Origin of the sequence: Streptomyces sp. AHU1 (assembly GCF_045343905.1) — a bacterium.
In the GTDB taxonomy this organism is placed as follows: domain Bacteria; phylum Actinomycetota; class Actinomycetes; order Streptomycetales; family Streptomycetaceae; genus Streptomyces; species Streptomyces triticiradicis.
Map to the genome: position 1 here is coordinate 9135817 of NZ_CP174283.1, position 180781 is coordinate 9316597.

159 protein-coding genes and 12 pseudogenes (1 of these 171 cut by a window edge) are annotated in these 180781 nt (G+C 71.2%); 84 read left to right on the forward strand and 87 right to left on the reverse strand.

The annotated features are described in order from the left end of the window. From ACICHK_RS40280 to ACICHK_RS40290, 3 genes are all read left to right on the forward strand, one after another. On the forward strand, positions 1–203 hold the 3' portion of the coding sequence (locus ACICHK_RS40280) for a hypothetical protein (protein WP_406840943.1). Its footprint begins 127 nt before the window's first position; 203 of the gene's 330 nt are visible here — the last part of the coding sequence; the start codon falls outside the window, past its left edge; the stop codon is at positions 201–203. Between the two features lie 116 nt (positions 204–319). Next, complete coding sequence (locus ACICHK_RS40285; RefSeq protein WP_406840944.1) at positions 320–1747, forward strand: VCBS repeat-containing protein; 1428 nt, start codon at positions 320–322, stop codon at positions 1745–1747. Between the two features lie 391 nt (positions 1748–2138). Further along, positions 2139–2525 carry a DUF2750 domain-containing protein gene (locus ACICHK_RS40290; protein ID WP_406840945.1) on the forward strand — a complete coding sequence of 129 codons (387 nt, stop codon included), beginning with the start codon at positions 2139–2141 and terminating at the stop codon, positions 2523–2525. On the opposite strand, the gene ACICHK_RS40295 is transcribed toward ACICHK_RS40290, so the two are convergent. The 3 genes from ACICHK_RS40295 to ACICHK_RS40305 all read right to left on the reverse strand — a co-directional run bounded on the left by ACICHK_RS40295 (position 2522) and on the right by ACICHK_RS40305 (position 5059). Then, positions 2522–2875 carry a hypothetical protein gene (locus ACICHK_RS40295; protein WP_406840947.1) on the reverse strand — a complete coding sequence of 118 codons (354 nt, stop codon included), beginning with the start codon at positions 2873–2875 and terminating at the stop codon, positions 2522–2524. The genes ACICHK_RS40290 and ACICHK_RS40295 overlap by 4 nt on opposite strands. A 42-nt stretch (positions 2876–2917) precedes the next feature. Continuing rightward, positions 2918–4170 (reverse strand): IS3 family transposase gene (locus ACICHK_RS40300; RefSeq protein ID WP_406840949.1). Its coding sequence is split into 2 segments (ribosomal slippage): positions 2918–3888 and positions 3888–4170, totalling 1254 coding nucleotides; the frame shifts between segments, so codons are not numbered across the junction. A gap of 47 nt (positions 4171–4217) precedes the next feature. Beyond that, a protein-coding gene (locus ACICHK_RS40305; protein ID WP_406840950.1) for an IS5 family transposase occupies positions 4218–5059 on the reverse strand; the annotation gives its coding sequence in 2 pieces (ribosomal slippage) (positions 4218–4700 and positions 4703–5059; 840 coding nt in all). Between the two features lie 611 nt (positions 5060–5670). Here ACICHK_RS40305 and ACICHK_RS40310 point away from each other — a divergent pair. Together ACICHK_RS40310 and ACICHK_RS40315 are read left to right on the forward strand one after the other, a co-directional pair. After that, a complete protein-coding gene (locus ACICHK_RS40310; protein WP_406840952.1) occupies positions 5671–6573 on the forward strand; it encodes a helix-turn-helix domain-containing protein in 903 nt (300 codons plus the stop codon). 571 nt (positions 6574–7144) lie between these two features. After that, complete coding sequence (locus ACICHK_RS40315; protein WP_406840954.1) at positions 7145–7372, forward strand: hypothetical protein; 228 nt, start codon at positions 7145–7147, stop codon at positions 7370–7372. Positions 7373–7454: 82 nt separating this feature from the next. On the opposite strand, the gene ACICHK_RS40320 is transcribed toward ACICHK_RS40315, so the two are convergent. Both ACICHK_RS40320 and ACICHK_RS40325 read right to left on the reverse strand, forming a co-directional pair. Continuing rightward, positions 7455–7658, reverse strand: coding sequence for a DUF397 domain-containing protein (locus ACICHK_RS40320; protein ID WP_406840956.1), 204 nt, complete (start codon positions 7656–7658; stop codon positions 7455–7457). A 787-nt stretch (positions 7659–8445) separates the two neighbouring features. Further along, a pseudogene (locus ACICHK_RS40325) lies at positions 8446–9688 on the reverse strand (IS701 family transposase). Between the two features lie 127 nt (positions 9689–9815). Between ACICHK_RS40325 and ACICHK_RS40330 the strand changes: the two are divergent. Continuing rightward, positions 9816–10292, forward strand: a complete 477-nt coding sequence (locus ACICHK_RS40330) for a hypothetical protein (RefSeq protein ID WP_406840957.1) — start codon at positions 9816–9818, stop codon at positions 10290–10292. An 86-nt stretch (positions 10293–10378) separates the two neighbouring features. Here the strand turns inward: ACICHK_RS40330 and ACICHK_RS40335 are convergent. Continuing rightward, positions 10379–11175, reverse strand: a pseudogene (locus ACICHK_RS40335) (IS5 family transposase); the annotation flags it as partial. A 402-nt stretch (positions 11176–11577) separates the two neighbouring features. Here ACICHK_RS40335 and ACICHK_RS40340 point away from each other — a divergent pair. Next, a complete protein-coding gene (locus ACICHK_RS40340; RefSeq protein WP_406840959.1) occupies positions 11578–11991 on the forward strand; it encodes a hypothetical protein in 414 nt (137 codons plus the stop codon). A gap of 17 nt (positions 11992–12008) precedes the next feature. Here ACICHK_RS40340 and ACICHK_RS40345 read toward each other — a convergent pair whose 3' ends face one another. Continuing rightward, a complete protein-coding gene (locus ACICHK_RS40345) occupies positions 12009–12548 on the reverse strand; it encodes a transposase (protein WP_406840960.1) in 540 nt (179 codons plus the stop codon). Next, a complete protein-coding gene (locus ACICHK_RS40350) occupies positions 12473–12742 on the reverse strand; it encodes a winged helix-turn-helix domain-containing protein (RefSeq protein ID WP_406841454.1) in 270 nt (89 codons plus the stop codon). Before ACICHK_RS40350 ends, ACICHK_RS40345 begins: the two co-directional genes overlap by 76 nt. On the opposite strand from ACICHK_RS40350, the gene ACICHK_RS40355 reads away from it, so the two are divergent. From ACICHK_RS40355 to ACICHK_RS40375, 5 genes are all read left to right on the forward strand, one after another. Next, a complete protein-coding gene (locus tag ACICHK_RS40355; RefSeq protein WP_406840961.1) occupies positions 12671–13357 on the forward strand; it encodes a hypothetical protein in 687 nt (228 codons plus the stop codon). The two genes, ACICHK_RS40350 and ACICHK_RS40355, sit on opposite strands and share 72 nt — an antisense overlap. Before the next feature lie 283 nt (positions 13358–13640). Beyond that, a protein-coding gene (locus ACICHK_RS40360) for an IS3 family transposase (protein WP_406840963.1) occupies positions 13641–14803 on the forward strand; the annotation gives its coding sequence in 2 pieces (ribosomal slippage) (positions 13641–13925 and positions 13928–14803; 1161 coding nt in all). Between the two features lie 42 nt (positions 14804–14845). After that, entirely contained in the window at positions 14846–15556 is a 711-nt protein-coding gene (locus ACICHK_RS40365; protein WP_406841455.1) for an IS5 family transposase, read from the forward strand. 193 nt (positions 15557–15749) lie between these two features. Continuing rightward, positions 15750–16217 (forward strand): hypothetical protein, encoded by a 468-nt coding sequence (locus ACICHK_RS40370; RefSeq protein WP_406840965.1) that lies wholly within the window; start codon positions 15750–15752, stop codon positions 16215–16217. Positions 16218–16401: 184 nt separating this feature from the next. Continuing rightward, positions 16402–16800, forward strand: a complete 399-nt coding sequence (locus ACICHK_RS40375) for a hypothetical protein (RefSeq protein WP_406840966.1) — start codon at positions 16402–16404, stop codon at positions 16798–16800. Positions 16801–16818: 18 nt separating this feature from the next. On the opposite strand, the pseudogene ACICHK_RS40380 reads toward ACICHK_RS40375, so the two are convergent. Then, a pseudogene (locus ACICHK_RS40380) lies at positions 16819–17107 on the reverse strand (IS630 family transposase); the annotation flags it as partial. Positions 17108–17363: 256 nt separating this feature from the next. Here ACICHK_RS40380 and ACICHK_RS40385 point away from each other — a divergent pair. Further along, entirely contained in the window at positions 17364–18176 is an 813-nt protein-coding gene (locus ACICHK_RS40385; RefSeq protein ID WP_406840968.1) for an SMI1/KNR4 family protein, read from the forward strand. Between the two features lie 398 nt (positions 18177–18574). On the opposite strand, the gene ACICHK_RS40390 is transcribed toward ACICHK_RS40385, so the two are convergent. Together ACICHK_RS40390 and ACICHK_RS40395 are read right to left on the reverse strand one after the other, a co-directional pair. Beyond that, positions 18575–18946, reverse strand: coding sequence for a hypothetical protein (locus tag ACICHK_RS40390; RefSeq protein WP_406840969.1), 372 nt, complete (start codon positions 18944–18946; stop codon positions 18575–18577). Beyond that, the gene (locus ACICHK_RS40395) at positions 18943–19566 is read right to left on the reverse strand and encodes an RNA polymerase sigma factor (RefSeq protein ID WP_406840971.1); all 624 of its coding nucleotides are present in this window, start codon (positions 19564–19566) and stop codon (positions 18943–18945) included. Before ACICHK_RS40395 ends, ACICHK_RS40390 begins: the two co-directional genes overlap by 4 nt. A gap of 585 nt (positions 19567–20151) precedes the next feature. Here ACICHK_RS40395 and ACICHK_RS40400 point away from each other — a divergent pair. From ACICHK_RS40400 to ACICHK_RS40410, 3 genes and pseudogenes are all read left to right on the forward strand, one after another. After that, a pseudogene (locus ACICHK_RS40400) lies at positions 20152–20874 on the forward strand (IS5 family transposase); the annotation flags it as partial. Between the two features lie 565 nt (positions 20875–21439). Continuing rightward, positions 21440–22399 (forward strand): 5'-nucleotidase, encoded by a 960-nt coding sequence (locus ACICHK_RS40405; RefSeq protein ID WP_406841456.1) that lies wholly within the window; start codon positions 21440–21442, stop codon positions 22397–22399. A 281-nt stretch (positions 22400–22680) separates the two neighbouring features. Continuing rightward, a complete protein-coding gene (locus tag ACICHK_RS40410; RefSeq protein WP_406840972.1) occupies positions 22681–23157 on the forward strand; it encodes a sigma factor in 477 nt (158 codons plus the stop codon). Between the two features lie 359 nt (positions 23158–23516). On the opposite strand, the gene ACICHK_RS40415 is transcribed toward ACICHK_RS40410, so the two are convergent. Further along, a complete protein-coding gene (locus ACICHK_RS40415) occupies positions 23517–24845 on the reverse strand; it encodes an NAD(P)/FAD-dependent oxidoreductase (RefSeq protein WP_406841457.1) in 1329 nt (442 codons plus the stop codon). 812 nt (positions 24846–25657) lie between these two features. On the opposite strand from ACICHK_RS40415, the gene ACICHK_RS40420 reads away from it, so the two are divergent. Continuing rightward, complete coding sequence (locus ACICHK_RS40420) at positions 25658–27313, forward strand: FAD-dependent monooxygenase (RefSeq protein WP_406840973.1); 1656 nt, start codon at positions 25658–25660, stop codon at positions 27311–27313. Between the two features lie 284 nt (positions 27314–27597). On the opposite strand, the gene ACICHK_RS40425 is transcribed toward ACICHK_RS40420, so the two are convergent. Further along, positions 27598–28308, reverse strand: coding sequence for a ScbR family autoregulator-binding transcription factor (locus ACICHK_RS40425; protein ID WP_406840975.1), 711 nt, complete (start codon positions 28306–28308; stop codon positions 27598–27600). Between the two features lie 222 nt (positions 28309–28530). On the opposite strand from ACICHK_RS40425, the gene ACICHK_RS40430 reads away from it, so the two are divergent. Then, on the forward strand, positions 28531–29397 hold the full coding sequence (locus ACICHK_RS40430; protein ID WP_406841458.1) for an NAD(P)H-binding protein: 867 nt from the start codon (positions 28531–28533) through the stop codon (positions 29395–29397). A gap of 466 nt (positions 29398–29863) precedes the next feature. On the opposite strand, the gene ACICHK_RS40435 is transcribed toward ACICHK_RS40430, so the two are convergent. Further along, on the reverse strand, positions 29864–30859 hold the full coding sequence (locus ACICHK_RS40435; RefSeq protein ID WP_406840977.1) for a ScbA/BarX family gamma-butyrolactone biosynthesis protein: 996 nt from the start codon (positions 30857–30859) through the stop codon (positions 29864–29866). Between the two features lie 755 nt (positions 30860–31614). Between ACICHK_RS40435 and ACICHK_RS40440 the strand changes: the two genes are divergently transcribed. Continuing rightward, positions 31615–32253: a ScbR family autoregulator-binding transcription factor gene (locus tag ACICHK_RS40440; RefSeq protein WP_406840979.1), complete on the forward strand. Its 639-nt coding sequence runs from the start codon at positions 31615–31617 to the stop codon at positions 32251–32253. Positions 32254–33830: 1577 nt separating this feature from the next. On the opposite strand, the gene ACICHK_RS40445 is transcribed toward ACICHK_RS40440, so the two are convergent. Then, the gene (locus tag ACICHK_RS40445) at positions 33831–34829 is read right to left on the reverse strand and encodes a ScbA/BarX family gamma-butyrolactone biosynthesis protein (RefSeq protein ID WP_406840981.1); all 999 of its coding nucleotides are present in this window, start codon (positions 34827–34829) and stop codon (positions 33831–33833) included. A gap of 272 nt (positions 34830–35101) precedes the next feature. Between ACICHK_RS40445 and ACICHK_RS40450 the strand changes: the two genes are divergently transcribed. The 4 genes from ACICHK_RS40450 to ACICHK_RS40465 all read left to right on the forward strand — a co-directional run bounded on the left by ACICHK_RS40450 (position 35102) and on the right by ACICHK_RS40465 (position 38973). Beyond that, positions 35102–35314 carry an acyl-CoA carboxylase subunit epsilon gene (locus ACICHK_RS40450; RefSeq protein ID WP_406840982.1) on the forward strand — a complete coding sequence of 71 codons (213 nt, stop codon included), beginning with the start codon at positions 35102–35104 and terminating at the stop codon, positions 35312–35314. A gap of 141 nt (positions 35315–35455) precedes the next feature. After that, on the forward strand, positions 35456–37048 hold the full coding sequence (locus ACICHK_RS40455) for an acyl-CoA carboxylase subunit beta (protein ID WP_406840984.1): 1593 nt from the start codon (positions 35456–35458) through the stop codon (positions 37046–37048). Further along, a complete protein-coding gene (locus ACICHK_RS40460) occupies positions 37045–37326 on the forward strand; it encodes a hypothetical protein (RefSeq protein WP_406840985.1) in 282 nt (93 codons plus the stop codon). The genes ACICHK_RS40455 and ACICHK_RS40460 overlap by 4 nt, the downstream gene beginning before the upstream one ends. A gap of 792 nt (positions 37327–38118) precedes the next feature. After that, a complete protein-coding gene (locus ACICHK_RS40465; RefSeq protein WP_406840987.1) occupies positions 38119–38973 on the forward strand; it encodes a BTAD domain-containing putative transcriptional regulator in 855 nt (284 codons plus the stop codon). A 115-nt stretch (positions 38974–39088) separates the two neighbouring features. Here the strand turns inward: ACICHK_RS40465 and ACICHK_RS40470 are convergent, their stop codons facing one another. Both ACICHK_RS40470 and ACICHK_RS40475 read right to left on the reverse strand, forming a co-directional pair. Continuing rightward, positions 39089–40033, reverse strand: coding sequence for a BTAD domain-containing putative transcriptional regulator (locus ACICHK_RS40470; protein ID WP_406840989.1), 945 nt, complete (start codon positions 40031–40033; stop codon positions 39089–39091). Positions 40034–40228: 195 nt separating this feature from the next. Continuing rightward, positions 40229–40447 (reverse strand): hypothetical protein, encoded by a 219-nt coding sequence (locus ACICHK_RS40475; protein ID WP_406840990.1) that lies wholly within the window; start codon positions 40445–40447, stop codon positions 40229–40231. A 305-nt stretch (positions 40448–40752) separates the two neighbouring features. On the opposite strand from ACICHK_RS40475, the gene ACICHK_RS40480 reads away from it, so the two are divergent. The 10 genes from ACICHK_RS40480 to ACICHK_RS40525 all read left to right on the forward strand — a co-directional run bounded on the left by ACICHK_RS40480 (position 40753) and on the right by ACICHK_RS40525 (position 52441). After that, the gene (locus tag ACICHK_RS40480; RefSeq protein ID WP_151470301.1) at positions 40753–41574 is read left to right on the forward strand and encodes an AfsR/SARP family transcriptional regulator; all 822 of its coding nucleotides are present in this window, start codon (positions 40753–40755) and stop codon (positions 41572–41574) included. A 94-nt stretch (positions 41575–41668) separates the two neighbouring features. After that, positions 41669–42595 carry a thioesterase II family protein gene (locus ACICHK_RS40485; protein WP_406840992.1) on the forward strand — a complete coding sequence of 309 codons (927 nt, stop codon included), beginning with the start codon at positions 41669–41671 and terminating at the stop codon, positions 42593–42595. Then, entirely contained in the window at positions 42592–43866 is a 1275-nt protein-coding gene (locus tag ACICHK_RS40490) for a beta-ketoacyl-[acyl-carrier-protein] synthase family protein (protein ID WP_406840994.1), read from the forward strand. The genes ACICHK_RS40485 and ACICHK_RS40490 overlap by 4 nt, the downstream gene beginning before the upstream one ends. Before the next feature lie 5 nt (positions 43867–43871). Continuing rightward, positions 43872–45113, forward strand: coding sequence for a ketosynthase chain-length factor (locus tag ACICHK_RS40495; protein ID WP_406841459.1), 1242 nt, complete (start codon positions 43872–43874; stop codon positions 45111–45113). A gap of 1053 nt (positions 45114–46166) precedes the next feature. Then, a complete protein-coding gene (locus ACICHK_RS40500) occupies positions 46167–47123 on the forward strand; it encodes an aromatase/cyclase (protein WP_406840996.1) in 957 nt (318 codons plus the stop codon). Further along, positions 47120–48910 (forward strand): acyl-CoA dehydrogenase, encoded by a 1791-nt coding sequence (locus tag ACICHK_RS40505; RefSeq protein ID WP_406840998.1) that lies wholly within the window; start codon positions 47120–47122, stop codon positions 48908–48910. The genes ACICHK_RS40500 and ACICHK_RS40505 overlap by 4 nt, the downstream gene beginning before the upstream one ends. 136 nt (positions 48911–49046) lie before the next feature. After that, positions 49047–49868 carry a 4'-phosphopantetheinyl transferase family protein gene (locus ACICHK_RS40510; protein WP_406840999.1) on the forward strand — a complete coding sequence of 274 codons (822 nt, stop codon included), beginning with the start codon at positions 49047–49049 and terminating at the stop codon, positions 49866–49868. 188 nt (positions 49869–50056) lie between these two features. Continuing rightward, a complete protein-coding gene (locus ACICHK_RS40515; RefSeq protein WP_406841001.1) occupies positions 50057–51544 on the forward strand; it encodes a condensation domain-containing protein in 1488 nt (495 codons plus the stop codon). 34 nt (positions 51545–51578) lie between these two features. Next, complete coding sequence (locus tag ACICHK_RS40520; protein ID WP_406841003.1) at positions 51579–51737, forward strand: hypothetical protein; 159 nt, start codon at positions 51579–51581, stop codon at positions 51735–51737. 284 nt (positions 51738–52021) lie between these two features. Continuing rightward, positions 52022–52441: a pyridoxamine 5'-phosphate oxidase family protein gene (locus ACICHK_RS40525; RefSeq protein ID WP_406841004.1), complete on the forward strand. Its 420-nt coding sequence runs from the start codon at positions 52022–52024 to the stop codon at positions 52439–52441. 89 nt (positions 52442–52530) lie between these two features. Here the strand turns inward: ACICHK_RS40525 and ACICHK_RS40530 are convergent, their stop codons facing one another. Next, positions 52531–53001: a nuclear transport factor 2 family protein gene (locus ACICHK_RS40530; RefSeq protein WP_406841006.1), complete on the reverse strand. Its 471-nt coding sequence runs from the start codon at positions 52999–53001 to the stop codon at positions 52531–52533. Positions 53002–53167: 166 nt separating this feature from the next. Between ACICHK_RS40530 and ACICHK_RS40535 the strand changes: the two genes are divergently transcribed. From ACICHK_RS40535 to ACICHK_RS40580, 10 genes are all read left to right on the forward strand, one after another. After that, positions 53168–54640: an FAD-dependent monooxygenase gene (locus ACICHK_RS40535; protein ID WP_406841008.1), complete on the forward strand. Its 1473-nt coding sequence runs from the start codon at positions 53168–53170 to the stop codon at positions 54638–54640. 49 nt (positions 54641–54689) lie between these two features. Further along, on the forward strand, positions 54690–55388 hold the full coding sequence (locus ACICHK_RS40540; RefSeq protein WP_406841010.1) for an antibiotic biosynthesis monooxygenase family protein: 699 nt from the start codon (positions 54690–54692) through the stop codon (positions 55386–55388). Positions 55389–55644: 256 nt separating this feature from the next. Further along, positions 55645–55974 (forward strand): TcmI family type II polyketide cyclase, encoded by a 330-nt coding sequence (locus ACICHK_RS40545; RefSeq protein ID WP_406841012.1) that lies wholly within the window; start codon positions 55645–55647, stop codon positions 55972–55974. Then, positions 55971–57242, forward strand: a complete 1272-nt coding sequence (locus ACICHK_RS40550) for a beta-ketoacyl-[acyl-carrier-protein] synthase family protein (protein WP_406841014.1) — start codon at positions 55971–55973, stop codon at positions 57240–57242. The genes ACICHK_RS40545 and ACICHK_RS40550 overlap by 4 nt, the downstream gene beginning before the upstream one ends. Next, the gene (locus tag ACICHK_RS40555) at positions 57239–58453 is read left to right on the forward strand and encodes a ketosynthase chain-length factor (protein WP_406841016.1); all 1215 of its coding nucleotides are present in this window, start codon (positions 57239–57241) and stop codon (positions 58451–58453) included. The genes ACICHK_RS40550 and ACICHK_RS40555 overlap by 4 nt, the downstream gene beginning before the upstream one ends. 63 nt (positions 58454–58516) lie before the next feature. Continuing rightward, positions 58517–58786, forward strand: a complete 270-nt coding sequence (locus tag ACICHK_RS40560; RefSeq protein ID WP_406841018.1) for a phosphopantetheine-binding protein — start codon at positions 58517–58519, stop codon at positions 58784–58786. A 12-nt stretch (positions 58787–58798) separates the two neighbouring features. Further along, positions 58799–59587: a 3-oxoacyl-ACP reductase FabG gene (fabG, locus tag ACICHK_RS40565; protein ID WP_406841020.1), complete on the forward strand. Its 789-nt coding sequence runs from the start codon at positions 58799–58801 to the stop codon at positions 59585–59587. Between the two features lie 100 nt (positions 59588–59687). Beyond that, entirely contained in the window at positions 59688–60632 is a 945-nt protein-coding gene (locus ACICHK_RS40570; RefSeq protein WP_406841021.1) for an aromatase/cyclase, read from the forward strand. Positions 60633–60634: 2 nt separating this feature from the next. Continuing rightward, on the forward strand, positions 60635–62161 hold the full coding sequence (locus tag ACICHK_RS40575; RefSeq protein WP_406841023.1) for an FAD-dependent oxidoreductase: 1527 nt from the start codon (positions 60635–60637) through the stop codon (positions 62159–62161). A 128-nt stretch (positions 62162–62289) separates the two neighbouring features. After that, positions 62290–63810, forward strand: a complete 1521-nt coding sequence (locus tag ACICHK_RS40580) for an FAD-dependent monooxygenase (RefSeq protein WP_406841025.1) — start codon at positions 62290–62292, stop codon at positions 63808–63810. Between the two features lie 108 nt (positions 63811–63918). On the opposite strand, the gene ACICHK_RS40585 is transcribed toward ACICHK_RS40580, so the two are convergent. The 3 genes from ACICHK_RS40585 to ACICHK_RS40595 all read right to left on the reverse strand — a co-directional run bounded on the left by ACICHK_RS40585 (position 63919) and on the right by ACICHK_RS40595 (position 67379). Continuing rightward, a complete protein-coding gene (locus ACICHK_RS40585) occupies positions 63919–65001 on the reverse strand; it encodes a methyltransferase (protein ID WP_406841027.1) in 1083 nt (360 codons plus the stop codon). A gap of 342 nt (positions 65002–65343) precedes the next feature. Continuing rightward, positions 65344–66798: an IS607 family element RNA-guided endonuclease TnpB gene (gene tnpB / locus ACICHK_RS40590; protein WP_406841029.1), complete on the reverse strand. Its 1455-nt coding sequence runs from the start codon at positions 66796–66798 to the stop codon at positions 65344–65346. Further along, entirely contained in the window at positions 66795–67379 is a 585-nt protein-coding gene (locus ACICHK_RS40595; protein ID WP_406841031.1) for an IS607 family transposase, read from the reverse strand. The genes tnpB and ACICHK_RS40595 overlap by 4 nt, the downstream gene beginning before the upstream one ends. Positions 67380–67418: 39 nt before the next feature. Here ACICHK_RS40595 and ACICHK_RS40600 point away from each other — a divergent pair, with 39 nt between their 5' ends. The 5 genes from ACICHK_RS40600 to pcaB all read left to right on the forward strand — a co-directional run bounded on the left by ACICHK_RS40600 (position 67419) and on the right by pcaB (position 74588). Then, complete coding sequence (locus ACICHK_RS40600; protein WP_406841033.1) at positions 67419–67580, forward strand: hypothetical protein; 162 nt, start codon at positions 67419–67421, stop codon at positions 67578–67580. Between the two features lie 171 nt (positions 67581–67751). Then, the gene (locus tag ACICHK_RS40605) at positions 67752–69230 is read left to right on the forward strand and encodes an FAD-dependent monooxygenase (protein ID WP_406841035.1); all 1479 of its coding nucleotides are present in this window, start codon (positions 67752–67754) and stop codon (positions 69228–69230) included. 140 nt (positions 69231–69370) lie between these two features. Further along, complete coding sequence (locus ACICHK_RS40610; RefSeq protein ID WP_406841037.1) at positions 69371–70843, forward strand: FAD-dependent monooxygenase; 1473 nt, start codon at positions 69371–69373, stop codon at positions 70841–70843. A gap of 278 nt (positions 70844–71121) precedes the next feature. Beyond that, positions 71122–73149 carry an FAD/NAD(P)-binding protein gene (locus ACICHK_RS40615; protein WP_406841038.1) on the forward strand — a complete coding sequence of 676 codons (2028 nt, stop codon included), beginning with the start codon at positions 71122–71124 and terminating at the stop codon, positions 73147–73149. Beyond that, positions 73146–74588: a 3-carboxy-cis,cis-muconate cycloisomerase gene (pcaB, locus tag ACICHK_RS40620; protein WP_406841040.1), complete on the forward strand. Its 1443-nt coding sequence runs from the start codon at positions 73146–73148 to the stop codon at positions 74586–74588. The genes ACICHK_RS40615 and pcaB overlap by 4 nt, the downstream gene beginning before the upstream one ends. 105 nt (positions 74589–74693) lie before the next feature. Here pcaB and ACICHK_RS40625 read toward each other — a convergent pair whose 3' ends face one another. The 4 genes from ACICHK_RS40625 to purB form a co-directional block, all read right to left on the reverse strand. Next, the gene (locus tag ACICHK_RS40625) at positions 74694–75620 is read right to left on the reverse strand and encodes a winged helix-turn-helix domain-containing protein (protein WP_406841041.1); all 927 of its coding nucleotides are present in this window, start codon (positions 75618–75620) and stop codon (positions 74694–74696) included. A 132-nt stretch (positions 75621–75752) separates the two neighbouring features. After that, positions 75753–76796, reverse strand: coding sequence for a C45 family autoproteolytic acyltransferase/hydolase (locus tag ACICHK_RS40630; RefSeq protein ID WP_406841042.1), 1044 nt, complete (start codon positions 76794–76796; stop codon positions 75753–75755). After that, entirely contained in the window at positions 76793–77401 is a 609-nt protein-coding gene (locus ACICHK_RS40635) for a GNAT family N-acetyltransferase (RefSeq protein ID WP_387714439.1), read from the reverse strand. The genes ACICHK_RS40630 and ACICHK_RS40635 overlap by 4 nt, the downstream gene beginning before the upstream one ends. Positions 77402–77480: 79 nt before the next feature. Beyond that, positions 77481–78767 (reverse strand): adenylosuccinate lyase, encoded by a 1287-nt coding sequence (purB, locus tag ACICHK_RS40640; RefSeq protein WP_406841043.1) that lies wholly within the window; start codon positions 78765–78767, stop codon positions 77481–77483. Positions 78768–78940: 173 nt separating this feature from the next. Between purB and ACICHK_RS40645 the strand changes: the two genes are divergently transcribed. Beyond that, positions 78941–80149 (forward strand): RNA-guided endonuclease InsQ/TnpB family protein, encoded by a 1209-nt coding sequence (locus ACICHK_RS40645; protein WP_406841044.1) that lies wholly within the window; start codon positions 78941–78943, stop codon positions 80147–80149. 124 nt (positions 80150–80273) lie between these two features. On the opposite strand, the gene ACICHK_RS40650 is transcribed toward ACICHK_RS40645, so the two are convergent. The 4 genes from ACICHK_RS40650 to ACICHK_RS40665 form a co-directional block, all read right to left on the reverse strand. Continuing rightward, entirely contained in the window at positions 80274–81767 is a 1494-nt protein-coding gene (locus tag ACICHK_RS40650; protein WP_406841045.1) for a glutamine synthetase, read from the reverse strand. Between the two features lie 93 nt (positions 81768–81860). Continuing rightward, on the reverse strand, positions 81861–83789 hold the full coding sequence (locus ACICHK_RS40655) for a hypothetical protein (protein WP_406841046.1): 1929 nt from the start codon (positions 83787–83789) through the stop codon (positions 81861–81863). Then, positions 83786–84091, reverse strand: a complete 306-nt coding sequence (locus tag ACICHK_RS40660; RefSeq protein ID WP_406841047.1) for a 4Fe-4S dicluster-binding protein — start codon at positions 84089–84091, stop codon at positions 83786–83788. Before ACICHK_RS40660 ends, ACICHK_RS40655 begins: the two co-directional genes overlap by 4 nt. Positions 84092–84802: 711 nt before the next feature. Next, entirely contained in the window at positions 84803–86026 is a 1224-nt protein-coding gene (locus ACICHK_RS40665) for a ParB/RepB/Spo0J family partition protein (protein ID WP_406841048.1), read from the reverse strand. 471 nt (positions 86027–86497) lie between these two features. On the opposite strand from ACICHK_RS40665, the gene ACICHK_RS40670 reads away from it, so the two are divergent. Beyond that, positions 86498–87229 (forward strand): gamma-glutamyl-gamma-aminobutyrate hydrolase family protein, encoded by a 732-nt coding sequence (locus tag ACICHK_RS40670; protein WP_406841049.1) that lies wholly within the window; start codon positions 86498–86500, stop codon positions 87227–87229. 162 nt (positions 87230–87391) lie between these two features. After that, on the forward strand, positions 87392–88933 hold the full coding sequence (locus tag ACICHK_RS40675; protein ID WP_406841050.1) for an alpha/beta fold hydrolase: 1542 nt from the start codon (positions 87392–87394) through the stop codon (positions 88931–88933). Positions 88934–88992: 59 nt separating this feature from the next. Here the strand turns inward: ACICHK_RS40675 and ACICHK_RS40680 are convergent, their stop codons facing one another. The 4 genes and pseudogenes from ACICHK_RS40680 to ACICHK_RS40695 all read right to left on the reverse strand — a co-directional run bounded on the left by ACICHK_RS40680 (position 88993) and on the right by ACICHK_RS40695 (position 90109). Continuing rightward, complete coding sequence (locus ACICHK_RS40680) at positions 88993–89199, reverse strand: hypothetical protein (protein ID WP_406841051.1); 207 nt, start codon at positions 89197–89199, stop codon at positions 88993–88995. 22 nt (positions 89200–89221) lie between these two features. Next, entirely contained in the window at positions 89222–89548 is a 327-nt protein-coding gene (locus ACICHK_RS40685) for a hypothetical protein (protein WP_406841052.1), read from the reverse strand. A 29-nt stretch (positions 89549–89577) separates the two neighbouring features. Continuing rightward, positions 89578–89793: pseudogene (locus tag ACICHK_RS40690) on the reverse strand (glycosyl transferase family 28); the annotation flags it as partial. Positions 89794–89857: 64 nt separating this feature from the next. Beyond that, positions 89858–90109, reverse strand: a complete 252-nt coding sequence (locus ACICHK_RS40695) for a hypothetical protein (protein ID WP_406841053.1) — start codon at positions 90107–90109, stop codon at positions 89858–89860. Positions 90110–90628: 519 nt separating this feature from the next. Here ACICHK_RS40695 and ACICHK_RS40700 point away from each other — a divergent pair. From ACICHK_RS40700 to ACICHK_RS40720, 5 genes are all read left to right on the forward strand, one after another. Beyond that, the gene (locus tag ACICHK_RS40700) at positions 90629–91981 is read left to right on the forward strand and encodes an SUMF1/EgtB/PvdO family nonheme iron enzyme (protein WP_406841054.1); all 1353 of its coding nucleotides are present in this window, start codon (positions 90629–90631) and stop codon (positions 91979–91981) included. Beyond that, positions 91978–92757 carry a phytanoyl-CoA dioxygenase family protein gene (locus ACICHK_RS40705; RefSeq protein ID WP_406841055.1) on the forward strand — a complete coding sequence of 260 codons (780 nt, stop codon included), beginning with the start codon at positions 91978–91980 and terminating at the stop codon, positions 92755–92757. Before ACICHK_RS40700 ends, ACICHK_RS40705 begins: the two co-directional genes overlap by 4 nt. Further along, on the forward strand, positions 92754–94124 hold the full coding sequence (locus tag ACICHK_RS40710; RefSeq protein ID WP_406841056.1) for an SUMF1/EgtB/PvdO family nonheme iron enzyme: 1371 nt from the start codon (positions 92754–92756) through the stop codon (positions 94122–94124). Before ACICHK_RS40705 ends, ACICHK_RS40710 begins: the two co-directional genes overlap by 4 nt. Continuing rightward, a complete protein-coding gene (locus ACICHK_RS40715; RefSeq protein ID WP_406841057.1) occupies positions 94121–95398 on the forward strand; it encodes an MFS transporter in 1278 nt (425 codons plus the stop codon). Before ACICHK_RS40710 ends, ACICHK_RS40715 begins: the two co-directional genes overlap by 4 nt. Before the next feature lie 149 nt (positions 95399–95547). Further along, positions 95548–96042: a TIGR03668 family PPOX class F420-dependent oxidoreductase gene (locus ACICHK_RS40720; RefSeq protein WP_406841058.1), complete on the forward strand. Its 495-nt coding sequence runs from the start codon at positions 95548–95550 to the stop codon at positions 96040–96042. A gap of 255 nt (positions 96043–96297) precedes the next feature. Here ACICHK_RS40720 and ACICHK_RS40725 read toward each other — a convergent pair. After that, positions 96298–96435, reverse strand: a pseudogene (locus ACICHK_RS40725) (hypothetical protein); the annotation flags it as partial. A gap of 584 nt (positions 96436–97019) precedes the next feature. Here ACICHK_RS40725 and ACICHK_RS40730 point away from each other — a divergent pair. Together ACICHK_RS40730 and ACICHK_RS40735 are read left to right on the forward strand one after the other, a co-directional pair. Further along, a complete protein-coding gene (locus tag ACICHK_RS40730) occupies positions 97020–98771 on the forward strand; it encodes an FAD-dependent monooxygenase (protein ID WP_406841059.1) in 1752 nt (583 codons plus the stop codon). Positions 98772–99030: 259 nt separating this feature from the next. Next, a pseudogene (locus tag ACICHK_RS40735) lies at positions 99031–99387 on the forward strand (transposase); the annotation flags it as partial. A 42-nt stretch (positions 99388–99429) separates the two neighbouring features. Here ACICHK_RS40735 and ACICHK_RS40740 read toward each other — a convergent pair. Then, entirely contained in the window at positions 99430–100719 is a 1290-nt protein-coding gene (locus ACICHK_RS40740; protein WP_406841060.1) for an RNA-guided endonuclease InsQ/TnpB family protein, read from the reverse strand. Positions 100720–100770: 51 nt separating this feature from the next. Here ACICHK_RS40740 and ACICHK_RS40745 point away from each other — a divergent pair. After that, positions 100771–100863, forward strand: a pseudogene (locus ACICHK_RS40745) (toxin-antitoxin system HicB family antitoxin); the annotation flags it as partial. A 140-nt stretch (positions 100864–101003) separates the two neighbouring features. Here ACICHK_RS40745 and hemG read toward each other — a convergent pair. Then, a complete protein-coding gene (hemG, locus tag ACICHK_RS40750; RefSeq protein WP_406841062.1) occupies positions 101004–102485 on the reverse strand; it encodes a protoporphyrinogen oxidase in 1482 nt (493 codons plus the stop codon). Positions 102486–102837: 352 nt separating this feature from the next. On the opposite strand from hemG, the gene ACICHK_RS40755 reads away from it, so the two are divergent. Further along, positions 102838–103566 (forward strand): SDR family oxidoreductase, encoded by a 729-nt coding sequence (locus ACICHK_RS40755; protein ID WP_406841063.1) that lies wholly within the window; start codon positions 102838–102840, stop codon positions 103564–103566. Between the two features lie 104 nt (positions 103567–103670). Then, positions 103671–104549, forward strand: coding sequence for an NmrA/HSCARG family protein (locus ACICHK_RS40760; protein ID WP_406841064.1), 879 nt, complete (start codon positions 103671–103673; stop codon positions 104547–104549). Positions 104550–104580: 31 nt separating this feature from the next. Here ACICHK_RS40760 and ACICHK_RS40765 read toward each other — a convergent pair whose 3' ends face one another. Beyond that, a complete protein-coding gene (locus ACICHK_RS40765; protein WP_406841065.1) occupies positions 104581–105198 on the reverse strand; it encodes a DsbA family protein in 618 nt (205 codons plus the stop codon). Between the two features lie 221 nt (positions 105199–105419). Here ACICHK_RS40765 and ACICHK_RS40770 point away from each other — a divergent pair, with 221 nt between their 5' ends. Genes ACICHK_RS40770 through ACICHK_RS40780 form a run of 3 tightly spaced genes read left to right on the forward strand, consistent with a single transcriptional unit; the run spans position 105420 to position 107621 of the window. Beyond that, positions 105420–106448: a methyltransferase gene (locus ACICHK_RS40770; protein WP_406841066.1), complete on the forward strand. Its 1029-nt coding sequence runs from the start codon at positions 105420–105422 to the stop codon at positions 106446–106448. 60 nt (positions 106449–106508) lie between these two features. After that, positions 106509–106940 (forward strand): carboxymuconolactone decarboxylase family protein, encoded by a 432-nt coding sequence (locus ACICHK_RS40775; RefSeq protein WP_406841067.1) that lies wholly within the window; start codon positions 106509–106511, stop codon positions 106938–106940. Positions 106941–106958: 18 nt separating this feature from the next. Then, entirely contained in the window at positions 106959–107621 is a 663-nt protein-coding gene (locus ACICHK_RS40780) for a sulfotransferase family protein (protein WP_406841068.1), read from the forward strand. A 120-nt stretch (positions 107622–107741) separates the two neighbouring features. Here the strand turns inward: ACICHK_RS40780 and ACICHK_RS40785 are convergent, their stop codons facing one another. The 11 genes and pseudogenes from ACICHK_RS40785 to tnpA all read right to left on the reverse strand — a co-directional run bounded on the left by ACICHK_RS40785 (position 107742) and on the right by tnpA (position 119906). Next, a complete protein-coding gene (locus ACICHK_RS40785; protein WP_406841069.1) occupies positions 107742–109685 on the reverse strand; it encodes a multicopper oxidase family protein in 1944 nt (647 codons plus the stop codon). Between the two features lie 121 nt (positions 109686–109806). Continuing rightward, complete coding sequence (locus ACICHK_RS40790) at positions 109807–111600, reverse strand: ABC transporter ATP-binding protein (protein ID WP_406841070.1); 1794 nt, start codon at positions 111598–111600, stop codon at positions 109807–109809. A gap of 449 nt (positions 111601–112049) precedes the next feature. Continuing rightward, on the reverse strand, positions 112050–112967 hold the full coding sequence (locus ACICHK_RS40795) for an ABC transporter permease (RefSeq protein WP_406841071.1): 918 nt from the start codon (positions 112965–112967) through the stop codon (positions 112050–112052). Next, positions 112954–113757 (reverse strand): ABC transporter ATP-binding protein, encoded by an 804-nt coding sequence (locus ACICHK_RS40800; RefSeq protein WP_406841072.1) that lies wholly within the window; start codon positions 113755–113757, stop codon positions 112954–112956. The genes ACICHK_RS40795 and ACICHK_RS40800 overlap by 14 nt, the downstream gene beginning before the upstream one ends. 60 nt (positions 113758–113817) lie before the next feature. Beyond that, positions 113818–114924 carry an aliphatic sulfonate ABC transporter substrate-binding protein gene (locus ACICHK_RS40805; protein WP_406841073.1) on the reverse strand — a complete coding sequence of 369 codons (1107 nt, stop codon included), beginning with the start codon at positions 114922–114924 and terminating at the stop codon, positions 113818–113820. Further along, a complete protein-coding gene (locus ACICHK_RS40810) occupies positions 114924–116252 on the reverse strand; it encodes a sulfate adenylyltransferase subunit 1 (protein WP_406841074.1) in 1329 nt (442 codons plus the stop codon). The genes ACICHK_RS40805 and ACICHK_RS40810 overlap by 1 nt, the downstream gene beginning before the upstream one ends. A 2-nt stretch (positions 116253–116254) precedes the next feature. Then, positions 116255–117184: a sulfate adenylyltransferase subunit CysD gene (gene cysD, locus ACICHK_RS40815; protein ID WP_406841460.1), complete on the reverse strand. Its 930-nt coding sequence runs from the start codon at positions 117182–117184 to the stop codon at positions 116255–116257. A gap of 5 nt (positions 117185–117189) precedes the next feature. Then, the gene (cysC, locus tag ACICHK_RS40820) at positions 117190–117762 is read right to left on the reverse strand and encodes an adenylyl-sulfate kinase (RefSeq protein ID WP_406841461.1); all 573 of its coding nucleotides are present in this window, start codon (positions 117760–117762) and stop codon (positions 117190–117192) included. Positions 117763–117879: 117 nt separating this feature from the next. Beyond that, the gene (locus tag ACICHK_RS40825) at positions 117880–118659 is read right to left on the reverse strand and encodes an alpha/beta fold hydrolase (protein WP_406841075.1); all 780 of its coding nucleotides are present in this window, start codon (positions 118657–118659) and stop codon (positions 117880–117882) included. 254 nt (positions 118660–118913) lie between these two features. Next, positions 118914–119348 carry a YdeI/OmpD-associated family protein gene (locus ACICHK_RS40830; protein WP_151470240.1) on the reverse strand — a complete coding sequence of 145 codons (435 nt, stop codon included), beginning with the start codon at positions 119346–119348 and terminating at the stop codon, positions 118914–118916. Between the two features lie 128 nt (positions 119349–119476). Next, a pseudogene (gene tnpA / locus ACICHK_RS40835) lies at positions 119477–119906 on the reverse strand (IS200/IS605 family transposase). Between the two features lie 23 nt (positions 119907–119929). On the opposite strand from tnpA, the gene ACICHK_RS40840 reads away from it, so the two are divergent. Then, positions 119930–121162, forward strand: coding sequence for an RNA-guided endonuclease InsQ/TnpB family protein (locus ACICHK_RS40840; protein WP_406841076.1), 1233 nt, complete (start codon positions 119930–119932; stop codon positions 121160–121162). A gap of 13 nt (positions 121163–121175) precedes the next feature. Here the strand turns inward: ACICHK_RS40840 and ACICHK_RS40845 are convergent, their stop codons facing one another. From ACICHK_RS40845 to ACICHK_RS40865, 5 genes are all read right to left on the reverse strand, one after another. Next, on the reverse strand, positions 121176–121589 hold the full coding sequence (locus ACICHK_RS40845) for a VOC family protein (RefSeq protein WP_406841077.1): 414 nt from the start codon (positions 121587–121589) through the stop codon (positions 121176–121178). Positions 121590–121665: 76 nt separating this feature from the next. Then, positions 121666–121857 carry a hypothetical protein gene (locus tag ACICHK_RS40850; protein WP_406841078.1) on the reverse strand — a complete coding sequence of 64 codons (192 nt, stop codon included), beginning with the start codon at positions 121855–121857 and terminating at the stop codon, positions 121666–121668. A 5-nt stretch (positions 121858–121862) separates the two neighbouring features. Continuing rightward, positions 121863–122384, reverse strand: a complete 522-nt coding sequence (locus ACICHK_RS40855; protein ID WP_406841079.1) for a helix-turn-helix transcriptional regulator — start codon at positions 122382–122384, stop codon at positions 121863–121865. Then, a complete protein-coding gene (locus ACICHK_RS40860) occupies positions 122384–122794 on the reverse strand; it encodes a VOC family protein (protein ID WP_406841080.1) in 411 nt (136 codons plus the stop codon). The genes ACICHK_RS40855 and ACICHK_RS40860 overlap by 1 nt, the downstream gene beginning before the upstream one ends. Positions 122795–123085: 291 nt before the next feature. Continuing rightward, the gene (locus ACICHK_RS40865; RefSeq protein ID WP_406841081.1) at positions 123086–123547 is read right to left on the reverse strand and encodes a carboxymuconolactone decarboxylase family protein; all 462 of its coding nucleotides are present in this window, start codon (positions 123545–123547) and stop codon (positions 123086–123088) included. Between the two features lie 624 nt (positions 123548–124171). Here ACICHK_RS40865 and ACICHK_RS40870 point away from each other — a divergent pair. Beyond that, complete coding sequence (locus ACICHK_RS40870; RefSeq protein WP_406841082.1) at positions 124172–126289, forward strand: MMPL family transporter; 2118 nt, start codon at positions 124172–124174, stop codon at positions 126287–126289. A gap of 434 nt (positions 126290–126723) precedes the next feature. After that, positions 126724–127146 carry an ATP-binding cassette domain-containing protein gene (locus ACICHK_RS40875; RefSeq protein WP_406841083.1) on the forward strand — a complete coding sequence of 141 codons (423 nt, stop codon included), beginning with the start codon at positions 126724–126726 and terminating at the stop codon, positions 127144–127146. 81 nt (positions 127147–127227) lie between these two features. On the opposite strand, the gene ACICHK_RS40880 is transcribed toward ACICHK_RS40875, so the two are convergent. Beyond that, a complete protein-coding gene (locus ACICHK_RS40880) occupies positions 127228–127437 on the reverse strand; it encodes a DUF6059 family protein (protein WP_406841084.1) in 210 nt (69 codons plus the stop codon). A gap of 156 nt (positions 127438–127593) precedes the next feature. On the opposite strand from ACICHK_RS40880, the gene ACICHK_RS40885 reads away from it, so the two are divergent. After that, positions 127594–128865, forward strand: a complete 1272-nt coding sequence (locus tag ACICHK_RS40885; RefSeq protein ID WP_406841085.1) for an RNA-guided endonuclease InsQ/TnpB family protein — start codon at positions 127594–127596, stop codon at positions 128863–128865. A 483-nt stretch (positions 128866–129348) separates the two neighbouring features. Here ACICHK_RS40885 and ACICHK_RS40890 read toward each other — a convergent pair. The 6 genes and pseudogenes from ACICHK_RS40890 to ACICHK_RS40915 form a co-directional block, all read right to left on the reverse strand. Then, a pseudogene (locus ACICHK_RS40890) lies at positions 129349–129621 on the reverse strand (zinc ribbon domain-containing protein); the annotation flags it as partial. 9 nt (positions 129622–129630) lie between these two features. Further along, positions 129631–132312 (reverse strand): FAD/NAD(P)-binding protein, encoded by a 2682-nt coding sequence (locus ACICHK_RS40895; protein WP_406841086.1) that lies wholly within the window; start codon positions 132310–132312, stop codon positions 129631–129633. Positions 132313–132903: 591 nt separating this feature from the next. Beyond that, positions 132904–133341, reverse strand: coding sequence for an SRPBCC domain-containing protein (locus ACICHK_RS40900; RefSeq protein ID WP_406841087.1), 438 nt, complete (start codon positions 133339–133341; stop codon positions 132904–132906). Positions 133342–133351: 10 nt separating this feature from the next. Further along, positions 133352–133696, reverse strand: coding sequence for an ArsR/SmtB family transcription factor (locus ACICHK_RS40905; RefSeq protein WP_406841088.1), 345 nt, complete (start codon positions 133694–133696; stop codon positions 133352–133354). Beyond that, positions 133693–134157, reverse strand: a complete 465-nt coding sequence (locus ACICHK_RS40910) for an SRPBCC domain-containing protein (RefSeq protein ID WP_406841089.1) — start codon at positions 134155–134157, stop codon at positions 133693–133695. The genes ACICHK_RS40905 and ACICHK_RS40910 overlap by 4 nt, the downstream gene beginning before the upstream one ends. A gap of 207 nt (positions 134158–134364) precedes the next feature. Beyond that, positions 134365–135054: an SDR family NAD(P)-dependent oxidoreductase gene (locus ACICHK_RS40915; protein ID WP_406841090.1), complete on the reverse strand. Its 690-nt coding sequence runs from the start codon at positions 135052–135054 to the stop codon at positions 134365–134367. A gap of 205 nt (positions 135055–135259) precedes the next feature. Here ACICHK_RS40915 and ACICHK_RS40920 point away from each other — a divergent pair. After that, positions 135260–135831, forward strand: a pseudogene (locus ACICHK_RS40920) (hypothetical protein); the annotation flags it as partial. Between the two features lie 63 nt (positions 135832–135894). On the opposite strand, the gene ACICHK_RS40925 reads toward ACICHK_RS40920, so the two are convergent. Further along, complete coding sequence (locus ACICHK_RS40925; RefSeq protein ID WP_406841091.1) at positions 135895–136473, reverse strand: TetR/AcrR family transcriptional regulator; 579 nt, start codon at positions 136471–136473, stop codon at positions 135895–135897. 91 nt (positions 136474–136564) lie between these two features. Here ACICHK_RS40925 and ACICHK_RS40930 point away from each other — a divergent pair, with 91 nt between their 5' ends. Next, positions 136565–137011 carry an anthrone oxygenase family protein gene (locus tag ACICHK_RS40930; protein WP_406841092.1) on the forward strand — a complete coding sequence of 149 codons (447 nt, stop codon included), beginning with the start codon at positions 136565–136567 and terminating at the stop codon, positions 137009–137011. A 107-nt stretch (positions 137012–137118) separates the two neighbouring features. Further along, entirely contained in the window at positions 137119–137550 is a 432-nt protein-coding gene (locus ACICHK_RS40935) for a hypothetical protein (RefSeq protein ID WP_406841093.1), read from the forward strand. Between the two features lie 202 nt (positions 137551–137752). On the opposite strand, the gene ACICHK_RS40940 is transcribed toward ACICHK_RS40935, so the two are convergent. Continuing rightward, entirely contained in the window at positions 137753–138199 is a 447-nt protein-coding gene (locus tag ACICHK_RS40940) for a hypothetical protein (RefSeq protein WP_406841094.1), read from the reverse strand. 446 nt (positions 138200–138645) lie between these two features. Between ACICHK_RS40940 and ACICHK_RS40945 the strand changes: the two genes are divergently transcribed. The 6 genes from ACICHK_RS40945 to ACICHK_RS40970 all read left to right on the forward strand — a co-directional run bounded on the left by ACICHK_RS40945 (position 138646) and on the right by ACICHK_RS40970 (position 144279). Further along, entirely contained in the window at positions 138646–138801 is a 156-nt protein-coding gene (locus tag ACICHK_RS40945; protein ID WP_356467803.1) for a hypothetical protein, read from the forward strand. Between the two features lie 169 nt (positions 138802–138970). Further along, positions 138971–140191, forward strand: a complete 1221-nt coding sequence (locus ACICHK_RS40950; protein ID WP_406841095.1) for a YcaO-like family protein — start codon at positions 138971–138973, stop codon at positions 140189–140191. After that, positions 140188–140853, forward strand: coding sequence for a TfuA-like protein (locus ACICHK_RS40955; RefSeq protein ID WP_406841096.1), 666 nt, complete (start codon positions 140188–140190; stop codon positions 140851–140853). The genes ACICHK_RS40950 and ACICHK_RS40955 overlap by 4 nt, the downstream gene beginning before the upstream one ends. Next, on the forward strand, positions 140832–141644 hold the full coding sequence (locus tag ACICHK_RS40960; protein ID WP_406841097.1) for a hypothetical protein: 813 nt from the start codon (positions 140832–140834) through the stop codon (positions 141642–141644). Before ACICHK_RS40955 ends, ACICHK_RS40960 begins: the two co-directional genes overlap by 22 nt. After that, positions 141644–143017, forward strand: coding sequence for an MFS transporter (locus tag ACICHK_RS40965; RefSeq protein WP_406841098.1), 1374 nt, complete (start codon positions 141644–141646; stop codon positions 143015–143017). Before ACICHK_RS40960 ends, ACICHK_RS40965 begins: the two co-directional genes overlap by 1 nt. Then, on the forward strand, positions 143014–144279 hold the full coding sequence (locus ACICHK_RS40970; protein WP_406841099.1) for a cupin-like domain-containing protein: 1266 nt from the start codon (positions 143014–143016) through the stop codon (positions 144277–144279). The genes ACICHK_RS40965 and ACICHK_RS40970 overlap by 4 nt, the downstream gene beginning before the upstream one ends. Positions 144280–144293: 14 nt before the next feature. On the opposite strand, the pseudogene ACICHK_RS40975 reads toward ACICHK_RS40970, so the two are convergent. Further along, positions 144294–144977, reverse strand: a pseudogene (locus tag ACICHK_RS40975) (ISAzo13-like element transposase-related protein); the annotation flags it as partial. Between ACICHK_RS40975 and ACICHK_RS40980 the strand changes: the two are divergent. Continuing rightward, positions 144958–145203 carry a hypothetical protein gene (locus ACICHK_RS40980; protein ID WP_406841469.1) on the forward strand — a complete coding sequence of 82 codons (246 nt, stop codon included), beginning with the start codon at positions 144958–144960 and terminating at the stop codon, positions 145201–145203. The pseudogene ACICHK_RS40975 and the gene ACICHK_RS40980 overlap by 20 nt on opposite strands. 140 nt (positions 145204–145343) lie before the next feature. Here the strand turns inward: ACICHK_RS40980 and ACICHK_RS40985 are convergent, their stop codons facing one another. The 11 genes from ACICHK_RS40985 to ACICHK_RS41035 all read right to left on the reverse strand — a co-directional run bounded on the left by ACICHK_RS40985 (position 145344) and on the right by ACICHK_RS41035 (position 157461). Continuing rightward, the gene (locus ACICHK_RS40985; protein ID WP_406841100.1) at positions 145344–145685 is read right to left on the reverse strand and encodes a hypothetical protein; all 342 of its coding nucleotides are present in this window, start codon (positions 145683–145685) and stop codon (positions 145344–145346) included. A 268-nt stretch (positions 145686–145953) separates the two neighbouring features. Beyond that, positions 145954–146160, reverse strand: a complete 207-nt coding sequence (locus ACICHK_RS40990) for a hypothetical protein (protein WP_355509243.1) — start codon at positions 146158–146160, stop codon at positions 145954–145956. Continuing rightward, on the reverse strand, positions 146157–146984 hold the full coding sequence (locus ACICHK_RS40995) for a hypothetical protein (protein WP_406841101.1): 828 nt from the start codon (positions 146982–146984) through the stop codon (positions 146157–146159). Before ACICHK_RS40995 ends, ACICHK_RS40990 begins: the two co-directional genes overlap by 4 nt. 429 nt (positions 146985–147413) lie before the next feature. After that, positions 147414–148661: a helicase associated domain-containing protein gene (locus ACICHK_RS41000; RefSeq protein WP_406841102.1), complete on the reverse strand. Its 1248-nt coding sequence runs from the start codon at positions 148659–148661 to the stop codon at positions 147414–147416. A 326-nt stretch (positions 148662–148987) separates the two neighbouring features. Then, a complete protein-coding gene (locus tag ACICHK_RS41005; RefSeq protein WP_406841103.1) occupies positions 148988–149902 on the reverse strand; it encodes a TniQ family protein in 915 nt (304 codons plus the stop codon). Then, positions 149899–150927, reverse strand: coding sequence for a TniB family NTP-binding protein (locus ACICHK_RS41010; protein WP_406841104.1), 1029 nt, complete (start codon positions 150925–150927; stop codon positions 149899–149901). Before ACICHK_RS41010 ends, ACICHK_RS41005 begins: the two co-directional genes overlap by 4 nt. Continuing rightward, on the reverse strand, positions 150924–153014 hold the full coding sequence (locus tag ACICHK_RS41015; protein ID WP_406841105.1) for a transposase: 2091 nt from the start codon (positions 153012–153014) through the stop codon (positions 150924–150926). The genes ACICHK_RS41010 and ACICHK_RS41015 overlap by 4 nt, the downstream gene beginning before the upstream one ends. Before the next feature lie 26 nt (positions 153015–153040). Further along, entirely contained in the window at positions 153041–155038 is a 1998-nt protein-coding gene (locus ACICHK_RS41020; protein WP_406841106.1) for a transposase, read from the reverse strand. Beyond that, complete coding sequence (locus tag ACICHK_RS41025) at positions 155035–155868, reverse strand: TnsA-like heteromeric transposase endonuclease subunit (RefSeq protein ID WP_406841107.1); 834 nt, start codon at positions 155866–155868, stop codon at positions 155035–155037. The genes ACICHK_RS41020 and ACICHK_RS41025 overlap by 4 nt, the downstream gene beginning before the upstream one ends. Before the next feature lie 194 nt (positions 155869–156062). Then, complete coding sequence (locus ACICHK_RS41030) at positions 156063–156383, reverse strand: hypothetical protein (RefSeq protein ID WP_406841108.1); 321 nt, start codon at positions 156381–156383, stop codon at positions 156063–156065. Then, positions 156370–157461 (reverse strand): DNA-binding protein, encoded by a 1092-nt coding sequence (locus ACICHK_RS41035; protein ID WP_406841109.1) that lies wholly within the window; start codon positions 157459–157461, stop codon positions 156370–156372. The genes ACICHK_RS41030 and ACICHK_RS41035 overlap by 14 nt, the downstream gene beginning before the upstream one ends. A gap of 997 nt (positions 157462–158458) precedes the next feature. Between ACICHK_RS41035 and ACICHK_RS41040 the strand changes: the two genes are divergently transcribed. Next, a complete protein-coding gene (locus ACICHK_RS41040; protein WP_406841110.1) occupies positions 158459–158656 on the forward strand; it encodes a hypothetical protein in 198 nt (65 codons plus the stop codon). 345 nt (positions 158657–159001) lie between these two features. Further along, a complete protein-coding gene (locus ACICHK_RS41045) occupies positions 159002–160240 on the forward strand; it encodes a hypothetical protein (RefSeq protein ID WP_406841111.1) in 1239 nt (412 codons plus the stop codon). 106 nt (positions 160241–160346) lie between these two features. Here ACICHK_RS41045 and tpg read toward each other — a convergent pair whose 3' ends face one another. Together tpg and tap are read right to left on the reverse strand one after the other, a co-directional pair. Continuing rightward, positions 160347–160904 (reverse strand): telomere-protecting terminal protein Tpg, encoded by a 558-nt coding sequence (tpg, locus tag ACICHK_RS41050; RefSeq protein ID WP_406841112.1) that lies wholly within the window; start codon positions 160902–160904, stop codon positions 160347–160349. Between the two features lie 11 nt (positions 160905–160915). Next, a complete protein-coding gene (tap, locus tag ACICHK_RS41055) occupies positions 160916–163132 on the reverse strand; it encodes a telomere-associated protein Tap (protein WP_406841113.1) in 2217 nt (738 codons plus the stop codon). Positions 163133–163368: 236 nt separating this feature from the next. On the opposite strand from tap, the gene ACICHK_RS41060 reads away from it, so the two are divergent. After that, complete coding sequence (locus ACICHK_RS41060; RefSeq protein ID WP_406841462.1) at positions 163369–164310, forward strand: ankyrin repeat domain-containing protein; 942 nt, start codon at positions 163369–163371, stop codon at positions 164308–164310. Between the two features lie 17 nt (positions 164311–164327). Then, positions 164328–166760, forward strand: a complete 2433-nt coding sequence (locus ACICHK_RS41065; RefSeq protein ID WP_406841114.1) for a Helicase associated domain protein — start codon at positions 164328–164330, stop codon at positions 166758–166760. Between the two features lie 925 nt (positions 166761–167685). Here ACICHK_RS41065 and ACICHK_RS41070 read toward each other — a convergent pair. The 5 genes from ACICHK_RS41070 to ACICHK_RS41090 form a co-directional block, all read right to left on the reverse strand. Next, positions 167686–168609, reverse strand: a complete 924-nt coding sequence (locus ACICHK_RS41070; protein ID WP_406841115.1) for a hypothetical protein — start codon at positions 168607–168609, stop codon at positions 167686–167688. Between the two features lie 3 nt (positions 168610–168612). Next, positions 168613–169044, reverse strand: a complete 432-nt coding sequence (locus tag ACICHK_RS41075) for a hypothetical protein (RefSeq protein WP_406841116.1) — start codon at positions 169042–169044, stop codon at positions 168613–168615. A 26-nt stretch (positions 169045–169070) separates the two neighbouring features. Continuing rightward, on the reverse strand, positions 169071–172082 hold the full coding sequence (locus ACICHK_RS41080) for a CHAT domain-containing protein (protein ID WP_406841117.1): 3012 nt from the start codon (positions 172080–172082) through the stop codon (positions 169071–169073). A gap of 226 nt (positions 172083–172308) precedes the next feature. Then, the gene (locus ACICHK_RS41085) at positions 172309–173199 is read right to left on the reverse strand and encodes a hypothetical protein (protein WP_406841118.1); all 891 of its coding nucleotides are present in this window, start codon (positions 173197–173199) and stop codon (positions 172309–172311) included. A 130-nt stretch (positions 173200–173329) separates the two neighbouring features. Then, entirely contained in the window at positions 173330–173599 is a 270-nt protein-coding gene (locus ACICHK_RS41090; protein ID WP_151470191.1) for a hypothetical protein, read from the reverse strand. A 273-nt stretch (positions 173600–173872) separates the two neighbouring features. On the opposite strand from ACICHK_RS41090, the gene ACICHK_RS41095 reads away from it, so the two are divergent. Continuing rightward, on the forward strand, positions 173873–174661 hold the full coding sequence (locus ACICHK_RS41095; RefSeq protein ID WP_406841119.1) for a hypothetical protein: 789 nt from the start codon (positions 173873–173875) through the stop codon (positions 174659–174661). Positions 174662–174815: 154 nt separating this feature from the next. Here ACICHK_RS41095 and ACICHK_RS41100 read toward each other — a convergent pair whose 3' ends face one another. The 6 genes from ACICHK_RS41100 to ACICHK_RS41125 all read right to left on the reverse strand — a co-directional run bounded on the left by ACICHK_RS41100 (position 174816) and on the right by ACICHK_RS41125 (position 179937). Further along, on the reverse strand, positions 174816–175271 hold the full coding sequence (locus ACICHK_RS41100; protein ID WP_406841120.1) for a hypothetical protein: 456 nt from the start codon (positions 175269–175271) through the stop codon (positions 174816–174818). Between the two features lie 84 nt (positions 175272–175355). Then, a complete protein-coding gene (locus ACICHK_RS41105) occupies positions 175356–175937 on the reverse strand; it encodes a hypothetical protein (protein WP_406841121.1) in 582 nt (193 codons plus the stop codon). A gap of 93 nt (positions 175938–176030) precedes the next feature. Further along, positions 176031–176897, reverse strand: coding sequence for a hypothetical protein (locus ACICHK_RS41110; RefSeq protein ID WP_406841122.1), 867 nt, complete (start codon positions 176895–176897; stop codon positions 176031–176033). A gap of 671 nt (positions 176898–177568) precedes the next feature. After that, a complete protein-coding gene (locus ACICHK_RS41115; RefSeq protein ID WP_406841123.1) occupies positions 177569–178084 on the reverse strand; it encodes an N-acetyltransferase family protein in 516 nt (171 codons plus the stop codon). A gap of 125 nt (positions 178085–178209) precedes the next feature. Further along, on the reverse strand, positions 178210–178653 hold the full coding sequence (locus tag ACICHK_RS41120) for a hypothetical protein (RefSeq protein WP_406841124.1): 444 nt from the start codon (positions 178651–178653) through the stop codon (positions 178210–178212). 408 nt (positions 178654–179061) lie between these two features. Further along, a complete protein-coding gene (locus ACICHK_RS41125) occupies positions 179062–179937 on the reverse strand; it encodes a hypothetical protein (RefSeq protein WP_406841125.1) in 876 nt (291 codons plus the stop codon). A gap of 187 nt (positions 179938–180124) precedes the next feature. Between ACICHK_RS41125 and ACICHK_RS41130 the strand changes: the two genes are divergently transcribed. Further along, positions 180125–180286 carry a hypothetical protein gene (locus tag ACICHK_RS41130; protein WP_406841126.1) on the forward strand — a complete coding sequence of 54 codons (162 nt, stop codon included), beginning with the start codon at positions 180125–180127 and terminating at the stop codon, positions 180284–180286. The last annotated feature ends 495 nt before the right edge of the window (positions 180287–180781 follow it).

Genomic DNA, 180781 nt, shown 5'->3' on the forward strand with positions numbered 1-180781 from the left:
TCTACCGGATCGATGCCCGGCCCGTTGCCGGCTCGTCTGCGCACGTGCCGGCCCTCACACTCCATCTGATGGCGGCGTCACCTGACGGTGCGGCCGAGAAGGCTCAGGCGGTCCACGGACGAGACGGCGGCCTCTACCAGCGTGGCGGATACCGGATCACCTCCGTCGAACAAGCCCTTCCCGAAGCCGGCGAACTTTTCTGATCGAGCCGAACCGGTCTCTTCTGGCAGGGGGCGCTACAGCACCATCGGGGACACCTCCTACGATGCCCTGACTGCGGCGCACGTCAGATGCGTCGAGGGGGGAAAGGATCCAGTTCATGGTGAACGGACGTGGTCTGCGCGGAGGCTGGCGGACAGGGGCGCTTCTGGTCGCCGCCGTCATGAGCGCTCCGCTGCTGTCGGCCGCGCCTGCGGCGGCCGTGCACGGTGCGGTGCCCGGTGACTTCAACGGCGACGGCTACCGCGACGCCGTGCTGCCCGCGCCGGGGGCGAACATCGCCGGTAAGCTGGGAGCCGGTGCCGTGGTCGTTCTCTACGGATCGAAGACGGGACTGTCGACGTCCCGGCGGGCGACCATCACGCAGAACACCGCAGGCGTGCCGGGCACGGCCGAGTCGAACGACGGGTTCGGTGCTGCCATGGCGACGGCCGACCTGAACCGGGACGGTTACGCGGACTTGGTGGTCTCCGCGCCGTACGAGGACACCACACGGGGCGAGGACGCCGGCACGATGACAGTCCTGTGGGGCAGCAAGTCCGGGCTGACGTCCGGCACCGACCTGCCGGCGACCACCGCCGGCAGGTACTACGGCCTCGACGTGGCAGCGCTCAGTGCCGGCCCGGGCGTGCGGACCGAGGTGCTCGTGGCCGGGTATGAGGGGGCGATGCGCTTTCGGGGGCCGTTCAGCCGCAGCGGCACCTACGGCTCGGCCGATGAAAACCGTGACACCGCATCCGTCGGAAGCGTCACGCTGGGCGACTTCACCCACAGCGGCATCCCCGACGAGGTAGTCCTCACCGTCCGGCTGAGCGACATCAGCGGTGGCGAGGTGTACATCAACCCCGTCTACGGCGGCGCACAGCAGATGGGCAACGGGCTGATCGCGGCCACCGGGGACGTCAACGGCGACGGATACACCGATCTCGTGGTCGCAGACCCCGACGAGCCGGACCACGCCGGAGCCGACGGCACGCTCGGCGGCCGGGTACTCCTGTGGTACGGCTCGGCACACGGCATCGCACGGGACGCGAAACCCGTGCAACTCACCCAGAACACCCCCGGTGTCCCCGGCGTGAGCGAGAAGGCGGACAACTTCGGCGGCGCCCTCGCGGTGGCCGACCTCAACCGTGACGGGCTGGCGGACATCGTGGTCGGCTCGCCGCTGGAGGACACCGGCAAGAGAAACGCCGGGCAGGTGACCGTCATCCCTGGCCGCAGAGCCGGGGCCCTGGGCGCCGGCTCCTACGCCTTCACCCAGAACACCGCCGGAATCCCAGGAGCTGACGAAGCCGAAGACTCCTTCGGCACCACCGTGGCCGTCGGCGACATCAACAACGACGGCAAACCGGAACTCTTCATCGGCGCCGCAGAAGAGAACAACGCCACCGGCGCCGTCTGGGTGCTCCCGGGCGGCACCGACGGTCCCACCGCCAAGGGCAGCAGCATCATCACCGCCCCGTCCGTCGGCTTCCCGCAAAAGGACAGCACCCTCCTCGGCGGCAACGGACTCCTCGGAGTCATCTGAACGAAAGGCGACCACGCCGCAAGACCCTGGCCTTACACACCGGGTTCCAGCATGGGCCGCGGGCGGCGCCCTGGCGGGGGAGGGCGGTAGCCGGTGAAGGAGGTGAGGCGCTCGCAGACCCCGCCGAATTCGAGCAGCGCGCCCCCATTCCTTTCCAGGGCAGAGAAGAACCGCTTGGCCCGGGGGACTGGTGGGTGATCTGTCAGGTACAGCCGGGGCTGTCGGCCAGGGCCCGGCAGAGCATGCGTCGCCCGAGGCCCTGGCAGTGGTGGTCGAGGCTGATGGAGATCTTGGGACCATCCCCGCAGGCGCGGGGGAACAGCAGCCGCTGCTCCGCCAGGTGCCACGCCCAAGGGTGTCGGTCAGGCCGGGGACGATCTAGGAGATTTCAGTGAGTGTAAGCGGAGCTCAGGCAGCGGCCTTCTTCCGTGACGTCGCTCGTACTCGTACCGTCTGGTGGGTTCGAAACGACGAAGGCTGCCTGGTCCCTGTCGCTGCTTCTGGGCACGAGGCTTTCCCCTATTGGTCGACGAAGGCCCGTGCCCAGCGCGCCGTGGAGCTGTGGGGTCCTGATTTTCGAGCTGTTTCAATGCCGCTGGATCAATGGCGAAACGCGGCTCTGCCGGACCTGGACAAGGAAGACCTCCGAGTAGGAATTAACTGGAGCGGACCGCGCCTGACTGGATGGGACTTCACTGTCGGTGAAGTGGTCAATCGTCTCAACCACGCTCTTGGCGAGCCGCCGTACGGCCAGTGGATGTCGAGGGGGCCGGCTTAGCGCACGGGGATGTCCCCGATGAAGAGCACGTCACCGGCCCACACTACGTTGGTGTCCGGGATGTGCACGATCAGGTCGCCAGCGGTGCGGGCGAGCCCGGCCTCGATCAACTCGACGGCCGTGGAGCTGGGATCTCTATAAGAGCTGCTATTGGAATGACTTCTTACGGAGCGCAGTTGCCGGACGTGACGGGTCAGGGCCGGTTCATGGACTGGAGCGGGCAGTGGGCCATTGCTGGAGTTCGCGGTGATGCGGGGGTTGAGGAGGACGATGGTGCCAGCGCCCTCCTCGGCGGGCTGGACGGCGGCGGCCGCCTGCGCGATGCCGATCTGGGGAGCAGCGATGCCCATACCCTTGGCGAAGGGTGAACCGTTCCGGGTTCGGTAGAGATCTCAGATGTTGGTTTTGACCTGGGGTTTCGTGATTGCGAGGTAATGGTTGTTCTCGTATTCGACCGGCGGGACGTGGCCTATCTCACCGTGGAGTCGCCGGTGGTTGTACCAGTCGACGTACTCGTCGGTGGCGAGTACGACGTCGGGCAGCGTCTTCCACGGCCGCTGGGGCTTGATCAACTCGGTCTTGAACAGGCCGATCATGCTCTCCATCAGGGCGTTGCCGTAGGCGTCGCCGACCGATCCGATCGAGGCGGCGATGCCGGCGGCGTCCAGATGCTCGGCGAGCCGGAAACTCGTGTACTGCGACCCGGCATCCGAGTGATGTATCAACTCGCCGGGCCGGGCCGGGTGTTGGTCGCGGTCGCGTTGCCAGAGCGTCATCTCCGGGGCGTCGAGCACGAAGACCGTCTCCTTCACGGTGGCCGCGGACCAGCCGACGATCCGGCGGGAGAAGGTGTCCACGACGAAGGCGACGTGGACGACACCCGTCCAGGTCTTCACGTGGGTGAAGTCCGCGACCCGGAACCGGTTCGGGGCGCCGGCGACGAAGTTGCGGTCGACGAGGTCCGGGGCCCGCTCGGCCTGCCCGCCGGGCAGCGTGGTGATCACACGTCGGCCGCGGACGGCGCCGGTGATGCCGAGCTCGCGCATCAGACGTTCGACGGTGCGGCGGGCCACTGCGTGGCCCTGCCGGTTCAGCTCCCGCCAGATCTTCCTCGCTCCGTAGACACGGTGGTTGGCCTCGAAGACCTCGCTGATGCGCTCCTTCAACCCGGCGTCCCGCACGGTCCTGGTGGACGGCGTGACCTGGCGTTTGTGGTGGGCGTAATAGGTGGAGGGTGCGATCCTGCAGTCGTGGTCGGTGAGGACCCGGCAGATCGGCTCGACGCCGCCGAAGCGGTTCTTGTACTCGTCGATGAACGCTACGGGCGTGTGTGTGGCCGGTCGAGCTCGGCTGCGAAGAAAGACGCCGCGGCCTTGAGGATCTCGTTCGCCCGCTTCAGCTCGGCGATCTCCTTCTTCATCGCCTTGACCTGCGCGGATTCCTCCGTCGTCATGCCAGGGCGGGTCCCGGCGTCGATCTGGTCCTGCCGCACCCACTTGCGCAGCGTCTCGGCCGTGCCGATGCCCAGTTTCTGGGCGACCGCTTTCATCGCGGCCCACTCGGTGTCGTAGTCGGGCCGCACCTCGGCGACCATCCGCACCGCACGACGGCGCAGCTCAAGCGGGTACTGGGAAGGACGTGCCATGACTCGACCCTCTCAAACGATCGAGTCCCTACCGAACCCGGAACGGTTCAGAATGACGCGAGCCTGACCGCTGCCTCGTAGGAGGTGGCGGTCTTGTCGTACCTGGTGGCGATGCCGCGGAAGCTCTTGAATTGGTTGAAGCAGCGTTCGACGATGTTGCGCCGGCGGTAGATCTGCCGGTCGAACACCGGAGGCCGGCCGCCGCGACGGCCCCGGTTGTGGCGGTGTCGCTGCTGGTCGCGCTTCTCGAGGATGGTGTTCGCGATGCCGCGTCGGCGGAGGTGGGCGCGGAAGCCGCGGGAGCTGTAGGCCTTGTCGGCGACGACCTGGTCGGGCCTGCGGCGGGGGCGGCCGAGGCCGGTGCGCGGGACGCGGATGCGCTCGAGGAGGGGGCGTGCGCAGATGCCGTCGTTGCGCCGGCCGGGTGTCAGCAGGATCGCGAGGGGGCGTCCGCGGCCGTCGCAGGACAGGTGGATCTTCGTGGTCAGTCCGCCTCGGGATCGGCCGAGGGCGTGATCATCCGGTTCGTCCGGCCGGTGAGTCCTCCTTTTCGGCCGGTCGCGGCGGCGTGCTGGTGGGCGCGGACGATGGTGGAGTCGATCTGGACGAGCCAGTCGATGTCGCCGGCCGCGTCCGCACGTGCCTGGACCTGCTGCAGTGCCCGGGTGAACACGCCGTTCAGGGCGTAGCGACGGAAGCGGGTGCAGACCGTTTTCCACGGTCCGTATCGTTCCGGCAGGTCGCGCCGGGAGATCCCGGTCCGGATCTTGTAGACCATCCCGTTGACGACCTGCCGGTCCGACACACGGGGCCGGCCGGTGACGGCCCTCGGTATCAGTGGAGCGAGTAACTCCCACTCCTGATCGGTGAGTTCATGACGGCGTATCACCCCACCATGATCCACTACCCGATGATCTTTGAAGACGGACCCTAGTACATCGAGGGCCCTGCCGGCATCGAGCCTGGTCGTTGGCTCGGTTCCACGCGGCCGGTGGGAACGCCAGCGAGTTCCGGCCGTCGCCCGACCAAGAAGCCGCCGAAGCGCGACTGGCGGAAGCCGTCCGCTGGCCAGGTCATGGAACATGCTCGGTGATCAGTGAGAACGAGTCCCGGTCTACGACTGTTGAGGCTCGCGCAGGCAACCTCGCGCATGTCGCAACCATGCGGCGCAAGAAAAGGGGCGGAGACCTGATACCGCGGGTATGAGATAGCACAGGTGAACGCCTGCTTGAAGAACCTCTTTTGGACAGGCGTTGCCGTCGCCCGGCCTGGCGCTTGGTGCTGTCCAGAGCCGTTGCTTGCTTCCCGGCATCCGTGACCGCGGGCCTCCTGAGGCTGGCCTGTGGCTCCTGCCGGGGTTCATGAGGCAGCAGTGGTAAGGGAGATGGTCAGTCCCACCAGCGAAGGTTGCAATAAGACGGCTGGCTTTATGCGCTCTTGAGGTCAGCTGATCACCTGTCAGTGATGCGACAATCAGCGGTATCGCAGATTGGGGGACGGATGGCCACGCCGAGCAGAGGAAGCCCTGCGATACAGCGTCTGCAGTTGCGCGGAGAACTGCGAAGAGCCAGGAGCGAGGCCAATCTGACGCAGCGGCAGGTAGCCGCACGTATGGAATGGTCACCGAGCAAGCTGCTGCGGATCGAAGCCGGCGAAGTCGGTATCTCCGTCAATGACCTACGCTCGCTCCTAGGGCTTTACGGGCTGCCCCCACAAGACGTCGAGCGGCTGCTTGACTTGGCCCGGGGCAGCAGGAAGATGCCGTTCACCGAGTACAAGGACATCTACGGCAAGGAGTTCTTGGACTTTCTGGCGATGGAGTCTTCTGCCTTCGTGACTCGCAGCTTCCAGCCCCTGGTCATGCCCGGCCTGCTCCAGACCGAGGAGTACGCGCTGGAGATCATCCGCGCCTACACTCCCGACCGGTTCTCCGAACAGCAGCACCAGCGAATGGTTGAGGCGCGCATGCTGCGCCAGGAGACCCTCGAGCGTGACCATGCGGAGGTCTTCTTCATCCTGGATGAGTCCGTGATCCGACGGCAGGTCGGTGGACCGGGAGTGATGCGTGCCCAGCTGCGCAGACTGGCAGAGTTGGCGGCTCATCCACGACGCCAGATCATGATCTTCCCGTTCAGCCGGGGCGCCCATGCCGCGTCCCAGGGACCCTTCACCCTGTTCGAGTTCGAAGAAGACATGCCGCCCTTCCTGTACCTGGAGAATCTGCGGGGGACGGCCCTCGTCAGCACGGCGGCGGAGGACGTCATCGGCTACACGGCACTCTTCTGGAAATTGGAGGAGCAGTCGATCAAGGGCGATCGGGTTCCGCAGGTGTTGTTGCAGATCGCTGAGCGAATGGGGACGGATCCTCCTGACCTTCAGGATCTGTCCAACGCCGCCTCCTGAGCGGGGTCCGGCGCCGTCGGCTTGTTCCCCGGAGCATCGGCATTCGCCAGGGCGCAGCCACAAGATGCTCGCCCAACGAGGTGGGGCGCATAGAAGCACGTGGGGTCGCATGGTGGTACGCCCCTTACACATGACTGTGGCTCCGCGAAGGCGAAGCCACAGAGGGAGCGGGCCCGCTGCAACGGTTGCGCCCCCTGCTGATCGCCCGGGCCACCGGAGACCAGCGTATTCGCCACGGTTGCGCATCCGTACCGACTTAGCAATCACCCCTGGTGAAGGCGTCGAGCAATGTGATGGCGCAACCGCTACTAGTTAGGTGTTCTCCGGAAGGGTGCCGGATAAACCATCAATCTGCTACCTAGCGTGTGGCCGGATCGCAATCGGTTGAGCGTCGAAATGATGTACCTATCTGCGGTTTCCGGTGCGGCTTCTCTCGTTCCGCGTCAAGGTCGCCCTGCGTGCCTGATGAATGATCACGTTACTGGCAGGGAATTTGCCTTGCAGACAGCCTGTCGTCTGCAAACGGCATGGCAGTTGGCACAGCCAAGTCCCGGGCCATCTGGAGTGAAACATGTCCGACACCGAGCCCTCGGCCGATCCGCCGAGGGACCCGTCCCAGCACGTTCCCGCGCTGCCCCGAGCAAATGCCGTGGCTGCGGTCATCGTGGCCATCGCCTCACTCGGCGCAGCCATCACGATCCTGATTCTGGTCCCCGACGACTCCGGCAAAGCGGCTGCCGGAGCCGTCGCGACCGCAGGTTTGACCCTCGCCGGACGGCTGGGCAGTCCAGCCCGTTGAACCATGCGGCACGGATTGCCCAGTTGAAGATTCATCAATTGCATCGCGACGCCCGCGCGCGACAGCAGGGAACATCTCCCTTCTACTCGCGCGCGGTTGCCGCATCCCTCATACCCGAGGCGAGGAACAAGCGCCACGAGCGCTGACTGAATGCCAGCATGCTGGTCGTAGCATCCTTGGAGTCTCGCACCAGGACGCCGCTGGAGCCCGTCCAGGCGACCTCTACGCATTGGTTTCCCGCGGCATCACTGAAAGATGACCTATGCCACGACCACACGTCGTTCATTCACGCCTGTCTTTCTCAACCTGCGCACTGCAGGCACGGCAGGACCCCAAGGCGCGCCAAAATAAACCAGCGCGCCTGCTTGTTATGGTGGATCAGACTACAAGGTCCGCCTCATACTTCTCAACGAGCGCGCCGTGCCAGGGATGCGTGTGCTGTCGCTCTGTCACCCCGGGGCGGCCCAGGCTAGTTCCCCTTCGCGATGCACACGTGGCAATTGCCGAAACCCTGCAAGCCGCACATCGTCCGAGACGGGCCGTCGTGCCGTCACGCGGAGGCGAACCTCGCAGGGAAGCGGATCTGCTCCACGGTTGTAGGGCATCCGAACCGGCTTGTTCTGCGGGGTGGGGGGAAGGGCGGCGCTGTCCCCGGTCTCATCCAAAAGAGTTCCGCGAGGACGTCGTGCGGGCCGTGAGCAACGCGCCCAGAGGCTGGGCGCCGCTCTCTTGGGCCGCTTGCCAGCTCTTCACCAAAGCGTGAAGGTGTTGAAGCGGCCAGCGCGACGTGCCGTCGCGGTCTTTCCTGGCGTGTGCCGGCTCGGCCAGCGTGTCGGCCCCGCAGCAGAAGACTACGACACCGGCGAGCGCGAGAGTGTCCGGCAGTTCCGGGCCGACGAATCCGGTGAGGCGGTATCGGTGTTGCGGATCTCTTGGAGATGAGCAGTTCTTGAGTGCCGACCAGGGAGCTGCTCAGTTTTAGTACTCCAGCAGCGGTTCGTGTCCTGAGCTGCGTTTTCGGTAATGGCAGCTGCGGGCGATGGCTTGGCGGCGTCTTCTTCAGGCCGACCACTTCAGTGCGTGAGTGACGGGATCGCGATCGGCTCGTGGGTGGGGCAGGAGAGCATCCAGGAGTCGCCGGATCTCTGCCACGGTGAGCGGGACGAGGGCTGATCCGTTTCTGCAACCCCCTTTGCCTCGCCACTGGCCTGGGCGGCGAGTGCGGCCAGAACAGCATGGGCGAGCATGGCCAGGGTGATGTGCCGGTACCAGCCGACATAGCGGCGGACCTCGTACTCGTCCAGGCCGCATTCGTTCTTCGCGGCCTGGAAGCATTCCTCGATCGCCCAGCGGGAGCCGGCCACCTGGGCCAGCCCGGCGATCTCAACGCTGACAGGTGCATAGGCGAGGTAGTAGGCGAGCTCGCCGGGGTCGGAGATGCTGCGGCGGGCCATGACCCAGCGGTGATGGGTGGGCGGGTCGGGATCGAAGACGAGGTTGGCGGGCAGTTTGGCTGCGGCCCAGTCGTAGACGCGCGGGCCTTTCGCCCCGTCGCCGCAGGACAGCCGCTGCCAGGCGTCATCAGGCGCTTCGTCGATGAGCTCATCGATGCGCCAGATGCCGGCCAGGGACTTGATCTGCTGGGACTTGGGCACCGCCACCACATAGCCGAGGCCGAGTTGTTCGAGCAGGCGGCGAAAGTGCCAGTCTTGCCCGTAAGCCTCGTCCGCAGTGACCCAGGCGGCGGGCAGACCTGCGGCGAGGCAGCGACGGACGATGTTCCGGGCCAGCTCTCCCTTGGTCGCAAAAACCCCGTTCGTCAGGGATCTTCGCCGCCCGGCAGCGGTCACGATCGGACGTCCAGGCTTTCGGCAGGTAGAGGTCCCGGTCGACCAGGGCCCGGCCCGAGCCGGTGGCGTAGGCGGCGAACACGCCGATCTGACAGTTGTCGATCTTCCCTGAGGTTCCGGTGTACTGCCGGCCCACCCCGACTGAGGTGATGCCCTTCTTGATGAACCCGGTGTCGTCGATGATCAGCACACCGTCCGGTCCGAGCTGTTCAACCACATAGTCACGGACGTCGTCACGCAGGTTGTCCGCGTCCCAGACACTGCTGTTCAGCAGTCGCTGGAAGCCGTCTGGTGTGCGGTGACCTGCCCATTCCGCGAGTTGCCAGCCGTTCCTGCGTGACGCCCGTCCCAGCAGGCCCCGGACATAGTCCCGCATCCGCCACCGCAGATCCGCCCGCGCGAACCGGCTCGCCACTCGAGCGAACACCGACTCCAACTCATCAGCCCAGTCAGCGACTTCAGTCATACCCTCCATGCCAGGACAACGACAACTGCCAGCTCAGGACACGAACCGCTGCTGGAGTATTAGGTCGTGTCCGATGGGTCGTGGAATCGCTTGGGCGTACAAGAAGCGGTGCAGCGATGATGTGCGGGTGTTCTACGAAGATCTCAGCGAGTACGCCTACCAGGACGAGGATGCGTTCACGGACAGGGCGTCAGGTTTCTACGCGCTCTGGTACCGCCCGGCGTACACCCGCCTGAACATCGGGTGGCTGGAAGTCGGCAAGCCGTACTCGACGGGGGCGGTCCCCATGATGTTCGTGGAGAAGCTGAAGGCTGTTCAGGAGGTCCAATGGGTGAACGTCTGCCTCGGGGTGCACGAGTGCGACCTGTGTCCTGAGGATGGGGCACCGGAAGGAAACGGGGAGGTACGGATTCCGGGCGAGCCTGGCCTCGCTTACGCCGCTCCGTTCCTGATCACGCACTACGTCACCGCCCACGGCTACCGGCCGCCGCAAGCCTTCATGGACGCCGTTCTCGCTGTCGACCTCGACGTATGGGCCGCCACACGCTGGCCAGAAGTCCCCTTTCCCTGGGTTCCGGATGATGTGGAACGCATCCTGGAGTAGCGGCGAGCGAGACTTATGTACGCAGCCAGAACCGTATCGAGGCGACGGCGACCGTCACAGCCTAACTGATGGTTTCGGAATGAGGTTCGAAGTCGCCTCAAGCAGATGATGCTGCAGGCAAGTTGGAGCAGTGCGAGGTGGAGGTCGGCGCGTATCTCGTAGCGGATCCGCAGTCGCTTGAACCGGTGGAGCCAGGCGAAGGTCCGCTCGACGACCCAGCGGGTCTTGCCCAGTCCGGAACCGTGGGCCGTGCCCCTGCGGGCGATCCTCGGTGTGATGCCACGAGCCCGCAGGAGACGGCGGTACTTGTCGTGGTCGTAGCCGCGGTCGGCGAACAGCCGGCGTGGCCGTCTGCGAGGCCTGCCGCAGACTCCACGGATACCGGGTATCGCGTCCAGCAGGGGCATCAACCGCGTGACGTCGTGACGGTTTCCGCTGGTCAGCGCCACGGCGATCGGAGTGCCATGCCGGCCTACGATCGCGTGGTGCTTGCTGCCGGGCCGGGCCCGGTCGGTCGGCGAAGGTCCAGTGTGAGCCCCCCTTCCAGCGACCGGACGTGTGAGCTGTCGATCGCAGCGTCGTCCATGTCCAGCAGCCCGGCGGCCCGCAACTCGGCCGGCAGCACCTCGCGCAACCGCGGCCAGACGCCCGCTTCGGTCCAGTCCCGCAGACGACGCCGGGCCGTCACGCCGCTGCAGCCGACCTGCTCCGCCAAAACGTCCCGCCGGCTCACGCTCTTGCACAGCACGTAAACAATGCCCCGCAGTGCAGCCCGGTCGTCCGCAGGCAACCGCCCGGGATACCGATGCCGCCCGGGCGGACGAGGAGGCAACAACGGAGCCACCCGTTCCCACAGGTCATCGGGCACAAGGTCGGCGGACACCCATCAGATCCTGCCGACACGACACCCAACTGCCAAGCCTCACAACAAACTTCATTCTGAAACGATCAGTAAGACCGCGGTGGCGCAGCGCGTGGAGCTCCTGACTTCTCTGGCTGTCACGACCTCCCCGCACCGCCTGAACGGCTACATCATCGCGAGAATCCAGGCGGGGGAGGCTTGCGGCGTATCCGGCTGTGCGGACCCTGGACGGGCGGGCTACTGAACTTGATTGGGTGATGTTAGGTGGCGTGGGTTATCGGTCACCTGCGCCGGTGATCGCCGACCCGCATAGGCTGGCTCTCGGTGTGCATACTGTGACTGGCAGAGGGGCCGTCGTTCGACCGAACGGCGATGGGTGGGGGATAGGCCACGGGCCGGGCCGGACGATCAAGGAGACCAGCGATGGATGTCGAGGAATGCTGGCGCCGCTACGGGCTTCGCCCCGTCGGCGCGGACCTCGACGAGATCCGTGCACTCCTCAGAGAGCACACGGCGCGCGAGCGACGTGTCCAGGGCGCGGGCGACACTGAGCTGATGAGGTTCTGCTGCTTCCAGCTGTTCAACAGCGGCAACCTCGACGACGTGCTCCTGATCTGGAGTGCGAAGCAAGCCAGCTTCGACGCAGCGTGCTCGATCGACATCGAATTCCTGCTTGGGCACGGGCTCGACGCGACGAAGGCCCACCTCTCGGCCAGCCGTGCACCTTCTGCGACGGCGGCACTGGATCAACTGCGCGAGCTTGAGGCAGATGGTGAATTCGAGGACTTCTCAGTGGAGGAGCGCTCCGCCGTCTACGACCGGTACTACGGCGACTGACGAATCTGCAGCGCCGGTCAGTCGTCCGTGATGAGGCTGGTGCCTGCAAGGCAGCTATCGACGAAATCCGGGCGATACCGGATCTGCTTGAGTCTGCGCTTCACGGCCCTGGTGATCTGGCCCAGGTCGGCTGCGGCGAGGTTGCCGAGGTCGCATTTGACCAGCGACCAGCTGCCCTCCTGCGGGTTCGGGTCCGGCGTGTGGGCGGGGAGCTGGAACACGGTGGGCCAGGCGGCATCCGCGGTGATGAACTCCCGCATCCCGGCGGTCAGGTGGAGGCGGACGTTGTCCCAGACCACTACGATCGGCCGGCCAAGCCGGATGCGGGCACGCACCAAGAAGTCGCGGAGGTTCCGCCGGGACCGCTCGCCCGGTTTGTAGCAGGTCATACCTGCCATCGACACCCGTCCGGAGCCCCGGCCGCGAACCCGGACGACCGGGGTTCGGCCGATCCGTCCCCAGGTTCGAGAGCGCGGCGGCGTCATCGACTGGCCGGCCTCATCCTTGAAGAAGATCCAGCCGTTACACGCCGCCGCACAGCTCTTCCCGGCGGCCACGCCTCCTCCTTCCACAGCTCAACCGCCGCATCGTCGCGCTCGATCGCCCGGCGGGTGGGCTGCTGCCACGACCGGCCCTGTCGCTTCAGCAGCCGCCACGTGCCCTCCACCGTGTACGAAACGTGGAACAGTCGACCGATCAGCGTCTTGACTCGCGCCAGCGTCCACCGCTGATCGGCCCAGCCGTGGACGATGACATATCAGCGGCCTTCGCTATCGTCCTTGCCATGACCTCAAGTGATCATCTGCTTGACCTGATCCGGAACACCCCAGAGATTGATCTGTTGTTGCGGTCATCGTTCGGCTTCGACATCCATCGGAGCCACTATGGCGAGGGCTTGAGGCTTGCCTCGGGTGCGCCGCTGGAGGTGATCGCCGGGGAGTCCGCCGGCGGAGCGTACTTCCTGTGTGCCGAGCAGAACGGTTGCCGACCGGTGGTGTTCGCGAGTTCCGAAGGGGAGGGCGGGCTGCTTGCCGATGACCTGGCGGACGCGCTGGAGATCATCATCGGGCTGGAGTGGCACGATTGCCTCTCATTCTCAGGCGATGGCGATGTGGAGGTCATGCAGGTCTCCGCTCAACACCTTGAACGGTCCCGTGACAAGTACAACCCGGACATCGGCAACGAAGCTGCCCAGGTGGCCGCGGCCCTGTCGCTGCGTATCGTGCCTGTCTCTGACCTCGTCGTCCGATTGCATGCAGCCGCGTCAAAGACCGAACCGGACTACGTCGTGACCGATGAGGACGGGCAGGCGTTCGACCCGCTTTTCGGCGAGCACCTGGAGCCTCGCCTCGGTGGCTGGCGCTGAACCGGATCAGCCGCTAGAGGGCGTCTGAAAAGCCTGTCAGCGGGCAAGTCACCTGGTAGCGGGGTGGTGACGCATTTTCGGGGGCCGGGGTGTGCGGGCTGCGTACCCGATACCCGACGGATCTGTCGGATCCGCAGTGGGAGATCCTCGGTCCGCTGGTTCCGGCGGTCAAGCCCGGTGGTCGGCCGGCGAAGCACGCGCGGCGGGAGATTCTGGGTCTGCCGCACGATCGGGTGACATCTGAACTGGCTTGCCCTGTGGGGCGGGTGGGAAGGATGTCGCTGTGCCCAAGCCTTATCCCGAAGAGTTCCGTGAGGACGTCGTGCGGGTTGCGAGGAACCGTGGCCCGGGGGTGACGGTGGAGCAGGTGGCCAAGGACTTCGGTGTCCATCCGATGACGTTGTGGAAATGGATGCGCCGGGCGGACATCGATGACGGGGCCAAGCCCGGGGTGAGCAGCCAGGAGAGCGCGGAACTGCGGGAAGCACGTCGGCGGATCAAGCTGCTGGAGCAGGAGAACGAGGTTCTGCGCCGGGCGGCGGCCTGTCTGTCGCAGGCGCATCTGCCGGGAAAAGGATCTACCCGCTCGTGAAGAAGCTGGCCGTGGACGGGGTGCCCGTCACGGTGACGTGCCGGGTGCTCAAGCTCGCCAGACAGCCCTACTACCGCTGGCTCGACAAGCCCGTGACCGACGCCGTGCTGGAGCAGGCGTACCGGGCGAACGCGCTGTTCGACGCCCACCGCGAGGATCCCGAGTTCGGCTACCGCTTCCTGGCCGATGAAGCCCGCAGCTCGGGGGCCGCGATGGCCGACCGGACCGCATGGCGGATCTGCCGGGACAACCACTGGTGGAGTGTGTTCGGCAAGAAGCGCGGCAGGACCAAGAAGGCCGGCCCGCCGGTGCACGACGACCTGGTCCGCCGCGACTTCACCGCCGACGGCCCGAACCGACTATGGCTCGCCGACATCACCGAACACGCCACCAACGAAGGGAAGTTGTACCTCTGCGCGATCAAGGACGTCTTCAGCAACAGGATCGTGGGCTACTCCATCGACACGCGGATGAAGTCCCGCCTGGCCGTGACCGCCCTGGACAACGCCGCGGCCCGGCGGGAACACGTCGACGGATGCATCCTGCACAGCGACCGCGGATCGCAGTTCCGGTCCCGGAAATTCGTGCGCGCGCTCGGCCGCCACCGGATGGCTGGCTCGATAGGGAGAGTCGGGGCAGCCGGCGACAACGCGGCCATGGAGTCCTTCTTCAGCCTGCTGCAGAAGAACGTCCTGGACCGCCGGAGCTGGACCACCCGCGAGGAACTGCGGATCGCGATCGTGACCTGGATCGAGCGGACCTACCACCGACGTCGCAGACAAGCCGCACTCGGCCGGCTGACCCCCGTCGAATTCGAGACCGTCATGACCACACCGGCCTTCCAGGCCGCGTGATCAAACCTGTCACCCGAACCTGCATCAGACCCTCTCGACGCACTGGCGTACTGGCTGCGGGCAGGCTGTGCCTGGAGGCTACTGCCGCGTGACTTACCGCCGTGGCAGACGGTTTACCACTACTGGCGGCGCTGGCAGATGGACGGCGTGTGGGAGCGGATGCTGACGGCGCTGCGCGAATGCGAGCGCGTGCAGCTGGGCCGGGATCCCACTCCCAGCGCGGCCATCGTGGACAGCCAGAGTGTCCGGGCCAGTGAGCGTGGCGGTCTCCATGGTTACGACGGCGGCAAGAAGGTCAGCGGCATCAAGCGCCACCTTCTTGTCGACACCCGCGGCACTGTCCTGGTCACCTGCGTGAGCCCGGCCAGTGTGGGTGACCGCGATGGCGCCGTGGTGCTCTTCTCCCAGGCTGCCGATACCTTCCCGCGCCTGCGGCACGTGTGGGCGGACCAGGGCTATCGCGGTGCCGACTTCCACGCCTGGGTCCAGGAAGCCACCGGTATCACCGTGGAGATCGTGCAGCGCCGCGACGGTGGTTTCCGCTCAACCTGGGCCCGAGCGGGGGCATCGCCACCAGCAGTTCCCCAGTTCGCGGTGATCCCGCGCCGCTGGGTGTGGAGCGGACGTTCGCCTGGCTGGGACGATGCCGCCGCCTGTCAAGGACTACGAGTACCTGCGCGTCTGCTCGGAGAACGCCATCTACCTCGCCATGGCCATGCTCCTGGTGCGTCGCCTCGCGAAAGAGGCCGCTGACGGGCTTTTCAGACGCCCTCCACTGAACTTGAACAGGTGATGTCGGGTCGGTTGATCTGACGGGCGCTGGCTGCCTCGCCGCACTGGCCTTGCCATCCATGAGTAACGCGCCCAGGAAACGACTGGCCCGCCACGTGGCCCTACGATCACGGCACCCCGCCGAACGCTTGTGCCCGACGAAGTGAGTGAGCCCATGAGTGACGACGTCCTGTCGATCATTCCGACCGATCCCCAGTGGCAGCCCGACCGGTCGGCGGCCGAGCGGACCGCTGCGCTCGCCGCGGACCTGGCTCCCGGCCGAGACGATGGCATGGAGGTCGAGATCGAGGTCACCTGGTACGACGCTCTCACCCCCGTCGACTGCGGCGAGAACCTGGAACGGATCGGCTGCCCGCACTGCGGTGCCTCGATCGACACCGAGTGGTACGCCGACCTGCTGGAAAGCCACTGTGAGGACGGCTTCGCCACCCTGGACGTAAAAGTGCCGTGCTGCGGCGCCGCCACGTCGCTGGACGTGTTGGACTACGAGTGGCCGTGCGGCTTCGCCCGCTTCGAGATCGCCATCTGGAACCCCGAACGTGACTGGTTCGGCGACGAGGAACTGGCCACTATCGGCGACATGCTCGGGCACCCGGTGAAGCAGATCCGAGCCCACATCTGACTCAGCTCTCAGCAGGAACCAAGTACGGCCGTCTAGCCCGACATCACCCATTCAACTTCAGTAGTGCTCTGACCGGGAAGGTTCGTTGGGTTCGCGGGTGGGTGGATGGCAAGCGATGACTTCCGACGACGGAGATCCACCCCATACGATCTTGAGTCCAGACCATGGACGTCGGAGGGCGACGATGGAAGAGCCGCGGATGCGCCTGGGCAACGATGATGCGTGGCTGGAACTGACTCGGATCCGTGCGGACAGTTGGCAGATCACCGCAGATTGGTCCTCCTCGCTGAAGGCTGACTTCACCGCGGATCTCAGCGCTGCGGAGGTCATGGACTTCGTGGCCCGCATGCTCTCTGGCCTGCGCGCGCCGTCGGGTGGACGCTTTTCAGCGGCGGTGACTCCTGGTCGGAACAATCCGCTGACGTTGAAGGCGGAGCCCGTGGGGGACGGTTTTGCCTTTTTCGCGCGTCTGACTCCGAACGGCGACGACGACGTGTGCCATTTGCAGATGGAGATCGATCCGATCGCCACGTCGGAGCTTCGTGAGACCTTCAGTGCGTTGCATGCGGCGCTGGTGGTCTGACCCCTCAGAGCGTTTTGGTCAGGCTGCCGTTGTAAGCGGGCGTCCGCCCCATCGGATGCCCCTCGCTTCGCATGCGGGCGCGTTCCCTGCGTTCGGCGGCCAGGACGCCCGGGTGGCGGGCGTTGGCGTTGCGTCACCGCAAGTAGGCGTGCAGGGCCCGGGTCTGCACGGTGTGGTTGGAGTGGTGGGAGTTGGAGATGGTGAACTACCTCAGCGGTCCGAAGTGCGCCTCGATCGGGTTCGCCCACGAGGCGTAGGTCAGGGTGAAACACAATTCGGCCTTGTGCTTCTTCGCCCAGCGGCGGAGAGCGACTTGGCAGTGACGCCGAGGGCCGCCGCCATCGCCAAGTATGTGCGTCGGCCGCCCGCGGCGCGGAAGAGCGCGACCGTGTCCTTCCCGGACTCCTCCGGGCACGGAGACTCGCGTCCCACCGGAGATGCCTCCCCGGATCGTCGAGATCCAAGTGTCCCGAGCGGGGAGGGCGGGGGGTGGTTGTCAGGGGGACCTGATACAGATCTGCTGGTGCGAGATGCGCACCATGTGGACGAGAACGGTTGAGGACATGGACTACATGGCGACCGCCCTGACCCTGGCGGGGGCACGGGCCGATCATTCGGAGGCGGCTGTCGCCCGCTTGGACGCGCTTGCAGCAAGGCACGGGCAGGCGCTTCCGCAGTCAGTACGCCATTGGTACTCCCTCGCCGACGCCACTGCGATCCTGGAGCCGGAACGCCGCGCCGATCACGTGTACTCAGTCGATGATCTGGGCCAGCCGGAGGCGTACTACTGGCCGACCGACGACGAGGACTGGCCGGAGGGCCTGGAGGAGCAAGAAGAGCGCGAGTTCGACCCCATGGCGCACGGCCTGCTGCCGTTCCTGCAGGAGAACCAGGGCGTCTATTGCCTTGCGGTGCAGTTGGACGGTTCGGAGGATCCGCCCGTGCTGCTTTCCTGGGACGGCGTGCAGCCGGACACCTGGACGGCGCACGCGGACACCTTCTCCCAGTGGGTCTACACACGGGTGTGGGACTTTGCGCTGTACCGCGGCGCCTCCATGCTCGAAGCCACCGCCGAACGGGTCACCGCAGCAGAGCTCGAAGCCTTGGAGCAGGTGCTGGAAGTGCGTCCGGCGACGAGGTCCGACCGCGAGGAGCAGCGGCGATTCGCCGGTCCCCGCGACGAGCAACGTCTGCTCCTGCTGTCTCCCTGGGGCGGTACGGGCGGCTGGAGCGTGTACCTGTGGGCGTCCACAGCAGAGCTGTTGGTCGAGCTGGTCCACACCGTGCGGCCGGTCCTCGCCCTGGGGGAGGTGCACGCCGGGTCCCACGAGCCCAGCGACACGGTCAAGCGCGCCATGGAACGGTTGCGCGCTTGACACCGCCGGGGCGGACGGGCTCTTCCTTCCGCTGCCCGGCGTGACGCACCGCCGGGTCGCCGCGCCGGGCAGCCCCTGACAGCCGGAATGACCATATGGCTGAATGGGTGAGGGGCTGGGAGATTGACGACGACGAAGGCGGGCGGTCGTCGCGGGCCGTCCGCAGGGCCACCGGCTCGGTGGCGTCTTGCCGAAGCTGCCGGTGTCGGCTTCGGTGAGGATGCCGAGCCTGACCAGGCGCCGGTGCAGTATCAGTATCAGGATCAGGACGACCGTGCCGCGGTCCTGGCCACGGTCGGCGAGATCCTCACTGGCATCAAGCTCGAGAAGCCTCTGCGGCCGGGTGATCATCTCCTCTCGTCGCCAGACGAGTCATTCCGAATGATCAGTGGTTGTGGTCACCGGGAAGCGGCCGGCACGTTGAGGTGGGCTGCCGGCTCGTTCGTGGCCTTCGCCACCGTGTGTGCCTTGGTGAGGGTGCACGCGCCGTCCACGCACCGGCGTTCCAGACGGCCGAGGGAGATGGTCTGTGCCAGGCCGACCATCCAGCAGGTGGGGCAGCCACGGAAGGCAAGCAGGGCCAACGGGGCCGCCAGCAAGGCGGCCGGGCCGGCGACGGGCACCAGGGCGATCGAGCCGATGATCAGCCCGAAGCCGATGGCGCCGCGCGCCAGATGGCGCGGGACGGACTTGCTGGCGAAGTTCATCTCGGACGCGGCGGCCTGGGCCTTCGCGCCCTGCGTGGGCTTCACTGTGTTCGCGACGTTCACGGTTGTGAGACCTCTCCGACTGGTTGGCCGGTGACTTGATCGCTCGCCTGATCTGCGGTTTGACTGAGCAGCTGGTCTGTCACTGCCAGGGAGTGACGCAGTGCTGCGCGTGCTCTGTGCAGCCGCGACTTCATCGCGGCGTTGCTCAGGGCGAGCGAATGGGCAACGGTCTTGCCGGGCAGGCCCTGTACGTCCCGCATGATCAGAACCTGCCGCTGGTCACGGGGAAGGGCGCTGACCGCAGCCGCGATCCGCTCCGCCTCCAACTTGTGCAGCACCGCGTCCTCGGCGGACGGTTCCGCAGTCGCCTCCGGTTCGGCTGTCGCCTCATCCCTCCGTGAGACGAGCAGCCGTACCTGCCGGAGGCATTCGTTGCGCACGATCCGGAACATCCACGAGGCAAGCGCGCCAGTCGCCCGCAACGTGCCGATCTTCCGGTAGAGGGTGATCAGCGCCTCCTGCGCCGCGTCCTCCGCGTCCTGCGGTGAGGAGCACAGCGATATGGCGAACCTGCGCACATGAGGCTGCGATTCCATGATGACGGCGGTGAGCGAAGTGACGTCACCGCCCTGAGCGGCCTTGATCAGCCGCTCGTCCGGCCAAGTGAAACGTTGGTTCATCTGGGACTCCTACCCGAAAGGTGCCCTACGGGCAGGTGCTGGTCAGCTTCGGCTCTTGTAGCGCCGCATCAGGTGCCAGCTGCACGCACCCACGAGCAGGGTTCCGATCACTACGAGGCTGGTGACCATCATTGGGTTCCTCCCAGTTCTGCCGGCCCGTTCGGCCGGTACACAGACAAGAGGCGGGGAGAGCCGAAAAGGATTCACCTTCGGCCGAAGTTTCTTTTGAACCCCGCTCCCGCAGCCATGGCGCGCGAGGCGCAGAGGCCGGGAAACGGCGGCGCGCGCCGCGCCACGTCGTCGGGCCGACCGCTCAGCGGCTCAGCCGGGGGCGACTGGCAGCTGCGGACGGGCTGGCCCGGTGTCCGCAGACAGGGTGTCCAAGATGGTTCTGTGACGAATGAGCTGGACGCCCTGCTGACCGATCTGTACACGAAGACCGACGGTGAATCGGAGGTATCCGATGGCTGGGTCCGATCGTCGTGCTGCTCATCGTGTTCGTTCTCCTGCAGGCTCGCTCGCGCGGTCCGCTGTTCCCGCCGCGGATCGTGGCCGACCGTAACCGCGGTATGGCTCTGGCCACCGTCGCCCTGGCGGGATTTGCCTCACGAACGTGGTGCGTTCCAGACCGCTCACAAGCGCCTGATCAGGTGGGCTGCTGACGGCACTTGGCAACGGATCTTCGCCTCTGTGCTCGCCCAGGCGGACGCGGCTGACGAAGCGGAGCGGGCGGTTTTTGTAGATTCAACTGTCTGCCGGGCGCACCAGCCCGCGGCCGGGGCCGGGAAAGGGGGCGGACACGGTCGAACCTGCCGATCACGCACTCGGACGTTCGCGAGGCGTCCTGAGCACGAAAGTTCACCTCGCCAGTGATGGCCAGCACGGCCCCTCGCCGTCCGTGCTAGCGCTGGCCAGGCCGGCGACGCGCCTGCTTGCGAGGCGGTCATGGCTCGCATCCGAGCGCTGCGCACAGGCTTGGGCAGGCCACGAACCCGACCCGAGGTCGTCCTTGCGGACCGGGCCTACTCATCGCGCGCAATCCGTCGGCATCTTCGCCGCTGCGGTATCCGGGCCGTTATCCCGCAACCTTCTGGCCAGGTTGGACACCGCCTCCGGCGAGGCCGGGGCGGCGGTCGTCCACCCGGCTTCGACGCGGAGGCGTACAGGCAGCGCAACACCGTTGAGCGGTGCATCAACCGCCTCGAGCAGTGGCGCGGACCGGCCGTGCGAACGGACAAACTCGCCATCGCACACGAGGGCGCACTCCACTTCGCAGCCATTTTGATCCGGACGCGCCTTGAAGAGTGAAGACCGAGGACGTCCGCTCGCCAGGGGAGCCCTGTTTCAGGGCCTCGACGAGGCGTCGACTGCCTTCACCCGGCAGCTTGGGCACCTTCCGGACCTCTTCGCCACGAACAGATGCCTATGGACCGTCACCTGACGCCGAGGGATGCCACAAAGCGTCGCATCTTCCGCCAGGCCATGCTCCAAAGCCGGGCCACCTGTTTCCAGGCATGCCGTGAAGCTCGTCGGGGCGAGCCCGAACTCGAATTTCAAGGACCGGAGACGGTGACCAGGCTGCGACATGGCCACCACCCTCGCATGTGGCCCGATCAACGTGAAGTCAAAGAGACAGGACCTAGCTGACCTGACCCCGGCCGACCTGGCCGCAGTCCGGACACCACCATGCCTCAGCCCGTGGGCCTCCGCGGCCATCGGCAGCCGCTGCTTACGCTCGCCCAGATGAGGGAACAACACCGCGAACTTCACGGCACATTGCTCACGAGGCTCGTCCGGGATGTGGATACGACACCGACGAGCCCCAGCCCGAAAAGCAACACCTTGATGATCGGCAGATTCTTAGGAGGACGTCATAGCCGTCTACGAGCTCAAGAACCGCCTGGTCGTCGGTATCGCCTCCAGCGCGTTGTTCGACCTGGCAGAGGCGGACGCCGTTTTCCGTGATCAGGGGGAGGAGGCCTACCGCGCCTACCAGGAGCAGCACCTGCACGACGCGCTGGACAAAGGAGTCGCCTTCCCCTTCATCCGCCGACTGCTGTCCCTGAACGACCTCTCACCGGACGATCCTCTGGTCGAGGTCATCATTCTGTCCCGCAACGATCCCGACACCGGGCTGCGGGTCATGCGGTCCATCCAGTCCTACGATCTGCCGATCAGCCGGGCCGTCTTCATGCAGGGTCGCTCGCCCTACCGCTTCATGCCGGTCCTGAACATGTCTTTGTTCCTGTCCGCGAACGAGGACGATGTCCGTGAGGCCGTCACGCTCGGGCTGCCCGCCGGCCGCGTGCTCGGCCCGGCCGTGGCGGACGAGGGTGATGACCAGGATCTGCGGATCGCCTTCGACTTCGACGGAGTCCTTGCCGACGACGCCTCGGAACAGATCTATCAGGTAGACGGCATCGAAGGCTTTCGCACCCATGAGACGGCGAACGCCGCCACCCCGCATGACCCGGGTCCTCTGCGGGACTTCCTCGCAGGCATCAACCGGCTCCAGAAGCGCGAACAAGAACGACGGGCAGAGGATGCCGACTACAAGATTCGCGTTCACGTCTCTCTCGTCACTGCCCGCGCCGCACCCGCTCACGAACGCCCGGTGCGCAGCCTGAAGAACTGGGGCGTGACCGTCAACGACGCCTTTTTCCTCGGCGGTGTAGACAAGAGCACGATCATGGAGGTCCTCAGACCCCACATCTTCTTCGACGACCAGGTCGGCCACCTCACGGGCACCTCCCGCAGCACGCCCAGTGTGCATGTCCCCTTCGGGAAGATGAACGAACCAGCCGGCGGAATGCCTGGTCATGCGCGGCAGTAGGCCTTGCTCTGCCTGCCTGTCACCGGTGAGAGCGTGGGTTAAGGTCTTCCTGCCCGCAGCGGCTCCCCGTACAGGTACGGCATGGCGTGACCGCGACTGCGGAGTCTGCCCCTCGAGGGGAATCGTTTAGAGGGGCCGGAGTAGGACGACAGGGTACGGCTGTTCACGATGCTGCAGGGTGCAGGCGTGCTGTGGATCCGGATCACCGGGGGCTAGCGCTGACCGGCCGCCAGTTCATCAGAGCCCACGGATGCGGTCTGGGGCTGTGGCCGGTGTGACGCATGACCTCTGGGCCGGTGCGACGCATCACGCCCGGGGCGGGCGGCTCGTTCGTGGTCCACTGCGGCCTGCTGTTCGCCGTCGCCTACGGGATGCTGGGCTGTGCGGTCGATGCCGAGGAGGTGCTGCAGGAGGCCTGGTTGTGCTGGGGCGGCGTCGGTTGCTCCCGGGTGCGTGAGCCGTGGGCGTGTCTCGTGCGGGCCGTCACCCGCCAGTGCCGTGGCTGGCTGCGCACCCTGGCGCGCCGCCGTGAGAGCTGTGTGGGGCAGCGGCTCCCGGAGCCGCTGCTGACCGGTCCCGAGGTGGCCGAGGACCTCGAACTCGCGGAGAGTATTTCGGTCGCGATGCTGACCGTGCTCGGGGTGTTTGTGCCCATCGGGTGGGTGGTGTTCGTGTTCCGTGGGGTCTTCGATGTGCCCTGTGCCCTGTGCCCTGTGTGCAGATTGCCGGGGCTGTCGGCAAGTCGGTGGCTGCGGTGAGGCGGATTGCCGGGTGCTCGCGCGGGCGTGTGGCCGCCCGCCGGCCGGCTGCGGGTGGGGGGCGGCCGCCGGGAGCGGGCAGGTCGTGGTGGGGCGGTTCTTGGCCGTGCTGTGCACCGGGGGGCCTGCTGGGCCTCATGGCTCCCGGCGTGGTCCTGGTCGCGGACGGGGGCGGTATCGTCTGGGCCGTCTTGGAGCCGGTCTGCGGTGCCGTCGTTCTGGCGCCGTTGCTCGTCCGGGCCTGGCTGGTGGCCGGTGGGCTCGAGGCGGTGGTGGTGTGGCTCGACGGTGCGTCCGCGGGCCGTGTCGGGTTCGGCGGGGAGTCGGCCGCGGTCGGCATCGGTGTGCGGGGCGGGTGGTCATGCGCGTGCCGTCCATGGCGGCCGGGGGCTCAGGGGTTTGCGGGGGGTGCGGGTCTGTGTCTGTTCGAGCAGCAGCATCGCGGCGTGGGCGTCGGTTGTCGTGGCGGTCTCGGTGTGTGCGGCGGTCCGTTTGGTGAGGCGTTCGCGCCAGGTGGCTGGTTTGGTTTTGGTGCCGGCCGTCGGTTGCATGGTGCGGGTGTTTCGCCGCCAGGTGGCGCCGGCGTGGCGGGCCAGGGTGCGGTGCAGCCGGTGGCTCAGGCCTGTGGTGGTGCCGTGGCGTTCCAGGGCGTGTTCGAGGATGAGTGCGCTGTGGATGGCGAGTGTCATGCCGTGTCCGTGTGCGGGGTCGATGCCGGCCAGTGCGTCTCCGGTGACGAGGAACTGGTCGGGCCAGTGCCGTAGCCGTTCGATGTGGCGCCAGTGGCTGTCCGTGCGGGTGCAGGTGTGTACCGGACCCAGTGGTGCGGCGGTTGCGATGACGTCGTGCAGCAGGGGATGGGGCAGTGCGGCCGCGGTGCGGATGAGTCCGGCGTGGTCGGTGGGCGGCGCTGTGCCCTGGCCGCAGCGCAGTGACAGTGACCAGCGGCCGTCCTCGACCAAGGTGAGCTGTCCTTGCGGCAGGGGTGTGCCGGGTGCGGCCGTGAACAGCAGGCTCTTCCAGCTGGCGATGTGGCCGGCGGGTGGTGACAGCAGGGCGCAGGCGTAGGAGGCGCGGGAGCGCACCACCGTCTCGGCGGGTCTTGGGTAGCCGAGTTCGGCCAGCCATCGTGCGGCCTGGAAGGAGTGGCCGGAGGCGTCCACGATGAACTGGGCGGGCAGCAACCGCGGTCCCGGGTTTTTCGGTGTTCCCCGGGAGCGGGTGCGGGTCCACACGCCGGTGATGGTGTGGTTGCGGCCCGGGTGCAGTGCCACTGCTTCGTGTCCGTGCAGGAAGTCCACTTTCGCCTCGGCGTGCAGCCGCTCGCGCAGCACGGCGTCCATCAGGTCACGGCTAGCGCTCAGGAGGGACGCTTTCGTCCTTCCGGGCAGCAGCCAGCCCGTCGGCCCGTGGACCAGCACGTCCTGGGGGATCCGGATGCGGACGGCTCCGGCACGGGTGAGGTCGTGGCCGATGCCGGGGAACAGGTGTTCCAGGCCTGACTCGGCGGCCGGCGTGAGGCTGTGCGGGTGCCGGGCCTGCAAGATGCCTGGGCGCTGTTGCGTGCCGTGCGGCGTCCGGTCGCGTTCGATCACCGTGACCCGCTCCATGAAGCGGGCCAGCACCCGTGCCGCGGTCAGTCCGGCGGTGCCGGAGCCGATCACCACCGCGTGGCCCTTGCCGTCCATCCCGCTCACCCCGCCCGCCTCGCCCGCGTCCCGGCTCACCGCGCCCGCGCGCCAGCTCGTTGCGCCGGTGGGCCGGTTCGTCCGGCCTGTTCCTCCGGTGTGGTGGTTGCATCATGCGGTGTGCGGGCCTTGGCCGGGAGTGCGGGCGTTTCGGGCTTGAGCGGTTTTCGAGTGGGCCGCGGGCCGCTGTGGGGTGGGGGGTGGTTGCGGAGGGTGTGGTGGAAGGCGTCCTGGAGTGCCTGCCAGGAGGCGGTGGTGGGGTCGGTGTGGGTGCCGGTGGTGTGCCAGTGGTGTTGGCCGTCGTGGAAGGTTGCTGGCCGGGCCGGGTTGCTGGCCGGGCCGGGCCGGGGTGGTGGTTGGTGCTGCCGGCCGTGCCGGGGTGGGGTTGTGGGTGGGGGCGGTGTCGGGGTGGGGGTGTGGGCGTTGACGGGGTGGGGGGGTGGGTGTTTGGTGGGCGGGCCTGCTGTGGTGGGGGTGGGGGGTGGGTTTGTGGTGTTTGGGTGGTGTGGGTCTGTGGGGGGATGTGGGGTGGCGGCCTCCATTGTAAAGAAACCGCTCAACCGGTATCTTTTGTGTGGCCGGTGCGGGCGGGCCGGGCGGCGCGGCTTCCCCGGGCGGCGGGCGGGCGGGGCCGGTGTGCCGTGTGCCGTGTGCTGTGTGCCGTGCGCGTTCTGTGCTCTCTGTGTTCTGCGTTCTGTGCTGTGTGTGTTCTGTGCTCTCTGCGTCTGCGTGTTCCGCGTTCCGCGTTCTGTGTTCTGCGCTCTGTGCGTTCTGTGCCGTGTGCTCTCTGTGTTCTGCGTTCTGCGTTCTGTGTGTTCGGTGTGTTCGGTGTGTTGTGGGTGTTGTGGGTGTTGTGGGTGTTTTTCGTTGTGTGTGTTGTGTGGTGGTTGTTGGTGTGGTGGCCGGTGGTGTGGGGGTGGTCCGGGATGGTGCGTTGGGTGCAGGGGCAAGTGGTGGTGGTGGGTGGGGGGCCGGTGGGGATGCTGCTTGCCTGTGAGCTGGCGGGGCGGGGGGTGCGGGTGGTGGTGGTGGAGTCGCGGGGTGCGGTGTCGGGGTGTCCGAAGGCGTCGGTGCTGCATGCGCGGGCGGTGCAGTGTCTGGTGCGGCGTGGGTATCTGGGCGGTCTCGCGGACGGGGGTGCGGCGGGTGGTGCGGGTGCGGTGGGGGGTGCGTTTCATTTCGCGGGGATCGGGGGGTTGGTGATCTCGGCGCCGCCGGCCGAGCCGCAGCCGGTTTTGAGGTGTTCGCAGGAGGTGCTCGAGCGTCATTTCGAGGGGCGGGCGCGGGCTGCGGGGGTGCGGGTTCTGCGGGGGTGGCGGGTGGTGGAGGTGCGGCAGGGGGCGGGTGGGGTGCGGGTGGTCGCGCGGGGGCCGGGCGGCACGGTGGTGTGTACGGGCGGTTATCTGGTGGGGGCGGACGGGGCGCGCAGTGTGGTGCGCCGTCAGGCGGGTTTCGTCTCGCGGACCTGGCCGGCCACGGTCTCGGCGATGGCGGGTGATGTCCGTCTGGGGGAGGGTGCGGCGCTGGAGGAGGGGTGGCACCGCACCGAGCGTGGCTGGGTGGTGGTCAGGCATGTGGGGGGCGGGGTGGTGCGTCTGCGGACGCTCGACTGCCGGGGTGCGCATCTCCGGCGTGATCTGCCGCTGGGGCTGGAGGAGCTGCGCGGTGAGGTGGGCCGGATCACCGGGGGGGACGTCGCGATGGGGGAGGGCAGGTGGCTGAGCAGGTTCAGTGACTTCTCCCGGCTGGCCCTGTGTTATCGCAGGGGGCGGGTTTTGCTGGCGGGGGATGCCGCGCATGTGCATTTCCCGGTCGGTGGCCAGGGGCTGAGTGCCGGGGTGCTGGATGCGGTCAATCTGGGCTGGAAGCTGGCGCTCGCGGTGCGCGGCAGGGCGGGTGCGTCGCTGCTGGACTCCTATGACCTGGAGCGCCGGCCGGCGGCCCGGCGGGTGATCGACAACACGCGTGCCCAGCTGGCTCTGATGCGGCCGGGTCCCGAGCTGGATCCGCTGCGGGCCCTGTTCGGGCAGCTGCTGGCGGGGGGCGGTGGGGAGAGCGGTGTGCTGGCCTCCATGGTCAGTGGCCAGGACACGGTGCTGCCCGCGCGCGGTCCGGACGCCTCTTTGTGGGAGGGGAGGTTCCTTGACAATGTGGTCCTGCGGACCCGCCGGGGTGCGGTGGATGTGATCGGTCTGCTGCGTGAGGGGTCCGCGCTGCTGCTGCTCTTCGGTGACAGGGGGGCGGGCGGCGGTTATGCCGGGCAGGCCCGTCGGTGGGCGGGGCTGGTGCGGGTGGTGCATGCCGAGCCGGTGCCCCGGCTTGCCTGTGACGCCCTGCTGGTGCGGCCCGACGGCTACATCGCCTGGGCGCCGGGGGCGGGCGGGCTGGCCGCCGCCTTGACGGAGTGCTTCGGCCGGGGTGCGGCTCCGACGCGGGAGCGCGGCGTGCTCGCCGGGGTGGCCGGCTGACGGCTTCGGCCGCACGGCCGGGGCGCCGGGGCGGGCGGGCCGGTGAGGTGCTCCGGGCGGTGCGGGTGCGCGGGGTGCCGGCCGGGGTGCCGGTTCCGGTCCGGCCTGCCCGGGGCGTTCTGCCGGCTTTGGCTGCCGGCCGCACGGCCGGGGTGCCGGGGCGGGCGGGCCGCCGTCGGGGCGGATGCTTCGGCGCGGGCGGGCGGATGCTTCGGCGCGGGCGGGCGGGGGTGTTGTGCGTGTGCGGGGGGGTGTTGTGCGTGTGTGGGGGGTGCGTGTGGGGGTCAGCCGGCGGGTGCCGGCTGCGGCCGGGGGCCCGGGGTCTGCGGCCGGGGGTGCAGGGTCTGCAGTTCGGGGTGGAGGGCCTGCAGTTCGGCGTAGACGGCGGCGCCCCTGGTGGCGGTGAGGTCCACCGAGGCGAGGACGGAGGGGACGACCACGCTGGGCAGCACGTGGCGCAGCAGGGCGCTGACCCTGGGGGGCAGGTCCTGGTAGTTGCACAGGGCCTGGGACATGGCCTGGACGCCGGCGAAGGATCCCACCAGGACGTCGGCGGTCTCGGCCGAGACCACGTGGGGCAGCAGTTCGCCCTGGGCCTTGGCCTTGTCCAGCAGTTCGACGCCCACCTCGCTCCAGCGCAGGAAGGGCCCGCTGCGGTCCAGGCCCTGGGCCTGCTGGTCGAGCGAGAGGCGCACGCCGGCGCGGACCATGGGGTCGGTCTGCAGGCGGTGGGCGTGCAGGACCACGGTGTCCACCATCTGCTGCACCTTGCAGGCGCGGTCGGGGACGGGCACGCCCAGGTCCTGGGCGTGCAGGACGCCCTCGGCGAGGTGTTCCTTGGAGGGGAAGTGGAAGTACAGGGCTCCCTTGGTCACCCGGGCGCTGGCGAGGATCTCGCTGACGGTCGCCGCCTGGTAGCCGCGTTCCTCGAAGATCCTGGCCGCCGATGAGAGGATCGCGTGCCGGGTGCGGACCGCCCGTTCCTGCTTCGCCATGCCGGCCTCCTGCCTGTCGGTGAGCCCGGAGACCCAATAAAAAACCGTCCAGTTTGTATATTACAGGTGTTTGGTGTTCGCGCACCCCCTTCCGGCCGTACGGCGTTCAACGAGTTGCGCAAAAGCGTCGCCGGATCGCGGGGAGGCGCCCCGGGGGAGGGCGGGATGTCGATGGGCGGATCACACGGTGGCGCGGTGCGGGCGGGCGAGGGGGGAGAGCCGGTGATCCTGGTGACCGGGGCCACGGGGACGGTGGGCCGGGAGGTGCTTCGGCGGCTTCCGCCCGGCCTGCGGGTGCGCGCCATGGCCAGGGAGCCCGCGCGGGTGGCCGGGGCGGGCGCGGCGGTGCAGGCGGTCGCCGGGGACTACCGGGATGCGCGGTCGCTGGCCGGGGCGCTTGCGGGCGTGCGGACGGCGTTCCTCGTCACCACCGACGTCGTCACCACCGATGAGGGCGGCGGCGATGACGGCCGGTTCCTGCGCGCGGCGCGGGCGGCCGGGGTGCGGCGGGTGGTGAAGCTGTCCGCCGCCGCGGTGCTGGACGGGCGGGCCGACGATCTCATCACCCGCCGCCAGCGCGCCAACGAGGACCTGCTGCGCGCCTGCGGTCTTCAGTGGACCTTGCTGCGCCCGCGCGCGTTCGCCTCCAACGCCCTGCTCTGGGCGCCGTCGGTGCGCCGTGAGCGCGTGGTCCGGGCGCTGTACGGGACCTCGGGCAACGCCTGTGTGGACCCGCGCGACGTCGCGGAGGTCGCCGCGCGCGTTCTGACCGAGGAGGGGCACGCCGGGTGCGCCTACACGCTGACCGGGCCCGAGGCCGTCACCGCGGCCGGGCAGACCGGGCAGCTGGGCCGGCTGCTGGGTGTCGCGCTGCGTTTTGAGGAGCTCACCGTGGACGAGGCGCGTGCCGCGCTCGCGGCCCGTTATCCGGCGCCGGTGGTCGAGGCGCTGCTGCAGAGCGCAGAACGCCAGCGCGCGGGCGCGAAGGCCGGGGTGCAGGAGACCGTCGCCGAACTGACCGGCCGCCCGGCGAACACGTTCGGTGCGTGGGCCGGGGACCATCTGGCGGCTTTCGCGCCCGGCGGCTGACCGGCGGGCGCCGCCGGGCGGTATCTGCTTTTCCCGAAAAGGGCCGCGGCGCCCGGGAGGCAACGGGTGCCCGGGGGGTGCCCGCCGCGGGGGTGCGGCCGTGGCCGCGGTGCGGCGGAACGCGGGCGCCCGGTCCTGGCGGTCGGGGACGCGCACGGTCACCGCGGGGGTGCGGCCGTGGCCGCGGTGCGGCGGAACGCGGGCGCCCGGTCCTGGCGGTCGGGGACGCGCACGGTCACCGCGGGGGTGCGGCCGTGGCCGCGGTGCGGCGGAACGCGGGCGCCCGGTCCCGGCGGCCGGGGACGCGCACGGTCACCGCGGGGGTGCGGCCGTGGCCGCGGTGCGGCGGAACGCGGGCGCCCGGTCCCGGCGGCCGGGGACGCGCCCGGTCACCGCAAGGGTGCGGCCGTGGCCGCGGTGCGGCGGAACGCGGGCGCCCGGTCCCGGCGGCCGGGGACGCGCCCGGTCACCGCAAGGGTGCGGCCATGGCCACGGTGCAGCGGAACACGGGCGCCCGGTCCTGGCGGCCGGTGACGAGCACGGTGTGCGCGCCCTTTTCGCCCGTCCCCGCGGCGGGGTGCGCCTCGATCGTGCAGGGGGTGTCCAGCTCGGCGTAGCGCAGGAACTCGCCGGCGACGGCGAGCGGCAGGCGGGCGTGTCCCAGGGCCGCCGCCGCGGCCTGGCGGGCGGCCTCCAGCAGCAGCATGCCGGGCACGTGGTCGACCATGTGGTCGAAGAGCACGGGGTGGCGGGTGTCCACCCGCAGCTGCCACCGGCCCGGCCGGCCGGCGGGGGAGAGGACCACGTCCGTGGGGGACATGCGCCCGACGCTCTGCGGCGGCTCCGGGGCCGTCAGCGGCATCACGCGCGCGCGGCCGGGGCCGCGCGCGCCGCGCAGCCGCTGGTAGACCCGGGGGGCGATGCACGTCAGCGTGCCGCCCCCGGTCGCGGCGAGGCTGCCGTCGCGGTAGATCTCCACCTCGACGCGGAACCCCGTCACCTCGCCGCGGCGCTCCTTCACGTCACGGCACCTGACGTCGAGCTCGAGCGAGGCGGGGGCCGCGCCGACGCGCAGGTGCGCGGGCCGTACCGCCACGCCGAGGTCGCTCACCAGGAAGCGGTGGCCGAGCGGGACCCCGTACTCGGCGTGCGCCAGCAGCAGGCCGGCCTGGCGGATCGTCTCGGCGGCGATCAGCGGGTCGTGACAGCCCTCGACGTTGGTGAAGAAGCTGTGCCCGCGGGGCCACTGGGCGGCCAGGACGAAGCGGTCCTCGCCGCTGCGCGCCCAGTCGGTCAGCATGACCTCGGCGACGCTCGCGCGGTGCACGAGTTCCTTGGGGACGGTGCTGGTCAGGGGCTGCGGGACGGCCGTGCCGCCCCCCGCCGGGGCCGCGTGGCCCCCCGGGCCCGTCACGCCGGGTATCACGCGGTTCGTGCGGTACGTGCTCGTACTCGTCGACATGGTTCCCCCGAGCCGCCGTGGCCTGAATGTGGGTGGTGGTTCTCCGAGGACAGCGAAGATACATACCACCCGGTTTAATTTCTAGAAGGAATGCGAAGTTCCCCCGCGCAATATGTGGACCGAGTAGTTCCAAAGACACAGAGGAGTGCCCGTATCTCCTCATCTCCCCCCGAAACGGGCAAGCCGTCCGCGGCCGCGGCGCCGCGGGCCGTCCGCGGCCGCGCGGCGTGCGGGAGCCGCCCGGCGGGCCGCGGACGGGGCGGCCGTCCGGCGGTGCCGTCCGGGAAGGGGAAAAACCCTGGTCGGGACGGGGTGCCGGCGGCCGGGCGGGGCGGATGGGGCGCCGCGGGGGCGGGGGGTGCGGGCGGCCGGATCCCGCCGGCGGCCGGATCCGCGCCCCGGTGCGCCGGGAGGCGGCGGCGGAGCGGCACTGGCCCTGCGGTACCTTCACGCGTAAAATAGAGACCGCGTATGCGGTTTGTTATGATCCTCCTCGTCAGCCGGGGCGGCGAAGGTCCATGACCAGGGGCGGCGAGGTCCATGAGCAAGGAACACGAGCACGGGCACGGGTCCGCGGGGGCGTGCCGCACCCGCGGGGGCGCGCCCGGTCCCTCGCGGGGCCCTGTGCGGCTCGGGCCGGTCCGCCCTCCCGTGCGCGTGCACGGCAGGCCGCCCCCGGCGGGCCGCATGAGCAGGCACGAACGTGAGAGCCGGTCCGCGGCGGCCGGCCGGCCGCAGTCAGGGGAGATCCGCCGATGGTGAAACAGGAGCGTGCCGCACGCACGCGCGAGTCCTTGGTGCGAGCGGCGGCCGAGGTGTTCGCACAGGACGGCTTCGCCCTGGCCTCGCTCACCTCCATCAGCAGGAGGGCCGGGGTGAGCAACGGTGCGCTGCACTTCCACTTCGCGAGCAAGCAGGCCCTGGCGCGCGGGGTCGGGGACGAGGCGGCCGCCGTGGTCCGTGCGATCGCCGCGTCGGCGCAGGCGGGCAGCCCCGGTCCGCTGCAGCAGCTCATCGACGCCACCCATGCCCTGATGGAGCGGCTGGACCGGGACGTGGTGGTCCGGGCCGGCTTCGAGCTGGGCAGCGGCCCGCCGCGCCGCGAGGGGGCCGTGGATCTGCGCGGGCAGTGGCAGGACTGGGTCGAGGAGGTGCTCGAGGACGCCGAGCGTGAAGGCGTCCTGGCCCGGGGAGTGTCCGCCGCCGACGCCTCGGTCGCGGTGGTGGCGGCGACCGTCGGTCTCGAGCAGCTCGGCGCGCAGGACCGTACGTGGACGTCGGCGAAGACGCTGGTGCGGTTCTGGGACCTGCTGCTGCCCCGGCTGGCCTCGGCCGACGTCCTGAGGGGGCTCAAGCCCGCCGGCACGGCGGCCGCGGCGCCCCGCCGGGGATGAACGGCGCGCATGCTCCGTCACGGGTCCGCGAACCGTCCCGCCGGCCCGGACCGGACGGCCCGGCGGGGCCCGGACCGGGCGGGCCGGCGGGCGGAGCGTCGGCGCCGTTTCCGCGCCGGGGCGGTGCCGCAGGGCGGTGGAGCGGGAAGGCGGTCACCTCGTGTCCGGCCGCCCGGGTCCCGCCGCCGGCGGCGTGGCCGGGCCGCCCTTTCGGCGCGAGGAGCCCGGCGCCGGCGCCGAGGCGGCCGGCCCGCAGGGGCGAGGCGGGCCCCGGCGCTCTCGCCGGGGCCCGGCAGCGGCCCGGCGGCGCCGGGGCGGCCGCTGTCCGGGCATCCGGCGGCGCGTGCTCCAGAGCCGGCGGTGGCGGCCCGCGGGGGCGGGAGGCGGTGACGCGGGCGCCCGGGACGCCGGCCCCGGCGCTTTGTGGCGAACACCGGGCCGTCTTCGGCGAGATCGCCGACGCCGGCCGCCTGGGGGCCGCACGCCGCGCAACGGACCTGCACACCGGCGTCCCCCGGATCCCCCGGGCGGAGGGGGCCGCGGGCGCACGAACCCCCGCCCCCGGCGGCTGCGGCAGCCCCGGGGCCGCGCCCCGGCGGCCGGTCCGGCCGCGGCCGCGGGCGCGGGGGCACACCGTCCCCGGGCGCGTCACGGCACCGGCCGGCGAGCGGGGGGCGTCCGGCCACCGGGGCATGCCGGCCCCGGCGCGCGCTGTCACCCCGGACGGCTGGAGCGCCCGTCTCGGGCACCCGCCCGGGCAGGTGCCCGAGACGGGCGCGGCGACGCGCGGGGCGCCCGGACGGGGCCGCGCCGCTTCACCGGCGCGGCGCTCCTGCGCGGGGGCGAACCGCTGCCCGGCCGGGCGCTGTCGGTCCTCGCCGCCGCGCCCGGCCGGCCGCGGCACGCCACCGCCTCGCCCGCCGGGTTTCTCGGCCGCGGCGGGCGCCGCCGCTGCGGAACTCCTTCGGGCACCCGGCAAACGCATCGGGACGGGCACCGGCGAGCACCGGGAGGGGCCAGAGCCCCGGCCGGGGAGGCGGCCCGGCGGTCGGCGCGGCAGAGCCGCACCGCTCTTTCGGACGCGCCGGACAGGGCCCGGCCTCGCCGCGCCGGACACCGTGACGCCCGGACAGCGGCCCGCTGCCGCGGGCGCGGGCGCGCCGGGCAGGGGCGGCGCCAGGAGCGCGGGTCCCCGCCCCGGGCCGGATCCGGGCCGACCGGCGCGGCCGGGCGGACGCGGCGGCCGGGCCGGCTGCCCGGCAGCCCTGCGCTTGGGGGGACTGCCCGAAACCGGGCCCGCGTCCGGCCGGCGGAGTGTCATCGTGCGGCCGCCGCCGGGGCGTTGCCGGCCGCACGATGACGCCGGCGTGCGGGAACGGGGCGCGCGCGGGGGAGGGGAGGGGACCGCCGGCCGCCCGGCTGTTCGGCCCCGTCCTTCGCGGACCCGGCCCCGGGGACCGCCTCGCGGCACGAGGGGCGCCGTGCCGGTCCGGGTGCCGGGCGGGTGCCACCGCGCCCCTGGGCCGTGGCGGGGAGGGGGGCGGAGGTCCCCCGGGGCGTTCCCCCTGTCGGCGCGGTCAGCCGGGCGGGGCGGCGGCGGTCAGGGCCGAGGTGAAGGCGGGCCGGTCCTCCTGGCGGCCGGTGACGAGGACCGTCTGCGGGCCGTGGGGCGCGGCCCCGGGCAGGAGCCGGGTCTCGATCAGGCAGGGCCGGTCCAGTTCCACGGGCCCGAGGAAGGCGCAGTCCAGGGCGAGCGGCAGGACCGGGGCTCTGTCCAGGGCCGCGGTCGCCGCCTGGCGGGCGGCCTCGAGGAGCAGCAGGCCCGGCGCGTGGTCGGCCTGGTGGTCGAAGAGGACGGGGTGGCCGGTGTCCGCGCGCAGGTGCCAGCTGCCCGGTTTGCCGGCGGGGGAGAGGACCACGTCGGCGGGACAGAGGCGCCCCACGGCGGCCGGGGCCGCCGCAGGCGCCGGCGGCAGGGGCCGGTAGGCGGCGTCCAGGACGTGCTGCGGACGCAGCCGCCGGTATCCGGCGGCACTGATGGTGCTGAAGCAGAACCGTCCCCGTGCCGCCAGGCGCCCCTCGCGCAGCACTCTGGCCTCGACACGCATGCCGGCCAGCCGGCGCCCTCGCCTCCTGATCCGCGAACAGGTGACGTCGAGGTCCAGTGCGGCGGGCCTCTCGCCGACCCGTATCTGCTCGGGGCGCACGGTGAAGGCCAGCTCCTGCGGCAGGAACCGGTGGGTCAGGGGAACGCCGAACTCGGCGTGGGCGAGCAGGGCACCGGCCTGGCGGACCGTCTCCGCGGCGATCAGCGGGTCGTGGTGGGTCCCGTTCACGGGAGTGAAGAAGCTGTGGCCCCGCGGCCACTGGGCGGTCATCGCGAAGCGGGCCTCCCCCAGGCGCCGCCAGCCGGTGAGCACGACCTCGGCGACGGCCGCCCGGTGCACCAGCTCCCTGGGGACCGTGGTGGTCAGGTGCCCGTGAAGCGGCCCGGCCGGCCGGGAAGGCGGCTGAGCGGCCTGCGCCGTGGTGCGCCCGGCCGGCGGACCTTCGAACCCGGACGTGCTCGCGGTCATCGCTCCCCCTGCACGGATCGGAGATGGCTGTGAAAAAAATAGGGGGCAACCGGTTTGGTTTCCAGAGGAACCGGAGCCTCCGTACGGGACCGGCCGCCGCCTTCGCCCGCGGCCGGCGGCACCGCCGTGCGCGGCCCGCCCCGTCCCCGGCGTTTCTCCGGCCCGCGGGTGCGGGCGGCGGTCCGGGCCGCCCGCTCCGGCGCCTCTTGAGCGGCACTGAGGTGCCTCTGTAGCGCGGTACCGGACGGTGGCCGCAACCGAGAGGAGCGGACATGGGTGAAGCGGACGCCCCACCCCTCGCGCTGCGGGTCGAGCGCGGACGGGCCGACGATGACGAACTCGCCGCGGTGGCCGTCGTGCTGTGCTCGCTGCTGGCCGGGCGCACGGCGGTGACCGGTGAGCAGCAGCCGCCTCCCGCCGTCCCGTCGTGGCGCCGTCCCGGGGCCCCCGGCGGCGGGTGGCGCTCCCCCTGCGGCCGGCGATAGAGCCATGGGCGCCGGCCGCGCACCGGCGGGCGCTTTTCCAGCACCGATTCACGCGCGTGCCGGCCCTCACCCCGTGCGAACCGCAGATGCGGTTTGTCGACTGGGTGCGGTCCGGCCGTGCTCATGAGGGAGGCAGGCACAGTGACAGTCCTCAATGACATCCCCCAGGTGACCGCCGGGCCCTCGGACGCGCGCGGCCGGGTGGCGGAACTGCACGCCATCCGCGCCCAGGCGCTGGCCGGACCGGGCGAGAGGGCGACCGGGGCGCAGCACGCCAAGGGCAAGCTGACCGCCCGGGAGCGCATCGACCTGCTGCTGGACGCGGGCTCGTTCCAGGAGGTCGAGCAGCTGCGCCGGCACCGGGCGACCGGCTTCGGCCTGGAGGCCAAGAGGCCCTACACCGACGGTGTCGTCACCGGCTGGGGCACGGTCGAGGGCCGCACGGTCTTCGTCTACGCCCACGACTTCCGCATCTTCGGCGGCGCCCTGGGCGAGGCCCACGCCACGAAGATCCACAAGATCATGGACATGGCCATCGCGGCCGGCGCCCCGCTGGTCTCCCTCAACGACGGCGCCGGCGCCCGCATCCAGGAGGGCGTCTCCGCCCTGGCCGGCTACGGCGGCATCTTCCAGCGCAACACCAAGGCCTCCGGGGTCATCCCGCAGATCTCCGTGATGCTCGGCCCCTGCGCCGGCGGCGCCGCCTACAGCCCCGCGCTGACGGACTTCGTGTTCATGGTCCGCGAGACCTCGCAGATGTTCATCACCGGCCCGGACGTGGTCAAGGCGGTCACCGGCGAGGAGATCACCCAGAACGGCCTGGGCGGCGCCGACGTGCACGCCGAGACCTCCGGCGTCTGCCACTTCGCGTACGACGACGAGGAGACCTGCATCGCCGAGGTCCGCTACCTGCTGTCCATGCTGCCGCAGAACAACCGCGAGTACCCGCCGCGCGCCGAGTCCTCGGACCCGGCCGACCGGCGCAGCGAGGTGCTCCTGGACCTGGTCCCGGCCGACGGCAACCGCCCCTACGACATGGCCGAGGTGATCGAGGAGCTCGTCGACGACGGCGACTGCCTGGAGGTCCACGAGCGCTGGGCCCGCAACATCATCTGCGCCCTGGGGCGCCTCGACGGCCAGGCCGTCGGCATCGTCGCCAACCAGCCGCAGTCGCTGGCCGGTGTGCTCGACATCGAGGCCTCGGAGAAGGCCGCGCGGTTCGTCCAGATGTGCGACGCCTTCAACATCCCGATCATCACGCTGCTGGACGTGCCCGGCTTCCTGCCCGGTGTCGGCCAGGAGCACGGCGGCATCATCCGCCACGGCGCCAAGCTGCTGTACGCCTACTGCAACGCCACCGTCCCGCGGATCTCGCTGATCCTGCGCAAGGCCTACGGCGGCGCCTACATCGTCATGGACTCCCAGTCCATCGGCGCCGACCTCACCTACGCCTGGCCCACCAACGAGATCGCGGTGATGGGCGCCGAGGGCGCCGCGGGCGTCATCTTCCGCCGGCAGATCGCCGAGGCCGAGGACCCCGAGGCCATGCGCGAGCGCATGGTCAAGGAGTACCGGGCCGAGCTGATGCACCCCTATTACGCCGCCGAGCGCGGCCTGGTCGACGACGTCATCGACCCGGCCCGGACCCGCGAGGTCCTCATCAACTCGCTGGCGATGCTCCGCAGCAAACACGCGGACCTGCCCTCCCGCAAGCACGGCAACCCCCCGCAGTGACCAGGCACGCGACGGCCGGAGGGGAACGGGCGGCGCGCACGCGGAAGGGGCCGGCCGGATCCGCCGCCGAGACCTTCCGCCGCGAGGGCTTCGCGGTGGCGTCCCTCTTCGTGATCGGCGCACGGGCCGCGGTGGGCGGCAAAGCGCCGCCCTTCCGCTTCGCCGGCGAGGCGGCCTGGGCCGGCGCCGCGGAGAGCGCCGTGCCGGACCGGTTGCGGATCATCGCCGAGGGGGCGTGGCGGGAGGGGCCGGCCGGCTCCGGCGCCTGGCCGGTGTGACCCGCAAGCTCGCCCCCGGGGCTGCGCGGGGACGTGGTGCCGCGGGCGGGTTGCGGGCCGGGCCGCGGCCCGGCCCGCGTGATGCCCGGCGCTCTGCGTGAGCCGGGCGGTGCCGGGCCGAAAACCGCGGCGGAGGCCGGCAGGGCGGGGGAGCCGCGGCCGGGGGCGCCGGGGAACACCGGGACCGCGGTGGCGGCCGCGGCCGCGGGCTTCGAGGCGCCCGGCTCCCGGGAACGGGTCCGGCCCGTGGCGCCTGCGACCGCCCGGTTCCAAGAGCCGGCGCCGGCGGCAGGGGAGCGCCCGCCGGCGCCGGAGCCGGAAGGACCGTCCGGCGACCAGGAAAGACCGGTCGGTTTGTTTCTGCTCGCCGATGAAATCCCGGCCCCGGCTGCCCGCGCACCGCGTTCGGGCAGGTGGGGGCGGGCGCGGCGGACGGCCCCCGCTCCTCGCGAGGACGGGAGGGGCCGGGGCCGCTTGCGTGTGGCGGCGGGGAAGGTTTCGGACATGTCGCGGTGGCCCTCCTGCGTCGGCGTCCGGCTGGATCGGTGCGTCGGCGCGCCCGGGAATAGCAGGTCAATTGGCACCCGGACGGGAGCAGTCGGGGCGGTCGTGGAGCCGAGGGATGGCCGGAAACGGTCTGCCGGGCGCTCCGGGCGGGCATCCGAGATTGACAAACCGACTGTGCTGTTTTTTTATCAAGGGGTCCGGTTGGCTGCACACCCGGGCCCCGGCAGCGGGAAACGCGGGAAACGCGCAGGCCGGGAACGGCTCCGGGCGACCTTTGGGGAAAACGTGGACATCGAAGTGCTGGGTGCGCTGTCCGTTCATGAAAACGGGGTGTCGATCACGCTGACGGCACCCAAGCCGCGGCAGGTCCTGGCCCTGCTCGCGCTCCACGCCGACCACGCGGTCCCGGTGGCCACGCTGATCGAGGAGCTGTGGGAGCAGAACCCGCCGCGCAGTGCGCGCACCACGCTGCAGACGTACGTCCTGCAACTGCGCGAGCTCATCGGCGTGGCCCTGGCGTACGGCGAGAACGAGCGCTGCACCCCGAAGGACATTCTGGCCACCGTCCCCGGCGGCTACCGTCTGGAGACCCGCGGCGGAAGCGTCGACTACCGGGAGTTCGAGCGCAGGGCCGGTGCCGGCTACCGGGCGATGGACGCCGACGACTACCAGGGCGCCGCGCGCCGGCTGGCGGACGCGCTCTCGCTGTGGACCGGTCCCGCGCTCACCGACGTACAGGCCGGGAGCCGGATCGAGACGGAGGTCAGCCGCCTGGAGGAGCTGCGCCTGTGCGCGCTCGACCAGCGCATCGAGGCGGATCTGCGCCTGGGCCGCCACCGCGAGCTGCTGTCGGAGCTGACCGTCCTGGTCAAGCAGTACCGCCTGCACGAGAGCCTGCACGGTCAGCTCATGCTGGCGCTGCACCGCTCGGGCCGACGCGGCGAGGCGCTCAGCGTCTACCAGCGGCTGCGCACCACGCTCGTCTCCGAGCTGGGCCTTGAGCCCTCGGCCGCGCTGAGCCGGCTGCAGCGCTCCATCCTGATGGCGCACCCCGAGAGCGCGGCCCCGCCCAGGGCGGCTCTCCCGGTGACCGCTCCGGCGGGGGCCGGCGGCGGGCGGCTGGCGGCGCGCACGAACTGACCGCCCCGGCCGCGCGGCGGCCGGCGCCATGACCGCCGAAGCCCTTTTCCCGGCCCTCGTCCGAGGGGCCGGGAAAAGGGCTTCGGCGCTGCGCACGGGGCGCCGGGGGCGGCCGTCAGCGGCCCGCCGCGCACTCCGCGGCCAGCTGCTCGAAGCGGTCGGCCAGTTCTCGCTGCTGCCGGCTCAGGACCTCGATCCGGTGGCGCAGCCGCGCCACCTCGGCGCCCAGCGGGTGCGGGCCCGCCGCCCCCTTTGTCTCCCCGGTTGTCTCCCCGCGCTCTTCGGGTGCCACATCCTGCCGGCGGCGGATCGACTCCATGCGGCCGCGCAGTGCGGGCCCCGGCTCCACTCCGAGGTCGTGCACGAGCCGGCGTCGCGCCCGGTCGTAGACGCCCAGCGCCTCGGCCTGGCGCCCGCACCGGTGCAGCGCGGTCATGAGCAGCTCGTAGAACCGTTCGCGCAGCGGGTGGCAGGCCGTCAGCTCCGCCAGCTCGCCGGCCACCTCCCCGGCCCGGCCGGCCCGCAGGCAGGCCTCGTACAGCGTCTCCAGGGCGATCAGCCGGCTCTCCTCCAGCAGCGACGCCTCGGCCGAGCAGATGGTGCCGCGGCCCGCGCCCTCCAGCGCGGGGCCGCGCCACAGCGCCAGCGCCTCACGCAGGACCTCGGCCGAACGGGCCGGGTCGGTGGCGGCCAGCGAGCGGCCCCGGGCGGTGAGGCGGTTAAAGCGCTGGGCGTCGGTGCCGGCCCGGCCCGGGCGCAGTACGTAGCCCAGCGGGCGGGTCACGAGCCACTCGTGGTGGCGCTCACCGGAACCGGAACCGGGTGCGGGTGCGGGCAGCAGCCGGCGCAGCCGGGCGATATGGGTCTGGAGGGCATTGGCGGCGTTGGCGGGCGGATGCTCCCCCCACAATTCGTCGACGAGCCGGTCCGGGGAAACGACCTGGCCGGCCTTCACGACGAGCGTGCCCAAAAGGGCACGCTGCTTGGCGCCGGCCGGTGTGATCCGCATATCGGCGCGCTCGCCGAAGACCTGGACGGGACCCAGGATCCCAAACTCCATCTCATCCTCGCACGGGGAGAGCCGGCACGTACGCGGCCGCAATCCGTATTCGGCATTCACCCGGAAAGGGCCGCGGACAGATCCTTATCGCTCTCACCGGACTCTAGGCGCTTTTTGGCGCCGGCGGAGGATTTGCCGGCCGCACGCGGGGAGTCGTTAAGTGTTCCTCGAGGGGGATTCAGGTGCCTGGCGTTTTCACGGCCGGTCGCCGGTCAGGTCCGGAAAGCCCACCTGCACCCCGCGCCGGTGCCAGGCGCTCAGCAGCCGCAGCAGGGTCTGCGGGTCGGGCAGGCCCGGCGGCCCGGGCGGGCCCGCGGCCCGGTCCGCGGGCCCTGCGGCCCGGTCCCGGGCGAACCGGTTCAGCAGCCCGCGGGTGAGCGGGTCGGCGCCGCGCGCCGTCGAATCCGTTGCCATGGCCAAAAACCTAACGGCGCCGCCTAGGGCGCCGGAAGAGAGACCGGTCGGCCGATACGGGCCTTTACACGACACGCCAGTGTTTTCCCGGCGCTGTGCCGGCTGCCCGTGCGCCGGGTCCGGCGGCCCCGTCGGAAGGCCGCTCAAGACGCACTCAATTTCCGCATACGCGACGGTCGGGGAAGGATATGGTGCCGCTCGTCCGCCGTCGACGGAAAAGACAAGAAGGGCCGGAAGACGACACTATTGAAAACTCGAACACCGACTTGTTGCCGAAGTCGGCCGGCAGAGCGCGGAGGGGAATCATGAAGATCAAGGTCCTGGGTCCGTTGAATGTCGAAGTCAACGGCATATCGGTCGTCCCGACCGCGGGCAAGCCGCGCCAGATCCTGGCGCTGCTCGCGCTCTACCCGGGCCGGGTGGTGCCCGTGTCCACACTGATGGAAGAGATCTGGGGCACCCACCTGCCGCAGAGCGCGCTGACCACGCTGCAGACCTACATCCTCCAGCTGCGCCGCAGGCTGGGCACCGCCATGGGCCCGGACGCGCCCGGCTCGGCCAAGGACGTGCTCGCCACCCGGTACGGCGGCTACCTGCTCCAGATCCCGGCCGAGGCGGTCGACGTGCGCGCCTACGAGTGCCTGGTGGCGGAGGGGCAGCAGGCGCACGAGGACGGCGAGGACGCCCGGGTGGCCGAGTGTCTGCGTGCGGCACTGGACCTGTGGGAGGGGCCCGCGCTGGTGGACGTACGCGTCGGCCCGATCCTCGACATCGAGGTGATGCGGCTGGAGGAGAGCCGGCTCGTGACCCGCGAGCGCCGCATCGACGCCGACCTGCGGCTGGGCCGGCACATCGAACTCATCGCCGAGCTCACCGACCTGATCGCCCGCCACCCCCAGCACGAAGGGCTGCACTCGCAGGCGATGGTCGCGCTCTACCGGTCGGGCCGGCAGGCCAGCGCGCTCGACGTCTACCGCCGGCTGCGCCAGCGGCTGATCGCCGAGCTCGGCGTGGAGCCCTCGCCGCAGCTGCAGCGGCTGCACCAGGCGATGCTCGCCGTCGACCCGCGCCTGGACGTGGCCAGCGGGCCGCGGCGCACCTCGACCTTCGATCTGTACGCAGCCTGAATCGAGCACCGCTCAAGCCGCACGGGTGACGCTCGGGCCGCGGCAACGCCGTACGACGAACGTTTCCGCACAGCTTCCCTGAGGAGGGCGACCGATGGCTTCGCTGACGGCGGTAGAGGGGGCGGCGGGGCGGCGGGTACGGCTTTACTGCCTTGCCCACGCGGGCGCGGGGGTGGCCAGCTACCGTCGCTGGCCCGTCGCGGCCGGGCCGGACGTGGACGTCGCGGCGCTGGTGCTGCCGGGCCGTGACAGCCGCCGGCGCGAGCCGCGCATCACCGGGCGCGCCGGGCTCCTGGCGGATCTGCTGCCCCCGCTGCTGCGGGCGGCCCGGTCCGGACCGTACGCGCTGTACGGCCACAGCCTGGGCGCCCTGGTGGCGTACACGCTCACCCGGGCGCTGGCCGACGCCGGGGTGCCGCAGCCCCTGTTCCTCGCGGTGGGCGCCTGCCTGCCCCCGCACGCCAGTGCCGCCCTGGTGGCCGCGGCGGAACACCCCGACGAACTGCTGCTGCCCCTTTTGGGCGAGCTCGGCTCGCTGCCCAGGGGAGCGGCCGCCCGCCCCGGCGGGCTGTGGCACCGCAGTGTGCTGCCCGTCCTGCGCGACGACCTGCGCCTGGCCCGGGCACTGCGCCAGGCGGCCCTGGACCCCGTCACCGGCGGATCCGTGGACCTGCCCCTGCTCGTCTTCGCGGGCAGTGACGATCCGCTCGCGGTGCCCGCCGCCCTGGAGGAGTGGCGGCAGTGGACCACCGGGCCGATCACCGTACGCACCGTCGACGGCGACCACTTCTTCGCGGGCGCGGACGTACTGCCGGCCCTGGTCGGCGAGGCCTGCCGCGAGTACGAGGCGGCGGACGCCGCCAAGAGCGCGGCGGGTGCGGCGGACGCCGCCAGGACCGCGGCGAGTGCAGCGGACGCCACCAGGATCGCGGCGGGCGCGGCGGATACCGCCAGGACCGCGGCGGGCGCGGCGGACGCCGCCAGGACCGCGGCGGGCGCGGGCGCGGGGGGTGTGCGGTGAAGCGCGTGGTCATCACCGGGGTCGGCGTGGTGGCCCCCCAAGCAGTGGGCACCGCCGCCTTCTGGTCCCTGCTGACCTCGGGCCGTACCGCCACCCGGGGCGTCACCCTCTTCGACGCCGCCAGCTACCGCTCGCAGGTCGCCGCCGAGGTCGACTTCGACGCCGCCGCGCACGGCTTCACCCTCGCCGACACCGAACGCATGGACCGGGCCGCCCAGTTCGCGCTGGTCAGCGCCCGGGAGGCGGTGGCCGACAGCGGCCTGCACGCCGTACTGGCCGCGGGCAACCGGCTGCGCACCGGGGTCAGTCTGGGCAACACGGCAGGCTGCACCACCGGGCTCGCCACCCAGTACGCGCTGCTGAGCGACTTCGGCAGCACCTGGACCGTCGACCACGCCCGGGCCGCCGAGTGCCTCTACGACTACTTCGTGCCCAGCTCGCTGGCGGCCGCCGTGGCCCGCGACAGCGGCGCGCAGGGCCCGGTCAGCCTGGTCTCCAGCGGCTGCACCTCGGGCCCGGACGCGATCGGGCACGCCGCCGAGCTGATCCGCGAGGGCAGCGCCGACGTGATGATCGCCGGCGGGGCGGAGGCACCGATCTCCCCCATCGCCATGGCCTGCTTCGACCGCATCCGCCTCACCAGCCCCCGCAACGAGGACCCCGCCACCGCCTCGCGCCCCTTCGACCGCACCCGCGACGGCTTCGTGCTCGGCGAGGGCGCGGCCGTGGTGATCCTGGAGGAACTGGAGCACGCGCGCCGCCGGGGCGCCCACGCCTACGCGGAGCTGTCCGGCTTCGCCTCCTACAGCAGCGCGCACCACATGACGGGGCTGCGGCCGGACGGCCGGGACATGGCCGACGCCATCCGGGCGGCACTCGACGAGGCGCGGCTGAACCCGGTCGACGTGGACTACATCAACGCGCACGGGGCCGGCACCCTGCACAACGACCGGCACGAGACGCACGCCTTCAAACGGTCACTGGGCGACCACGCCCGGCGCGTCCCGGTCAGCTCCATCAAATCGATGATCGGACACGCGCTCGGCGCCGCCGGAGCCCTGGACGTGGTGGCCAGCGTGCTGGCCATCGAGCACAGTACGGTGCCGCCGACCGCCAACCTGCACGAGCCCGACCCGACCTGCGACCTGGACTACACACCGCTGTTCGCCCGCGAGCAGCGCAGCAGTACGGTGCTCAGCGTCGCCAGCGGCTTCGGCGGCTTTCACACCGCCACCGTGCTGACCCGGCCCCGGCTGCGGGAGACGGCATGAGCGGCATGAGCGGCGCGGGCGGTGGTATGCGCAGCCGGGCCCGGGCGCTGGTCACCGGCATCGGCGTGGCCGCGCCCAACGGACTGGGCACCAAGGCCTGGTGGAGCGCCGTGCTGGAGGGCCGCAGCGGCATCGCCTCGATCACCCGCTTCGACGCCTCCGGCTACCCGGTACGGATCGCGGGCGAGATCCGCGGCTTCGTCGACGAGGACCACATCCCCAGCCGCCTGCTCCCCTCCACCGACCGGGCAACCCGCCTGAGCCTGGTCGCGGCCAAGGAGGCCCTGGAGGACTCGGGTGCCGACCCGGCCGCGCTGCCCGGCCACCGGGCCGGTGTGATCACGGCCAGCTCCGCGGGCGGCACCGAGTTCGGCCAGCGAGGGCTGGAGGCCCTGTGGGGCAAGGGCGCCCAGTACGTCAGCGCGTACCAGTCCTTCGCCTGGTTCCACGCGGCGGGAACCGCCGAGATCTCCATCCGGCACCTGCTGCGCGGCCCCGCCTCCGCCATGGTCAGCGAACAGGCGGGCGGCATCGACACGCTCGCCCGCGCCCGGCGCGAGATCCGCAAGGGCGTGGGCCTCATGGTGAGCGGAGGCGTCGACTCGACGCTGTGCCCCTGGGGCTGGGCCGCGCACCTGGCGGACGGCCGGCTGAGCACCGACCCCGATCCGACGCGGGCCTACCGGCCCTTCGACGCCGGCGCCCGCGGCCATGTCGTGGGCGAGGGCGGCGCGCTGCTGGTGCTGGAGGACGCGGCCGCCGCCACCGCGCGCGGCGCCGGCGGCTACGCCGTGGTGGCCGGGTGCGCGGCGACCTTCGACGGCGGGCCCGGGCAGGAACGGCTCAAGGAGGCGGCCGAACTCGCTCTGGCCGATGCCCGGGTCGGACCGGACCAGGTGGACGTGGTGTTCGCCGACGGAGCCGGACAGCGGGCCGCCGACCGGGCCGAGGCCCAGGCGCTGGCCGCGCTGTTCGGGCCGCGCGGGGTGCCGGTGACCGCACCGAAGTCGATGACGGGCCGGCTGGGCGCCGGGGGTTCCTCACTGGACCTGGCGGCGGCGGCGCTCGCGCTGCGCGACAAGGTGGTGCCCCCGACCACCGGGACGCGGCGACCGGCCGCGGACTGCCCGCTGGATCTGGTGACGGGCGCGGCGCGGGAGCTGCCCGGGCTGCGGACCGTGCTGGTGCTGGCGCGGGGCAGGGGCGGCTTCAACTCGGCCGCGGTGCTGCGTGCGGCCGATGCCTGAGCCGGCCCGCGCAACGACGGGCCGGCCGGCCTGTCCGCGGACCGGCCGCCCGACGGACCGGCGCCGCGGGGACCGCACGCGCCGAAAAGACACCACGCACGGACCGCTTCGAACCGGCTGAGCGCCCACGGGGCCGCACCGAGGATGCGCAGCCCAGTCCCAGCCCCGCGCCGGCACGTGGAGCACTCCCCAGGCCATAAGACGGGAGCCGGCAGGGGGCACCCCCATGACGCCGCGCGGCCCGCCCTTCGGGCGAACGACACGACGTTCGCAACACGCCCTGGCCGCACAGCCGCCTATCCGGCCTGTCGCGGGCCGGACGCGCAGGGCAGCCCCAGGCCGGGGCGCTCGTTGCGCGTGAACCGCAGCGGCCGGGCCGCGAGCGGCGCCCCGGGGCCGGCCGCGCCGCTGCCGCCGGCCGCCTTCGCGCGGCGGGACGAAACCGCAGGACGCGCCGGCCGCGGGCTTCGGGGCCGGCGCCGCGCACCAGGAGCAAGCGTGAGCCCTGGTACGCGGCGCCGCGGAAGTCCGGCACACCCCGGCGGCGCGCGGCCCGAAGCCGCCCACCAGGACGGCGGCGGCCGGGCGGGCGGCGGTCACGGGCCGTCCCGGGGAAGGGGAAGCCGCCCCGGGACGGCGAAGGCGTTGTCCGTCCAGCCTGTGCCGCCTGGGATTTCGCCCGGACAGTCTCGGCGGCCGGGCTCGCGGACGGCTCGAGCGGCGGGGGAGCCGAGCCGTGCGCGAGAGCGGCCTGCGTCCAAAGGGCGAGGCCGGGCCCTCGGGCCGAGGCGGACGCGGCGGGCGGCTCGAGCCGTGCTCCAGCCGGGCCCGTGCGGTCCGCGAGCGGTTCCGGACAGTGTCGTGGACACGGCCGTCAACCCGGCGCCGCACGACACCGTCCGCCGGCCGCCCCCGGCGGCAGGCGGACAAGGTCGCCGGTGCCGGGCCACCGGCGCAGTGATGGCACCGTGCCGGGCGCAGGCCGCAGTCCCGCCGCAGCCCGGACGCCGCCGGTCGGAGCCGGCCGGCGCACCAAAGAGGAGGGTGTGGAAGATGTCGGATGCGCGCGTGCACCGCACGGTCCACGAAGTGATCGCGGAGGCCCCGGCCGGAGTGATGTACGGGCTGATCGCGGACGCCACCCGGTGGCCGTTGTTCTTCCAGCCCTGCGTCCATGTCGAGCAGCTCGACTTCGACGGGCAGCGGGAGCGGCTGCGCATGTGGGTCACCGCGGGCGAGAGCGTCAAGTCCTGGGTGTCCAGCCGGCACCTGGACGTGGAGCGGCTGCGCGTGGAGTTCACCCATGACCTGCCCGCCGCGCCCACACGGTCCATGAGCGGCGTGTGGACGGTGGTGCCGCTGGGGGAGCACGCCTCCAAGGTGACCCTGCAGCACGCCTTCACCGTCGCCCGAAACGTGCCGGCGGACGCGGCCTGGGTCGAGCAGGTCACCCGCGACAACAGCCGCGCCCAGCTGGACCGGCTGGCCGAGCTCGCCGAGCGCTGGACGCGTCTGGACGATCTGGTGTGGTCCTTCGAGGACACCGTACGGGTCGACGCCCCCGGCGAGCTGGTGTTCGACTTCCTGTACCGGGCGCGGGACTGGCCCGCCGAACTCCCGCACGTCAACCGGGTCGGCCTGGTCGAGGACGAGCCGGGGGTACAGCTGCTGTCCATGGGCAGCCTGTCCCTCGACGGCGGCGCGCACAGCACCGAATCGGTGCGCATCTGCTTCCCGGGCACCCAGCGCATCTGCTACAAGCAGACCCGGACCTCGCCCCTGCTGATGGCGCACACCGGCGAGTGGTCGATCGAGCCCGACGCGTCCGGGGTGAACCTGACGGCCCGGCACAGCGTGCTGCTGTGCGAGGAGAACCTGCACAGCGTGCTGGGCGAGGACACCGACGCGGTGCGTGCCGGCCGGCACGTGCGCGAGGCGATGGGCCAGGCGAGCCTGTCCGTACTGCGCCACGCCGCGCAGTACGCCATCGACTCGGCCCACGTCCTGTGACCGCGGTCCAGGACCCCACGGCCCCCGTACGGGACACCCACGCCCCCGTACGGGACGAGGGTGAGGCGGCGCCCGCCGCCGCGTCCGAGCGCGCCGCCCGGCTGGAGGCGGCCCTCGGCGACCCCCTCGATCCGGACAACCCGCACGGACACCTGGCGCTGCTGCGCGCCGACGAGGCCCGCGACGCGCCCGCGGCCACCGAGGCACTGCTCGCCGAGGCGGGCCTGGGCGCCGAGTTCGTCCCCCGCGACCTCGGCGGCCGGCTCACCGACCTGGAGGAACTCGCCCGGGTCCTGCGCCCGTTGTTCCGCCGCGATCTCGCGCTCGGCTACGGATTCGGCATCACCTCGCTCTTCGCCGCCTGCGCGGTGTGGACCGCGGGCAGCGAGCCGCAGCGCCGGGCGCTGGCCGCGCACCTCCTGGGCGGCGGCCGGGTCACGATCGTGCACCGCGAGGTGGCGCACGCCAACGCCATCTTGCGCAACGAGGTCCAGGCGCAGCCCGGCCCGGACGGCGGCTGGGTGCTCAACGGGCACAAGGACACGGTCATCAACGCCCACCGCGCCGAGGCCTTCGTCGTGTACGCGCGCACCGCGCGCGAGGAGGGCCCGCGCAGCCACTCCGTGCTGCTGCTCGGCCCCGAGCCGCCCGCCTCGGGCGAGGTGCGCAGGCTGGGCAGGGTCGAGATGCCGGGCATGCGCGGCGCCCACTTCTCCGGACTCGAATTCGCCGAGGTGGCCGCGGGACCCCGGGCGCTGGTCGGCGAGGTCGGCGAAGGGGTGTCGCTGGCGCTGCGCAGCTTCCAGATCAGCCACTGCCTGATCCCGGGCGTGGTGCTGGCCGGCGTGGACAGCGTGCTGCGCCAGGCGGTGCGCGCGGCCGTGGAGAACCGGCCCGACGAACGGCCCGCCCGCCGGTGGCACAAGGTGCTCGCCGGGGTCTTCGCGGACCTGCTGGCCTGCGACAGCATGGCCGTCACCGGACTGCGGGCGATGAGCCTGCTGCCGGAGGACGCGTACCTGCTGGCCGCCGCGGTCAAGTACACGATGCCGGACCTGCTGCGCGAGGACCTGGAGGAGCTGGCGACCGTGCTCGGCGCCCGCGGGTACGACCGCGGGCCGCTGCACGGCGGCTTCCAAAAGCTCGTACGGGACCTGCCGGTGGCCGGTCTGGGACACGCGGGGACGGCCGTGTGCCAGGCGGTGCTGGTGCCGCAGCTGCCGGCGCTGGCGCGCACGGCGTGGTTTTGCACCCCGGAGCCGCCGGCGCAGCTGTTCGAACCCGGGGCGCCGCTGCCCCCGTTCGACCACCGGCGCCTGGCGCACTCCGGTACGAACGACCTGCTGACGGCGACTCTGGTCGGCGCGGCGGGCCGGCTGGCCAAGGGGCGCTCCGGGCACGCCGACAAGTCGCCGCACGCGGCGCTGGCCAGGCTCGCGCAGGCGTTCGTGGCGGAGCTGCGGGTGCTGAGGGCGCGGTGCGCCGCGCTGAGCGCGCCGGCCGGCGGCACCGGATTCGACGCGCAGGCCTGCGCGCTGGCCGACCGGTACGCGCTGGTGCTCGCCGCGGCCGCGGTCCTGGGCATGTGGGAGGGGCGGGCCGGGACCGGATCGTTCCTGGAGGAGCCGGCCTGGGCCGTGCTCGCGCTGAGCCGGATCGCGCGGCGGCTGGGCGCGGCGGTGCCCGACCTTCCCGAGAGCGTGGTGGACACGGTGCTCGGCGAGGTGCTGGAGCGGTGCCGGCAGGGGCGGAGCCTGGACCTGTACGGGACGGCGCTGGCGGGCTGAGGCGTGCGGTGACCTCGCCCGCCCGCCTGCGGGCCGGGGCACCGAAGACGTGCCGGGGCGGTGGACGAACGCCCCGGCCAGATCGCCGTCCGCCCCGCGGGACCGGGACGGACGGCACTACCCGCAGGAGACGACGATGGAGCAGGTGAGATGCGCCGCCCCCCTTCGTGTGCCGCGGCCGCACGGTCCGTGGCAGGGGGTGAAGGAGAACCTGACCGGGCTCGGCAACGCGGTGGTCCACACGACCTGGAGCGAATGGCTGCCCAGCGTGCTGACCACACCCCGGCTGCGCGAGCTGCTCGGGCCGGACTGGGACCGCTACCGGCGCACCCCCGACGCCACCGTGCGCTACCGCTTCGCCGCCGCCCGGCTGCTCATCAAGTACACGGCGGCGGCGGCGCTCGGCATCCCGCCGGAGTACCTCGACCTGGCCTACCGGCTGGGAGGGCGCCCCTATCTGCGCGGCTTCGACCAGATCGAGCTGAGCCTGTCCCACACCGGCGACCTGATGGCCGTCGGGCTGAGCCGCACGGGCCGGATCGGCGTGGACGTGGAGCCGGCCGGCCGCACCGTACGGCTGGAGCTGCTGGAGGCGCAGATCCTGACCCCGGCCGAGGCGGCGGAGATCGCCGGTCTGCCCAAGGCGGAGCGGGTCCCGTACGCGCTGAAGCTGTGGACCCTCAAGGAGGCCTACAGCAAGGCGCTCGGGCAGGGGCTGCGGCTGGGCTTCAAGGAGTTCGGCTTCACGGAGTCCGGCCCGACGAGCGCACGGCTGCACGCCGCGGACGGCAGCGCGGCGACCCGGGGGGAGTGGGGCTTTGCCACGCATCCGGTGATGGGCCGCTACCTGCTGAGCACGGCCTGCCACGACGCGGGGCTGTCCACCGCGGACGACACATCGGTGGGGACCATGCTCGACCGGGGGTTCCTGTCGGCGATGAACCAGAGCGGGAGCTGACCCGCGGCCCGGGCCCGAGGCGCGCTGCGGCGGACCTCGAGGCGTGCCAGCGCCCTGCCAGCTCCCCGGCAGCGGGCTGCTCCACCGTGGGACCGGGAGCAGCGCGCCCCCGGGCGCCCCGCTCTCGGGGTCCTCCGGCGTTCCGGGCGCCCCGCAGCCGCTGACCCGGACCGAAGGAGGGCGACCACATGGCCAGGCCGAGCCGCCCGCGCGCGGGCCGGCAACGAGACGGCCGCCGGGCGGAGTGCGCCCTGCCGCTGACCTGGTGGCAGCACGACCTGCTGCTGGACTCACTGGAGCACCAAGGCACCGGCCGCCACGTCGAGCAGCTGTCCTGGCGCTGGTGCGGACCGCTGGACACCGAGCGGTTCACCGCGGCCTGGCAGTCCGTCACCGACCGGGAGACGGTGCTGCGCGCCGCCGTCGACTGGGAGCCGTGGCCGCGCGTGGTCCTGCACGACCGGGCCGCCGTCGAGGTCGTGCGCCACCGGGCCGGCGGCGTCGACTGGGACGAGCTGGTGGAACGCGACCGGCTGCGCGGCTTCGACCTGCGCGGCCCGGGACCGCTGCGGGTCACCCTGGTCGACGACCCGGCGCCCGCCGCGCCCGCCACGCGCGTGCTGCTCACCTTCCACCACGCACTGCTGGACGCCTGGAGCGTGTTCGTCCTCCTGGACGAGTTCTACCGGGCCTATCTGGCCGGCGGCGCGCTGCCCGGAGGCGAGAGGCGGCCCGACATCCGCGACTGGGCGCGCTGGCTGCAGCACCAGGATGTGGGCCCGGCACGGGAGTTCTGGACCCGGACCATACCGGCGGGCGCGCCCGCCGTGCTGCCCGCCGCGCCCGGCCCGGACACCCTGGAGAGCGGCTGCGGCCGCGCCGAGGCGCGCCTGTCGGCCCAGGAGGCCGAGCAGCTGTATCGCTGGGCCGCGGCCCAGGCGGTGCCCGACTCCAGCGCACTGCAGGCGGTCTGGGCGATGCTGCTGTATCGCGGCGCGGGCCTGAGCGGCCCCGCACAGGTCGGCTTCGGCGTCACCGTCTCGGGGCGCGGCATCGCCCTGGAGGCCGTCGAGCGGCTGCCCGCGCCGATGCGCAACTGCCTGCCGATGTCCGTCCGGGTCGATCCGGCGCACCGGCTGGGGCGGCTGCTGAGGGTGCTGCGCGACCGCGCGCTGGACATGGCGGCCTACGAATGGGTCTCCGCCGGGCAGATCCACGAGTGGACCGGCCGGGCCACGGGCGGCGATCCGCTGCTGGCGAGCCTGGTGGCCGTCGCCAGCGTGCCGCGCCCGCCGCGGGAGCTGCGCGCCGAGCTGGCCGGCCACGGCGTGCGGATCGAGCCGCTGTACGCGAGCGGCGCGCACACCGCCTTCCCCGTGGCCCTGCTCACGCAGCGCGGGCCCGACGGCTCGCTGACGCTGACCGCCGCGCACGACCGGTCCCGGATGTCCGCGGCCGACGCGGCCCGTCTGGTCGGCCACTGCGCGCGGCTGCTGCGCGAACTGCCCGCCACCGGCGCCGAGACGACGCTCGCCCAGGTGCTCGCCGTCCTCGAGGGGGACGAGCCGCCGCGGATCGCCCGGCGGCGCGGCTCCGCCGCCCAGCGCGCGGTGCGCCTCCGCCTTCACTCGATCGGTGAGCGATCCGACGTCGAGCCGATCCCCAGTGGGTCTTGACACCGTGGGGCGACGCATCGTGAAGGAGCCGCCCATGTTCACCTACGACATCAGGCAAGATTTCCGGGAGGTCGAGATGTTCTTCTTCGGCCTGGTCCCGGTGGGGCTCGCGCCGCCGCTGCGGCTGGCCGGCGTGGACGAGGACGACACGGAGTTCCTCGAGGAGTCCGCCATCGTCCGCGGTATCGACTAGGACCTGTCCGGCCGGTCAAGCCCCGGACCCGGGGTGCGGACCGGGCCGTCGGCCGCCCCGGCCCCCCGGGCGGCCCATGGCCGAAACCGGATGGTTTTGAGCGGAACTCGATCCATCGCGCGGCGCCGCTCCGGCCCCGCTCCAGCGGTCCGTCGCACACTGCCCGCCCGGATCCGGGCCGCCCGGCGGACCGGGTCGGCCGCCGCCCAATCCGCCCCCGTGCCCGACGGCGCCGCCGGCCCCGCCGCGGCCGTCGGGCACCGGCGAGAGAAAGGAATCACCCGATGCCGCTGTCGAAGCAGCGCGCCGGCGCACCGCGGGTCTCGCCCTCGGTCGAGGCGTTCCTCGACGAGTCCGGGCACGTGGGCGTGCTCACCACCCTCAGGCCCGACGGGACGCCGCACACGGCGCCCGTACGGTTCACCTGGGACAAGACGGCCGGCCTGGTCCGGGTCATGACCGTCGCCTCCTCGCGCAAGGCGCGCAACCTGCTGGCCGGCCCCGGCGGCCGGGTGGCGATCTGCCAGGTGCAGGGCTTCGCCTGGGTCACGCTGGAGGGCTTTGGCACGGTGGTGCGCGAACCCGGGCGGGTGGCCGAGGGAGCCGAGCGGTACGCCGAGCGGTACCTCTCGGCGCCGCCGAACCCGCCCGGCCGGGTGGTGATCGAGATCGAGGTCGACCGGGTACTGACCCTCAACACCTGAGCAATACCCGCGCACCACCGCGGCCCCGGCACCCGGGCGCGCGGCGGCGGCCTTCCCGGCCGCGCCGCGCGCTCACCCGTCTCGCGCGCCTACGAAAGGGGCGGGGGAGTGCCGTTCGCCCACAGCAGGCGGAAGGACAGCAGGGTCAGCCGCCACCCGGCGGGGGTGCGCAGGGCCTCGCCGTCGACGAAGGTGCCGGTGGTGAACAGCGGCGCGAGCACGCCCTGCGGCGGGACGTGGCGCGGGTGGTGCACGTGGGTGGAGACCAGGTTGGCGCGCAGGGCGGCCCGCTCCCCGTCCAGGACGACCACGGCCGGGGAGCCCAGGTGCTGGGTGGCGGCGAAGGCCGCCAGGGCCTTGCGGTGGAACTCGGCCATGCCCTCGGTGCCCTGGTGCCGGCTCATCGGCGGGAAGGCCACCACCGCGTCCGGGGTGAACAGCTCCGCCGCCCAGGCGTCGTCGAGTTCTTCGTCGTCGAGGGAGACCAGATAGCGGTTCAAAAGGGCCGCCACGAGAAGGCTTGCGGTGCCGGATTCCTCGAGGATTTCGGTGGAGGTCATCCTTGAGCATGCGCCTCGTCCGTCCCGTCCGGGCAACCCCGCCTGACAAAGATCTGACATTGCTGACGCTTTTCTGTCATTGATTGTCGAAGGTCTGTATCGATCCGTCTTTACGCCCCGCCCGGGCCCTCGTGATACTGGCCGGACACCAGTGGGAAGAGGCGGGATGAGCACCTTTGATGCAGATGCCGTGGTCGTGGGAGCCGGGCCCACCGGACTCATGCTCGCGGGCGAGTTGAGGCTCAATAAAGCCTCGGTGATAATCCTTGACAAACTTTCCGAGCCGATCAGGGAATCCCGGGCGCTCGGCTTTTCCGCGCGGACCATCGAGGAATTCGCCCAGCGCGGCCTGATCGCCCGCTTCGGCGAGGTCGGCGTCATTCCGGTCGGCCACTTCGGCGGCGTCGGGCTCGACTACCAGGTGCTCGAAGGCGGCTCGTACGGCGCCCGCGGCATCCCGCAGGCCCGCACCGAGGGCGTCCTCGGCGGCTGGGCGCGCGAACTGGGCGCCGAGATCCGCCGCGGCGTCCAGGCCACCGGCCTGGCCCAGGACACCGAGGGCGTGACGCTCACCGCGCAGGGCGCGGACGGCACCCACACCCTGCGCGCCCGTTACGTGGTGGGCTGCGACGGCGCCCGCAGCACCGTGCGCAAGCTCGCCGGCATCGACTTCCCCGGCACCGAGCCGGCCATCGAGCTGCGCTTCGCGGACGTGGCCGGCGTACCGCTGCGCCCGCGCTTCAGCGGCGAGCGCGTCCCCGGCGGCATGGTGATGGTCATCCCCATCGGCCCGGACCGCAGCCGCGTCATCTACTTCGACAGCGCCGAGCCCCTGCGCAAGAGCCCCGAGGCGATCACCTTCGAGGAGGTGGCCGCGTCCTGGCAGCGCCTGACGGGCGAGGACATCAGCGCCGCCACGCCGCTGTGGGTCAGCTCCACCACCGACACCAGCCGCCAGGCCACCGAGTACCGGCGCGGCCGGGTCCTCTTGGCCGGTGACGCCGCGCACATCCACCTGCCCATCGGCGCGCAGGGCATGAGCGCGGGCATCCAGGACGCGGTGAACCTCGGCTGGAAGCTCGCCCTGGACATCCGGGGCCGGGCGCCCAGGGGCCTGCTCGACACCTACCACGCCGAGCGGCACCCGGTCGGGGCCCGGATCCTGACCAACACGCTCGCCCAGCGCATCCTCTACCTCGGCGGCGACGACATCACCCCGCTGCGCGAGGTCTTCACCGAGCTGGTGGACAACCACGCATCGGTCCGCCGCCACCTCGTCGGCATGGTCACCGGCCTCGACATCCGCCACGACGTCGGCGCGGGCGACCACCCGCTGCTCGGCCGGCGCCTGCCCGAGCGGGAACTCGTCGTCGACGGCGAGAAGACCTCGGTCTTCGCGCTGCTGCACGCCGGCCGCGCCGTGCTCCTCGAACTCGGCGGCGACCACGGCCTGAGCGAGGCGGCCGCCGGCTGGGCCGACCGCGTCGAGACGGTCCGCGCCGACCAGCCCGACTGCGACGCCCCGGTGGACGCCATCCTCGTCCGCCCCGACGGCTACGTCGCCTGGCTCGCGCCCCAGGGCGCCGGCTCCCAAGGCCTCACCGACGCTCTCGCCCGCTGGTTCGGTCCCGCCGGCTGAGCGCCTCTTGGTCCCGCTTTGTCCGTACCTCCACAGGAAGCGAAGAAGAATGCCTTTCATCTCCCTTGAGGACAAGCACCTGACCGTCCTCAACCTCTTCACCACCGACACGCCCGAGAAGCAGGACAGCCTGATCGAGGAGATGCGGAAGATCGTCGACGCGGCGGCCTACGACGGCTGGATGAACAGCACCGTGCACGCGGGCGTCGACAGCCTGGGCACCGCCAACTTCATCCAGTGGCGCAGCGGCGAGGACCTGGAGCGGCGCTACGAGGGCGAGGAGTTCAAGCACCGCACCCTGCCCGTCTTCGGCGAGATCACCACCTCGATCAGGCTGCTGCAGAACGAGGTCGCCTACACGCTGACCTCGTCCGCCCTCGACGGCAGGGTCGAGGTCGGCCCGCACCGCGACGACTACACCGTCCTCGGCGTCTTCTCCGTCACCGACGACGGCCAGGACGAGGCCATCGACGCCCTCGGCAAGGGCCAGGACTTCCTCGCCGAGGTCCCCGGCTTCCGCTCGCACGTGGTCCTCAAGGGCCTGCGCGCCCGCGGCCTGGACGGCAAGTTCGTCGTCTCCTACTCCCAGTGGGACAGCAAGGAGGCCTTCGACTCCTACCGCGACCAGGCCCCCGAGCAGCAGTCCGCCGCGCGCAAGGAGGCCCACAACCGCGTCCGCGCCGTCTCCACCGCCGACCCGTACATCAACTCGTACACCGTGGTGCACTCCCGCTCCGCCGGCGAGTGAAACCGTCGCGCCCCCCACGGCGCGACGCACCGCAATGCCCCGGACGTCCGGCACCCCGCTCAGGGCGCCGGGCGTCCCGCGTACGTGCCCCCATCCATGGGAAGGCGCGCCGTGCACCCGCTCCGGCGGAATTCGAGAATCCCCCGTGCGGCGCGCTATCGCCGGGCGGGACCGTCAAGCCAGTGGCGAATTCAGGCCGCCACCAGGACGCGTCTGCACCGCGCTCTGCCGCGCACACGCCGAGGAGCCAAACCTTATGCACAGCACGTTGATTGTCGCCCGGATGGCAGCAGCCTCGTCCGCCGATGTGGCAAAACTGTTCTCCGAATTCGATGCGACGGACATGCCCCAGCGCATGGGAACGCGGCGCCGCCAGTTGTTCTCGTACCGGGGCCTGTACTTCCACCTCCAGGACTTCGACGAGGACAACGGGGGCGAGCTGATCGAGCAGGCGAAGGGCGATGCGCGCTTCGTCCAGATCAGCCAGGACCTCAAGCCGTTCATCGAGGCCTACGACCCCACGACCTGGCGTTCACCGGCCGACGCGATGGCCGCACGCTTCTACACCTGGGAAGCGTCCGCATGACCCGCCGACGCGTCGTCATCACCGGAATCGAGGTGATCGCCCCCGGCGGTATCGGCAAGGAGAAATTCTGGAACCTGCTGAGCGAGGGCCGCACCGCCACCCGCGGGATCACCTTCTTCGACCCCACGCCCTTCCGCTCCCGGGTGGCCGCCGAGATCGACTTCGACCCGTACGCCCACGGGCTGACCGCACAGGAGGTGCGCCGCCTGGACCGGACCGCGCAGTTCGCGGTGGTCGCCTCGCGCGGCGCGGTCGCCGACAGCGGCATCGAACTGGGCGGGATCGACCCGCACCGCATCGGTGTCACCGTCGGCTCCGCGGTCGGCGCCACGATGAGCCTCGACGAGGAGTACCGGACCGTCAGCGACGGCGGCCGGCTCGACCTGGTCGACCACACCTACGCCGTCCCGCACCTCTACAACCACATGGTGCCGAGCTCCTTCGCCTGCGAGGTCGCCTGGGCCGTGGGCGCCGAAGGCCCCTCCACCGTGGTCTCCACCGGCTGCACCTCCGGCCTCGACTCGGTCGGCTACGCCGTCGAGCTGGTCCGCGAGGGATCGGCGGACGTGGTGATCGCGGGCTCCTCGGACGCCCCCATCTCCCCGATCACGATGGCCTGCTTCGACGCCATCAAGGCCACCACCCCCCGCCACGACGATCCGCAGAGCGCCTCGCGCCCCTTCGACGGCACCCGCAACGGGTTCGTGCTGGGCGAGGGCACCGCCTTCTTCGTCCTGGAGGAACTGGAGAGCGCCAGGATGCGCGGCGCGCACATCTACGCCGAGATCGCCGGCTACGCCACGCGCTCCAACGCCTACCACATGACGGGCCTGCGCCCCGACGGCCTGGAAATGTCCGAGGCCATCGACACCGCCCTCGGCGAGGCCCGCATGAACCCCGAGACGATCGACTACATCAACGCGCACGGCTCGGGCACCAAGCAGAACGACCGGCACGAGACGGCCGCCTTCAAGCGCAGTCTCGGCGACCACGCCCACCGCACGCCGGTCAGCTCCATCAAGTCGATGGTCGGGCACTCGCTCGGCGCGATCGGCTCCATCGAGATCGCCGCGTCCGCCCTGGCCATGGAGTACGACCTGGTACCGCCCACGGCCAACCTGACGACGCCCGACCCCGAGTGCGACCTCGACTACGTCCCCGTCACCGCACGGGAACAGCTGGTCGACGCGGTCCTCACGGTCGGCAGCGGATTCGGCGGCTTCCAGAGCGCCATGGTGCTGGCCAGCCCGGAAAGGAATCTCCTATGACCGCGTCGGTAGTGGTCACCGGCCTCGGCATCGCCTCGCCCACCGGGCTGGGCATCAAGGACTACTGGTCGGCGACTCTTGGCGGAAAGAACGGCATCGGCCGCATCACCCGCTTCGACCCGTCGAGTTACCCCGCCCGCCTGGCGGGCGAGATCCCCGGCTTCGTCGCCGAGGACCATCTGCCCTCCCGCATCCTGCCGCAGACCGACCGGGTCACCCGGCTCGCGCTGGTGGCCACGGACTGGGCACTCAAGGACGCGGGCGTCGACCCCGCGCAGATGCCCGAGTTCGACATGGGCGTCATCACGGCCTCGGCCGCGGGCGGCTTCGAGTTCGGCCAGGGCGAGCTGCAGAGCCTGTGGGGCCGGGGCAGCCAGTACGTCTCGGCGTACCAGTCCTTCGCCTGGTTCTACGCCGTCAACAGCGGCCAGATCTCGATCCGCAACGGCATGAAGGGCCCGGCCGGCGTCGTGGTCAGCGAGGGAGCCGGCGGTCTCGACGCCGTCGCCCACGCCCGCCGCCAGATCCGCAAGGGCACCTCGCTGATCGTCACCGGAGCCGTCGACGCCTCCATCTGCCCGTGGGGCTGGGTGGCCCAGCTGTCCACCGGCAGGCTGTCCACCAGCGACGAGCCCGCCCGCGCCTACCTGCCCTTCGACCGCGACTGCCGCGGCTATGTGCCCGGCGAGGGCGGCGCGATCCTCATCACCGAGGACGCCGACGCGGCGCGCGCCCGCGGCGCCCGCAGCTACGGCGAGATCGCCGGCCACGCCTCGACGATGGACCCCAGGCCCGGCAGCGGCCGCGAGCCGGGCCTGCGCAAGGCCATCGAGCTCGCCCTCGCCGACGCGGGCGCCGACCCCGGAGACATCGACGTCGTCTTCGCCGACGGCGCCGGCGAGCCCGAACCGGACCGCACCGAGGCCCAGGCGATCACCGCCGTCTTCGGAGCCCGCACCGTCCCGGTGACCGTGCCCAAGACGATGACCGGACGCCTGTACTCGGGCGCGGCCCCGCTGGATGTGGCCGCCGCCCTCCTCGCCATCCGCGACGGGGTCATCCCGCCCACCGTGCACGTCGACCCCTGCCCGGACCACCTGCTCGACCTGGTCCTGGACCAGCCGCGCCCGGCACCGGTGCGCAGCGCGCTGGTCCTGGCCCGCGGCAGCGGCGGCTTCAACTCCGCCATGGTCGTGCGCGCCGCCCGGTAGGGCGCCCGCGCCCGCACCCACACCACCACCCACGCAGCACCACTGAGGAAAGGGACTTCCACCATGGCCACCAAGGCGTTCACCCTCGACGACCTCAAGCGCATCCTGAAGGAGGCCGCGGGCGTGGCCGAGGGCGTCGACCTGGACGGCGACATCCTCGACACCGAGTTCGAGGTGCTCGGCTACGAGTCCCTCGCCCTGCTGGAGGCCGGCAGCCTCATCGAGCGCGAGTGCGGCATCTGCCTCGACGAGGAGGCCGTCAACGACGCGCACACGCCGCGGACCTTCATCGACGTCGTCAACATGCAGCTCGCTCCTGCCACGGCCGCCTGAAGGGATCCGGACATGACCCAGCACACCACCCCCAGGGTCGCCGTCGTCACCGGCGCCACCAGCGGCATCGGCCTCGCCTCGGCGCGCCTGCTCGCCTCGCAGAACCATCAGGTGTTCATCGGCGCCCGCAGCGCCGACAACATAGCCGCCACCGTCAAGGAGCTCCAGGCCGAGGGCCTGGACGTGGACGGCGCGGTCGTCGACGTCCGCGACACCGCCTCGGTGGACGCCTTCGTCCAGGCCGCCGTCGACCGCTTCGGCACCATCGACGTCGTGGTCAACAACGCCGGCCGCTCCGGCGGCGGACCGACCGCCGACATCACCGACGAGCTGTGGCAGGACGTCATCGAGACGAACCTCAACAGCGTCTTCCGCGTCACCCGCGCCGTGCTCGGCACCGGCGGCATGCGGCACAAGAACCGCGGCCGGATCATCAACATCGCCTCCACCGCGGGCAAGCAGGGCGTCGTCCTCGGCGCCCCGTACTCAGCCTCCAAGCACGGCGTCGTCGGCTTCACCAAGGCACTGGGCAACGAGCTGGCCCCCACCGGCATCACCGTCAACGCGGTCTGCCCCGGCTACGTCGAGACCCCGATGGCCCAGAAGGTCCGCCAGGGCTACGCCGCCGCCTACGACACCTCCGAGGACGCCATCCTCGAGAAGTTCCAGGCGAAGATCCCGCTCGGCCGCTACTCCACCCCCCAGGAGGTGGCCGGCCTGGTCGGCTATCTGGCCTCGGACACCGCCGCCTCCATCACCTCGCAGGCGCTCAACGTCTGCGGCGGCCTGGGCAACTTCTAGGCCTTGTCCGCAAAGCCGCGGGGCAGGCGGGACCTTGCGGACACCACCCGGCAGGGCCCGCCCCCACGCACCCTTGAACACCACCCGAGGAGAACCCGTCATGACCACGCGTGAGGTCGAGCACGAGATCACCGTCGGCGCCCCGGCCGCCGCCGTCTACCAGTTGCTTGCCGACGTCGGCAACTGGCCGCGCATCTTCCCGCCCACCATCCACGTGGACCGGATCGAGGACCGGGGCGCCGAGGAGAAGATCCGGATCTGGGCGACCGCCAACGGCCGGCCCAAGAACTGGACCTCGCGCCGCACCCTGGACCCGGCCGGCCTGCGCATCACCTTCCGCCAGGAGGTCCCTGCCGAGCCCGTCAAGCACATGGGCGGTACCTGGATCATCGAGCCGCTCGGCGAGGCGGCCTGTCGCGTCCGGCTGCTGCACGACTTCAGCGCCATCAACGACGACGCGCACGACCTGCTGTGGATCGCACAGGCGGTGGACAAGAACAGCACCTCCGAACTGGCCGCGCTCAAGGTCAACGTCGAGGCGGCGCACGCCGCGCAGACCGAGGAACTGACCTTCTCCTTCACCGACACCGTCCAGATCGCGGGCTGTGCCAAGGACGTGTTCGACTTCATCAACGAGGCCCAGCTGTGGGCCGAACGGCTCCCGCACGTGGCCGTGGTGCGCCTCGAGGAGGACACCCCGGGCCTGCAGGAGCTGGAGATGGACACCCGCGCCAAGGACGGCTCGGTGCACACCACCAAGTCCTACCGGGTGGTCTTCCCCCACGACAAGATCGCCTACAAGCAGGTCACCCTGCCGGCCCTGATGACCCTGCACACCGGCGAGTGGACGTTCACCGAGACCGACGAGGGCACCACCGCATCCTCCCAGCACACCGTCAGCCTCAACACGCACAACATCGCGCGCATCCTCGGAGACGAAGCCACCGTCGCCGACGCCCGCGCCTACGTGCACACGGCGCTGTCCACCAACAGCCGCGCCACCCTCGCGCACGCGAAGGCCTACGCCGAGTCGAAGGCCTCCTGAGCATGGCGCCCGACCTTGCAACGGGCGGCGGCGAGCCGGCACCGGACGGCACGGGCCGCCCGGACCGGCTCGCCGCCGAGGTCCTGGTCGTCGGCGCCGGCCCCGTCGGGCTGATGCTCGCCGCCGAACTCGCACGCGGCGGCGTGGACGTGGTCGTGGTCGAGAAACGCAAGGCCCCCTCCACCGAGTCCCGGGCCTCCACACTGCACGCCCGCACCATGGAGATCCTCGACGCCCGGGAACTGCTGCCCGACATCGGCACGCCGCCCCACGAGCCGCGCGGCCACTTCGGCGGCCTCCCGCTCGACCTCACCTGGCCCAGCACCCATCCGGGCCAGTGGAAGGTGCCGCAGACCAGGACCGAGGCGGTCCTGGAGGAGCGGGCGATCGCGCACGGCGTCGACATCCGGTGCGGCCACGAACTGGTCGCCGCCGACGAGGTCGGCGAGTACGTCGAGGCCGAAGCCCTCGGCCGGGACGGAGTCCTGCGGCTGCGCGCCCGCTACCTGGTCGCCTGCGACGGCGAGGACAGCACCGTACGGCGGCTGACCGGGGTGGACTTCCCCGGCCACGACGCCGGCCGGGAACTGCTGCGCGCCGACGTCGAGGGCATCGACATCCCCGACCGGCGTTTCCAGCGCCTGGACCGGGGGCTGGCCATCGCCTGGCGCAACGACCAGGGCGTCACCCGCGTCATGGTCCACGAGTTCGGCCAGGCGGCCGGCCCGCGCACCGCGAACGCCCCGTTCGAGGAGGTCGCCACCGTCTGGAAGCGGGTCACGAAAGAGGACATCAGCGGCGGCACCCCGCTGTGGGTGAACTCCTTCGGCGACGCCTCCCGCCAGCTTGCCTCCTACCGGCACGGGCGCATCCTGTTCGCGGGGGACGCCGCCCACCGGCAGATGCCGATCGGAGGCCAGGCCCTCAACCTCGGTCTGCAGGACGCCTTCAACCTCGGCTGGAAGCTCGCGCTCACCGTGCGCGGACAGGCTCCCGACACCCTCCTCGACACCTACCACGCCGAGCGGCACACCGCCGGCCGCCGGGTCCTGGCGAACATCGAGGCCCAGGCCCTGCTGCTGCTCGGCGGCCCCGAGGTGGAACCGCTGCGCGCACTGATGGCCGAGCTGACCGGCCTGGAGGAGGCACGGGCCCACCTGGCCGGGATGATCAGCGCACTCGACGTGCGCTACCCGGTGCCCGGCCCCGCACACCCGCTGCTCGGCGCCCGGCTGCCGCACACCGTCGTGCGCTCCCGCGGGCGCGAGCTCGGCAGCACCGCCGAGCTGCTGCGCGCCCGCGGCGGCCTGCTGCTCGACCTGGACGCGACCGGCCTACGGGTGCCCGCCGGCTGGGCCGACCGGGTCACCGCCCTCGCCGGCGCCCCGGAGCCCGGCTCGCTTCCCGGTGAGCCGGGGGCCGTTCTGGTACGGCCCGACGGCCACGTGGCGTGGGTCGGCCGGGACGAGGACGGGCTGGCCCAGGCACTCGGCCGCTGGTTCGGCCCGGCCCGCCCACCGGCCCCCTGAGCGTCCCCGGACCGGCAGCCCGTACAAGCCCCCCACGAGCGCGTCCCCCACGCGCACGCCCGCACCCCACCCGCACACCCACCCACCACCCACTCCCCAGTGATCCCCACTGTCAGGAAGGACAGCCCATGCAAGGCAGCGAAGGGACAGTGGCGGACACCGACGTCATCGTCGTCGGCGCCGGCCCGACCGGACTGATGCTCGCAGGCGAACTGCGCCTGGGCAAAGCCCGCGTCGTCGTGATCGAGAAACTGGCGGCGCCCACCGGGCAATCCCGCGGCCTGGGCTTCACCGCCCGTGCCATGGAGGTGTTCGACGAGCGCGGGCTGCTGCCCCGGTTCGGCCAGGGCGAGACCCTCGCCACCAGCCCCGTAGGACACTTCGGCGGGGCCCAGTTCGACTTCACCGTCCTCAAGGACGCCCACTTCGGCGCCCGCGGCATCCCGCAGGGGCAGACCGAGGCGGTGCTGGAGGGCTGGGCCGCCGAACTCGGCGCCGACATCCGGCGCGGCTGGGAGTTCGTCTCGCTCGCCGACGGCTTCCTCGACAAGGACCACGTCGAGATCACCGTCCGCACGCCCGAGGGTGACGAGCAGCGGCTGCGCGCCGCGTACCTGGTGGGCGCCGACGGCGGCTCCAGCCGCGTCCGCAAGGCGGCCGGCTTCGAGTTCCCGGGCACCGACGCCACCCAGGGCATGTACCTCGCCGACGTCACCGGCTGCGCGCTGCGGCCGCGGTTCCTCGGCGAGCGCCTGAGCAACGGCATGGTGATGGCGGCCCCGCTCGCCGAGGGCGTGGACCGGATCATCGTCTGCCCCGACGGCCGGCCGGCGCACGACCGCGAGCGGACCGTCACCTTCGAGGAGGTCGCAAAGGCCTGGCAGAGCATCACCGGCGAGGACATCTCGCACGGTGGCGCCGACTGGGTGTCCTCCTTCACCAACGCCACCCGCCAGGCCTCCGAGTACCGGCGGGGCCGGGTGTTCGTGGCCGGCGACGCGGCGCACATCCACCTGCCGGCCGGCGGCCAGGGCCTGAGCACCGGCGTGCAGGACGCGGCCAACCTCGGCTGGAAGCTGGCCGCCGCGGTCCGCGGTGACGCCCCCGCGGCGCTGCTGGACACCTACCACGCCGAGCGGTGGCCGGTCGGCCGCCGCCTGCTGGCCAACACCCGGGCCCAGGGGATCGTCTTCCTCGGCGGCCCGGAGTCGGACCCGCTGCGCGAGCTGCTGGGCGAGCTGGTCCAATACGACGACGTCAAGCGGCACCTGGCCGGAGCGGTCAGCCACCTCGACATCCGCTACGACCTCGGCGCGGACGAGGACGCCCACCCGCTGGTCGGCCGGCGCATGCCGGCGCGGCTGCTGGCCGGCGCCGACGGCGAGCGGCGCACCGCGCGACTGCTGCACCCGGGCCGGGCCGTACTGCTCGACCTCGCCGACGACGGCCGGGCGCGCCGTACGGCAGCCGGCTGGCAGGACCGCCTCGACGTCCACACCGTGTCCGCCGAGCCGGCCGACGGCCCGGACGCACTGGCCGGCGTCCCCGCGCTGCTGCTCCGCCCCGACGGGTACGTGGCCTGGGCCGGCGAGCCCGCGCAAGGGCTCGCGGCCGCGCTGGAGCGGTGGCTGGGAGCCGCCTCTGCCTGACCGCCCCGGGGCCGCGGCATGCGGGGGCGACGTAGGGGGCCGGCACGCGCAAGGCCCCGGTTCCGCGTCGGGAAGAACGCGGAACCGGGGCGGTTCAAGGACGGCGCGTCAGACGGCGACGGCCTCCACGACCGAGACGGCCGCGGCGGTCTCCACGACCCGCTCCAGCTTGAACCCGGCCTGCGCCACCAGCTCCGCGTACTGCGACCGGGTGCGCTCCTTGCCGCCCACGAGCAGCAGCAGCCACAGGTCGACGAGCTTGCCGGAGTGCGGCTCCTCCCCCTCCGGGACCACCATCTCCACCAGCAGCAGCTTGCCGCCCGGCTTGATCGCGGCACGCACGTTGCGCAGGATCTGCAGGGCCTGCTCCTGCGGCCAGTCGTGCACGATGTGCTTGAGGACGTAGGCGTCCGCACCCGAGGGCACCGGGTCGAACAGGTCGCCGTCGGCCAGGGTCACACGGTCCGCGACCCCCTGCGCGGCCAGGAACTCAGCAGCGCCGTTCACGGCGATCCGCGGGTCCGAGAGGATGCCCTTGGTGTCGGGCGCGCTGTTGAGGATGCCGGCCAGCAGCCCGCCGTCGGCTCCGCAGAAGTCCAGGACCGTGCCGAACTGCGAGAAGTCGTACGCGGCCACGACCGGCGCGGTCTCGGTGGAGGACATGTTGCCCATCCCGCCGATGAACACCGCGCCGTATTCCGGATTCCGCGTCAGGTATTCGAAGGCGCCCATGCCGCGCCGCTTCGGCAGGCTCGGCTCCCCGGTCCGCACCGAGTCCAGGAAACCGTTCCAGTCCTCCCAGTGCGTCGGGTGGCCCATCAGCACGCACAGGTCGCGCATCGTCACCGGGTGGTCGGCGCGCAGCGCGTCGGCCATCGGGGTCAGCGCCCACAGGCCGTCGTCCTGGCGCGTGAACACGCCCTGGGAGGCGAGCAGGCGCAGCACCCGGCCCAGTGCCCCGGCATCCGCGCCGACCTCGGCGGCCAGGTCCTCGATCGGTCGCGGACCGGCCTGCAGGGCCTCGGCCACGCGCAGTTCGGCGGCGGCGTACAGGGCCTGGGTCACCATGGAGCCCATGGCCAGTTCGAGTAGGGCGAACGGGGGCGGGGCCAGCTCCCGGACCTGCTTCTGCAGGTCCGCCCGGGCCTTCTCCGCGGCGCGGACGACTTCGGGGGGCGGTACAGCGGGCATGTGGTTCCTCCATGACACAAGAGCGAGAACTCCGTCCCAACCGCCGGAAGGGACCCGTCCCGCCACGGTAGGCAGGAGGGATGGACCCGCCCTGGAAAGCGACTTGTACGTCTCTGGAGCGGGACAAACGCCTCGCACACCCCGGGAGTTGTGCCGCGGCCGCCCAACGGCCCTGGCCCAGAACCGCTCGGCGGCCGCTCGACGCGGGCCGGAGACCGGTTCGTTCAGGACGAGGCAGTCGGCATCCTGGGCCCGGCACCGCGTTGCGCAGTCCGACGCCGTTGCTTTGAGCCTCAAGGACTCTCAGCCTTCCGGGCATTTCGGCCCGGAGGGTCCGTCTCATCACCAGAGCGTTAGGGGCTCGGCTTGAGGACGGTCTCTCGTTTCTGTCTGCCGCTGGTGCGGCAGGGTTGCGCCACCGGCCCGCCCCGTCTCCGCCTTGCGGCGGGGACGGGTGGCGCAGGTCTTACGGTCGGCTCCACGAGGCTTCGACACCTGGGGGGTGTCCTGGTCTCCGGCCACTCCGGTACCAGTTGCTGCGGCTGCCGCAAGTGCGGCGAGGTTGAGTGCGGCGTTGGCGTCCCGGTCGATGACCAGGTGGCAGGCGTCGCATTCGTAGGTCCGGACGTGCAGCGGCAGCTTGGCTTTCACCACGCCGCACCCGGAACAGGTCTTGGAGGAGGGGTACCAGCGGTCGGCCATGACGATGCGGGTGGCGTGGCGCTGGCGGGTCTTGTAGGTGAGCTGGCGGCGGATCTCCCCGAATCCGGCGTCGGCGATCCGGCGGGCCAGGCGCCGGTTGCGGAGCATGCCGGCGACGTTGAGGTCTTCGACGACAATGGTGCCGTACTCGGCGGCCACGGCGGTGGTGAGCTTGTGCAGAGCGTCTTCGCGGAGGTTCGCCACACGGTGGTGGACCTTGTTCCGCCGGGCGTTGGCCTTCTCCCACCGGCGGGACGGCTTCTGTCCGGTGCGCCGGTCGGGGCCGCGTCGTCGGGAGACGGTGCGGGAGGCGCGGCGCAGTTGCTTGCGTGCGGCGTCGTAGTGGTTCGGGTTGGGCGCGGTGCGGATCTCGCCGGTGCTGTCGGCCATCACCGCGAGGGTCTTGATCCCGAGGTCGATGCCGACCGCCACGTCCGGCCGTGCCACGCGTTCGAGGTCGCGCTCGACCTCAGCCTGGAAGGACACGAACCAGCGTCCGCGTTCGTGGCGGACGGTCGCGGACAGGATCCGGGCTGTCCCGTCCTGGACGCGCTGAAGGAGCTTCACGGTGGGTTCGTGGGTGCGGATCGTGCCCAGCCTCGGCAGCGTCACATGCCGGCCGTCGGCGTCCGCGCGGATCGTGCCGGTGGTGAACCGGCAGGACAGGCGCGCCTTCCGCTTCGACTTGAAGCGGGGCATACCGACTCGCTTACCCTTGCGCTGTCCGCGCTTGGACTTCGCGTAGTTGTCGAACGCGGCCGATGCGTTCGCCAGGCCGGTGGAGTACGTCTCCTTGGAGTTCTCCTCCCACCACCCGGCGAACCTGGGGTCGGTGTGCTTGGCCTCGTTGAACGCCTTCCGCAGCGACGGGAGCGACCACGGCCGCCACTCGGTCAGAGCCTCCTCGGCGATCCCGTAGGACTCCTCCGCGCGGCGCTGCCACCACGACGCCTCGACCCAGGCAACCGCCCAGTTGTACGCGGCACGGGCGGCCCCGCAGTGCGAGCGCAGCGCGGCCTCCTGGGCGGCGTTCGGGTCCAGAGCGAACCGGAACGCCTGCACCATGAAACCGGGCTGCGGCCGGAACTTCTTCACCCGGCGTCCTGGTCGCTCTCGCCGGTCGCGGCGGCGATCGCGCGGGCGGCACGGTTCTTCGCCGCCCGGCGCCCGTACAGCCGGGCGCACATCGAGGTCAGCACCTCGGTGATGTCCCGCACCAGGTCATCGGCGGTCTCGGTGGGGTCGAGGACGACCAGGCGCCGCCCGGACGCCGACAGTGCGGCTTCCAGGTGCTCGACGCCGAACCGGGCCAGCCGCTCACGGTGCTCGACCACGATCACGGCCGCGCCCGGATCGGACAGGAGCCGATGCAGCTTGCGCCGTCGTCCGTTCAGCCCCGAGCCGACCTCGGTCACGACTTCCGCGATCGGCAGGCCGAGCCCGGTGGCCCCCTGGACCACGCGTGCGACCTGCCGGTCGAGGTCTGACTTCTGGTCGGCCGAGGAGACGCGGCAGTACGCCACGACCCGGCCGGAGACCTCCGGGGCGGGCTCGTCGACCAGCCACGTGCCGGACGGCGTCTGGCGCACCGGGACCGGCATACGGCCCTCTTTCGCCCACGTCCACGCGGTCTGGTAGTGCACGCCGTTGCGTGCCGCCCACTCGGAAAGCTTCACACGATCAAGATAACCGATGAGAAAGGCTGAGATTTGCTGATGAATCATACAGCAGTTCCCGGCCCCCTCGCCGGAGACCGGCGCGCCGTGCGTACCCCGCCCGGGAGCGCCCTCCCCGACCGGCTCGTCGACGGCATGGCCGTCGAACTCGCGTTCGTCCGCGACCTGTTGACGGAGCACGGCCTGAAGGAGCTGCCGTGACCACCGTCTCCACCACCTTGGCGGCGGCCCCGCCGCACACCGGCGGTCGCCTCACGCGGGTGAGGAACGGATCTCAAGGATCGCCTGAGCGATCCTGCGGTCCCGCTGCACCGCCCCTCGACCCCCCTGGTCTTTTCTGAGGATCAAACCGTCTGCATGGAGGAATCGAAAATGGCAAAGAGCGCGATCATCGTGGGCGCCGGGCCGGTCGGTCTGATGCTCGCGGGTGAGCTGCGGCTCGGCGGCGCGGACGTCGTCGTCTACGACAGGCTGCCCGCCCCCAGCGGGGAGTCGCGCGGCCTGGGGTTCACCAGCCGTACCGCGGAGGTCTTCGACCAGCGCGGGCTGCTCGAAAGGCTCGGCGACATCCGCTGGGGCAAGCAGGGCCACTACGGCGGCATCCGCATCGACTTCTCCCTCCTGGACGAGAGCCACTTCGGCATCATGGGCCTGGCCCAGTCCGTCACCGAGGACATGCTCGGCCGCTGGATCGACGAGCTCGGCGTCGAGGTGCGCCGCGGCCACGACCTGACCACCCTGACCGAGACCGAGGACGGCGTGGTCCTCGGCTTCCAGGGCTCCGACGGGTACACCGAGGCCACCGGCACGTACGTCATCGGCTGCGACGGCGGCAAGTCCACCGTGCGCACCCTGGCCGGCATCGACTTCCCCGGCGACGAGGCCACCCGCGGCATGTACCTGGCCGACGTCGTCGGCGCGGACATACGCATGAGGCCCATCGGCGAGCGCATCGAGGGCGGCGGCATGGTGCTGTCCGTCACCCTGGAGCCGGGCGTGGACCGCATCGTCATCCACGAGCCCGGCGTCCGCCCGCACCACGGCGAGGGCGAGCTGGAGTTCTCGGAGCTCGCCGACGCCTGGCAGCGCATGACCGGCGAGGACATCCACGGCGCCTCCGCCTCCTGGATGTGCGCCCTGACCAACGCCACCGGCCTGGCCGCCCAGTACCGCAAGGGCCGCGTCTTCCTCGCCGGCGACTCCGCCCACGACCACGCCCCGCTCGGCGCCCAGGGCGTCAGCGTCGGCCTCCAGGACGCCGTCAACCTCGGGTGGAAGCTCGCCGCCGTGCTCGGGGACCGGGCGCCCCAGTCCCTGCTCGACACCTACCACACCGAGCGCCACCCGATCGGTGAGCAGCTGATGCGCGACGTGCACTCCATGTCGATGCTGTACCTCGCCGGCGAGGAGATGGAGCCGCTGCGCGCCGTCGTGCGCGAACTGGTCACCCTGCCCGAGGCCGCCCGGCGGCTCGCGGGCCGCGTCTCCGGCCTGCACATCAAGTACGACATGGGCGCCGGGGAACACCCCCTGCTGGGGCTGCGGCTGGCCCCGCACCGAGCCGTCGAGCGCGCCGACAACAGCCGCACGACGGTCGCCGAGCTCCTGCACCGGGGCCGCGGCGTGCTCATCGTCACGGACAAGGACGGCGGCCCGGCCGAACTCGCCGCCCGCTGGGCCGACCGCGTGGACGTCATCACCGGCGCCTGGGCCGACCAGGAGGCCGGCCACCACGACGCCCCACGGTCCGTGCTGGTCCGCCCCGACGGCCACATCGCCTGGGCGGCGCCGGCGGGCGGCGACCTCGAAGCCGCCCTCACCCGCTGGTTCGGGACGCCCGCGGCCGTTTGACGGCCCGCCGCACGACACCCCGCTCCACCCCGCCAAGGGACCGGAGCCGACCGGCCGGTACCTGCCGGTCTTCCTCGGCCGACCAACGCCGACCCGGCGCTGCCCCCTGCGCGGCAGCTCTGATGTTTGAGGAGTAGGACATGGCAAAGGGCGCGATCATCGTCGGCGCCGGGCCGGTCGGGCTGATGCTCGCCGGCGAACTGAAACTGGGCGGCGTGGACGTCGTCGTCTACGAGAAGCTCCCCGCGCCCAGCGGCGAGTCCCGCGGCGTGGGCTTCACCCGCCGCGCGGCCGAGGTCTTCGACCAGCGCGGCCTGCTGGAGCGCTTCGGCGACGTCGAATGGGCCCAGGGCCACTTCGGCGGGGTCCACATCGACTTCTCCAAGCTGGACGACAACCACTTCAGCGTCCGCGGCATCCCGCAGTACCGCACCGAGGAGATCCTCGAGGGCTGGCTGGAGGAGCTGGGCGTCGAGATCCGCCGCGAACACGAGGTGCTCGGTTTTCGCGAGAGCGAGGACGGCGTCGTCGTCGAGTACGAGGGCCCCGCCGGCCGCGGCGAGGAGAGCGCCGGCTACCTGGTCGGCTGCGACGGGGCGCGCAGCATCGTCCGCCGGCTCGCCGGCATCGACTTCCCCGGCTGGGAGCCCACCCGCGGGATGTACATGGCCGACATCGTCGGCGCGGACGTACGCCAGCGCCCCATCGGCGAGCGCGTGCCCGGCGGCATGGTCATGGCCTTCAACCTGGAGGACGGCGTCCACCGGATCGTCATCCACAACGAGTCGCTGCGGCCGCCGGAGGACAAGAGCGGCCTCACCTTCGAGACCATCGCCGACGCCTGGCAGGACATGACCGGCGAGCGCCTGCACGACGCCGAGGTCCGCTGGGTCAGCTCCTTCACCGACACCACCCGCCAGGCTGCCCGGTACCGCAAGGGCCGGATCCTGCTGGCCGGCGACGCCACCCACATCCACATGCCGGCCGGCGCGCAGGGCATGAGCGTGGGCGTGCAGGACGCGGTCAACCTCGGCTGGAAGCTGGCGGCCACCATCAACGGCTGGGCGCCCGAGGGCCTGCTCGACACCTTCCACGCCGAGCGGCACCCGGTCGGGGAGCTGCTCATGCGCAACACCCGCGCCCAGACCAAGCTCTACCTCTCCGGCGAGGAGATGGAACCGCTGCGCGCGGTCATGCAGGAACTCGTCCAGGACGCCGCGGTGGCCCGCCACCTGGCCGGCCAGGTCTCCGGCCTCGACGTGCGCTACGACGTCGGCCCCGGCAGCCATCCGTGGCTCGGCCTGCGGCTGCGCCCCGACACCCCGCTCAAGCTCACCGACGGCAGCCCCGCCACCGTGCGGGACCTGCTCAAGCCGGCCCGCGGCGTGCTGTTCGTGACCCCCGCGGCGGCCGACTTTGACGCGCTGCGCGCCACCGCGGCGCGCTGGGGCGACCGGGTGGACACGGTCACCGGCGACTGGGCCCAGGGCGAGCAGGCCGCACCGGACGCCCCGCACGCGCTGCTGGTCCGCCCCGACGGCCACATCGCCTGGGCCGCCCCGGACGAGGCCGGCCCGCAGGAGGCGCTGGAGCGCTGGTTCGGCGCCGTCTGAGACGCCCGACGACTCCGCCGGCGCCCCCGGGAGCACTCCCGCACCCTGCGGGGGGTGCTCCCGCGGGGCGCCGTACGCGTGCCCGAGCGGCCCGGACGGCGCCCGGGACCGGTCCGGGACCGGTCTTCCACCCGGATCCGAGCACTGGTTGAGCGGCGGGACCGACCGTTGGCGGACACCACCCTGACCCCCGGGGGCGGGCCGGGCAGGCACACCGGCGGGGCCGACGCGCCGGCCCCGCGGTCCAGCCGTCCCCCGTCTCCTGAGCGGAGTGCTTCGTGACTAGCGGACGTATGGAAGTGTGCCTTGTCGGCGCCGGACCCCGCGGGCTGTCCGTACTGGAACGACTCTGTGCGCAGGAGCGCAAGTCCCCCCGCTGGGACCGGCTGACCGTGCACATCGTGGAACCGGACCCACCGGGCTCCGGCCGGGTCTGGCGTCCCTCCCAGTCCCGGCACCTCCTGATGAACACCGTCTCCTGCCAGGTCACGGTCTACACCGACGCCAGTGTGGCCATCGAAGGGCCGCTGGAGGAGGGGCCGAGCCTGTACCAGTGGGCCAAGGCGCTGGGCCCCAGCGCCCTGACGCCCGGAGCGGGCACGCCCTACGACGACGAGACCCTCGCCGAGGCCCGGGACCTGGGGCCGGACACCTACCCCACCCGCGCCCTGTACGGCCAGTACCTGACCTGGGTGTTCGGCCGGGTGACCGCGAGCGCGTCCGCGCACACCACCGTCCGCGTGCATGCCTCGCGCGCCGTGGCCCTGGAGGACGCCGAGCCCGGCACGGGCCCCGGCGGGGCGCAGAGCGTGCTCCTGGAGGACGGCACCCGGCTGACGGGCCTGGGCGCGGTGGTGCTCGCGCAGGGCCACGTGCCGGTGCGGCCGACCGATGTGGAGCGGGAGTTCGCCGCGTACGCCGGCCGGCACGGGCTGACCTACATCGCGCCGGGCAACCCGGCGGACGTCGACCTGTCCGCCGTCGCCCCCGGCGAGACGGTGCTGCTGCGCGGCCTGGGCCTGAACTTCTTCGACTACATGGCGCTGTTCACGCACGCCCGCGGCGGGCTGTTCGAGCGCGTCGACGGCCGCCTGGTGTACCGCCCCTCGGGCCGCGAGCCGCGGCTGTACGCCGGCTCCCGCCGCGGCGTGCCGTACCAGGCGCGCGGCGAGAACGAGAAGGGCGCGCACGGCCGTTACCACCCGCGGCTGCTGACCACCGATTTCGTGGCGGCCCTGCGCGCCCGGGTGCGGGGCGGGGAGCCGATCCGCTTCGGCACCGAACTGTGGCCGCTGATCTCCAAGGAAGTGCGCACCGTCTACTACGAGACGCTGCTCGCGCGGCGCGCGGAGCCGGCCGTGGTGGCCGCCTTCGCGCAGGCGTTCCTGCGGGCCGGTGAGGGCGTTGCCGAGGACGCACTGCTCACCGCGGCCGGCATCGGCGACGACGAGCGCTGGGACTGGGACACGGTCGCCCGGCCGTACGGCGAACGGACCTTCCGGGACCTGGCCTCCTTCCGCGGCTGGCTGCGCGGCTACCTCGACGAGGACGTGCGCCGGGCCCGGGAGGGCAACGTCAGCGGCCCGTTCAAGGCGGCCCTGGACCTGCTGCGCGACCTGCGCAACGAACTGCGCCTGGCGATCGACCACGGCGGCCTCGACGCCGACTCGCACCGCGACGAGCTCGACCGCTGGTACACGCCGCTCAACGCCTACCTGTCGATCGGCCCGCCGGCCTCCCGCATCGAGGAGATGGCCGCCCTGATCGACGCGGGCGTCCTCGACGTGACCGGTCCGGGACTGCACGTGGCCACCGACCCCCTCGACCCCGCGGGCCCGGCCTTCGTCGGCACCTCCCCGGACATCGCCGGCCTGCGGGTGCGGGCCACGGTGCTGATCGAGGCCCGGCTGCCGGAGATCGACCTGCGGCGCACCGCCGATCCGCTCATGGACCGGCTGCTGAGCACCGGTCAGGCCCGCACCCACCGCGTCGCGGGCGCGGACGGCTCGTCCTACGAGACCGGCGGCCTGGCCGTGACGGAGCGCCCGTACCACTTGCTCGACGGGCAGGGGGCGCCGCACCCCAGACGGTTCGCGTACGGGGTGCCCACCGAGGCCGTGCACTGGGTGACCGCGGCCGGCATCCGGCCGGGCGTGGGCTCGGTGACGCTGGAGGACTCCGACGCCATCGCGGCGGCGGTGCTGGCGCTGCCGGAGCCTCGTCCCGCGCCGCGGCTGCCCGGGGCGCCGGCGGTCGCGGCGGGGCGGGCGCTGTCCGGCAACGCGGGTGCGGGAGCGGTCGCGTGAGCCGGGCCGCCGACCGACCCGCGGGCCCGGACACGGGGCTGCTGTCCCCGGTCCGGGCCGGCACCCCCGTCGAGGCCGCCGTCGCCGACGCGGCCTGGGTCCAGGCGATGCTCGACGCGGAGGCCGCGCTGGCCCGCGCCCAGGCGCGGTGCGGCACGGTCCCGCCCGCGGCGGCCGCCGCGATCACCGCCGCCGCCCGGGCCCCGGACTTCGACACCAGAAAGCTGGCGCTGGCCTCGCGGGAGACCGCCAATCCGGTGGTGGGCCTGGTCGCGGCGCTCACCGCGCGGGTCGCGGCCCGCTCGCCGGAGGCGGCCGAGTACGTGCACCGCGGCTCCACCAGCCAGGACGTCTTCGACACCGGCGCGATGCTGGTGGCGACCCGGGCCCTCAAGCTGATCGTCGCGGACCTCGGGGCGGTGGCCGACGCCCTCGCCGGCCTGGCGGCCGACCACCGGGACACGGCGATGGCGGGACGCACCCTCGCCCTGCACGCCGTACCCACCACCTTCGGGCTGAAGGCGGCGGGCTGGCGCCAGCTGGTCCTGGAATCCATCGAGCGGCTGGAGCCGCTGGCCGAGGGCGGCCTGCCGGTCTCCCTGGGCGGCGCGGCCGGCACGCTGGCCGGCTACCTCCAGCACGCGGGCGACGACGCCGACCCGGCGGCCGTCCTGGCCGAGCTGGTGGCCGCGTTCGCGGACGAGACCGGGCTGGCCGCACCGGTGCTCCCCTGGCACGCGCTGCGCACGCCGGTCGCCGACCTGGGCGCGGCCCTCGCGCACACCGCCGGGGCGCTGGGGAAGATCGCCGCCGACGTGCTGGTGCTGGCCCGCACCGAGATCGGGGAGGTGGCCGAGCCGGCGGCGGCCGGGCGGGGCGCCTCCTCGGCGATGCCGCACAAGCGCAACCCGGTCCTGTCGACGCTGATCCGCTCCGCCGCCCTCCAGGTCCCGGCGCTGGCCGCCGTCCTCGCGCAGTGCCTGGCGCACGAGGACGAGCGGTCGGCGGGGGTCTGGCACGCCGAGTGGCAGCCGCTGCGCGAGGCGCTGCGGCTGACCGGCGGGGCCGCGCACACCGCCGTGGAACTGGTCCGCGGGCTCACCGTGAACCCCGAGCGGATGGCCGGCAACCTGGAGGCCACCGGCGGGCGGCTCGTCTCCGAGCGGGTCTCCGCGGTGCTCGCCCCGAAGCTGGGCAGGGCGGCCGCGAAGGAACTGCTGACCCGGGCGTCGCTGCGGGCCGCCGAGACCGCCCGCCCGCTGGCCGCCGTGCTGGCGGAGTTTGACGCGCTGCGGGGGATGCTCACGCCCGCGGAACTGACCGCGCTGCTCGACCCGGCCGGCTACACCGGTGCGGCCGGCCCGCTGGTCGACCGGGCGCTGGCCGGCTCGGCACCGGCGCCCCGAAAGACGGTGGGCCGTACCGCCCGCGTGCTCTGAGGACAAGACCGCGGTGTCGCCGGCCCGTTCACCGGGCCGGCGACACCGCGGCAGCAGGGCCGCGCCCCATCGGGGATCCGGTGCGCGGGAGGCGGGGGCGGGGGGTCAGACGGTGCCGAGGCGGAAGCCGACGCCGCGCACGGTGACGATCCAGCCGGGGTCGCCCAGCTTGCCGCGCACGCTGCTGACATGGGTGTCCACGGTGCGGCGCGACCAGGAGTCGCCCCACACCTGCTGGAGCAGCTGTCTGCGCGAAACGACGGTGTCGGGATGCTGCGCCAGCAGGCACAGCAGGTCGAACTCCTTGCGCGTGAGGGTGACCGGCGCGCCGTCGACGCTCACCTCGCGGGAGCCCACCTCGATGCGCAGCCGGCCGTGCCGCAGGATCTCCTGGGCCGGGCCCGCGGCGGCGGCCGGCTGCCACTGCACGCGGCGCATGACGGCCTCGATCCGGGCCATCAGCTCGCGGATCCCGAAGGGCCTGGTGACGTAGTCGTCCGCGCCCGCCTGGAGTCCGAGCACGCAGTCGATCTCGGACTCGCGGGAGGTGACGATGATCAGCGGCACCCGGCTGACCGACCGGATCGCCCGGCACACCTCCAGCCCGTCCAGGTCGGGCAGTTCGAGGTCGAGCAGGACGAGATCGGCGCTGCCGTAGGCCTGCAGGGCCGCGCCGCCGTGGGCCGCCCCGGTGCAGGTGTGGCCGTGCCGGCGCAGCTGGTGCGACAGCCCGTCCCCGGCGTCGGCGCCCACGACCAGGATGCGGCGCCCGGAGACCGCGGGCGCCGGCCGGGGCGCGGCCCTGCCCAGTCCGTCACGGGGCGACGTCCGACCGGGGGCGCCCGGTCCGGGCCCGCTCTGGACGGGGCTCCTGCGGCCGGGCGCGTGCTGGCCGGGGGGCCACGCGCCGGAGGATCCGGGGCGCGGCGGCCACGCCTCCCGCACCGGCGCGAGGGCCCGCGGCTCATCGTGCTCGGGGTGTGGAGCGGACGTCTGGTGCTCCGGCAGTGCCTGCGCCTGAACCTGACTCATGCCTCCCCCGGGGGTCGTGGCGGGGCCGGACCGGTTCGGCCGCCTCCCGCGCCGACGCTAGCGGTGCGCGGTCGAATCCTGGTGCAGGGCCGCTCCAGGGTCCGCCCGGCCGCTCGCCACCCGCCCGCCCCCTCACACCGTGAACACCTCGGTGGCGCCGTGGTTGGGGTCGCCCGCCCGCAGGTGCAGCTCGCCCGCCCCGGGGAGCATGACCACGGAGGCCACCGTCCGCTCCAGGCGGAAGTCCCCGTGGGCGGCGATGCAGACCGGTGGCCGGGACAGCACGCCGAAGTGCTCCTCCGGGGCGGCCTGCGGGCCGAGTCCGGCCAGCCCCTTGGCCACGGCCTCCAGCCGCTCGTCGGAGTTGACCCGGTCGGGGGCCGACTGCCGGTCGAGCGGGATGAAGTCCTCGTGCAGGTAGTGGTTGGTGTGCACGGCCTCCCGCGCGGCGGGCTCGGTCACCCGCAGCTCGGTCCCGCACATCTCGGCGTACACCGCGCGCCGCCGGTCGCACAGCACCAGGTTGCGCGAGCTGGACAGGGTGAGCCCGGCCAGCATCTCCAGGGCCTCGTCCACGCTCCCGGCACCGTCCAGCAGGTGGCGGATGGCCAGGTAGGGGGTGATTCCCGGCCGCCACCGGCCGTCGGTCACGAGGTTCAGCCCGATGGCCAGTCCGTCGCTGTTCATGCCCAGGTAGCCGAGCAGGCCCGCGAAGCTGAGCACCGTCACCCGGCGCGGCGCCCCTGCCCGGGCCAGCGACAGCACCGCGATGTGGCTGTCGATGTCCGCGTTGAGGTCCACCGTCTGCGCCAGCACCGGCCGGGCGATCGGCCCGGTGCGCGCGTACGACGTGCAGTCCCCGGCGGTGGGCACCCCGGTGTAGCCCATCACCTCGCGGCGCAGCTGCAGCAGCCACGCCTCGTCCTCGCGGATCCCGGCCCCCGCGGCCAGCCCCGCCACCTCCTCGGCCAGGTCCGGGACCGCCGCCGCGATCGCCGCCCGGTAGGCGGAGATCGACGGCAGCAGCCCGGTGAACGTCAGCGGCCTGTCGGTGAGGTGGTCCAGCCGTGCCAGGCCGTCGTCGAGGAACGCCCGCAGCGGGCCGGCGAGTGCCGCCCCGTGGGCGTGCCCCAGCTCGAACGGGGTGCCGGCGGCCTTGACGTACGCGACGCTCATGCGGAGGCGGCCGCCTTCTTCGGGCCGTGGGAGAGGGCGTCGAGCACCTGCGGCCACTCGGCGCGCAGGATGCTGTAGAAGACCGCGTCGCGGCGGCGGCCGCCCGGCATGTAGTTGAAGGAGCGCAGGGTGCCCTCCTCGGTGGCGCCGATGTTGCGCAGGCCCTTGCGGGCCTGGACGTTGAGCTGGTCCGTCTTGAACTCCACCCGCTCGGCCTCCAGCACCTCGAAGGAGTGCTGGAGCAGCAGCAGTTTCGCCCAGTGGTTGATGCCCTTGCCGCGGAAGTCGTGGCCCAGCCAGGAGGCCCCGATCTCCAGCCGGCGGTCCTTCTCGGCGAAGCTCAGCAGGCTCATGCTGCCGGCGATCCGGCCGCTGTGCTTGTCCCGGATCACGTAGACGGCGCGGCGGCCGGCCGTGTGCTCGGCGAGGTTGGAGTCGAAGAACGCCTCGAAGTCGGTGTCGTCGCCGACGACCACGGTGAAGTAGCGCCAGATCTCCGGGTCGAGGGCCACCGCGCGGACGCCCTCCCGGTCGGCCTCGCCGATCGGGGTCAGCAGGACGTGTTCGTTCTCCAGGGTGGTGGAGACTTTCTCGGACCAGCTCATAAGGGGGCTCCGTGTGGCGAGTTGCGGACAGAAGGTCAGTGTGGACGGCCGGGCAGAGCGTTCCAAGAGCACTCGGTGATCACTCAGCCAGCTTGCGAAGCTGCTCCAACCGGGTGTGCACCACACCGTGGTTGACGAGGAAGTCGTCGGGCGTCCGGGCGCTGGTCTCGATGCCCTCCTCGGCCAGCGCCTCGCCGAAGTTCTGCCCGTACTCGGCGGTCTTGCGGGCCGCCGACTGCACCGCCCGGTAGGCCTGGTCGCGTTCGACGCCCGCCTCCAGCAGCTCCACCAGCACCGACGAGGAGCACACCAGGCCGTGGGTGGCGGCCAGCGAGTTGCGCATGTGGTCCGGACTGATCCGCAGGTTCTCCAGGATCTCGGCGGCCTTGACCGTCTGGAAGTGCGCCACGGTCATCGCGTCGGGCAGCAGCACCTTCTCCACCGCCTGGTGGGCCAGGTCCCGCTCGTGCCACAGCGCCACGTTCTCCAGCGCCATGTTCGCGTACCCGCGCAGCAGCCGCGCCAGTCCGCACAGCAGCTCGCTGCCGGTCGGGTTGGCCTTGTGCGGCATGGCGCTGGAGCCCTGGTAGGCCTCGACGCGCTGCTCCTCCACCTCGCGCACCTCGGTGCGCTGCAGCAGCCGCAGTTCCAGGGCGATCTGCTCGATGCAGGCGCCCAGCGCGGCCACCGCCTGGATCAGCTGCGCGTGCCGGTCGCGGGCCACGACCTGGCTGGGGGAGGGCTCCACGCCCAGGCCCAGCCGCTCGCACACGTACTCCTCGACGGCCGGGTCGATCAGCGAGTACGTGCCGACCGCGCCGGAGACGGTGCCCACCGCGACGGCCTCGCGGGCGGCCACCAGCCGCTGCAGGGACCGCTGGACGGCGAAGGCGTAGCCGCCCAGCTTGTGGCCGAAGGTGGTGGGCTCGGCGTGCACGCCGTGGGTGCGGCCCACCATCACGGTGTCCCAGTGCTCGAAGGCCCGCTCGACCAGCACCGCGCGCAGCCGCCGCCCGGCGCAGAGGAGGACGTCGCAGGCCTGGGCCAGGGTGAAACCGAGGGCCGTGTCGACCAGGTCGTAGCTGGTCATCCCCAGGTGCACCCAGCGGGCCGAGGACTCCGGCATCTGCTCGGTGTACGCGGTCAGGAAGGAGATCACCTCGTGGTCGCGTTCCTTCTGGATCTCCACGACCCGGGACGGCAGCGGGGCCGCGGCCGCGCGCATGTCGTCGAGGACCGCGGCGGGTACGCGGTCGAGCCGCACCTGTGCCTCGGTCGCGAGGATCTCCACGCGGACGTAGGTCTCGTAGCGGTACTCGTCCGAGAACAGGCGCGCCATCTCGGGCAGGGTGAAGCGAGGAATCATCAGTTTTCCTTCGTGGACACCGCGGCCTTCAGACCGGGGCGGGGGTACCTCCCGCTTGCGGGGGAGAAACGAAGCTCCTGCGGAGCGGGGCAGGGAGAGAGGCGAATCGCCTCCTGGGCGATTTGGCGTCTGCGGCCACTCGCCGATATCCGGAACTGACAGGAATGTGAGGTGTGACAGGGCAGGTCAAGCGGGCGTTCAAGTACCGCTTCTACCCCACGGACGAGCAGGCGGCCGAGCTGTCGCGCACGTTCGGCTGTGTCCGCCTCGTCTACAACAAGGCGCTGGAGGAGCGCACGCGGGCCTGGTACGGCGAGCAGCGCCGGATCTCCTACGTGCAGTCGTCGGCCGCGCTGACGCAGTGGAAGAAGACCGAGGAACTGGCCTTCCTGTCGGAGGTGTCCTGCGTCCCGCTGCAGCAGGCGCTGCGCCATCTGCAGACGGCGTTCGGGAGCTTCTTCGCCAGGCGTGCGAAGTACCCGCACTTCAAGTCCCGGAAGAAATCGAAGGCATCGGCCGAATACACCCGCAGTGCCTTCACGTGGCGTGACGGGAAACTGATGCTGGCGAAGACGGCGGATCCGTTGGACATCCGCTGGTCGCGTCCGCTGCCCGAGGGGGCGGAGCCGACCACAGTGACGGTGTCCCGTGACGCGGCCGGCCGCTGGTTCGTGTCCCTGCTGTGCCAGGACACGATCACTGCGGCCCCCGCCACGGACACGGCAGTCGGCCTGGACGCCGGGATCACCTCCCTGGTGACCTTGTCCACCAGCGAGAAGATCGCCAATCCCCGGCACGAGCGGCGTGACCGCGCCCGCCTGGCCCGTGCGCAGCGGGAGCTGTCCCGCAGGGCGAAGGGCTCGGCGAACCGGGAGAAAGCCCGCCGTCGCGTCGCCAAGGCCCACGCCAGGATCGCCGACCGGCGCCGCGACTTCCTGCACAGGCTGTCCACTCGGCTCGTCCGTGAGAACCAAACGGTCGTGATCGAGGACCTGAGCGTCCGCAACCTGCTGAAGAACGGCCGCCTCGCGCGCGCCGTCTCGGATGCGTCGTGGACGGAACTGCGCTCCATGCTGGAGTACAAGTGCGCCTGGTACGGGCGCGAACTCGTCGTGATCGACCGCTGGTTCCCCTCCAGCAAGCTGTGCGGGGGCTGCGGAGCGGTCCGCGAGAAGCTGCCGCTGAACGTCCGCGAGTGGACGTGCGGCTGCGGCGCGGTGCACGACCGCGACGTGAACGCGGCACGCAACATCCTGGCCGCCGGGCTGGCGGCTTCTGCCTGCGGAGACGGTGTAAGACCTCAACGGGAGTCCTCCCGGACGGGGCAGTCGTCGGTGAAGCAGGAAACCCAGCGGGCGACCGCTGGAATCCCCCGCCCTTAGGCGGGGGAGGAAGTCAAGGGACAGCCTTCGTCGGGTTGTGGTGGTGGCCGGCGGGGCGGCCACCGCGGGCGGCGGACGGTGGGGTGGCGGTGCGCGCCCACCCCGCGGGAGGGGTTGCGGGGTGTCAGAAGGCCGCGAAGTACTCGCGCTGCTCCCACTCGGTGACCTGGCCCGGCACCGGGGCGGCCTGCAGGGCCCAGGCCTCGTACCGGCGCACCTCGCTCTCCTTGAGCCGGGCCAGACAGGCGGCCAGCGGGTCGCCCAGCAGCCGGGCGGCCCGGCCCGCCGTGAACGCCTCCAGGGCCTCGCGCAGGGACTGCGGGACGGTGTCCGAGCCCTGGCGGGGTCCGTCGGCCGAGCCCCCCTCGAGGCCCTCGAGGCCGGCGAAGAGCTGGGCGGCGATGTTCAGGTACGGGTTCGCGCTCGGCTCGCCGATGCGGTTCTCGATGTGCGCGCCGGCCCCCGAGCCGACCACGCGCAGCATGGCCGTGCGCGACTCCAGGCCCAGGCTCACCCGGGTCGGGGACAGGGCGTGCTGCGTGCCCAGGCGCCGGTAGCCGTTGACGGTGGGCACCGACAGCAGGAACAGGTCGCGCAGCCAGTCCCGCAGGCCCTCGGCGTACGCCTTGCTCGTGGGGGAGAGCCCCGCCGAGAGGCCCTCGGCGCTGAAGATGTTGCGGCCGGTGGCCGTCTCCAGGACGGACTGGTTCAGGTGCCAGCCGCTCGGGTCCGCCCCGGCGATCGCCGGCTGCGACATGAACGAGGCGTGCAGGCCCCGGGCCGCGCACCAGCGCTTGGTGAAGACGCGGAAGAAGAGCATGGCGTCCGCCGTGTCCAGCGCCGACATGGGGTCGAACGTGGTCTCCACCTGCCCGGGGCCCATCTCGTGCTCCATCGACCGCACCGGCAGCCCCAGGCCGAGCAGGGCCAGGGCCAGCGGGTCGGTGACCGGGGCGACCGTGTCGTAGGCGGCGTCCAGGTTGAACTGGTAGCCCGCGTTCATCGCGGCCACCCGCGGGGCCGGGCCCTGCAGGCCGAAGCCGTTGCCCTCGTTGCCCGGCTCGTCGTCCAGGCGGCGCGCCAGGTACCACTCGACCTCCAGGCCGAGCACGGGCGTCAGCCCGCGGCCGGCGTAGCGGTCCAGCACCCGGTGCAGCACGTGCCGCGAGGACAGCGGGTGGGGGCGGCCGTCGCGCAGGTACTCGTCGCCGATCACCCAGGCCGTGCACGCCCCCTCGCCGGGCAGCACCAGGAAGGTCAGCGGGTCGGGCACCAGCACGAAGTTGCCCAGGCCGGCGATCTCCTCGACGCCGATGCCGTGCTCGCCCCGGTAGTCCACCGCCGTGGTGCAGGCCGTGTCCTTCAGGAACGGGCCGGGGCTGTAGTTCATGCCGTTGCGCAGCACCCCGCCGAAGGTGCGGGCGGTCAGCGTCTTGGAGCGCACCAGGCCGTGCGGGTCGCCCCACACCAGACGGACGAGGTCGATCCCCTCGAGACCCGCCTCGATCCGCTCGGCGGCCGCCGAGCGGGCCTCGTCCCACAGCCCGTGTTCGGTGACGAACGCGTGGCTCCCGACGCTGCCCTCCGTGGCAGGGGTCGACCATGATCTGGAATACACGACGGGAGCGTCCTTTCGTCAGGAGGCCGACGGGGGGCGTGTCAGGGGCGTCAGAGGTCCCCGCGGGCCGGCGGCCGGCCGGCGGGGCGTCGGCTAGGCGACCTGGGACCGGGGCGGCTCCGGGGCGGCCCCCCCGGCCGGGGTGCCGGTGATGGACCTCCAGTGCCAGGCCGAGTCGAAGGCCGTCACAGCGGCCTGCTCCCCCTGCTCGGCGAGCGCGGCCGCCCGCTGCGTCATCCGGGCGATGAAGGCGGCCACCTGGTGCGCCGCGAGCATCTCCTGCTCGGTGTACGGCTCCCCGTCGGCGCGGACGATGCGCAGGTCCACGAATCCGTCGAAGGGCCGGCCGCACACCTCGACCGGGTGGGGGCTGCGGATCGTGAAGCGCACCATGTTGTTGACGTGCCCGTGGTGGTGCTGGTCGGAGAAGTGGGCGATGTCGGGGATGGTGGGCGGCACGAAGTGGTCGCGCTCCAGGACCTTCGAGGTCCGCGGCAGGTTGCCGGCGATGAAGTGCCAGGAGTTGTACTGCATGCGCGAGGACATCGCCCAGGCGGTGTCGGCGAGCGTGGCGAGCGAGTCGCCGTAGTGCCGCCGGGCCTCCTGCGCGGGGACCACGCAGCAGAAGAAGTCCGTGATGCCCCAGGCGCTGATCTCGTCCCAGGCCTCCGCGCGCAGCGCGCGGACCAGCCCCGGCAGCGACCGGATACCGCGGCTCATCGAGAAGTCGGCCCCGAACGCGGCGGTGGTGGCGGCGACCGCCTCGTACACCACCGCCTCCAGACCGGTGCCGAACTCGCCGTAGGGGCGGGCCAGCCAGGCCGGGCCGGTGTCGTCGGCGAGCCGCAGCTCGGCCAGCCGGTCGCCGACCACGGGCAGCGTGGCGCGCAGATGGCCGGTGACCTGCCGGTCCCGCTCCGCGGCCACCTCGCCGTGCGGGGCCGCCACCTTCTCCACCTTGTGGATCAGGGCGCCGTGGATCTCCCGGTACAGCTGGACGGTGCGGGCCACCTCCGGGCGGTGCGCGCCCAGCCCCGTGGCCAGGGCCATCAGCGCGTCGATGCCGGCGTCGGGACCGGCCGCGGGGATCTTCTCCCCGCCCAGGGCTTCGTTGTAGTTGCGGCGGGTGCGCTCCAGCAGCCGGCCCACGTTCCGCGGGGTGAGCTGCGAGCCGTTGACTTCTTCGATGCGGCCGTACCCGGCCGAGCGGATGAGCAGGCTGATGCCCACGACCAGCAGGGCGTCGTGGTCCGACCACAGCTCCAGCGGCAGGCCGGCCAGGCCGGCGAACACGCAGTCCGGGTGGCCCGGCCACAGCGTCTTGCCCACGACCGTGTTGGTGTCGCGGAAGTTCGTGTACTGCTTGTCCTCGATGTAGAGCATGAAGGGGGCGGTGCGCTGGGCGCCCTCGGTCAGCTGCGCCAGCAGCGCCTCGCGCCCCTCGCTGCCCTGCTCGGCCAGCCAGCGGCGGCTGTCGGCCGCGTCGCGGTCCAGCCGCTCCTGAGCCGTCGTCACCTCGCGCCGGTACTCGTCCAGGTGCCGCGCGGTCCATGGGACCCGCAGCACGCCGGCGACCAGCGTGTGCTGCTTGGCGAGCGGCTGCTGGGAGGGAACGCGGACGACGACCCGGCCGCCGGTGGTCAGGCCGATCTCACCGAGGAACACGGTGCGCTCCGCGGAATCCGCGACGGCTCCGGCCGCCTCGCGTGCGTCCGCGGACAGACCGGCGACGACCTTCAGAGCGGCGGCGTCCGCGGTGCGAAGGGCGCCCTCCTGGACCTCCGCGGGCACGTGTCCGTCGAGCGTGAGCAGGGTGTCCAGGGCCGCGCGCAGGTCGGCGGCGGCCGAGGCCTTTTGCCACACCCGGGCCAGCAGCCCGGGGAACCCGGCGTCCTCCTCGCGTACCCGGTCCGGCTTGGGCGTGGTGCCCGCCGCCAGGCCCAGGCGGCTGGGCCGCCGGCTCTGGCGCTTGCGGGAGTTGGCGGCTCGACGGGAGCCTTCGCGGTCCACGGGCGCGGTCATGCGATACCTTCCCCGGTGAGTGCGATGTGGCTCCACATCGCGTCGTCGGTGGGCGTCCAGTCCGCGTCGACGTAGATGCAGTCGACCGGGCACTCCAGGACGCAGACGGGGCAGCCCGAGCACAGCTCGGGGACGATCACGACGTCGAGCCCGCGGTCGAAGATCGCGCCGAACTGTTCCGGGCAGCCGCGCAGGCAGCTGTCGCAGGTGATGCACTCGGACGTCTCGATGCGGCGCGGGGGCTTGGTCCAGTTGTCGGCGCGGCTGCGCGTGGCGATCCGCAGGTCTCGCCCGGACGGCACATCTGACGGAGTGTTGCTTTCCACGGGCATGAGACCCCTCAGGCGTCGTGTCGATGACGGATCGAACGGACGCTTCGAGCATCCGGGGTTCCTCTCGACCAACTCCTGAACCCCGGTCGGGGCGTGCTGGAGCGGCACACCCGGGACGCCGTCACGCCCGGGGGCAGGAGCGTTTCGTGGAACTGACGGCTCCGGATCGCCGGCGTCACTCAAGCCGGGCGCGATGCGTGCACGGCACCCGGCAGGTTCCTGGCCGCGGTCCGCGTCCACGAGGCCTGTCCGGCGGCCGATCGAGAAGACCTCGACGAGCATCACCGAGGGTTCCCGCCCGGTCGGACCCATCGGACACAACGGTCTCGGCCCGTTCACGAACTGCTTCACGGCCGGCGTCGCAGTGTCCCCCGGCCGGTTCCTCCGGCCGGCGCGGAACCGGGGGGCCCGCCGGACCCCGCCCGTCGGGGCGCGGCGTGATGTCCGTGACGGTGACTGCCGACGGCGTCGCAAGCGCGGGGGTGCGGCTGTGCCCGGGCCGGCCGGCCGATCCGCCGGTCCTGCCGGCGTTGCCCGGGCTCGTGCCCCCGGTCGTCTTCGTGCCGGCCGCCGGGTGTGCGTCCGCCACCCCGCGTCAGGGTGCAAACGACCGGCCCCGGGCCGCGGGCCGCCTTTGGCCGGTGTCCGCGGCACCGGTGCCGTGACGGGCGTGCCCGCAGTTCACGGCATCAAGTCCTGCCTGGTCTTGAGCCCCTCGGCGAGCAGACTCCATTCCTTGCCGATGCGCTCGGCGATCGGGGCGATGACGCCGAGCCAGTGGGCCGGAACCGCGTCGACCAGCTCCCGCCAGCCGTCGTCCGGTTCGGCGGCGTGCGTCTGCATCCAGCGGAGGAACTCCCGGCCGCCCGCGGTGTAGCGGATGGTGGGATCGGCGGCCATCTTCGCCGCCACCGTCGTCCAGGCCGGAATCTCGTCGGTGTGGTTCCTGCGCTGCGGCGCGCCGTCGATGCCCGATGCCATCCGCAGCGGCACATGGGCCGCGCCGTCGCGATCCGCGCCGCCGGGAACCGCCGGGACGGGCCGCGAAGGTTCCCCGGAAAGCCGTACGGACCCCACGGGTTGCACGGGTTGCACGGGTTGGACAGGGTGGACGGGACGGACGGATCGCAGGGGCTGCGCCGCCGCGTCGGGTGTCCGGCGGCCGCTGCGCTCGGGGCTTTCGCCGCGCCGCAGCCGGGCGCTCACGTCGTGGACCGTGCCGAGCGACACGTCGGTCTCCCGGGCGACCTGACGGAGCGGGGCGTCCGGGTGCGCGGCGATGTACTCGGCGGCCCGCAGCCGGCCCTCGCCCGGGCCCACCGGACGCCGTCTGCCGTCCTGGCCGATGCGCTTGCCGTCGAGCGGTGTCGCCTCACCCGACTTCTCGCGCAGCGACGCGATCGTCTTCGCGCTCAGCCCGGTGATGCGGGCGACGGCGCGGTCGGACCAGTCCGGGTGGGAACTCAGGACACGCTGGGCTCCGGACATGCGGTCGGACCTCGACAGGGGCAGTCCGTGCGAGCCGTTCGCCTTCATGGCGATGACGAGCGCCTCGGAGTTCGAGCAGTCGACGAAGCGCGCCCTGATGCTGCTGTCGCCGCGCAGCTTGGCGGCCTCCAGCCGGTGCAGGCCGTCGATGACGCGGTAGCCGTCGATCTGGACCAGGATGGGCGGCAGCTCCACCGAGCCTGCCGCGTCGGCGAGAAGCCGGATGTGCGCGGCGTCCGTGCCGCTTTGGCGCAGGGACATGCCCGCCGACAACATGTTGACGAGGACGTCGCGGGCGGGAAGCTGCTCGAGGTTCTTCAGATCGAATTCGCTGCGGGCCGACGCGTCGACGTCTTCCGTCCCGACGGAGCCGAACGCGTTCGTGATCAAGATGGCCTGCGCGCTGCTCTGAGCCATTCCTTCACTTCCTCTCTGCCGCCGCTGCCGATGAGCGTCGCAGGAGGGGCTCCAGCCGTAGTTGAGGGGGGATCGAGGCTTCCTGGAAATGCAGGACGGCGGATGTCCGCCGGACCGGCAAACACCCACTGCGGCGACGACCGGCAGAGCGGCCGCCCGGAGTGCGAGCATCCCGGCGGGCCATGGGGGCGGACCTGCGGCGGGCCGGTGCGGCGAGGCGGTCGGATGCCTTCCGCACACCTTCGCGTGAGTGTGCCGGGGGAGACGGTGAACCACGGCGCGGGCAAGAGGGGTCCCGACTGTGATATCAGGAAGGCCATTTCGTTCAGCAGGCGTCGGCCCGCCGGGTTCTGAACGATGGCCGCCGCATTACGTGTACGGCTACTTTATTGCCGCTATGACCCTCCGCCGAAGCGGATGTTGCATCTGCCTACTTTCCTCAGTTGAACCCGGAAATCCATGAAGGTGGCCATGAAATCATTCGTGAACGGTCCGGCGAGCACGCGGCGGCCGGTGATCGGGATCTGTGCGCGGACCGCGCCGGTCACGTTCCAGGGCAGCGACATGGTCGTCAGCTTCGCGCTCCAGTCCCACCTGGCCTTCCTGACCGCGGCGGGCTGCACACCCCTGCTGCTTCCGCTGCTGCCCGGCGTCGAGGCCATGGCGGACCGGATCGACGGCCTGCTGATCCCGGGCGGCCCCGATGTGGATCCGGCGCTGTACGGCGAGGACCCGCACCCCGGCACGCGGGCGGTGACCCCGGAAGCCGACCGCGCCGAACTGGCGTTGATCCGGGCGGCACTTGACGCCGAGCTGCCCGTGCTGGGCATCTGCCGCGGCATGCAGTTGCTCAACGTGCTGCACGGAGGCACGCTGCACCAGCACCTGCCCGAGGTCACGGGCCACGACGGCCACCGCCCGAACACGCCGTCCTTCACCCTCGGCTCCCACCCGTTGAAGCTGGAGCCGGGCAGCCGGATCGCCGGTGTCCTCGACGAGGACGCGCCGGTGACGGCCTGTCATCACCACCAGGGGGTCAACCGGCTCGGTGCCGGACTCACCGCCACCGGCTGGGCGCAGGACGGCACCGTCGAGGCCGTCGAGGTCACGGATCGCCCCTTCGCCGTCGGCGTGCAGTGGGAAGCGGGATTCACCCCCGACCAACGACTTCACCACGCACTCGTGCACGCCGCCAAACGCTGAACCGCAGATCTTCGGCGATCACCGAACGTGCCCCACCCCGGGCGGGCCTCCCCGTCGCTCCGCGGCCCGCTCATCGGTCCATTCCCGACTCCAGCGGGTTTCGAGCCGCTTCAAAGACCCCCTTGCCACGCTGTGTGCGCCGTGCATCCAGAAGGGGTATCCATGAAAAAGCTCGCATTGGTGAATGCGGTGATCGTGATCGGCCTGTCGGTCCCGGCCGTCACCCCCGTGGCGGCGGCCGAGGGGGCCACCGCGTCGGACACGGGGACGATCGCCTGGTCGCCGTGTCCCGACACCGACCCGAACCTCGGCACGCTGCTCAAGGGCCTGGAGTGCGGCTCGCTGGAGGTCCCGCTCGACTACGCCCGGCCCAACGGCCAGAAGATCAAGCTGGCACTGACCCGCGCCAAGCACACCGTCACCGACGACCAGTACAAGGGCGTCGTGCTGCTGCACCGCGGCCAGTGGCCCGGCCCGATCAGCCGCGACATGCCCACCCGGTACGCCAAGGGCACGACCGGGCTGGCCAAGGACGTCGGCGCCGCCTACGACTGGATCGGCTTCGACCCGCGCGGCGTCGGGGCCAGCGAGCCGGCGATCGTGTGCGACCCGTCGTACATCAACCCGATGCTGGCCGACCCCGTGCCGAAGACGGCCGCGGACGAGCAGAACGCCGTGGCCAAGGCCAAGGCGTACGCCAAGAGCTGTGGTGACAAGTACGGCGACCTCCTCGACCACTTCACCACCAAGGACTCCGCGCGCGACCTCGACCGGATGCGGATCGCCCTCGGCCAGGAGCAGATCACCTACTACGGCATCGACTGGGGCGGCTACCTCGGCTCGGTCTACGCGACGATGTACCCGACCCGGGTCAAGCGCATGGTGCTCGACAGCGTGCCCAGCCCCAGCGGCGTGGGGTACCGGAACCAGATGTCCAAGAACATCACGTCCGAGCAGAACGCCGGGCTGTTCTTCGCCTGGGTCGCCGGGTACGACTCCGTCTACCACCTGGGCACGACCGCCGACGAGGTCGAGGCGAACTACTACAAGGGCCAGGACGCCCTCCGTGCGGCGCCGGTCGACGGCAGGATCGGGCCGGGCGAGTGGGCGAACGTCTTCGAGCAGGTCGTCTACCGCAGCTGGACCTGGGTGAGCCGCGCGAAGATACTCTCCGACTTCGTGGTGCGCGGTGACGCGACGGCGCTGCGCGCCGACTCCCCGACCCCGGGCTTCCCGCAGCAGAACCGCGTCGCGATGACCAACGCGGTCAACTGCACCGAAGGCCGGTGGCCGAAGGACTGGAAGGTGTGGAGCGCCACCCTCAGCGGCCAGTACGCCGCCGGAAACCACCTCCTGACCTGGAGCAACGGCTGGTACGCCGCGCCGTGCGCGTTCTGGCCGGTGCCGGCCCAGGCCCCGGCTCGGGTCGGCGGCACCAGCGCCGACATCCTGCTGGTGCAGCCGCAGTACGACAACGCACACGGGATGTTCGGCGCTCTCGACATGCGGGTCCGGTTCCCCAACTCCCGTCTCATCATGGAGTCGGGCGGCCACAACGTCGGCTCGGCACTGTCGGCGAACAACAACCCCTGCCTCAACGCCTACGTCAGCGACTACCTGAGGGACGGCACCCGTCCCACCGCGTCGTGGGGCATCGACGCCACCTGCCAGGCGGCCGCGGACCCGGTGCCGCCGGCGGCCTGATCCGTCATCGGCCGGGCCCCGCACGGACCACCGTGCGGGGCCCGCCGTCTCCGTCGTGGTCATGCGTTGCGCAGACGTCTTCTCCAGGCCTGCCCGGTGGCCGCGGTCGCAACGGTGGCCAGGACCGTGACGCCGGCGACCACGAAGGCCGCGGGCAGCGGGCCCGCGAGGTCGGACAGTGCGCCCTTGACGTCCTCCCCGCCCTTAAGGGCGGGGATTCCCCTCTGGCTGCCGGTGGTGACCACCTGTCCGGCGGCGAGGATCACTCGCGACGCGTTGGAGTCGCGATCATGTTCGGTACCGCAGCCTTCGCACCACCAGATGCGTACGTGCAGCGGCTTCTTTCCGCTCCAGGTCCGCCACCGGGTCGAGGATCTCCTGGAGGCGTTCGACGGGCAGCGGAAGCCGGGCCGGCCCGTCGTCGACCGAGCCGCCGAACGTCATCGGCATCCGCGGTGCCGGCGGCGGCACCGCGAGCCACCCGGGCACGACGGCCGGGCCGTTGCGGGGAACGAACTGCACGGGCAGGGTGGCCGGCCACGCGTCGGGCCGGAAGGCTTCGGGGGGCGGGGCGAGGGTGAACCGGCCGTCGACCAGGTCCCCGGAGAACTCCACGCCGTACCTGCCCGCCCGTCCGCCGGCCAGTCCCGCATCGCGTCGGTGCGTTGCTCCGGCGGCTGCAGGGCCTTGGCGTGCAGGAAGTCCGTGCGCAGGCGGGTGTGGACGCCGACGGAGTACAGCACCGGGGCGTGCACCGCGCCCACCGCCTCGGCGGCCACCGCTCCCGCGAACGCCTTGGCATCCCAGAGCACCAGGTCCGGCCGCCGGGCCCGGGCCACGGCGACCAGGTCCTCCGGCATCGAGTCGTCGGACCGCCGCGCCTGCGGAAGCACCAGGTCGTAACTCTGGCGGCCTGCTCCCAGCTCAGCCGCTCGGGGTTTGGCCGTATGCCGGACAACGGGTCGAGTCCCTGCTGCGGGGGCCGTTCCGCGGCGGCAGGTCGGACGTCCGGCGTCGGTCCCGCTGCCTGCGCACCTTCGACGTCTCGCCGGGACCGACACCCACCGCCGTCAGCCCGGCCGAGGTGACGGCGTCGAGCAGATCCGGCCGGCAGGCCACCCGCACCTCGTGCCCGGCCGTCCCCGGCGACCACGCCAGCGGCACCAGGTTGAACACATGCGCGTTTCAGGGAAACGGTACGACGAGAACTCGCACGACGAGCTCCTTTCAAATGGGGGCAATGGAATTCTCTTCTCTGCCCTGCCTGTTCGGACCCGCGTGTTCAGATCCGCGTGTGTTCAACCGGGGGGATTCGGCAGTTGAACAAGTCCTTTCGTTCACCGGGAATGCTCGTCAACTGAACAAGAAAAACAGGGAACTTGACACAGATGGGCTTTCGACGGGATGGTCGAACCACTCGATTGCAGATCCATCCGAGGAGGTGAATCAGATGAAGACGCTTCGTCAGTGGAACGCTCTGCGTTCGCAGCGAAAGGGCGGTGTCCGCCCGGCCGGCAAGTACTTCAAGTGGGCGGCCTGATCAGGCGCTCCCGTGGCCTGTGGAGGGTGCTGGCACCCTCCACAGGCCAGAGTTTTCGGCCTCAGGGATATCTGACCGTGGCAATCGAGGTGGGATCAGTGCACAGGTGGAGTTACGAACGTTTTGCCGTTGAGCAGAAGACTTTGAACGGGCTGGTGGAACGTTTTCTGGCCCCGGAAGCATGGCAGGAATCACGCGAACCGCTGACCGGTGAAGAACGCGCCGAACTGCGGGAGACGATCGCCGGACTTCAACATCCCCAGGTCATCGAAGAACTCTGCGCGATGGCGGCGACCCACCCCCGCGCGGATGTCCGCCTGACGGTTCTCGAAGGTGTCGGGCCGTTCACGGCCACGCTTCCCGCGGCGCGGGAATTTTTGGTCTGGCTGCTCGGCGACGACGAGGACTTCATCGTCTTCACGGCCGCCAAGATCGCCGGCCGGCACCGCATCGGCGAGGCCTACGAGGAGCTGCTGCACATCACCGGACCGGCCGAGGCCGGCCTGTTCCGCAGCACCAAGCCGGTGGGCATCGGCGCCGCCGTCGTGGCCAAGGCGATGGACGAGATCCTCGGCGCGACCGACCGCGCGGACCGGCTCGAGATCGAGCGGGAGCACACCAGGACCGGACAGCTGCCGCAGGGAACCGCACTGGGCGAACACTGGGACTACGACCCGCAGAACCTGCCCCGTCCCGTTCCCGCAGACATGGTCCTCATCCCCGGCTCCGACTTCGTCACCGGAATCGGCATGGACGACGTCGTCCACCCCCTCTACGACGTGGACGACGCCGCCCCCCGGCAGACCCGCCACCTGCCCGACTTCCTCATCGACCGCCACCCGGTCACCAACCGGGACTACGACGCGTGGGCCAAGGGCCCGCAGGCCGCCGAGCACGCGCTGTGCCACCCCGACGAGCCCGAGGACAAGGACCACCGCCGCGGCATCATCGGCGACGCCCGCTTCGGCCCCGACCACCCCGCCACCGGCGTCGACTGGTTCGACGCCTACGCCTACCTGGCGCACCTCGGCAAGCGGCTGCCCACCGAACTGGAGTGGGAGAAGGCCGCACGCGGCGAGAACGGGTCCCTCTACCCGTGGGGCGACGAGTTCGACCCCGACGCGCTGCGCTGGTTCGGCGCCTCCTTCGGCGAGGCGCAGAGCCTGGAGCACTGGCGCGACACCCTGAGCACCTTCGACGAGACGACGCCCGCCGTCACCACCGTCCCGGTCGGCTCCCACCCCAAGAACACCAGCCCCTACGGCGTCGCGGACCTGGTCGGCAACTGCTGGGAATGGACCGACACCAACTTCTTCACCCGCGACCGGATGAAGCCGATGATCTCCGGGCGGCCCCGCACCGAATGGGCGACCGCCGAGGAGACCTCGGTGGTCATCCGGGGCGGCGCCTGGACCTCCATGCGCGAACAGGTCACCGCCTACTTCCGCGGCAAGGACCTCTTCACCGACCGGCACAACGAGATCGGGTTCCGGGGGGTGATCCGGTGAGCTCGCCGCAGCGCATCCCGCGGTTCCGCTACGACGGCACCGTCACGGCCGAACAACGCGCCTTCTACGAGCAGTACGGGTTCGTCATCTACCGCGGTCTGCTCGACGCGCAGGACGTGGACGTCATCCGGCGCGACGCCGAACACCTGGAGCGCGAGACCCTCGAGGGCAACGTGCCGGCCGAGCACCGCGACCAGGTGATCAAGCCCTCGTACGACGAGAACGGCCGGGCCACCCTGCACCGGCTGCCCTACTTCACCCTCCACAGCGCGGGCACCCGGGACCTGATCGAGCGCCGCAAACTCGACGCACTCGGCCCCGGCCTGCTGGGACGCCCCACCTGGCGGTTCGAGGACGCCGTCGACGGAGCCGTGTGGCAGATGAAACGGGGCAGGCGAAGCTCCTACAGCGCGCTGGACTGGCACCTCGACTTCCCGCACGACCTCCCGCTGACCCCCCTGGTCAACGTCGGCATCTACCTGGACGACGCCACCGTCCGCAACGGCTGCCTGATCCTCGTGCCCGGATCCCACCGGTATCCGCCGCGGCGGCTGGAGCCCCTGGGACTTGCGATCGAGGCCGAGGCGGGCGACGTCATCTGCCACACCTTCAACATCCTCCACCACTCCGGCCCGGTGCTCGACGACACCAGCCGGGCCACCCTGTACGTGTACTACTCCGCGGGGCAGAAGCCCGACGCGGGCACCGCGTACAGCCACCGGGCGGGCGAGGATTTCGCCAAGATGATCACCGGAGCGGAGGCCGGCGCGCGATGACCACCACCACCCCGGACGTCCCGTCCGCAGTCCTGCGGATCGCCGCCTGGGCCGAGGGGCCCACGGCGGAACGCGACGCCCTGCTCGACGGCTACCTGAACACCCTGGAACAGCTCACCGACCCGCACCTGCTCGAGGAATACCTGGCGGTCGGCCTGCTGCACGATGCGCCCGAGATACGGCGCCAGGCCCTGGCCGCCGCCGTACGCCTCGCCCCCGAACTGGCCGCCGAGGCCGTCGGCTGGGCGCTGGCCGACCCGGACGAGACCGTCCGCGCACCCGCACTCGCCTCCCTGGCCCGAACGCCGGCCCTGCGCTCCGCGGGCGGACCCTCCGCACTGCACGCCCTGCTGGCCGTGCTCGGCCGCTCCCCGGACCAGATCACCGCGGGCGTCGGGAACTACGTGACGGTCGCGGACGCGCACGCACTGGCCTCCGCGCAGACACTGCTCGCCGACACGGCACTGGCCGGCACCGTCCTGGAGGACCTGCCCGTCCCGCTGTCCGCCGACCGGCTGCCCAGCCGGCTCTCCCTGGAGGGAATGCGGCACGTCCCGGCCGGACGGCTGCGCCGCGGGACGCACCCCGATGGGGAACACTCCTTCGGCGACCCGGGCGAGCCCGCGGTGGACGAGATCACCGTCGAGGGCTTCTACCTGGACACCTGCCCGGTCACCAACGACGAGTACGACGCCTTCGCCGCCGACGTCGCCGCCCAGGGCCACCTGTGGTGCCACCCGGACGAGCCGAGGAACACCGACCACACCCGCTCCACCGCCGACGACCCCCGCTGCGCCGGCGACCACCCGGTGACCGGGGTCAGCTGGTACGACGCGGTGGCCTACGCCGCCTGGTGCGGCAAGCGGCTGCCCACCGAGGACGAGTGGGAACGGGCCGCCCGCGGCGACGACCACCGACGCCACCCCTGGGGCGAGCAGTTCCGGCCCGAACTGGTGCGAGGCCTGCACACGGTCCTCGGCCAGGACGCCGGGAGCGGCCTGGACCGCCGGGCCTGGCTGCGCCGGCTCGCGGACCTGTCCGTCGCCGAACTGCCCGAGCTGACCGGCCCGGTGAACCTGCCGGGCGGCGAATCCCCCTTCGGCGTCCGCGACCTGTGCGGCAACGCGTGGGAATGGACCTCCACCCGGTTCCTGGACGGCCTCCCGCTCGAGCCGCGCTTCGGCACCATGGACCCCGGCGACCTGTGGGGCGAGTGGTCGGCCGAGGTCAGTGTCCGCGGCGGCGCGTGGAGTTCACCCCCCGCCCTGCTCACCGCGGTCAGCCGCGCGGGCAAGACACTGGTGACCAGGAGCCCGGAGATCGGGTTCCGCTGCGCGGTGAGCGAATCCGAGGTGTCCCTTCGATGACCCGAGCCGGGCGACTGCAGCGGGTGCTGCCCCAGGGCTACACCCGCTGTCTCGCCAACCGAGACTTCCGCCGGCTGCAGCCCGGATTCCTGGTCTCCTTCCTCGGCGACGGCATGAGCTTCGTCGGCGTGGCCTGGCTGGCCGTCGAACTGGCCGCCCCGGCCCACCGCTCCCTGGTGGTGGGCCTCGCCGTCGCCGCCTACAGCCTGCCCGCCGCGATCGGCTCCCTCACCCTGGGACGCTGGCTCAGCGGACGCAACGCCCGAAGCCTGATCCTGGTCAACGCACTCCTGCGCGGCGCCCTGTTCGCACTGATCCCGGCGCTGTACTGGACCGGCCTGCTGAACGCCACGACCTACATCGCCCTGCTCGCCCTCTCCTCGGTCCTGCACGCCTGGGGGATCGCCGGACGCCAGACGTTCGTCGCCGAGACCCTGCCCGCCGAGGACCGGCTGGCCGGCCACGCACTGGTGGGCAGCCAGGAACAGCTGTCGTTCATCACCGGACCGCCGCTGGCCGGCCTGGTCACCGTCGCGTTCGGACCGGCCGCGGTCCTGGCCGCCGACGCGGCCAGCTATCTGTACCTGGCCCTGGTGACCGCCCGGGTCCGCGGCGAGGGCACCCTCGAGCGCCGTCCCGCGGTGCCGCTGCGCCGCAGCGCCAACACCCTGGCCCGCCACCCGGAACTGATGGGCCTGCTCGTCCTGTCGTTCTTCTTCTACCTGCTCTACGGGCCGATCGAGGTGGCGGTCCCGGTCGTCGTGGCCGAACGGATGGGCAAGGACCCCACCGCCCTCGGCTGGATCTGGGGCGCGTTCGGCGTCGGCGCGGTGCTCGGGACCTGGATCACCGGATCGCTGCGGCGGCTCCCGCTGTGGCCGACCGTGCTGGGCATCGTGGCCGGCTGGGGGCTGGCGATCCTGCCCTTCGCCCAGTTCGGCACCCTCGCCGCGGGCATCGCGGGCTTCGGCCTCGGCGGGCTGATCTACGCGCCCTACGGGCCGGTGACCATCACCCTGCTGCAGCAGAAGGCGCCCATCGAGGAGCTGGTGAGCCTCAGCGCCTTCCGCAGCGCGATCCTGGTGATCGCCACCCCGCTGGGCGCGGTCCTCGGCGGCCCCCTGGTCGGCGCGCTCGGCGCGGCGGACACCATCAAGCTGTCCGGCCAGACCACCATCGCCCTCGCCGCCCTCGGCGCGGTCCTGATCCTGCTGGTACGCCGCAACCGCCGTCACAAGCGGCAAGAACCACTCCTGGACACCGCACAGCGCTGAGCCCCGTACGGCGCTGAGACCCGCACGGCGCTGAGCCTTGTACGGCGCCGGGCCCCGCCGGGACCCGCGCGCCCCACCGCCCCTGCCAGGGGCCACTTCGTCATGCCCAGCGCCTGGGCCCCACCCCCCCCCGCAGACAAGGAGCCGTGATGAAACTCGGGCAGGAAGAGATGCGCAGCCGGTTCGAGCAGGAGCGGGCCGTCCGGCTGGCCACCGTCGACGAGCGCGGGCGCGCCCATGTCGTGCCCATCATCTTCGTCGTCGACGGCGACACCTTCTACTCACCCACCGACAAGCCCAAGACCGGCAACCCGCGGCCCAAGCGGCTGCGCAACCTCGACCGCGACCAACGGGCCACGGTCCTGGCCGACTGCTACGACGAGGACTGGCTCAAGGCCTGGTGGGTACGGCTGCGCGGCACCGCCCGGGTCATCGACGAGGGCGCCGAGCGCACCCGCGCGCTGGGCCTGCTGGACGGCAAGTACGAGCAGTTCGACGGCGCCCGCTACCTCCAGGACGGCGGGCCCGTCGTCGCCATCGACATCACGGACTGGCTCGGCTGGGCCTACAGCGAGCAGTCCGCGGACACCGGCCGGCGGCGCCCGTGGCGCGAGCGGTCCTGGCTGCGGTCCAGCCGTGCTTGACCGGTGCTGAAGACCGACGGGCAGACGGCGCGAGGCGATGTCGATGACGGTGGCCGGATGGGACCGGCCCTCCTCGGTGGGGATGCAGGCGATGTCACCGCACCGGCGAGTGCCGAGGCCGTCCGGGGCGGGAGCGAAGTCGCGGACGACGAGGTCGCGCCGGGACGCGGATCGCGGGTCGGGGATCGTCGTCACCTGGCGCCGCCCGTGGTGCCGGCCCCGCAGCCCGGCGATACGCATCAGTCCGGCGATGCGGCGCCGTCCGCACTCCTCGCCCTGCCGGTGCAGGACGGCATGGACGCGCAAGGCTCCGTAGGTGCGCAGAAGGCGGCCCGGGTGCGCGTGCTGCCCCTGCCCAACGGCTTCGTGCGCTTCGCCGTGCACCGGGCACACGACATGATCGGTGTGCGTGCGGCCGTCGCGGCCACCGCGCCGGTGGCCCGTACGACGACCGGGGGAGGCCTCCTCGGACGGGGACTCTCCACGGCACGGACGGAGGAGGCGTGACGGCTGTGCCGGCGCGCGGGCTCGAAGAGCGGCTGGGGGACACTCGCAAGAGACTGGAGAACGACGTCGATCTCCGGGTCGCTTCGGCGGGTGGTGCCGGCGGCGTCCACCTCATCCCGCTCTCGTTCCTCTGGGACGGGACCGCCCTCCTCGTCTTGCCCCCGCGCGGTTCCGTCCCCACCCGTACTGCCGCGTACGGCCCCGGCGCGTCCGGGCCTGGCGGGAGGTCAACGAGCCGGCCGGACGCACGCTGATGAGCGACGGCGTCCGGCTCGGCCGAGCACCTGGGAGGAACCCCGGAAGGACCCGGGAAGGGCCCCGGAAGGACTCCTTCCCCCGCGGCACGCCGCCGGCCGGTCACCCGGGTGACCGGCCGGCGGCTTTTCGGATTCCAGTCGTCCTTGACCAGGGTTGCGGACGGCGTTGTCAGGCTGTGCGGGAGAAGCCATCTGAATTCTGGAAGGGCGAACATGACGTCTATCGAGGTTCCGGTCCTGATCGTGGGCGGCGGCGGGTGTGGCCTGTCCGCCTCCGTCTTCCTCTCCGACCAGGGCGTCGAGCACCTGCTGGTGGAGCGGCACGCGGACACGTCGAGGGTGCCGAAGGCGCACTACCTCAACCAGCGGACGATGGAGATCTTCCGCCAGCACGGGATCCGCGACGACGTCCTCGCCCAGGCGGCGCCGCTGGACAAGTTCGGCAAGGTGCGCTGGGCGACCACGTTCGCCGGTGACGGCCCGCTGGACGCCCGCCGGATCCACGAGATGGACGCCTTCGGTGGTGGCGAGCTGACGGAGAAGTACGCGGCGGCCGGCCCGGAACTGCCCTCGAAGCTGCCGCAGATGTGGCTGGAGCCGATCCTGCGCCGTCACGCGGAGGAGCGGAACCCGGGGCGGATCCTCTTCAGCCACGAGGTGATCGACTTCTCCGACGAGGGCGACCACGTCATCGCCGAGGTGCGCAACATCGAGACCGGCGAGGTCATCACGGTCAAGGCGCAGTACCTCCTCGGCGCCGACGGCGGCCGCTTCGTCGGCTCCAAGGTCGGCATCGAGATGCAGGGCCCGCCCAGCAACGTCAACACGACGACCGTGTACTTCTCCGCGGACCTGTCGCAGTGGTGGGAGGAGGGCACGCTCATCACGCACTACCTCAGCCCGGAGGACCCCGACCTCTCGGTCAACCTCATCGAGATGGGCCCGAGCTGGGGCAAGGCCTGCGAGCAGTGGGGCCTGCACATGGCCCCCGGCCCGGCCGGCCGCTGGGACAACGAGACGGTCGTCGACCGCATCCGTGAGGTGCTGAAGGTGCCGGATCTGGAAGTGACCGTGCACAAGGTCACGGACTGGATCGTGAACGCGATCCTCGCCGACAGGTACCGGGTCGGCCGGGTGCTGATCGCGGGCGATGCCGCGCACAAGCAGCCGCCCGCCGTGGGCCTCGGCCTCAACACCGGCATCCAGGACGCGCACAACCTCGCCTGGAAGCTGGCCGCGGTACTGAACGGCAGCGCGCCCGAGAGCCTGATCGACACCTACGAGGCCGAGCGCCGGCCCGTGGGCCGCGAGAACGTCGACTGGGCGGTCTCCGCCGCCCAGCACCACCAGGTGGTCATCGACGCCATCGGCGGCGGCCACAACATCCCGGCGGGGCGCCGCGGGCAGCGTCTGGCGGCGTACTTCGACCCGTCGCCGCTCGGCGACACCGTGCGGGCGCGGGCCCTGGAGATGTTCGACACCCACCGCGGCGGCTGCCAGTCGTTCGAGATGGAGGTTGGCTTCGCCTACGAGGAGGGAGCGGTCGTCCCCGACGGCACCGAGCGCCCGGCCCGCGTCCCCATGCGCGACGAGCACACACCGACGTCGCGCCCCGGCCACCGGCTGCCGCACGCCTGGATCACCCGGGACGGCGAGCGCCTGTCCACCCTCGACCTGACGGGCAGGACCGGCTTCACGCTGATCACCGGCCCGGAGGGGACGGCGTGGAGCGAGGCGGCCCCGCGCGTGGCGGAGAAGTTCTCCGTCCAGGTCAACGCGGTCCGCATCGGCGACGGCGCCGAGTACGCCGACGTGGACGGCGGTTGGGAGGCCGTCCGGCAGATCACCGGTGCCGGCGCGCTGCTGATCCGTCCCGACCAGCACGTGGCCTGGCGCAGCACCGGCGCCGACGAGGACGCGGAGCGGGCGCTGACGGAGGTCTTCGCCACGATCCTGGACCGCTGACGCGGCCAGGGATCCGATCAGAGACCCGGTCAGCGATCCGAGCGCTGACCGGATCTTCTGGCGCCGCGACGAAGACCGCCGCTTCCGCGACGCGGAACGGGCAGGACGAGAAGGGCCGTGCCCGGGCACGGCCCTTCTCGTCCTGCCCGTAAGCGGCTCATCGCAGTAGAGGGTGTAGTCGGGGTCTGCCGGTTTTTCGAGGTCGCCGACACGGATTTCAGGCTCGGCTGCATTCCTGTCCGAGCGCGACGAGACGTGCGCCGCGGTCGAGGCGACCTGGGGTGCTTACCAGCGCATCGTGTCCGCCTACCGGCAACCCGACGGCCGCGCTGGCAAGGCCGAACTCGCCGCCGTCATCAAGACGATCAGCCACGGCGTCCCGGCCGGACTGCCCGAACTGAGTCGACTCGGCAGAACACTGAAACAGTGCGCCGCTGACGTGCTGGCCTACTTCGACCGGCCCGGCACGTCCAACGGCCCGACCGAGGCCATCAACGGCCGACTCGAACACCTGCGCGGCATCGCCCTCGGCTTCTGCAACTTGACCAACTACATCACGCGCAGCCTGCTTGACACCGGTGGCTTCAGATCCCGACTACACCCTCTACTGCGATGAGCCTGATAACTTCGGGATCACTCCATTGACATCCTCCCCCTCTTAAAAGAGGGGGATTCCAACCCAGGTGGGTTGAGGTTCACGGACGCTCGACCGCTGTTTGGGCGGTGTCGTCCCTCCGGCACCGGCTGATCGCCGGGGGCGGGGGATCCCGCCCTGTCCTGCCGCGACGTTGGTTGCTGCGTTGGTGTCGGCGTTGCAGGTGAAGCCGCAGGAGGAGCAGACGAACTCGGCTTGGCTCTTGCGCGAGTTCTTGTCGATCCATCCGCAGACACTGCAGCGCAGACTGGTGTAGGGGGCGGGGACGTCTTCGACCCGGCCGGGGGCCTTGTGCCCGGTGCGTTGGCGGAGCAGGCCCCAGCCCTGCGCGAGGATCGCCCGGTTCAGCCCTGCTTTCTGTCTGACCTGCTTGCCGGGCTGCTCGGTGGTTCCCCTGGCCGAGCGGGTCATGTTCTTGATGTTCAGCTTCTCGAACCGCACCAGACGGTAGGTGCGGGCGAGCATCGTGCTCGTCTTCTCGCACCAGTCCTTACGCCGGTCGGCTTCCCGCGCTTTGAGCCTGGCCACCTTGGCGTATGCGGTGGTCTTCTGCTCGCTTGCCTTGGGGGCACGTGCGGCACGCCGCTGGTGTTTACGGACCTGCGCGCGTTCCTTCACGGTGAGCTGCGGGCAGTTCAGCTTCCGCCCGTCGGAGAGGGCGGCCGTGATGTTCACGCCCCGGTCGACACCGATGACCTCGCCCGTGGCGGGCGCGGTGACCGGTGCGGGGATGACCGCGAAGGCGATGTGCCACTGGCCGTTGCGGTAGGTGACACGGAATGTCTTTGCCTCGGGCAGGTCGGTCCGGGTGAGGCGGAAGCGGACCCAGCCGCAGCCGGGCACCTTGACCTGAGCCCACCGGCGGTTGAGCTGGTGCACCACCACGGACCGGCCCATGACCTGCCTGCCGGTCTTCGCGTTGAGCTTCGGCGAGCCGTCATCGGTCAACTCCGGGACGCGGTCGGTGCCGATGACGCGGAATCCCTCGTGCCGGTACTTCTTGCGCCAGGTCGGCTCACCGAACCCGGACGTGAAGCGGGCGTTCTTGGCCTGGGCGAAGTCCTTCAGGGCCTGCTGCTGAACGTCCGCGTTCCCGCTGCCGAGCCACTCGTTGGCGTGCCGGGCTTCGGTGAGCTGCCGGCACTGCTCAGCGAAACCGGGCGCGGCCCTGCGTCCCGGGTACCAGTGCGAGTGCTGCTCGACGGCCAGGTTCCACACGTACCGGGCGTGCGCGCAGTGCAGCAGCATCTGCTGCTCCTGCGCACTCGTGGGGTACATGCGGAACTTTGCCATGCCGTCACGGTAATGGCGCGATAACGCCATAACGGCGGAATGTTCAAATTCATGCTTCGCATCCCCAAAGAACTCCACGCCCGGCTCACCGTTCAAGCCCCCGCTGGCCGGCGGTCCCTCAACGCCGAGATCCTGCACCTGCTCGAGATCGCCCTCGACGCCGTCAGGGCGACGACGAATCGTCCTGACGGCGATGCCTCTGCCCCTGCCCTGCTCCGCAGGGGCTCGCATGCCCCCGGCCTGAAGGCCGGGGCACCCTGCAAGGAAACGAGGTGGATTCGGGCTCACACCCCGACGGCGACCGAGTCGGCCGCCGCGGCCTTCCGCACGACGGGGAGGATCTGGTCGACGGCCCTGCGCGAGGTCATCATGCAGACACCGACGCCCACGCCGTCGTACACCGCACCGCACACCGCGAGTCCGGGCCGGGTCGCCACGGCCTCACGGATCTGCCGCACCCGGTCCACGTGGCCGACGGTGTACTGCGGCAGGGCGTTCTCCCAGCGGCTCACACGGGACGCCACCGGGACACCGGTCACGCCGGTGGCCTCGGCGAGCTCGGCCGTCGCCAGCGCGACCAGGTCGGCGTCGTCGAGCTGGAGCAGGTGCTCCTCGCCGAACCGTCCGAGCGAGCAGCGCACGATCTCCGTCTCGCCCGCCAGGTGCGGCCACTTCACCGTGGTGAACGTGACCTCCTTGACGGCCTTGCCCTCCTCCGCCGGCACCCGGTAGCCGGCGTAGCCGCGGCCCGAGAGCCCGCCGGGGAAGGCCGTGCGCGGGTAGGCGAGCGTCACCATGGCCACGCTGGCGTACGGCACCTCGGAGAGCGCCGAGGCGGCCAAGGACGCACCCGGGACCCCGGCGAGCAGGCTGCCCGCCGGGCCGGCCGGGGTGGCGAGGATGACCGCGTCGGCGTCGATGACCTCCGAGTCGGTGGCCGACCCCACGGTCACCTGCCAGCGCTCACCCCTGGGTGTCAGGTTCCGGACGGGGGTCCCGGTGCGCAGGGCCGTGTCCGGCGCGGCGTCCAGCACCTGCCGGACGATCGCCGCGGGCAGCGTGCCGAAGCCGCCCTCGAGGGTGGCGACGCTCACCGGCGGGGGCTTCTCGCCCTCCTGCAGGTGCGGCACCAGCGAGCCGGCCGCGTCCGCCAGCGAGATGTGATCGCGGGACGCCCTCACCAGCGGGGTCAGGGTGGCCTCGAACGAGAGGTCCGAGGCACGCCCGGCGAACACACCGGCGAGGAACGGCTCGACGAGGCGGTCCACGACCTCCTGGCCCAACCGCCCGCCGACGAAGGACGCGACCGAGACGTCGCCCTTCAGGTCGAAGGAGGGCAGCACGAGGTCCTGCTGCGCCCGCTCCACGCCCTCGGCGGACAGCACCCCGGACCGGGCGAGGTCGTCGATGTCACAGGGCACACCCATGAACTGACGGTCGGGCTGGTGCCTGATCGTGCCCCGGGTCCAGATCGCCGACGCGGTGACGGGGCCCGCCGACATGATCTGCTCGCCGAGTCCCGCCTCCTTGATCAGGCCGGTGGTCTTCTTGCGGTTGGCGTACAGCGACTCGGCGCCCTCGTCGACCGCGACTCCCGCCACGTCGGAGACCAGCAGTTTTCCGCCCAGCCGGGACGAGGCCTCGAGGAGCGTCACGCGCACCGGCTCGTTCCGCAGGTGGAACGCCGCCGCCAGTCCCGAGATCCCGCCACCGACGATGACCACGTGGGGCTTGCCGCTCGCCCGAGCCTGTTCGCTCCCAGTCATTCCACCAGCTCCTTCATGGTTACGGTGTCGTAGGGCCCCCACGGTCGGCGCCGAGACAGGCCGTGGGCAGTCTCGCCGGGCGCCCCGGACCCCGGGTGGAGGGCGCCTTGAAGGCGGGCCGATCCTTCTCGATCGCTCGCCGGTCCGCTGTTCGACCGCGGGCTTTCAGCGTTTGAACAGGATGGTTCGACCGGCAGCATCAAAGGCGGGCGGGAATTTGCGTTCCGTGCCGTGAACGCATTGATTCGTTGCTTAAAAACCGGGCGCACGATGTTCCGCCCGCCGCCTTGGCGTATCCGGCGAAGTGGCGTTCCGGGCACAGCGGAACCTGGACCTCACGAAAGGGAAAAACGTGCCGTTCGAGAAGGTCGCGCTCGTCACGGGCGCCAATAAGGGCATCGGATTCGCCATTGCGCGACAACTCGGCGAGCAGGGGATCATCGTTGTCGTCGGCGCCCGGGACGAGGTGCTCGGCAAGCAGGCCGCCGACGCGCTGGCGGACGACGGCGTCACGGCCGTGCCGCTCCGGCTCGACGTGAGGGACCCGGCCTCCGTGGAGGAGGCGGCCCGCGAGATCGAGCGGCGGCTGGGGCGCCTGGACATCCTGGTGAACAACGCCGGCATCGCGGGCGGCTTCACCGGGACGCCCAGTGAGGCGACCGCCGTCGACCTGCGGGAGGTCTTCGAGACCAATGTGTTCGGGGTGGTCACCGTGACCTGCGCGATGCTGCCGCTGCTGCGCCGTTCCCCGGCCGGCCGCATCGTCAACCTGTCCAGTCACGTGGGCTCGCTGACCCTGGCCTCGGCTGCGAGCGGCCCTGTGGCGGGCCTCAACATGATCGCCTACCAGGCCTCGAAGACCGCCCTGAACGCGGTGACGCTCGCCTACGCCAAGGAGCTGCGGGAGACCCCGATCAAGGTCAACGCGGCGCTCCCCGGGGTGGTGGCGACCGACATCAACCACAACCGCGGGTTCCGGTCACCCGCCGAGGGCGCAAAGATCGCCGTCCGGCTCGCCACGCTGGACGAGGCGGGTCCGTCGGGCCAGTGCCTGTCCGACGACGGCCCCGTTCCGTGGTAGCGCGCAACGTCACCACCTCGCGAGGGACCCCGGCCGTTCGCGGCCATCACACCTGACAGCCGGGCCGGGCGAGGCCCGGCGGGCACACGACATGGAGGCAGACAGTGGCGGTTGCTAAGACGATCCTGGTGACGGGCGGCACCGGCCGGCAGGGCGGGGCGGTCGCCCGCGACCTGCTGCGGCGCGGTTTCTCCGTACGCGCCCTGGTCCGCGACCCGCGAAAGGCCCAGGCGCGGGCGCTGGAGGAGGCGGGCGCGGTCCTCGTCCGCGGTGACATGGATGACGAGGCGTCGCTGGCGGCGGCGACGCAGGGCGCGTACGGGGTCTTCAGCGTGCAGACCTTCCGGGGCGCCGGCGGCGTCGAGGCCGAGATCCGCCAGGGCAAGGCGGTGGCCGACGCCGCGGTGCGGGCCGGGGTGAGGCACTTCGTCTACAGCTCGGTCGGCGGTGCGGACCGGGACACCCGCGTCCCGCACTTCGAGAGCAAGCTGGTGGGGGAGCAGTACCTGGCGACGCTCGACCTGCCGGCCACGGTGCTGCGGCCGGCGATGTTCCACGACATCCTCCTCGACATCGCCCCGCGCGCGCGGCAGGGCGAGCTCGTCCTGGCCATGTGGCTCCGCCCCGAGACCTCGGTGCAGATCATGGCGACGAGCGACATCGGCGCCTTCGCCGCGGACGCCTTCGAGAACCCGCAGGAATGGATCGGCCGGACGGTCGACATCGCCAGCGACGAGCTGACCGGGCCGCAGATGGCCGCGGCGTTCGAGACCGTCTCCGGCATCCCGACCCGCTTCCAGCAGCTGCCCATCGAGCCGCTGCGCGCGGGCCGCCCGGACCTGGCCAACATGTTCGACTGGTTCGAGCGTGACGGTTTCCGGGCCGACCTGAGCGAACTGCGCAAGAACAGGCCGGACCTGGTCTCCCTGGAGGCGTGGCTGAAGGACAACTGGACCGCCCCGGCGGTCGCGGCCCGCGGCTGACGCCCGGGCCGGCCGTGGTGGACGCCGGGGCTCAGGCGAAGATCGGGTTCCGGTTCCGGGTGCGCTTGAGCTCGAAGAACCCGTCGGTCTCGGCCACCGCGAGCACGCCGTCCCAGAGCTTCACCGCGGCCTCCCCCCGCGGTGTGGGCGTCACCACGGGTCCGAAGAAGGCCACGTCCCCCACGGCGATGACGGGGGTGCCCACATCGGTGCCGACGCGGGCGATGGCGTCGTGGTGCGAAGCACGCACCGCGCCGTCGAACGCGTCGGACCCGGCCGCGTCGGCCAGGGCGCGATCGAGGCCCGAGGCGGCCAGGGCCGCCTCGTAGGTGGCCCGCTCCTTGGGCGCCTTCTCGAGGTGGAACCGGGTGCCGAGTTCGGTGTAGAGCCGGCGCAGCGCCCCGGGTCCGTACGTGTGCTCGGCGGCGGCGCAGACCCGTACCGGCTCCATGCGCAGGGCCAGGTCACGGTGCCAGCGCTCGTCCAGGTCCGCGCGTCCCTCGTTGAGCAGCGTCAGGCTCATGATGTGCCAGCGGATCTCCAGGGGCCGCCGCTTCGCGACCTCGAGGACCCACCGGGATGTCATCCACGCCCAGGGGCAGGTCGGGTCGAACCAGAAATCCACCGGGGTCGGGGTGTCGCGGGCCAACGTCGGCCTCCTCAAGGCGATGGCGAGTTCGCGGTCGGCACAGCCTGACAAGCGGGGTCGGATTCCCGGTCGAGTGCTAGTAGAGGTGGGCTCCGTTCAAACGCGAGAATTCCCCGGTTGAATATTCTTGTCAATGCCGTGAGAAACTTGGTCGGTTGCGGCGGAGAGAAGCGTCGACTTATCGTCCGGAATCCGAGAAAAGACACTCTGAGGGGAAAGCGATGCCCGCATCGGCCGAGGTCCGCGACCAGTCGGATTCCTACGCGCTGCTCGAATTGATTCAGGGTGCCGTCATCACCCAGGCGATCTCCGTCGCGGCCCGGCTCGGCATCGCCGACGTGCTCGCCGACGCGCCGCTGTCCGCCGCGGACATCGCACTGCGGGTCGAAGCCGACCCGCAGGCGACCCACCGGATCCTGCGCGCGCTGTCCGGCCACAAAGTCTTCGCAATCCGTCCGGACGGGCGGTACGAGAACACGGCGCTGTCCGACAAGCTCCGCGAGGACGCCCAGGACTCGATGCGGAAGTTCGCCCAGCTGATGAGCCACCCCCTGCTGCACGAGGAGTGGGGCCACCTGCTCACCACCGTGCAGACCGGCGAGGCCAACCTGCCCAAGCTGCGCGGCATGAGCACGCTGGATTTCTTCCACGCGAACCCCTCCTACGCCGCCGCGTTCTTCCAGGCGTTCGGCAAGGTCTCGGAGTCGGAGACCGACCCGGTCCTGGCCGCCTACGACTTCTCCCGGTTCCACACCGTCGTGGACGTCATCGGCGGCCGCGGCTACCTCCTGGCGGGAATCCTCCAGCAGGCGCCGAACGCCAGGGGCGTGCTGTACGACTTCGAGATCGCGACCGTGGACTCGGCCTCGCTCTTCGAGGAGGCCGGCGTCGCGGACCGCTGCACCGTCGAGCACGGCGGCTACCTCGGCAAGCTGCCCAAGGGCGGTGATGCGTACCTGTTCAAGCGCATCATCCACAACTTCTCCGAGGAAGATGCCCTGACCGCCCTGCGCAACGCGCACGAGGCGATCGGCCCCGACGGCAAGCTGCTGTGCATCGAGTACGTGCTCCCCGAGAACAACGAGCGCCACATCGGCCACACCATCGACCTGTGGCTGATGCTGATGATCGGTTCCCAGGACCGCACCCTCGCGCAGTACACCGAGCTGTTCGCCAGGGCGGGCTTCCAGATCAGCAGGGTGATCCCCACCGCGTCACCGATCTCGATCATCGAGGCGATCCCGGTCTGACGGCCCTGTCCGGCGTCCTGTCACCTTCCAGCGCACCGCTATCACACAGGAGAACTCCCGATGGCTCAACGGATGGGCAACCCCTCCCTGGTCGTTCCCGGCGCCCTGCAGCCCCTGCTCGACCTGTCCGAGGTCCTCGGCAAGGCCGGCGTGGAGCAGTCGACCCTCGACCTCATCCGGCTGCGCGTCGCCGGGCTCAACGGCCGGGTCTACACCTTCCCGGCCGAGCCCGCGGACAAGCGCCTGTTGCTGGTGGACACGTGGCGGACCGAGCCCTCCTTCACCGACGCCGAGCGCGCCGCCCTGGAGCTGGCCGAGGCCGTCACCGTGCAGACCGACGCCCGAAGCGCGCCGTCGGACGAGGTCTGGGCGAACGCCTCCAAGCACTACACCGACGTGCAGCTCGGCGCCCTGGTCATGCACATCAGTCTGGTCAACTTCTGGAACAGGGTGAACGTCGCCACCCACCAGGACGACGCGGTCTGGCGCTGAGGAAGAGGAGACACCACCGTGTTGAAGCTCATCAACGCCGGCCTCGGCCGGACCGGCACGACATCACTCCAGGTGGCCCTGGAGCGGCTCGGTCTGGGGCCCTGCTTCCACATGTTCGAGATCGTCGACGACGAAGAGCGCCTCGCCCGGTGGGAGCGGATCATCTGCGACGGCGAGCGCCCCGACTGGGCCGCGCTCTACGACGGCTACACCTCCGCGGTGGACGGCCCCTCCACCGTCTACTACCGGCAGATCAGCGAGGCGCTCCCCGAGGCCAAGGTGGTCCTCACCGTGCGCGACGCCGAGGGCTGGTACAAGAGCACCCACGACACGCTGTACCAGTTCGCGCTGCGGACCATGGAGCACCCGCCCGAGCCGGGCTCCCGCCAGGCCCGGCTGTTCCGCGTCGTCAACGCCCTGGTCTGGGAGGGCCTCTTCGACGGCCGGTTCTCGGACAAGGACCACGCCATCGAGGTCTACCACCGGCACACCGAGGACGTCGTCCGCGCCCTCGGCGCGGACAACGTCCTCGTGTACGACGTGAAGCAGGGGTGGGAGCCGCTGTGCGCGTTCCTCGGGGTGGAGGTTCCCGACGAGCAGTTCCCGCGCGCCAACAGCTCCGAGGAGATGCGCCGGCGGATAGCCCAGGCCGCCGGCGCCGGCCCGGTCCCTGCCCCCTGAGCGGAGAGTCCCGGCACCACGACCAGAGCGGCGGCCGGCGTCCTCGGACGCCGGCCGCCGCTCCGGGGTTGCGGGATTCCGGGCGCGCCCGGTGGGCCCGCGCCGATCACCGGCGCGGGCTCACGGCATGGCGTGCGTGTGGCTGCCGCCCGCGTGCAGATGGACGGCCGGCGACACCACGAGGGGCCGCACCATGTGCTGCTCGTGCTCCAGCATGTGGCAGTGGTGGACGCCCCTGCCCACGACGGGGAACCGGACCGCCACGGTGACCAGTTCGCCCACCGTGGCGTTCGGCGCGAGCCGGCCCGCCGTACCCACCCGGATGACGTCCTTCTCCCCGAGCTCGTGCGCTTCCAGCACCCCCGCGGCCTTGAACGCGATGGGCCTGGCCGAGCCGCGGGTGGCCCGGTCGAACCCGGTGATGTCGTAGTTCTCGCGGGACAGCACCTGGAAGTGCGACAGATGGATGTGCATGGGGTGCGGGGACGTGGCGAGGTTGAGGTACTTCCAGATCTCCACGCTGCCGAGCGCGGCGGTGAACGTCCTGCCGTCGTCGTACGCCATCGCCGTCCTGCGCAGCGTCGTGACGGTGCCCTCGGCGTCCTGGACCTGGACGGTCCCGGGGGACGGGAACGTGATCCCCGCAGGATCGACCTCCTCCATCTCCCACAGCTCGGGAACGTTCGTCGAGCCGGGACCGACCACGACCACCCACCGGGGGGCGGCGTCGTGGGGCAGGTCGTGGTGGGTGAGCCGCTTGAACGTGGGCGAGAGGACCTCCGGCAGCACAAACCCCTTGGACGGTCCCCGGTCCGCGACGCGGAACTCCATCACGTCGGGCTCCAGCAGGTCGTTGGACTTGTCCGGGGCACCGGGCGCGAGGCCCTCCAGCGTGTTGACCAGCTTCAGGGCCCGCCCCCGGAACGCGCTGAAGTCGATCAGTACATCGGCGCGCTCGCCGGGGGAGAGGACGAGCGCCCCCTCGACGGCCAGCGGCTTGTCGATCAGGCCCTGGTCGGTCCCGATCACCTTCAGCGCCCCCGGGACGGGCTTGCCGTCCGCCAGCAGCATCAGCCGGTACAGCCGGGAGTTCGCGGCGTTGACGATCCGGAACCGGTACCAGCGCGGCGCGACCTCCAGGTACGGCCAGACCACCCCGTTGACCAGGGTGTAGGGGGCCGCGTGGGTCCGCATGAGCCGCTGCGGGCCGACCATCTCCACCTTGTGGACCAGCCGGCCGACGAGGGCACCGGACCCGTCCACGTCGAAGTTGCGGTCGCTGAGGAACAGCGGCACGTCACGGGCGCCGTCGGGCAGGTCGAGCGCCTCCTCCTCCTCGTTGCGGGAGAGGAACAGGCCCGCGAGCCCGGCGTAGACACTGAAGCGGCTCACGTGGTGGGTGTGGTCGTGGTACCAGAGCGTGGTCGCGGCCTGGTCGTTCGGATAGGCCGACAACTGCACGTCGCCCGGACCTGTGAGGTTCTCCATCCAGCCGTCGTTGCCGCCGCCGGTCAGCATGCCGTGCAGGTGCACCGCGGCCCACGGCGCCAGGTCCGACACGCCGGGGACCACCTGGGTCCCCGCCGTGCCGGGGTAGTTGGAGAGCGGGTCGGGTGAGCGGCCCGTGGCCGAGCCGAAGTCGACGGCCGTGACGGGGATGTCGCCCGTCAGCCGGTTCTCCCAGACGATCCGCAGCGGACGGCCGCTGACCGTCTTGATCGTCGGGCCCGGGTAGACGCCCTCGTACGTCCACATCGTCACCGGCGGCATCTCCGAATGCACGGTGACGTCGGCGGTGCGCATACGGACGGTCAGCTCGTCATGGTCGCCGCGGTCGCGGGGGCGCAGCACCGGCGGGACCCGCAGCGGATCCCTGAACTTCGTCAGCTTCAGCTCGGGCGCCGTCGGCTCGGGCCCGCCGGCCGTCACGGCGGCCGCGCCGTCCGACCTGAAGAAGGGGGTGGCGGTCACCAGGGCGCCCAGCCCGGTCAGGGCGCCGTAACGCAGCAGCGTGCGGCGGTTCGGCCCGGACGGCTCGAATGGTTCGGAGGCTGTGGGATCCATTCGCCCGAAGGTAGGGGCGGCCGCTCTCGCCGGACTCGAACCCGGCTCCAGGACGTGTCTTGGGGGCGGGGCCCGGCGCCGGCGGCCGGCCCTGCCCCGGGCAGGGCCGTCCGGGGGCGTCTCAGACCGCCACAGGCTCGGTGTCCCGGTTGATGAGCGTCGCGTAGTGGCCGCCGCGCAGGAGCAGCTCGTCGTGGGTGCCGCGCTCCAGGACCCGGCCCCGGTCCAGCACGATGATCTCGTCGGCGTTGCGGACGGTCGACAGCCGGTGGGCGACCGTGATGGTGGTACGGCCCACGCTGGCCGCGTCGATGGCCTTCTGCACGGCCTGCTCGGTGTGGGTGTCCAGGGCGCTGGTGGCCTCGTCGAGCACCAGGATCGGCGGGTCGCGCAGGATGGTGCGGGCGATCGCCAGGCGCTGCTTCTCGCCGCCGGAGAACCGGTAGCCGCGCTCGCCGACCACCGTGTCGTAGCCGTCGGGCAGCAACATCAGATAGTCGTGGATGTGGGCGATCCGTGCCGCCGCGAACAGCTCCTCGTCGGTCGCGTCGGGCTTGGCGAACCGCAGGTTGTCCGCGACCGTGGCGTGGAACAGGTAGGTCTCCTGGGCGACGACGCCGACCGCGGCCGTGAGCGTGTCGAAGGACAGGTCGCGTACGTCGACCCCGTCGATCGTCACGGAACCGGACGTGACGTCGTACAGCCGCGGGATGAGGTAGCTGAGCGTGGTCTTTCCCGAGCCGGTCTCTCCGACGATCGCCAGGCTGCGGCCCGCGGGGACGGTCACGTCGACGCCGGCCAGCGTCGGCCGCTGCGTTCCCGCGTAGGAGAAGCCGACCCCCCGCATGCGCACCTCCCCCCGCAGGGCGGCCGGCTCGATGGGCCGCTCGGGCTCGGCGATGTCGACGGGCAGATCGAGGTACTCGAAGATGCGGCCGAACAGCTCCAGAGAGCCCTGGATCTCGATCCCGACGGTCAGCAGCCGCTGCGCCGGGCGGAACAGGCTCTGCTGGAGGGAGGTGAACGCGACCAGGGAGCCGATGGAGATGGCCATGTGGCCGTTGCTCGAGGTCAGCCCCGCGACCCAGTAGATCATCGCCGGCATGGAGGCGATGACGATCCAGATCGTGGACTGGTACCACAGGCCCGCGGTGGTGACGCGCACCTCGACGTCGGTGAGCTTGCGCGACTGCCGGGCGAAGTCGTCGGTCAGGGAGTGCGAACGGCCCATGGTGTGGCTGAGCAGGATCCCGCTGATCGACAGCGACTCCTGCATGGTCGAGGACAGCTCGGCGAGCTGCCGCTGCCGGTCACGGGTGATGTCCCGCCGCTGGTTCCCCACGCGACGGCTCACCAGGGCGAACACCGGAAGCATGAGCATGGACGCGAGCGTCAGCCGCCAGTCGAGCAGGAACATGGCGGTGGTCGCGGCGATGACGACCGTCACGTCGGACAGCAGCGCCGTGGCGGTGGTCGTGATGGTGACCTGCATCCCGCCGATGTCGTTGGAGATGCGCGACTGCACCTCGCCGGTCCGGGTGCGCGCGAAGAAGGCCAGCGACATCCGCTGCAGGTGGGAGTACACCGCCGTGCGCAGGTCGTGCATGACGAGCTGGCCCACCGTGGCCGACACGTGCGTCTGCCAGACGTTGAACGAGCTGGTGGTGACCGACACCATGATCATGCCGAGGGAGAGCAGGGACAGCAGCCCCAGCCTGTCCTGCGGCAGCGCCGTGTCCATGATCTCGCGGATCAGGAACGGGTTGACGAGGGCGACCAGGGAGGAGCCCGCGACCAGCAACACGACGGACAGCAGCTTCCTCCGATACGGGCGGAACAGCTTGAGGATGCGTCGCAACTGGCCGTCTTTCGTCAGTGCCTGGGGACGCGTGGTGCCCGAGCCGGCGCTGCTCACCCTGGCCTCCTTTGCTTGTTGGTCGGTTCCAGTCGGCAAAACGCGGGGCGGCCGCGGAGTCGAAGCCGCCGGGGCCCCGCGCACAACGAGAGCCGTGGACACGGGCAGGTGCCGCGGCGTGGTCACCAGATCGGGGTCGTGCCTATCCCAGCTGTCGGACCAGTGCCGTCCATTGGGCGAGCTCCGCGTCCGACAGCGGTGGCAGGCACGGCTGGTCGGCGGGCAGGGCGGCGGGTTCCTTCCATGTGCAGGGGGGAGACATGCCGCTCCACGCAAACCCCGTCCACATCAGGCCTTCGCTCAATGTCTTCCATAGAAATCGCAGAGCGGAACTGGGCCTTGCGCCCATGTCGGTCTCCGTTCGTAGGGGAACCGCCCGAGGTCATCGTGTGCGACGGTGCTCGACAGGACGTCAAGACCGTGTCGAGTTCCGCCGGAGGACGGGCGCCTCAGCGCGCGGCCAGCAGTCCGCGGCTGCGCAGCACCCGGCGCTCCAGCGGGCTGAAGAACAGCAGGTCGATGGCGACGCCGACGGCGAAGATCAGGATGATGCCGAGCAGCACACCCGGCATGTCGGAGAACTCCCGCTGGTTCTGCAGGTAGCGGCCGAGGCCGATCCCCAGATCGGGGGAGGAGGCGATGAGCTCGGCGGCCATCAGGGAGCGCCAGGAGAACGCCCAGCCCTGCTTGAGACCGGCCAGGTACCCGGGCAGGGCGGCGGGCAGCAGCACGTGCCGGGCGCCGCGCAGACCGCTGGCACCGAGCGTGCGGCCGGCCCGCAGGAACAGCGGCGGCACCTGGTCGACCCCGGCGATCAGGCCGTTGGCGATCGAGGGCGTCGCACCCAGCAGGATCACGGCGTACATGGCCGAGTTGTTGATGCCGAGCCAGATGACGGCGGCCGGTACCCAGGCGACCGAAGGCAGCGACTGCAGGCCCGTCAGCACCGGCCCGATGGCGGCCCGTACCGGCTTGACCCGGGCGACGACCAGGCCGATCGGCGTACCGATCGCGACGGCCGCCACGAAGCCCGTGACGCCGCGCCACAGGCTGGTCCAGATGATGGAGAACAGGGTGCCGTCGCTCCACAGGAGCGTGAGCGCGTGCCACACCTCGGCCGGACTCGACAGTTTCTCGGGGCTGGCCAGGTGCAGGCTGCAGGCGAGCTGCCACAGACCGACGACCAGCACGACGCCCAGGACCGGCGGCAGCGCTTTCGCCCGCAGTACCTGGCGATACGAGGCGCGCTGCGCGTGGCCGGCCTCCAGTGCGTCCAGGCCGGCCCGCAGCGTGTCCAGGCCGGCGCCCGCGCCGTCGTGGCGCTCACCGCGGCCGCTTGCCGCGGGCCGGGTGTCAGTGCTGGACATGGCGGCGTATCTCCCCACGCAGGTGCTCGGTGATTTCGGTGGACAGCGCCGCGACCTCGGCGGATTCGCCCCGCAGCGCATGCGGCAGGTCCACGCGCCACTCCCGGGCGATCCGGCCGGGCCGGGACGACAGCAGGACGACGCGCTGGGCCAGGCGCACGGCCTCTCTGACGTTGTGGGTGACGAACAGGACGGTGAGCTTGCGCTCGTTCCAGATCCGGGTGATCTCCTCGTGCAGGACGTCCCGGGTGATGGCGTCGAGTGCGGCGAACGGCTCGTCCATCAGCAGTACGGTGCTGCCCTGGGCGAGCGCGCGCGCCAGGGCCACGCGCTGGCGCATGCCGCCGGAGAGCTCGTGCACCCGCTTGCGGTACGCGCCGCCCAGGCGGACCAGCTCCAGCAGCCGCTCGGCCTCGGGCCTGCGCCTCTCGCGCTCCACGCCCGCCAGGCGCAGCGCCAGCTCGATGTTGCGACCCGCGCTCAGCCACGGGAACAGCGCGTGGTCCTGGAACATCAGCGACGGCCGGGTGCCGGGTACGTCGATGGTTCCGGCGCTGGGCTCGTCGAGCCCCGCCACCAGGTTCAACAGGGTGGATTTGCCGCAGCCGGAAGCGCCGAGCAGGGTGACGAACTCGCCCGGGGCCACGTCCAGGTCGATGTCGTCGAGCACGACGGAGCCCGCACCGGGGCGGCCGAAGGCCTTGGAGACGTGCGAGAGCCGGACCGCTGGGCAGTCGTTTGTGGTCTCGACGACGGGGACGTACTTCGGGACGGCCAGTGCCGTGGTCATGGCGGAAACCTCCTGCGGGCGTGGACGGGGGCACTGCGCGGAGCTACGGGGTGCGGGTCGTCACTCGACGCCGAGCCCGGCGTCCGCCACGGCGGGCCGGCCCGCCGCCGTGAGTACCTTGTTGAGCAGGGTCAGGTCGACGATCCCGGAGAGTTCGGGCTTGTCGAGCAGGCCCGCGGCGACCGCGTGGTCGGCCCCGGCCTGCAGGGTGCCGGCCAGCGGGTCGTCGATGAAGTCGATGCTCGCCCACGCGGGGTCGAGGATGGCGGGCGGCAGCGCATTGCCCGTGTCGGCCTTGATCCGCAGGTTGGCGTCGGCCTTCGCCTTCTGCGGGTCGGCCTTGATGAAGGCGTTGGCCGCCAGCGAGCCGCGCAGCACGGCCTCGACCACGTCGGGGTGCGCGGTCAGGAACTTCTGCGAGACGATGATGTCGGTGGTCACGAACTTGCCGTTCGGCCACAGCGACTTCTCGTCCAGCAGGACCTTCGCGCCGAGCGTGACCAGCCTGGAGGCGGTCGGCTCGGGCACCCAGGCGCCGTCGATGGAGCCTGACTTGTACGCCTCCGGCACCACCTTGTTCTCCGTACGGAGCACACTGACGTCGCCCGCCCCGGAGGCCGCGTCCACCTTGTAGCCCCTGCCCGCCAGATAGTTGAGCAGGGCGACGTCCTGGGTACCGCCCAGCTGCGGGGTGGCGAGCCGCTTGCCCCGCAGGCCGTCCAGCGAGCTGATCCTCGCCGGGTTGACCACCAGCTTGACACCGCCGGAGGCCGCGCCACCGATGACCCGCAGGGACGTGCCGTGCGACTTGACGTAGCCGTTGATCGCCGAGTTCGGGCCGATCCAGCCGATGTCGATCGAACCGGCGTTGAGCGCCTCGATCTCGGCCGGACCGGCGTTGAAGAACTGGGACTTGATCCGGGTCGACCCCAACTCCTTCTGGAACAGGCCGTCCTGCAGGCCCACCAGGGCGGTTGCGTGCGTGAGGTTCGGGAAGTAACCGATCTTCACGGTGCCGGCGGAGAGCTTCGCACCCGAGGCGCCCTCGGTCTGCTTCGCCGGGGCCGGCTCGGCACTGGCGCCGTAGCCGCAGCCCGACAGCAGTCCGGCAGCCGCGGTCACCGCCACGGCCGCCGTGGCCATGCGCCCGATCGTCCGATACTGCATCAGACCCAGTCCTCCTCGTTGGCTGCTTCGGCTGCGCGCCGCACGGTCTCGAAGGGCTCATCCGCCATGCCGGCCGCGAGGGTGGTGCCGTCGGCCGGGTCGATCAGCAGGAACGAGCCCGTCCGGCGGTTGTCGGCGTAGGGGTCGAGGGCGAGCGGCTCGGCCGTGCGCAGCACGACGTGGCCGATGTCGTTGACCCGCAGACCCTCGCCGCCGGGGCGCCGTTCGAGCGTGCTGATGTCGATCCGGTAGGAGATGTCCTCGACCACGGCGCGCACGGTGCGGGTGGTGTGCTTGAGCAGGACCCTGGCGCCGACGTGCAGGGGGCGCTCGTTGAGGTGACAGACGCCGGCCTCGATGTCCGTGGCGGGCGCCTTGGCCGTGCCCCCGGCCGCGATCAGGTCGCCGCGCGAGACGTCGACGTCGTCGGTGAGCCGGACGGTGACGGACTGGGGCGCCCAGGCGACGTCCGTCTGCGTGCCGAGCGCGTCGATGGCCGCGACGGCAGTGGTGCGGCCCGAGGGCAGGACGGTGACGGCGTCCCCGACCCGCAGCACGCCGGAGGCGATCTGGCCGGCGTAGCCCCGGTAGTCGGGGTGCTCGGCACTCTGCGGGCGGATCACGTACTGGACCGGTAAGCGGGCGGGCTCCTGTCTCGGGTCGCTGCCGACCGGGACGCTCTCCAGGTGCTCCAGCAGGGTCCGGCCGCCGTACCAGTCCATGGCGGCGGAGTGCTCGACGACGTTGTCGCCGGCCAGCGCGGAGAGCGGGATCGCCACGACGTTCTTGACCCCGAGCGTGGCGGCGTACGAGGTGAACTCCTCGGCGATCCTCGCGAAGACGCACTCCTCGTAGCCGACGAGGTCCATCTTGTTGACGGCCAGGACCACGTGGGGCACCCGCAGCAGGGCGGCGACCGCGGTGTGCCGGCGGGTCTGCTCGACCAGGCCGTTGCGGGCGTCGACGAGGACGACGGCGAGGTCGGCGGTGGAGGCGCCGGTGACCATGTTGCGGGTGTACTGCACGTGGCCGGGGGTGTCGGCGAGGATGAACCGGCGGCGCGCGGTGGCGAAGTAGCGGTAGGCGACGTCGATGGTGATGCCCTGCTCCCGCTCGGCCCGCAGGCCGTCGGTGAGCAGCGCGAGGTCGGGGGTGTCCTGGCCGCGGTTGCGGGAGGCGTGCTCGACGGCCTCCAGCTGGTCGGTCAGGACCGACTTGGAGTCGTGCAGCAGGCGTCCGACCAGGGTGGACTTGCCGTCGTCGACGGAACCCGCGGTGGCGAAGCGCAGCAGCGTGGTGGCGCTGAGCTGCTCGGTGGTGGTGGTCATCGCTAGAAGTACCCCTCGCGCTTGCGGTCTTCCATCGCGGCCTCGGACAGCTTGTCGTCGGCCCGGGTCGCGCCCCGCTCGGTGAGGCGGGAGAGGGCGATCTCGGCGATCACCGCGTCGAGCGTGGCGGCGTCGGAGTCGACGGCGCCGGTGCAGGACATGTCGCCCACGGTGCGGTAGCGGACGAGCCGTTTCTCGACCCTCTCGCCGTCCCTGGGGCCGCCCCACGCGCCGGCGGTCAGCCACATGCCGTCCCGCAGGAAGACGTCCCGTTCGTGGGCGAAGTAGATCTCCGGCAGTTCGATCTTCTCGCGGGCGATGTACTGCCACACGTCCAGTTCGGTCCAGTTGGACAGCGGGAAGACGCGCACGTGCTCGCCCGGCGCGTGGCGGCCGTTGTAGAGCTGCCACAGCTCGGGGCGCTGGCGGCGCGGGTCCCACTGGGAGAACTCGTCGCGCAGGGAGAAGACGCGCTCCTTGGCGCGGGCCTTCTCCTCGTCACGGCGTCCGCCGCCGAACACGGCGTCGAACCTGTGCTGCCGGATCGCCTCGGTCAGCGGGACGGTCTGCAGCGGGTTGCGGGTGCCGTCCGGGCGCTCCTTGAGGACACCGCGGTCGATGTAGTCCTGGACCGAGGCCACGTGCAGGCGCAGGTTGTGCCGCGCCACCGTGCGGTCCCGGTAGTCGATGGCCTCGCGGAAGTTGTGCCCGGTGTCGACGTGCAGCAGCACGAACGGCACCGGTGCGGGGGCGAACGCCTTGAGCGCCAGGTGCAGCATGACGATCGAGTCCTTGCCGCCGGAGAAGAGGATCACCGGCTTCTCGAACTCGCCCGCCACCTCGCGGAAGATGTGGACCGCCTCGGACTCCAGCGCGTCCAGGTGCGTCAGCGCGAAGGGGTTCCCCGACGCCTCGATCAGGCGATGGGTCATGGTCGTCATGCCAGGCCCCTCTCGGTCAGGAAGGTGTGTAGCTCGGCTGCGGAATCGGCCACCGAGCGGCCCTGCGTCTGGATGCGCAGCTCCGGGCTCTCCGGTGCCTCGTACGGGTCGTCGACGCCCGTGAGACCGCAGATCTCGCCGGCCGCCTGCCGGGCGTACAGGCCCTTCACGTCGCGCTGGGAACAGAGCGTGACCGGGGTGGCCACGTGGATCTCCAGGAACGGTGTGGCGCGGGCGGCGTGCCGGGCACGGACGGCGGCGCGGGAGTCGGCGTACGGGGCGATGACCGGAACCAGCGTCTTGACGCCGTGGGAGGCCAGCAGACCGGCCACGAAGCCGATCCGCTGCACGTTGGTGTGCCGGTCCGCGCGGCTGAAGCCCAGGCCCGCGGAGAGGAACGCGCGGATCTCGTCGCCGTCGAGCACCTCGACCTCGTGTCCCTGGGCGCGCAGGCGTTCGGCGAGGGCGCGGGCGAGAGTGGTCTTGCCCGCGCTGGGCAGCCCGGTCAGCCACACGGTGGCGCCGCGCGCAGCGGCCGGGGCCGCCTCCGCGGTGTCCCCGGCGGCCAGGGTGTGAGCCGTGGTCACGGTGATGTTCTCCCGGGAGGTAGATGGCGTGCTTTCGGGGATGGGCCGTACGTCCCCCGCGCTGCAGGGCGTCGGCGCGGGCAGGGGCGGCAAGACCTTTCAGGCGGTGGCGAACTCGACCAGCGCCCGGCCGAGCACGTCCATGTCGATCCGGTGCCAGGATCCGGGCAGCTCGAGGCCCCGGCCGTTGGGCAGGGCCGCCGCGGTCGCCTGCGCCGCCGCACGCAGCCAGGCGCTGGTGCTGTCGCTGTTGAGGACCAGCGTCTCCGTCCAAAATCCGGCGAGTCGGCCGGCCGGGACGGTGAAGTCGCCGCAGATCTCGACGTCGTACAGCAGCGTGTGCGCGTTCGCCTCGTTCATCGCCCAGAGCGGGCTCCTGCGCCACTGCGCGACCTCGTCGGGGGTCAGGCCCAGGACGGGGCCGAGGAAGTACTCGGCCGCCTCGTCGCGCCGGTCGCCTTCCTCCAGGATGACCCGGAGCGTCTGCGCGCAGTTCGACGGGGGCTTGGGGAACCCCTCGACCCGGAAGAACGGCTCGTGCAGAGCCAGCCTGGTGATCGGCGCGCCCGCGAACGCCGCCCGCAGCGCCACGTTCGCGCCCGTGGACCCGGCGAACACGGCCGCCGAGCCGCCCGCCTCCTCGATCACCGCCTGGAGATCCTCGATCTCCCGCTCGACGGCGTACTCGGGAGCGTCACCGCTCTGGCCGCGCCCGCGGCGGTCGTAGGCATACACGGTGCAGTGCCGCGCCAGCTCGGGAACGAGCTCGTCGAAGATCGTGTGATCGCGGAACGCACCGTTGAGCAGCACGAGCGGGGGGCCCTCGCCCGACGTGTCGTAGGCGATCGTCGTGCCGTCCCGGGAAACGACCTTGCGCATCACGCACTCCTCGTGCCGACCGGAGGTGCTCTCACCTCGCCCTGTGTCTGCAGCTTCGAATGCGCCGGTGCATCACCGGTCGAGAACCGGTAGCGGCCCGCTCGCACCGCCTGCTGCCCCCGGCAACGCCCAGTGTCCGACCTGCGGTTGTTCCCGGGAGAACGCGAACAGCCGTTCCTCACACCTCGAGGTGTCGACCAACGAGGCGCGGAGGAACGGCTGGTGCGTATGGGGTCGCAGGCCTGCTCCCGGCCTCAGCCCCGCAGGGCGGCGATGGCCTTCTCGATGCGCCGCCGGCGCGTCTCGGGCATCTTCGCGCTCTCGACGGCACGCACGTGCTCGCGCTTGCGGCTGTACGTGAGGCGGTCGTACGCGGCGCGGGCGACCGGGTCGTCGTCCAGGGCCCGGGCGAAATCCTCCGGCTCGACGACCACGCGCGGCTCGGTGTCGAGCTCCAACTCGACCTCGACCTCCTCGCCGATCTCGACACCCGCGGCCTGCCGGTTGGCGTGGCTGAGGCCGATCAGGTGGCGGCCGCGCAGGAAGGCGACCCGGCTCTTCCAGGAATGCCCGTTGAGCGTGATCGTCACCGGTGGCCGCGAGCCCTCGCCGAGAGCTTCCACCACCTCGGGCGGAACCAGCAGGCCCCGCATGGGCTCGGGCGGCTCGACGTGGGACAGAAACTTCATGATCTACCTCTGATCTTGAGAGAGTGCCCCGGCCTTCAGGCCGGGGGTGAATCGCATCTTCGGACTGCTCTAACCGCGGCTGTGGGCACGGGTCCGCACCATCCACCCACGCCCACGGATACCCGCGCTCAGTCTGGGCGCTTCTGCTGTGCGATGTAGTCCTTGACCACCTGGAGCGGCGGGCCGCCGCACGAGCTGGCGAAGTACGAGGGTGACCAGAACCGGCCGTACATGATCGCCCGGTTCACCCGGACGGTGAACTCCGCACACAGACGGCGCGAGGAGACGCCCTTGAGGCTGCTCACCAGGCCGGCCGGGCCAACCTTTGGCGGGTAGTGCACGAGCAGGTGGACGTGGTCCGTCTCGCCGTTGAACTCCCTTCAGCTTGGCGCCGAAGTCCTCGCACACCTTGCGCATCACCTCTTCGCAGCGCGTCAGCATCTCGTCGTTCATGACGCCGCGCCGGTACTTGGTGACGAACACCAGGTGTGTATGCACGTTGTAGACGACTGTTCGACCCGCGCGGATATCGGGGTTTGGTTCCCATCGTGGCGACATGGGCCAACGCTAAGGTGGTCGCTGTGCAGCTTCGGTACAGCTTCCGCTTGTACCCGAGCGCCGGTCAACGCATGGCGTTGGCGGGGGCGTTCGGGTGTGCGCGGGTCGTCTTCAACGACGCGCTGCGCGTCCGCGAGGAGGCCCGAGCCGCGGGGGCGCCGTTCGTCACCTCGGCGGAACTGTCCAGAAACCTGACGGGCGCGAAGAAGACATGGGAACGGGCCTGGCTCGGCGAGGTCTCGGCGGTGATCCTCCAGCAGTCCCTGCGCGATCTGGACACCGCTTACCGGAACTTCTTCGACGGGCTCAAGGGCAAGCGCCCGAAGACGGGCGCACCGCGCTTCAAGTCGAAGCGAGACAACCGGCAGTCGATCCGCTTCACTGCCAACGCCTCGTGGCGGATCACGCCGGGCGGGAAACTGAGACTGCCGAAGGTCGGCGATGTTCCCGTGCGCTGGTCCCGGACGCTGCCGTCCACCCTGTCCACCGTGACCGTGGTTAAGGACGCGGCGGGCAGGTACTTCGCGAGCTTCGTCGTCAAGACGGACGCCTGCGCGGGACTGCCCGAGACGACACCAGAGATCGGCATCGACCTCGGCCTCGGGCACTTCGCCGTCCTCTCCGACGGCCGGAAGGTCGACAGCCCCCGCTTTCTGCGCCGGGCGGAGAAGCGTCTGAAGAAGATGCAGCGGGACCTGTCTCGCAAACAGAAGGGCTCCAACAACCGGGGCAAGGCCCGGCTGAAGGTCGCCCGCGCTCACGCGCAGGTCACCGACGCACGCCGCGAGTTCCACCACCGGCTCTCCACCCGGCTGATCCGCGAGAACCAAGCGATCGCCGTCGAGGACCTGTGTGTCAAAGGACTCGCCCGCACCCGCCTGGCCAAGTCCGTCCACGACGCCGGATGGTCCGCGTTCGTGGCCATGCTGGAGTACAAGGCCACCCGGTACGGGCGACGGTTCCACCGGATCGGCCGGTTCGAGCCGACTTCCCAGGTGTGCTCCGCATGCGGCGTCAAGGACGGACCCAAATCGCTGAACGTCCGGGAGTGGACGTGCTCGGCGTGCGGGACCGTCCTGGACCGGGACGTCAACGCGGCGCTCAACGTCGCCAAGGCCGCCGGACTGGCGGCATCAGCCTGTGGAGCGCAGGTAAGACCGGCATCCGTGCCGGCACAGCGCAGCGAAACAGGAACCCGCCAGGAGCTGCCCACCGCGTCGCCGCAGTGGGAGCAGATTGGAATCCCGGGCCTTTAGGCCCGGGAGGATGTCACTCGGCGTAGGGCTGGTCGGTTCCCTGGGCGCTGAAGCCCAGACTCCAGACGTAGCCGTCCGGGTCGGCGAAGGTGCCGCCGTACCCGCCCCACGGCAGAGCGCCGGCGGGCTTGAGGACCGTGGCGCCGGCCTTCGCGGCCTCCGCCATGACCTCGTCGACCCGCGCCTCGCTGCGGACGACGTAGGTCAGGACCAGTCCGCTGAAGCCGCTGCCCTCATGGTCCGTGCCCACCTGGTCGGCCAGTCCTTCGCGGCTGTAGAAGCCGACGGGCGAGGCGCCGTCCGATTCGAAGAACACCGAGATGCCGTAGTCGTTCTGGACCTTCCAGCCGAGCCCCTCGGTGTAGAACTGCTTGGCCCGGTCCATGTCCCGGACGCCGAGAAGGATCGAGCTGACGTGTGCCTTCATGCCGTAACTCCTTGGAGCTGTAGAGGTGTACGTGTCGGACATCCGGGCCGGGGCCCGGCTGTCACGGGAACGCAGGTCAGGACGGTGTGGGGGCGGCAGCCTCCCAGACGAACCCGTCCGGGTCGGTGTGCTCCCCGGACGCCCGCAGGTGCAGGTACGTGTCCACGCCGAAGGCGCTGTAGAAGCGCCGGGCGGCCTCGAGGTCGGCCACCTCAAGGGTGACGGCCGCGATGGACGTGGTGACCGGGGCGGAAGCGGTGGTTGCCATGACCATCACCGTAGGGGCCGTGCGGCCGCCGGGGCTTCTCGATTCCTGACCGGTCTTGAGACCTGCTTCGCCACGCACGCCGGCATCCCCTCCACCTCGATCGCCGACCCGGCATCGCGGGGGGCACCCGCAGCACCGGCACGGTCGGCCGCCGCTTGTGCCGCCTTGCGCCGGAAGGCCCCGGGCGGCATGCCGACCAGCTCGGTGAAGCGGGTGGTGAACGTGCCCAGCGACGCGCAGCCGACCGCGAAGCAGACCTCGGTGACGCTGACGTCGCCCCGCCGCAGCAGCGCCGTCGCCCGCTCGATGCGACGCGTCATCAGGTACGCGTACGGCGACTCACCATAGGCGGCCCGGAACTGCCGGCTCAGGTGCCCGGCGGACACACCCACATCACGGGCGAGCGCCTCCACGTCCAGCGGCTGCGCGTATTCCCTGTCGATCCGGTCGCGGACGCGGCGCAGCCGCGCGAGATCGGCCAGGCGCTGCGCCTGGATGCGTGCACGCCGCCATTCAGGCTTGCACATCAGCGAAGCTCCTGGATGCGGACCAGGTTGCCCGCCGGGTCGCGGAAGGCGCAGTCGCGGATGCCGTACGGCTGCTCGGTCGGCTCCTGGACGACCTCGGTGTCACCGGCCTGCACCTTCTCGAACGTGGCGTCGACGTCCGGGGTGGCCAGCAGGATCCATCCGTAGGTGCCCTTGGCCATCATCTCCGTGATCACGCGGCGCTCGCCCTCGGTGACGCCGGGATCGGCGCCGGGCGGTGTCAGCAGGATCGAGGGGCCCGGCCGGCCGGCCGGGCCCACCGTGATCCAGCGCGTCCTGCCCTGGCCGACATCGCTGCGGACCTCGAAACCGAGGACGTCGCGATAGAAGGCGAGCGAAGCGTCCGGGTCGTCATACGGCAGAGAAGCCGTGTGAAGGGTGATGTCCATGGCGAGCAGGCTAGAGGCGGCTGCGTGAACCGGGCTTCTCGATTCCTGACCGATCCCGACACACCCGGCAAAGTCTCTCGGGGCGGGCCCGCCTCCGGAGTTCGCGGGCCTCGGCAGCCTCGTCGCGGGCGGTCCCGAGCACCCGTCCGCGCTCCTGGCGAAGGCCTTCCGCACCGCCGGCGGCCGCGATCCGGGAAGCCACCGTGATCCCGCCCTCCCGTCCCCGCGCACCGGCCGGCAGGACGGCCTCGCGGCCGCCCTGCCGGCCTCGGGGAAGTGCCTGTCGCGGCACTAGCTCCAGGCGGCGCCCGCGGGCTCCTGGACGGTGGCGTTCAGCCGGTTGAAGAAGTTCGTCGTCGCGATCATGAGGATGATCGCGGCGAGCTGCTCCTCCGTGAAGTGGTCGGCGGCCTCGTCCCAGACCGCGTCCGGCACGGCCTGCCCGCTGCGGTCGGCCAGCCGGGTGGCGGCCTCGGTCAGTGCCAGGGCGGCGCGCTCGGCGTCCGAGAAGAACGGCGTCTCGCGCCAGGCGGCGACGGCGTGCAGGCGCTCGTCGGTCTCCCCGGCCTTCTTGGCACCCGTGACGCCGGCGTGGACACAGGAACTGCAGCCGTTGATCTGGCTCGCGCGCAGGTGCACCAGGTCCAGCGTGTGCTGGTCGACCCCACCCTGGTGAATGGCCTTGTAGAGGTTCTGAATGCCCTTCATGGCGTCCGGCAGAACCTTGGCGGCGTTCGTCATACGAGCCTTCATCGGGTACTCCCTCAGCAGTGTTCTTCGTTCTTCCGTCCGTCACAACACTGACGGATCCCGCCCCGCGAGGGGGACCGGCGAACGAGGCGAACCTTTCGAGCGGCGGCGCGCCCCCCCTCCGGTGACCAGCGGCGATTAGGGAGCCTCAAGCGCGTCTGTGCCACGGCTCGAGCGAGCCTCATGCGTGCCTGTGCCACCGCTCCAGGGAACCTGAAGCACTCCTGTACGACCGCACAGCTGACGGGTGCCCGGTCCACCGGTGCGATTTCACCCCGGCGTCGCGGCACCCGGTCGTACGCGCTGCTCGACGAGATCCGCAGCAGCGGCGAGGGCCCCTTCCCAAGCTGAGCTCCCACAGGGCGCCCCCTGCTCGACCACATAGGGCCGAAGTCAGGAATTCGGCCGGAAACGCACCGCCATCGGGCGAGGAAATCCGAGTTCAAGCCAACTCCAGGGACGCTCCACCAGGACTCCACCCCCCTGGTGAAGAACCTTCGTGTACCCAGTTCCGTACGAGCCCCCGCTCCACGGCTCCTGACCCTCGGTGAGCGTCACATGACGATCCAGATCCCGGCATCATCCCCCACAGAAACGGTTCCACCGCCCGTTCCCTCCCCAACCGTTGTGAGCCGATACGCTGCCTTCGTCGCCGGCCGGCGCTCCAAGTGGGTCGTGCTTGTGCTGTGGTTCCTGCTCATGGGTATTGGTGGCTCGCTGGCCGCCGGCCTGGCAGACGTACAGGACAACGACCCTGAGGCCTGGCTGCCGTCGAGCGCCCAGTCGACCAAGGCGGTGCAGCTCGCGGAGCAGTACTTCGCCGACAAGGACTCCAGCACCGCAGTCATCGTCTACGCCCGCGAGGGAGGCCTCACCCCGGCCGACCTGTCCCGGATCGACGCCGATCGTGCCCGGCTCGCCGACAAGGTGGCCATCGGCAAGGTCTCCGCTGCCGTGGTCTCCAAGGACAACGTCGCGGCCTTCGTGAGCGTCCCGCTGCGCACCTCGCCCAGCGACAACAAGGTCCTCACCGACAAGGTGACCGAAGCCGGCAAGCTCACCTCCGACGGCGCCCCCGCCGGCCTCGACATCAAGATCACCGGCGAGGCCGGGAGCATCGCCGACTTCGCCGACGTCTACTCCGGCATGGACGGCGCGCTGCTGGGCGTCGCGCTCGGCGTGGTGGCGCTGCTGCTGCTCGTGACCTACCGCAGCCCGGTGCTGTGGCTGATCCCGCTGATCACCGTGGGGCTGGCCAGCCAGGTGGCGAGCGGCGTGGTCTACCTCCTCGCCAAGCACGCGGGACTGGTGGTCAACGGCCAGAGCGCCTACGTACTCATGGTGATCTCGGTGGGCGTGGGCACCGACTACGCCCTGCTGCTCATCTCCCGCTACCGAGAAGAGCTGCACCGGCACGAAGACCGCCACACGGCGATGTCGCTGGCCGTGCACGGCTCGCTGCCGGCCCTGGCCGCCTCCGCCGCGACGGTGACGATCGCGTCGCTGTGCCTGGTGTTCGGCAGCATGAACAGCACCCGGGGTCTGGGACCGGTCGTCGCCATCGGCGTGGTCCTGGTGTTCTTCGCCATGACCTCGCTGCTGCCGGCGCTGCTGGTGATCCTGGGCCGCTGGGTGTTCTGGCCCGTGAAGCCGCGCGTCACCGCCGGATACGACCCGAACTCGGCGCAGGGGCACGGCACGTGGGCGAAGATCGCCGGGGCCGTGGGACGGCGCCCGCGCGCGGTGTGGATCGGCACGGCGTTGGTGCTGGGCGTCATGGCGCTGGGCATCGCCGGTGTGCACACCGGCCAGACGCAGGCGGAGCAGTTCACCGGCAAGGTCGACTCGGTCACCGGCCAGCAGGTCCTGGCCGAGCACTTCCCCGCCGGCTCGTCCGCTCCCGCGGACGTGTACGTCCGCGACGCCGGGGCCCAAGCCGCGACGGCCGTCGTCGCCAAGGTGCCCGGTGTGTCCTCCGTCAGCACCCAGGCGGCCAAGGGCGGCTGGACGCACCTGACAGCAGTGCTCCGCGACGCTCCGGACTCCGCTGCCGCCAAGGACACCGTCCAGGACATCAGGACGGCGCTGGACGGATCGACCGGGCCGGCAGCCGACGCGGTCGTCGGGGGCCAGAGCGCGGTGGCGCTCGACGTCTCCGAGGCGCAGGGTGACGAGGAGGCGCTGCTGATCCCGCTGATCCTCGCGGTGGTGCTGGTGATGCTCCTCATCCTGCTGCGGGCGACCATCGCATCCGCGGTGCTGCTCGGGTCCGTGGTGCTGTCGTTCGCGGCGGCCGTCGGCACGGCCTCGCTGCTGTTCCACGCACTCGACCACGCGAAGATCGACCGCGGGCTGGTGCTGTTCGGCTTCATCTTCCTCGTCGCGCTGGGCGTCGACTACACCATCTTCCTGATGACACGCGCGAAGGAAGAGGTGCGGCTGCGCGGGCACCGCGAGGGAATCCTCACCGCGGTGACGGTGACCGGCGGTGTCATCACCTCGGCGGGCGTGGTGCTGGCCGCCACGTTCTGCGTCCTTGCGGCCATCCCCACGGTGAGCGCACTGCAGCAGGGGCTGCTCGTGGCGGTCGGCATCCTCCTCGACACGTTCCTGGTACGCAGTCTGCTGGTTCCGGCGCTGGCCCTGGACCTGGGGCCGCGCTTCTGGCGGCCGGGCCTGACACCGCAGGAGACGGCGCCGCAGGAGTCCGCCAAGAGCCGGGCCGAAGAGCCGTCCACCGCCTGAGCCTGCGGTGTGACGTCGCGGGTCACTCGACGAGCTGATCCGCGGTTCTTCCCGAAACGACGCGGGCGGCCGTTCCTCACGCTTCGAGATGTCGGACAACGAAGCGCCGAGGGACGGCCGCCTGCGTCTGCGTGCCCCTTCCCCCGACGGCCTGCTCGTCCGCGTGGAGGCGGGTGGCGGCGGGTGGCGGCACCTTCGCCACCCGCCGAAAGCTGCACGGCATACGACGACGCGGACCGCGCCGACCCGACCATCCCCTACAACCCGGTGGTCGGCCCGCCCGGCCCCAACGCCTCGGGCAGGACGACCACGACCCGCACGCTCACCACGCTGCCGCCGCCCGACGCCGGCCGGATCCCGCTCGGCGGCGCCGACGCCGTCAGATCCCCCCAGCGGGTCCGCCCGCTGACCGGCACGGCCGGCCGTACGCGGCCGTGGACCCTGACCCGACCGGACGCGAGAACCTCGTCATGCTCGGCAGACCGACCGGCATGCCGCGTGCCGACGTCCGCACCCGGGCGGCGCAGCTGCCGGAGCATTTCCAGCTCGCCGAGATCGCCGACCGGCCCAGCCGCATCTGCTCCGGCGGGCGGCGCAGGCGCTTCGACCTCGCCGCCGCCCTGGTGCACCGCCCGCGGATCCTCTTCTTCGACGAGCCCACCACCGGTCTCGCCCCGCGCGGCCGCCGCGACCTGTGGACCGTCCTGGAGCAACCGGTCGCCGACGGCACCACGGTCCTGCCGACCACCCAGTACCCGGAAGAGGCCTACCACGCGGGCGAGAACCTGACATTGAAGAACAACGACATCGGCAGGCACACCTGGGAGGCGTTCATCGCCGAGCGCTCGGCGGCCTGAGCGCCTGCCCGTATCCCGAACGCCGCTGCCGGGGCTCCCAAGAGCCCCGGCAGCGGCGTTCATCCGCAGGCGCAGACGGGCTCAGTGCGGCTCCAGCTCCTTGACGAGCGCCCGCTCCTTCGGTGTGAGCGGCACCTTCCGGCTCAGCCGCTCCGGGTGCCCGGGCACGGGGTCCTCCAGCCGCAGGAACCGCTCCGGGTGTTCGGGATCCACCCCTGTGTAGTAGCTGCCGTATGCCTTCAAGGCGCTGTACACCTCACGCAGGCAACGCCGGGCAAACGAACGCATCATCAGGTCTCCTTCGTGGATACCCCCGGCCTTTAGGCCGGGGTGGGGGCACCTCCCGCTTGCGGGGGGAGAAACGAGGCTCCTGCGGAGCAGGGCAGAAAAAGCCGGTTCGTTCCTGGGCGGACCGGCGTTGTCAGTGGCGGCCGCTAGGTTGCTCGCGTGTATCTGCGGTATTCCTTCCGGCTCGAGCCGACGCCGGGTCAGCGCATCGCGCTGGCCCGCACGTTCGGCTGCGCCCGGGTGGTCCACAACGATGCGCTGGCCGCGAGGAAGGCCGCGTACCTGGCGGACAGGTCGAAGATCGCGACAGGTGTTCTGGCGAAGCGGGTGATCACCGACGCGAAGAAGACGCCCGAGCGGGCCTGGCTCGCCGAGGTGTCGGTGGACGCCCTGCAGTCCTCTCTTCGTGATCTCGATACGGCGTACGCGAACTTCTTCGCGTCGGTGTCGGGGAAACGGCCAGGGCGCCGTATGGGGCTTCCGGTGTTCAAGTCGAAGAAGGACAGCCGGCAGGCCATCCGTTTCTCCAGGAACGGGTTCCGGCTGCGGGACAACGGACGGTTGAACCTCGCGAAGATCGGGGACGTCCTGGTCCGCTGGTCGCGTTCGCTGCCCTCGGCTCCGTCGTCGGTGACCGTGGTCAAGGATTCGTCGGGCCGGTACTTCGCGAGTTTCGTCGTTCAGGTCGAGCCCGAGCCGCTCGCGCCCGTCACGTCCGAGGTCGGCATCGACCTGGGCCTGACCCTCCCCCAGACTCCGTCCGGGGGGACCCCCATCGCCGTGCTGTCCGACGGGCAGGTGATCGACAACCCACGCTTCCTGCGGCGTGCCGAGCGTCGACTGAGGAAGGCACAGCAGGCGTTGAGCCGGAAGGTGAAGGGGTCGAAGAACCGGGCCAAGGCCCGGCTGAAGGTCGTCCGTGCGCACGCCCGGGTGGCCGATGCGCGCAGGAACTGGTGCCACCAGAGTGCTTCGAGGCTGGTCCGCGACAACCAAGCGGTCTACCTCGAGGACCTGGCGGTCTCCGGCCTGGCCCGTACCCGCCTGGCCAAGTCCGTGCACGATGCTGCGTGGGGCATGTTCCGCCGCGTGCTGGAGGAGAAGGCGGCCCGCTACGGCCGGCACGTCGGCATCGTCTCCCGCTGGCTGCCCTCCTCGCAGACGTGCTCGGTCTGCTGGGTCGTGGACGGGAAGAAGCCGCTGCACGTGCGTATCTGGCGGTGCGAGGGCTGCGGTACCGAACATGATCGTGACCTCAACGCGTCGCGAGTGATCCTCGCCGCCGGGCAGGCGGAGAGGCTAAACGCCCCTGGAGGGCCGGTCAGTCCTGGGGTGGAAATCCCACACCGGGCACGGCTTGTTGAACGGGGAACCCACCCGAAGGCCCAGCCGGTCACCACCGGCAGCCAGGCGGGAATCCCCGCCCTTTAGGGCGGGGAGGATGCCAAGTCCGACCTCACTTCAGGGCCGTGGTGACGGGCCGTTCAGACCATCTTCTGGGGGTGCGGCCGAGAAACACTGGACAGCCGCCTCAAGCACGGTCGAGAACCGCTCCACCGCCGTTTGTGCCCGCCTCGGCCTGCAACCGCCTTGTGCCGCTGTCCCGTCCGGGCAGGCCCTTACCTGTCACCCATCGGCGGACGGCGCGGCCGGTGGCCAGGCGCGGACCGGCCGCGCGCAACCGCAGGCCGGACGGTCCGGACCACCCGGCGGGCCCTGCCGCGCCGCGCTTGCGGCGACGCCGGGCGAGCTCGCCGGACGGGCCGGAGCCGCCCGGGAAGCGTTCAACTGCCTTCCCGCGTCCGCAGTCGCACGCGGCACGTGCCGGTCAGATCGAAAACACGCCCCAAAAGGCCGTCGACCCGCCGAAGAGAGGACGCCTGGCTCCCCCTCCCTCCTGAGGGAGGGGGACTCCTACGGCTCACGCTGTGGGTTTTCCTGTTTCGTCGCCGACTGCCCGCCCGGAGTGCTCCGTTGAGGTCGTGCACCGGCTCCACAGGCTGTCACCGCCGGTCCGGCGGCCGGCAGGTTCTTCGCCGCGTTCACGTCCCGGTCGTGGACCGTGACGCAGCCGCATGTGCAGGTGCGGACATTCAACGGCATCCGCTCCTGGAGGGTGCCGCAGGCGGAGCACGGCTTGGAGGAGGGGAACCACCGGTCGACGGCGATCACCCCACGTCCGTACCACGGAGAAATTCAGATGACGGCGGGAGCACGCCATCCCGCATGCCGTCCGTGTACCGCGTCCAGCCGCCGCCGGTCCAGCGGCGAGGCGCGGCGGTCCAGCCGATCCGCCAGCAGCCGTGCCGCCCGGTCGTACTCGCCTCCCGCGATCAGGGCGTGCAGCAGGGTCTCCTCGACCACTTCCTGCTGGGCCCTGCTGGCTCCCGTGCGCGCCACCAGGGCGAGCAGTGGCCGAAGGCGCCGTACCGCCTGTGCCCAGTCCTCGCGGACGACGGCCGACAGCGCCTCGCACAGCGGGGCGATCACCAGCGCGAACACCGCCTGGTGGTGGGCCAGCGCGTGGGCCCGCAACTGCCCGAGGGCGTCGAGGTCCCCGGCGGCGGCGAGGGCGAGTGCGCCGTGCAGGGCCGCGAAGCCGGTCGCCGGTGCGTCCAGCCAGTGCCGTGGGGCGGCGTGCAGCAGTTCGGCGACGGGCAGTTCGCCGCTCCAGCTGTCCGTCATGCGCGCCCGCCACAGCATCGAGGCGGAGTCGACCAGCAGCCGGCCCCCGCTCACCTTGCAGGCGATGAGTTCCTGTCGGTAGCGGCGCAGCAGCGCGGGCCGGTCGTCGAGCGACAGCTCGTGCAGGGCGGCGTGCCAGGAGACGTGGGAACGGTGACCTGCCCCGTCCCCGTGCCGGCGCAGCCACTCGTCCAGCCAGGCCAGGCCGGCACGGTGTTCGCCGGTCTCGTAGTACACGTGGGCCCGGGCGTGGACGGCGTGCCCCGCGCGGGGCTGTGCGGCGAGCGCCCGGCAGGCCAGGGCCTCGGCCTCCTCCCAGCGCTCCTGTTCCTGGCGGACGAAGGCCAGCTGCCCCAGGTACCACCAGTCGTCCCCGTAGGTTCCCGACAGCCCCTCGACCAGCGCCCATGCCTCCTCGCCGCAGGTCACACCGTTGAAGGAGACGGTCGGTACGGCCGCGCTCACCGCCAGCGCGTCGCGGGGATGGCCGGCGATGTGGCCCAGCAGGGCCGCCTTGCCCCGCTCCTCGGTACCGGTCAGGCAGGCGTCCACCGCGGCGACCAGGCTGCGTTCGCGCTCGTTCGCCCGCACGGCCGCGGCCCGCCGGGCGGACGCGAGCGCCGGGGGCGTTTGTCCGGCGCCTCCGGGCTCGTGGCCGAGCAGCGCCAGAGCCGCGTGGCCGACGGCGAAGTCCGGGTCGACGGCGACGGCCTGGTTCAGCAGTTCCTCGGCGCCGAGGCTGCCCGCCAGGATGCGCTCCAGGGCCCGGTCGTACAGCTGTGCCGCCTCGGGCGAGGTGCTCAGGTGCTGCCCGTAGCGGTCGGCCGGCGCGGGGGCACGGCGGTCGGTGAGCACGTCCAGCAGGCTGCCGGCGACCTCGGCGGCCTGCGCGCGGATCTCCGGAACGGCGGTGGTCTCCAGCAGGTTCCCGCGCCGCGCGGCCCCGATCGTCCACAGCCGCAGGACCGGGGCGCCGGCCGCGGGCACCAGCCGCCCGTCGCCGGCGGTGTCCAGCCCCAGACCGGCGGGGCCGGTGCGGCCGTATCCGCGGTCCAGCACGCAGCGCACCAGGGGGTCCATCGCGTTGCGCGGGCCCGTTGGGGCCCCGGTGCAGTTGACCACCGTGCCGACCCGCAGCCGTGTGCCGTCGCTGAGGGCGACCTCCACCGCGCCGTCGACCGGCACGGCACCGGCCACCTGCCCGGCGCCGGTTCGCAGCAGGCCCGACGCCAGCAGTTCGCGGAGCGTGGCCGCGGTCGCGGGTGCCATGCGGTGGCGGTGCACCTCCCAGGTCCGCAGGTCCTCGGTAAGGAAGCGGGCCCGGTCGGATACGGGCAGCTGCTGCCACAGCGCCGCCGTCACCGGGCGCAGCCCGTCCAGGGCGGGGCGCCAGTCCCCGCAGGCGCGCCGGGTGGCGGACAGGTGCCGTCGCACGCCGCGGCGCAGCGCGTCCAGACCGCGCGAACCGTCCAGGTCCGGCGGCGCCTTCACCGCCGGGGCCGCGCAGGGCAGGTGCTCCTGGGGAAGGAGCCCGTGGCGGGAGACCGCGTGCACCACGCGGTCCGGGCGGGCCAGCGTGGCGGCCAGGTCGACCATGGTCAGACCGGTGCCGACGAGCAGGACGTCCCCCTTCTCGGCGGGGCCCTCGAGCGCGCCCGGCGCCCAGGGGTCGGCGACGAAGCGCCCGGATCCCCTGAGCTCGGCGCCGGCCCAGTCCTGTGCCGGGGCGAGGCTGCCCAGCGCCAGCACGGCCGCGTCCACCCGCAGCTCACCGCCGCCGGCGAGCCGCAGCACCGGCCCCGGTCCCTGCCCGCGTACGGCGACGACCGTATCCCGCACCCGGTGCAGGCGGGCGTGCCCGCAGGCGTCGGCGGTGCGCTCGACGAGGTCGCTCAGGTACTGCCCGTACACCTGGCGGGAAACGAAGTCACCGGGCTCGGTGTGCGGGTTCCGGTCCGTCAGCCAGCGCAGGAAGTGCCCGGGGTCGTCGGGGAAGGCGCTCATGCGGCCGGCGGGCACGTTGAGGAGGTGGCGCGGATCGGACGTGCCGTAGGCGACACCCGGCCCGGTCCGCCCGGCCGGGTCGATCAGCCATATCCCGACCGTTTGGCCGAGCCGGTCGGCCTGCCGCATCAGCTGGACCGCGGTGAGCGCCCCCGCCGCGCCGGCCCCGACGACCGCGACGCGGCGCATCAGAGCCGACTTCCCGCGCCCGGGGCGTCGTTCGTGCGCACGCCGGTGAAGCCCCCGCCTGCCGTGCAGCAGCCCGGGACGGTCGCGGGGCAGCCCCCTGTCTTCTCGCAGGGGGCCGTGGTGCCGTCACGGGAAACGACCTTGCACATACGCACTCCTCACGTCGAACGGAGGTCTCTCACCCCTCACCCGACGGCATCCTTGGGCACCTCGCTCGACCACGGGTCGAGGAACGGTCGCGAGGCGGGCGGACCCCGGTCATCCGCGGCTCCATGTCCGCACGAGGGGGAGAGGAGGTCCCGGCACGCGGGCCACGGCGGGGTAGCGCCGATCCGCTCCCCGCACCTGCGGGGATGATCCCGCCAACCGGTCGGCACCACCGCGTCCGGCACGTGCTCCCCGCGACCACGGGGATGACGGCCTGGGCATGTCGCAGCCGGCAAGGAGGCGTGAGCCCCGGCACGGCGAGGCCCCCGGGCACACGTCCGGGGGCCCGCAGGACCCGGCATCGATCAGTTCCTGCCGGCGGCGCAGCGGCCACCGGCGGGGCCAGGGGGCCGTGAACGGCATGGTCGTTGCCCGCGTGCGGGGTCAGTGCCAGTTGCTGATCCGCACGTCGTGCGGGTGCGGGGCGCCGGTGCCCGTCTCCACCAGGGATTTCAGGCTCATCAGGAACAGTGCCCACTTGGTGGTGCAGTGGTTCATGAACTCCACCTGTTCGCGCCACCCCTCGTGCGCGAACAGGACGACCGTCCACTCGCCTTCCTGCCTGAGGTCGAAGGTGACGGTGGTGCCGATCCATTCCTCGGGACCGTCGACGACCTCCCACCGCACCCGGGTGTCCGGCTGGAGTTCGAGGACCTTCATGTCGAAGCCGCCGACGTCGCCGAAGCGGAACCGCAGCAGGTCCTCGCCGCTGCCCTTCGTGTCGGTCGTCCACCATGCGGCCAGGCCGTCGACCGTGGTGAGTGCCTGATAGACCGTGTTGCGGGGTGCCGTGGTGCCGACCCGGTGCAGGATGTCCGCCATCTCGATCTCCTCACTTCTTCGTGTTCTTGGCTTGCTGGATGGCCTCGGCGAGGTGCTTGACGCGCTGCAGCCGTGCGTCCCACAGCGTGCCCACCGACTGCAACTGGGCGACGGCACGCGCCAGCTGTGCCTCGTCGACCTGGTAGCGCCGCTCCCGGCCGGCCGCCGTGGACCGGACGAGTCCGGCCCGGTCGAGCACGGTCAGGTGCTTGGTCACGGCCTGTCGGGTGACGGGCAGACGGGCGCTGAGGGTCGTCGCGGTGCCCTGTCCCTCGGCCAGCAGCAGGTCGATCATGCGGCGCCGGGTCGGGTCGCCGATCGCCGACCACAGGCCGTCGTCGACTCCAGTGCTCATCGTGCGCCCGCCGCCTGCTTGGCGGTCGCCGCCAGGCGGGGCAGGTAGAAGTCCCAGCCCTGGCGGTGGTCGTTGTAGTGCTCTTCGAGCACGGCGGCCTCCCAGCCGCGTTCGCGGTACCCGCTCTCGCGGAAGCGCAGCGTGGTCCCCTCGCCCGCCGGGGTGAGTTCGAAGGTCACCAGCAGCGAGTTGCCAAGGGCCGCGGTCTCCCCGTCCTCGTGGGTCCAGCGGAACGACAGGGTGTGCGGCGGGTCGGAGGCGACGACCGTGAACGGCACGGACTTGGTGACGCCGCTGTCCTGGTTCGTCCAGGTCAGGGTGCCCGGCCGGCCGGGGGCCGCCTCGAAGTCGGTCTCCGCGCTCCACCAGTCCCGGATGTGCTCGGGGGTGGTGAGCACGTCGAACACCACCTGGGGCGGGGCGTCGACGTACAGCTCGCGCTCGATGCTTCCGTACTCCATGTCCGCAGCCACCTTTCGCAACCTTTGGTTGCACATCACGATAGGCGGCCCCGATACCTTTCGCAACCGAAGGTTGCTCATCGGTGCCGGGCCCGCACGGCGGCCACCGGCTCCCCGGCGTCCCGGGGCCACGGCAGGTCGGCGAGGCCAAAGTGCTCCAAGGGCCCGGTCGAGCGCCGTCACCGCTCGCCCCGTCGACCTCGCCGCCTACCAGGGCAGAGCGCCCGCCGCGTCGAAGTAGCCGCCGGTCGGACCGTCCGGCCCCAACTGAGCCATCCGGACGATGATCTCCGCTCCCTGCTCGACGCTCTGTCTGCCCTCGTGCCGGTTCAGGTCCGTCGCGGTGTAGCCGGGCTCCACGGCGTTGACCCGCATCAGGGGGAACGCCTTGGCGAACTGCACGGTGAGCATGTTGACCGCGGTCTTGGAAGCCGGATAGGCCACCCCCGGATACCCCTCGCCGGCCCGGGCCAGCGAGGCCAGGCCGCTGCTGACGTTGACCACGACCGGGGCGGCGGAGCGCTCCAGCAGCGGCAGGAAGGCGTGGGTCACCCGGACCAGGCCGAAGACGTTGGTCTCGAACACCTCGCGCATCACATCGGCGGTCAGCTCCGCGGCGCCGATGATCCCGCCCTTGGGTGAGCGCACCTCGATCCCGGCGTTGTTGACCAGTACGTCCAGGCCGCCGTCGGCCTCAAGGACGGCCACCGCGGCGGCGACCGACGCATCGTCGGTGACATCGAGCTGCACGAACCGGGCCCCGAGCCCTGCCGCGGCCGCCGCGCCCCGCTCGATGCTGCGCGCTCCCAGGTAGACGGTGTGGCCCGCGGCGACCAGGCGGCGGGCGGTCTCGTGGCCGAGCCCCTTGTTGGCCCCGGTTATCAAGATTGTCGTCATGGGGCACAGCTTTCCTCCGGGACGACGCGACCGGCCACCGGTTTACGGGCCCGGCCCGCGACGCCGCTCGACCGGGGCGCCGGGCCCGTCGCGCGATCGCTCCACCGGCCCTGGACCGCTCCCCGCCCGCCGGCCGACCCGCCGCAGGCCGGGCACCCGACGGGTGCCCGCCCGGCAGGCGGCCGGCTGATCGACCACCGGCCGGCCGATCACCCGTACGGCGCTCCAGTCGCTGCGCCGGGCCGCTGTCGCCGCCGAGGTGCTCGTCCTGGTGACGGCGGGACTGGGACAGGCCGCCCGCGAGGCGGCGTACGGCGCCGATCCGGCCGTCATGATCCGTGCGCCGGCCCTGCGGGACAGAGACGGCACCAGCCGCGGATCCTGTCGGTCGAGGAGCGGAACGAGGTGGCCGCGGCGTCGACGGCGACGCTGGAGCGGCGCGGGATGCAGGTCCACCGCGAGGTGAGCGACGCGGACAGTGCGATGCCGGCCGACCGGCTGAAGCCGAACCTGGTGGCGATGAACCTGATGCAGATGCCCCGGCAGGCCGGCACCGTGAACCGCCTGCGCGCGAGCGGGCAACTCCTTCGCACCCCGCTGTTCGTCTGCACGCCCGCCGTCGATCCAGCGCATCTGCCGCACCTGGTCGACGGGCAGAGGGTGCCGTTCCTCGCCGAGCGCTCCACGGGTGCCGCAGCGCAGGACCGGATCGTCGGCCTGTCGGCCGAGATCGGCGCCGGCCGGGAGCTGTCCGGCCGTCCACCGCGTGAGCCATGAGCTATGGGCCATGAGGCCGGCCGGCCCGTCTTGCCGCTCAGCGGCCGCCCGCCCGCCGGTGTGTCAGAGCACGGCGAGGCGGTCCACCAGCAGTTCGACCCGCTGCTCGGCGTCCTCGGGCAGCAGCCGTCTGGTCCGGGTCAGGGTGGCCAGGCCGTGCAGGGAGGCCCAGAACACCTCGGTGAACAGCCCCGGGCGGACGCCGTCCCCGGCGACCTCGGCAAGGCATTCGAGCAGGGCGGCGAAGGCGTCCTTGAGCGGTTCGGGGGTGTCCTGCTGTGCGTAGGGCAGGCCGCCGTCGAGCTGGAACAGGGCGTCGTAGACCGCCGGGTTGCGCTCGGCGAAGTCGAGGTAGGCACGGGCCAGGGCGGTGACCTTGGCGCGCGGGCCGTGCTCGGCGAAGGTCGCGGCCCGCACGGCCGCGGCCATCTCGGTGGCGCCCTGGAGGGCGACGGCGCCGATGATCTCGCGTTTGCCGCGGAAGTGGCTGTAGAGGACGGGCTGGCTGTACTCGATGCGCTCGGCGAGGCGGCGGGTGGTGACCGCGTCCCAGCCCTGCTGCTCGGCGAGTTCGCGGGCGGTGGCCACGATGAGGCGCTCGCGTTCCGCCCGTTCGCGCTGCTTGCGTTCCTGTACCGACATGACTCGATTCTAGCATCGCTAGACAAGCGAGCGTCAGCAGTACTAGCGTTGCCTCAACAGCTAGCGACGCTAGATTCTGGGAGGGGTCACCATGCTCACCGCACTCGAGGTCTTCACCACCGTGGTCGTCGGCGTGATGGTGGGGGTGGAGTTCTCCGTCGCCTTCGTCATGAACCGGATCCTGGACGCGCTCCCCGAGGACAGCGGCCAGCTCGGCCACGCCCACGGCGGCCGGATGCTCGGCGCCCTGATGCCGTTCTGGTACATCGGCTCGCTCGTCCTCAGCGCACTGTGGGCCGTCGCCGGATGGCACCACCACGGCGCAGGCCTCGTCGTCACCGCCGCCGGCCTGCTGATCGTCAGCGTGGTCATGTCGATCCTGCTGCTCGTCCCGATCAACAACCGCAACAAGACCTGGACGCCCGAGAGCCGGCCCGCCGACTGGAAGCAGCAGCTGAACCGCTGGGAACGCCTCCACTACGTCCGCGTCGCCGTCATCGTCGCCGCCTTCGCCCTGCTGGCCACCGCCCTCACCTGATGCCGCGGGCGAGGACCGCCCCGCCCGGATCAACCACGGGCTCGCGTCGTCGGGCGGGGGAAGCGGAGGGGACCGGGAAGGAAGGATCGCGCTGCACAGCGGCAGCCATGTCTCCCCACTTCCCTGGAAGCCCACAGCCCGGACTGCTCCTGGTGATGCCGAGTCACCAACTCGCACGAAAGGGCGTCGAGTCGGGGTGCCGCATCTGGTCGGTGTGGAATCCCGCGCAGCTTCAGGCGGACTCCGCACCGCGTGTCCGGGAGGTCTCCGAGGAACTGCTCACCGATCTCGGCGACGATGCCGCACTGGCCCGGACCGTGAGGCGGGTCGCGCGCCGGCACGGCATCGACGCCGTGCTGCACCGCAGAGACGGCAGCTCCGTCCTGCCGGTGGTGCGCAAGGCCTGGCAGCTGGGCCTGTCCCCGAACCCGCCGGCGGTGTACGAACGGCTCCATGTCCGCGAAGGGGGCGACTGTGCCCCTGCCGAGGCTCCCAGGGTGAGTGTCGAGACGCTGACCGTGAACGGGACCCACCACTGACAAATCCGGTAGTGATCACTGGACAGGTGACGGGCCGGTCAGGGGATCTAGTGATCATTTCTGGATTCTTTGCTGTGGTGCGGCATGTCTCCCAGCTGGGTTTTCCGTGGGCGTGCGGACGTCGGGAGGGCTCTGAAATGCAGGGTTGGTGACCGCTTCGGAATGTAGTGATCGGCGCAGGATTCTCTATTGGACGAGCCTGTCACGGACTTTGCTGGAGCCGCGCTGCGGCCTGGGCAGGGGTGTCGTAGTAGCCGGGTCGTGCCAGCAGGACTGAGTTGAAGAAGTAGCCCTGCTCTTCTGTTGGTTCGTCGTCGGCTGCGAAGGGGCGCCAGAAGCCGAGGAGCAGGTCGGGGGCGATGAAGGACGCCGGCTCGTCGGGATCTGCCTCGATCGGGGTGTACTCGCTCATGCGTTGCACCAGTTCCCGGGCCGGGATCGCGAACACGTCCGGGCGTTGGAAGGTGACGCGGTCTGTCTGCGTCGATGGCCTTCCGAGCTCGACGGCTTCGAGCAGGTCTCGGGTGCAGTGGATGCTGATCATCAGTCCACTGGGACGGAAGACGTGCTGGCCTGGTTGGCCGGACTCCGAGGCCGCGGAGGGGTCGCGGAGCGAGTCGAGCGCCGTGGCGGCCGATTGCCGGGTCATGAGGTCCTGCCTCGTCACCACAGCTCTGACCAGCCCATTTCACCCCTGCAACATAGGACGAAAGAAGCTCGGTTGTCTGATTTTTGTAACTTTACGGAGGAATATTCTGTTTTGTGCTCTTGGCTGTCCGTCGAGTCGCGCTCTCCGGTGGGTTGGAGCTGCAGAACCTGAAGTCTTTTTTGAGGTGCTTTATTGAGCCATTCGTGCCGTCAGTCGTGATCTGAAAGATTCAAAGAGGGCGCCCGAACGGAGGAGATGGTCCGTAAAAATTGCGATTAGGGACCTAGTTGGCCTTGTGGTCTGTTGAGTCTTTTGCGCCAAGTCCTCTGTATTGCGGCAGTGTTTCAGTGGTGATTTGACTCACAGTCAGGGCCTCCTGTCTGACCTACAGTCAGCGCCGCGGCCGACGATCTTGTCGGTCGGACGGTCCATCAGAAGGAGGCGGCATGCCGGAAAACCTGGTCAACAGCCTGGTCCTGGACGACGCGGCGGTGGAGAGGTTCTCGAACCTGCTGCAGGACGAGGGTGTCATGCAGGCCGGTTTCGTGATCCACGAGTCCAACAACCTCGTGCCGCAGGAGCCGGCGCCCAGCCGCGACTGACCAGCGCATAAGTCGTTGCGGCGCCCCGGGGCGCCGCAACGGCCTGGCCGGACTTCTCCGAATGCACGCACGGAGCTTGTCCTGTGGCGCCTCCGCTCTGGCGGTACTCCGTGCGGGCGGGCCGCGTGTACTACTCACACAGGCCGGGATCGAACGAGGAAGCCTCTACATGTACCGGATGACTTCAAGTCTTCGCACAACGTCGCTCGCCGACACGCTGGCCACAGCCCGAGAGGTGGCTGGCGAACTGGGGATTACCCGGGTCACCGATACCACTTGGCTGGACCGCATCGGCATACCGGTGTTCTCCAGTATCCGGCCTGACGCTATGCCTGCCTCGCTGTGCGTGAATGCGGGCAAGGGTGTTCACCCGGATGAGGCCCGGGTGGGAGCCTATATGGAGGCCATCGAGTTCGCCTTGGCCGAGTACCGGCACACCCATCTGGACGTGGTGATGTCGACGCCGGGCGAGGTTGCCTCGCAGGCGGGAATCTCATTCCGTTTCGTGGATCTGTGCCCGCAGCTGGAACGCAAGGTGGAGGCGGACGGGCCGCTTGCCTGCGTAGAGGCGCAGGACGTGGTCACGGGACAGGCCGTTCTCGTACCGGCCGAACTGGTCTTCTCCCCATACCCGGAAAACCCTGGTCAAGTCATATTCGGTACCAGTACCAACGGACTTGCCTCCGGCAACTCCGTTCTGGAAGCCACTGTTCATGGCCTGGCCGAGGTGATGGAGCGCGACGTACAAGCGCTCAACCACTTCCGTGACACCTCCCGGATCATCGACTTCGATGTCGCCGCCCCTGATCTGGACCAACTGCGCGTCCGGGTCGCGGCGGCAGGTCTGCGAGCCGAAGTCCGCTACACCGCAAGCGAGTTCGGGATTCCCTACGTACAGGGCTTCATAATGGAGCCCACCGACGACGACCCGATTGCGATCTCGGTCGGATCCGGCCTGCACCCGATCAAGGAGATCGCTGCGGTCAGAGCGCTCGCCGAAGCCGCCCAGTCTCGCCTGTCCTATATCCACGGCGGCCGTGACGACCTGATCGAACGGTTCAACTACTTTGCTGGCAAGGGCGCGGACAAGGAACGGCTCGCGGAGCGGGAACTGCGCCGTCGTGTCACAGATGCCAGCCGAAGCATCGCCTACTCCCAGATCCCCAGTGCCGACGGGATCACCTCGGTCGAAGAGGCGATGGCCGACATGCTTGCTTCGCTGGCTGAATGCGGGGTGCACCAGGTGCTGCGTGTGGTGTTGTCCCGCCCGGAGTCGCCCCTGGCCGTCGTAAAGATCATCGCCCCGAAGCTGGAGTCGTTCCAACCCAACCTCAAGCGGGTCGGCCCGCGACTGGTGCACATGATGGACGAGCCTGAGGAGCAGGCATGAACACCTCACCGGTGACCTTGTTCGTGGGACCGACCATCTGGGGCATGGACGCCACCTCGTGGGCGGACACGGGGGTGACCCTGCGCCCGCCGGCCCGGCGCGGTGACATCGACGCCCTGCTGCCCGGAGAGCCGGGCATTCTGGCAATCGCGGACGGAACTTTCCACAGCTATCCGGCGGTCGGCCACGCCGAGATTCGTACGGCCCTCGAAAAGGGCTGGCAGATTTGGGGCCTGTGCTCGATGGGTGCCATCCGTGCTGCCGAGATGCACACCCTGGGTATGCGCGGGTTCGGCGAAGTATTTGAAGCCTACGCGGGAGACCCAGACCTTGACGACGACGAGGTCGCTCTCATGCACAGCAGCGAGCCCCCCTTCCGGCCCATGTCGGAACCCATGCTCCACATACGCCGTTTCCTCGCCGACCTCGCCAGCCGCCACCTGCTCACCCGGGAGCAGGAGGCCACGATCGTGGACGGACTCAAGCAACGCTGGTACGCCGACCGCACGATGGGCGCTCTCAAGAACACCCTCACCCATCGCGGCGGCCTGCCTGTGCCGGTGGTGCAGGCCGAGATGGCGAATTTCGACGCCTTCCGGACCAAGCAGCACGATCTTCTTCGCTTTCTCAAGGAGCAGCCGTGGCAGCCGACAGCCTCATGACCTCGCCCATCCGCGCGGCGGAACTGTGGCAGGCGCTCGGCGGAACCCCCTTCCTTACGGACACCTTCCAGCCGCGGACCCTGCTGAGCCTGGCAGCTGCCGCTCGCAGACGAGCCGATCCTTCGGCTTATCCGACGCTGGCCGAATACCTCGACCCGGCCAAAGCCGCCGACGTTTTCCGTAAGAATGCCCGCTGCCGGACCGAAGGCCTCGAGTCGGTTCCGCTCGAAGACCCGGAAATGCTCCGGCAGATCGCCGAAGCCACCGAGCGGATCACCAGCCGCGTGCCCGAGTGGACGCCCCTGTTCCAGATTCCCGTCCGCTACCGGCACATGCCCGGCAGCCACATCAGCTGCACCACGGCTCTCATTCCGCAGACCATCTTCCTGGGCACCCCGGCTTTCGCCCACGACAGCCTGCTGGAAGAGACTCTCATCCATGAGCACGCCCACGTGTGGCTGACCTTCGTCTCCGAACTGTGCGACCTGCAAGTCGACGGCTCGCTGACACAGTTCACCCTGCCGTCCGGCACATCGGGGAAATCGCTCAGGGGTGTACTGCTGGCCGGGCATTTCGCGGCTGCGGCCGCCCGCTACTTCCTTCGTCCTGACGCTGACGCCAACTCCCACCAGCGTGGCACGGAACTCATCGACTACCTCAGCGGCTGTGTCACCACTGCCGCTGACCACCCCGAGCTCACCCCGGTCGGAAGCCTGGTCCAGGCCGATCTGGCCGCCGCCCGGGAGCTACACACCCCCTCTGTCCTCGGGAAAGAGACTGCGGCCTCCTGATGCAAGAATCCACCATCACATCTCCCAACACTGCCGCAGACGAACACCGGCTGGGACGGGCGTTCTACGCAGTTCAAAGCGCAGTCCTTCTCAACGGCGTCGGCACCCGCTGCGGACAACTCGCAATCGCCTGGTGGTCGTTGGGACGGACCGGCAGCGCCGCCACCTTCGCTGCGTTCGTCGCCGTCGGCTCCGGCGCCGAGATCCTCGCCAGAGGACTGCTGGGCTGGCTGGGCGACACCTACCGGCCCGACCGGCTCATTGCCGCCTGCTATCTGATCAGCACCCTGCTGATCGCCGGGCTGACCGGCCTTTACCTGGGCGATCTCTACCGTCCGGCCGCCCTGGCCATGGGCCTCGCCGTGATCGGCATCTGCAACGGCGTGCGCGAGCCGTTGCAGACCACCCTGGTGCGCTCCCTGGTGCCGGTCTCTCTCGTCGAAATAGCGATGCGGCGCCGAGGCAGCGTCATGGCGCTGTCTTCCGTGCTTGGGCCGATCGTGGCCAGCGTGCTCCTTGGCCTCGTCGGCACGGGAGCCACCCTTGCCGCCAACACCGCCGCAGTGGCCGGCAGCTTCCTCCTCATGACGACCGCCTCCGCCTCCGCGGAGGCCTCCGACGACACGCCTCGCCCGGAGAAGAAGAGCCAGCCCCCCCTCTCGACGTGGTACCGAAGCACCATCGACGGATGGCGGGCGATCTACCGGATTCGGTCCGAGTTCCAGCTCGCCATGCTGGCTCTCGCCGTCAACCTCGCCCTCTTCCCGGTCTTTGCCGTGCTCCTGCCGGCCCTCACCCGCCGCTCCTTCCCCGACGACACGTGGCTGATCGGGGTGGCCGAGGCAGCGTTCGGTGTCGGACTGCTGCTGGGCAGCACCGACCCTGTCGCCCGCCGTACTCGCGGTGCGAACACCCGCTTCACCACCGTGATGGCCGGCTTCACCATCACGGGGCTCTCGATCCTCGCCAGCGGGATCGCCGCCGTCTCAATCACCGACTCCCCCCTCGTGCTGGCTGCCGTACTCGCCGGCAGTTTCCTCATCGGCGGCGTCGGCCTCATCATGATCACTGTCACCAATTCCACCGTGCGGGTCCTCGCCACCCCTGCCAGCATGCGCAACCGCGTCACAGCCAGCGTCGCCTTCCTCTCCGGGCTGGCCATCCCGATCGGCAATCTGCTCGGTGGATTCCTCGCTGAACACCTCGGCGAAGGAACTGCCATGGCCATACTCGGCCTGGCCATCCTCGCCGCGACCGCTGTCGGCGCTTTCAGCCGTGATCTGCGCACCGTGCTGACCCTGCCTGACGACGACATCCCAGACGCCTACACCCGGCTCTACCCCCGCGCCTTCCCCCAGGAGAAAGCTCTATGACCACCGCCCCTGCGGACAGCACAGCCATCCGCTTCCCGGAGGTTCCCGCCGACTTCTGGGAGCAGGCATTCCTCGCCACCGACGGCTGTACCCGTCCCGCCGTCCTCAAGGTTCCTGACTCCTCCGGCCACCTCTTCCCCATGGAAGACGTTCTCGAACTCGGCGCCAACATCATCAACGCCAAAGACGTGTCCCTGAACGTCGACGGCACACTGCTCAAAAACCCCGTCCTGCCCGGCACCCCGCCCACGACAGTCGCAGAATTCGAGCAGTACCTCGCCGACCTGGCAGCCCAGAACGACGCCAAGGCTGTCACCTACACGCGTGACTACTGCCTGCGTCACTCGGACCGCGTCGCGCTGATGACCCGATCGTTCATCAGCGGCTTCGTGGACCGCCGAGGTATCCCCGCACCAGGCATCAACGTCGTCTACATCGCTGGGCACTACCAGGAGACCTGGATCGGCCTGCACAACGACTGGTGCAACACCTTCCTCGTCCCGGTTCACGGACGAAAGAAGATCATGCTTTGGGAGCCGGACTACTTCACCGACGCCGGCCTGGAGGAGAAGGCGGCCTTCAACGGCATCTGCTTCGGCCATCTCGACGTCAGCCCCTACGCGGCCGACGCCCTCGTCCTGGAAGCCAAGCCCGGTGAAATCCTTTTCATCCCCGAGAACTGGTGGCACTACAACCAGCTTCCTGCCGCAGAAACCAGTCTTGCCCTGTCCATCGGTATTTTCAGCAACGGCACACCCGCTGCCGCAGCACAGCCGGCCATCAAAGCCGCGCTCCAGATGCCGCAGTTCAACCAACGCGCCGAGTCCCACCCCCGTCTGCCTGGTGGCGTCCTCACTTCATTGACCGACGTGGAACTACCCACCGACGCCGAAGCACTCCTTCAGGCCATCCGCGACAGCCTCACGGTCCACCAACTGGCTCGCTCCACCTCCAACGGCGTCATCGGCGGGGGCGGCGCACTCCGCGAAGCGCCCGAATTGACAGCAGACAGTGTCCTGCGCGGCCGCGCAGACAGCCCGGTCATCCTTTTGCAGACCGGCGACGGTACGGGCCTCCTGTTCGCCCTCGGTGCAATGAGCCGCCAGCCTAATGCCACCCACGTCACACGCCTGATCGAACACCTCGCCACCGGCCAACCCTTCCGGGTGGAGCAGACGATCACCCACCCCGAGCATGCCCTGGCCGTCACCGCTCTTGCCCGATCGCTCTACGAACGCGGTGTCGCTGAACTTGTCGTCTAAGGGCCTGCCGATCATTAACGTGTCGTCTTGATCTTGCAGTTGGGATCGCTGCTGTGGGCGGCGACTCTGGCTTGAAGGGTTGCCAGGAGGGCCGGTGGGGTGGTCGCCGACGAGATGGCGATGCTCCGCGCTTCGAGGAGCCGCCTGATTTCCAGCAGGGTGCGGTGCATGGCGGTGCGGCTGCTGTTGAAGAGCACGGCGAGAGGCTCCGCGGCCAGACTGACGTGCAGGTGGAGCACGGTGGCCAGGACCTGGTCGGGGAAGGCGAGCCGGGGCGGGCGGCCGCGTCGGGTGTCTCCTTCTGAGGCCAGGGCCCGGACGAGGTGGTCCAGCTGATGGCGGGGCATTCCGGTCAGCTCGGGGTCGGACAGCAGTGCCGGATCCCACTGCGGCGCCGGTGACCTGCCGCTGCGGGGTGCCGGGACGGCAGGGACCGGCTGGGGATGCAGGGCGTAGTTCCAGTCGCCGTGGAAGGTGTGGCGGGTCAGCGGCAGGGCCGCCATCTCGGCGTTGCCGACGCCGATGCCGGTGGGGTAGGTGTTGGTGTCGAGTTCGGCCTTCACGCGCAGTCCGGTGCGGGTGGTGGTCGCGGCGATCGATTCGAGGATGACTTCGTGGCTGGTCAGCGGGCGGCCGCGCCAGTTCATGGTGATGTGGGAGAAGAGCCGGTGCTCGATCTTGTTCCACTTCGGCACGCCCCTGGCCCTCCACGACCTCCACAACGTACGCCAAGGCTGCACCACCCACCCCGTGCCCGCCTGGGCTCAACCCTTCCTGCGTGCTGCGGCATTCACCCACCTCCTCGCCACCGCGGAGCGCAGCAGCCGCCTGTTCGCCGACCCGCTCGGCGCCCGCGGCCTGCCTTCCTTGAGGGACTTCGCCGAACATCTCAGGATCCGTCCGCCCCAGCCCCGCCTCCGCTAGGAACCCCGCCGAGGGCAACAGCCAGCGGTCACGATCTAGCCCGTCAGCGGCGCGCACCATCCCAGCGCTGGACCGCAGAGGAGACCACGGCCGAGAAGATCGGGTCGTCAGCCTGTTGGCCCCGGATCCGGCCGTGGGGGTCATGGCGGTGTAGCGGGTGGGGGGTCGGTCACGTTCGTGGGCGTCGCCGTCGGTTCGCCAGCTGCAGACGGGGCAAGGGGCTGAGCCTGTACTCGCTCGAGGTAGGCGAGCGCGGTGCCGATGTCGGTGGCCCCGCTCAGGAGTCTGTCTTCCTGCCTGCATCTCATCGAGGCCGTGCGGTAGCGGGAGATCCCGGCAAGTACCTCGTTGAAGATCCGTGCCAGGGCGATCAGCACCGGGGGGAGCGCGATGGTGAGCGCGAGCCAGAGGGGGGCCTTGCTCAGCGCTGTCAGGCTGGCAGCGGCGATGGTGAGAACGTTGTGGACGCGGGGTGTCGTCATGGGCTGGCTCCAAGAGGCGAGGTGGTGGGCGTGGGCAACAGGGGCGGGCAGCAGGAGGCGTGGTGGTGCCGCAGCGCGGCGTGATTGACGGGACTGTGCCGAGCGCAGTCGCTAGTGGCGCAAGCCCGCTGTAAGGGGGGAGCGGACCGTGCCACCGCCTAAGCCGCGCAACTCGCGGAGGCCCGAGCCAGAGCCCGGGCCTCCGCCGACGTATGGGGCATGTCGTAATGCCGGGCGTCTGTGACGCTCGGCCGTGGAGCTTGTTGCGCTACTTGACCGCAGTGATCAGCACGCCGAGGAGGGCCACGCCGATCGTCAGCGCGCCCGCGAAGGCAAGGGCAGCACGGCTGACGGCGTCGGGCACCGCAGCACCGGTCCACCGGGCCAGGCCGAAGCCGATGATGCCCACGAGAACCGAGGCCAGTACCAGGACCAGCACGGTGAGCATCAGGAACAACACGTCATGCGTGGTCACGCGGCACTCCGCTGGCTCGTGCGATCGCCGTCGACGTGCAGCGGTGCCGGGATCCAGATCCGGCGCTCGCGGGCCGCCTCATAGAGGACCGTGCGGAAGCGTGACCGGCGGTTGCGCACGGCGCCGACTGTCGACCTGAGCTTTTCGGCGATCTCGCTGTCCGCGTAGCCCTCGAACGTCAGGCGCACCACGGCCTGCGTCTCGGCCGGCTGAGTGTCGAGCAGCTCCATGAACGGCCCCGTGAACAGCACGACCTCGGGCTCCGCGAGGTGCGGCAGCGCGGGACGCAGACGGAAGAACGCCTCCGGGTCCAGCAGGGCGCCCTCCTGCTCAGCCAGCCGCGCCCGCTGCTTGGCCCACTTCAGGTAGGCGCGACGGAACTCCAGGATGCACAGCCCGATGAAGTACGAGGTCAGGCATCCGGGACCCTTCGGCCCCCGATACTCGGGGTTCCAGCCGCCGCCCATCAACGCCTTGAGGCGGAACTTCCGCAGCGCCGGCAGCACGATGTCGACGAGCAGCTCGTCCCGCTCCAGGCCGCTGGTGCGCAGCAGGTCCCTGTGATCAGGCGGCACGAAGAAGACGATCTGGCGGTCGGTGAACCACTTCACGGACAGCTGGATGAGCAGGCCCGTGCGCAGCATGCCCCGCAGCGCCGGCCAGGCCTCCCGGCACAGCCGGTCCTCGAACGTCTTGTAGACCGGGCCCTCGAAGCCGTGTGCGGCCAGCTCTTCCACCACCGCGACGTCACGCGCGATGCGCGCCGTACGCGGTTCCAGAAGGATGTCGTCCAGGACCTCAGCGGCTGATATCTCGTTTGTCATGCAAGCTTCCCCGTCTCGAGCTGCCCCTCCGAGCCGACAGTTTCAACTCGCGCGTGCGAGAAGCAGAGATCTGGTTGTACGCGCTCGTCGGCTTCTATGCGGGCTGAAAGTGCGAACGTCACACGAGCGAGCAAAAAACTTTCGGACGAGGCGAAAAAGTTGAGCCCGCACGGAACTGGTGCGGGCTCAACTGTTTCTGCCGGACGGCGCAATGCCGCACTGAGCAGCAGCAATGCACCGGAAGCACACCGAGGTTCATGCTGCGGGAACCGGCCCTGCGGACGACCCGGACAGGCAGCTACCAGCGCATGCCAAAGGCTTCGAGGACGGCCCGGCCCTGCAGAACCGCAGACCGTGGCGAGGCATCGCTGAGGGCCCGGACCAAGTGGTTCGGGCCCTCAGCCATCGGACAGCCAGCCAGGCCCTTCGCTACCAGCGCATGCCGAGGGCCTCCAGCGCCGCACGGCGCTCCACGCTCAGCTTCCCGGCTCTGCGGCGGGCGTTGGAGATGAACGACCCCAGCCCGATCTCCTCACCGTCGACCAGTTCGACGTGCTTGCGGGGAACGTGGAGGTGGCCTTCGCGCGCGTGGAACTGGCGTGCGGCGGCAAGATTGACCGCCCATCGCTCGTCCTGGCTCCGCCGGCCAGACCGCGCGGCCTCGCCCGCATCCGCAGGGTCAACACCGACCGTCTCCAGGAGGAACTTCTGCACGGGCGTCAGCTGCTCCCATCCGGCCCGCTGCCCAGCGATCCAGGCTCCGAGGTCTTCGCCCTGGACGATGAGCTCACCCACCGCGGCCGGGAGGGTGCCGCCGGCGCGGGCGTGGGCGAGGGTGAGCCGGTAACACCGCTGCCAGGCCACGTCCCACCCGTCCGGGGCCCACCCGGGATCGATGGCGCCCAACGCTTCCCTACGCTCCTGCGACAGCTCCCCGGCATAGGAGAGACCTGTTTCCCCGGCGTCGCGTCGTGCGGCGTTCTCACGGGTCTTGCGGGCCGCCGCACGCTGGTTCTTCGCCCATACCCCGATCGGGAAGCCGTCTCCGCCCCACACCGCGGTGGCCGGCGGCAGGAAATGCCCGTGCGCGTCCGCGTACGCGCGCGCCACGGCCAGCCCGGCCTCCCACGCGCTCGCCTGCACCGACCACACCATGCCCAACGCCTCCAGCTCGGCCACCCGGCCGGCCTCCAGGCTCCCGACCGCGTAGTAACGGCGCTGATCAGCGAGGAACACCCCTAGCGGATAAGAGCCGACCGCGCCCCAGCCCACCTCGGGGGTGACGTACATGTACGGCACCCGCAGCTCGGTGTGGCCGGTCTCGCGCAGCCACCGCGAAGCAGCCTCGATGCCGCGCCGCCAGTACACGCCTTCGGGGTCGATGACCCGCAGCCGCACGAACTGGGTGAGCGCAGCCGGGTCGCGGTCCTCGCTGAACCGCAGCACACCCGCGGCCTGCCCACCCACCCGCATCCCGGCGTCCAGGCCGTCGTCCTCGAACTCCTCCACCCCGTCCCACAACTCGCCTCTCTCAGCGCCCTGTTCGCCCTCCTGGACACTCCAGGGCCGACCACTGCGCACCCGCGGGTCGGCGAGCCTCTCGATCGTCTCGGAGTCGTGCGCCCGCAGAGCTCCGAGGATCTTCGCGAGGGTGTTATAGGCGTCCGAGGTCAGCAATTCGTTCGGATCCTCATTCGGCCCGAGGAACACCGGGACAATCAGCGTGGCAATCTTCCCGGCCCCTGGTGTGGCGTAGCTGACGCCTTTGCTTATTGATCTTGATGGTGACCTGCTGTTGTGCAGTTGTACTGAGCAGTGTGTTCGCTTTGCGGGGGCGGCCGATGCGGGGCTGCGGGGTCGGTGACGGGTGGTACGTGGGCTGAGCTGGCCGTTTGGTGTTGCGCAGCGGGCTGGGTGGGGCGGCGGTTATTGCTCAGTGTGGTTGGCGCGCCTGTGGGTAGCGGTGCGGGGCCGGTTGTGTGCTGGGGCGGCAAGGGGGGCGTTCAGCGGGCGGTGAGGCGTTGGTGGAGCAGGTCGTGGCTGGCGGGTGCGAGGCGGGGCAGGTGGAGGCGGCGGGCGAGGTCGTGGAGGAAGGCGGTCTGCTCGGTGGGTGTCAGGGGGCGCGGGGGCAGGCGGTCGAGGGCTGTGGCGAGGGTGAGGGTTTCGGGGTAGGTGATCAGGTTCCGGCAGGTCAGGGCGGGTGAGGCCGGGCCCTGCGGGAGATGGGGGTTGGTGGTGGTGAGCCGGTGCAGGCGGGTGTGCCAGCGCTGGTGCAGGTGTTGGCGGTGGTCGTACCAGCGTGTGGTGATCGTCGATGCCCAGCTCAGGGAGGACGCCGTGGGTGGGCGGCGGGTGGTGAGCGGGGCACGGGTGAGTTCGGGGACAGCGCTGATCGTGAGGGGGGTGCGCTGTCTGGGGTCGCTTGAGGCTTGCTGGTGGCGGGTGCAGATGAGGGCCCGGGGCAGGCTGGGTGCCGGGTGGATCCATGCGGGGACGGCTTTGTGCGGGCTGCGGTGAGCGGTGCAGGCGGTGCACGCGGGCAGCGGCTGCACCGCGGGCTGGGCGGGCTGCCAGCGGGCGGTGGCGGTGCGGGCCGTGCCGATGGCGGCGGGCGGGGGCCGGCGGGCCAGGGCGCGGTCGAGGTGTGCGGGCGGGATGCGGGTGAAGCGGGACAGGCGGCGGGCGGCTTCGTTGCTGAGGTGGATTTCGGTGGCGGGCGGGGCGGCGGGGGTGCCGGTGGTGGTGATGTGCAGGCCGTCCAGGAGCTGGGCGGCACTGAGGTGGTAGGCGGCGGCGAGGCGGGTGAGGTAGGAGGCGGTGTCCTCGCGGGGCAGCGGCCGCACGCGCAGTGCGCCGGGCGGGGTGGGCCACATGGCTGCGGCTGGCACGGCGGGGCGGCTCGCGGTGGGGGTGGTCACCGGCTGCCGGGGGTGCGGCGGGCGGGGGTGCGGGGCCGGTAGTGCTCCTCGGCGAGGTGGTCCAGTGCAATGGAGTCCAGCAGTGTTTTGGTGATGCGTTCGCTGGCGTCCAGGATGGCTTCGATGGCGGCCTGGCGGATCAAGCGGGCCAGGCTGCCGATCCGTCCGGCGGTCCGCTCGTGCAGGTAGGGAGCCAGCCTGGGCAGGCTCCCGGTGCGGTGGGCGGTCAGGTCCAGGGCCGCTTCCAGGGCGGCGATCAGCTCGCGGAACGGTTCTTGGCCGCGGGCGCGGGCGGGCAGCGCCCCGCAGTCGATCAGACAGGCGCGCCCGGCCAGCTGTGCACCGCGCACCCCGGTGAACACCGTGCCGGCGGTGACGTCGATGCCCGCGTAGACGAAGGTGGCGGGTACGCGTTCGGTGAGGTCTTTGAGCCAGTCGGCGGCCTCCGCGCCGGTGGAGGTGCGCGGGTTGAGGCGGTGGATCTCGTCGATCAGTACGAGCTTGACCCCGGCCGCGGTGTAGGTGTGGCAGACAGCCGTGGTGATCTGTGCGGTGGTCATGCGGGTGGTGAGGGGGATACCGAGGAAGCGGGCGAACTCCCCGGCCAGGGTCTTGGCCGTGGCGCCCGGCGGCACCAGCACATACGCGACGGGCACGCTGTCGTCGCCGGGGTGGGCGCGGCGGGTGTGGGCCAGGTGGCAGGTGCGGCCGACCTCGAGCAGCGCGGTGGTCTTGCCGGTGGTGGCCGGGCCGGTGACGATCAGCGACGGGCGGGCGGTCACCTGCTGGTGGCGGCCCAGGATCATCAGGGTGCGCACACTGCGCGAGAGGTTCTCGATGACCGGGGTGCGCACGGTGACGAACCGCGAGTGGTAAGCCAGGCGTTCCTCCAGCGAGCGCGGCGTCTGGCCGGGCTGCGGCGGCGTGGGCAGTGGGGCGTGTGCGAAGCGGGCGAAGGCATCGAAGGTGGTGACTGCCTGCGCGGACGTTTCCTCGACGGGGGGCGTGGTGTCGGGGCCGGTCACCAGTGCTCGGCCTCCTCGAAGGCGTCGTACAGCGCGAATCGGGCCGGCGGCAAGGGTTCCCCGCCGCCGGTTTGGCTGTGGTCATCGGCAGGGGTGCGGGCGTCGACGGCGTCGAGACGGTCCTCGGCGTCCCCGCTTCCCCCGGTCTGCGCGTTGTCATCCGCTGTCTGCGGGCCCGCCCCGCCTGCTTCCGGCATCAGGCGGGACGTTGCTGGGGCGGGTGCGCGGGGGCCGGGCAGGGGACGGGCGCGGCGCAGAACCTGGTCGGCGGCCTGCGCGAGGGCCGCTTCGTGCTCCTCGCGGTCGGTGCGCCGGTTGAGGGCGGCGCGGATGCGGCGCCAGGTGGTCTCGCCCATGGGGGCGTGGACGTGGTCGCGGTGGATCCACGGGATCTCGTGCAGGTATCCGTCGGGCAGCCGGATGTAGATCTGCCGTACGTCGTGCGGGTTGAGGTGGATCTCCCACCTGCCGCCGGGGTGGGCGGGGCAGGGCCGTCCGCGGTGCTCGTTGAGCACGGCGTGGTCGTAGGTGCGGTGGTTGATGCGGATGCCGCGGCCGGTGACGGGATGGAAGCGCACCGGCAGCAGTTCCAGGTAGTCGGTGCCGCCCAGCGGCCACGGCACGTACCCGCACGCGCCCAGCAGCGCGCCCCACATCTCGTTGGGGGCCAGCGCCTTCTTCGCCAGCAGGGGGTGGCGCAGCCCGTCGTGCGGGCGGTGCTGCCAGCACGCGGTGATCCATTCGTCCAGCAGCTCCTGCAACTGCGCCACCGTGAACCGGGCTTCGTCCTGCACCGCCTCGCCGCGCGCCAGGACGTGGGGGCCGGTGTAGCCGGCAACGTGCTGCGCGAACAGCGAGTTGATGCTTCCGAACGTCCGCTCGACGGCGCCCTTGGCGGCGGGGGAGCGCGGCGGCGCGGGCTGCACGCTCACCCCCAGGGTCTCGCAGGCGGCCAGGAACGCGGCGGAGAGGAAGATGGCCCCGCGGTCGATGACGATCGTCTCCGGCACCACCACCGGCCGCGCCGCCGCTTGCTGAAGCCGTGCGTCCAGGGCGAGGAGCCGGTCGTAGGGGACGGCGGCGTGCGCCAGGCGCAGCTGCTCGCCCCAGCCGGGCCGCGCCGGGTGGGGGACGGCCATCTCCGCCAGCAGCAGGGCGGCGTCCACGGCCTTGGTGCCCTCCTCGCGCAGCACGGCCGCCACCACCGACCTGGTCGCCACTTCGAGAGCGATCGTCAGTTCCGGGCGCACCGCACGGCCGTCCTCGCCGATGGCCATCACATCCAGGCGGGTGGTGTCGATCTGCACCAGCTCGCCCGGCCGCAGCGCCACCGTCGGCGTGAAGGGCCGCACCGGCGCGGCCGGTGCGGTACGGGCCGGACGGCCCGGATGCTCCAGCGGGTCGGCCAGTACCCGCGCCAGCCGGTTGAACGTCGACGGCGCGGGCAGCGCCACCATGCCCGGCCCGTGGGCGTCGGCCAGGATGTGCCCGGTCAGCTCCCGCAGCCCCTTCAGCGTGCCCTTGGAGCGGCCGCGCTGGCGGCGCAGGGCCTCCAGCACCGCGGCCACCACCCGCTCATCGGCCTGCCCGGTCGCACTCGATGGCTTGCGCCGCGGGATCAGCCCCATGAGGCCGCCCGCGCGGTAGCGGGCGCGCATGCGGCGCACGGTGGCCCGGCTGACCCGCGGCCAGCCCAGTGCCGTGAGTTCGTCGGCCTTGGCCTGCTCCCGCTCGGCCATCGAGGTGCGCTGCGGGTCGTAGGCGGGCCGCGGCATCCCCACGCTGCCCGGGCCGCCGGGCAGCCCGGTCTCGATCTCGCGGATGTGCCGCTGCCAGGCCAGAGCCCGCTCCCGCTCCCGCTCGGGCACCGACTCCAGCAGCCCCCACTGCCGCACTCCCGCACCAAGGGAGCCCACCACGGTGAAATGCGGGTCGGCGAACAGCAGCGAGGCCAGCACCGACGCCGTCTGCCCGTCCTCGCCGGCCAGCGTCACCGACGCACCGGCCACCGCGGCCACCTGCCAGGTGCAGCCCTGGAACGTCACATACGCCCCCAGCCTCACCTGCCGGCCGCTCGCAGCCGCCACCGCGCGCCCCCGGCCGGCGTGAGCGCTCACCACTGCTCGGCCTGCGCGCACGCGTCCCACAAAGTGCCCGCCTGCCCGGTGCCGTCCGGCACCGCACGGGTGCCGCCCGGTGCCGGATCAGCCATCAGGCCCTGCTCGCCCGGCTCGGGTACGGGCACGCCGGCCTGTTGCCCCGGTCCCCCGCCTGCTGGTGCCCGATGCCCGGGCGGGCCGCTGCGCGCGGCGAGGACCTGCCCGGTGCGGCGCCGCACGGCGTCGTCGAACGGGCGAAGCGCGTGCGCACGCTCGGTCCAGGGGATCTCGTGCAGGAGCCCGTCGGGCAGCCGGACGTAGACCTGCCCTATGTCGTAGGGGTGATGGTGCACTTCCCACCGGCCGTCGTCCGTTGTGGGCCGGGCCCGGCCGCGGTGCTCATCCAGGCACGCGTGGTCGTAGCGGCGCCTGCCCAGGCGGATCCCGGACTCGGTGACCGCCAGCTGCTGCACCGGCAGCAGCTCGGCGAAGTCCTGCCCGCTCAGCGGCACCGGCAGCGACCCGGTGACGCCCAGCAGCACCCGCCACATCTCCTGCGGGGCAAGGGCCGCCTTGGGCAGCAGCGGGTGCCGCAGCACCTGCTGGGGGCGGGTGTGCCAGCGGGCGGTGATCCACTCGTCCAGCACATCGTGCAGGTGCGGCAGAGTGAAGAACGCCTGCGCCTGCCCTCCCGCGCTGTCCTGCGAGTCCACAGCACCCAGCGCGGTGGCCAGGCCAGCGGCGTGCCGGGTGAACACCGCGGCGAGCGCCTTCACCGTGTCCCCGGCGACACTGCGCGTGCCGCGCCGCCGTGCGGGGGCGGCTTCCAGGCTCACGCCGAGGCCTTCGCACACGGCCAGGAACCAGGGCGTGATGGCGGCCGCCGCCGGGTCGAAGACCAGCGTCTGGGGCAGGGCCGCGGGACGGGCCACGGCCGCCTCGATGCGCGTCTCCAAAGGCATCAGATGCTGCGCCGGCGGCAGTGCCTCGTGCGCTGCCCGCAGCATCTGATGCCACCCGGGCCGCGCCGTGCGGGGCACGGCCATCTCGGCCAGCAGCACGGACAGTTCGACCGGCGCGGCCTGCTGCGGGTGCAGGACGGCGGCCAGCACACAGCCCGTGGCCCCGTCCAGCGCGCAGGTGACCGACACCGCCACCGCACAGCCGTCCTCGCCCACCGCCTCGACGCCGAGGAGAGCGGTGGCGACGTGGACCCGCTCGGCGGGCCGCAGTGCAGGCGGCCCGCCGCCCGCCCGGCCCGGGCCGGTGGCGGTGCGCGCCGGGCTGCCCAGCGGTTCGGCCGGATCCTCCAGCGCCTTCACCAACCGGTATAGCGACGACCTGGCTGGCAGCTTCACCCGCCCCGGCCCGTACCTCCTGCTCACCATCTGCTCGGCCCGCTCGATCACCTGCTTCGCCGTGGCCCTCTTGCGGCCGCGGACCTCCTGGGAGGCCTCCAGCACCGCCGCCACCACCCGGCTGTCCGTGCGCCCGGTCGTTGATCTGGGGCGCACCGTCCGCTGGTCGACCAGCCCCATCAACCCCTGCTTGTGATAGGCGATACGCCGCCGCTGCACCGTGCTTTTGCTGACCTTCGTCCAGCCGAGCGCAGCCAGCTCCTTCGCCTTGGCGTGCTCCCGCTCGGCGAGTGTGAAGGTGCGCGGGTCGTACTCAGGCCTCGGCACCCCGCCGCTGCCGGGGCCGCCGGGCAACCCGGTCTCGACCTCCCGGATGTGCCGCAGCCAGGCCATCGCCCGCTCCCGGGCAGGCAACGGCAGTTCCGCCCACGCGGCGGCGGGCGGAATCTGCGGGGCGCTCTGGCCGAGGAACTCGAAGCCGTCGGCGGCCACCAGGCGGGCGGCCAGCACGCACCCGGTGGCCCCGTCCTCGGCGGCCAGATACACCCGTCCGTCGACCACGCCGGTCACCTGCCAGGTGCGGTCCTCGAACGTGACCTGAGCGCCCACTGCCACACACCGCCCGCCGGGGGCGGTCACCTCGTGCCTGCTCACCTGCCGTGCCGCTCCTGCTCCCCGTCGCCTGCGGCCGGGCCGGGCGCCACAAGAGTGTGCTCGCCCAGCGGTCGCTCCAGGTCCGCCACCAGATGCCCCCTCCACAGCGCGTGGTAGAGCACCGGCAGCGTGGTGAGGGTCTCGCCCGCGGCCGCGGCCCCGGCCATCAGCGGCCGCGCGGTGGTGAACGCTTCGAGGACCGCCTGCTCGAGTCCGCCGGCGTCGCGGTGGCGGGGATGGCGGTAGCCGGCCAGCCAGCGCACGTTCGCCGCCACCACCGCATCCGGCGGCATCAGACGCCGGTAGGTGAACCCGACCGCCGCACACGCCGCCTGAAGCACCGCCGCCGCCCGCGCGGCCCGGCCCGCGGCGGGCTCCGCCGTGGCGGGGCAGTCGGCGAGCAGGGCGCTTCCGTCGCCGTAGCGGGCGAAGAGCTGCGGCACCCAGCTCAGCGTCCGCCTGCTGTCCGGGTCCCGCCAGATCAGCCGCACCGGCCGCGCCGCCAGAGCCACCACGCGCGGATCGCGGTCCAGCAGCATCAGCTGCATGCACATCGCCTGCGAACCGTGCGTCACATGCCGGCCGGTGGTGGCCGACCACCACCAGCCCGGTGCCCACCGCCGCCCCGGCACCACCGGGAACGCCGCCACCGGCGCGAGGCGCTCGAAGGGCTCCGCGACGGCGGCCTCCACCCAGCGGCGCTGCACCAGCAGGCCGTCCGCCCCGGCGAACTCCGCCTCCACCGCAGCGTCTTCCGGCACCCGCCAGGCGCCGTCCGCGCGGGCGGGTAAGCCGTCCTGCGGGCCGTCCTGGCCGCTTTCCGTGATCACATACTCCACATAACGCCCTACCGGCCACGCCGCGCAGGCGAACCGGCCGGTAACCCCAACTACGCTGCACTGCCAGGTCATTGGGGGTGCGCGGGGCCAGAATGACACCCGCACGCGCCGCTGTCAGTGCACACCACTGCACTTTCCCGTCCTGGGGCCGCGGGGTGTGCGGGCAGGCAAGATCCCTTTCGCCGCTATCCCAGAGACGACAGCACCCACCCCGAGTCGTCCTCGCCCGAACCGAGCCGGATCAGGGCGCCGGACGGCATCGCCGCACCGCGCGCGAGCGCGTCGACGAAGGCATCCGCGAGCGCGTTGACCTGCTCGCGCCCCTCTCCCCGGTCGTCGTCGCGGACACCGGAGTCGAGCCACAGGTGGTCGCGGTGTCCCGTGACCTTCAGCATGATCTTGAACGTCTCGTGGTGGTAGTGCGGATCGCTCACGGTGACGCCCACGACGGTGTCGCCGCGCACCAGGTCGTCCCCGACACGCACCCACACATCACGTTTGGCCACGGTCCACCATTTCCCGCCCAGGCACGTCAGCACCCCGGGCGTATCCGTCCCCAACCCGCCTCCGGCCCAGCCGGAGCCGGTCTGCCGCGGCGCCAGAGCCGCCGTGCCCCTCCACGGCCACGATCTCCGCCAGTTCGTGGGCGGGCAGGCGGGCCCACGCGGCGACCTCCTCCAGTGCCACCCCGGCGGTGACGGCCGCCACGGCCGTGTGCGCCAGAGCCTCCTGGACCAGCTCGGCGCTGCGGCCGAGGTGTTCCAGCAGGGTGCGGGCCACCTCGGCGGTGGTGCCGCTGTGCCGGCCGCCGAGCTCCACCAGCTGCTCGCCGGCCTCCTTGACCAACTGGGTGATGCGGAAGCGGTGTTCGGCGGACACGGTGGCCCCCCACCGGGTGCCCAAGCCGCCCGAGCGCTGCTCGGCCGCCAGGACGCGCAGCTGCCCGGCCAGGGTCGCGGGCTGCTGCTTCCTCCTCAGATGCCACGGATCGTCCTGCCGTCCCGGCGAGCTGCTCCAGCGGCGACCGCGTACGACCGCGCCCGTCCAGTCGTGCAGCACACTGCCGTGGTCGGTCGCGAGCAGCGGCCCCAGCCAGGCCCGTCCCACCCGCTCGCCCAGCCGCCGGCAGAACGGATCGTCCTCACGCCGCGCCCGGGGCCGCATTCCCCCGCTCGACGTCCAGACCAGATCGGCCGACGCCGGATCCAGCAGCATCCCCACGACCACCACGGCTTCGGGAAAGACCGCCGCGTCCCGGCCCACGATGCGCCACCACGCCAACTCCGTCCCCGCGTCGCCGCCCGCCAGCCGGTGCAGACGGCGCGGCCAGATCTCCTCCCGCTCCCAGGACAGGGCCTCATCCCACCACCGGGCCACCACCGCATGGGCCAGCGCAAAAACCTGCTCCGGCTCCACCCCGGCCCCCACCGCACGCCTGGCCACCTTCGCCCACCGCCGCTGCGCCGCCACCACCTCCGGCAGCTGCCGCAACGCAAGGTGTTCCAGGGGCTGGTCGGCATCCGCGTCCAGCAGCCAGCGCCCGTGCCGGATGCACACCCGCCGCCAGCGCGGCACGTACCGCACCGCCCGCACCCCTGGCCGGTACGCCGCGCGGTACACAGACGGCACCCGAACGCGGCCTCTCCCGCCACCGCGGACGCCGCCCGCCACCGCGCCTGCGCCCCAGACGCCTGTCCACCGCCGCCGGTCCCGGAGTCGTCCACCGTGAATGCGGGCAACGCGCGCGCCAGCACCGTCGGCTCCACCCCGCACAGCCCGGCCAGCACCCGCCGTCCGGCCTCGTCGAGCAGCAGCTCGGCATCGGCCCGCACGCCGCCGCCCTCGTACCGGGCGGGGGAGCCGCGCACCGTCCACAGCCGCAGCACATCGGCGGCCGCCAGCCCGTAGCGGGCCGCGGCCCGCCCGATCAGCGACGAGGTCAGCTCCCCGGCCAGCGGCACGGTCCGCAACGCACCTGCATCCACAGCTCTCACCGACACCCCTCGCCCGCGCCCCGCCGACCAGAGCAATGTGGCACGCCCGGCGAGGCCGGCACGCCCGATCGCCAGGAACTCACCCGCACGCCGGGCAGGGCACATAGTCTCCTCAGCGCGCGGAGTTCAGGTGGGGCGGGCCGCTGTGCGGGGTCGTGGCGAGGTGCCCTCGTGCATCGGTTTCTGTCCAGGCGCCGGTCTGCTTCCGAGCGGGCATGGAGGTTGCTCGGGCGGGCCGCTAGCATGCTGGCAGGGCCTGACCAGCAGGGTTGCCGGCAGACGCGGCCGGAAGGCAGGTTTCGGCGCCGAGCGCACCCCGCGCAGGCCCCTGAGCTGCAAAAAGATCTTTCCAGTTCCCCAACTCCCTTGTCCTGTAGGGAAGTTGACCGATCGGCCGTCGCGTTTCCGCAGGTCAGACGGATTTGGAATGGATCATTCCGCGTCGACGGGGGCGCTGAGGTATGCCAGAGTAACTGGCGGTGAAACCCTTCCGCACCAGTCCGGGGTGTGAATTTGGAATCCGGCCGGGTCCGAAACACGCGGACCCCGGCAGCCCGGCCAAACGGGCACGGGAGGGAGGCGCTCACATGTGGTGTGGGCACCGTAAGAAGGACCGTCAGCGGAACGCCCTGGCGCAGTGGAGAACAGTGCTGCGGCAATGGTTCCGATCGGTACGCGAGCGTCGAAAGGCCGACACCTACACGGCCGTCGTGATCGCGCTGTACTGGACGGTCAAGCTCGCCTGGGTGATCCCCTGGCAGTTGCTCGCCCCCTGGCACCGGTAACCACCGGCAGCCAGGAGACGAAACCGCAAGAACGCAAGGGCCCCCTCAGCTTCCAGGCGCGGGGGTTCTTCGCGTGCGCACCGCCACCGCCCGGAGACCGGAGGAGCGACGTCGCCTCCCCATCATGCCAATCCTGCCCGGGACAGCACCAGCGAGACGTGCTGCCGCAGTACCCGGCCGCCCGTCACCGGCGCACCACCAGAATCCTCGGGCGGGTGAATCCCGCGCCCGAGCCTCCTCACAGCTACTCCCTACGGGGGACGGCGTGTCAGTGCCGCTGCCTAGCGTCCCAGGCGTGACATCTTCATCGCGCCCCACGGCGCCTGCTGCCCCGGCGGTGACCTCGTGAGCCTGACTTCCGGGCTTCGCTGCCCGCGTACCCCGCTGCGCCGGTTTTTGGACCGTGAACTGTCGTCCGGTGCCCACCTGTTGCGCAGGAGCTTCCGCGCCCTCGACCAGAGCGACCACATTCTGCTGCCGGGCCCCGGTGTCGGCACCGAGGCCGGGAACGTCGGCACCGCGATCGACTACCGGCTGCGCCTGGCGTTCACCGCGGCCGTGCCCGTCGATCCCGCCGCGCGCGCCGGGATCGCCCTCACCGGCACCTACGACTCCGACGCGAGCCGGCGGATGGGGCGCGTCGGCAAGGAACTCCTGACACGCCTGGAGGAGACGGTGCTCGGCCTGCGCCTCGATGACCGGGAGCAGCCCATGGACCGGGCCCACGACGAGGAGGAGGACCTGGCCCGCCTCCTGATCGCCGCGGCCTGGTACCAGGTCAACTACCGCACCTCGATCGGCTTCGCCTACACCCCGCTGGCCGTCACCGCCCGCCAGGACCCCGCCGCCTTCACCCTGGAGCGGCTGCTTCAGCTCCCGCACCGCGACATGGTGGCCGACGTCGTCGCCCAGCTCCACGCCGCCGCCGACAGCTCGCTGGACACTCTGCGGGCCCGCACCCGGCCCGAGGATTGCACGCCCGGCCCCACCTTCCCCAGCAGCAGGATCAGCGCGGACGCCGACCTCGCCGTTGACGGGCTGCTCCTGGACTTCAAGAGCACCCGCCACCCCCGCTCGCTCCGCCAGAGCGAAGCCTGGCAGCTGGCCGGCTACCTGCTCCTGGACACGGCCGACCAGTACCGGATCGACACCCTCGGCCTGTACCTGACCCGCTCCGCCACCCTGGCTACCTGGCCCGTGGAGGAGTACCTGGAGCTCCTCGGGGCCTGCCGCCGCGACCTTGCCGCCTTCCGCGCCGCGTTCACCGAACTCCTCGAGGGCTGCACGGCCGACGACGTGCCGTACAAGCCCGAGCAGCAGGACCGGGTCCGGCTGCTGCTGCAACGCCTGGCTCCAGTTGCCGACCCGGGCCACTGCACCCTATGCACCCAGCGCTGCCCCGACTCCGCTGGCCGGCCCCGGGAGTTCTGCTCCCCCTGGTGCCGCAGTCGCGCCCACGTCCTGCGCGCCAAGGGCCTGCTCCCCGGCGGCCCGATCCCGCCGCTCCCGCGCCCCCGCACGCCTCGTCTGGATCTCCCCGACGATGCCACGATTGTGGATCTCACAGTCCGGCCTCCCAAGTAGGAGGCAGCGGCGGGCGCCGGGTTCCGATGCTGGGCACGGAACCCGGTCAGGACCGCCCTGACACACTCCGAAGCGGGGCGGGCCTGTCTATGCCGGACTGCCTTGCCTACAGCTCGAACCGGAGGTCGACCAGGTCTTTGAGGTGGACTTCCAGGCCGTGGGCGCGGCGGCCACCGTCGCGGAAGTAGACCTCACCGAGTGCTTCGGCGGCGATCTGGCGCAGGTCGTCCTCGTCGGCGCCGTCCTGCTGGGCCTGGAAGAGGCGGGCGGCGTGGTGGGGCGGCAGGGGGAGGGTGAGGTGGCGTACCCGGGACTGGTCGGTGCTGCCGGCCGGGGCGGTGTAGCCGAACCGGCCCTGGACATCGATCATGATGCCGCCGCTGGTGGCGGCAGCCTGCTTGGCCCTGGCGCGGATCTGCGGCTGCCAGCGGGCGAGGACCTCGGCCCCCAGCCGGCTGGCGAGCTGCGGTCGCGGCTTTTTGATCTGGTTGTTGACGTACCGCTCCACAGTGCGCTGGCTGATGCCGAGGAGGTCGGCCACCCGCGCGGTGCTGTGCTGGTGCTGGCGGACCAGGTAACGCATCTGCGCCCCGGCGGACTTGGGCAGCGGGCGGGTGAACGCGCCCTGCACAGCCTTGTCGAGTTCTTCCGCGACGGTGACCACGCTGTCTCCCTCTATTTCCCGGTGTCGGGGCCGTCGGGGCGGCCGGTCTTGATGTAGCGGGCGAGGTTGGCGACGTGGCCGTCGCCGCCGAGCTCCTCGGACTTCTCCGCCCCCCACAGCACGCTCTGGGTGCCCTCGTGCTTGACCATCCCCGGCGAGACGCCGAGCCGGAAGCTGCCCGCGACGGTCTTGCCGTCGGCGCCGTAGGGCAGCACGTCCAGCGGGCTGGGGCCGTCGGCGGCGTACACGGCGCAGTCGGACAGGACCGCGATGGGGTAGCGGCCGGTGGCCGCGGCGAGGTTGAGCATCTTGCGGTGCATATTGATCCGGGCGCGGGAGATGACGGCGGCGCGGATGTCGGGGCGCCAGGTCGGGCGGGCCAGTGCGGGCCAGGGGTTTCCCGGCTTCCAGCCCCCGCCGCGTGCCTTCTCCTGCAGCTTGCCGATGCCGCCCTTGACGGTCATCTTCACCGCGTCCAGGACGATCGCCAGTTCCGGGTCACGCTGCTTGTAGCCGTCCATCGCATCGAGGAACTCGCGCGGGCCCAGTTTCTCGCCCACGCCCAGATCGGCCATGGTGGCGACGTAGGCGTCGCGCAGCCGCTTGTACCAGCCGTCCAGGTAGCGGCCGCTGTCGTGGCGCAGCCAGCCCTCGAGCGGGGCCACGTCGTAGCCGAGTTCGACGGCGTAGGCCACCGTCGGGGTGGCGTACCAGGCCGGACCGGTGGGGCGTTCCCCGGTGGGCGTGAACGCGCTGGGCAGCAGGTCGCCGTCGAGGTCGCGCCACTGCTTGCCGATCTTCACCCGGGACGGGTCGACGTGGGAGAGGTCGACCAGCCAGGAGCCGGGCACCGCCGCGTCGAACGCCGGACGCACGACGTGCACCGGGGGAGTGGCCAGGCCTACGACCGCGCCGTTGGCGGCTGCGCCGAACGCCAGGTTCACGTCGATGCCGACCAGGAAGCGCTGCATGCACTCGGTGTCCGTCATCTCCCGCGCCCAGTCGTAGGCCTCCTCCATCAGCTTCTCGTCGGGCCCGCGGACGTGGAAGCGGGGCAGGTGCGCGAGGACGGGGTGGCCGTCGGTCGCCTCGCACGGCGCCGGATCCAGGGCTTCGGTTCCCAGCGATCCGGGCCGCGGCTCGCGGTGCCGCTTGCCGTTCTCGTCGGGCTCGCTCGCGCGGGTCGGCGGGTTGAGCGCCGTCATCAGGTGAAGTCCCGTCACCGCGGTGGTTCCCACCGGGGTGACGACCCGCTGCGCGTACACGCCCAGCACCCGGGCGAGCTCCGCCGGACCAAGCTGCGCGGCATGGCCCCAAGCACGGTCATCCAGGGCGTGCCAGGAGGGGATGCACAATTGCACGCAACTGCGGCGGCCCCCCTGCGCGGGACGGTAGATCCGCGCCCACGGCCCGAACCCCCGCTTGGTGAGCTGCCACTCGGCGCGCTCGAGCTGGCCGAGGACCTTGTGTCCCTCCGGGAGGCGCCCAGCGAGCCTGGCCGACTCCGGCAGCCGGGCGGGCAGACCGTAGCGCTCACACGCAGCCTCGGTCAGCACCAGCAGCGGGTCGGCGTCCTTGCCCGACCCGTGCAGCCGCTCCGCCCCCAACTGCGCCTCGCTCAGCGCCCACTCGACCAGCGCGGGCAGGGACTTGGCGGGCACGTCCAGGAGCAGGCCGCCGACGCCGTAGCCGGTCACCTGCCCGTCCGCGTCGGCGTCCAGGACCAGCAGCGGACCGTGTCCGTGCCCGGGCCCGGCATCGGGCGTACGGACAGCGGCCTTCGGCGCGCCCGGGCGCCGCGAGGACGGACGGGACGGCGCGGCAGCAGGCGCCGGACGAGGAGGCCGGGCGGCGGCGGACTCGGAGGCCGGAACGGGGGAGGGGGCGGGGGCGGGCGTGCCCGTCGCCGTCTCGCCCGGTCCCGCCGCGCCGGACGCCTCCGGTGCGGGGGCCTCGGGCTGCGGGGCCGCAGGAGCGGCGCTCTCCACGGCCGGGTAGAGGAGGGCGAGTTGGGCGAGCAGGCGCGCGTAGGCCTCCCGTTGTGGGGGCCTCGGCTCGGCCTTGCCCGACTCCCAGCCGCCGATCGTCGCCCGCCGAACATCGAGGGCCGCGGCCACCTCGTCCAGGGTCAGGGCGTGCGCTTGGCGCAGACGCCGGCGTTCGGCCGGCGGCGGCAGCGGGGACCGGGACGCGATCAGCGCGTCGACCGCGTCGAAGAGCTCGGACATGGGACACCTCCGATACCAACCCTACCCCATAAACCGTACATTGAGCGTACGGATACCGTACTTTCCGCGTACGAATAGGGTCCGGGGTGATAAGGTCCGGTTGCTGAGCCTGGATGGTGCGCAGGCGCGACGTGGGTTCGTGCCGTTGTGCTGGTGCCGGGTGAGAGCGTGACGAAGCAGTGCGAAAGTCGTGCGGTGTTCTTCGAGGGGGATCGGTGGCGGCAGGCTGGGGCGGGATGGGCTGGGACTGGACGGATGCCGACGACATCCGTCGGCGCCTCGACGATGGCGCCGATCCGGAGAGTTGGAGTGGGGGCAGGCCCTTGCACCGGGCCGCGGTGTTCGGCTCACCACAGGCCGTCGCGGAGCTGGCCCGCCGGGTTGCGGATGTGGACGCGCTGGAGGACGGGGTGACGGCCCTGTGGGAAGCCGTCATGTCCAGAAAGCCGGATAACGCGCGAGCGCTCGCCGCCGCCGGGGCCGATCCCTGGCGGCCCTTGCTCGGCGGCTGGTCACCGGGGCGGCTGAGCCTGGCCGGACCGACACCCGAGCTGTTCCCGGTACCGGAAGGGGTCTTCCTGACCGACGCCGAGCGTGCGGCAGCGCAGGAGGCCCACCGCCTCACCACGGCGCTGGGCGACTTCTACTACGACGGCACGGGCCTGGCCTGCGTGGCCGGCATCGATGCGGCCGAGGCGGTGCGCCGTCTCCAGGCGGCGCCGGTGGTGGACGGCGAACGCCTCGAAGTGCTGAACGAGCTGCTGGAGGATCTTTACGCCGCCTACGACATGGACGAGAGCTCGCAGATCGTCGGCGTGACGTCCGTGCCGGGCGGCTGCGTGGTCACCCAGCCCTGGGGATATGCGCCGCAGATGCCGGGTGTGCTGGCCCGCCTGTCCGCCGACACCCTCTGCTACGGCCTCTACGCCAATCCCAAGAGCGGCAACCAGGGCGGCATCGCCCGCCATGGACGAATCGAGGGCTGGGACCTGCACCCCGGCGGAGGACCGGACGAGAACGACACCTCCAAGGAGGTGCTGGCCTCGTACCTCTACCAGCACAACGCCGTCGCCTACGCCTGCGCCTTTGCGGGACTGCGCCTGGACGACAGGCGCGCCGTGGTCGGACCGCCCGATGTGTGGGTCGAACTGCCCCGCCGCGACTACTGGAGTCACTGACTCGGAGAAGAGCCGTCATGACTGTGGTGGAACTATCACGCCCCGGCCGCTCCGAGCGGTCGCGGCTTTTTCCCGATCAGGCCGAGGCCGTCTCGCGGCTGGCGCGTCATCTGCGGCGGCCCGGGACGCGTGCGCTGTACGTGTCGGCGACGGGCACCGGAAAGACGCTGGTGTCGATCCGGCTGGCGGACGAACTCGACGCGCGCCTCGTCCTGTTCGTCGTGCCCACCCTGGACCTGGCCGCGCAGACCGCGCTGGCCTGGCGGCGCGACGGGCATCTCGAGCACATGGTGATCGTCTCCTCCATGGACGTGGAAGGCCGCGACGACCTGGTGGCCGCGCACGTCATGGCGGCCACCGACCCGCGCACCCTGGCCGCGCTGATGTCCGTGGTCGGCGACGAGGAGGACCAGATCCCCGCGCTGACGGTGATCTGCACCTACGACTCCCTGGACAAGATCGAGAAGACCCGCAGGACCCGGTATCCGGTTCCGGCGTTCGACCTCGCGGTCATGGACGAGGCCCACCGCATCGCCGGGCGCGCGGACAAGAAGTGGTCCCGCATCAACGACGCCAAGCGCATCCACGCGGACCGCCGCCTCTACATGACCGCCACCCCCCGCACCTTCCTCGCCCCGGAACTGGCCGAGTCCGCCGACACCAGCCGCCTGCGCCGCCGCCGCGACACGGCCGCCGACGTGGACGCCTTCGCCAACTCCATGGACAACGAGCAGGTCTACGGCAAGAAGGTGTTCGAGTACCCCCTCGCGCAGGCGGTGGAGGACGGGCGCGCCGCGGACTACCGCATCGTGGTGCCCACGCTGACCGACGCCGACCTGCGCCGCCGCCTGAACCTGCCCGCCCCGGGCGCGGCCCCGGACACCGTGGGGGAGGAGGGGGACGGTGGTGCGCTGCGCACCACCGCCCTGCACTTGTCCGTCCTGCGCGCCATGACCGAGCACGGCCTGAAGAAGGTGCTGGTCTACTTCAACCTCGTCGCCGACGCCCGCCGCTTTGCCCGCGAACTCCCGCACACCCTGCGCCTGCTGGCCCAAACCGATCCGGCGCTTGTCCCCGGCATCACCCCGCAGATGTTTTTCGCCCACGGCGAGCACACCCCCGCCCAGCGCGGCGACATTTTCACCGCCTTCGCCGTCGCCGACTGCGCGATCCTGGCGAACTCCCGCCTGATCGCCGAGGGCGTCGACATCCCCAGCGTGGACGCGGTCGTCTTCGCCGACCCCACCCGCAGCGTCGTGCGCTGCGCCCAGGCTCTTGGCCGTGCGCTGCGCCTGGACGTCTCCGGCAAGACCGCCTCCCTGATCGTCCCCGTCTACATCCCGCCCGGCGCCGAGGCCGAGAACATCCTGGGCACCGCGTACGAGCCGGTGTGGGCGATCGCGACCGCGCTGGCCGGCCACGACCACCGCATCATGGAGCGGCTGCCGGACAAGGCCAACCGGCTGCCCCGCGAGAGCAGCCAGGTCATCGCCCGCCGCTGGAGCTTCGACTTCACCGTCCACCCCGAGCGCATCGCCCAGGCGATGGACCTGATCTCCTTCGACCCCCGCGACCAGAGCGTCTCCCGCTCCCGCCGCCTCGGCCTCGCCTCCGCTCAGTCCTACCGCGCTGAGATGGGCCACCTCGACGTCCCCGCCGACTACACCGACCCCACCGGCTACACACTCGGCACGTTCATCACCACCATGCGCGACGCAGCGAAAGCCGGCCGCCTCGAAGCCGACTGGATCGCCGAACTCGACGCGCTCGGCATGATCTGGGACAAGCACGACGCCGCCTGGCGCGCCCGCCTCACCGCCGCCGCCGACTACCACCGCGCCCACGGCCACCTTGCCGCCCCGGCCACCACCCCCGTCGGCGCCTGGCTCGCCGAACAACGCCACCTCGCCGCCCACGACCGGCTCGATGCGGCCCGCGCGCAGGACCTGACCGCCCTCGCCCCCGACTGGCGCCTGCCCCACGGCGCGGACTGGCACCGCAAATACCACCTGCTGCGCATCCACCTCGCCACCGGCGCCGACCCGGCCACCCTCACGCCCGAGACGGTCCTGGCCGGGGTGAAGATCGGTTCCTGGCTGCACCGCCAGCTCACTACCTGGCCCACCCTCACCCCCGGCCAGCAGCAGCTGATGACCGCCCTCCGCCTCACCCCCGACACCAACCCGCTCACCCCCGCCCGCCGCACCCGCCGCACCTTCGAGCAGACCGTCCAGCTCCTGGAACTCTTCCTACACCGCGAAGGCCGCGCCCCCGCCGCCCGGGAGGAGATCGTCGTCGACGGCGACACCGTCAAGCTCGGCGCCTGGCTCGCCAAAGCCCGCACCAAACAGCGCGACGGCCGACTTCCCGAAGCCCACGCCCACCTGGTCGCCGCGCTGTTCGACGGGGACTGGACGACCGAGGGCGCCGTCCCGGCCGCCGTGGCGTAGGCAGCCCCTGTCGCCCGACAGACCTCCTTCTCTGCCTGGTCGAGACGGACGCCTGAGCGGCGCTGTGGGGCCTGTTGCTGTCTGCCGGGTCCTGGGAAAGCCCTAAAGGGTGCAGGGAGGGTCCGTACGGGGCCCTCCCGCCTCGTACGAGAGGCCGCACCGTGGCTCAGCGCATCCGCATCTACAAGGTGATCAACGCGAGTACCGTTTTCGGCCCCGGCGTCGTCCATCGCTTTCCCGCTCCCGACGCCCCGGCCGGTGCCGTTCGGTATCATCACGGTTCGCGGCCAGCGCCACCGCATCCGCCTTGAACTCGGCGGGGTAGTTCTTCATGACCACGAGATGTCCGTTCTCAGATCCTCAGGATCCAGTGTCTCGTGTGTCCAAGATCAGGGGTCAAGGCCCATCCGTGTCTCGCCCACGAGTTCGGAGTCGATCGTGTCCTGCTGGTCTGGTACAGAGACCAGGGATGGGTCATTACCGGCTTCAGTGAAGTCCTACCCTTGCTCCCTGGCCAGATCGTTCCCGAGCCCGAGACTCTGCTCCAGGCTCTGCAGAAGCTCCCGCCCTCCGATGATTCAAGCAAGCCTGTTCTCGTTCCGCGGGATGTCGATGTGTACGCGAAAGTCCTCGCCTACCTTCCGCGCTAGGTCATGAACCGCCGTGGCTCTGGAGCGTCGACTCCCGAGCCACGGCATTGCCCGTCCGCTTGAGGCGGGGCCGACGAGGATGCCTTCAGCTGGCCTGCCAGCCGCGCCGTGCACCGCATTCAGCTTCCTTCAGCGCGGTACTCCATCGTCCTGTCGAAGCCATATTCCGGCCAGCTCACCGCCATTCTCGTAATCGAGCAGTCAAATGGCTCGGCCCGCTCAAACACAGCAGAGCCCGACAGGTGAGGACGGGAGTGTATGCACCGTTTTCGACGTCAGGACGGTCGGAACTGTAGCTGGTCGGATTCCAGTCCGCGCCACAGATAGGCGGTCAGCGCGGCGCCGGATGCCGGCTCGGCCGCCGGGGTGCCGGGTAGCGGCCACCTCAGCGCTTCGTAGAGCTTTCCCCGGTGGACATGTACTACGGCTTCCAATACGTCGGTGTACAGAGCGGCGCGGTTCGGCAGCACCACGAACAGGAGTGTCGTGGTGACCAGTCCGGACAGCAGCGCCACGGGCCAGGCAAGAGGCAGCCAACAGAGTGTCAGAACGGCCCACAGCAGCGACCGCACCGCCGAGTCGAGCGAGGCGCGCGCCGCTGCGAGCTCGGTGCGAGCGTTGTCGGGCAGCACCATCCACAAAGCAGCCCAGCACCGTACGACGTCCAGCCCGTATCTGTTCACCAGCCGCAGTTCCGTGGCGCGCAGCAGGTTGCCGACGCCGGTGGGGAGAGTGCGGGCCCGGTCGGTCGGGTAGCCCCTCAGTCGCTGGTCGAGCTCGAGTGAGCGCTCCAGTTCTCCCGCGTCCGCCGTACCGTTCTCGACCTTCTCGTGCAGTCGTTGCCATTGCTCCTCCCAGCGTTCCGCCCGGGCCCGGTGCCAGCTCAGTCGGCGCTCGCGAAGCGGTCGAAGTATGGGCGGCCACTGGCCGGCGAGCAGGCGCAGTGCGGGTGTGCCCATCTGCGCCACGGCGAATGCGCTGGCAGTGACCACGGCCAACGATGCTGTGACCAGAATGAATTGGACGGCTGCAGGCTGGGCGAGCGCCCGGTGCGCTGCATGCCGCAGGTCGGCTGGACCTCCGTCGGACCAAGCGTAGGCGGCCAGGCCGGTTGTCCAGAACAGCACCGCTGGTATGGCCAGGGCCATGAAGCGTTCGGCCAGCTTGCCGCTGATGCCCTTCCACAGTTCGTTGAGCATCTGTCAGCCCGCTTCCGCCCCGGTCGGCTGCAGCTCTTCGCCGTGGGTGCGGCATTTGGGCACGGGTTGGCCGACCGACCTGCGGTACCACACCGTGTCTCCTTGCGGGCACAGAAATTTGGGTGCCCGGACCGGCTCACCCCGGCTGGGGGGTGCGTCGCCGCCGAGAAGGTCACGGTCATGGTGGGTGGATGCGTCAGCTGGCTGCCCGTGAGTCAGAAACCCGATCGTCCAGGCGTGGATGGCGGGGTGGCGGCCCATGAGGTCAAGCAGGTCCTGCTCGACCTCGGTGCCGCCGGCTGCAGCGGCCAGCAGTGCCGCCAGTTCCCGATCGAGCGTGGCTCTTTCTTCGGCATCCGGCCCGTCGGCCAGATCCAGCAGCTCGCCGCGCAGGGCTCGAGCAGCGTCCAATACCAGGTCCGCGTCCTCGTTCATGCGTGCTTGGTTCCCTCCCCGGAGCGTCATGCCCCGATGTATATGAACGCGGCCCAGCACCGCGGGTCGTCAAAGGGCCTGCCACGGCTCCAGAACCGGCGGGCCGGACCGCTGAGTGCTGGTGGTTCGGTGACAAGCTCCGGCCATTGGGTCGCGAGTTCAGTGTTGGTCAGCTGGCGGAGTTCGCCCTGCGCGCGGGCGAGAGCGACGGGCGGTGTTGCACCATTCCGTAAGTGACCGTGGAGCCGGGTCATGAGCACCGCGGCCGCAATGTCGGGCACCTGCCACTGGGATGCGATGACGCCGGCCGCACCGGCGCCGAGCACCGCAGTGGCGAGGCCGATGGCCTCGTTCGGCAGTGTCAGGCCGACTACTGCGGTCTCGCAGGCGGACAGCAGGACCAGGCGGGCGGCCAGGTTGGTGGCTGCCATGTCCCGTACGCTCAGTCGTTCGTCGTGGGCCAGCAGGACGGCGCTTTCGCGCGGTTGACGGGGATGCGCGAAGGCGTGGCAGGCCAGGTGGACCAGGCCTGCAGCAGGCAGGTGGGCGAGTACCTGTTCCCGGGTGGCCTGCTCGCCTACCAAGACGGTTGCGTCCTGGTAGGCGTCTGCAATCCGTTCCGCCTCGGCCCGGGCTGCGGGCAGGGGTGCTGCTGTGCTGGGACGGGGGTCGGACACGATCAGCAGCTGCTCTCCGTCAAGGACCTCCGCGCGGCGCCGGGCTGCAGTCGCTGCTCGGGCGTTGGGCACCAAAGCCAGCGCTCGTTGGTGCGCCAGGGGTCCGGGGTCAGCTGTTCCGATCCGGACGGTCGCCGCGTGCAGCGGGAGCCTGGCGAGCACCCCTACCGGGACCAGCCGCAGCGGAGGGTCATCGGGTTTGGCAGGGACGAGGTTCAGCCAGGGCTGTACTGCTGTTTCGCCGAGCCAGTCCAGCACCGCCTGGAAGCGTTCCGCCGCACCCAGTTGGCCGGGTCGCAGCTTCGCCAGTTCTACTGCTTTCGGGGCAAGGTCACGTACGGTGAAGTCGGGTAACGGCACGGGGGTGACCGTTCCGTTGTGCTGGACAACGAGTGCCAGGCCGGTATACGCCTCGGCGATCAGGTAGACCAGCGGGCCGTCCTGCGCTGCGGCTTTCAGGTCCGCTTGGGTGGGTGGTGCCAGCACGTCCTGGAGGCCGTCGATGGCCTGCACGTCGGCGAGCACCTGGTCGAAGTCTCGACGGGCCCGCGTCAGCATGGCCAGAGCTGCGTCGGTGTCGTCCACGCTGTCGGAGCGGTCGGTCCGCTCGGCCTCGCGCAGTCGCCGCGCGGCATCGCCGAGCCGGCTGGCCAACTGCTCATCGACGGCCGCCACCCGATCCAGGCTGAGCTGTTCACGTTGTGCTGCCTCGGAAGCCATGACGGCCTGCCCGGTTTCGGCAGCCACCGCGGCGGCTTCCGCCTGGCCGACACAAGCCAGCGCCACCGCAGCTCGCCCGGCCACCCCTTGGCTGGCGCGAAGTGCCCCCTCACGGTGGCGGCAGGTTACTTCCTGGGCGAAGCGGGCGCGCACGAGCGCCCACGCGTGTCCGAACGCCTCCGCTGCCACCGTGTGCTCGCCCGCACGAGTGGCGTGCTTTCCCCGGGCGTCCGCAGCGCTGATCGCCAGGTCGGTGTCCAGACCTGGTATTCCGAACTCGGCCAGTTCGGCAAAATGCTGCGCAGCCTGAGCCAGGCGGACGGGGTCGCCGGTAGCAGCGCCAAGAGAGGATACGGCGCAAGCCAGCATGTAGCGCGTTCGTTGCCGGTTTGGTGTGTCGACGAACTCGACGAGGGAGTCCCACGCCTGTTCCTGTAGGCGGACTGACTCGCGAAGCATGTCAAGATCGCCTTCAAGCTCCCAGCGCTGGTACGCCACTGATCCCAGCTGCGCGATCACCGCGCTCTGCACGACATGCTCCGGCGGAAGGCGGCGTCTGGCCTCGTTCAGTAGCGCGGTGGCCGAGGCAAAGTACCTGGGCTGGCGGAACTCTGCTGCCACCAGGGTGTGCAGTGCTGCGGCCGTTCGCAGGCACCCGATTGGGTGCGGCATGAGCTCCAAGGGCCCGTCGAACACGTGCTGCATGGCCTCAACGGCGCGGGTCAGGTCATCGCGCCGCTGGTAGACGTCGTAACGGAACCGGTGGGCTGCCGACAGGTTGAGCCACAGGTACGCCCGATCCCTTTCCCCGGCGACGGCGAAGCCTCGCCGACAGACTTCTAGGGCCCGGTCAAGCGCGCCCAGTTCCCCGGTGACGACGTACCAGTCCATCAGGACCCCAGCGAGCCCCGCGCAGATTGCCGCGTGGTGCGGTGAGCCTACGGGGGCGGCAGCCAGGGATGCTTCGGCCAGTTCAAGCGCGCGTGCTGCATCGTCACGACTGCCGTCGAGCCGACCGCGCCGGGCCAGCAGCTTGGCTGCCGTCGACAGTGGCAGCGGTGCATCGTCCACGCCTTCGGCAAGGGCGGCAAGAGCCGCGTGTACTGCCCTGTCGAGGTCCGTCCGGTCGCTGCTGACGTCGAAACGCGTCCTGTAGCCGTTGGCGAGATTGGCCAGTGCCGTCGGTCGGTACGCGGGCGCTGCGCCATCTGCTGCCTCCTGGTAGAGGCTCAGTACCCGGTCCAGGTCGCCAAGGGCAGGAATGCCTTGTCTCTCCAGCTGCATGCGCAGCGTTCCTGCGAGGTTGCCGGCCATGCCTGCCTTGTGCGGGGAGTCGGCGCTGATGGTTGCGTACGCCTCCTCATGAGCGGCTATCGCCTCAGCGAGCAGCGCCGCGTCCTCGGCGAGGTGCACCCAGGCGCGCAGGGCCAGGCCGAGATCTCCCAGCGCCAAGGGCCGCAGGTCCGGAATTCGACCGCCTGTTGCGGAGGCGGTCCGTAGGAGACTGATCGCTTCGCGCAACACCGCTGGATTACCTGACGTCTCGTAGGCACGCCGACGCTGGTGGCCATGCGTAAACGCGATCATGGCCATCTTGTCGTCCAGCGGCTCTCCGCCGCTGTCGAGCTGTTTTTCCCCCATACTTCGGAGTTTAGGTGGGATGGCAGGTTGACTGCTGGTCAAGTCGATTGGTGATCACTTGTGACAGCCTTCAGCACGCGTCGTCGGTCCAGTTCTCGGGCTTGATGAGGCGGGAAGTCTCCGCTGCTGCGGCCGAGCAACGCAGTTGGCCACTGAGCGGACGATGGACGTGAGGCTTCGGCCCTACGAACATGCCCGGCCTCGGCACCCGCCGCTTCATGGACCGTCATTCACGCGGAGCGCGGCGACCACTTCTTTGAGGACCAAGTCGTGCACTCCTTGTCACAACGACTCGCGGCCGCCGGTGGGCGCGGCGTTCTGGCTCTGGTGTGGACGGCTCGGCCGCGCTGGCATCGGGAAGCCTCCTGCGAATCACCATCACGATCACGGCAACGATGGCACTCAGAGAGACGGCCATGCCGCCCAATGTCGCGATCGCGTCGGCCGCCCAGCCCCAGAAATCCTTCACCCAGGAGAACCAGCTGGCGCTGGGCTCCGCTACCTCAACACGTGACGTCAGGGGCGGCTTCTCGACGAGCACGGTGTTCCCGTCGCCTAGGTAGGCGGTCACGGTGAAGGCTATGGTGATCTTTCCGGGGTGCTGTGAACTCACCTCCCACATCCAGGTTGCCCTGTCCTCCTTGGAGAGGACGCTCTGGCGCTCCGAGGACAGTGGTGCGCACCGCACGGCGGTGCCCGCGCAGTGGAGTTTCACCCCGATCTGTGCGCCCGCTTTCAGCGGGGCTTGCTCTTCACCGGGCTTGGCCGAACGCGTACGGCCCAGGACGTCGACTCGGAACAAGCGCGGCTCCCCGCCTGCCTCAAGCTGCAGCGATTTCACGTCCGTGTAGACGAGCTGCCCTGTGAACAGGTCCTGGCGGGCTCGGCCGATCTCTTCAATGTATTGCTTCTGCTTCCCTCTTTCGCCTCTGTCGATGCTCAAGGTGAACCAAAAGGGTAAGGATGCGGCCAGGGCAGCCAGCAACGCGAGCACCAGCCATGGAGAACAGCTGTGCGCAATGGAATTGACAGCCCCGGGCGACATTGCTGACGCATCGCCGACGACGACGGTTCCGTGCTGGCTGCGCTGTGGATTTGGCTTGCGTGACGTGTCCATGTCTCCTCTTGGCTCGGGGACCTGTCGGCCTGCCTGAGGAGCGTAGGACTGAAAGGGCATCACGGACATCGAAAGGTCAGGAGAGTCCGACTTTCGGGTATGTCCGTGGTCAAGCGTGGCGCTCAACTGGTCAGCTGTGGCGCTCAGCCACAGTTGTCTCGACTCCTCTGAAGGTCACGTCGTCGAGGTTGAACTTGAAGTCGTCCGGGCTGAAGCCGGTGTACATGCCGCCGTTCATGTAGCGGGCGATCCCTGCGGCGACAATGTCGTTGATCTCTTCCCCGTCTGTGGCGCGGGCGAGTTTTGCCACGTCGCTGCCGGAGATGGTGACGCGCGTGAAAGTGTCCGGGACATCTTGCGTGAAAGTGGCTGATAGAAATGTGCCCTGACCTCCTGCCATGGCATGTCAGGCCCCTGTGGCAAATCCGCTAAGGATCACTGCATGATCGATGCGCTGAGCTGTTGGTCTAGTGATCGGTGCAGGATTTCTGGTGGTTGTGACGTGTCGACCTGAGCTGGCGTTTCGGCAGAAGTCGAGGAGCCAGAGAGGCTTCTGAAGTGCGAGTTCGGTGATCACTTCGGAATGTGGTGATCGTCGCAGGGTTTCCTGTTGCCGGGCACCAGTAGGGTGCGCGGGGTGTACGTATATGTTGGAGCCTCGTTCGATGCGGCTGTGCCGGGCAGTTCTGGGGCATCGCTGGTCCGGTGGTTTCGTGCCGCCCGCACCGGGCTGTACAGCGACCTGGTGGAGGCGGAGGCCGGGAGCGGGAGAGGGGTCGACTCCGAAGCGCAGATCCGCCCGGACATCGACGACCTGGTGCGCCGCTTCCCCCATATCGCGAAGACGTGGCCGCAGTTCGAGGAGCAGCTTGCCGCGTTCCCTTGGGGAGCCCAACTCGTGTTCCTCACGCAGGGCGGGGAACTGGAGGTGCTGGGACGGGCGAGTTCCTACCACGTCCTGAAAGACGGATCCATCTGGCGCGCATCGGCTCTGGCCAAGGTCAATTCCCCCGATGACGTCGCGTCCTGCACGGCGGTGGTGGACTTCCTGCACGCGGCGCTGGAGGGGAGCAGCCCCCTCTACGGCCACATCGAATGGGACGACTTCGGCGAACTCACCAACCTCGATGTCGTGCTGAGCCGCAAGCGGCGCACGTCCCTGTGCGAAGGTCGGCAGTTCCTGCGTGGCTATGCCTGGGTGACGGTCTGTCCGGCGGAACTTGTGGCGCGGCTGGGCGGCGTCGCGGCGCTGGAGGACTCGGGCGCGTTCCACCGGGTTCTTCCGTTGCGGGCGGGGGGTGTGCTGCTCCAGGCATCGGCCACGATGGACGGGTACACGGACCAGGTGATGGAGCGGATCTTCGAGACGCTGGCTCCCGTGCTGCCGCCGGGCGAGCCGCGCCCGGACCCCGCCCACCCTGACATGCGGTTCGTCCCGCGAGACGCCGCCACGGTGCGCTGAGGTGCTTGGGCGCCCCCCGTGTGTCTGCTCGCCGCCCGCCTCCAGCGCCAGGACCTCGACGCCTCCCTGCTGCGCCGCTACCTGCAGTCTCCTGACCCACCACTCGTGCCCGCGCCGAGCAATAGGCCATGGCCGGCTGACTTCTTGGCAGGGTTCAGAGCGTGATCGGTCGGTACTTCAGTGCCGCATCGACGATCTGCTCCGCGGACGCGTCCTGGAGGTCGTCCGAGGGGTGGAAGATCAGGTCGCTCACGTGGGGATGCGGCACGTTCGCTTCCAGGAGCCGCAGGTAGTAGCCGCTCTCCGCAGGGGCAGTCAGGAGTCTGCGGACGATCTCCACGAGCTCGTCCCGGGTGGCGTCCGCGACCACGGGGCGGGCCGGCCGGGCTGCCTCCCGGCCGAACTCCTCCAGGCTCCTGCTGCCCCCGTACTCGGCGAAGTCGAGGGCCATGTAGTCGTGCCCGGTCATCGCGTTGAAGGCCTCGATCACCGCGCCCGCCGCCTCCGGGCGGGTTTCCAGCAGGCCGGCGATCCGCTCCACCTCGGCGCACAGCTCCTCCAGCCGCTGCCGGCTCACGGGCGGGGGCAACAACTCCGGTCTCAAATCCACAGCCGAGAGTCTGCTGAGAGCGGCCGTCGGACGCCACCGGAGCTGGCAAGATCGGCGCGTCAAGTGATGGGGGCTCCGTCCGGCTCAGCGCCAGCCACCGAGCCGCGGCTGCGAGTACTCGCCGAACAGCGGGCCGTAGACATCGCCGTCATCAGTGGCCACCACGTAGTGGGGCTCGGTCTTTGATGCCGCCTCCTGCAGACGAACGACAAGGTCAGAGACAGGAAGAACACGCAGCGACAGAGCCGCAGCCACCCAGGAGCGCTCTTCGGCGAACTCCGGATTGTCCTTGGCCAGATACCTCTCAAGGTGCTGGGCGGAAGCCTGCATGACCTCCACGTTGCCGCCGCCGGAGAAGACCAGGCAGTCCCGCCACTGCAACCCGACGATGATCTCCAGCGCCCCGGCCAGGTCATCGGCGATCAGCCCGCCAGCCCCGTCGGAGCTCGCGTACACAACTGCGCGGCGACCGCTTTCCTCGGCGCACAGGAAGTACGCCCCACCGGTGAAATCTCCTGCGATTGGTTCCAGCGGCGCACCCGAGGCCAGCCGCAGGCCATCACCGCACTCCCTCCGCTCGACGTCGAACTCGAAGGATCCCCGCAGCAGGCCGTGGATGTCCGGCATGCTCCGGATCAGATCGAGCAGATGATCACCTGAGGCCATGACCTAGACGATAGCCAGGGCCGCTGACCGCCAGGAACCGGACTACCCGTGATGACCCCGGCGGACACCGCACGCGGCAGCCGCGTCATCAGATCATTCTGAAACGATCAGTGAGTTGGATGTCTCCCACCTGGTGGTGAACAGCGCGCATTCGAGGAGGTCGGGGGCCGCGCCGGACGGCCAGCCTTCATGCGCGGCCAGCTGGTCGGCGGCGGCGTGCATGAAGGAGAGGTAGACCTGGTAGCGGTGGGGCGTCCAGTTGCTGTCGGACCAGACCCAGGCGGCGATGGAGCCGTCCGCATCGTGGCCGCTCTCGCGGCCGACCGCAGCCGCTATCTGCCGCAGGCGTCGGGCCAGCACGCGGTCGAGGATGAGCGGCCGGATGCCGTGGACGGGCTCCAGTGCGAGGCCGGTGAAGTAGAGGAATTTGGTGAAGAAGGCCGGCCCGAGCCCGGGCACCTGCCTCTGGAGCGCAGCGTACGCCTGGGGTGCACCGTGTTCGTGCAGTGCGGTGACCGCGGTGGCCAGCGTTGCGTCGAGGCCGTCGTGGGCCAGGATCTTGTGGAGGGTGGCCGGTCCGCTGCCGCCGGGAGTGCCGCGCTTGCCCTTGCCCCACACGTACGTCGCGGCCAGCGCCTCCCTGAACGCCTCCCGCTGCAGCGCGTCAGCGACGGCCGCGGCCACCTCCGCCCTGCTGACCGCAGCGTCACCGTCGGCGGAGGTGGGCGCCAGTGCCTTCGGCCACGGGGTGATCTGCGCCCACCGGCTGGGCGTGTAGCGGACGGTGTGCGCGCCGGGCGTCCTATCCGCGTAGGCAGCCGCATTCGTCTCCCACCAGCGGCCCAGCGCCCGTACGACGGCGTCGGGCAGCAAGCGTGCGGCCATCTCGCGGTCCACCGCGTCCGCACGCTCCTGGCGACCTCGTCCGTCCTGTTTGTCCTGTCCGTCCTGCTCGTTCACGAGCCGATCCCTGTCTGACGCGTCGCCGAGGCAGGGGAAGAGGATCGCCCGGTAGCGGCCCGCGCGGAGCTGTCCCGCGATCTCCCGTTCGCTAAACCGCTGGTTGAGCTCCTCGGCGGCCTTCCAGGTCCACTCGTCGTACCGCTTACCGTAGGTACGGCCCGCATCTCGGCCGCGGCTTCCTCGCCCGTTCTCATCGAGTGAGGGATCCGGATGGAGACGTCGTTGAGGCTCCCGGCCACGAGACCCTGCTCCAGGAAATCGATCGCGTCAGTACAGGTCGTTCCGGCTCTCAGCATGCCCTTGCTCTCCCCCAGGGACGGGGACCGGTGCCCCCCGTCCCGGCCATCCTGCCAGCGTTGATTACGTCCGGTGCGAGTTCTGCGTGTGGAGGCCTGGTCCCTTCCGGGCGGGGTCGCCGCGCCCGAGACTTCCCGGTGTCGTCGTCCAGGTGCGCTCAGCCGGTCAGCGGGTGACGGCTGGCGGCGATGTAGCCCGAGCGGATGTCGCCGAAGAGCGCCGTCTAAGGGCGACGAACCGTGCAGACCCAACCGGGCCGTCTGTGACCAGCCGGGCGCAGGCAGGGCTCACCAGAGGCGCTCTCAGCTTTCTTGATCAAGTCCCGGACAAAGCCTGTTCGTGATAGCGCGAGGCCGGTGGGGGCGCGGGAATCAACGATTGTTCAGCGGCGTGGGGCAGGTCTGGACGTTCAGAACCATGGTGTCCGAGTTGCCGCTACGTCCGACCCGGGTGAAGCCGAGGGGGGCGTAGAGGTGCGCGGCGGGGTTGCCGTCCTCGACGCTCAGGCTGAGCCGAGCGGCCGGGGCCGGCCTCGCGGCGGCGGCCCGGATCAGCGCCTCCATCAGGGCCCGGCCGTGTCCGCGGCCGCGGTGTTCGGGCAGCAGGCCGAAGGTCAACTCGGGAACGTCCGCAGCGACGAAGCCGTAGCCGGGTTCACTCTCGGGGAGGTGCCGCGCCCAGGCGGCGCCGATCGGTTCGCCGGCGTCGGTCTGTGCAATGACTCCGAAGTCGTCCCTGCGGGGCCAGCCGACGAGGTAGCGCGCGGCGTGCGGTTCAGCGGCGAGCTGCTCGGCGGTGAACCGCTGATCGCCGTTCCAGTTGTATGCCTCGAGCAGGATGCGCCAGAGGAAGTCGGCGTCGCCGGCGACGGCGGGGCGCAAAGACATCAACGTCCTTCGGGTCTGGAGCGGTGTGGGCCGGCCGACGGTAGGTTGCCATCCCACCGCTCGGCAAGGAGTTTTGTCGCCGACGCCTGTCCCACGGCCTCGTCGTCACGTCCACCGCGGGGAACTTACTGGGGTTCGGTGCTGCCGGGTTCGGGGAACATCGAGGGCTTCGTGAGTGGTGAGCCCTTCAGGCAGGGAGTGTTCGCGAGCACGTTCGTCTCGCCGGAGCCTTTCACGTAGGAGACGAAGATGGTGAATTCCCCGAATTTGCCCGGGGATGTGTATCGCCTTCTGTTGTCATGGAGGCGCCATCCTCCCATGGTCCAGCCCTGCTTCTGGAGGTCGGCTCGGACTTTGGGGCCGACGTCCGCAGACCTCACCCCCTGGAGGAGCGACATGGTGACCGTGTGTCTCGCGGTGCCCGGGTCCTGGCAGTCGGGAGCGGTCTCCACGGCGGGATGCACGGCGCCGATCGGGGGCGGTCCTGACTTTCGTGCGGCCGTGGTTACCTTGAGCAACAGTTCGTGGAGGCGTTCATCGGCTTGGTCGAGCGTGGTGGTGGTAGTCAATGACTGCGTGGTGGCCGGAGTCGATGACTGCGTAGTGGCCGAAGCCAATGGCTTTGGGGTGGAGGTGGGGGAGGCCTGTGAGTCCGAGCAGGCCGTGACCAGGGCAAGAGTTCCCAGAGCAGCACATATGGACACTCGACGTCGACGCACGGTTTCCCCTAGATGATCGCAAAGAGAGCTGATGGTATCTCCAGGGGATCGGCCGGGCTGTGGGGGCGTCCGAGGCCGGCCATCGCTACGCGAACCTGGTGGCTGCCTCGCTTCAGTGGGTGGCCTGGTCGATGATCGAGTGCCGCACGCCCTCGGCGTAAGCCGACGTCCTGGACGGCACCCACCCCCTTCACCCGCGGCACGCTGATACGGGCCCGTTGACGGCCGCGCCTCGTCTGTCGGCGAAGTACGCCGCTCCTACCACCCGGCCGGTCGGGCACGGCCGCGGAGCAGCTCCATCCCTACGACGAGCAGGAGCTGCTGCCCGGCCTGGTCGAACTGTTCCTGGAGGGTGGGCTCGCGAAAGAGGCCGGCCAGCTCTCCGGCCTGGGCGGCGAGGTCGCCGCGCTGGGCGAGGTAGTCGGCCATGGAAGCACGGTGAATCGCGCGGGCACGCTCCAGCAGCGTACTGTCCACGGTTCCGTCCAGGGTGCGGCTCAGCGCGGCGCTGAGGGCCTCGACGTGGCCCACGACCGCCTCGACGGTCATCGGTGTCTGCGCGGGGCCGAGGGCGCGGACGAGGCCGCTGGCGGCGAACACCGACTCTGGCTCCATGACGTCCCGCACGGCGTCCAGCAGCTCGGCTCGCCCGCGCACCGTCAGGGTCTTGCCGTTGCCCAGGGCGGTGATGGTCCGCACGAACCGGGCCCGCGCGGTCTCGCCGGCCAGTTGATGCCCGACCTGCTCCAGCAGACCCACAGCCCCCTCACGCGCCACCTCCTGGCTGCGCCTGCCGCGCCCCACCCAGGTCATCCACGCCCGCTGCGCCTGCCGGGTGGGGACGTAGCCGTCCCACCACAGCCACATCGCCAGCGGCACCTGCGCCAGCGCACTCAGGTGCGCTACCTGCTGCCGCTTGTCGAGCAGGAGCAGCAGCAGCCGGCGCTGGTTGACGCTGTGCTCGGCCTTGTCCGAACCGCGGTGCCGGGTACGCAGCCGCGGCTGGTCCAGAAGCCCCTTGGCGATCCAGTCGTGGACCCGCCGCACGGTCATGTCCGGATGACCGGCCGCATGCGCGTCCGCGACGAGGTCCTCGATGCTGCCGGGCCCGGTGATGCTCTCCCACGTGTACACGGGGTGGAAATTACATCGTTCTCCCGCCAACCAGGCCCCACTTGAGGATGCAGCGCCCACCACCCGGCTGCCACGATCAGTTCAGCAGCACAACAACCCCGCCGACCCCCGGCGGACCGCCTCGCTGCACTACCCACACCCCGCAAGGGCGCGCGGCCGTGCCCTGCCCGAACGAAGGACACCCGTCATGCCGAAGAAGAACCGCACCCCCTCCACCACCGGGCACCAGGACCACGTAGCCACCGTCTCCTGGCGGCGCCTCGTCTCCGCAGCACTCCTCACCGGAGCCGCCCGCCACATCGGCGCCCTTCTGGTCGGCCTCGCAGTCACCTGGTGGCAGCACGACTGACACCCCGCCACACCCGGCTGGCACACGCCTGCTGAGGTGATGTCAGGACAGCCCGGCTACACACCCATTGAGTTCCTCTGCGCTCCCACCTCAGCGAGACGCACCGCCGAGCACCGCCCGCAACCCCAACTCAGGGGCACCCACCCCAAACCCGGATTCACCAAAAGTTCTGTAGCAAAGGAAACAGCTCACCGACCAATCCGCCCCGTGCCCCCGTAGCCAGCCGCCCGCGGAACGCGGGCCGGGTCCGGGAGCGCAGCGGACGGACCCCCAGGCTCCTCCAGGAGCGCAGCGACGAGGAGCCGCCGGCTCGAAGCGTAAGCGGAGAGCCGGAAGAGCACCAGCTCAACCTCCGGATTCAACGAAACTTTTGACGGAAGGAAACACGGCTCGGAGCGCAGCGCGAGGCCGACTCCTCGCACCGCGGGGAGTCCGCTTCGTCACCCGCGCGCAGCGCGGGCTCCGCTCAACTCCTGCGCGCAGCGCGGGAGTTCC

Coding starts and splice junctions, on each gene's coding strand:
- ACICHK_RS40285 (WP_406840944.1), top strand. CDS start 320: ATGGTGAACGGACGTGGTCTGCGCGGAGGCTGGCGGACAGGGGCGCTT.
- ACICHK_RS40295 (WP_406840947.1), bottom strand. CDS start 2,875: ATGGGCATCGCTGCTCCCCAGATCGGCATCGCGCAGGCGGCCGCCGCC.
- ACICHK_RS40310 (WP_406840952.1), top strand. CDS start 5,671: ATGGCCACGCCGAGCAGAGGAAGCCCTGCGATACAGCGTCTGCAGTTG.
- ACICHK_RS40315 (WP_406840954.1), top strand. CDS start 7,145: ATGTCCGACACCGAGCCCTCGGCCGATCCGCCGAGGGACCCGTCCCAG.
- ACICHK_RS40320 (WP_406840956.1), bottom strand. CDS start 7,658: ATGAACGACGTGTGGTCGTGGCATAGGTCATCTTTCAGTGATGCCGCG.
- ACICHK_RS40340 (WP_406840959.1), top strand. CDS start 11,578: ATGGATGTCGAGGAATGCTGGCGCCGCTACGGGCTTCGCCCCGTCGGC.
- ACICHK_RS40370 (WP_406840965.1), top strand. CDS start 15,750: ATGAGTGACGACGTCCTGTCGATCATTCCGACCGATCCCCAGTGGCAG.
- ACICHK_RS40375 (WP_406840966.1), top strand. CDS start 16,402: ATGGAAGAGCCGCGGATGCGCCTGGGCAACGATGATGCGTGGCTGGAA.
- ACICHK_RS40385 (WP_406840968.1), top strand. CDS start 17,364: ATGGACTACATGGCGACCGCCCTGACCCTGGCGGGGGCACGGGCCGAT.
- ACICHK_RS40395 (WP_406840971.1), bottom strand. CDS start 19,566: ATGAACCAACGTTTCACTTGGCCGGACGAGCGGCTGATCAAGGCCGCT.
- ACICHK_RS40410 (WP_406840972.1), top strand. CDS start 22,681: ATGACCTCTGGGCCGGTGCGACGCATCACGCCCGGGGCGGGCGGCTCG.
- ACICHK_RS40415 (WP_406841457.1), bottom strand. CDS start 24,845: ATGGACGGCAAGGGCCACGCGGTGGTGATCGGCTCCGGCACCGCCGGA.
- ACICHK_RS40425 (WP_406840975.1), bottom strand. CDS start 28,308: ATGGCGAAGCAGGAACGGGCGGTCCGCACCCGGCACGCGATCCTCTCA.
- ACICHK_RS40435 (WP_406840977.1), bottom strand. CDS start 30,859: ATGTCGACGAGTACGAGCACGTACCGCACGAACCGCGTGATACCCGGC.
- ACICHK_RS40440 (WP_406840979.1), top strand. CDS start 31,615: ATGGTGAAACAGGAGCGTGCCGCACGCACGCGCGAGTCCTTGGTGCGA.
- ACICHK_RS40445 (WP_406840981.1), bottom strand. CDS start 34,829: ATGACCGCGAGCACGTCCGGGTTCGAAGGTCCGCCGGCCGGGCGCACC.
- ACICHK_RS40450 (WP_406840982.1), top strand. CDS start 35,102: ATGGGTGAAGCGGACGCCCCACCCCTCGCGCTGCGGGTCGAGCGCGGA.
- ACICHK_RS40470 (WP_406840989.1), bottom strand. CDS start 40,033: ATGGAGTTTGGGATCCTGGGTCCCGTCCAGGTCTTCGGCGAGCGCGCC.
- ACICHK_RS40475 (WP_406840990.1), bottom strand. CDS start 40,447: ATGGCAACGGATTCGACGGCGCGCGGCGCCGACCCGCTCACCCGCGGG.
- ACICHK_RS40480 (WP_151470301.1), top strand. CDS start 40,753: ATGAAGATCAAGGTCCTGGGTCCGTTGAATGTCGAAGTCAACGGCATA.
- ACICHK_RS40485 (WP_406840992.1), top strand. CDS start 41,669: ATGGCTTCGCTGACGGCGGTAGAGGGGGCGGCGGGGCGGCGGGTACGG.
- ACICHK_RS40495 (WP_406841459.1), top strand. CDS start 43,872: ATGAGCGGCGCGGGCGGTGGTATGCGCAGCCGGGCCCGGGCGCTGGTC.
- ACICHK_RS40500 (WP_406840996.1), top strand. CDS start 46,167: ATGTCGGATGCGCGCGTGCACCGCACGGTCCACGAAGTGATCGCGGAG.
- ACICHK_RS40510 (WP_406840999.1), top strand. CDS start 49,047: ATGGAGCAGGTGAGATGCGCCGCCCCCCTTCGTGTGCCGCGGCCGCAC.
- ACICHK_RS40515 (WP_406841001.1), top strand. CDS start 50,057: ATGGCCAGGCCGAGCCGCCCGCGCGCGGGCCGGCAACGAGACGGCCGC.
- ACICHK_RS40520 (WP_406841003.1), top strand. CDS start 51,579: ATGTTCACCTACGACATCAGGCAAGATTTCCGGGAGGTCGAGATGTTC.
- ACICHK_RS40525 (WP_406841004.1), top strand. CDS start 52,022: ATGCCGCTGTCGAAGCAGCGCGCCGGCGCACCGCGGGTCTCGCCCTCG.
- ACICHK_RS40530 (WP_406841006.1), bottom strand. CDS start 53,001: ATGACCTCCACCGAAATCCTCGAGGAATCCGGCACCGCAAGCCTTCTC.
- ACICHK_RS40535 (WP_406841008.1), top strand. CDS start 53,168: ATGAGCACCTTTGATGCAGATGCCGTGGTCGTGGGAGCCGGGCCCACC.
- ACICHK_RS40540 (WP_406841010.1), top strand. CDS start 54,690: ATGCCTTTCATCTCCCTTGAGGACAAGCACCTGACCGTCCTCAACCTC.
- ACICHK_RS40545 (WP_406841012.1), top strand. CDS start 55,645: ATGCACAGCACGTTGATTGTCGCCCGGATGGCAGCAGCCTCGTCCGCC.
- ACICHK_RS40550 (WP_406841014.1), top strand. CDS start 55,971: ATGACCCGCCGACGCGTCGTCATCACCGGAATCGAGGTGATCGCCCCC.
- ACICHK_RS40555 (WP_406841016.1), top strand. CDS start 57,239: ATGACCGCGTCGGTAGTGGTCACCGGCCTCGGCATCGCCTCGCCCACC.
- ACICHK_RS40560 (WP_406841018.1), top strand. CDS start 58,517: ATGGCCACCAAGGCGTTCACCCTCGACGACCTCAAGCGCATCCTGAAG.
- fabG (WP_406841020.1), top strand. CDS start 58,799: ATGACCCAGCACACCACCCCCAGGGTCGCCGTCGTCACCGGCGCCACC.
- ACICHK_RS40570 (WP_406841021.1), top strand. CDS start 59,688: ATGACCACGCGTGAGGTCGAGCACGAGATCACCGTCGGCGCCCCGGCC.
- ACICHK_RS40575 (WP_406841023.1), top strand. CDS start 60,635: ATGGCGCCCGACCTTGCAACGGGCGGCGGCGAGCCGGCACCGGACGGC.
- ACICHK_RS40580 (WP_406841025.1), top strand. CDS start 62,290: ATGCAAGGCAGCGAAGGGACAGTGGCGGACACCGACGTCATCGTCGTC.
- ACICHK_RS40585 (WP_406841027.1), bottom strand. CDS start 65,001: ATGCCCGCTGTACCGCCCCCCGAAGTCGTCCGCGCCGCGGAGAAGGCC.
- ACICHK_RS40600 (WP_406841033.1), top strand. CDS start 67,419: ATGAATCATACAGCAGTTCCCGGCCCCCTCGCCGGAGACCGGCGCGCC.
- ACICHK_RS40605 (WP_406841035.1), top strand. CDS start 67,752: ATGGCAAAGAGCGCGATCATCGTGGGCGCCGGGCCGGTCGGTCTGATG.
- ACICHK_RS40610 (WP_406841037.1), top strand. CDS start 69,371: ATGGCAAAGGGCGCGATCATCGTCGGCGCCGGGCCGGTCGGGCTGATG.
- ACICHK_RS40625 (WP_406841041.1), bottom strand. CDS start 75,620: ATGAGTCAGGTTCAGGCGCAGGCACTGCCGGAGCACCAGACGTCCGCT.
- ACICHK_RS40630 (WP_406841042.1), bottom strand. CDS start 76,796: ATGAGCGTCGCGTACGTCAAGGCCGCCGGCACCCCGTTCGAGCTGGGG.
- ACICHK_RS40635 (WP_387714439.1), bottom strand. CDS start 77,401: ATGAGCTGGTCCGAGAAAGTCTCCACCACCCTGGAGAACGAACACGTC.
- purB (WP_406841043.1), bottom strand. CDS start 78,767: ATGATTCCTCGCTTCACCCTGCCCGAGATGGCGCGCCTGTTCTCGGAC.
- ACICHK_RS40655 (WP_406841046.1), bottom strand. CDS start 83,789: ATGACCGCGCCCGTGGACCGCGAAGGCTCCCGTCGAGCCGCCAACTCC.
- ACICHK_RS40665 (WP_406841048.1), bottom strand. CDS start 86,026: ATGGCTCAGAGCAGCGCGCAGGCCATCTTGATCACGAACGCGTTCGGC.
- ACICHK_RS40670 (WP_406841049.1), top strand. CDS start 86,498: ATGAAATCATTCGTGAACGGTCCGGCGAGCACGCGGCGGCCGGTGATC.
- ACICHK_RS40675 (WP_406841050.1), top strand. CDS start 87,392: ATGAAAAAGCTCGCATTGGTGAATGCGGTGATCGTGATCGGCCTGTCG.
- ACICHK_RS40710 (WP_406841056.1), top strand. CDS start 92,754: ATGACCACCACCACCCCGGACGTCCCGTCCGCAGTCCTGCGGATCGCC.
- ACICHK_RS40715 (WP_406841057.1), top strand. CDS start 94,121: ATGACCCGAGCCGGGCGACTGCAGCGGGTGCTGCCCCAGGGCTACACC.
- ACICHK_RS40720 (WP_406841058.1), top strand. CDS start 95,548: ATGAAACTCGGGCAGGAAGAGATGCGCAGCCGGTTCGAGCAGGAGCGG.
- ACICHK_RS40730 (WP_406841059.1), top strand. CDS start 97,020: ATGACGTCTATCGAGGTTCCGGTCCTGATCGTGGGCGGCGGCGGGTGT.
- ACICHK_RS40740 (WP_406841060.1), bottom strand. CDS start 100,719: ATGGCAAAGTTCCGCATGTACCCCACGAGTGCGCAGGAGCAGCAGATG.
- hemG (WP_406841062.1), bottom strand. CDS start 102,485: ATGACTGGGAGCGAACAGGCTCGGGCGAGCGGCAAGCCCCACGTGGTC.
- ACICHK_RS40770 (WP_406841066.1), top strand. CDS start 105,420: ATGCCCGCATCGGCCGAGGTCCGCGACCAGTCGGATTCCTACGCGCTG.
- ACICHK_RS40775 (WP_406841067.1), top strand. CDS start 106,509: ATGGCTCAACGGATGGGCAACCCCTCCCTGGTCGTTCCCGGCGCCCTG.
- ACICHK_RS40785 (WP_406841069.1), bottom strand. CDS start 109,685: ATGGATCCCACAGCCTCCGAACCATTCGAGCCGTCCGGGCCGAACCGC.
- ACICHK_RS40795 (WP_406841071.1), bottom strand. CDS start 112,967: ATGTCCAGCACTGACACCCGGCCCGCGGCAAGCGGCCGCGGTGAGCGC.
- ACICHK_RS40800 (WP_406841072.1), bottom strand. CDS start 113,757: ATGACCACGGCACTGGCCGTCCCGAAGTACGTCCCCGTCGTCGAGACC.
- ACICHK_RS40805 (WP_406841073.1), bottom strand. CDS start 114,924: ATGCAGTATCGGACGATCGGGCGCATGGCCACGGCGGCCGTGGCGGTG.
- ACICHK_RS40810 (WP_406841074.1), bottom strand. CDS start 116,252: ATGACCACCACCACCGAGCAGCTCAGCGCCACCACGCTGCTGCGCTTC.
- cysD (WP_406841460.1), bottom strand. CDS start 117,184: ATGACCCATCGCCTGATCGAGGCGTCGGGGAACCCCTTCGCGCTGACG.
- ACICHK_RS40825 (WP_406841075.1), bottom strand. CDS start 118,659: ATGCGCAAGGTCGTTTCCCGGGACGGCACGACGATCGCCTACGACACG.
- ACICHK_RS40830 (WP_151470240.1), bottom strand. CDS start 119,348: ATGAAGTTTCTGTCCCACGTCGAGCCGCCCGAGCCCATGCGGGGCCTG.
- ACICHK_RS40845 (WP_406841077.1), bottom strand. CDS start 121,589: ATGAAGGCACACGTCAGCTCGATCCTTCTCGGCGTCCGGGACATGGAC.
- ACICHK_RS40850 (WP_406841078.1), bottom strand. CDS start 121,857: ATGGCAACCACCGCTTCCGCCCCGGTCACCACGTCCATCGCGGCCGTC.
- ACICHK_RS40855 (WP_406841079.1), bottom strand. CDS start 122,384: ATGTGCAAGCCTGAATGGCGGCGTGCACGCATCCAGGCGCAGCGCCTG.
- ACICHK_RS40860 (WP_406841080.1), bottom strand. CDS start 122,794: ATGGACATCACCCTTCACACGGCTTCTCTGCCGTATGACGACCCGGAC.
- ACICHK_RS40865 (WP_406841081.1), bottom strand. CDS start 123,547: ATGAAGGCTCGTATGACGAACGCCGCCAAGGTTCTGCCGGACGCCATG.
- ACICHK_RS40880 (WP_406841084.1), bottom strand. CDS start 127,437: ATGATGCGTTCGTTTGCCCGGCGTTGCCTGCGTGAGGTGTACAGCGCC.
- ACICHK_RS40895 (WP_406841086.1), bottom strand. CDS start 132,312: ATGCGCCGCGTCGCGGTCGTCGGGGCCGGCGCGGCGGGGGCGCTCACC.
- ACICHK_RS40900 (WP_406841087.1), bottom strand. CDS start 133,341: ATGGCGGACATCCTGCACCGGGTCGGCACCACGGCACCCCGCAACACG.
- ACICHK_RS40905 (WP_406841088.1), bottom strand. CDS start 133,696: ATGAGCACTGGAGTCGACGACGGCCTGTGGTCGGCGATCGGCGACCCG.
- ACICHK_RS40910 (WP_406841089.1), bottom strand. CDS start 134,157: ATGGAGTACGGAAGCATCGAGCGCGAGCTGTACGTCGACGCCCCGCCC.
- ACICHK_RS40915 (WP_406841090.1), bottom strand. CDS start 135,054: ATGACGACAATCTTGATAACCGGGGCCAACAAGGGGCTCGGCCACGAG.
- ACICHK_RS40925 (WP_406841091.1), bottom strand. CDS start 136,473: ATGTCGGTACAGGAACGCAAGCAGCGCGAACGGGCGGAACGCGAGCGC.
- ACICHK_RS40930 (WP_406841092.1), top strand. CDS start 136,565: ATGCTCACCGCACTCGAGGTCTTCACCACCGTGGTCGTCGGCGTGATG.
- ACICHK_RS40935 (WP_406841093.1), top strand. CDS start 137,119: ATGTCTCCCCACTTCCCTGGAAGCCCACAGCCCGGACTGCTCCTGGTG.
- ACICHK_RS40940 (WP_406841094.1), bottom strand. CDS start 138,199: ATGACCCGGCAATCGGCCGCCACGGCGCTCGACTCGCTCCGCGACCCC.
- ACICHK_RS40945 (WP_356467803.1), top strand. CDS start 138,646: ATGCCGGAAAACCTGGTCAACAGCCTGGTCCTGGACGACGCGGCGGTG.
- ACICHK_RS40950 (WP_406841095.1), top strand. CDS start 138,971: ATGTACCGGATGACTTCAAGTCTTCGCACAACGTCGCTCGCCGACACG.
- ACICHK_RS40955 (WP_406841096.1), top strand. CDS start 140,188: ATGAACACCTCACCGGTGACCTTGTTCGTGGGACCGACCATCTGGGGC.
- ACICHK_RS40965 (WP_406841098.1), top strand. CDS start 141,644: ATGCAAGAATCCACCATCACATCTCCCAACACTGCCGCAGACGAACAC.
- ACICHK_RS40970 (WP_406841099.1), top strand. CDS start 143,014: ATGACCACCGCCCCTGCGGACAGCACAGCCATCCGCTTCCCGGAGGTT.
- ACICHK_RS40985 (WP_406841100.1), bottom strand. CDS start 145,685: ATGACGACACCCCGCGTCCACAACGTTCTCACCATCGCCGCTGCCAGC.
- ACICHK_RS40995 (WP_406841101.1), bottom strand. CDS start 146,984: ATGACAAACGAGATATCAGCCGCTGAGGTCCTGGACGACATCCTTCTG.
- ACICHK_RS41040 (WP_406841110.1), top strand. CDS start 158,459: ATGTGGTGTGGGCACCGTAAGAAGGACCGTCAGCGGAACGCCCTGGCG.
- tap (WP_406841113.1), bottom strand. CDS start 163,132: ATGTCCGAGCTCTTCGACGCGGTCGACGCGCTGATCGCGTCCCGGTCC.
- ACICHK_RS41060 (WP_406841462.1), top strand. CDS start 163,369: ATGGGCTGGGACTGGACGGATGCCGACGACATCCGTCGGCGCCTCGAC.
- ACICHK_RS41065 (WP_406841114.1), top strand. CDS start 164,328: ATGACTGTGGTGGAACTATCACGCCCCGGCCGCTCCGAGCGGTCGCGG.
- ACICHK_RS41070 (WP_406841115.1), bottom strand. CDS start 168,609: ATGCTCAACGAACTGTGGAAGGGCATCAGCGGCAAGCTGGCCGAACGC.
- ACICHK_RS41075 (WP_406841116.1), bottom strand. CDS start 169,044: ATGAACGAGGACGCGGACCTGGTATTGGACGCTGCTCGAGCCCTGCGC.
- ACICHK_RS41080 (WP_406841117.1), bottom strand. CDS start 172,082: ATGGGGGAAAAACAGCTCGACAGCGGCGGAGAGCCGCTGGACGACAAG.
- ACICHK_RS41085 (WP_406841118.1), bottom strand. CDS start 173,199: ATGGACACGTCACGCAAGCCAAATCCACAGCGCAGCCAGCACGGAACC.
- ACICHK_RS41090 (WP_151470191.1), bottom strand. CDS start 173,599: ATGGCAGGAGGTCAGGGCACATTTCTATCAGCCACTTTCACGCAAGAT.
- ACICHK_RS41105 (WP_406841121.1), bottom strand. CDS start 175,937: ATGGCCTCAGGTGATCATCTGCTCGATCTGATCCGGAGCATGCCGGAC.
- ACICHK_RS41115 (WP_406841123.1), bottom strand. CDS start 178,084: ATGTCTTTGCGCCCCGCCGTCGCCGGCGACGCCGACTTCCTCTGGCGC.
- ACICHK_RS41130 (WP_406841126.1), top strand. CDS start 180,125: ATGCCGAAGAAGAACCGCACCCCCTCCACCACCGGGCACCAGGACCAC.